Here is a 230,686-nt window from a genome sequence, read left to right as displayed (position 1 = left end):
TCAAGGATCAAGTAGAGAGCTTAAACTCTCAAAACTGACCAACGAGTGAGTAACTAACCGACCGGTTAGATTTAAGATTTGAATGTTTCCATTGCAGGAAACGATTCTCCATAGAAAGGAGGTGATCCAGCCGCACCTTCCGATACGGCTACCTTGTTACGACTTCACCCCAATCATCTACCCCACCTTCGGCGGCTGGCCCCCTTGCGGGTTACCCCACCGACTTCGGGTGTTGTAAACTCTCGTGGTGTGACGGGCGGTGTGTACAAGACCCGGGAACGTATTCACCGCGGCATGCTGATCCGCGATTACTAGCAATTCCGACTTCATGCAGGCGAGTTGCAGCCTGCAATCCGAACTGAGACCGGCTTTGCTGGGATTGGCTCCACCTCGCGGTTTCGCTTCCCGTTGTACCGGCCATTGTAGTACGTGTGTAGCCCAGGTCATAAGGGGCATGATGATTTGACGTCATCCCCACCTTCCTCCGGTTTGTCACCGGCAGTCACTCTAGAGTGCCCAGCCTTACCTGCTGGCAACTAAAGTCAAGGGTTGCGCTCGTTGCGGGACTTAACCCAACATCTCACGACACGAGCTGACGACAACCATGCACCACCTGTCTCCTCTGTCCCGAAGGCCGCCTCTATCTCTAGAGGATTCAGAGGGATGTCAAGACCTGGTAAGGTTCTTCGCGTTGCTTCGAATTAAACCACATACTCCACTGCTTGTGCGGGTCCCCGTCAATTCCTTTGAGTTTCAGTCTTGCGACCGTACTCCCCAGGCGGAGTGCTTACTGTGTTAACTTCGGCACCAAGGGTATCGAAACCCCTAACACCTAGCACTCATCGTTTACGACGTGGACTACCAGGGTATCTAATCCTGTTTGCTCCCCACGCTTTCGCGCCTCAGCGTCAGTTACAGCCCAGAAAGTCGCCTTCGCCACTGGTGTTCCTCCACATATCTACGCATTTCACCGCTACACGTGGAATTCCACTTTCCTCTTCTGTACTCAAGCCATCCAGTTTCCAGTGCGACCCCAGGTTGAGCCCAAGGTTTAAACACCAGACTTAAATAGCCGCCTGCGCGCGCTTTACGCCCAATAATTCCGGACAACGCTTGCCCCCTACGTATTACCGCGGCTGCTGGCACGTAGTTAGCCGGGGCTTTCTTCTCAGGTACCGTCACTCCGGTAGCAGTTACTCTACCGGACGTTCTTCCCTGGCAACAGAGCTTTACGATCCGAAAACCTTCATCACTCACGCGGCGTTGCTCCGTCAGGCTTTCGCCCATTGCGGAAGATTCCCTACTGCTGCCTCCCGTAGGAGTCTGGGCCGTGTCTCAGTCCCAGTGTGGCCGTTCACCCTCTCAGGTCGGCTACGCATCGTCGCCTTGGTGAGCCGTTACCTCACCAACTAGCTAATGCGCCGCAGGCCCATCCCTCAGTAGCAGATTGCTCCGCCTTTCATCCTTTCTTCAGGAGAAGAAAGGAATTATCCGGTATTAGCTACCGTTTCCGGTAGTTATCCCAGTCTGAGGGGTAGGTTGCCTACGTGTTACTCACCCGTCCGCCGCTAAGCTTATCCCGAAGGATAAGCTCCGCTCGACTTGCATGTATTAGGCACGCCGCCAGCGTTCGTCCTGAGCCAGGATCAAACTCTCCAAATTGGTATTTAGAAAGAGCGATTGCTCATTTTGAAACATCTGACGAGAATTTGCATTCTCTAATTTTGGATCTCACCGAGGTGATCTCCAGATACTCACTCGTTGTTCAGTTTTCAAAGATCAAGCTCGTTGTCAGTGACCATTAGCTCATCACCAGCAACTCTTATAATATATCACGTTTGATTTAGAAACGCAAGTTTTTTTTGAAATTTCTTATTCAGTCATTTCAGCCAAACTTTTGTGCGCTCTAACAACGCTTACCTATAATACCGCAGATACCTATTGAAAAGCAACCCCCTTAACTAAAAAAGATAACCTGCTTAATCTTTAAGCAAGTTATCTTACGTATTGTCTAGGATTTATATAATGAATTATTAATAAAATTTTGCAGCGCTATATTTGCTCGCTACTTTGATCAGTGCTGTTTCTTTACTGTTCTTAGCCAATCCAGCGTCAACTGTTGTATCGATTGTTACCCATTTACCGTTAAGCAGTACTTCATTCCAAGCATGATACGTTGAAACATAACTGGTATTGCCCATTACCAATTTTGTCGGAATCCCTTCACTGCGCAGCATGGTAGCAAATAGCGAAGCATAATCATAGCAAATTCCTTTTTTGGTGAGTAATGTGTTGTCGTTCTTCGGGATATAATCCTGTGTAACAGTTGCAGCCAGCTGGTAATCATACTTCACATTTGCAACGATGTAGTTATAAATGACTTTTACCTTTGCTTCATCTGTAGTCAGTCCTTGTGTAAGCTGTTTAGCTTTCAATACAGATTTATCGGAAGAGCTCCATTTCACGTTCTGTACGGAACTCAAGTATACGGCGTTGGCATTGCTCAGGTTAAGTTCTACATTCTCAGAAGAAACTACTTTATATTTGTTGCCGCTTGTATTCTCAAGAATAGACACTTTATAGGTTCCATTACCTTGTTGCAGCGGGAAAGACTCCGTAGATTGGAAAGCATATAAGTTATAAGTGTAGCTGTTGCCGTCCTTGGTGATCATGACCTTAATGCGTTTGTCTGTAGGTACCTCATAAGAAACTGCGACAACTCCCTGATCCAATTTCGTTGTATTCAACCAGCTCGAATCTGCTGTTGCGGCCGTAGCTGGGCTTGTCTGAACTGATGTGACTACTACAAACAAGGTTAATAACATAAAATAGAACTTTTTCATTGGATAAAACCCCTTTCGGTAGCTGGCTGCCATCCTTTCGGGAAGGCCCTTTAGCTTTGCGTCCCTACCTTTCGATAGGTTTGCCGTTATCGTTGTAGCTTTATCTGTTCTCTCATCTACCAATAAATGCTAGATTCACTTTAAAAAAGCAAACAAAAAAAGCCCTTCATTCGGTAGCTGGCTGCCATCCTTTCGGGAAGGCCCTTTAGCTTTGCGTCCCTACCTTTCGATAGGTTTGCCGTTATCGTGTATAGCTTTTATAGTTATATAGTATCATATTGTCATCTTTATACAAGCCCCAAATTGCTAGATTTCTAACACTTTCCACTAAAATTTATCATATTTCGGGTCAATTCTCCCCAGCCTCAAATTCAGGATAATTTTGCGTGGATTATCAGGCGGTGTGTCGGATTTACCAGCGGATCACAAGTAATCAGAGTTAGGATTTTATTCATGTTATCCCCATTCAGCACCGATACATCCGTCGGCTCTACTACAGAAATATCATAAACCTTGTATTGGTATTCTTCTGCACTCGTTTTGATTGAGATCATATCACCGATCTTCACTTCATTTAACCGGTTGAACAGTCTCCCCGTAGTTCTTGACCGGTGAGCGGCAATGGCTGCATTTCCGACTTCGCCGAGCGGAGCCGTCTCCTTCATATGGGCAGCAGCATGCTTCATATTAGATTTGGTCGCCCCCTCTAAGACAGGCAGCTTCAAGTCAATCCGGTCGATCTGGATAATTCCGATAATCTTACCGCCCACCTTAATCTCCGGAGAGGGCTGTGCTGATGGCTGCACCTGTTCCTCATCCGCTGATTCATCTGCCAAAAGCTGGGTGACCTCGGCGTACGGCTTTTTCAGATCCGGTTCAGCCGTTGGGACAACCTCACTATAGGCCTGCTCAGCCTCTGCCAGCAATTTTTCCTGCTGTCTGTCGTTATACCACTCGTTCGCTTTCGGATACAGCATGACAAGGATTCCGGCCAGTATAATCAAATAGGAAAACTTCCGCATATTCATCACCCCGTTAGTCTGGAACCGGGCAAGCCCTGTTCTAATATTTGTCTTAAAAAACCCACATGCGGCTTCCGAAAAAATTGATAATCACAGTGACGAACGTAACGAGTACCTTGGCAATCAATACCTGAATCCCGAAGCTGTCTGTAAGAAGATGCATCAGCAGTACTGAAATTCCAAGCACCACCAGATTGAGTACGATAAACTTCACCAGCTGCAGCCTGTCAGATCCCTTCTTGCCAGCGTTGCGGTCACGAAAAGTCACTTTTTTATTCCAAACGAAGCTGTTTGCTGTACCTGCACTATAAGAAATAATCTGCGCCGGGGTATTGATCATTCCCAGTGAATGAAGCAGGGTAAATACTGCAAAATCAATCAGTGTATTCAGCAGCCCCACGGCATTGAATTTTAAAAACTGGATAACTCCCGCATTCAGCTTCTTACCTGCCATCGTAATTATCCTCTCGCTTGTCGTCAATCTCTCCGTCATGATAGCCCTTGGTTTCGCGCACGATATAGAGCGGTCTATCCTTGGATTCATCATAAATACGTCCGATATATTCTCCAATTACCCCAAGCAGCATCAGCACGATACCGTTAAATAATAAATTGACACCCACTATAGAAGCCCAGCCGGGAACCGTCCAGGAGGTAAATAATTTCTGGAACAATACAAAAAACAGGTACAGAAAGCTGGAGAAGGACAGGAAAAAGCCTATATATGAGGCTATTTTGAGCGGTTTATGTGAAAAGGAGGTGATGCCGTCCAGCGCAAACCGGATCATTTTCTTCAGCGGGTACTTCGTCTCTCCGGCGAAGCGCTCCTCCCGTACATATTCAACCATCGTCTGCCGGAAGCCCACCCAGCTCACCAGACCTCTGACATAACGGTTCTTCTCCTTCAGCCCCCGCAGCACATCGCATACTTTGCGGTCAATCAGCCGGAAGTCGCCGGTATCCGTAGGAATCTCCACACTCGTCATGCTGCTCAGCAAACGGTAGAAGAGCTTGGCGGTCACTTTTTTGAACAGCGTCTCCCCGTGGCGCTTGAGCCGCTTGGCATAGACCACCTCATAGCCCTCTTTCCACTTGGCAATCATCTGCAAAATGACCTCAGGCGGATCCTGAAGATCGGCATCAATCACAACCACCGCTTGCCCCTCGGCATAATCCATCCCGGCCGTAATAGCGACCTGATGGCCGAAATTACGCGAGAAGTCAATCAGCTTGACATGTTCGTCCCGGCTGCTGATTCCGCGCATAATTTCCGCTGTACGGTCACGGCTGCCATCATTGACGAAGACCAGCTCATAGGAATCGCCGCATTCGTCCATTACTTTTCGGAGACGCTCATACGTGTGCTGAATGACCTCCTCCTCATTGTACATCGGGACAATTACACTATATCTGGCTTTCACCCTTGTTCCTCCTAAACGTTTGGTAAGTATAAAACCGGCTGGCTCCTAGAATACCCAGGAAGGGAACCAGCGCAGCACAGTGTTGACATAATCGCCGCTCACCTGCATACCCGACAGCACCGGATAGAACAGGATAAAGAGCAGTGCCGCAAGGCCCACATAAGCATATCGGATATACTTGGCTTCGGGATATTTGCTGTCCAGCAGCTTCATTACATATACAATTGCAAGAATCATGAACGGCACCATAGCGAAATAATGGTACAGGAACGTCTCACGCGGAACGAGCATCCAAGGCACATATTGCGAGAAAAAGGCGATCCAGAGCATGTACAGGCTCTTGTCTTTACGCTTCACAGTAAGATAAACCGTACCAAGTATGGCGAAAATTCCGGTCCACCAGATCAGCGGATTACCTATAGTGACAATACTGCTTACTTGACCTTCAGGCAAGCCTTCGCCGCCGCTGAAGAACCATACCGGACGCTTCATAAACGGCCATTCCCACCAGGAGGAAGCAAACGGATGGGTAGCCACCAGCTGACTATGGTAGTCATACATATTTTTTTGGGCCTGGATCAGGCCTTTAATCGTGTAACCCTCGGCCGTAACGGAGAGTACCGGGATAAAGGACAATCCGTAGATAACGGCAGGAATAACGACAAAGAACACGATGCAGCTGGCCAGTGTAATGACGGTATTTTTCCAGAAGGATCTGTCTGCTGTAAGGCAGGCGGCCTTGAGCTCCTGATCACCCAGCTTGCCTTCCGCTAGCACACGTCCTGCTGCTGTATGTTCCTTATAACGCTCGAACAGTGAGAGAGCCAGCATAACCGCCAGCCCGGCGCCCCCGTATAGCACAATCCATTTAGAGGCGACGCCGATGCCGAAGAAAAGGCCGGACCAGAACAGAGGGACCAGTGTCCGGCGCAGCGGTTCACGATAAAAGTTCATTGTGAAATAGCGCTGCATGAAATAGAACATTAACATGATGAAGAAGACGCCATAGACGTCAATCGTCGAGATGCGTGTCTGGGTAAAGTGCATGAAATCGAGCGCAAACAATCCGGCGGCAAGGGCCGCATAGCGGCTCTTCTTGAACAGTCGCAACGCCATGATATAGATAAGCGGCAGCATGGCAACCCCAAACAGGGTGCCGACAATCCGCCAGCCAAACGGATTCACGCCAAACAGCTCCATTCCGACTCCGATCAGAATTTTGCCCAGCGGCGGATGAGTATTCTCATAGGCAATAATACCGTGGAAATATTCGTAGGCTGTGCGCGCATGATAAATCTCATCAAAATACGTACTGTTCATAAAATTAGAGTTCTCCGGAATGATGGACTGCTCGTCGAACAGATTGGCAGGGGCACCTCTTTTGGCAGCTGAGGCGGCATCCGGAGTGACACTGGTTACGGGAAGTGGTGTTTTACCTCCCCCCTGTTCATAGAAGGCCATTTCATTCAGCGTAAAACCAGGCGATGTAACGGTCAGCTTCACATATCTTGCCGCTACGTTCAAAGGCTGGCTTTTCCAGATGAAGACATTGCCCACATCCTCGTTCACATCCAGCGGACTGCTCCAGGCATCCGGAGTCGCGCTGAATTCCAGCTTGAATTTGCCGGTGCCTACACCGCCGAATATATTTACACGTTCCAGCTGTCTGCTCTGGCCCAGATCGACATAGAAGCTCTCACCGCTGGCGGCTGGCTCCCATAAGGTTTCCGGCGCTTTGGTTGAACCCAGATTAATTAGCGCAAGTACTGCATAGACGGCAGTAATGGCAAGCATCCAAATCCAGTCTTTACGCAGCAGTTTGAATTTGGTTTTGTAATTCTGCTCCAGCGGACGAATGCCTTCGGCAAGTGCTAAATCAGCAGCACGCTTCTCTGTGTCCGTAGCCGGAGGCGCGAGAAGCTTCGTCTGTTTGCGGACATAAACCATATACCCGGTATACAGCGTATATACCAGCAACGCAAGGTTAGCAATCGCAGTAACCAGCACAATTCCGTCCGACGGGGGATTATTCCCGGCATTGAGATGGGCCAGGGTATAGCCTACATTGATATACTGCGTTAAGGTGAAACCCAGAAATAGGGTCAGGAACCGCCGGTCACGGCTCTCTATATAACTGAACAAACAGAGAATCAGGGCTGGGTAGATATAACGCTCATGCATTTTGGTGCCCAGCACGAACATAATCACGATCAGCACCATACCGATGAAGTAGGATTTGGACAGCTCCTTACGGTCTTTTTTGAAGGAGAAATAAACCGCAGCAGCTACTGCTGCAAGAATGAAAATAAAGCCCCACACGCGATAGGTAATTCCCAGCCACGTCAGATCCATGGACGACCACATGGGATCCGTCAGTGCATAGAGATTAAAAGCATTCACCGTAGAATAAGGATAGGACGATAAGGTGCTCTTGTATAAATCTATCAACCCGCCTAAACCGCCGTTATTCCAGAAGAACGGGGCTGCCAGCAGGACGAATATTCCCAGCCCGTAAAGTGCGCCCACTGCCAGCTGCTTCCAGGCCCGGTGATGATAGAAAGCCAGCAGCAGCACAGGCGTAAAAATCAGTGCCTGCGGCTTAACCAGCACAGCAATCGCAAACCAGATGGCAGAGCGGACAAAGGCTTTATCCGCAGCACCCATAATACTGAGCAGCAGAAACACCATAAAGAAGGAATCCGCCTGGCCCCAGGCTGCAGAGTCCATCAATACCGCCGGATTAAACAGGAACAGCAGCATTAAACCCATAGCTACACCAGATCCGAGCTTCTTGCGTCCGATCCGGTAAATGAGGCCGCCCAGCACCAGATCCGACACAATGGCCGGCAGCTTAAAGAGCAGCGTCTCCCCGCCCGAGCCATGCGTGAAGCCGAACAGGCTGCGGATTGCACTCAGCAGATACAATATGTACAAATAACCCGGCGGGTAATCTGCGAAGTAACCCTCCTCATAGAATCCGCCCGGACCTCTGTCGACTAGGCGCTGGCCCCAGGCAATAAAGGTATTCATATCATTCTGATACCCCTTGGCAGTCAGGCCGATCCAAACACGCAAAATAAAAGCACCAGCGAATACAATATACAGCCATCTCGTATAGACGATATCCTGCTGCAGAAGCAGCTTGTTGCTGCGCAAAGCCCTATTATATAGAAGAGCAAAAAATACGCTGAATACTGCCGAGATCAGCAAAAGCTTAGCCGGTGATACTTTGTGCGGTGGCGACTCAGCCTCACTGCCTCCTGCCTGGGCCGCTGCGCCGCTATCCAGTGAAATAACACTTGCTCCTTCCGGAGCAGCATCCAATTGTTCCACAGACAGGTCATCAAAATAGGCTTTACCTTGAATCAGACTGGAGTACCCGCCCAGAGCTGCACCTATGCCGAGTTCAGTCTGCTCTTTCCCGGTCTGGCCGATGAACTCCAGATACTGCCAGTCTCCGCCGGTATCCGTTGTAGCCGGGTACCCGCCGCCAATACCAACCGGAAATATGTTCGCGCCTAAGCCTTGACCGGCAGTGCTGGCAACTTTGATATATCCGGAAATCTTGTAGTAGCTGTCCGGCGTAACCGTAATATTCTGGACCCATTTCAGATGATTCGGTTCAAGATTCTCAATGACTGCCGCTTTACTGCCGGAATGAACTTCCTCTGATTGAACCGACAGGAGACCGGAGCTGTCCCCGGCAATCCAGACATCCTTCGTCCAGCCGGCAGGCACTCCTTCTTCCCCTTCTTCAAAACCCGGATTCTGTAACAGATTGCCTTCCGCATAAATACTTGTTACAGGAAGTACGAACATCAGCAGCATTAATACAAGAATTGCAGCCGCGCGTGTATTCTTGATCATCGTTCCAACCTCACCTCATCAATGTTAATCCAGCCGTTTCCGCCGGTTATAATAACCTTCGCCTGATCACCCTGCTGAAGGGCAACCGCCGGCAGTGTAATCTGATGATATTCTTCTCCTGCTGTCAGTACCGCTTCAGCCTGCAGGATGCCGTTCACGCGCAGCCCGATCTTTCCGCCTTCGCCGCCTGCGCTCACCAATACGGACAGCTTGTATTCTCCCGGCGGTGCTTGTGCTGTGAAGGCCTGGGAGACTGTTTTGTCCGCGCCTGCATCAAGGTAGGCCAGATAAGTTCCGGAGCCGGGATTATTGCTTGCCACCCCTGTCCCCTCCGAAAAGCTCCAGCCGGCTGCACCGTCCTCAAATCCTCCGTTATAGAACCCTTTATCCGCTGAAGGTCCAAGGGGGACATCCCCGTCCGGATGCTCTGTTGTGAGTAGTACACTGTAATTGGCAAATTGTTTAACCGTATACCCTCCTTCTGCCGCCCCGGGGATAGGGTTACTGTTACTAAAGATATATGCCGAGTTCCCGGCTAACTCATCCGGTCTTCCGAATCTGTATCTGCCGAACGAAGAGACCTGCTGAAAGGCATCTCCGGGATTGGAATAGACGACGGATTCACGGAAATCATGAGGATTAATCTGCTCATAGAACAGCACATAGATGTAGGGCATATTGACTTCATCCGTAACGTAGATTTCTCCGGTACTGTGCTCAGAGGCATACTGCACGGCCTCACCAAGAGAATCAAAAAACGCCGGGCCGATCCTATCGGGAAATTCACGGAAATACACTCCTGCAAACGAAGCGAACATCACTGTAAAAGCAGCAGCAGACAGAATGCCGGCGATTTTTAACTTTTGGTACAACCAGATAAATCCCGCCGTAACCAGCATAATCAGCGGATAAAAAATGATGTTAATCCGGTTAATATTCACAGTGGTGATAAAGGCCATCAGCACAGCGGTTAAGAGCCAGAGCAGAATTACCGCCCTCCCCGCTTCCTTCCGTCCCTGCCGCCTCAGCGCCTGTATCATCACAATAAGTCCAATGAGTGCAAAGGGCAATGCTACCGGGTAAGCATAGCCATACCAGGATATTGAATTCCAGGGCAATCCGTCGCTTCCGCTCAGCATAATTTGAATGAATTCACGGAAATTGTCTATGGCTGTCTGCAGCAGCTGCCCGCTGAATACAGAAGAAATCTGCTCCACCCGCGGCATTGTCAGCTTCGGAACAGACAGCAGCGGAGTCGTTATTGCCTGCAGGTCATAATGATTAATTACTATAAATAATAATATGGGCAGGGCCAGCAATACAAACAGCAGCCCATTCCAGAGCAGCGTACGGACATTCAGGACTTTACTATACAATAGAAGAATTGCAGTCCCTAAGGCAAACACGGGAACAAAAAAATAGGCTGTACCATAAGCATACAACGATAAAGCCAGTACAGCGGTAAAAGCATATATCCATTTGGGGGAATGAAAGGATTGCAGAATACAGTATACAGCTATCAAAATCAGGGTTGGAAACAAATTGGATTCCAGGGCCCATCTCGACATCATGATATGCCATGGATTGATGACAATAAAAAACATGGCAGCTATGCCGGCCGTTCTTGTAGTAAACAGCTGCTTCATAATTAAATAGAAGAAGAGCATTCCGACAAGTCCCATTACAGCACTCAGAGCCCGCACCGAGAGCGGTGTCAGTCCGAACAACAGCAGGAACGGCATTGACAAGTACGCATACAGCGCATTTTGTCCGCTGCCCCAGGCTGTTAGATGAATAGGAAGACGAACACCGCTGCGGTCTATCCCGTAATGAAGGATAGCGTAAGCGTCATAACCTATAGACGCCTCATCCTGATTCAAGCCCGGCGGAACCGATCCGATGTAAACCAGCCGGATGACCGCCCCCAGCACAAAAAGCAGCAAAGGCCACGGGTTGCTCTTGCAGGAGTTATATGTCCTATTAAGGAAGCCGGACAACTTACATCACCTCTTCAACAATATAATCTAAATACCGGATGATGAAAAGTCCGGAGCAGCTCTTTGTCCTATTCTGAAGCTGTAAGTGCGGGAAAAAGAAGATACAAAAAACGGCCCCTTCATCTCTGAAGGAGCCGTTAGCAATCTAATTAAATAAGTTGTGAGGCTTAGCCTTGGCTGCCGATCAGAACATAACGCAGAATAATCAGAACTGCCAGCACCCACATCATCCAGTGGATATCATATTTCTTCTTGCCTGCCAGATTGGCTACGCCAGCAAGGATTACATAAGTTACAATCCCGAACGAAATCCCGTTAGCAATGTTATAAGTAAACGGCATAATCGCGAAGGTCAGGAAGGCCGGAATTGCATAAACCATATCCTGAAAGTCAATTTCACGGATCGATTGAGCCATAAGCACACCTACAATAATCAGGGCCGCTGCAGTAGCTGAACCAGGAATCAGCGCAACTACCGGAGCCAGGAACAATGCAAGCAGGAAGCAGACACCGGTAGTTACGGCAGTCAGACCTGTACGGCCGCCTTCGGCAACACCGGCAGCACTTTCGACATAAGCAGTTGTAGTGGAAGTACCGAGCATCGCACCGCCTGTAACAGCAATCGCATCTACGAACATTGCGTTTCCGACCCGTCTCTTGCCTTCTTCTTTATCCTTCATAATTCCTGCACGTTCAGCAGTACCTACCAGCGTGCCAAAAGTATCAAACAATTCAACAAAGGTAAAGGTGGCAATCGCCGAAACAATACCGGTGTGCATAATGCCGTCCCAGTCAAATTCCATGAAGTTCAGCTGTGTGAAATCTGGAACCCAAGGGGTTTGCGGGCTGTTAAGTGTGCCGAAATCAACGGCGCCCATAAGAATGGCGACCAAAGTAGTACCCAGAATACCGAACAGAATTGCACCGCGTACCTGCAGCACCATCAGTACGGCGATCAGCAGCAGACCGATAATTACCAGCTGAACGTTCGTATTTTCCAGGCTGCCCATATGAATAACCGTTTCGAAGGAAAGGACATCTGTAAACTTGTTGGCAGCAATGTCGCTGCCGGATTCCACGCCTATCGTCATAAGCCCGCTGTTCTTAAGACCGATAATTGTAATGAAGAGCCCGATGCCGACTGTAATCGCATGCTTCAGACTGTCAGGAATAGCGGTGAGCAATATTTGCCGCACCCTGGTGACGGTCAGCAGAATAAAGATCAGACCGGAAATGAACACCGCGGTCAGACCCATCTGCCAGGTGAAAGGATGATCAGTCGTTTGCGATGCTAAAACTACGGAAGCAAAATATGCATTAAGGCCCATACCAGGTGCCAGAGCTACCGGGAAATTAATGAACAGTCCCATGGCAATTGTAAAAATACCTGCTGCAAGTGCTGTAGCCAGAAATACAGAATACCAGCCCATATCAATGCGGCCGAAGGCTGTAAGCGTGCCGGGGTTCACGGACAGGATATAAGCCATAGCCATAAACGTGGTCAATCCGGCCATAATCTCTGTACGTACTGTAGTGCCGTTTTCTTTCAGTTTGAAAAAGCGGTTCAAATGGTTCTCCCCCTAAGGTGTATGTTGTGTCTGAGCCCATAGAAAAGCCGGTATCTGATTAGACACCGGCCCGAAAAAAGAGAAGGTCCCTTATCTCCCCCCAGCCGGAAAGGCCGAAGGTCCTAATGGAATCGCTCTTCTTAATCGTAGCCAGGTCATTACGGTGACCTCGTAGAGACTTCCGGGCCGATCCCCGGAATTATACGAATATTTATGTTGCTCAACGCTTTTCTATTTTAGGTGTACATGACATGACTTGTCAATGGCAAATACGAACATTGCACGTAATGTTTTTGTTATTGTTCGTAAATAAGACAATTTCATGAATCCGTCAAGCCGCTTTGGCCCCCAGACTTCCAGAATACGGCTATGCCATGCAATGAATGGATCGGATTCACGCACGCTCCCGCCCTGAAATTCCCTTCTGTTCTAGAAATGCCCTAATTTTTCGGGGTTATGCAGGAGTTGCCGAAGAGGTGAAGCGGTATTGGGGGAGGAACGGGAGGGAGATTGGGATGAGGCATGCAGTGGAGAACTATTATCCTCACGGATGAGCAAGTGTGCGTTGAGATGAAATGAGACAAGATTAGATGAGTCGAGATGGATTGAGATGAATTGGGTTGGGTTGAGATGGATTGAGATGGATTGAGATGGATTGAGATGAATTGGGTTGGGTTGGGTTGGGTTGGGTTGGGTTGGGTTGGGTTGGGTTGGGTTGGGTTGGGTTGGGTTGGGTTGGGTTGGGTTGGAAGGTCAATTGAAAGTTCGTAACGCTCAGAGGGATTTATACTTCTCTTTTTGCTGCCAAAGCCGGTTTTCGCACATTCAGAGGGATTTATACCTTTCATTTCCCCACCTTAGCCGATTATCGCTCAATCAGAGGGATTTATACCTCTCTTTTTGCTGCCAAAGCCGGTTTTCATACATTCAGAGGGATTTATACCTTTCATTTCGTCCGGGCTGGAGAGGCCGACTCTGTATTACCGGAATGATTCTTATCTAAAAAAAGAGCCGGAGGCGCCGTAAACGGCACTCCAGCTCTGTCTTTAATAACATTTAGATTTCAGCCTATTCCCACTCAATCGTTGCAGGCGGCTTGGAGGTCACGTCGTAAACAATACGGTTAACGTTGTCTACTTCGTTGACGATGCGGACGGAGATTTTCTCCAGTACATCCCAAGGAATACGTGCCCAGTCGGCCGTCATTCCGTCGATGGAAGTGACCGCACGGATACCTACGGTGTAAGAATAGGTACGTTCATCCCCCATAACGCCAACACTCTTCATGTTCGGCAATGCGGTGAAATACTGCCAGATTTCCTGGTCCAGACCGGCCTTGGCGATCTCCTCACGCAGAATATAGTCGGAATCACGGACGATCTGCAGCTTCTCTTCCGTAACTTCACCCAACACACGGATAGCCAGTCCCGGACCCGGGAACGGCTGGCGCCAGACAATCGCTCTTGGCATGCCCAGTTCTTCACCCAGCTTGCGGACTTCGTCCTTGAACAATGTATTCAGCGGCTCGATCAGGCTGAACTTCATGTCTTCCGGCAGTCCGCCGACATTGTGATGTGATTTGATGGTCTGTGCGGTTGCTGTTCCGCTCTCTACAATATCAGTGTACAGCGTACCTTGGGCCAGGAACGAGAAATCGCCCAGCTTGGCCGATTCCTCGTCGAAGCAGTAGATAAATTCATTGCCGATAATCTTGCGCTTCTGCTCGGGGTCGGAGACACCGGCCAGCTTGCTCATGAAACGCTCCCGTGCATCAATCTTCACCACATGAATATCGAATTTGCCGACAAAGGTTTCCATTACGCTCTCAGCTTCGCCTTTGCGGAGCAGGCCGTGGTCAATGAACATACAGGTCAGCTGATCGCCGATCGCCCGGTGAATCAGCATCGCTACTACCGAGGAGTCTACACCGCCGCTGAGGGCGCAGAGCACTTTTTTGTCGCCGACTTTAGCTTGGATATCCTTAACGGCATCCTCAATAAAGGATTCCATCGTCCATTTGCCTTCACAGCCGCAAACCTCGTACAGGAAGTTCGAGATCATCTCATTCCCGTTCACGGAGTGGCGTACCTCAGGATGGAATTGCACTGCGAAGAATTTGCGGTCTGCATGACTCATTGCCGCAATCGGAGCACTCTCTGTGCCGGCATCAAGCTTGAATCCGGTCGGAAGCTCCACTACATGATCGCCGTGGCTCATCCAAACGGTCTGACCGCTCTCCAGTCCGGTAGCCAGCACAGCGCCCATTTCAAAGTCAACGTTGGCCTTGCCGTATTCCCGCTTGTCCGCACGTTCAACCTTTCCGCCTTGCTGGTGGGCCATAAGCTGCATACCATAGCAGATACCAAAAATCGGCAGACCCAAATCATAAATAGCCGGATCCACATGAGGTGCATCCTCGGCGTAAACACTGCTTGGTCCCCCGGAGAAAACAATCCCCTTCGGTGATAGTGCTTTGATCTTCTCAATTGGCGTATTGTACGGCAGAAGCTCGCTGTATACCCCCAGGTCCCGAATTCTGCGCGCGATAAGTTGGTTATACTGTCCTCCAAAATCGAGAACGACGATAATTTCATTTGGCTTATTCATTACGTGCCTCCCTTGATTATTGGATTCATTATACTCATGGTTAATTCTTACCGTCAAGGAAAGGAGGGCACGTAATCCATAAGCCTTTTGCCCGTAAAGTCCGGCATTGCAAGGATCGGAGCAGGAGGAAAAAAAGCCGGGCGTCTCTTTTGGAAAAACTGCCCGTTTCCGCTTAGGCCAGACGGAAGGTAATGGTCAGGCAATGGCCGATAAAGGCGGCGGCTTCAACGCCGTCCTGCGGCCCTGCCCGGCCGGGGGGCGCCGCCCCGGCCGGACTGTACGCCAGTGATTCCCACTGGCGTACGAACTGCCGGACCGCGGCGCTAAGCCGCGCGTCCTCGATCGCCAGGGAGGCTGCGTACTCCCTGGCCGTCAGGCCTTGCGGCGGCAGGCCGTACCGCGCCGCAAGGCTGCCCCAGGCCAGCGCGGCGGCGCGCAGCTGCCGCTCGCGGCCGGTCCTGCTGGCGCGCAGCGCCGCCGGCAGCAGGGCCAGGCTCCGCCGCCAGCGCCAGGCGGCGGCGAGCACCAGCGCCGCCGCAGCGGGCGGCGCCGGGTTCCCGCCCGCCGGCGGCAGGGCGGGCAGGGCGTCCGCGCGCAGCGCAGCGGACGTCTCCTGCGGCGCGGCAGCGGGGAGTGCCGCCGGCTCCCGGGCGGCAAAAGCAGTCCCCGGCGTAGGATCGAAGGGGACCCAGCCCGCGCCGGGGAAATACACCTCCACCCAGGCATGGGCATCAGCCTGGGTGACCTTATAGCGCGGCTGCCCGCTGCCGCCGGCCTCAGGCGTCCCCGGCCCGTAGCCCTGGACATACCGGGCGGGAATACCGCTGCTGCGCAGCAGCACTGTCATCGCCGTTGCGAAATGGACACAATAGCCCTGCTTCGTGGTGAACAGGAAGTCATCCACGAAATCCGCAGCGGCCGGCGGAATTCGGGTCTCGAGCGTGTAGGTGTAGCCGTTTTGCAAATAACCTTGAACGGCAGTGACCGCATCATAGCGGTTATCCGCAGAGGCAGTGAGCTGTCTGGAGAGTGCGGCAATCCGTCCGGACAGGTCTGCCGGCAGCTGCAAATATGAGTCCGTTACAGCCTGGGGGTCCGCTGTGTCCAGCTTGCGCAGTACTGCAGGATCACTCTCGGGCAGCAGTGACTTCACTGTGTACCCTGTAATTCGGGCAGAGCCGGAAACTTTCGGCAGACGGAAGCGGTCCCTCTCCCGGTTAGCCAGCACATACCCCAGCCCGCTCCCGTCCTTCAGCTCCACACGCTCCACATCCGCTACCGTTCCGGCACTGAACAGCGGGAGGCCACCGGAAGAGGGCACGTCAAACTCAATCCGCTGGACCAGCATCGCTTTGTCTCCGAATGCGGATGCTGACAGCTCCCGGGAAGGAAGCTCTCTTAAATTAAGCGGTGCATATACTGTGCCTTCCCTTATCCAGCGGCGGCCGTCATAATAGGCAAGGCTCTCTCCCCGCCAGTAGACCGGGCGGCTGGCAATGGCCGTAAATACGGGCGTTTTGCTGGAAGACAGCGGCGCTCCAAGCTCCCCTTCCCCTGTGCCGTATCCTGTAGCTCCCGCTGAAGGCTGCAGTTCCTTCGTCTGATTTAAGACCCGGCTTTCGCCCCATTGCTGCAATTGTGTCATCACCGTCTGCAGTGTAACGGGTGCAGCCGGACGCGGGCCATACAGCTGTCCCCCTGTCCAGGCTGCTGCTGTCAGCAGGGTGGCGGTGATCAGGGCAACGCCTCCCCAGCGGATGTAAGGAAGCTCGCGTTTCTCCGTCCGCTCCTTCAGCCGCAGCAGTCCGCTGAGTCCCCGCATCCAAAGGATCAGTCCTGCCGTGACCAGCACATTGCTTGTGGTATTCAAGCCGAAGGCCATATCCAGTACAAGCAGATAAACTACAGTTACTATCGTGAACAGGGACGTACTTCCCCTGTACAGCGCCAGCTGCTGCACGGAAGCAACCAGCAGGCCCCAGCCCAGTACCAGAATAAGCAGCCTGCTGTCCTCGCTTAACTCCGACACCTGACCCGTGAAGAACAAAACCGTATCCTCCGGAATTCCAGCCGCGTAAGCTCCCAGCCATCCGGGACCCTCATTTCTGGCACATGCCCAGTACCAGGTCAGGATGATCACCACAGACTGGACTGAAAATTGCAATACACCGGGAACCCGGAAGCTGCCCCACAGGAGCAGCGCACCTGCCGTAAGCATCAGAATCTCCAGCAGCTCTGCCGTGTCCGCCGTTTTCACCGAACGGTGTAAAGGCATCAGCCACTCCGTAAACATTCCCAGAATGACCAAAGAGAACAACAAACGGTAAGACAGAGGAATGCTGCCTCTGTTTCCCGTCTGACTGTTCTCCGCTTGTTCTAGAACAGGCTGCTGTATAGGCTCGGGCATTACCTGTATACTCTGCCCGTTTCGTTTACGTCTCCCAGATAAAGCGTCCGTCATTGCCACAGCATCCGTTAGCGGCCTATCCCAGAGTCGGTCTCCCCGGAAATTCATGAAGCTCCGCCTCCTTATGCCCGTCTGGCGGAACCGGATGCAGGCAGTACATCCTGGCTCCGAGCCGGGCCAGGCTGCTTCCTATCGTTCCTGCAGTATGATGCTTATATTCCACTGCCGGATTCCGCCACATGTCCGTCGCAGCGGGAGCTGGCTGATCCCATACATAATACAGCTCTACTCTCACACCTTGTACAAGGAACCTGGCAAGTGTCCGCGCAGCCTCTTCCTCCAGCCGTCCTGTAATGACGGCGACAGTCATACCGGGAATCCAGCCCTTCGATGAATCCTCCAGCAACTGGCTGAGGCTGCGCGTGCCGCTAGGTGTAATCTCGGTTAGCATATCCTGCACTCTGCCGGGAAGCTTCCCAAGCCCCTCATGTCTGGCCATCCCTTCCGGCCAGCCGCCGCTGAACAGCTGGACATAGGCTCCGCTGCGCTCCGCTGACAGCATCAGCCCCATTGCTGTAGATACAGCCCGTTCGAAGGCTGGGGCTGCCGTACCCCGCTGGCTGCGCGGGGTCAGGGCGCTATAAGGAATCTCGTAGTTCTCCGGGCTGTTGGCCAGCACAATACAGGTCATGCGACCTTCTTCCCGCTCCGGCACCCGGCTCTGCAGCGAGCCCTTACGGGCGCTGTTCTTCCAGTGGATCCGGCTGAGCGGATCACCCGGTGCATAATCACGGATATCTGCTGCTTCACCGCTGTTCCGGCTCCGCTTCAGCGACAGCGCATCTCCGGGCATGAGGATGCTCTCCGGCAAGGTTCCGCCGATATAGAGCGGCCTTGGAAGGACTTTGAAGCCTGCCTTCCCTTCGGGCCAGCACCCGCCTGTGAACAATCCGGGTAGATCGCCCCAGCTCATTCTGCAGCCGTGAAGCTGATGGATGCCGCGCGGCATCTCATGAAGCTTATAGACATAGTGGAAGGAGCGCCGAAAGCCCGGAAACAGCAATTCCTGATGCCAGCCGCCGCTCCAATAATCAGTGATAAGCATCCACGGGACCGGGAGCCAGGTGGTGAAGCTGACCTGCACCTCAACATTCACATGATCTCCGGCTGCCGGGCGGGCAGGAGACATGCTGCGGATGATCTTTACGCTGCGCGGCCCGCAAGCCTGAAGCAGGAATCCCCCTAACATCAAAAGCCCGCTGGCTGTCAAGAGGAACAGCAGGGAGGCTCCGCCCCGCCAGGCATATAGTGCAGCAAGCACTGCAGTGATAGCCAGCATACGCAGCCACTGCCACGCCATACTGCGGCCGTGCGGATGAAGCCTTCCTGCAGCGGCGGATAACTGGCCCTGCTGCTTATTTTGTGTCTGCTCTATTAGTGATGAATAGGACAATGGGACAACCTTCCTTTGCGGTCATAGACTAGCTCCGCAGCATGTCTCCAGAAATCGATGGAAACCGTACTAGGAAGCCTACTATTGCCTATTCTTCCCACGAAAAAGGGTACCCAAACCTCGCAAATCCCCTTCTGTACTATGGATTCCTGCGATCAGCCCGCTTTGACCCGGCGCTCTCCCCCCGTCACCCGGGCCTCCAGCAGCGGATGACCCGTAACCTCAAGCAACTCGCGCAAAGGGAGCCACAAGGAAGAGCCAATCATTTCTACATTGGATTGTCTGTACACGGTGGTGCCATCGTCCGAAGCCAGCGTGAGGCGTTTTTGGACCGCATCCGCACTGACATGGCGTCCGTTCCAGATGATACTACCGCTGCGGGTGGCTGCATTCCAGCTCACCTGTCCGCCCAGCCTTTCAATAACTGCCCGGAGCGGAACCATATATTGCCCTTCGATAATCCGGAATTCTCCCGGCTCAAGCTTCGCTTCCAGCATTCCCACTTCCAGGGCAAGCGGCTTGCCCGGTCCAAACAGTCCGGCATTCGGAAGAATATTGGAGGCAATCCAGGCCTTGGACGGTTTAGTGCGATCCGCCGCTGCAGCCGCAGCGGAAACTCTGAACTGCACCGGTTCCTGCCCTGCATCCAGTACACCAAACGTATATCCGGCAGCCTTGTATCTTGCGATAATCTCCGGCAGCGCCTTCGCGCTTTCGGCATGGCCTGCCCCGTCATGGAGCAGCAGAATAACGCTGGAAGCCTTCATCGAGGCGACCGATTGACGCAGGATCTCCGCTGCAGGCACTCCTTTGCGCCTCGAGTCCCCGCTGTCTACGGTCCAATCTATGACGGTATATCCCGCTTCCTTCAGCAATTCAAAGTAGGTCGTATCAAAATGGCCGTAGGTTCCCCCCGGTGCACGGACAAGCTGCGGCCGGAGACCTGTTATGTCCCGCACCACTTCTTCTGTCTGCTTGATCTGATTCCAGAATTCCGTGAATCCGCTATATAAATCATGGTAATTATGATTATAGGTATGATTACCGATGGCATGCCCCTGCTCCCAGATAGCATTGATCAGCTCGGGGCGGCTCCTGGCCTGTTCTCCCAGCACAAAAAAGGTTGCCTTTACGCCCTGCTTGCGCAGGGTTTCCAGCACTGCAGGCGTCACATTACTGGGGCCGTCGTCAAAAGTGAGGTAGACCGTCTTTTGCACCTTCTTCTGCGCCTTCTTCTGCACCAAGGGCATAATAGCTGCCGCAGGTTTCCCGGTTACTGCAGATACTTTGGCTGCATCATTCCCTGGTGTACTGCGGCTTATCGGGACGAAAGGCGGCGTCACAGCTTGGCCAGGAACCGGGGATACCTTAACCGGACTCACAGCCGGCTCGGGCAAATCTTGCGTCGCGGCAGCCGGAAGATTATTCTTAGAGAGTACAGATATTACACTTACTATTATTGCCATAGCAAGCAACCCGCGGATGATCGTCCGGCGGATCAGTGTTCTTTTGCTAACCTTCATCTTCTCTACCTCCAGCATTCTATTGGCGCTTCAAACTTATTGGTAGATTGTATGAAGACAAGCTTCAAAATAGAATTAGGCATGCTGCCCTTGGAGAGTGACTTGGTTATGGAAATGCTGAAATGGATTCAGGAGTTATTCGCCAATTACGGTTATAATGTGCTGTTCTTTGGACTTTTGCTGGAGTTTGTAGCCTTGCCTTTTCCAGGGGAGACAACAATGGCCTTTGCAGGCTTCCTTTCTTACACTGGGAGGCTGGATTTCCCGGCGCTGGTCGCTGTGGCTTTTGCAGGCACTACTGCCGGAATGACCATAACCTATCTTATCGGCCTAAAAGCGGGGCTTCCCTTCATTCAGCGCTACGGCAAATGGTTTCTGTTCTCTCCCGCCAAGCTGGAGAAGACGCAGCGCTGGTTCGAGCGGTACGGGAGTCTCCTGATTTCCATCGGCTATTTTATCCCTGGAGTCCGCCACTTTACCGGTTATTTTGCCGGCATTACCGCTTTGCCCTTCCGTAAATTTGCAATGTACGCCTACGGTGGAGCCCTGCTCTGGGTACTGCTTTTTCTGGGCATCGGCAAAATATTCGGACCGCAATGGATGGGCATTTTTCACCTGTTCGAGCTGTATGCACCTTGGATCATCTCCGGTCTTGCGGCCCTTGCTATGCTGATCGTCATCTACCGCTACCGCCGTACACTGGCTATCCGTCTGCTCCGGCGCAAACCGGATCTTGAACTGAAAGCCAAACTGAAGGAGACTTCCAAGGGCCGCTGAGGCCTTACCTTTGCATTATCGAAAATAAGCAGCCAGGCGCCTTCCCAATGATTTTTTCGGAAAGGCCGCCCTGGCTGCTTTTTTTCATACGCCCTGAACTTTAGTTTTCATACGATATCTTCTTCTGCCTGCTTCTTGTTATAGCGTATCCAGCCAGCAGCAGCGAAATTCCTGCGAATCCCGCCCCGCCGGCGAACCCGAGCATACGCGGCTCTACGTATTCAAGCAGCCAGCCGGCGCCCAGCATTGATATTCCCACGAGTGTTCCGCCCACCGCCGACAGCATTCCAAAAATCATAGGCTGCAGCTGAACCGGCGTCTCCCGCATGACAAGAGTATCCAGACAGGCGTTGCCGAGTCCCCCCGCCAGAGACAGCAGTATATACAAGAAGAAGACATGAATGAAATGATTGCTTGCGCTGATTGTCATATGCAGCAGCCCTTCCAGCAGGAGACCCGTGAGCGCTATGGTCAGCAGCCGCTTCTGTAGCAGCCGGCCGGCAAAAAAGCTAAGGCTGAGTCCAATCCCAAGTGCCGCATAAAAAGCGCCAACCCCGGCATCTCCGGCATGAAACTCCTGTACAGCATATACACTGATCAACACATTGTCCCAGCCGTTAATAACCGGAACCAGCAGTTCATACCCGATCACAATCTGCAGCGCCAGGCTGCTACCGGCCACAACTTTTAGAGTCTGAAAACGTCCTGCCGTTCCTTCCGCTGCAGGTTTCTGGAACACTTCCTCTTCTGCCTGTACAGCTGACCTCCCGTCAGGCTGTGGGAAACGGAGCCCCCATAGCAGCAATGCCGCCACTAAAAAGGATGCTGCATTCACAATGAACGCCATGTCCGGACCGAACCAGAGCGAGACGATACCGCCAATAAATGCGCCCAGAATGAGCACACAGCCGTTCATGAGCTGTTCCAGGCCGTTGATTCTAAGCAGAGCAGAGGAATCGGCCAGTAAAGGAATCGATGATTTGCGTACCGGGCTATATATCGCTTCTCCCGCAGCCATTAAGAAACTGCCGGCATAAAGCACCCAAAGCCTGCTTTCCCCATTGACCAGCAGAAATGACAATGCCACAGGGATACGCAGCAAATCTACCGCAATCATAATGGCTTTGCGCGGCAGCCTGGTAGCCAGCATCCCCCCAAGTGGAGCCATAAAAAGATAGGGCAGCACCCGTACCCCGAGTGAAATGCCTACCGCCAGGCCCGATCCGGTCAGCTGAAGGACCAATGCCAGCATGGCTACACTGCTGAAACGGTCTCCTATTCCGTTAATCAGTCCGGCAGCGAACAGCCTTGAATATCCCTTCAGCCGCTTCCCCGCAGGAATCGTAATCCCGTTAACCATTGTAATAACCCTCACAATTCAAGTTAAATAAATATCTAATTAGATACTAATCGAATTAAATAGATATGGCAATGCTTTCTTTTCTTTCACCGGCGGAAATTATAGAATGATTGTTGATTGCCTTATGGAAATTTACTGATAAAGAAGGTGCCTTCCCGTGAAAATAGACCGTCTGCTCTCCATCGTCATTCTGCTGATGAACCGCCCCCTGATCCAGGCTAAGGAGCTCGCCGAGATGTTTGAGGTATCGGTACGCACCATTTACCGGGATATTGACAGTATCAACGGTGCCGGCATTCCCGTCGTGACTTACCAGGGAGCTGGCGGCGGAATTGGGCTGATGGAGGGCTACCGCCTCGACCGCAATGTGCTGACGGAGCATGAGCTTGCCGACATTTTCACCGCGCTGCAAAGTGTATCCTCCGCCGGAGGAGGCGAGCACAGCCTGCTCATGGAGAAAATCAGCAGCGTCATCCCCCCCTCCCAAACCGCTGCCTTCCGAAGTAAAACCACCCAGATGATCGTCGATTTCTCCCCTTGGGGGCTGCAGAGGCCGCTGGAGGAGCGGCTCACCCTGCTTAGAGAGGCTTTGGAGGAAGCGGCCGGCATATCCTTCGAATATGTAGCTGCTGACGGTAAAATAAGCCATCGTTCCGTAGATCCCTACACACTTGTACTCAAGGGACGGGCATGGTACTTGTACGGATTCTGTGCTGAGCGCGAGGATTTCCGGCTGTTTAAGCTGCTTCGCATGAAGTCGCTGATCAAGGAAAAGCGCAGCTTTGTCCGGCAGGAATTCCCCTTGAACGAGCTGCCCTGGAGCAGCGGATGGTCAACCCCCTCGGACACGACACCCGTTGTCCTGCACTTTTCCGCTGAAGGCAGACATCTGGCGGAAGACTATTTTGATTACAGCGAGCTTCAGCCGGATAGGAACGGGGGATACACCGTGACTGTCTACTACCCCGAGGATCACTGGCTGTACGGTTTCCTGCTGGGGTTCGGAACCGCAGCAGAAGTACTGGAGCCGGAGCATATCCGGCTTAAGCTGGGTGATATTGCGGCAGGGGTCGCCGCTAAATACCAGGGCAGCGCCGGTGGTAATGCCTAAGCTCCATCAAATGATAATAAAAAAACAGGACTTTCCCGCAGCCCCAAGGCCGCTGGAAAGTCCCGTTTTCGTAGATTTATTTTACAGTCTGTGCTTGTTGAGATTTTACCATATTAGGTGCTGCCGGCTCTGCTTCCTCTGACTTCAGGAAGTCCGGCTGCGGCGATGTTTTCTTGATGAACAGAGCCAGGACCAGAGCCACAACCGTTACCCATGTAGCCACTGTGAACGCATGTGTGATCCCGTTAATGGTTGCTTCCTGTGTAAGCTTGAGCATGGCTGCTTTATCCGTCTGCGATACTGCTCCGCTTGTCAGGGCGTCCGTGATGTTGCTCTTCGTACGGTTGGTCATGAGGCTGACAAAGAGTGCCATCCCCAGCGCTCCGCCTACGGTACGCAGTGTATTCGACATTGCAGTACCATGCGAGCTGAGGCGCTGCGGCAGCTGGTTAAGTCCGGCCGTCACAATCGGCATCATCAGCATGGACATTCCGAACATCCGGGCAGTATAGGTCAGAATCAAATGTGTGTACGTGGTGGAGTCGGAAATCTGGCTGAATTCCCAGGTAGTAATGGCAGTAATGAGCAGACCGATAACAGCCAGCCATCTTGCACCGATTTTATCAAAAATAATCCCGGTGATCGGAGACATAATCCCCATCAGAATAGCTCCGGGCAGCAGCATCAGACCCGATTCCATCGGTGTAAAGCCGCGGATGGTCTGCAGATAAATCGGCAGCAGAATCATACCGGCGTACATAGCCATGGTAACGATGATGTTGATTACTGTAGTAAGGGAGTACATGTTGTAACGGAAAATACGGAACTCCAGCAGCGGTTTATCCGTTGTAAGCTCACGCCATACGAACAGGATCAACGATACCACCCCTAAGATCAGGCAGGAGATTACGGTTGCGCTCTTCCATCCGTCGGTTCCTGCATCACTGAAGCCGTACAGCAGTCCGCCAAATCCAAGGGTCGATAACACAATACCCAGCTTATCCAGCTTGGGAGAAGTAAGCTTCCCGACATTCTGCATCGCCTTCATTCCGAGCAGTGTGGAGAAAATGGCAAGCGGCAGTACGATGTAGAACAGCACACGCCACGAATAATTCTGTACCACCCAGCCGGACAATGTCGGTCCAACGGCCGGGGCAAAGATCATGGCTACAGCCATAAGCCCCATCGCTTTGCCGCGTTCTTCAATCGGGAAGATGCGGAGGAACACAATGTTCATCAGCGGCATCAGAATACCGGCGCCGACAGCCTGAACCACACGGCCGACCATAATCATTTCAAAACCCGTTCCAACTGCACAGATTAATGTCCCTATAGAAAATAATATCATTGCGGTAATAAACAGCTGGCGAGTAGTGAACTTCTCCACCAGATAGGCACTGATCGGGATAAGCACCCCGTTCACCAGCATAAAGCCGGTAGTCAGCCATTGCGCTGTATTGGCGGCAATGTTCAAATCCTCCATCATCTTCGGCAGTGCCACATTCATCAGCGTCTGATTCAGCAGTGCGACGAAAGCACCGATCAGAAGCGCCGCGATAATCGGCCCTCTGCGGATGGCCTTGGCTTCACCGCCAGCGTTAGCAGTTATTGTACTCATAGCTTCTTATTCTCTCTCCCTTGCACTAAAATTTTTAGAATCTCGCCGTGCAGCCGCAGCAGCTCTTGGGCATCCTCAGCAGGTATTTCGGTGAGGGGCTGCAGGTGCCTTCTAAGGGATTGCTTGCTAAGCTCCCTTATTTCTTTTCCCTTATCGGTTACAGCCAGGTTAAATATGCGTCTGTCGCTCTCTGAGCGTTGTCTGGTAATCAGTCCAGCCTTTACCATCCGGTCCACTACTCCGCTTGCTGCACTGTTCCCCAAATGAAGCAGATCGGCAAGCTCAGTGATTCCAATATCGGGGTGCATCGCCAGTTTACGCAGCACCATCAGTTGGGTCGATGTAATATTCAGCTCTTCCGCGTCTTTCCACAAAAGCTGCTGGAAATTATGGGTGATACAACGGAAAGAAGAGAGAATATCATCCAGCTGTTTTTCCTTATCCTCCACTTTCATCACCCCGTTCGCTTAAATAATAAATACTTCGCATGCGAACTATTTTACTATTTACATATTTCCCCGTCAATAGCTTGCTGAAAATTTCTGAAACTCAATCCTTTCGCTTACTTTCAGCTTACATTCTTATAAAATGACGATCTTTTTCTGCTTAGTGTGGACTAACGCCATAAAATTGACACTTCTAAAATACGCTCAAATTTGGATTATATTTATAATTAGCTGTGAGGATCATTTAGAGAAAAGCGGGGGATTTCTGATGAATCTGGAGCAGCGAAAACATTGGAATGCCAATCACAAAATATTGACCGGGATACTATCGAGGCCTGAAGAGTATCCTAACGCCATTGCACTATTCCTGGAACAGCACAGGTGGCTGTATGCCTCCGGCCGGGAACCTTCCGTGCAGCCAACCTATGAGGACGCCATTCTCAGCGGTTTACTGGAGCAGACTTTCCGTGCTTATCCGGTCCGGACATCCGTCAGTCACAACTCCATCGCCTGGCATCTGTGGCATTGCGCACGGATCGAAGACGTCACGATGAACGTCCTAATCTCCGGCCGGGAGCAGCTCCTTCACAGTGAGGATTATGCAAGTAAATTGCAGACCCGGTTCATCCATACCGGCAACGGCATGGACGAGGTGGAGATTGCCGAGCTAAGCTCATCCATCTCCATCGAAGCGTTATCAGATTACCGGCTGGCGGTCGCAGAGCGGACCCGTTCCATTATTCCAGCATTAAGTCCGGCTCAATTGAAGGACAAGGTAAACCATCTGAACAAAGCGATGCATGTAAAACTCAAGCTGCAGAAATCCCTTGCCCGCAGTACATAGCAACAATAAAACGGACCGGGGAGAACCCCCGGTCCGTTTGCTTATATATGTGCCCCAAGACTATACTCCGCTTCCCAAGGTCCCCAGCATCGCCGGCTGTATCAGGCCGGCTGCCGCCGGTTTAGCATGCGAGCCGCTAACCAGTTCGCTGGCGATGGACATCATCAGCTTAATCCGGTTTGCCTGATTCACCACGCTGACTCCCGCATCGTAGTCAATGGCAGCAATGTTAGCTCCGGGATACAGCTCCTTAAGCCCCTTAATCATGCCGCGCCCTGTGATATGGTTCGGCAGGCAGGCGAACGGCTGAATACAAACAATATTATTCACACCGTTGTCCAGCAGGTCCATCATCTCCGCTGTCAGGAACCAGCCTTCGCCCATCTGATTACCCACGGAGACAAGGCGGCTTGCCTTCTCGGCCAAGCCGTAAATATTCTCTCTGCTCTTAGCCAGCCCCGCTTCTTCCAGCGCTACCTTGACCGGCTTACGGTAAATTTCCAGGTAAGAGATCAGCATCGGATTGATGTATCCCAGCCTCTTGCTCTTGCCGAATTGCTCCGCCTTGTAGATCGGGTTATAAATGCAGTAGAAGATAAAATCCAGGAAATCCGGCATCACCGCTTCGCCGCCCTCCGCTTCGATCATCTCGATGATCCGGTTGTTGGCGTCCGGATGGAACTTGATCAGAATTTCGCCGACAATACCGACCTTCGGCTTCACGGCCGGGTGGACCGGCAGACGGCTGAACTCGGCGACAATTCCCCGGGTCACCCGTTTGTACTCACGGAACGAGAAGTTTGACAGGCTGCTCTTGCAGCGCTCCATGCCTTTGCGGTACAGCAGTTCCGCACTTCCCGGTATCCGCTCGTAGGGTCTGAACCGGTGCAGGAGCCGCATCATCAGATCGCCGTAGCAGGCCGCTGCGACCAGCCGGTTGGCCAGCTTCAGGCTGATCCGGAAGCCGGGCTGATTCTCCATCCCCGAGGCATTCAGGGAGATTACCGGGATTTGCCCCAAATCGGAGTCCTTCAGCGCCTTTCGCAGCAGCGAAATATAGTTGGTAGCCCGGCAGCCGCCGCCGGTCTGTGACATAATGACGGCGGTCCGGTTCGGATCGTAATCTCCGCTCTTAAGTGCCGAGAGGATTTGTCCGATGGTGACTATGGCTGGATAACAGGCATCATTGTTCACGAATCTGAGGCCTTCCTCCGTCTCCTGCGGTCCGGTGGATTCCAGCACTTTAAGACGGTATCCGGCATCACGGAAGACACGCTCAAACAATTCGAAATGCACCGGCGACATCTGCGGCGCCAGAATCGTATACGTTTCCTTCATTTCCTTGGTAAACGGAACATACGCCTGAGTCTTATACAGCAGCTGCGGCTGCACATCACTTCTCTCCCGCTCACGCATGGCTGCCTGAAGCGAACGCAGGCGGATGCGGGCAGCACCCAGATTGCTGATCTCATCAATCTTGATCAAGGTGTACACCTTGTTGTGCCGCTCCATGATCTCTTGCACCGCATCACAGGTAATGGCGTCGATCCCGCAGCCGAAGGAGGTCAGCTGCACCAGCTCCAGATCGTTCCTGGAGGCCGCCAGACGCGCGGCACGGTACATCCGGGCATGGTAGGTCCATTGGTTGACCACTGCGACATCGCCCTCACTGCGGTCCAGATGGCAGACCGAATCCTCGGTCAGAACAGCGAGCCCCATCCCGGTGATCATATCGGCAATCCCGTGGTTGATCTCCGGATCGGCGTGATAGGGATGACCGCAGAGCAGAATCCCTTTCATACCGGTTGTGCTCAGGAAATCCAGCGTTTCCTCGCCTTTCGTACGCACATCCTTTTTGGCATGCTCCGCTTCGGCCAGCCCCGCCTGTACCGCCGCGAATATCTCCTCCTTCGGAATGTCTGTGAACGTCTTGATCAGCCCTTTGGTCAGGGCAGCAATATCGTCAAAGGTCAGGAACGGGCTGACGAGCGGAACTCCTCCCTCCTTCAGGCTGTCCATATTGTTGCGGATAACCTCGGGATAGGAAGCGACTACCGGGCAGTTAAAATGATTCGTCGCCGCGTCATCCTCCTTCTTTTCGTATACAATTGCCGGGTAAAAGATAAAATCAACACCTTTGCCGACGAGGCTTTGCGCATGCCCGTGGGCCATTTTGGCCGGATAGCAAATCGATTCGGAAGGAATGGTGTCCATGCCGCTCTCATACAGCTTTTTGCTGGACTTGGGGGACAGCACAGTCCGGTAGCGCAGTGCGGTAAAGAAGGTATGCCAGAACGGATAATTCTCGAACATGTTCATGGTCCGCGGAATCCCGACGGTTCCCCGCTCCGCCTGCTCCTCCGGCAGCCCTTCATAATCAAAAAAGCGCTCATATTTATACTGCATCAGATTAGGCAGTGTGTTCTTCTTCTTCTTGCCGCCCGCACCCCGCTCACAGCGGTTCCCGGTGACGTGGAAGCTCTTGTCGGGGAAACGGCTGATTGTCAGTGCACAATTGTTGGCGCACAGGCCGCAGCGGCCCGGGGAAACCTCGTAGGTGAATGCATCCAGCTCTTCCGGACCTAGCAGTGTGCTGAATCCGGCGGCGCCGGCATGCTCCTTGGCAATCAGCGCACAGCCGTACGCTCCCATAACCCCGGCAATATCCGGTCTTACCACTGTTCTGCCGGTCAGCTGCTCAAAGGCCCGCAGAACCGCTTCATTATAGAAGGTTCCGCCCTGAACAATGATATTGCGTCCCAGATCCTCAGGGTTGCGGATTTTGATGACCTTTTGCAGTGCATTCTTAATGACAGAATAGGCGAGTCCTGCCGACAGGTCGGCCAGGGAGGCGCCTTCCTTCTGTACCTGCTTCACCTTGGAGTTCATAAATACAGTACAGCGTGAGCCCAAATTAACCGGCTTGCTCGATTCCAGCGCGGATTTGGCGAATTCCTCGATTCCAAGCTCCAGGGCAGAGGCAAAGCTCTCCAGGAACGAACCACAGCCCGCTGAGCAGGCTTCGTTGAGCATCAGGCTGTCGATCGCACCTCCGCGGATTTTGATGCACTTCATATCCTGTCCGCCGATATCGAGAATAAAATCGACCTCGGGCATGAACTTGGAGGCTGCCTTATAATGAGCTACCGTCTCCACTTCTCCGCCGTCCGTGCGCAGCGCAGCCTTAATCAGGCCTTCGCCATAACCGGTCGCATAGGAACCTGCTATATAGCAGTCATCCGGCAGAATCCGGTAGATTTCCTTCAGGGCATCACTGACGGACTGCAGCGGATTCCCCTTATTGCTTCCATAAGAGGTATACAGAATTTCATCATCTGCACCTGTGATCACCAGCTTCGTTGTGGTCGAGCCGGCATCGATTCCGAGATAGCACGGGCCGCTGTAGTCTGCCAGCTCTGCGCGGGCAACCGAAGCTTTGCTATGGCGCAGCCGGAAGTCGGCCAACTCGGCCGCCGTTTCAAACAGCGGTGGCAGCTCGGCATCTTCGGCGCGGTCGGCCTTGAAATCGACTGCAGCAATCCGCGAGATCCAGTCAGCCAGCGGAAGCACGAGCGGCTCTGATTGCGACAGCGCTGAACCAATCGCTACAAAATACTGGGAGCGTTCCGGGAACAGCATCTCGCCTTCCTTAAGTCCCAGCGTCTGTGCAAACCGCTCCCGCAGCGCAGGCAGGAAGGTAAGCGGACCGCCCAAAAAAGCCACCCGGCCGCGGATCGGACGCCCGCAGGCCAGGCCGCTGATGGTCTGGTTCACGATGCTCTGAAAGATCGAGGCGGCGACATCCTCACGCCGTGCCCCTTCATTAAGCAGGGGCTGCACGTCGCTTTTGGCAAATACACCGCAGCGCGAAGCGATGGGATAAATCCGCTCGTGCTTCTCTGCAAGGGTGTTCAGGCCGGCAGGATCGGTCTGCAGCAGTGAGGCCATCTGATCGATGAACGCACCTGTTCCGCCTGCACAGGCCGTGTTCATCCGCTGCTCGATGCCACCGTTTAAATAAATAATCTTGGCATCTTCCCCGCCAAGTTCAATGGCTGTATCACACTGCGGGATCAGCTCACTGATCGCTTTGGTACAGGCAATAACCTCCTGAACGAAGGGGACTCCGCCAAGCTTCGATAAAGACAGGCCCGAGGAACCGCTTACAGTTAACGCTGCCTTCCTATCCGGAAATCTGTCCCGGACATCAGACAGAAGGGATAGGGCAGCTTTTTTTATATCGCTATAGTGTCTAACATAATCTTGATAAACAATTGTATTCCGTTCCATAACAACCAATTTGGCCGTAGTTGATCCGACATCAAGCCCAATACGCATCATCATGCCATCCCCTTGCCATTCCCCAAATTTGAAGTAATATGAGGCAACTATATCATGAGAGCGCCTTAGGAAAGCTGTTAAAAAAGTTATAGACATTTAGAAATCATTACCATCATACTTAATTATTTCATGATTTCTTCTACAGCCTTTTCAACATGGCCTTTTACGCGGACTTTTTTCCATTCTGCCGTAAGTATGCCCTGCTCATCGATGAGGAAAGTGGAGCGTACGATGCCCATAAATTCTCTGCCATACAGTTTTTTCAGCTGCCAGACCCCGAACATTTCGCTTACCAGATGATCTTCATCGGACAATAGCGGGAACGGCAGACTATTCTTGCTGATGAATTTGGCATGCGAAGCCAGACTGTCCGGGCTGATTCCCAGCACTACGGCTCCCCGGGCGGTGATTTCATCATGGGCGTCACGGAATTCACAAGCCTCCTGGGTACAGGCGGGCGTCATATTTTTCGGATAAAAATAAAGCAGCACCTTGCGTCCGCGGAACTGGCTTAAGCTTATAAACCCGCCTGTCGATGCAGGAAGCGTAAAATCCGGTACCTGCTGCCCAATTGCGATAATATTCGTCATATGTATCCACTCCTTACATTCTTCATTATGATTTTTCTAAAAAATTTGGCGGAATATTCCGAAATTGCTTGTATTCCTAAAAGAAATTATAATGTAGTCAATGTGAATGCGAAAGGAAGAACGAAATGCCACCAAGAAAGAACCGGCAAACAAAAGCCGGCAAATCAAAGAAGAAACCGCTGCTCTGGACTCTGGCAATTATACTTCTCCTAGTTGTCGGCGGGACGATCTTCTACTTCACCTCTATCTACAACCAGCTGGACAATTTACACAAAACCGGTGCTGCTTCCCCTTTTGCAGCCGTCCCCTCTCCTTCAGCTGAAGCTGTTCAGCCTCCAAAATGGGAAGGTACCGAGCCCGTAAACATCCTCCTCATGGGTGTCGATGCCCGCGGAGTGAAGAAAGGCGAAGTCCCACGCTCGGATACGATGCTGGTTGCCTCCCTTGATCCGGTAAAGAAGAAATTCTATGTATTCTCCATTCTTCGCGATACCTACGTGAACATTCCCGGATATGACAAGGAGCGCATTAATACAGCGATCACCCACGGTCCCAATACGGCGATGCAGACAGTTAGCGACCTGCTCGGTATCCCGATTCAATACTATGTCTACACCGATTTCCAAGGCTTCATTAAGCTGGTGGATGCGGTCGGCGGGATTGATTATGAGGTCGAGAAGGACATGGTCTACAAGACCATAGCCGACGGGCCTGAATACGACATCGATCTCAAACAGGGCTTCCAGCATCTCAATGGCAATATGGCACTGCAATATGTGCGTTTCCGGCATGACGCTACCTCCGATTTCACCCGGACGGAACGCCAGCGCGGCTTCCTGAAAGCTGTAGCAGACAAGGTAATCAGTACCACTTCGCTTATCAAGCTGCCAAGTATTCTCTCACAGGTTACCCCGTATATCGATACGAACCTGTCCGTTGACGATATGTGGAAGCTGGCTAGCGTAGGTTATGACAGCTCGATGGGCGGCAGCGAACAGATTCCGCCAATGGAACTGCTGACTGAAGAAAAGACCAGCGGCGGCGCGTCTGTCATCGGCATCAGCAGCGAAGATGAGCTTAAGCAATTCGTACAGGATACCATGACCGCACCCGTGCCAACGGTATCCCCGGAAGCCTCTCCCGAGAGCAGTCCATCAGCCACAAGCGGAAATTAGTGAAGCATTACACCTACTCGGCCTAAGGACGGGCGGACAACGATAATCCATCGCTGTTCGCCCGTTCCCTTGCCCGGAGGACAAACGAAAGGATGATCTATAATGAACCGCAGCACATCAGCACAATTATACGAGGAAGCTCTTCAGCATATCGTCGGGGGCGTCAACAGCCCCTCCCGTTCCTTCAAAGCCGTTGGCGGAGGTGCCCCGGTATTCATGAAACGTGCCGGAGGCTCCCGCTTCTGGGATGAGGACGGCAACGAATACATCGATTACCTCGCAGCATACGGCCCGATCATTACCGGCCATGCTCATCCGCATATCACAGCGGCAATTACGGAAGCTGCGCAGAACGGCCTCCTCTACGGAACACCTACCCAGCTTGAAATCAAGCTGGCTAAGATGCTCAAGGAAGCCATCCCTTCGATGGATAAAGTACGCTTCGTCAACTCCGGTACGGAAGCCGTTATGACCACAATCCGTGTAGCCCGCGCTTATACGAAGCGCAGCAAAATTGTTAAGTTCGCCGGCTGCTATCACGGACATTCCGACCTGGTACTGGTAGCCGCAGGGTCCGGCCCTTCCACACTCGGCATCCCGGACAGCGCCGGTGTACCGGGCAGCATCGCCCAGGAGGTCATTACGGTTCCGTTCAACGATCTGGACAGCCTCCGTGCGGCACTGGAGAAGTGGGGCGAGGATGTTGCCGCAGTTATGGTCGAGCCGATCGTTGGCAATTTCGGCATGGTTATGCCTAAACCGGGCTTTCTCGAAGGACTGTGCAAGCTGGCGCACGACAACGGCTCCCTCGTCATTTACGACGAGGTGATCACCGCTTTCCGCTTCCACTACGGCTCTACCCAGACCTATGCGGGTCTTGATAATCATGAAGACATCACCCCGGACCTGACTGCGCTTGGCAAAATCATCGGCGGCGGATTGCCGATTGGCGCTTACGGCGGCCGAAAGCATGTGATGGAGCAGGTCGCTCCGCTGGGACCGGCTTATCAGGCCGGAACCATGGCCGGTAACCCGGCCTCCATCTCGGCCGGAATTGCCTGTCTTGAAGTGCTGCAGGGCGCAGGGGTGTACGAGGAAATGGAGCGGCTGGCGATCCGCCTGACCGAGGGCCTGCAGGCTTCCGCAGACCGTCACGGCATCCCGCTGACGATCAACCGGATCCGTGGCGCATTCTCCACCCACTTCTGTGCTCACCCGATTACGAACTATGAAGAGGCTCAGGATACAGACGGCGAAATGTTCGCCAGCTTCTTCCGCCATATGCTGGACCGCGGCATCAACCTTGCCCCTTCCAAATATGAGGCCTGGTTCATGACTACAGCCCATACCGATGCTGATATTGATGCTACACTGGAAGCGGCTGAGGCCTCCTATCAGGCCATGGCTGCTGAGAAGTAAGCAGCTCTATCAGCACTCTAAACAGAACAAAACCCGCTGCCTCAGGCAGTGGGTTTTGTTTTAAACGAATATCAAAGATCGTAAAATAATTCCACTAAGCAGACGATATGCAGCGGTATATGCATCCTTATCCGGACAGCGGTCTCTGCTAATATATTATTACTTTTTCAGATCATAGAGGCTGCGAATTTCAACCCCCTGCGGCAGCTTGAACGGATTCTCCTGGTTGATCCGGTCGTAAAACATAATGCCGTCCAGATGGTCCATTTCATGCTGAATGATGATCGCCTGATATCCCTTGAATTTCATGACAACTTCCTGGCCGTCCAGGTTATAGCCCTTTACCTTCACCGACTCATAACGGGGTACAAACCCGTGAACCGGGCGGTCAACGGACAGGCAGCCTTCGCTCTCAGGCAGATACACCATCGCCACGGAATGGCTTATAATCTTCGGGTTAACCCAGGCATGCTCCACCGTTTTCCCATTCTCATCCTTCAGATACATCACGAACATCCGCTGCGTCAGACCAATCTGGTTGGCGGATAAGCCTACACCGGAGCGAAGTTTATATTTGGCGGAAAGCTCAGCATCCTGGCTGTTTTTGAGAAACTGCAGCATGCACTCCAGCGCCTCCCGGTCCTGATTGTCCAGGGGCAGCTTTACCGGCTCTGTTACAGTGCGGAGCACGGGGTCGCCTTCCCGCACAATATCATCCATCGTAATGAGATATTCCGCCTTATATTTTGCATTAGACAACGAATTCCATCCACCTTTGCCAATATGGTTAATTATCAATTACATTTATAACTGTATGCAGATTACGGGTTTATAAATGCAGTCCGCAGTTTGCTGCTGTAATTCACATCAAAGCCAAGTCCGGTAGCGAGTGCAGCGAGGGGCAGATAGGTTTTATCCTCTTTGCCGACTTTTTGCAGAAATGCCGGTGTATCAATCGCCTGATTCACGCCATTAACTTTAATAAACTTGGAGCCGATGGTAATGACGACCGTGCGACCGCCATATACAATTGTAGCGCTGGAGGTTTTATTGTCCCATTTCCCGTTAGCGCCTACTGCATTCAGGATATCCTTGAGCGCCAAAAAGTTCTGCCCGTTCTTTAGAATCGGCTTATTCGGCGTATTGAGCTCTACACCCTTTACCACAATGGACATTGGTGCAATATCGTTAGCAGTCGTCATTGCAGGGACAGCCGGTGTCCGGTACCCGCCCCACACCAGCTCGGCAAAGACCCTGGCAATCTTCTCATACCCCAGCTGGGTTGGATGAAAATCCGCTGCCCCCGCGCCGATAATATGGGTGAGCGAGGCCTCCACTCCCGCGAATTGTGCGGCGACATGGGCTGTAAGCACGGGGGCGTCTGCCTTATTCAGGCTTGCCGTGATGCTATCTACTACTCCGGTGAAGCGCTCCGCAGCGCTCATCAGTGTAGTATAGTTCGCGCCGAGCGCAATTTTGGGAGCGGGCTGATATTGATCAGCCAGCAGAATGGTCGCAGCCGGATTGACAGCACGTATATTCTCCAAAGCAGTCTTCACGTTACTGCCGTAAGCCGCCAAACGCTGTTCCAGCTGAGCATCAAAATCCGCAGTGGCCATTTCTTTCACGTTTAGAAAGAGGCTGCTGACATCATTTCCTCCGACTGTAATTGTAATCAGGTCCGCTGCCGCAAGCTCCGTCTTGATCTGCGGCGTCAGCGCGGCAAACTGGCTAATCCTTGGATCACGCAGTCCGGCCTGTATACCATCCGGGGTAGTGGCCGTGCCGTCCTTAATGGCTACTGTATAATTAAGCAGTCCTGATGAGGTCAGCCCCAGTATTCCGTAATTGCTGAGTGTGCTTCTTCCGTGATACCAGCCCTGTTCCAGTAGTCTTTCAGCATATCCGTAAGGTTTGGTATTCGGGTCTGTCATTCCCGGTTCATACCCGGCAGTGACCGAGTCACCGAGCGCCACGATGCGAAAAACATCCTGCTCCGCTCCCTGTACTGCCGCTGCATCAGCAGCACTAACTGATCCTACCACTGTACTAAGAAGCAGCGCGAACAGAAGCATGCCGCTTGTTCCGGCAGCCACAATCTTTTTCCATGCCATCAGCATCGTATCCCTCCTACATTCATATAATTCCATTCTAACATTTGACCCGCCTCCCGCAAAGAAGCGGCTTCCCATTATTTGAGAAACCGCTCCCTTACAATCAAAGCTCTATTATTGTCCGTTTCCGGGCTCAGCAGTCTGTTCTTTCGCCTTCTCCTGCTGCGGGTTAAGGCTCTTGCCCGAACGCTCCAGATATTTGTCGTAACGGTCATCCAGCTCATAAGCCATTTTGCGGTACCGCAGGGTTTCTTCCACGATAGGATCAAGCGTAGTCTGGATCCTGATCTCGTATTTGGGCGAAATTTGGCGGATTTCCTTAGCCTTCCGGTCACCCTGTTCCATTTCGCCTTCCTGCAGCAATTCGCTCAGCTTACGCTCCAAATCATCATTATCGCCCATGCCTTGGCTGCCTCCTTAACGCTTATGTCCCGTTGCTTCCGCTTCCTTCAGCGCTGAAACCAGGAAATCATGAATATATCCGTTGCTCGCCACTACATGGCGTGTACCAATATCATAAGGACTGCCCAGCGTATCGGTCACTTTGCCTCCGGATTCAAGCACCAGCAGTACCCCTGCGGCGCAATCCCATGGGCTTAGGCCGACCTCCCAGTAGCCGTCTACCCGGCCTGCTGCGACATAGGCCAGATGCAGTGCCGCCGATCCTCCGGCGCGGATTCCACGAACCTGCGGCAGAATATGCTGCAGGCCGGCCATGTTCGCCGGCTGGGCGAAGGTCCGGTCCGGCGGGAAGCCCATAGCGATAAGGCTGCTTCCCGGCTCCGTCTCACTGGACACGGAGGTAGGAATCCCGTGCATGTAAGCCCCTTTGCCCTTCTCGGCGACAAACATCTCGTCACGGATCGGGTCGTAAATAACCCCTACAGACAGCTCTCCCTTGATTGCAAGTGCAATGGAAACACAGTAGAAGGGAAAGCCGTGTACGAAATTGGTCGTTCCGTCAATCGGGTCTACAATCCACAGGTATTCATGCTTCCGCCCTTCCTCCAGAGCAGCTGTAACCGCGTCCGTACCCGGCATAACGCCCTCTTCCCCAAGGATGGCATGGTCGGGATAATGGGTCAGGATCAGCCGCCGGATCATCTGCTCCACACCTTTATCTACTTCAGTAACCAGATCCTGCGCCGACGTCTTGCTGCCCAGTTCCTTCACTTGTCCCTGTCTGCTCTTGATCCATTCCCCCGCCTTAGCCGCAGCGTTGATTGCTGCTGCCGTAAACCCCTTGCTCGTTACTACATAGGGCTCCCGTTCGTTCCGGTTATCAGGATTTAAAGGATTCATCTCTTCACTCCGCTTTCTTGAACTTGATCGCTCTCCCGTGAAACACTGCTATTAAGCGCACTTCCTGCTGCTTAAGTTTCATTCAACGTACCCTATTTCAGAATACTTATCAAGCCTTATCTAGGGTTCAATATTAATACTTGCTCCATCCAGCACTGTAATTCCGTTACCGGCTTCCGCCAGCTCCTTCATGGCATCCATCAGCCCGAACAGTGCACCGTCCTTTAATTTGGCTTCAATCATGACATCGACAGCAGGCGTATCCGCCGCAATCCGCTTCAGAAAAGCAAGCAGCGGCGCAGGCTCAACCCCCTCCGCATGGCTGCGGGGATCTGAGGGGCTGCGGGGGCTGGAGACGTGAATCTTGGGCGGGAGCAGTTCACCGGGCCCGACATCCGTCAGGGCAAGCTCACTCTTCCAGGTCTTCAGGATATCCGGCCACAGCTCCCAGGGCAGCTCGCCCTCATTGTTCACCCACTGGTGATGAATATCCAGCACCATTGGCAGTCCGAGACTGCAGCTGACTTCCAGCGTCTCCGGCGCGTTGAACGTCTTATCGTCATTCTCGAGCGTCATCCGCTCCTGCAGCCTTGCCGGTAGCTCTGCAAAATTTTCTTTGAACCGCGCCGATGCCGCAGGCTTGTCCCCGTAGGCCCCGCCGATATGGATATTGTTCTTGGCGGTTGCCGCAAGTCCCAGCGCATCCAGCATATTGGTATGATGCTGCAAATCACGGACGGAACTGGCCAGCACCTCGGGGCGCGGCGTACTCAGGACGGTGAAGTGATCCGGGTGAAAGGAGACCCTTAGGCCATGCTTTCTAATATATTCACCGACTTCAGCAAACTCCTCAGCCAGCGCCACAAAAGGGTTCCAGTCCTGCAAGTCGGGATGCGTCGCGAGCGGGATCAGCTTGGACGTCAGCCGGTACACCTTAATATCCGAGCCGACGTTATGCTTCAAGAGACGCAGCGTATTATGCAGGTTCATCTTCGCCAGCTGCTCCAGACGCCGCAGCGCAGCTTCACGGTCACCCAGCTTGTTGAAGCTGGACATGGTCATAGTCTTGGAGGGAGAGCAATCTTTGATGACTGTTGACATGGCCACATAACCGAAGCGGACAATCATCCTTCTTCCCCAAAGAACATTTCATAGGCAAGCGCAGTCTGCACCCGTGACTCTTCCTCATTTAGCTTGCGTACCAGATCCATCTCAACCGCCGTTACTTCATTGCCCTGAAAATTAATCTCCGCAATCGAAGCGGAAATCTTCACAATCGCCACCGCCACATTCTCAGGGGTGTAGGCAATGACCTTCTGGCCGGTAGGATACACGCGGAAGCCCTGCTTTACCATTTTGGTGCGCCCGTACTCCAGCAGTTCGTACAGCTCCTGCTCATTCTTGAATTTGCAGACTGAATTGAATTCCGATTGAAATCCCATTGCTTAAGATTCTCCTTCCCGGCCGGATGAAATCCGCCGCTTAGCTTTGATATTATTCGTTGTCGTATTTGAGACCCTGTCTAAACTGATACCGCTCCAGCGCCAGCTCGATCATGCGGTCCAGCAGCGTCTGGTAGGACACACCGGTTTCGCGCCACAGCAGCGGATACATGCTGAAGGGCGTAAAGCCCGGCATCGTATTTACTTCATTGATCAGAATCTTGCCGTCTGATTTGCGCAGGAAGAAGTCTGCCCGTGTAATGCCGCTGCCCTCAATCGCCCGGAAAGCCTGCAGTGCCGCTTCACGCAGACGGTCGGCGACTTCGGAATCCAGCGGGGCAGGAATCAGCATCTGCGACTTGCCGTCGATATATTTTGCCGCATAGTCATAATATTCACCAGAAGAGACGATTTCACCCGGAACCGAAGCTTCCGGCTCCTCATTGCCCAGCACGGCAACTTCTACCTCACGGGCATCCACAAATTCCTCGATAATAACCTTGGTATCATAACGGAGGGCAAATTCGACAGCCTTAACCAGACTTTCTTTGTCTACAGCTTTGGAAATGCCGACGCTCGAGCCCAGATTGGCCGGCTTGACGAATACCGGATAACCGAGCTTATCCTCCACACCGACGATCAACTCATGGCTCTTACGCTTCCATGCACCTGCACTGAAATAACAATACTCGCATTGCTCAAGTCCCGCTTCGCCGAACAGCTTCTTCATTACAACCTTATCCATACCTGCGGATGAAGCCAGAACGCCTGCACCGATGTAAGGGATATTCGCCATTTCAAATAGTCCCTGGATCGTGCCGTCTTCCCCGTTCGTTCCATGCAGCAGCGGGAACATAACATCAACCGCCTGCCCGCCCCCGCTTAGCCCGCTGAATACAGTGTTCAGAGCCGTTCCCATATCTCCTGCTGCATCAGAGAGCTTCAGCTGCTCAATCCCGCTATACGGGGCGGTCAGCTTCTCTCCCACTTTCCACAGCCCCTGCTTGGAAATATAGAATGGAATAATTTCATATTTATCGTAGTCAAAAGCGTTCATGACCGCAAAAGCCGTCTGCAGCGATACTTCATGCTCTCCGGATTTGCCTCCGTACACCAGTCCTACGGTACATTTCGTGTTCCCCATGCCCTAACCTCTTTCTGAATTATAAGTAGTCATTGATATGAAAAAAACGGTAGGCCGTTCTGTTGGTCCATGCATAGGAATCACGGTAATCCCAGTAGCGATGGCGGCTGCTGACGGTCCGGGCATTCACCAGCGGCATACCTTCAGCGTCAAAAGCAGTAACAATGGTGCTGTGCTGGTAATGGCCGTTGCCGTCCCAGTCATACTGGATGATATCACCGAGGCTAAGCTGGTCCGGACGATCCATGGCTTCAGCTCGAAGCCCGCTGCTCCGGTCCCAGCTCAAATAACGCTCCAGGCTATCAGACACGGCCCAGCTGAAGCTCCACCATTCCTGGGCTCCATTATAGCCTTTGTACCACCAGCCCGTTTCTCTTTTACCAGTATAGTTGATAGGCGCTCCCCCTGCAAAGAGACATTGGGAGACGTAATTTGTGCAATCCACCTCGAAAACCTCAAACTCCGGATTGCCGTCTTTCCACCAGCGGTCGGCATAGGCAGCCGCCTCCTCACGGCGGTAGCGCACCTCTTTTGCGCCGCTGATGCTGCGCTGCACTTTGCGGTTCAGCAGCGGCTGGGACGGCCGCGGGGCGGGGAGGACCTCCCCCCATTTGGACATCCGCAGCGCCGGCTCCGTGTCAACCGCTCTTTGCAGGAGATTTCTCTCGGGCACACTACGCTCAATGTTCACAATCTCCCAGTTCTTCCCTTTACGGACGAAGGTCAGGCGCTCCGATTCAATTTTATCCTCGCGGTGCGTAATCCCGCCCTTCTCATAATAAAACGCGCTGTGCAGGGCGACATCGGCCACAACTTCACCAGAGCTCTGCCGGACGGTCCGCAGTGTTCGGACACCGGTCTCCCCGCGCAGCGGCGTAATTCCCCGGCGGTCATACCACTCCGCAAGGCGGCGGGACCGTTCGCCATGGGCTTTGAGAAACCGGCTGTCCTTGACCGAGTGATGAACCTGCGTAATCGCTGGTGCGACCCGCCCCTTATTCTCCTGATCCACATAAACATAGAGACTCTGTTTCCATTCCTGCTCCATTTCACGACCGCCTTTCGCTATTTGGCTGCTGTCCTATGTATATGAGCGAAGCTCTTCAGCTATACAGCCGGAAACAGGCAGGAACCCGGATTGGGCACGGACTCCCTCCAGCAGAGTTTGATTAGGGTGGAAAATAGCCCCCGCTTCATATCCTCCTTCTAGTTCCATAGGACGGAAAAGCTTGTGTGAAACGGCCCGCAGCAGGGGAAAACTAGGCCGAATAATCCGCAAAAAAAACTTTACTCTCCTCTATGTAACCGTTATACTTTAGATATACGCAATATGAAATGGAGTTTCATCAGATGAAACAAGGAGGCGCATATATGCCAAGCAAGGACCATTTTTCGCTATCCAAGAGCCTGGTGTCAGGTGGCAAAACTTATCGCTACTATCATCTTAATTCCCTCGAAGAGCAAGGTGCAGGCGACATTTCCTCCCTGCCTTTTTCGATCAAAGTATTACTTGAGGCCGCTGTCCGCCAATATGACGGACGGGCGATTACGGAAGAACATGTTAAGCAGCTGGCCGGCTGGGCAGGCGGCATCGACCGCAATAAAGAAATCCCGTTTATTCCTGCCCGGATCGTACTGCAGGATTTCACTGGTGTTCCGGTCGTTGTCGATCTGGCTGCTATGCGCGATACTGTTAAGAAAGCAGGCGGCGATCCCAAGAAGATCAATCCGCTGGTGCCCGTAGATCTTGTTATTGACCACTCCGTAATGGTCGATGCTTTCGGCACAGCCGATGCGCTCGATTATAATATGAACGTTGAGTTCGAACGGAATGAAGAACGTTACCGCTTCCTGCGCTGGGCGCAGACTGCGTTCAACAACTTCCGCGCCGTTCCTCCGGCAACCGGAATCGTGCATCAGGTCAACCTGGAGTATCTGGCTTCTGTTGCTGCTACAAAGACCGTTGACGGTGAAACGGTAGTCTATCCGGATTCCCTCGTCGGCACAGACTCCCATACCACCATGATTAACGGCCTTGGCGTCGTTGGCTGGGGTGTCGGCGGGATCGAGGCCGAAGCCGGGATGCTGGGGCAGCCGCTGTATTTTGTCACACCGGATGTTGTAGGCTTCAAGCTTACAGGCAGTCTGGTGGAAGGCGCTACAGCAACCGACCTGGCACTGACCGTTACCCAAATGCTCCGTAAAAAAGGCGTCGTCGGCAAATTCGTCGAATTCTACGGTCCGGGTCTGGCCAACATCAGTCTGGCTGACCGCGCAACCGTCGCTAATATGGCTCCTGAGTATGGGGCAACCATCGGATTCTTCCCTGTTGATGACGAAACGCTTGCTTACCTGCGCAGCACCGGCCGTCCGGATGAACTGGTTGAACTGGTCGGAGATTACTATAAGGCACAGGGCATGTTCCGCACCGCTGATACTCCTGATCCGCAGTTCAGCGACATTATCGAGCTTGACCTGGCCTCCGTTGTTCCGAGCCTTGCCGGACCGAAACGTCCGCAGGACCGGGTAGAGCTGACACACATGAAGGAGAACTTCGAAGGTATTATCCGCACACCGGTTGATAAAGGCGGATATGGCCTCAGCGATGAGAAGATTGCCGAGGTTGTTGAGGTGCAGCATAAGAACGGAACCACCAGCAAGATGGGCACGGGAGCCGTTGTTATTGCCGCAATCACCAGCTGCACGAATACCTCCAACCCAAGCGTTATGCTCGGTGCGGGGCTGCTCGCCAAAAAGGCTGTAGAACGCGGGCTTACCAAACCGGGATACGTGAAAAGCAGTTTGACCCCGGGTTCCCTTGTAGTTACTGAATATCTGCAGAAGGCCGATTTGCTGAAGCCGCTGGAAGCCCTGGGCTTCTATCTGGCCGGATACGGCTGCGCGACCTGTATCGGCAACTCCGGTCCGCTGCCGGACGAAGTGAGTCAGGCCATCTCCGAGCATGATATGACAGTAGCCGCTGTAATCTCCGGTAACCGTAACTTTGAAGGCCGCGTGCATGCCCAGGTCAAAGCCAACTATCTGGCTTCACCGCCGCTTGTTGTCGCTTACGCCTTGGCCGGTACGGTTAACATTGATCTGCAGACCGAGCCGCTCGGCTATGACCCGCAGGGAGAGCCTGTCTTCCTGAAGGATATCTGGCCAACTTCCGCTGAAATCCGCGAAGCCATCGGTCTCTCCCTGAGTCCGGAAATGTTCCGCCGCAAATATGAGAATGTCTTCACCGCTAACGAACGCTGGAATTCGATTCCTGTTCCGGAAGGCGAGCTGTATGAATGGGATGATAACTCTACCTACATTCAGAACCCGCCATTCTTTGAGAATCTGGCTGACGGCATCGGCGATATCAAAGACATCAGCAACGCACGTGTGCTGGCACTGCTGGGTGATTCTGTTACAACTGACCACATCTCGCCTGCAGGCAATATTTCCACTTCCGGCCCTGCCGGGGAATATCTGCGCAGTCACGGTGTAGAACGCGCCGACTTCAACTCCTATGGCTCCCGCCGCGGAAACCACGAGGTCATGATGCGCGGTACATTCGCCAACATCCGGATCCGCAATGCCGTTGCTCCGGGTACGGAAGGCGGCGTGACCACCTTCCTGCCAAGCGAAGAAGTCATGTCCATCTACGATGCTTCCATGCTGTACCAGTCGGCAGGCCAGAACCTGGTCGTTATTGCCGGTAAGGAGTACGGCACAGGCAGCTCACGCGACTGGGCAGCCAAAGGCACATTGCTCCTTGGCGTCAAAGCCGTCATCGCCGAGAGCTTCGAGCGGATTCACCGCAGCAACCTGGTCGGCATGGGCGTACTTCCGCTGCAGTTCCAGGAAGGCCACGGCTGGAGCAGCATGGGGCTGACCGGACGCGAGACCTTCAACATCACCGGCCTCGACAATAACGTGCTGCCGGGCCAGGAACTGACCGTCACTGCTACCCGTGAAGACGGTACACAGTTCGACTTCCCGGTCATTGCCCGGCTGGACAGTACCGTTGACATTGATTACTACCGCAACGGCGGCATTCTGCAGACGGTGCTCCGCCAGATGCTGGCTGATGCTACCGCTTCGGAAACAGCACTGCCGGTGGAATAAACCCGCCTTAACCGCAACAGAATCAGAAATATAGAAACAGCCCCCGGTACTCCTCTGTGAGCACCGGGGGCTGTCTCTATTTTAAATCTCAATCCGTTCCGAGTTCAAAATCCGCTTGTAGACCAAGGCGATAATTTGTGAGCGGTCAGTCACATTCATTTTAGTAAAAATCCGGCTCAAATGGTTCTTAACCGTATGCTCACTAATGAATAGGGCGCTGGCGATTTCTTTGTTCGTCTTCCCGTGCACAATCAGCTCCAGCACTTCTTCCTCCCGCGGAGATATACCCCATTCTTCCTTGGGCAGTGTCAAGGCAGCACTGTCCAGCAGCCTCTTCCCGGTAATCACTCTTTTCTTCGGCGGAGAATCCGCATGACTCCGCAGAAAAGACTGAAACGACGACAGCAGCTGATCCCCGACCACAGCGGTTACCGCAGAGTCCAGGCGGAACCTGGACGGATCGATCCATTTTTGCGGAGAACCTTCAAGCTGTTCCGGCTCGGCCTGTCCTCCGATATGGTGAAGCACAAGTGCCAGCACTTGAACAACTAACGGCAAGACCGGCTTCTCCATTCCTGAATGGTAGGCTGGCATTTGGTCCACCTGTTTAAGCACCATAAGCTCAGGCTTGAAAAAACCGTATTCGGCGACAAGCTCAGTCCGGAACGGAGCCAGCAGACCCGCCAGCTTCACTTGTTCCGATTCAGCTTCTGAAAGGCCGAGGAAGCGGGCAAAGGTACAGGCCATGTCCGATACATCCAGCGAAAGGTTCTGTAATAAGGAATGATTATTCTGAAGAAACTGGCGTAAATTTCTCAGAAACACTTCTGACTGCTTCAAATATCTGGCGTCCTTCTCGATAAGACTTATGGACGTTCCGGCCAGAGCGGCAACAGTCTCTAGCAGGGTCATCCACAGCTCTGCTTCTTCCCGCTGCCTGAATCCAACGGATAACACGCCCCTGAATTCATTCCCGGACATCAGTGGACATTCTAGCAGGAGGAATCCCATGGCAGTCTCGTGGAAAATGGCTGACGACAGAAAAGATTGCGGGGAATAGCGGGCTTCCAGCTCCTGAATATAGTAAGCTTCAGACTCAGGCGTCCATCCTCTGGCGAAATATGTATTAGCAGGATATCCTTTATCCTGGAAGTAGACCAGTACAGAAGACGGATAAAATGGCAGCCCCATCACTACATTAAGTATCTGTTCCCCCAGCTCATGCAAAGATCGGCTCTGCGGGAGCAGTGCCGCCGCTTCCTTAAGCCATAGTGTACCTTCCTTGCCCAGCTGCGCCTGGCGCAGCAGCTCTTCTCCCCGCTCGGATATACCCAGAAGCGAAGCAATCATTTTCTCCTGGTGCCCGCTCCCGCTCTCCAGGCTGTTTCTTCCTGTACCGGCTGTGAACATAAGGGCTCTCTTGCACTTATTAATCCGAACAGGATAACAAGATAGATATTCAGGCATTTCCAGTCCCAGCTGAGTGAAAAAAAGCGCTCTCGGATCTTTGGAAACCGCCTGCCAATGACGAGGCTCTTTACCTAGCGCGGCCTGACCCAAAAAGCCGTCCCCTTGCTGAAAAACCGCACCCTGCAGCAGACGGGCATCCTTTCCCGCTGCGTACTTCACCCTGAATTGACCTTCGTCCGTTTCCATGGCCAAGGCATACAAATCTCCCGCTGCCGTCTCGGCCAGCATCTGTAGGACTGCTTCAATATTCAGAAAATCTTCTTCCAGATTTCCCAGAAGCCGCGTCATGATCATACCGGTTCGTTCTTCCTGCGGTTTAACCGCCCAGCCGGCGAACAACTTACTCAGCAGACTGCTCAGCACCGTTAATTTCTCCCTGATTTCCGCTATCCGTTCCTGGCTATACTCAGGCATGGCAAGAAGCTCCGTATGGAGCTGCTTATAATCGGGGTGATGCTTCATTCGGGCCCCGAAAAGTTCCAGCACCTGTTCCTTGGCTCCCTGCTCCATGTAAAGTCCTGACCATAAATAGTAAATCTGGCCATACCCCGAAACCAGCGGACTGACGACATACTTTAGTCCCGGAATCCACTCCTCTAAGACGGTAGGGTGTGAGAACGGTCCCAGCCGGTGCAGCGGCGGTCCAAAGGGCCGTTCGAACCCCTGCAGTGAAGCCAGCATTTCCCCGTAGAACTTTCCGGTGATTGTGGGACGGGTGATCATGTCCCCTTCCTGATCGGTAAGCACAATAGCCTGACTCATTACAGCACCAAACGTGTCTTGAAGCTGCTGAATCTCCTCCATCAAAGAATCGGGTATTCCCACTTTTATATTCATAGAATCACCCCATACCCAAAATCAACCGAAAGATCATATATAGACAAATTCTCCATTTCCAATTTACTCCCACTTTACCTTTGCTTTACTTTTATTTACCCTCATCTTACGTTCCTATAACGGATAATCTTGTTTAATCGATCATCAGGCCCATTTCGGCTGCATTTTCTGTCAGAATGGCAGCATATTGCTCCAGCGTCTCCCGGGACAGCCGGCTGACCGGCCCCGATAGTGACAGGGCTGCCACCACCTTGCCGCTGCGTCCTACAATCGGTACGGCCACTGCAGCCGCTCCGGGTTCCCGTTCCTCGAAGCTGGTCGCATAGCCGCAGCGCGTAATTTCCTTCAGCTGCTCCAGATAGAGGCTCCGGTCAACGGCCTCCGGCCAGGAGGAGTCAGCCAGCAGTCGCACCTGCACTTCAGGCGGCGCGTAGGCAGCCAGCACCTTGCTGGAGGCGCCTACGGACAGCGGCAGCCGGGCCCCAATCTGCGCTACGCGCCGGATGGCCTGACGGCTCTGCACCGCCTGGATGCGTACGCGCTCCAGGTCATCGCGCAGGTACAGGCTGACCGTCTCCCCGAGCCGGTCACGCAGCCGCTCCATTGCCGGGAGCAGCAGTGCCGCCGGTTCATCCAGTGTCGGCAGGTGGGTGGACAGCTCCCAGATGCGGATGCCGAGCCGGTATTTGTCCGTCGCTTCATTACGCAGCAGAAAGCCCTTCTCCTCCAGTGTCGTCAGCAGCCGGTGTACTGTGCTTTTATGCAGACTGATTTTGGCGGCAATCTCCGTCAGGCTTAAATCGCTCTCCTGTGTAAAGCAAAGCAATATATCCAGCGCACGTTCTACGGCGCGAACAGTCAATTTACGGTCCTCCACAGCGTTCTCCCCTTACTTGTTTCATTAAATGAAACCCGGTTACATTATTCTACATAATCAACTCTATCTTAGAGCAAAAGTCCAAAGAAAGTCCAGCATATTCACAGGTCCGGAAAAGCTTGGATTCCAGTTTACAGTTAGATTACAAAACGCGCGAATTCATTGACTTTGCCGGGTCATGACCCTACGATTAAACATATGAACTATTTTCTAGGAGTGGACGTTATGGATCTGGCAACTACACATACTGGCACCCCGGTCTCCCGTAAGCCTGATAAGCAAAAGCCAGGTGCGGCACACCAGCTTTCTCTGCGGATGATTCGCGTTAAACATATTGTTGTAGCACTTTTATTGTCGATATTTTTCTTTTTTGTCTTCTGCTTCATTGCACTCCATGCCTATATCGCCTGGGTGCTGTCCAATCCGACGGTAGCCCCTCTCTATTCCACACCTATGATCGCCAAAGGGCTGGAGTATGAGGATGTGACTTTCCCTGCACTGGATGGCAGCCGTACGATGCAGGGCTGGTACATTCCGTCCGAAGGCGCCACCAAGACTATCGTCTTCAGCCATGGGTACGGGGCCAACCGCGAAGAGACCTGGGTTCCGATGTATGACCTGGCACACTATGCGCACAGCCTGAATTTCAATGTTGTCATGTTCGACTACGGCTTTGCTTCCCAGACTAACAAGGACATTGCCACCGGCGGCAAAAAAGAATCCCAGCAGCTGCTCGGGGCCATAAAATTCGCCAAAGAGAGGGGAGCCAGCGAAATCGTCGTCTGGGGCTTCTCGATGGGTGCAGGAACTGCACTCCAGGCGGGACTTGTGACGAAGGATGTCGATGCGATGATTCTGGACAGCACCTTCCTGCTGGAGCCGGACACGCTCTACCATAATATCAAGCAGAATATCAACCTTCCCCGCCAGCCTTCTCTTGAGATTATGGAAATGCTGTTTCCCGTGCTGAATGGTACAGGACTGAATCAGATTCCTTATTCCAAGGTAAAGAAACAGGACTATGCCTTCCCGATTCTGTTCATGCACGGCACCATGGATGACAAGGCACCTTATCCGATTGCGGAGGAACTGGCGGCAAACCAGAGCAATCCGTACTCCGATTCATGGATTATAGAAGACAGCCACCATGAGCTGCTCTTCCGTGAGCATCCCCGCGAGTATCTGCGGCGTGTCTCCGCCTTTCTCGGCAATGTCCAGCTGGCCAAGTCTCAGGAGAACAGCCAGACTTCGACGGCAAGCAAATAATTACAGGATCCTTATGCAAAATAGCGCACAGAGCGTACCTGAAAAATACGGCTCTGTGCGTTTTTTGTTATTCTTTTTAATCAGCAGCTGCTCCCGCCGTACCCGTTAACTCTCATAACCTCCCTTTTATGCTCATATACTGAAGCGTTAATGAATCATGACGGGAGGTCTGCCAGCAATGCTATATATCTACGGGCCACTGCTGCCTGTGCGCATTCTTGAGGAAATTATTTTCTGGAAAACCCAGGAGAAGGAGCATACCGAGGTCATCAAAGCGATTGTTCCGAACCTGGAGGAGCCTTACGTCAGACTGCTGGACGAATGGGCTGTGGTCTTCGGAGCTACAGAGCAGGCCGCACGGCGGCTGCTGGAAGCCTCGCTCGGTCCCTCACCTGCCGGACACGCAGGGCTTGCCGCCGAAACGGAACAGCTGGTGCACACCTCCTGCGCCCAATCCCGCGAGTTCATCCGCCAGCTGAACGCCTTGCGGGAAGCAAGCAAAGCTGTAAAGGCCCAGCCGCTTGCCGGAACGGTGCTCCTGCATATTATCCGCGAATCGGAGTATTTCCTCGCTGTGCTGGGAACGCTGAACACCCCGGGACAGGTCGCCGGACTCATGCGGAATGTAGCTGTTGATCCGCCAGCTCAACTCCCCTTGGATTACAGGACGGAGAGCCCGGGCAATCAGGAGCAGGCTGGGCTCAACGCTTCGCTGCCCGAAGCCCGGGAAACGGGCAGTGTACCTATCGGCGGTCACACCTTGCCACCGCTTCCCTATGCCTATAATGCACTGGAGCCTTATATTGATGAAAAGACAATGACTATCCATCATGACAAACACCACAAAAGCTATGTAGACGGACTGAACAAAGCGGAAGTTAAGCTGGCAGAAGCCCGCAAACGCGGTGATTTTGATCTGGTTAAGCATTGGGAACGGGAGCTGGCCTTCAACGGTGCCGGTCATTATCTGCATACGATCTTCTGGAATGTCATGTCGCCCCAAGGCGGCGGACGCCCCACCGGAGCGCTGCTTGATGGCATTGAGCGCAGCTTCGGCAGCTATGACGCCTTCAAGACACAATTCAGCGAAGCGGCGGGTAAGGTTGAAGGCGGCGGCTGGGCGATTCTCGTCTGGAGCCCGCGCAGCCGCAGGCTGGAAATCCTGACCGCAGAGAAGCACCAGAATCTGTCGCAATGGGATGTGGTTCCGCTGCTGGCTCTGGATGTCTGGGAGCATGCCTACTACCTTAAGCACCAGAGTGACCGGGCGGGCTATATTAAGGACTGGTGGAAGGTCGTCAATTGGCCTTACGTCTCTGAGCGTTATGCCGCAGCCCGCAAGCTGATGTGGCAGCCCTATTAAGCTGACTGTGCCGCCGGCTCCGCTGTAGCCGTTTCCCAAGCGGGACCCAAAAAGCCCGTCCAACACCGTAGTGTCGGGCGGGCTTTTTGGCGATGCGAATCCGGTTTATGCCTTCTCCGCTCTATTCTTTAATCAAGGCCAGGAACTCTGCGCGTGCAGAAGCATCTTCACGGAAAGAACCTCTGGTCGCCATGGTTACCGTCTTGCTGCCGGGTTTCTTCACCCCGCGGGAGCACATGCACAGATGTTCCCCCTCCACAACTACCATCACACCATGCGGGCCCAGCACCTCTACCATAATGTCTGCAATTTGTGCTGTAATGCGTTCCTGCACCTGCAGGCGCCGGCTTACAGCCTCCACCAGCCGGGCCAGCTTGCTAAGCCCGGCAATATGTCCGCTTGGAACATAGCCGATATGCACCTTGCCGAAGAAAGGGGCCATGTGATGCTCACACTGGCTGTAATAGACGATATCTTTTACAATGACCAGTTCTTCATGAGACTCATCAAATGTTACACCGAGCGCCTCGCGGGGATCTATTGAATAACCGCCAAATATCTCCTCGTACATCCGCGTGACTCGTGCCGGCGTATCCAGCAATCCTTCACGGCTGGTGTCTTCTCCGATTAATTCCAATATTTTCGCAACGTGGTACTCGATCTGCTCACGGTTCGCCGAAACTTTGCCGTTCACGTATTCCTTGATGCCTCCCATGAAGCCTCCCCCTTCCGTCCGGTTACCCTTATCTCATTTATCCGGAACCGTTTATCTGCCTTTGCGGCCCTGTTTTGATTTAGCAGCAGGAGCACGTCCAGGCTGATTATTGTTTTTGAGCATTTGCTGGGCACGCTGCATTTGCTTACCGTTCAGGTTATAGCCCATTTGTTTTGCAACCTTTTGCAGCATTTCAGGATCATTCTGCATCGTTGTCATTTGTCTGCGCAGATAGAAAACACCAATGGCAAATCCGCCGATCAGACCTACGACAAGCGTAATAATAGGTAATGCAATATTCATCTAAAGTCCACCTCTGCACTCTTTTGTCGGCATTGCCCGAATGGGCACGCGATTCTATCATAGCATTTCAACAACCGGACAGCAATTGGTAAATCCCATGAGCTAAAAGAGATATATCCCGGTCTGGTCCTGTGCCGATTGCCCGGCTTCCAGCTCCAGCAGGCGGCTCTTAACCGCCAGGCCTCCGGCATAACCCACAAGCGCACCTGCGGCTCCAATTACCCGGTGGCAGGGCACGATTACCGGCACGGGATTACGGTTATTGGCTCCGCCGACTGCGCGTACCGCCTGGCGGTTCCCGACCGCCAGCGCCATCTCTTTATAGGAAGCTGATTCACCGTAGGGAATCGTACGCAGCGCTTCCCACACCTGCCGCTGGAACGGCGTTCCACGCATATCCAGCGGCAGCTTGAATTCCCGCAGCTCTCCGGCAAAATAGGCAGTAAGCTGATGTTTGGCTTCGGCAAGCTTCTCTTCATCAGGCCTTAATTCCACTGCCCCGACCTGCAGCTTGAGCCATTTATTCATATTCTCCCTGGTCTCTGCGAGTGACCCGAACTTGATCAGGCACAGCCCCAGGTCTGTTGCACATAACGTCAAGGGACCTATCAGCGATTCCAGCTCACCGTAATAAACTGCCGTCCGGTTGCCGGGCCCGGCCTCTGCAAGCTTATTCATCGGCTTTATCCTCCCGGTTCAGCAGCTTATCCTGGGCCCTGATCAGCATCTCCCGCACCTCGGCAACCTCTTCACCCTGCAGCGCCTGTTCGACAGCCCCCAGTGCCTCCTTGCCGCCGATCTTTCCCAGCGCCCAGGCTGCGGTTCCGCGCATCTCCGGACGGGTCTCCCGCAGGACAATCTCCGTAAGCTTCGGAACGGCCCCAGCCTCCTTGAAGTTTCCAAGGGCAATAACCGCATTCCGCTGGATCGGCTTCTTACCGCGCCAGGCCGCCGAGCTCATGCCGAACTTCTCTTTGAATTCACGGTTACTGAGTTCAAGAATCGGCAGGAGGAGCGGCTTAACAACCTCCGGATCCGGCTGCAGCTCGGGACGGTGGTTCCAGCTCTTGCCCCGGTTTTTGGGGCAGACAATCTGGCAGGTATCGCAGCCGTACAGGCGGTTGCCGATCTTCGTCATGTATTCCTCGCTCAGGAACCCCTTGGTCTGGGTCAAAAAGGAGATGCAGGCCTGGGCGTTGAGCTGCCCGGGTCCAACCAGAGCACCTGTAGGACAGGCATCAATACATTTCGTGCACTCTCCGCAGCCATCCTCAACTGCAGCATCGGGAGGGAACGGAATGTTCGTTACCATCTCTCCCAGATAGATCCATGATCCCCATTTCGGAGAAATAATTGCACAATTCTTACCGCTGAAGCCGATTCCCGCCCGTTCCGCTACAGCCCGGTCCACCAGCACGCCGGTATCGACCATACTTTCCATTACCGCATCAGGTACGCGTTCACGGATGAAGCCTTCGAGCTTCTCCAGCGCTTCACGCAGCACATGGTGATAGTCACGGCCCCAGGAGGCCCGGGCGAGTATGCCCCGCCGCGCCCCGGGTTCCGACTTTGGCGGATTCTCCATTTTGGAGGGATAAGCTACAGCAATTGCGAGAATAGACAATGGTTCACCGGACTTTAGCGCCGGGACTGTCCGCTTATCCAGATCCGGTTCTTCAAAACCGGATTCATACCCCTTATCCCGGTGCTCCTGAAGAATGTTTTTCAAATATAGAAAAGGGTCGGCCGCAGCAAACCCGATATCATCGATGCCAAGCTGCGGTGCAGCCGCCTTAATTTCAGCCTTCAGATGTTCCCACTTGGAGAGCGGCGGGGCATATGCTGACTGAGCTTTGTTGTTCATTTCCGCCTTCTCCTTTACTAGTTTCTTATTTATACGGCCTAACTATCCGTTCTTACAATGCGCCCAGCTTAGACAGAGGCCACCAGATATACTCGACCTTTCCAACGATGGTTGACAGCGGGACCGGGCCAAAAAAGCGGCTGTCCTTGCTGGCTCCGGCATGGCGGTTGTCCCCCATAACAAAATAGGTCCCCTTCTCAACCGTCAGCGCCGGGAAATCGGAATCCTCAATGTCCGTATCAATATAGGGTTCATCCGCCAGTTCACCGTTTACGTATAGCTGATGTTCTTTTACTTCTATAATATCTCCCGGGATCCCGATCACCCGCTTCACCAGATATTCCTTCCGGTCCGGCCCGGTACTGGGGTCATGGAGTACAATAACATCGCCCCGTCCGGGGGCTGCAAAGCTAAGGGTAATCTTATTAATGACCAGCTTCTCCCCTTCATACAGCGTAGGCTGCATGGAGTGGCCTATTACGGTCGAGACATTGAACACAAATATATTAAGCAGGGACATGATTGCAAATACAATTACGGCCGTGATGAGCCAGTTCCTTAGTTCGACAATCCATTTGGGCCCCTGTCCTTTTCTGGAGCCGGTATGGGTGACAGAGCGGTATCTATGCTTGCGGCCACGCTTGAATTCCCCTTCGATTTCCCCGTTCATATGCCACCCTCTTGCCTCAAATGATAAATAAGGCCCTGCTGAAACTTTTGCCCGTAACAATAGAAAAGCATATCTCCCAGCCATTTGCAATGGACACCGGGAAGATATGCTTTAGTATAATGGAACAGACTATGCAAGTCGTCATAGTTCTCTATTCTAGTAAATGTTTCCGCTTTCGCCGCGCCGAAATCAAAGAAAGTTAGCCGACGATGCTGAGCTTACGTACTGATTTGAAGATTTGATTCTCGTTATAACCCATTGCTTCATACAGCGGCAGTGCAAAGGCGTTATGCTCATCAACGGCTACAAAAATACCGCTGACCTTGCGTGCCTGGAACCTGTTCTCCATCGCCGATACCAAACTTCTGCCAATTCCTCTGCGGCGGTAATCGGGATGAATGGCAATGCGGAAATAACAGCCATGGTTCTTCTCGATCGTACCAATCAGCGCACCAACAATTTCTCCTTCTTCCTCAGCAACTACAATGAGATCGGAATCCCAAGAAAGCTGCCTGGAGAAGGGCTCGATCGTGCTCTCGAAACATTCTTCCGATAATGCGGTCTGCAGCAATTCAGTCACAGGGGTAACGTCGCTTAATTGAAAGGAACGAACGTGCATTCTTTAAAATCTCCCTTTTCTATGGCTTAGAATTTAACAAAAAGAAGGAGTTCCCGTAACAGTAAACAAAGAAAAAAAAGCATAAGAAAAACCCAATGGATGATTTCGAAGAAGTTACCGGATCCATCGTCTGAAGAGATTTTTCTCCTGGTTAAAGAAGTATTAACCGAATGTTAAGCGGCCCGAAACATCTTCAATGTTCAAAAATCGAGGAATACCTGCTTTTATCTCTATTAAAGCATACTTTTCTCGTGATATCACCATTTTTCTTTAGTAAGCGCTTTATATCAAGCGCTTTCATTGAACAACTTTACACAATTTCTTTAAAAAGGTAACTTTTCGTGTATAAACGTTCACACTCCGGGGGAATCTATATTTTTAACATAGCGTTAACACTTCCGGTCAGGTAATCGGGGATTCACTTTACAAACATTAATGTTTGTTTAATGTTGCATTATTGTTCCAGATACGGTTTAATAATAGTATCTTATTGGATATATACCCTATAAGACGGATCGGACATAAGGGGTTTTGACGTCAAGACCGCCAAAATTCTTTATCATACAAATTCTAATAAACTCAGGAGGGATTTTTCCATGGCATTTCAATTACCGGCACTTCCTTATCCGAACAACGCTCTCGAACCGCACATCGACGCATTGACGATGGAAATTCACCACGACAGACACCATAACACTTATGTGACGAACCTGAACGCTGCTTTGGAAAAGGCACCCGAACTGCAAGACAAGAGCATCGAGGAACTCCTCACTGACCTGAACGCAGTACCTGAAGCGATCCGCACTGCAGTCCGTAACAACGGCGGCGGACACGCTAACCACACCCTGTTCTGGGAAGTTATCGGACCGAACGGCGGCGGCGCACCAACAGGCGCACTCGCAGCAGCCATTGACAGCGAACTGGGCGGCTTCGATAAATTCAAAGAAGATTTTGCTACTGCAGCAACTACCCGTTTCGGCAGCGGCTGGGCTTGGCTCGTTGTTAAAGACGGCAAGCTGGCTGTAACAAGCACACCAAACCAGGACAACCCGATCAGCGAAGGCGCAACACCTATCCTCGGCCTTGACGTTTGGGAGCATGCCTACTACCTGAACTACCAAAACAAACGCCCTGATTACATCAAAGCTTTCTGGAATGTAGTCAACTGGGAAGAAGTCGGCAAACGTTACGAAAGCGCAAAATAAGGATCCGCAGCCTATACAGCTGCCGCCTTACTATAGCGCCTATATTTCATAGCTTAAGCATAACGGCTGCACCGTCCGCTGAGGACCGGATGCAGCCGTTTTTGTGCTATCGATGTGCTGTGCCCCAGAGGGGAAGGCTGCAAGCAGGATTTATCGATTGCTCCCGCTCAGGCTGAGGCCCCCGCATTAACTGTATTCCCTGCAGTTATTTCGCCTGAACTCTCCGCAAGACTGCATGCAACAGTATTTCCTGCAGTTAAAACCTGCTCAGCCCCCGATTTCGGGCTATTAGCAGAATCTAGCTGCACAGAATGCAGTTAAATTCCAGTTTCGGGCAAACTGAAGCAATGTAAATGCAGAGAATGCAGTTACACGTAAAAAGTACCCAGAGACAAGGAAGCCGGTTCACCGCTGTTAGGCAGATGACCGGCCTCTTCCTCATACAAACTATAGCTATGACTCCTGCTGCTCTGCCTCATCAAAGTAACGGTTCAGCAGCTTAAGGAACACATTCGGAAAGGCATAACTCTCCATATCCTCACGGTTGATCCAGCGCACTGCGCCGCCGTCCTCCGGATGCCCGCTGCCGCCTTCAAACAGCTCCACCGGCGGCTCCGCAGCCCCAGCTGCCGCATAGGACGCCCGCGCTTCTGCCGCCAGCGGCAGCGCAGGAGCGTCCTCTTCCCTGCAGGTGTACACCTGTAGGGTCCACACAATATGGCTGAACGTGTGCTCCGCAGCCGTCCAGTGCCCTTCAGGCCGGGCGAAGATCCCGGCCTGACGCAGGGACCGGCGCAGCCGGTCCAGCGCTGCCGCTTCCGGCAGCAGCGCACCAGCGGCGCCGCCCTCCGCAGGCGGCGCCGGCCAGTGCGGCAGCTCCCACATGCGGGCTAACAGCCCGCTCTGTGGCCGCTGCCGGATCAGCACCCGGCCGGCATGCTCGCCGCTGCCGGTCACCAGGGCCGCCAGCCGCTCCTCGGGGCGCGGCGGCTTGGCCTTGGTCTTGACGGGCAGCGAGGTCTCGCAGCCCGCCAGGCGCGCAGCGCAGTGCTCCATCACCGGGCAGGGCAGGCAGCGCGGTGATTTCGGTGTGCAGACCAGCGCGCCCAGCTCCATCAGCGCCTGATTGAAATACGAAGCTTCTCCCTCCGGGATCAGCTCAGCCGCCAGGCGCTCCATCTTCACGCGGGTCGGTCCCTTGGCAATGTCGTCCTCCAGGAGGAAGTAGCGGGACAAGACCCGCATCACATTGCCGTCTACCGCCGGCTCAGGCCGGTTGAAGGCAATGCTGAGAATAGCTCCGGCTGTATAGGGGCCCACGCCCTTAAGCCCGAATACCGCATCGCGGTCATCCGGGACTTGTCCCCCGTACAGCTCCTTAACCTGCCGCGCTGCATGCTGCAGATTCCGGGCACGCGAATAGTAGCCCAGTCCCTCCCAGCATTTAAGCACTTCTTCTTCAGGCGCATCCGCCAAAGACTCCACCGTCGGGAACCGCTCGATAAACCGGTTGAAATAAGGAATGACGGTGTCTACTCTCGTCTGCTGCAGCATAATTTCCGAGATCCAGATATAATACGGATTGCGGTGGCGCCGCCATGGCAAGTCCCGCTTCTGCCCATGATACCATTCCAGCAGATGCGAGCTGAAAAACAACTTTACGTCCTGCTCCTGCTGCTCCTGTTGTTCATGCGTTGTCATCATTTTTCTCCTTGCTTCTGTATTCTCAGTGTATCTATATTTTCAAACTCAATCTATATAGGCCGTTCTTTAGCACCCTCTATAATCCGCTCCACCACTGCAAACGTGGAAGCCAGCTCGCGGCTGTGGGTAATCGTAAGATGGATCCTGTACTCCTGTTCCTTCATGTCCAGCCTGGACCAGGCTTCTCCCGAGAGCGACACAGACGGCTTGCCTGAGGCGTCCGGCAGAATCTCAATATCCTGGAAGCCCACCTCGCGTCCGATGCCGCAGCCCAGCGCCTTAACAATAGCCTCTTTAGCGGCAAACCGGCCGGCAACGAATTCAGCGAGGTTGCTCTTCCGCCCCTCTGCCAGTACCTGTTCCCCCGGTGTCAGAATGCGCCGGATGAGCCTTGCTCCTGATTCTCTTGTCATTACAGCACTGATCCGCTGGATTTCCGCCACATCATGCCCGATTCCGTAAATCACAATCCCCGCTCCTTATGGACGTTTTGTCCCTAGCCGCCTCAATCTGATATCTATCCTTTACAGCTTTATTAATGGTATGATCTTCATGTATATTCTTGGTATATAGAATAGATTATAGTCTGAGATTCTTTATGCTATCTTAAAAGAAAAAGCCGCCAAAGTCTATCGGCCCGGCTTCTTCCCCGCATCATGACCTTCACCGAGAAATCTTAATTCAATAGAAGAGAGGGGGTTCGCCCGATGAACCGCAATTTCGAATTGCCTGCCGGAGAAGATGCTGTTTTGCGCTGCTCGCATTTCCCTGCCCAGAATAAGGCCAAAAGCCTGATTATCATCGCACACGGCTACAAGGGGTTCAAAGATTGGGGAATGTTTCCCTACGTTGCAGCTTCGCTCAGCCGGGAGCATGAAGTCATCTCCTTTAATTTCTCCCATGCCGGAATCGGCGGGGATCTGCAGAATTTCACCGAGCTGGACAAATTTGCCCGCAACACCTATAACCGTGAAATTAAAGATATGGAAATTCTCCTCTCCTATCTGAGCCAGCATCATAAATTTGGTGCTCTGCCTTTATTCCTGCTGGGACACAGCCGCGGCGGCGGCGACAGTCTGCTGTACGCACTGGATCATCCGGATGAGATTGCCGGAGTAATCTCCTGGAACGGAATCACGAACCTTGATTTGTTCACAGATGAACAAAAATACGAAATGAAAACGCTGGGCCGGAGTCATGTGCTGAATGGCCGCACAGGCCAGCAGATGCCGCTGGATGCTGTACTCATAGAGGATCTGGAGCGCCAAGCCGAACGATACAATATTCTCGAGCGGATGAAGTCAGCCCAGTTTCCGGCCATCCTGATCCAGGGGACAGAAGACAGTGAGCGTCTGCGTCAGGGATCAGAGCAGTTAATTAAGCTCCGCCCTGATATCGAGTGGGTGCAAATCGCTGGAGGCAATCATACCTTCTGCACGGTCCACCCGTTTAACGGATCCACTCCGCAGCTGGAGCAGGCCATTGCTGCTTCGGAGGCTTTTATCCAACATACGCTGGCAGCCCGGAACCTCTCGTTGTAACTCTCTTTAGGAGCCGGCAACAACAAAACCGCCGTAAAGTGAGCTGCTGCACACTTCGGCGGTTTTGGGTCATAAACAAAACTAAATACCCGGGATCACATTGCGCTTATGCGCGCTTCTCCGGTAGTAGCCCTCGAGCTTTTCTGCGGCCTCCGGGCTGATCTGCTTGCCCTCCAGATAGTCGCTGTTATCCTCATAAGTAATACCCAGCTCCGTTTCATCCGTCTGGCCCGGCCAGAGTCCCGCCGTCGGCGCCTTGGTCACGATCTCTTCCGGCACACCCAGATAGGCAGCAAGCTGGCGTACCTGCCGCTTGTTAAGTGAACTCAGCGGGGTAATATCAACGGCACCGTCGCCCCACTTTGTATAGAATCCGGTAATGGCTTCGGAAGCATGATCAGTTCCTACCACCAGCAGATTATTCTCAAAAGCGAGCGCATATTGCATCACCATACGTGTTCTCGCCTTGACGTTGCCCTTGCCCTGATGCGTAATATGACGGTGCTGTCCAAGCGCCTTCAGGCTGTGCTCTACTTCAAGCGCGATCTCGTTAACGGCTTCCTCAATATTGGTCTCTACCTTGTGGGTCAGCCCAAACGCTTCAGCCACCGCATAGCTGTGCTCAATATCCTCCTGTTCACCGTAAGGCTGGAAAACACCGAGTGTAATATATTCTTTGCCTTCCTCGGCCGTCAGCTCATCTGTCGCCCGTTTGCATAAGCCTGCAGCCACTGCGCTGTCTACACCGCCGCTGATTGCAATCAGCAGCCCTTTTGCACCAGCCTGCCGTACATAGGCTTTCAGGAAGTCTACCCGCCGCTCAACCTCTGCTTCTACATTAATAGCGGGCTTTACGCCCAAGGCTGCAATAATCTCTTCTTGCAAGCTCATAACCATCCCCCGTTTCTGGTTTTTGCTACTATGTCGAAAAAAATCCCGCCTGCAGCCGGACTGCCGGCCGCCGCGAGATCATGTAAATTCATTCCTTATTTACTGGCACAGACGATTAAATACTTCTTTCAATTCAGCAGCGATTTCAGCCGCCGAGCGGTCTTCAACACCATGACGCTCAATAAAATGAACGAGCTCCCCGTCCTTCATCAAAGCGATGGAAGGCGAAGAAGGCGGATATGGAGCGAAGTATTCACGTGCTTTGGCCGTGGCTTCCTTCTCCTGGCCCGCGAACACTGTGAACAGGTGATCCGGCAAAATTTCATTCTGCAAAGCTTGGGCTACACCGGGACGGCACTGGCCGGCTGCACAGCCGCAGACAGAATTGACAACAACGAGCGACGTTCCTTTTGCGGTTGGAAGAGTGGCTTCCACCTCTTCTGGAGTCAACAACTCCTGAAACCCGATACTAGTCAGGTCATCACGCATGGGCTGAATCGAATCCCGCATATATTGATTAAATGACATGGACATTCTTTTGCACTCTCCTTTGCCTTATAAAGTGTTTGGTCAGGCTGCATTTCCGCAGCACTTACTAACTTTATTATACATACATACCCTGTGAAAGCAAGGAATGCCGGCTAGTTCCGCTTCTCCGCGGCCTCAGGTTGTCCTGCCGGATTACCGCATTTCTGACAACGGGCATCACCCGCTCCGCCGGCAGCACGGGGCCGCTCTGGATACGCCCTGCTGTAGGTGGTATGATGCCGTTAGCAGAGATAGAAATCCGCACAACCTGGAGCATATAAAGGAGAAGATTCATGAGTAACTATGATGTAATCGTCATTGGAGGCGGCCCCTCCGGGCTGATGGCCAGCGTAGCCGCAGCAGAGCACGGCGCCTCCGTGCTGCTGATTGATAAAGGGGGCAAGCTTGGCCGGAAGCTGGGAATCTCGGGCGGCGGACGCTGCAACGTCACCAACGTTAAGGAAACCGCAGAGCTTATCGCCCATATACCCGGCAACGGCCGGTTTCTGTACAGCGCATTCGATCATTTTAATAACCGTGATATTATCGAGTTTTTTGAGAACCTGGGGATTGCCCTTAAGGAGGAAGACAACGGGCGGATGTTCCCTGTATCCGACAAAGCCTCAAGCGTCGTCTCTGCACTTATTGGCAAGGTCCGAAGTCTCGGCGTGCAGATCATGACCAACAGTCCGGTGCGGGAAGTGCTCTATGCGGAAGGTGCGGTGCAGGGGGTGCGGCTGGAATCAGGACAAGCCTTCGGCGCTGCAGCCGTGATTATTGCCACCGGCGGCAAATCCGTCCCCCAGACCGGTTCCACTGGAGACGGCTATCCGTGGGCCGAGGCAGCGGGACATACGATCACGGAGCTTTTCCCGACAGAAGTGCCCATCGTTTCGCGCGAGAATTGGATCAAGTCAGGCGACCTGCAGGGGCTGTCTTTGCGCGATGTGACACTTTCCGTCTGGAATCCCAAAGGCAAAAAGCTCATCTCCCACCGAGGAGATATGATCTTTACCCATTTCGGGCTGTCCGGTCCGATTGCCCTGCGCTGCAGCCAGTTTCTGCGCCAGGTCCAGCGTAAAACGGGAACCGATGCCGTGGAGTTGTCCATTGATCTGTTTCCCGACCATCAGCCGCAGGAAGTGGAGTCACAGCTGCAGCACAAACTCGGGTTGGAGCCCAAAAAAGCGATCCGCAACTCGCTGAAGGGGCTGCTTCCCGAGCGCCTGATTCCGCTTCTGCTGTCCAAAGCCGGGCTGGACGGGGATCTTACCGGCCATCATCTGCCCAAAAGCGGACTGCAGTCTCTAGCAGCCCTGCTGAAGCGGATGCCGGTTATTGCACACGGCACCCGTTCTCTGGCTGAGGCCTTTGTGACCGGCGGAGGCGTCAACCTGAAGGAAATCGATCCAAAAACCATGGAATCGAAGCTTACCCAAGGCCTCTACTTCTGCGGGGAAGTGCTGGATATCCACGGATACACCGGCGGCTACAACATTACCGCCGCCTTCTCCACAGGCTATACAGCAGGCAAACATGCTGCCGGACATTTGTAGCCGTTAAGCTTGACTGCCTCTTTTATATTTCCCTAAAAAAAGCGTTGCCTGCGCAAGATCGCAGGCAACGCTTTTTTGGATTATGGCTTAATGCTCTGTCAGGCGGATCGTGCTGTATATACGTGAAATGAAGACTCCCAGGCCATAGCCCAAGGGTACAAACAGCAGCAGTCCGAGCCATCCATACAAAGGAATAAACACCACTGCGGAGCACACCACGGTATAGGGAAGGATCAGGATTTTAATTGCCTTTGAGCCGGCTTCAGCCTTTTGTGACTTGGTAAACGGCAGGATGCCGATGTAGTCATCTCCGGCAAAGAGCAGCCAGAAGGAGCTCAGCCAGTAGCACATTAATAAAGTCAACACCACGAGCAGGACCCACTTCAGAAAGGCCGGAGCAATAAATAATGCCCCCATGGATACCCCTGTGAATGCGAAATACAGCTTCAAATGCGCCGGATTGCGTACAAGCGCTTTGATACCGGCCGCCGTGAAGCGGCTTTCGGGCAGCGTCGAGGACAGCAGCGGCTGCGATTTGCGGAAGATCCAGGGTCTGTACCGGGTGGGACGAGGCTTATCAAGCACCCCCCGCAGCAGGAGCCCAGCGATTCTCATCCGCTGCTTATAGTCTTCGCGCACATCGCTGAGAAAGGTCCCGCGTAAGCGAAGGCGGTACCGGACCGCCCAGACAGTCACCGCCGCGTACACGGCTGCGGCAGCGAGCAGCAGCAGCGGGCTGTTCTCCCAGAGGAGGGCCAGCCGGATGTAAATTCCGGAGGGTACAGTGACTGCGGGAATCAGCCACAGCCAGCGGCGGAATCCCTGGCGCTGCACTTTGACGACATGCCCCAGCAGCTTGACGCACCAGCCGGCGGTTATGGTAAGCAGCAGCAGCGATCCGGCTGCTCCCGGGCTTAGGCCGTAGCCGCGGATGATAAAGGGCAGCAGAACGGCAAAGACAGCAGCAATTTTCAGTGTGGTAACAATAAGACTATAGATTATTCCGCGGAGCAGGATACTATTAATCCAGTTCTGCCGCTGTCTGAGGAATAGCAAATCGCCTTCCTGCAGCAGCAGCACCATTCCCCCGGTTACAAGCAGTATGCCAAACAGCAGAGGAATCATCATAAAGGGGAGGAACGAGGTCCAGGCAGGCATGTCCCCTTTCCAGAATCCGTAATAGAAGCGCCCCCCCAGCAGTCCGCCGGGGATGATGATATAGAGCAGCACTGTCCAGTCCGCTGCGGTCCGGATAATCGCGGATTGCTCGCGCCAATGCGAGAACAGCCGCCGCCGGAACAGGCGCGGCCCCGTTGGAAATGCGTAGGCCGATCTGCTTTTCGGAGTATTACTGTTTATTGCTGTATTATCCCGTCCGCTCATGTCAATTCGTCGAAGCAATCAAACAACGACCCCTCCGGCAAATCCGCGATGTCGCGGATCTCCTCCAATGTGCCTGTTGCTGTCATTCTCCCTCCGGATATCAGCACGAAGCTGTCGCAGATTTTCTCAGCGGTATCCAGCACATGTGTAGACATGAGCACGCCTGCACCGCGTTGCCGCTCCGCCTCCAATAGACGAAGGAAATCCTTCGTGGCCCGGGGATCAAGTCCGATAAACGGCTCATCCACGATGTACACATCCGGCTGGACCAGAAACCCGAGCATCAGCATCATCTTTTGCTTCATGCCCTTGGAGAAGCCTGCCGGCAGGTCGTCGCGCACATGGTCCATCCCGAATTGCACCAAAAGCTTCCCTGCGGTTGCCTCGAACTTGTCATAGGGCAGTCCGTACGCGGCAGCTGCCAGATCCAGATGCTCCCAGAGTGTCAGATCCTCATAGAACACAGGCTGTTCCGGCACATAGGCGTAGGACTTGTTCTCTCCGCCAATCGTTACCTTGGCTTTGGCATGCTTGAGCAGACCGAGCAGCGTTTTGATCGTCGTGCTTTTCCCGGCCCCGTTCGGACCAATCAATCCCAGCAGCTCCCCCTGCCGGACCTGGAACGATATGTCTGATACCCGCTTATCCCCCGCTTCATATCCGGCTTCATCAATGAGAACCTCCAGTACGATTCTCCTTTCGTCCTCCACTTCATCTATCTCTTCCATACAGCTTTCCATCTCCTAATGTTGAATACCCATAGTCCCGAATGGAATCCGGGCTTTCTACCATTATACGAACTATGGCTGAGAGACTTCAAACATTACTTGTGTGTCCAGCCCGCCCGCATTGTCCCTCTCCTCGATTCTGCTGCGCAGCATCAGCATTGCCAGACCAAGCAGCGCGGCCAATACACCCGAAAGAATAAATGCAGAAACCGGTCCCGAGGCGGTCACAAGTGCGCCACCGGCTACAGGGCCAAGAATGACCGCTGCGCTGGTCAGGCTGTTGACCGTGCCGAATACCCGCCCCGTGTACGCTTCCGGTGTTCTCCGCTGCAGCATCGCGTAAAACGGAATAAAGACCAGTCCTGCCCCCGCCCCCGCGGCCGTAAACGAACTGAACAGCATGATATTCATCCACACACCTGCTTCTCCGTATGCAGTCACCAGCGCGGCAGCAGTAAATACTGAACCCATAAGGAGCGCACCGGCACTCATAAAGAGCAGCGGCCGCTTGCCCATCCGGCTGGAGACAAGGGCTGAGAGCAGGGTTCCCAAACCGCTCGCCGCCAGGCACCAGCCCAGCAAATCCCCGCTGATTCCGGGAATATTCCGGAAAAGAGTCACCGTCTGGGAATCCGCAATCTGCAGTACCAGCAGTACCGTTACAAGCATGACCACCCCACCCAGCACCACAGGCATTCCGGCAATCAACCGAAGTCCGGCACTCACTTTCCTGCGGAAGGGCTTGCGGCCGTGAGGTTCCTCTGACGTATCTGTCCGTCTGTCCGTCCGGTATTTCCCAATTTGCGGCACCGCCAGCAGGATGACTGCAGAAACCAGATAGGTGGCCGAGTCCAACACATAGCAGGCCGAGATCCCAAAAGCCGCAACAAGCAGACCGCCAAGCGCGGGGCCGATGATTTTGGTAATTTGCTCAATAGATGAGCTGAGGGCAATGGCTTGATCCATTTGTCCCGAAGGTACCAGTTCTTTGAGCTTCCCGCTTTTGGCCGGGGAGAACAGTACATCCAGAATTCCTTTGGCGATCAGCAAAAGGTAGACCTGCCACAACGGACCGGCAAATACGAGGCAGGCTACAATCCCCGCACGCGTAAGATCCGAGCCGATCATGATCGCTTTGCGGTCCATTTTGTCACTTAAATATCCGGCCAGCGGACCGCCGAGCAGCATAGGCACGGCCATGCACAGTGAGATTGCTGTAATCTCCCAAGGTGTAGCCTGCCACTTGAGGCCGACCATCGTCAGCAGCGCAAGCAGATGCAGCCAATCCCCTACATTGGAAATAAGCTGCGCGGACATCAGCAGCATAAACGGCCGGTTTGCCGTCAGCTTTACTGCCTGCACTTCCGTGTTGTCAGATTCCTTCATACTTCCCACCACTCCCCTGCCACAATTCCTTATTTGTAATTTATAGTAAAGGAACCCGCGGCTCCCTACATCAATCCCCGGTTGGAACTATGTGCGGTGCCTGAGACTGAATAATCTTTCAATCTGCAGGCGGATAGCCAAAAAAGCATTCTTTTTTTGCAAAATTTAAGCACCGTCAAAAAATTGTTTGATTTTTAATAATTAAAAGTGTGCTCATTGTGACAAATCACATGTTCTTCATTCCTTGTTTGACGTATTGTAAAGTTATCTTAAGTTTTACTGCACCTACGAAGCGTGCATACGGGCAATGATTCCAAAATGTGCAGGGAAACCCGCACGATTAACGATAACGATAGAGGGTGGAGAAGCATGATACAATCCTATGAACGCGATACTCAATTAACACTGCATTTGTACCGGGTTTTTGCCAAGTCTTTCAAGAGCATCAACGAGCATGCCGTTACCGGAAGCAAGATTGAAGGCTTCAATCCGACAGCCTTCGCTGTGATGGAGGTCCTCTACTATAAGGGACCCCAGCCGATTCAGCAGATCGGTGCCAAGCTGCTGCTGCAGAGCGGCAACGTTACTTACGTGATTGACAAGCTCGAAGAACGCGGATACCTGCAGCGCAAGCCTTGTGCGAATGACCGCCGTGTTATATTCGCTGAGCTGACAGCAGAAGGCGAGCAGTTGATGAGCGAGATGTATCCGAAATATTCAGAACGTCTGCACCTGGCTTTTAGCGGTCTGAATGATGATGAGAAGGAACAAATGATTATTCTGCTGAAGAAGATGGGTCTCCAGGCCGAGAAGCTCTCGCCGCTGCCCCGCAAGTAGGATTGCCAGAACAGATGTTGTGAATATATTCACTATCTTTCAATGGCTTGATTTCATGATACCAAAGAAACGGCTGCACGGTCCCCTGTGGACTGTGCAGCCGTTTCTTTATATGATCCGCCTATAACTCAGGACATCTCCCTATATCTTATAACTTCTCATTACGCAGCAAAGCGTAAAGGCTCACGTCCTGAAAACCTGAAGCGGTATGGCGGTACTCGCGCAGCAAGCCTTCCTGCGAAAAGTTCAGCGCCTGAAACAGCCCGTGCGCCCGGATATTGCCGGGATGGCATAAGGCTTCTATCCGGTTCAGGCCCATCGTGCCGAAGCCGAAGTCCAGCACAAGCTCCAGTGCTTCGCGCATATACCCATGTCCCCAGCAGGATGGAGACAGCTCGCAGCCGATTTCCCCCCGGTAGGCCCCCGGCAGCTGCCATTGGTTATAGCCGCAGCTGCCGATAATCTCGCCATCCGGCAGGGTAATGCTCCAGCGCAGGCTCTCCTCCTCTCTGCCCATCTGCAGCAGGAGGGCGATCAACTGCTCCGTATCCCTCACGGATGCCAGCGGAGGGGTGTCCAGCCAGGGGGCAACAGCAGGATGAGTCCATATCTCAAACAGCGCAGAAGCATGATCCGAAGCAATCGGCTGCAGCTCTATTCTTGTTCCGCTCAGTTTCGGTGCTACCCCATGGCTTAGATACAATACCCTCATCCCCTTTCATATTTATAAGTATACTTCATAAGAGAGGATTTCCTGAATTCTTACCGCACAAAAAAGCGCCTGCACCGGGCAGTGGATCTCCCCTGATGCTGACGCTGTTCATTGCCTGGAAAATAGGCTTCGTTAAAGCTTACCCGCTGCAGAAACCAGATGCACGGGCTCAACCTGAGGCTTTCACCGCTTTGGCCGGTGTGAGCACCTCAGAGCAGAGTACCTGCAGCTTCACCTGAATATCCTTGAATTCCTCAATTCCCGTACCGGTGATACTAAACGCATCGCCATGGGCTGTCAGGAAATTCTCCTGAGTGAGCCGTTCCAGTTCCTGCTTCACCTCGCGTTCCGCTACCCGGTACCCCAGCTCCTCAAGTTCAGGCAGCATCTCCGACAATGTCAAGTCCCTCTCATGTGCAATATAAAGCATATGAATTCCTATGAACAAGTTCTGTACATCGGCGCGCATATTCCACTCCTTCCGGCCAAGAGCCTTCGATATATTAAGCATTACCCTGGGAAGCGTATGGGGAAACACCGCTCCCGCTCCAGTTACGGTATCACTTGTACCTTCTGCAAAAATCCGGTAATGCTTGACGTATCGCGTCTTGCTGTACTATGTTGTTAGTTACAGTTCTGGTTTCATTATTTACTCCATGTACAGGAAGGTGATGCTTCATGTTTCAGGCGATGCCCTATGACGGGACACGCAGCGAGCGCTTTGAAGCAGTGCTGACACAGCTTGCGGCACTGATGGAAGGCGAACCGAATGCTATTGCCAATCTGGCAAATGCCTCGGCATTGCTCAAATTCTCTCTACCGGATACCAACTGGACCGGTTTCTATTTATTTGACGGCAAGGAGCTCGTACTCGGACCTTTTCAAGGACTGCCCGCATGCATTCGCATTCCGCTGGGCCGCGGGGTCTGCGGAACATCGGCTGAGGAACGCCGTACGCTTGTCGTAGACGATGTCCATGCCTTTCCCGGACACATTGCCTGCGATGCCGCATCGAACAGCGAAATCGTCGTTCCCCTCCTGAAAGAGGGCCGGCTGCTTGGCGTACTCGATATAGACAGCCCGCTTAAACACCGCTTTGACGATGAGGAACGGCGCTTTCTGGAACGGTTCGCAGAGATGGTTGCCGAAGTACTGTAGGCACCGTGAACAACAAAAGGCCGTCACGGATGCAGGAATGACCTGCGTCTGTGACGGCCTCTTTGCTCTTGAATTGATCTGTTACCTCATTACTTAACCGGATTAATGTTCCAAATTTCAGTGGCATAGCGGCTGATCGTATTGTCACTGGAGAATTTGCCGGAGTGGCCAATGTTGATGATGGACTTCTTCAGCCATTCCTTCTGGTTACGGTAGGCAAGATCGATTTTGACATGTGTCTCCACATAGCTGGCAAAATCCTTGAGTACAAAGAACTCATCATTATTGTCAACCAGTGATTGGTACAGCGTATCGAATTCCTGGGTATTGCAGCAAATCGGTCCCGGTGTCACCAGCTGGTCCAGCACTTCTTTGACGCGCCCGTCGCCATTATAGATATCACGGGAGTGATATCCCCCAAACTGGTAGTAATCGAGCACCTGCTCCGCCCGCAGACCGAACAGGAACATATTGTTGTCCCCGACCATTTCATGCATTTCCACATTCGCCCCGTCCATGGTACCGATCGTCAGCGCGCCGTTCATCATAAACTTCATGTTGCCTGTACCTGAGGCTTCTTTGCTGGCCGTAGAGATCTGTTCGCTCACATCAGCAGCAGGGATAATCTTCTCTGCCAGGGATACCGAATAATTCTCCAGGAAAAAGATACGGATTTTGCCCTTAATATCCGGATCTTTGTTGACGACATCAGCTACAGTGTTAATCAGCTTGATAATCCGCTTGGCCAGATGATAGCTTGGTGCTGCCTTAGCCCCGAAAATAAAGGTGCGCGGTACCATATCCATGGACGGATTATCCTTAAGCTGATTGTACAAGTGCATAATATGCAGAATGTTCAGCAGCTGGCGCTTGTAGGCATGCAGCCGTTTGACCTGAACATCAAATATTGAATCGGGATCCACCTGGATGCCATGCTTCTTGGTGATGTATTCAGACAGGCGCAGCTTGTTGCGGCGTTTGATCGCAGCCACCTGCTCCTGGAATGATGCATCCTCACAGTATTTGATCAGCCCAATCATCTCCTGAGGCTGATGAATCCAGCGCGTACCGATGGATTCATTGATGAGTCCAGCCAGCTCGGGATTGGCATGCAGCAGCCATCGCCGGTGCGTAATCCCGTTCGTCTTGTTATTGAACCGGTGCGGGTACATTTCATTGAATAACCGCATCTCCCGCTTCTGCAGAATCTCGGTGTGCAGCGCCGCTACTCCATTGACACTGTGGCTCGCTACTATTGCCAGATGGGCCATGCGGACCTGATCATCATGAATGATCGCCATCTGGTTGATCCGGTTCTGGTCACCGGGATATTTGCTCATCAGTTCGCCGCAGAACCGGGCATTGATTTCTTCAATGATCAGGAAGATGCGGGGCAGCAGTTCCTTAACCATCCCCATCGGCCATTTCTCAAGCGCTTCGCTTAGGATGGTATGGTTCGTATAAGACACCATCCGTGTCGTCATGCTCCAGGCCTGATCCCAGCCGATACCGTGCACATCCATCAGAATCCGCATAAGCTCAGGGATAACCAGGGTAGGATGGGTATCGTTGATATGCAGCGCCACTTTATCCGGCAAGGATTCAATCGGAGCCCCGGTCTTGCTGAATGTCCGCAGTATACTTTGCAGACCTGCACTACACAGGAAGTACTGCTGCTTCAGCCGGAGCAGCTTGCCTTCGTACTGCGAATCATCCGGATACAGGAATTCTGAGATGGATTCCACCGAACGTTTGTATTCCAGAAACTTATGATAATCCGAGCCCGTCAGCGATCCGGACATCCGGGAAGCCAGTGTAATCGACTCCGCGCTCCAGTTACGCAGTGTATTCACATGCTTGCGGTCGGCACCAATAATCGGAACATCATAAGGGACCGCGCGTACCGCTTCATAATCCTTGTGGTCAAAGACCAATTCGCCGTTCTCCTCCCGGGTTTCGATGCGCCCCCAGAACCGGACTTCTACCTGCTTGTCTTCCCGGCGTACTTCCCACACATTATCATTCTGCAGCCAATAGTCAGGCAATTCCACCTGGTATCCGTCCACAATCTTCTGCTCGAACAAGCCGTATTTGTAACGGATGCCGCAGCCATGTCCAGCATACTGCAGGGAGGCCAGAGAATCCAGGAAGCAGGCAGCCAAACGGCCAAGCCCGCCATTGCCGAGCCCTGCATCCGATTCTTCCTCCTCTACCTCACGCAGATCGAACCCAAGCTCCGCAAGGCCATCGCGCACAACCTCAAGCACACCCATATTCAGCAGATTATTGCCAAGCAGCCGGCCGATCAGAAACTCCATGGAGAAATAATAGACCTGCTTATCCTGGTTGTTCTTATACTTCTGATTCGTCTCTGCCCAGTTCTTCCCCGCATTCTCACGGATCATATTACCGATGATATTGTACACTTCACCATTCGATGCTTCCTCCAGCGGCTTGCCCAGTTTCCCGATGAGTGTCTCGCGGAACACTTTTTTAAAGGTTTCTTTGTCGTTGAACAACAGCAGGTTCCTCCTGTCAGATGCATAATTTGTATGAAATACTTGGCTCTATTGAAACTCAGGACCAGCCAGACTGCTATAGTGCGCAGTCCAGCTGATCCTGGGTTAAATTTTGCTGCTCTTGGCGATGACAAACGGCCGTTTGCTATCCCCGACGAGAATCCGCTCCTTGCTTAAATGCACATCTTTATCCATGATGACATTCTCGATCACAGCATTCTCCTCAATAATACACTTCTGCATGATGACAGAGTTAATAATCCTCGCACCTTCACGCACCTGCACACCCCGGAAAATCACGCTGTTCTCTACCGTTCCGCCGATAATACAGCCGTTAGCGACCAGGGAATTGCTGACATTCGCGCTGTCAAGATAACGGGTAGGCGCTTCATACTTAATCTTCGTCTGTACCGGATTTTTCTGGAATAGTTCACGATAATTCTCCTGCTTAAGCAGCTCCAGGCTATTCTTGTAATAGCTCTCCAGTGAATTGATTACCGCATGATAACCCTTATATTCATAGCCTGCAATTTTAAAGTTAGCCCGGTTCTTCTGAATCACATCGCGGAAAAAGAAGCTCTCTCCGTGCGCAATACAGTATTCAACCTGCTCCAGGAATACTTTTTTCTCCATGATGAAAATATCCAGGTACACGTTCGGATGATGTTTCTCCTGATGAATCTCGGTAACGAGATTATCGTCATTCAATTCAAGCCGCAGACACGGATCATGCTCCGGCTGAAGCTGGTCGATCGCTTTATAGACAAGGGTGGCATCAGCTCCCTTTTCCAAATGGTACTGGAACACATCCTGCAGATCAACGGTGTTAATATGCTGGCTGCCGGAGAATACAATATATTTGGCTGAAGCCCGCTTGAAGAAATCCAGGTTGTTATGGTAATGCTGCAGATCTCCGATCGATGTATCCGTCGGATCATTCCAGTCTGGCGGAAGAATGAACAACCCCCCGTGCTTGCGGTTCATATCCCAGGACTTGCCGTCACCCAGATGATCCATGAGCGAACGGTATTTGCGGCGGACAAACAGCCCGACACTCTCCAGTTCCGCCCGCATCATATTGGACAGGACAAAGTCGATCAGCCGGTAACGGCTGGCAAAAGGTACGGCCGCACCGCAGCGGAAATAAGTTAACTCATTCAATTTGTCCAGTTCATGGTCAAGATTAATTACGCCCAAAAGCTCTTTCATCGCGGGTCACCGTCCTTTATGGTTATATGGTTTTGGCTGCGACTGATTTCCGTTTCTTGCTGCGATTATCGATCAGCAGAATCTCATCCTCATTCTCCCGTTCGATTCCGATCTCCATATAATCCTCGATGACTGTATTTTCACTAATGATGGCTTTATGAATTCTTACATTCTTGCCGATCTTCACCTTGGGCATAATGACGGAATCGGTAATGACACTGCCTTCGCCCACTTCCACCCCGTAAAACAACACCGAATGCTTAACCTCTCCATGCACAATGCAGCCTTCATTAATGATGCAGCTCGACACCTTCGCCTCAGGCGCCACATACTGCGCGGCCTGATTCGGATTACGGGTGAAGATCCGCCAGTTCGGATCATTCAGGTTCAGCGGCGGATGGTCACTCAGCAGGTCCATATTAGCTTCCCACAGGCTGCTGACGGTACCAACGTCTCTCCAATAGCCTACATATGGATAAGCGTACAGGGAGTTGCCGTCCTCCAGCATCAAAGGAATGATATCTTTGCCGAAGTCATGGGAGGAGTTTGCCTTCTCACCGTCCTCCAGCAAATGCTTGCGCAGAACATCCCATTTAAAAATATATACACCCATGGAAGCCAGTGTGCTCTTCGGCTTAGCGGGCTTTTCATCAAATTCATAAATTTTAAGGTCTTCATCCGTATTAAGGATCCCGAAGCGGCTTGCTTCCTCCAGGGAAACGTCAATGACCGAGATGGTGCAGTCGGCATTTCTTGATTTGTGGTATTGCAGCATTGCGTTATAGTCCATTTTGTAAATATGATCTCCGGACAGGATCAGTACATGCTCCGGATCAAACTGGTCCACAAATTTGAGATTGCGGTAAATGGCATCAGCCGTTCCCCGGTACCAGCTGCTTCCGTTCTCCCGTTCATGCGGCGGCAGCACGAATACACCGCCATCTTTACGGTTTAGATCCCAGTCGCTGCCTACCCCGATGTAGGAGTGGAGAACCAGCGGCTCGTATTGCGTCAGCACACCAACCGTATCAATACCCGAGTTAGAGCAATTGCTGAGCGGGAAATCGATAATCCGATAGGTTCCTCCAAAATATACAGCGGGTTTGGCGAGAGATTTTGTTAATCCCTTCAACCTTTTCCCTTGGCCTCCCGCCAATAGCATGGCTACCATTTCTTTTTTCTTCATGGAAGAGCCTCCTTGACATATGGGTATTGAAGCATGTAAATAAATGGGTTGAATAAATCATATGTTGCAGATCAGACTCAAACGCGGAATTCCAGAAAGAAGTGTATCAGAAAGAAGTCAAAAGAAAGAAATGTGTTTGATAGGAAATTTGATAAGATTAACAAACGGGGGAAAACAAATGGAATCGGAACAAGTTGCCGGACTGGTTAAAAAGTCTTAAACAATCCGGGTAGTATCCCTATTGTAAATTGTTCTAGGCCCGCCGTCAAAACCCTTTATTACAAGCACAAAAAGTTAAAATTCCAACTATTTCCCCTAAAAATGACATTCCTATTCTGTATATATAGATTAACCATAATGATTAACCATGAACGATCTTTTCTAATCTCCGGCCATAAAGAATTCACATTCAGCAAACATTCAATCTGGTGTGTCATAATATAGCTATCTGTTACTGTAAATGGAGGTCCTTATGATGAAAGCTGCCCAAGGTGTACGACTCTTGCTCGTTGATGACGAGCCTCATATACTCCAGTTCCTGGAACTGGGATTAATCAACGAAGGCTTTGAAGTAAAAACTGCCCCCGACGGGGCGAGCGCAATCGCCATTGCTGCCGATTTCAAGCCTCATGTGGCAATCCTGGATGTGATGATGCCGGGCATGGACGGATTCGAGGTCTGCCGCTACCTCCGGTCAGAAGAAACCGAAATTGCCGTAATTATGCTCACGGCCAAAGACGAAGTCGATGACCGCGTCAAAGGCCTGTCCATCGGCGCCGACGATTACATGGTTAAGCCATTCAGCTTCGATGAGCTGCTGGCCCGGATACAGGCCCGGCTGCGGAATCAGTTTCCCGGACTGCTCGGGGAAGTCCGCTGCGGCCCGTTCCGGATTGACGGCAGACGCAAAGAAATCCGCCACAGGGACGAGGTCCTGGAGCTTTCCCCTACCGAATATGAGCTGCTGCAATATCTGGTCATCAACCACGGTCTCGTGCTGAGCAAACCGATGATTCTGGACAAGATATGGGGCTATGATTTCGGTGGGGAAGAAAATATCGTCGAGGTCTATATCCGTTCCCTCCGTGAGAAGCTCGGCGATAAGGAGCACCGGATTATCCGCACGCTGCGCGGTGCAGGGTACCGGGTGGACCTGTTATGATTGCCCGCCTGTCTGGCCTGTTCCGCAGACATTCCGCACCTCGCTCCCTGCGTAAGCAGCTGCTTGCCACTTCACTGCTTATTTTATCCGTGCTTCTCCTGCTCATCGGAGTACTGCAATATGTGCTGATGCGCAATTTCATCTACAGCAACAGGGCTGAATCTATGGAGACCCAGCTGCATTCCGTGCCGCGTGATTTTTTTTATATGCTATATTCCCGGAATGCGGGAATATATCCTGACAATCTGAACAACGCAGGACCGCAGAATAGTCCGCCAAGCGCTGACACCACCGCCTCTGGCAGTACATCCAGCAGCCAAGGCTCACCTATGCCGGGAGAGAACGGGGGAGGCAACATCGGCGGACTGCCGGGCGAAAATCCGGGAAATCAGCGGACGGGAGAGAACAGACGCCCGCTGCTGCTTGACGCTCATACCACAATCGCTGTATACAGCTCAGACGGCACGTTTAAGGATCTGCAGCAGGACACCCTGTCCGAGTCTGCTGCCCCGCGGCTGAGCAATGAGGAATACGATGAGCTGCTGGACCACACAACGGGTAAGGCCAAGGGAAAATACAAGCTGATTACCTCCACGGACGGAAGCCAGCATCTGGCAGTCTTCATGGATCTGGGAAGACCCGGCGGAAACAGAATCCTGCTGCAGATGAGTGTGGAGACGGGACCGCTGAAGGATGTAATCCTGCAGCAGCTGCTTATTTTTGCCGCCTTGTCGGTAGTGGCTTTGCTCGCCGGCTTATTCCTGTATCTGCCTGCGCTGCGCAAAACATTAGTGCCTTTATCCAATATGGGCGAGGCGGCGCAGCGGATCGATGCCGGTAATCTGGACGTCCGCTTTCCCGTGGATCAGGGACAAATGGAGATCGACAAGCTTTCCCAATCCTTCAACGGGATGCTCGAGCGGCTGGAAATCTCCTTTCATAATGAGCGTGAAGCCAAAGAACAGATGCGGCGGTTTGCCGCAGATGCCTCCCACGAGCTGCGGACGCCGCTCACCTCGATTCACGGCTTCCTGGAGGTGCTGCTGCGCGGAGCTGCCGATAACAGGGAGCAGCTCTACAATGCGCTGACGAGCATGCACGGCGAATCGAAGCGGATCAACAAGCTGGTTGAGGATCTCCTGCTGCTGGCCCGAATGGATGGAGCTCCCCAGCTCAGGGTCAGACAGCTGCCGCTGGACGAAGTCATCGATGAAATGAAGCCGCAGCTGCTGGTGCTTGCCGGTGACCGTAAGGTTACCTTTGATATTTCACCCGGGATTAACGGAAAGGTTGACTCCGACAAAATCAAACAAGTCATTCTTAATCTATTCCATAATGCCGTACAACATACGGATACCGAAAAAGGCAGAATCCATATTTCGCTGCACGCCCGGAATTCGGAAGCGAAGCTTACCGTTCGGGATAACGGAAGCGGCATCTCGGCTGAGCATATCCCCCATGTTTTTGAACGGTTCTACCGCAGCGATTCGTCGCGCACGCGGAAATACGGCGGATCCGGCCTCGGCTTGTCGATTACCCAATCGATTGTCGAGGCGCATGACGGAACAATCAGCGTCGAGAGTACACCGGGTGAAGGCACAAGCTTCAATATTACCTTACCGTGTCTATTGGATTAGTAGCTAATAAGCTGTAATCAACGTTATAATAGTAAGCAGGAAGCTATGCTCACAAAACTTAAGCATATGCTTTAGGAGCGAGTTTTGTACGAAGATTAGTAGGGAAGCTATGCTCACAAAACTTAAGCATATGCTTTCGGAGTGAGTTTTGTACGAAGATTAGTCAGGAAGCTATGCTCACAAAACTTTTAGGAGGTCGCAATCCATGTATGAAATTGCAATTATCGGAGCCGGTCCTGCCGGTGCAAGTGCCGCCCTGTTTGCCGCCAAAGCGGGCAAAAAAAACGCTCTTGATCGATAACGACAAGGGCATGACCCGCAGAGGCTGGTATGAGAACTTCTACGGAATCGCTGAAATCGGCGGCCCGGACCTCGTAGAAACCGGACATAAGCAGGCCGTTAAATTCGGAGCGGAGCTTGTGAACGATCAGGCCGTGAATCTTACTGCGGGCAGCGAAGGTATAGTTATTGAGAGCGAAAGCGGCGCAACCTATGAAGCGAAGCATGTGATCCTGGCTACAGGCGTACTGACGGATCTCGCTGCTAAGGCGGGCGTGGAGACCAAAGACGGTACAGAGCCGAGAATCAAAACTGTGGTTGCGGTGAATGCGGAAGGCAAAACCAATATTGATGGCATTTGGGCAGCGGGAACCGTGGCCGGAGTCAGTGTACATGCAATTATCACTGCCGGTGATGGCGCGAAGGTGGCCATTAACATTATCAGTGAGCTGAACGGCGCCCGATATGTGGACCACGATTTACTGAAGGCATAATTCATTACGTTTGCTGCTGTTTGCGCAGTAAGAGGCTGTCCCATAAGTAGATTTTTTCGAGTAGAGACAGACCCTTTTCATTATTCAAAACCGAAAAACGTCAACAATGTAGCGATTCTCCTGTTATTGGAGGATCGCTGCTCTGCGTTTTTGGTCGTTTGCAGCTTGCTTCAGTAGATTGTGGGCAAGGGAAAGCCATCCGACTTCAAGCGTCACTTTTTCCATGCCGCGAAGCAGAAACCGCCGGAAACCCCGGTTGTTCTTTAGTTGTCCAAATACACTTTCTGGTTCTGTCATTCGACGTACGGCCAAAGTGAAGCCTTCCTCGCTTTGCAAAATTGCCCGAGCTTGTTTCTGGTACCGCAGTCGTTCCAGACTGACAACCACTTCCCGATTTCCTTCGGCTTTCGTACATCTTTCCTTCAGTGGACAGCCCACGCAGCTCTGGCTACGGTAATGACGTTTTCGGATTTCATATCCACTCTCTAACGTTTCCTTGCTTTCTTTGCGAAAATGCAGCGTTTGTCCGGCGGGGCATGTCCATGTATCCACGGCTTCGTCGTACGTCCAGTTCTCAATCTTTCCGATATTCTCTTTCCACGCTTTGCTCTTTTCTTTGTGGTAGCTGCCGTATTTGACCACGGCCTTCACGTGTTCGTTTTCCAAATAGGCATAATTTTCTTCACTGCCGTAGCCGGCATCCGCGATCACCGCCCTCGGAAGTCTCCCTAGGATCTGCCGCACCTTTTCTAAGTGCGGCTGTAAACAACGCGTATCCGTCGGTCTTTGGTGTAGACTGTACGCCAAAATAAACTGGTTTTCGGTGCCGATCTGTACATTGTAGCCGGGTTTGAGTTGACCGTTTCGCATGTGATCTTCCTTCATCCGCATGAAGGTGGCATCCGGGTCCGTCTTACTAAAGCTGTTTCGGTCCCCGAGCAGGTTTTGGTATTGCTCATATTTCAGCAGTCTCGGAAACAGATCCTTACGGAGCCTCCGAACCGCTTTTTTCAATGGCTTGTTCTTGGGCTTCTTCAGCAGTTGCGACTCTAACGACTGGGTCATTTGTTCAAGTTTCTCACTGTCGATCTCGGCGGACTCGCCAAGTTCGCTCAGATCCTGGCCGCGGTGTTCCTGTTCTTCTTGTTTCTCTGCAGCCTCAATGTCGGCAAACAATGCATGTACCTTTTCTTGCAGCTTGGCTTTATGCTTACTAACGGCTTTACCCCACACGAAGGTATAGCGATTCGCATTTGCCTCTATTTTTGTGCCATCTACAAAATAATGCTCGAAGGAGATGTATTTCTCGTCCGCCAGAAACTGAAGCACGGCGGTAAATACCATTTCTAGGACGTCCTTCATCCGCTGAGAACGAAAGCGGTTGAGCGTGCGGAAATCCGGGCGTTGTCGTCCCGCTAGCCACATGAAGGGAATGTTTTCTCGGACCGCTTTGGCGATTTGCCGGGAGGAATAAATGCGCTGCGTATACGCATAGATAATGACTTTGGTGAGCATTTTAGGGTGGTAGCTGTCACGGCCGCCACCGGGATAGGCAGCGTCAAAGATGGTGTCGTCTAGCCGATTGACGGCTGCGTTAACGACACGAACGAGGTGGTTTTCGGGAATATCTTCTTCCAGATCCATTGGCAAGCAAAGTTGGTCCATGGTATATTGAATGTACAAAAGAAACCTCTCCTTTGAAATGGTTGTGTGGTAACTCCATTTTACCAAAGGATGGTTTCTTTTTTGTGCGATTTTTAAAGATTGTAGATCCATTTCCCGCTTAAACAGCGGAGAGGACGGAACGATTGTGGAAAAGCGGCAGCGGTCGCCTTGGTCTCCGGATTTTCACCGCTAAGGGGAATGAAAAAAATCTGGAGAGCACAGCGATTGGAACAACGGTCCGTTCGCGGAGCGTCCACCCAAGTGCTCACGTTGATCCTACTTAAAAAAACAGGGGCTATCCCAAGCAGCCATTTCATGGCTTTTGGGACAGCCCCTTTGGGTACCCTGAGGGAGGATTATTCCGCATGCGGTTGGACTGGAAGCCTAAGCGAACAACAAATGAACCGCTAGATTTGATCTCTAATTGCACTTTATACAGTTATTTCTCCTCTTTATAAGGCTGTAGAAGAAATAGCTGCACTTCGTACAGTTACATTTGGGAAAATGGACTAAAGAGCGCAATTCTTAAGAATTAATTGTACAGAGTGCAGTTATAGCTCAATTCTCCTAAAATCACCATTAATAACTGCAAGAAATACAGTTACACAAACCGGAAGTTTTGTTGGGATACGTCGGCATCCGATACTCAGCACCTGACAACGAATTATCGTACCCATACCATGTAACTGGATCCCGGGACAAAAAGGCTATTCCAAATGAGCTTGGCGCAAGCCAGCCATTCAGAATAGCCTTTTGGGTTATGCCTTGCTTGTCCAGTAGTCTTTACCATCATGCAGATCCTGCCGCTTCCGGCTGAACTCTGGCTCCACCGCAGCGGATCTGCTCCGGTATTGTCTATGCTGCTGAGCAGCTAATACAGATACGGCAGCAGCTGCAGATACATTTCTTCTGATCCTCATGCCGGGCAGCTCCCCTCCGCAGTTATTTGTTAAGCTGGGCTACCTGGGGCTCCTGCACGGTCTTCTGCACCCTGCCTCCATAAAACTCCTGCACAATGTATAGCGGGCGGCCTTTGGTCTCATCATAGATCCGGCCGACATATTCGCCCAGAATGCCCAGCATGATCAGGACGAACCCGTTAAAGGTTAAGGTAATGCCGATCATGGACGCCCAGCCCTTAACGGCCGCGTCCGTAAAGAGCGCCAGGTAGAGCACATACATAAGGTATAGAAAACCTCCGGCTGACAGCAGACCTCCCAGGTAACCCGCAAGCTTCAGCGGTTTGTATGAGAAAGAGGTGATGCCGTCCAGGGACAGCTTAATCATGCGCTTAAGCGGGTATTTGGTCTCTCCGGCCAGCCGTTCGTCGCGCTCATATTCGATCGCTTTCTGGCGGAACCCTACCCAGCTGACCAGGCCGCGTACAAACCGGTTTTTCTCCGGCAGGCGTTTGAGCTCATCACAGACCTTGCGGTCAATAAGCCGGAAATCACCGGTATCGACCGGAATGGAAATGTCAGTAGAATACCGGAGTATCCGGTAGAAGACGCTGGCCGTCCATTTTTTGAACAGTGATTCTCCATTGCGTTTGATGCGTTTGGCGTATACGACCTCGTAACCCTTTTTCCATTCCTCAATCATCTTCAGGATCAGCTCGGGCGGATCTTGCAGGTCGGCATCGATTATGATCACCGCATCGCCCAGGGAATAATCCATGCCGGCCGTAATCGCGATTTGATGCCCGAAATTGCGGGACAGATCGATTAGCTTCACGCTCTCATCCCAGTAGCTGTATTCCTCAATCATTTGTGCACAGTTGTCTGTGCTGCCGTCATTAACAAAGAGTAATTCATAGGATTCTCCTATCGTTCCCATCACTTTCTTGATCCGCCGGTAGGTCTCCTGAATCACTGCCTCCTCGTTAAACATCGGTATTATTACGGAATAGCGCACGTTGGTACTCATGAGCAGCTCCTCCTAAAAAGTTTTGTCATAACTGCTTCGTACTTAGGTTCATCCATCAGTTAAGTGTAATTTCATACAACGTCCCGCCATTTACACCTGTTTCAGTTCCCTGCCAATCTGCTGACGGCACCGCTGTACCGTTCTCCGTGATCCAGCTGGTAATCTCAGAGTTGCCGCCGCCCCGTCCGCCGCCCATACCGCCGCTGGTAACGAGGAAATACTTCACTTTGCCGCTCTCAACGAGTGCCTTCAGGGTGTCGGTCGTATAAGGTACATCCGAGTTGTTGAACCCGTTCAGAATGACTACCTGCTCGCCTTCGTCAATGATATATGGACCTGCTGTTCCGTAATCCATGGCTGCGAACAGATATTGTTCACCGGTGTTATGCTCCTTCAGGTAAGCCAGCAGATTCTCATTCACTCCGGTAGGGTTATTTCTGCCCCCGCCTCCGAAGCCGCCGCTTTCGCTGCTGTCGGGTCCGGCTGCCGGAGTCATGCTGTTCAGCCCGTAGGTGATCGGCGTAAACGCCCAGTAGAGCGGCCCGATCATAAGTACCAGCAGCCCCATTACCGCTGCTGCATGGGCAAAGACTCTCTTCTCTTGGCCTTTTATGATTCTGACAAGAATCAGAAGGAGCGCCGCGGCAATACCTGCCGCCAGAACGCCCGCCGACCATCCGCTGCCAATCGTATCATCATAAGGATGAATAATGTACCACTGAAAGGCTGCTGTAGCCAGCACGGCCACAGGCAGCAGCCAGGAGAGCCAGCTTGAACGTTCCTTGTAATAGTTCCAGAGCTGTGACCAGCCCGCACCGGCTAGCGCGGCAACCGGCGGAGCCATCATGATCAGATAATACTGATGGAAGAATCCGGCGATGCTGAAGAATCCCATAGCCGGCACCAGCCAGGCGAGCCAGAACAAAGCCTCTTTATGCTGCATGGTGAAGTTCTTCCGGCGCAGGCCGGCAAATATTCCAATTATGCCGAATAATACAAAGGGCAGCAGCCAGCTGGCTTGCCCGGACAATGCCGACTGGAACAGCCTGAGCGGCCCGGCTGTACCCGTATTGAACATGCCGCCGCCGCCGTTCATCCCGCCGTCCATAATGCCGCGGTCTTGGCCGCCATCAGTACCGCCGAACTGCCGGCCCTCTCTGTCCGCTCTGCCTCCCGCGCCTTGTCCGGGCATTCCGCCGTCATCGCCCGCCGGCCCCCCGTTGCCGCCCATCGCAGGCATCTCTCCGTTCATGCCCGGCATTTGTCCGCCACCCCATGACGGCATTTCACCATTCATTCCCGGCATCTGCCCTTCATTCCCGAAATTGCCGCCGCCAAATCCGGGCATTCCGCCCCCGCTGCCGCCAGTGCTGCGGTCACCCGTCAACCGGGATACCCCGTTGTAGCCGAATGCCAGATTAAGCACAGAGTTGGTGCCGCTGCTCCCCATGTAAGGCCGCTTGCTTGCCGGGATGGAGTCAACGATGACCGCCCAGGAGAGTGAAATCATCAGCAGCACAGCAGTGCAGGCTGCCAGTACACCGGTTTTCTTCTTCCAGCTCCCTTTTGCCGCCAGAATATAGAACAGATAAAAGGCCGGTACAACCATATATGCCTGCAGCATCTTCTCATTAAAGGCGACCCCGATCAGCCCGAAGGCAATGAGAAGACTGCCAACTTTATGATTTTTAGTTCCCTTGAATAAAAACCATGCGGCCAGCAAAAGTGTAAACACCAGCATGGCATCGATATTGTTCGTGCGGCTGACTGCTGCAGCTACGGGAGTGGAAGCCATCGCCAGTGCGGCCAGGCGTGCTGCAGTTCTTCCAAAACCGGGCTTTACCAGCAGATATACAATCAACACCGAACCCACGCCGCCGAGGGCCTGCGGCAGAATCACGCTCCAGCCGTGCAGACCGAAGATCATGGCGCTTAGCGTCTGAATCCAGAATGTCACCGGAGGTTTATCTACCGTTACCGAACCGGCAGAATCCAGTGAGGCAAAGAAGAAATTATGGAAGCTCTGCATCATGCTCCCCACCGCGGTTGTATAGTACGTATTTACATAGTGGTCATTCCAGATTCCGTAGCCGTATAGAAATGCAGCGAGCAGCAGTATGATCAGCAATACTACGTCAGAACCCAGCTTTTTAATGAAATTCATTGTCCCCCACTCCCATCGTTCAATTATCCTTTTAATCCGGCAGTGCTCTATCCCCAGTGTCGACCTTTGCCTAGGTGTATTATGGCACCCTTACCTTAACGGATAATGAAATCAAGCTGAATGTTAGCTGAATGCTTAAATCTAAGGAATCCCGGAGAATGCCGTTCAGCGAATCCTTACAGCCACCTTTACAACCGCGCGCAAAAAAGCCCCGCACGGCGGGGCCTATACTACATGCTATAACCTCTGATACCCGAAGAGCCGCCCTTACAGCGTGACCTTGTCCTTAAGACTTACGCTTTCCGGCAAAGTTCGGCCAGCTTGTTCACCGTGTTCCAGTTACGGGCGGTGAGCTGCACACCAAGCAGCTTGTCCAGGGAAACCTTAAACAGCGGAGATTGGCTGACGCTTACCTCATACAATATGTACAATTCTTTACCGACTACCCGCAGCTTATCAGCTCCGTCCCCGTAGGGAACAAGCTTCTCCAGAGAGCCGGCAGCCGGTGCCTGATCAAGAAATGAGACATACAGCCGCTTGTAATCCTCCTGCGCCTCCAGCTGAAAAGGGTTCGCTTGAATAGCTGACTCCAGCTCTTCCATGGTACGCAGGATTACGGGAACCTCAAAGCCGAAGGTCTCCCGGATCCGCTTTTCAATTATCGGGACCAGCCCTTCCCCTGAGGATTCCCCGCTCTCGAACACTATGTTACCACTCTGGATATAGGTGCGGACATTCCCACACCCGAGCGATTCAAACATCGCCTTTAGATCCTGCATTTTAATAATTTTATGGCCACCGACATTAATGCCGCGCAGCAGCGCAATAGTTGTGGGCATGATACACCTCTTTCCCGAACAGGTTAGGCCTTGCGGACAGATCTCAGGCGTTTACGCACTTCCTTGGCAAGCTGCTCCTTCTCTGCTACCGGAACGCCTTCGATCAACCGGGCTGCGGCTACCGGAAGTATCCAGGCATTGATTTCAGCATAGCTCCCCCCCGATAGGCCGAGATACTCCCGGATATAGCCTTTTGTAAGCCTCTGCCTGATAAAGCCTGTGACCACTCTGGTAAACAGAGAAGTTCCCGGAGGCATTGCCCCTATACTTAACATCAGCACCGACCGCGCCGTATCTGCAGCAGGATTCCCCGTAATACCGGTCATCCAGTCGATAATCCATGCTTCCCTATCCAGCAGCACATTGTCGGGATGGAAGTCGCCATGACACAGCCTGCTGCCCTCCGGCAGCTTCTCCAGCTGCTCCAGAACTGCCGATTTCTCCTCCATCGTGAGCATGGGTGCGGAAATGATATGTTTTCGCAGCTGCTCCTTATACAGTCCAAGTTCCGGATTGCCCTCAAGCTGATGCAAATTGTAATGCAGGCCGGCTAGCTTCTTAGAATATTCAGCCAATTTCCAAGGCTTCTCGCCAATCATGCTCAGCAGGGAACGGCCATGAATCTGCTCAAATACGATTCCGCTTCTCTCCTCTGACTCGATCAGCTCTAGCGGCCGGGGAGTCCGGATACCCTGGGCATAGACATATGTACTAACCCTGAATTCCTGTTCCACAGCCGCAGCGGGAAAGTCCTCCAGATAAAGCTTCAAAATGGTGCCATCCCCATGTTCCCATACCTCTGCTGTCCGTCCAACTCCAATTCGGTTCCCCTGCATAACCTTCCTCCCGTTTAGTCCAGATTGATGCTGGTGAAATGCTCTACCACCGGGAATGGGCTGTAGTAGGAGTGCAGCAAGGCTTTCCATTCCTGATACTGTGCTGATCCTCTGAAGCCTACCGTATGATCCTCAAGGGTACGCCACTTTACTAGCAGCAGATATTTGTGATCATCCTCCAGACAATGCTGGAGTTCATGTCCCAGATAGCCTTCCATCGAGGCGATCAGCGGAGACGCCTCCTTAAAACTGACTTCAAACTCTGCGGTAAGCCCCGGCTTTACCTGCAGCATGGCTGCTTCCAATATCATCGGATCCACTCTCCTAGTTATCTCTTATTATTTAGCTACTTCCGGAGTGCATCGCGAAAAAACTCATGATAGAAATTAATAATCACCAGCAGTACCGCCAGTGATTCATTAACACTGCCCACTTCCAATGCATGATTGGCATCATCAATCCGGTACACCCTGATATTATGCAGTCCGCTGATCTCTGAGGCATACTGTCCGCTGAACATCGGATCGCTGCCGCCATAGATGACACTGCCCCGGCTCTGCTGGATCCATGGAAGAGTCTCCGCGATCGGGGTCAAATACAGATGTGAAGTCTTCTGCTGCACACCCATCTCAGCCGCCAGCCGCCCAGCGATGACCGTCCCCATGCTTTTACTGATGAACAGCAGCTGCTCATACTCCGGAACTGCGGCAAGCGCCGCCTTGCATTCCTCTACGACAATATCCAGCTCCTCCCGTTTGAATCCCGCCCGTGCAATCTGATAACCATACTCCAGGATCAGAAGATCACAGCCGTATTCCGCCGCTACTTTGCCGGCGTAATCGAGCAGGGAGCGCTCTGCGGAATAATTCTGCCCCGGAAAGACAACAGCCAGCACCTTCGATTCCTGAACAAGATATTTATGTCTGACCTCTCTGCCCCAGTGGGAGGACATCATGATACTGGAAACGCTCACTAGGCTTCCTCCTTTCCAACGTTCAGGCTGTAATCAGCCTGATAAGGCATCTGCTATGTTTACCATTATAACGATCTTCGGCAAAGGTTGGAAATGTCAAAAAACTCCCTGTAAGTAACGCCCCAGGAAGTTGTGCTTCTTCTTACGTACAGTTATTGCTGCGCTGCCGCCTCTTTGCTTCTTGACCTTTTGGCCATAATCTCAGCAGCAACCCACAACGTCAACGGAATAAACACCTGAAAGGGAAGGGCGTAAATTTTATAGATATGATAGGCAAAATACTGCATTTGCATAATGTCCCTGTAGATGAAATCAGACAGGTAGACCATGATCAGCCCCATCTGCAGCACCACAGAGCGGTAGCTTTTCAGCCGGAATACTTTCGCTATCCCGTTACAGGACACATACAGGCAGAGACTCACTTTGATGAACAGCGCCGTTACAAATACAATGGCCGACGAACCTTCAATCCGGGTCAGGAAATCACCTACATTGATTCGGCTGACCGCCACATAGGAAGGAAAGTACAGGGAGGACACAATATCAGGGCCCAGCACAAGCAAATTACGCACAGAGATCCCCGTAATGATGGTCCCCGCAAAGAGTACGCCGCTGAGCAGAACCCGGGCCGCTGAACCTTTTTTAGGAAGAACGGTGAACGCACCCAGAAAAACCACTATCTCTGCAAACGGAAAGGTAAACGTACCCCCGGCATCTGCAAAGACCGCTCCCCACCCGCTGTCCAAAAGCGGCTTCAAATGATGAATTTCATATTTGGGAACAGACAGCAGCTGGACAACAATAATAACCGCCAGGGAGAACAACAGCAGAAATTTGGCACTTCGTCCAAGCACCTCCATTCCCGCATTCACCACCCAAACACAGAGCAGACCAATAATCAGCATCGGTGCGATCATTGGCGTGGACGTTAAAGCGACCGTTTTGCTGAATTCCCCGAAATTACGCAGCACCAGTGCTCCTAAATGCAAGGTATACCAAATGTAAAGGCATGAGAGGCCCCTGCCGAAATAAGCCCCAAATACGGCGATCAGCATATCGTAGAGATCTTTTCCCGGGAATAAGACATGCAGTCTCGCGTAGATAAGCATAAGAGGAACCGCCAGTGCCATAGCAAGGATCAGAGCGATCCAACTGCTGTTGCCCGATTGCCCCGAGGCCCCCATAAACAGGGAGCTGCCGATAACGAACAGGATGACGATGCTGGTCGATTGTCCAGCCGGAATAATCTCTTTGCCCATGGCCGCTCCCCTCCTCTCAAGACTACACTAGAATAACATTTTAACTACATGAACAATCAGCGGTGAGGGACTTGGAATCTCCCAGTGCATCGATAACGCAAAGGCCAGGGAAAAGGAAACAAGGCATAGTACAGAGCATACATAGAAATCCCGCTTATTCCCTTGCTTCAGCAGCCCGTAGGGATCGAATAACACGATAACCGCATAAATTAGCACGATGTAAATGGGCAATTGTATTAATCTCCTAACTTAATTGTTCTGGAAGACTTGGCTGTGCTCTGAATGATGATTTCCGAACGGACCTTCACGTTAAGAGTGGTAAATTCTTCGGGCCATTTCTCCTTGAGCCTGCGCCAGCTTTTAGGCATCTCTTCATGTACAATTTCGCCAAAGCCAAAAATATCGGCATGATACTCCCGCTGCACCTTACGGATGACGGAGAGAATCTTTTGTTCCAAGGCCTCACTCGCCCGTTTCGCAATAGCCTGAACACTTTCGTCGCCGGCAAATCCCTCAGCACTCATCGCCTCGTCCAGTCCAGTATGTGTGACCGTATGGATCTGCATTTCTAGCCTGCCGTCCACCCATTTGGGCTTTACCTTCGTCCGGCTCGATAAAATCTCCAGAGAGTAGGTGGGCGTACCTTTTGAGTTTTCCACCTCCAGGACACCTCCTTTGATTTTGTTTTTGACAAAAAGAGCGTGTTTCGTTTCATCTCCATTTAATTTTCCGACCATCCGGTCCCTGACGAATACCGCGGTTCCGTTTACGCGCTCATTTTTTTGGCCGTTCTTCTCATAAACATAGATCAGCGGAGCTATCGCACTGTCCCCGGACGACTCCAGCTTGTCGATGAAATCCCAGATTTGCACAACCGGCGCAGTACTGGTAAACGTCTCGTCATTCATCATCTGGGCCAGTTCATAGGAAATGATCGTTTTTGTCTCGTTGTTCAGATTCAGTACCTCGCGGGCATTCTTTTCACTCGATACAAATAGAAAGACATCCGCCCGGGTCTCCGTATCCCTGCTGTACCAGTCAATGACCTTAATCAGGCCCTCCCGGGCTACCTCCTCACTGAGGATAATGACCTTGGCATGGCTCCACAACAGCTTTTGCCGGTCAAAGAGATCATATTGCGGGCAATATCAAATATCGTATTACCGGTGAGGCTGATCATTTTGAAGCTGGCCTGACTCTGCTGCATCCCTTCCTGGGTATCGACCATTTCCACGGTTAGCTGCAGGTTGTTCTCCTTTTTATTCTTATCGATTGCCACACCGGCGACAATGTTCATATCATCGATCTCCGAATAGTTCCAGCAGCCGGACAGACTGATCAGCATAACGGCAGACAGCAGGGCAGACAGAATTTTGGACAAGGTCTTCATTATCGTTTGACCTGTCTGTTAGGCTGCTGCTTCCGCTTCATATTTCGTGCACCGATGACCGCCGGACGCAGATACATGTCCCACCACGGTGCACGGACGGCCGTATCCTTGATGTCCTGTGGCCGGATAGAGCCTACGCCAAGCATATAGGACACACCGAAGGAGCGCAGGCTCATCAGATGAATCACCAGTCCCAGCAGCCCGAAGAAATACCCGTAGATCCCGAAGAAAAACGAGGCCAGCAGCAGCAGAATCCGCACGATAATCAAAGGACCGGTGAGCCGGGGGTTGAGCAGCGTTGTGATCCCGGTCAGACCGACAACGATGACCATCGGTGCGCTAACGATCCGCGCATCAACAGCAGCCTGGCCCAGTACTAGTGCTCCAACGATGCTGACCGCCTGGCCGATCGAATTGGGAATCCGCGCGCCTGCTTCACGCAGAATCTCAAAGATGGTCAGCATGAGAAACGCCTCGACAATGGTCGGAAAAGGAACCGATAGACGTGCCGTGGCTATACTGAGCAGCAGCAGTGTAGGTACCATCTCCTGACTATACGTCACCAGCGCGACATAAACGGCAGGAATGCTGATCGACATAAAGGCACCGATTACCCGGAGCAGACGGTTAAACGTGGCGAAGGAATAGTTGATATAGTAATCCTCACTGGCCTGGAAATTCTCCACAAATACATACGGCAGGGTCAAGGCAAACGGACTGCCTTCAATCAGCAGGGCAATCCGGCCTTCCATCATTTTGCTGACTACCGAATCCGGCCGCTCTGTACTTCCAATCATCTCAAAAGGAGAATACGGTTCATCGCGGATTAGCTCGGCCAGATAACCGGTATCCAGCAGATGGTCTATCTCCACCCGCGCCAGTCGCCCCTGAAGCTCCTTAAGAATATCCGGGGAGGCCAGGCTCTCCATATAACAGAGGCAGGTTTGTGTTTTCGACCGCGTACCGATATCGGTAAATACAAACTTCAAATCAGAGTTCTGCACCCTGCGGCGGATCAGAGTCAGATTGGTCAGCAGCGACTCATTAAAGCCTTCTCTTGGCCCCCGGATCGCTTTATCGGTTGATGGTTCTTCAATTGCCCGGGTTTCCCAGCCCTGAGCATTAATATTCAGCGCACCGGCATAGCCGTCCAGGAAAAAGATTGTTTTGCCGCCTACCACGGCGCCAATGAGTTCATCCAGCTTCTCCGAAGCGATAATGTCGCTGATGTTGATCACCCGGGTACGGATCGTCTCCATGAGCTCAGCCGGATTGCTTCCATCCTCTTCGGCAAACTCATAGGTCATAATCGGCTTTATAATCCCGTTCTGAATCAGATCCCTGTCGATCATTCCGTCAACATAGATGATGCCGCAGCGGACACGCTTATCCCGGGCATTCTCTATCACTCGTATTCTAAGTGTGCCATCATTTCTGAATATCCGCCGGAACAGCGCCGTCATATCATCCAGAGAGCGGCTCAGGGGCTGCGAAGAATCAATTTTCAGGGCAGAACGGTCGCTGTTTTCCGTGATTTCTGTTTTTGCCACAGCCGTCACTCCTGTCCATGCTTTTGTCCTGATTATCCCCTGCTATCCTCACTCCTATTCGCCAATATTTTGCACTTGAGGAAAACCTTCCGGGATGCTTCCGAAAAAGCAAAAAAAAGCCGCGGCTGCGGCTTTCATTCGAAAAATACGGACTGTGTCTGTTGAGTAAATGTATTGGTGCTATAATGGAGTCCATGCGTATTCAAGCTTTTCCATCATAAAGGAGAACCTATGACACCATTTACTGCGAAGGTTATTGCAATTATCCAAGCCATACCCGAGGGCAAAGTGATGACCTACGGAGGAGTGGCCCGTGCTGCCGGAAGCCCGAGAGCCGCCAGACAGGTCGTGCGGATTCTACATTCCATGAGCCGGAAATACAAGCTGCCCTGGCATAGGGTCGTCAACGCCAAAGGAAGAATCGCTCTGGACGATGAATCCGGCTCCCTCCAGAAGCTATATCTGCTTGGGGAAGGGGTGCACTTTGTGGACAATGGCGGGATCGACCTGGAGAGGTTCCAGTTCCATCCGGGGCCGGATCCGGAGGATCAGCTTCTGCCGCCTCTGGCATAAGCCCTCCGGCTGCCGCCGCTGCCCAGTCCGTTCAGCAGGAAATACAGCGTAGTATAAATCACCAGCAGAACAACCGCCACAAACAGGCTGAAGAACAGCGATTGCCGGTTCAGGCTGTCCTCGACCAGCTGATACAATTGATGGCGGTCTGTCAGTACATCCCAGCTGTTCAGCCGGTATACCCGGCCAAGGAGCACGCCATACCCCCCCAGCGCACATGCTGCGAATACAAAAATCCAGGAAAACACAAGATTGCTTTTGCGGCAGATCACGTTCTGAAACTGGTACAGGGAGAAGAATCCCGTCAGCCAGCCGCTCCAGGTGAACAGAAGCAAGGTAACCAGATCATACCAGAACCGGCTCTGCACTTCTCCGCCGACAATATAGATGCTTTTTCTCGCGGTCAGGTGCAGGAGATCTGTCATCAGATACGGCGCGTTTGGAAAAAACAGCAGCCAGGCAATTCCCAGCGGCAGCAGCAGGAGCCCGCCTACCTTCCGCTTATCCAGCATATATGCGGCACTTGAGAACAAAAAGGGAATCCAGGCCAGGAAAAAGTTCCAGAGCAAAAAATCGTAAAAATTGTCCGTCCGCAGCGAAACTACGCGGTATACACCCAAAGTAGCCAGGGACAGTCCAGCGAGTAACATAAACACCTTGCCATAATTAAGTTCCTTCATCGGGGTACAATCTCCTTATCCAGATTACATAGAGTACAGTTAGTTATGTACAAATAGGGTATTCACCAGTCCATAATAAATATAACAGCCCGGGCATCAGGATGCACCCAGGCTGTTATATTTATTTGAAATTATGGAAGTTATGACCTACTGAATTCCGCTGCTGAGCTTTCCCGCCACTGCCGGCTTTCTGCCTTTGAAGACGCCTCTGCCCGGCACTTCCTCCATTCCGGATAACGCTGCGCATTCCCGGAACGCGGCATGCCTGCAGCCTGCGCAGCGGTCTGTATGAATCATTCCCAGTGCTGCATTAATGGCATCTCCAGTATGATCAAAGAAATGCTCGGCTCCGATTTTGTCGTACAGGCCTGTTCTCTTCAGCAGATCATACGGCTGGGGCTGGGCACCGGTAATCATCAGCTTGCCCCCATCTGCCTTCAGCTGTTTCACAAGCTCCGCCAGATTGGCCTCACCTGTGGTGTCAATAAACGGCACCTTACCCATACGAAGGATAATAAGCTTCGCCTGGCCAGGGCCAAGCTCCGGCATCGTATCATTAAACCTGTAAGCAGCCCCGAAAAATAGTGGCCCCTCCACATTATAAATTCCGATCTGCGGGCAATCATGGCTGTCTGTCACCATATGCGCCGCTACCTTTACCGATGCAGGATCAGGCAGTACCTTGGCGACCAGATGGGTCTCACCCATCCGTTTGACGAACAGAATTACGGCCAATACCAGCCCTACTTCCACGGCTACCGTTAAATCCGCGAATACCGTCAAGAGGAAGGTAATGGCCAGTACAAGGGAATCCCCGGTTCCCAGCTTCAGCAGCTGCAGGAACTGCTTGCGCTCGCTCATATTCCAGGCAACCACCATCAGGATCGGGGCCATAGCTGCAAGCGGAATACTGGAGGCATACGGTGCAAACAACAATAGAATAAGGAACACTACGACGCCGTGAATTACACCTGACAGCGGAGAAGCAGCCCCGCTGCGGATATTCGTTGCCGTTCTGGCAATCGCGCCTGTCGCCGGGATTCCCCCGAACATCGGCGCGGCAATATTCGCGATGCCCTGGCCGATCAGTTCCCGGTTGCTGTTATGGCGGCTGCCGGACATTCCGTCAGCGACCACCGCCGACAGCAGCGATTCAATCGCACCCAGCATGGCGATCACAAACGCCGGGCGGAGCAGATGCCTGATCCGCTCCCAGGTAATCACCGGAAAGTGAAAGCTCGGCAGCGTGTTCGGAATATCGCCGTAAGCAGAGCCGATGGTAGTGACTTTACCGCTGAAGAATAGCGCCGCAACCACGCTGGCGCACAGCAGCCCGACCAGTGATCCCGGTACCTTGGGGGCAAAGCGCAGCCCCAGCACGACTACCGCAAAGCATATTGCAGCGGTCAGCACACTATACAGGTTCACCGTCGAGATATGCATGCCAAGTTCCTTCATATTGTCGATGAAGGCTTCATGGCGTTTAATTCCCTTAAGCCCGAGGAAATTCCCGATTTGCCCGGTAAAGATAATGACGGCAATCCCGGCTGTAAAGCCGATGGTTACCGGCTTCGGAATAAATTTTATCAGTACCCCAAGCCTTAATAGGCCCATAACCACAAGAATAACTCCGGCCATCATCCCTGCAATCAGCAGATTCTCATAGCCGTATTCCATGGCGATTGCGAATAGAATCGGAATGAACGCGCCTGTAGGCCCGCCAATCTGAAATTTCGAGCCGCCGAATAAAGAGATCAGTATCCCGGCTACGATGGTCGTATAAATTCCATACTCCGGTTTTACACCGGATGCAATAGCAAATGCCATCCCGAGCGGGATGGCAATAACGCCGACGATTGTCCCTGAAATGATATCCTTCCGCAGAGAAGCAATGTTATAGCCTTGAAAACGGCCCCACCCTGTCATCATCTAACCTTCTTTTCTTTAAATATCTGATTATTTGAATATATGAGCAACAATACTCCTGCCTGCCGTTCTTGTCAACGGAAAATCCACCCTGCTGAGGGCGGATTTTATTCGCTGCGGATGCCCTCCAGGAGGGATATTGCATTCACGAGATGGTTATCGAAAATCTGTCTGGCCACCGCCAGCAGGTCCTTAATCAGGGGATCACGCAGAGAATAAATCACCGTAGTCCCTTCCTTGACGCTTGCTACCACATTCTTGGCGCGGAGGACGGCCAGCTGCTGGGATACCGCAGAGCCTTCCGAACCGAGAATCGCCTGCAGCTCATTCACATTCTTCTCGCCTTCGCTCAGCAGTTCCAGGATGCGGATCCGCATCGGATGAGCCAGCGCCTTGAAAAATTCCGTCTTAAATTGTTGAATATCGCTGTTCATTGGACTTCTGCTCCTTATAGCTGTACTTCAAACCTGTTGTTTTATCTTAGCCTATTTTCTCAGGAGTGGCTATGCGGATGCAATAATTATAGGTTTGCCGCCACTTTCACTCCGCTTATTAAATCGCCGGATAGACCGCCAGCTCCCGGGTTCGTATCTCCACCCAGCCGCCTAGTGCCATCGGTTCACCCAGGCATTCGAACATGATTAGTTCCGGCCCAAGCCGCAGATACCCCGTTCCGTCCGCCTCAATATTCTCCAGGATACCGGTTAATATCACCTGTTCCCCGTCTATGCGTATCCCGCAGTCACTGCTATTTACCGGAACCAGATCTACCCAGCGCATAATAAGCGCAGGCAGCTCAAATTCCGCCTCAACCACAGCTCCGGGATCCGGCAAAGACCCGCCGCCCCAGATTCCCCTGCCCTCACCGCAGTCGGCAGCAAACCACACCTCATTCTTCCTGATCCCATGCTTCAATAGGGTGATCTTCATCTCTGTACCTCGCTTCTTCTTAATATCGCTTATGCTAGTTGCAGCTATTCTTCCGCAGTAAACAGCTTCAATCCCGCGATCCGCTGCACGGCTTCCGCCAGCCGGGCCTCATCGCTTACCAGGCCGATCCGCACATAGCCTTCGCCATAAGCACCGAAGCCAACACCCGGGGCGACGACCACATGTGCCTGCTCCAAAAGCATATCCGCAAAGCTCTGTGAGGTGTAGCCTTCCGGAACAGGAAGCCAGGTGAAGAAGGAGCCGCGCGGAGCCTCCACCTGCCAGCCGATTTGCCGCAGGCCGCTGATCAACGTGTTGCGCCTGGCTTCATAGCGGTCTACGTTCTCCTGTACACAATCCTGCGGACCCAGCAGTGCAGCCGCAGCCGCTTCCTGTACGGCCCCGAACAAGCTGACATACATATGATCCTGCAGCAGATTCAGGCTCTCGATCACACTGGCATTTCCTGCGGCAAAGGCCACCCGCCAGCCGGCCATATTATAGGTCTTCGACAAGGTATAAATTTCGATGCCGGTCTCCTTAGCCCCTGGTATCTGGAGGAAGCTGACCGGCCGCTGCCCCTCATAGCCAATCGCAGCATAGGCAAAATCATGCACCACACATATGTTATGCTGCTCCACAAACCTGACCGTCTCCAAAAAGAACTCCTCGTCAGCCACCGCTCCGGTCGGATTGTTCGGGTAGTTAAGAAACATCAGCTTCGCCTTGGCCGCTGTTTCCGGGGATATAACCGTATAGTCAGGCAGGAACCCGCGCTCCTCCTTGAGCGGCATCATCTCCATAACAGCCCGGGCCAGCTCAATACCAGACCAGTAATCCGGGTACCCGGGGTCCGGCACGAGTGCGGTATCACCCGGATTCAGCAGGCACTGGACTACCTCAACCAGTCCGGTCTTCCCGCCGAACAGAATAGCAATCTCCCGCTGCGGGTCCAGCTCTACACCATACTCCCGTTTATAAAAAGCTGCCGCAGCTTCTTTAAGATAGCCATGCCCGCGAAAAGGCGGGTACTTATGATTCATAGGGTCAACCGCCGCCCTCTGCAAGGCTTCTACAATATGAGGCGGGGTAGGCCTGTCGGGATTGCCTTGTCCGAGATTAATGACATCATGTCCTTCAGCCGCCACCTGGCCGGCCCTGGCAACAAGCGCAGCAAAGAACTGCTTTGGCAAAGCACTCAGCACTTGGGAAGGTTCGAAAATATTCATTGCCGGGTCACCCTCTCGTTAATAGCATTACATATTGTGTTTATTCTAGCGGTTCGGGAAACCCAAAGCCAGCCGATTCATAATTTCACATGTGATGTTATAAAAATATGATGCGAAAAGACCGTTATATAGCAGTATAGACCTATTAATCGAACCCATTAAACTATGAGTTTTGTCGAATATGTACTTAAGGATTAGTAGTTTAGAAGGTTCATGGGATCTACACTTGCTTTGCATATGAGGGGATGATGAACCATGATCCAGCACAAAAACAGATTAATGATTTGGATGTCAGCCGCAACAATTTTCATCAGTATTTTGATTCACCTGCTGCATAGGCAGTTTGATTTACTGAGCCTGGGCATGATTCACAACGAAGAGGAAGCCTTAACGATTGCCCGGGACTTTGCTTTTTCTATGAATGTGCTGCTGGCCCTTCCGGTCATCTTCCTGGTTATTAACATTTGGTTATACGGCAAGAACAGGGAACATAAGTACATCCCTTTATTGAATACTTTGGCCATAACCTTCGGCAGCTTCTCCATGATCGCAGGCGGGGGCGGAACGGTAGAGTTTCACTTTTCCATTTTCATGGCGATTGCAATTGTTGCCTACTACGAAAATATCAAGCTAACTCTGATAATGACCCTTTTGTTTGCGCTGCAGCATATTCTTGGATTATTCCTCGTCCCTGAGCTGGTGTTCGGAGTGTCGAGCTACCCTTTTAGCATGATGCTTATTCATGCCTTGTTCCTGCTTATGACCTCAGCGGCTACCATCCTGCAGATCAACTCTAAGCAAAAAATCACCTTACAGCTTGAAAGGGAGAAGACCATAAAGCAGAACGAAGTTATCGTGCTCTTAGAGACAGTGAAGCAGCTCTCGGATGAGCTGGACCACACCTCTTCTGCCGTCTCTCAGCTGTCGGAAGGCAACATCCGCGTGAATACAGAGATGCTGCAATCGTTCAGGGAGGTATCCACCGGTCTGAGTGATCAAAGCGGGTCGCTGGTCAGCATGGAGAATTCTGTACAATCTATCACTAAAATGATCGAACAGACCTCTCAGACCTCTTCAACCATGCAAAAAAGAACGGCAGCTACCGAGCAGGCCCTCGCGGATAACCAGCATAATACGAGAATATTGTACGATCAGGTTTCCCTCGTATCCGAAACGATTACGACAGCTACGGAAACCATTGTATCCCTGAATGAGTCCACTCAACAAATCGAAGGCATCATTTCATTAATTCAGGACGTGGCTACCCAGACCAATTTGCTGGCCCTGAATGCTTCGATCGAGGCCGCAAGAGCCGGTGAGCATGGTAAGGGGTTTGCCGTGGTAGCGAGTGAAATCCGTAAACTGGCTCAACGAAGCAATAATTCCACCGAAGAAATCAGGCTCATTCTCAATAAAGTACGGGAAGAAAGTGCCACTTCTGTATCGCAAATGGAGACCGGCAAACAGACCTCGGATGAGTCTGTTGCCTCTGCCAAAGAATTCATGTCAGATTTCGACCTGGTGTATCAAACCATCAGCCAGCTGGTGACAGCGATTAACGAGCTGAATGGATCCATTCAGACTATCGAAGCAGCATCACAGGAAATATCCAATGATATGACGAATATTTCCGCCGTTATCGAGGAGAATGTGGCTTCCATGGAGCAGCTGTCTGCAGGCAGTGAAAATCAAATGAATTCCTCCCAACAGGTTAACGACAAAATCATCGACCTACAGGAGCTCACCCATTCCCTGCGCAGAAAATTCGAAACCAGCTGAGGAGGCTGGCGATCCGGGGCAGAAGTCACTGCTGCGGAACTGGCCACACCGGGCCCCATCATTCTCTAGCACAAATAAGCTCGCAGAAGCCTGCTTACACCGCCATCCCATGAAGGGTAACTACCCTAGCCATGGCGGCATGATGTAAACACAGGCTCCTGCGAGCTTTTTTCACAACAACTTGCCCTTACTTGCTGAACAGTTCTCCGTTATATACCTTAACATCCAGCGGTGCTGTCAGAAATTCGCCTGCTTTGGCCGCAAAGCCGGTGAAGTGCGGACTTGCATTATGACCGGCAACAGCTTCGGCATCACGCCATTCCTCCACCATAATATAGACATTGCTCCGGGAGACATGCTTGTACAGCTCATAAGAAATATTGCCTTCTTCCTCATGTGTAGCATTCAGCAGGGTCTCGGCTTCTGCCAGAAATTGCTCCTCACGTTCAGGGTTCACTTGAAGTGTAGCATGAATAATAATCATTGTTCATTCCTCCTGGTTAGTAGATTATTTCCACTCCGCAATCTTATCGATCGGCAGACGTACGGATTGGTAGCCTTCGGCAGCAGCTTTCCCGATGGAGATCAGCATTACCGGAATGTACCGTTCTTTGTCCATACCGAACATTTCGGCAATCTGGTCCTTTTCGAATCCGCCGATAGCATTGGTATCATATCCATGGGCACGGGCAGCCAGCATCAGCTGCATGGAGACCAGGCCACCGTCAATCATTACGGTTTCTCTGTTGATATCCGCAGGCAGATTGGCGAAATGTACTGCCAGACGGGACAGCTGGCCTTCTTTCACTTCCTTCGGCATCAAGCCGCGCTCTACTGCAGTACCATAGATTTCTTCAGCATACTCGAAGTTGTTCAAATCGCCGAACACAGCGATCATAGCGGCTGAGGTTTCAACCTGCTGCTGGTTAAACTTGGCGATCGTCGCCAGCTTGGCTTTGGCTTCGGCACTTTCAATGATCAGGAAGCGCCAAGGCTGCATGTTTACTGAGGATGGAGCCAGGGTAGCTTCTGTAAGAATTTCGGTCATTTCTTCCTTGCTGATTTTGACACTTGGATCATATTGGCGCACGGAGCGGCGGCCTGTAATAATCGATGTGAAGTCATTTGTTTTCGTTGCATTCATGTGAAATAATCTCCTTTGATAGTTGGTATATGGGTGAAGGCTACAGTAGATTGATATTATGCTGCAGCCGGGTAAGCTTATCCACGAGTGACTTGCGGTCCTGCTCGTCAAATCCGGTAAGTAAACTGCTGATAAAACGGTTCTTCTCTTCCTTGTAGCAATGCACCTTATCCCGCCCTTGCTGGGTCAGTGAGACCAAAGTAACTCTATTGTCTACAGGGTTGTTACGGCGGGTGACCATTCCGCTCTCTTCCAGACCCTTCAAATGGCGGGTAATGGCTGCGGCATCGATATCGATTTCCTTCTGCAGCGCAATCTGGCTGATCTCTTCAACCTGGAACAGCTCATGGAGCAGGCGGAGCCTTGTGGGGCTGATGCCGGCACATCGTTCAAACTTCGGGCTTATTCCCTTGTTCAGCGCCTGCAGCAGTTCAAATATGCGTTCTTCGTCAGGCTGATGTCCCGTCAATGTTAACCTCCTTAAAATGTAGTGAGCTTAATGATTTAAAAAATAGATTGTGCAAAATCTTCTTGACGAAAATTAGTTTACACCGATTTAATTGACCCGTCAACTATTTATTTTATTTTCCTTTTTAGTGCCTCCTTCGGATTGCTTTGCCGGCAGATTACACTATAATTTCATACTATAAAGGAGGCTGACGCATGAAAATATCCCTGATTCAGCTCGATATAGCATTTGGCAATCCCGGGGCAAATTATGCTGCGGCGGAACAGCTTATCCGCAGGGCTGCCGCAGCAAAGCCCGATTGCCTCATCCTGCCTGAGCTATGGACGACCGGATACGATTTGACCCGGCTGGAGCAGATTGCCGATCCAGACGGTGCACAGACAAAGGCCATGATCTCTTCACTCGCGCTGGAATACGGCATCAACATTGTGGCCGGTTCTGTTGCCAGCAAGCAGTCTGCCGGGATTACCAACAGCATGTTCGTCTTCAACCGTGAAGGCGGGCTGGCCGGTGCATACAGCAAGCTGCATCTGTTCCGGCTGATGGATGAGCATCTGTATCTGCAGCCGGGGGAAGCCAAGGGGCTGTTCACCCTGGACGGGGCTTTATGCGCCGGGCTGATCTGCTACGATATCCGCTTCCCCGAATGGGTCCGCGCCCACACGGCGCTTGGTGCAGAGGTGCTGTTCGTCAGTGCCGAATGGCCGATGCCGCGGCTTGCCCACTGGCGTGCCCTGCTGATCAGCCGGGCGATCGAGAATCAATGCTACGTGATCGCCTGCAACCGTGCCGGAGCCGATCCGGCGAACGTCTTTGCCGGACATTCGATGATTATTGATCCTTGGGGGGAGGTTATAAGTGAAGCTGCAGAGAGCGAGATGATTCTGAGCGGAAGCATTGATCTGCAAAAGGTCCGTGAGGTGCGCCAGCAGATTCCTATCTTCACTGACCGGCGGCCTGAGCTGTACTTGTAGCCAAGAATCTGCTTTTACCAGCAGGTGAATATGTACGGCCTGAGCAGCTATGACCGAAAGAAGAAGAGCAGTGATCCTCCCGTCACCGGGGAATCACTGCTCTTCTCGTTGCGCTTATTTACTTAGGGCACGATCGTGCCTCACTCATCCAAGCTTATGGATTCAAGCTTAATGCTGCAAGCTTATTCAGCGGGCATACCGCTCCCGCAGGATCTCCGCCGCCTCCAGCACACGGGGATCGCTGTACTGGAGATCATACCCCGTCTCCTGCCGCAGCTGCGCGGCAGAGGTCAGCTGCACACCCCGGCTGGCGGCCGCCTGCCGGATGACTGCAGCAAACACCGCCGCTGCATCCGGCCCGCCAAGCTCGCCAAGCGCGGCAATCGTCTCCGGGCGGACCCGCGGATAGACCAGAGACTCGTCCCCTCCGGACGCAGTCTCATAGAATCCGCGGATCAGCTCCCCGCGCTCCTGTCCGGAGCCGGAGACGACCACAAACGCGTGCACGAAGTACGCGCTGCTCTGCCTGCGCTGGGCAATGCCGCAGAACTTGCGGCCGCCGATCGCCAGATCGAAATCGCCCGGGCAGTACGAGCCGGCGATTTCTCCGGCCCTGATCCTTGCCGCGGCCTGCGGATGGCTTACGGCTGCGGCCTCGGCAATCAGCGAGGCCAGCAGCCGGAAATCATCGTGAAAGTCCAGCTTGCCCGGAGCTTTCGGGAGAATCAGGGACACATTGACAATCCCCGCGTCAAGCGGCACGGCGGCACCGCCGGAATGCCGGACTGCCGTGCGGATTCCCGCCCCTTCAAGCTCCGCCATCGCTGCTGCGGCAAAGGGCAGCTTGCTGTCCCGCAGACCCAGCGCAACCCCTCCGGGGTGACTCCAAAGATGCAGGGACGGCGGGACCGTTCCCGCTCCAACGTCCCGGCACAGCGTCTCTTCATAAGCGAACGGAATCAGCATATCCTCCGCTCCCGTGACCGGCTGTTCTCCGGCAAAATGCTCAAAAACCGCCATTTCCGCAGGAAGAACGCTGGTCGTTCTCTGCTCCTGCCCGTCAAAGAGTCTGCTTAATAGCCCCAAGCCCTCATGAGAAACCACTGATGATTACCCTCTTCCTCTAAGATGAATATTAGACTGTCCAACTAACCGGCAGCCCGCTCTTCATTTCCGTGAAATTAATACTGCTCCTATTGTAACCCATTCCCCTCCCGGCGCGAAGGCAAGGACACCTAAAGCATTTGAAATCGCTTCATCCAACCGTTATCCTTATACTAAAGAAGATACTCCCCGTGTTAGACAGAATGTGCTGAAGTTCATGCAATACACACACAACCTTTAGGAGTGATGCCGCATGACCGTCGAACAGCTAACGAAGGACCGGCAAGCCAGTAAGACCCGTCAGTGGGAACAGGCGATGATCAAGCTCTATGTTAACTTCCGTGATTACAGCAAGGACGCACTGAAGGATTTCGGAGATGAGGATATTCATCAGGCGAGGGTAAACAGCCGCAAGCTGCTGACGCTGCTGTCGATTCTTGATCCCGATCATTCCTCCACCGGAGAGCTATACAGCACTTTTAAACAGGCCCAGAAGATGCTCGGCAAGGTCAGGGATGCAGATGTTCTGATTCATTCCTTCAAAGAGCGGCGCAAACTGGCGAAGGAAGACGGCGATGACAAGACAGCTGAGCTGCTGAAGGCCGTCATTAAGCATCAGAAGGAGAAACGGAAAGAGTACCGCAAGAAGCTGGAAACCGGGCTTGCGCAGCTGACCGGAAAGGAATTGGACAGGCTCTGGACGGCTTTTCTCGCCGGACCCCTGGAAGCCCTGACCGCCAAACGGGACGCAAACGTCGTCATGCGTGAGCTGGAGGTGGCCTTCGAACAGAAAAAAAAGGCCTGCAAAACGTTGTTTAAAGAACCTGAAGCGGAGTCCAAGGCCGCCTTCGAGGCCCTGCATGAGCTAAGAATATCGGCTAAGGAGCTGCGGTATACCGCGAGCGCCGCGGGTTTTGCACTCAATCAGAAATTTCATGCCCATGAAGAAATCTATAAGAACATTCAGGAGCAGCTGGGAGTGATTAATGACAAGCGGGTCTGGCTGGATACCCTGCAGTCCATTGGACGCGATGAGCTGGGCGTCGGCAAAAAGGCCTGGGGCGCATTTACCGGAAGCCTCAGAGAAGAGATCCTGGAAGCCCTGCACCAGAACGAGGTTGTCCCGGTTCCGGCCGCATTTGCCAAAGCGCCTACATCAGTGCTGAATGAACAATAAGCCCTTATAACTCTTGTAAACCTTGAATAATTACTTTCTGATGTGTAAAAAGGCGGGTAGCGCATGCCTGGCATGCCGCTTCCCGCCTCTATGTGTTAACTGGTACTGCTGCTCACCGCAGCATACTTTCTTAATACGCCTTGATAGGCGGATTTCGGACGCAAACCGACCAGCTTCTCCACCGGCTGCCCTCCGCTGTACACGACCACAGTAGGCAGGCCCATGACGCCAGCCTCTGACGCCAGCTCAGGCAGCTCATCACAGTTCACCTTAACTATAGACACGCTGTCCGCATACTCCTCATCCAGTTCCTCCAGGATCGGCAGCAGCGTTCTGCAGGGCCCGCATCTCGGCGCACCGTAATCAACCAGCACCGTTCCGCTGCGGTTCAGCTCCGCCCGCAGGGTTTCCGCATGCTCCACATTTATAATTGCCATAATTCTTCCCTCCCGTAACTCTATGACTGTACGCCTAACTATTTTCCAGTTCCGCATTTCCGTGCTCAGAAGTCCCGCTCTCCAGCTGTTCCTGCTGCATTGCAGCCATACGCTGCTGGAGATTGAGTTTAATCTGGCTCAGTTCTATAATCTGGCGTTCAATTTCCTCCAGCTTGCTGCGGTAGAGCGGCATCACCTCTGCACAGAAGGCCTCTTTATTCTTCAGTACACAATGCAGAAATCCGGCAATCTCCTCTGTCGACAGCCCCAGATTCAAATACAGCTTAATCGTCTCCACCGTTTCGACGGCCAGCGGCGAATACTCACGGTAGCCGTTGGCCTCCCGGAGCGGTGTAAGCAATCCTTGACGCTCATAATATCGCAGGGAACGGACACTGACACCGGTCCGCGCTGCAAGTTCACCTATTTTCATGGCATTCTCCCCGGGGTTCATGAGAAATGGTCTGCTTCCAGTATAAACCCTGACACCAGTGTCAGGGTCAAGGCTTTTATTTCGCTGGATTTTTTGCTTTAATTTTGAACTATGCTACAATCTTAATTACAAAAATATAGAATCCCAGGAGGGCGATTTACCGATGTCTATTCAACAACTCCATACGCTGGATGAACTGCACCAATATGTCGGGCAACCCGGCAAAAAACTGCTTTTTAAACACAGCACAACCTGCCCGATCAGCGCCAAAGCCAACGAAGAGTTTCTGGCCTTTGCACAGAGCTCCGATACACCGGCAGCTATTGTTCATGTGATTGAAGACCGTCCGGTCTCGAACCAGATTGCTGAAGAATTCGGCATCAAACACGAATCTCCGCAAATTTTCCTGCTTGAAGACGGAGAAGTCCGCTGGAACACCTCCCACTGGAAAATCACCCGTGATGCCATCAAGGAGGCCGTAAGCAAATGAGCCAGTCTGTCATTGTCTACTCTACCTCCGGCTGCAGCGACTGCAATCAGGTAAAACAGCTGCTCACAGAACAAGGCATTCCGTTCGAAGTGCGTGATGTTATGACCAGTACAGTCTATCAGGAGGAAGTAGAGAAGCTCGGCTTCATGGGAGTACCTGTCACTGTATCCGGAGAATATGCGGTCAAAGGCTTCAACCTTCCTGAGCTTAAGGAACTTATTGCTGCAGCGAAATAAATTCATGAATCATTCCAGGAGGCTACAGCCATGTCACAGGAGATCTGGATTAACCTGCCGGTTAAGGATGTTGAGAGGTCAACTGCCTTTTTCAACGAGATTGGATTCCATGCGGTGAGCGTCGGTAACGAGAGATCCAAGCTTGTCATAGGCCAAACGACGATTCTGCTGTTCCCGGATGCGGCGTTTGAGAAATTTACAGGTTCAACAATCGCAGATACTTCCCATAGCGCAGAAGTCATCTTTTCCATTGGTGCTAACAGCAGAGAAGAAGTAGATGCCTTTATTCAAAAAGTAGAGTTTGCCGGTGGAAATATCTTCGGTAAGCCGGGTGAAGTGGACGGGTGGATGTACGGCGCAGGCTTTGCCGACCTGGACGGTCACCGCTGGAACCTGCTGTACATAGATGAGAGCAAAATGCCAAAACGCTAATATGAAAACGCCGGTCACCTGCTTAAGGTCACCGGCGTTTTTATCTCCCTATGAACTTATATTTTTCTAGGTTCAATTTTCGCACTCTGCTGCCTTTTTCCAGTAAAAATCAAAAGATGACGCCTGAGCGAGAAAATGACCAGATAAACGCTGATAAATAGTCTTTTCGGCTAGAGCAGCCTTGTTTCCGCCGCAATTCCCTGCTAATCGGCAATTAGAGAATCCCTTTGCTTTTTTACAAAGCCATGCCGGAAAGAGTATGATTCGTGTTGAATCGATTCGCAAAAATAATGATATTCGAACGCTGAATTCCCGCCCAGCGGGAAACGGGGGAACCATCCGGCTGATAAGGCCATGGGGTGAATCCTGAGGAGACTGCGACTCCCGCATTCTCACCAGGTAGGGCGACTCTCACCGCCCGAATCCTGCAGCTAACCTCGTAAGTGTATAGAGAGAGCCCCTTGATTCCGCCACGTTTTGGCATCAGGCCTGTTTCCGCCTGTATCCGGACCGCAGCAGAGGTTCTCCTCTGCCTGCGGTTTTTGCGCACCGCTATACATTTAAGTTAGACCCTGTAATTCTCTGTCTTGTCCATCTCTTTAATCCAGGAAGGAACGTGCTGACATGCCTGACCTTTTATCCTCGCAGCTGGCCGCTGCCGCCGGATTTGAGCAATATATCCGGGAGTACAGCGGAGGTGTCCTTGCGCTCAGCTCCATTCTGCTCGGGAAGGGCAGTGAAGCAGAGCGGGTGACGGCCGGAACCTTCAACAAGCTGTATGAGCCTTATTGCAAAGGAAAGCTCAAAGCTGCCGACTTTCCGGTAGAAGCCTACCGGGAGTGCATCCTGCAATGCGCAAAATCCGCGAAAAACCGGAATCTGCGCACCTCTAAAGAGTTGTCGTGGGACGATCAGCTTGTAAAAGCCCTATGGTATGGACTGCTGCTTCCGCTGCCCGAAATCGGCAAAATTCTCGGCAAGAGCCTGCCGGTGCTGAAAGCTCAGCTCAGGCAGGTGCGTGAGCACAATGCAGGGCAAAAGCCGCTGAGATCACAGGCTAATTTGTCTATTGTGTAAATGGCGCGCCTGTTCTTCTCACCAATAAAGCCGCAGCAATCCGCTGCGGCTTTATTGGCTTACTTGCCCTTACTGTTGCCCTTACTGTTGCCTTTACTCTTGCTCTTGCCTTTGTTTATCTCTTTGCCCTTACTATTACCACTCTTGGCAAACCGTAAAAAAGCCATCAGGCATCCCAGAATTCCAAGACCAAGCAGCAGAGTCTGCAGCGCCCCCAGCAGTGTTGAGCCTTCGGGCCTAAGCATACTGCTTACTATGATCAGTACAATGGAGACCGTGACCAGCACGGGGGTTTTTATGTTTAATTTCAAAATCACCACTCCTTACTATTAAGGTACACTATAAACGGCCGAATCACCAGTTTTAGTGAGTCCCTTAGCCGCGCGCAAAAAAGGCACCTCCGCATCAACTGCGGAGGTGCCTTTAAATAGCTGTCCCTGAAACGATTTTCTAGCCTAATGGCTGCGCTTGTAATACTTGCCAAAGAATACGATCGCCATCAGCATTCCGGTAATGCCTATACCTGTCAGAAGCCCTTGCGTAAAATCCATCAGATTCGACCCGCTATCTGGAACAAGTCTGCTGGATGTTAGCGAGAAGAAAGATGTTATAAACAGCAGCGCTAAGTTTTGTTGTTGTTTTTTATCCATAATTCCCACTCCTTAAATTTTGTAAGCCTTCATTGCTTTTCTAATCTCTTTGATACTAGGTCGTTTACCATACATCAGGACACCTGTGCGGTAGATTTTGGCGGCCAGCCAGCCTAACAGGAAGATAGTGACCAGCAGAATAACCAGTGAAACTGCGATTTCCCATACGGCCACATCTCCGACACCGATCCGCAGCAGCATGCTGAGCGGTGATGTGAACGGTACGTAGCTGGCGATCTTTATCAGCAGTGTGTCCGGTGCAGAAACGCTGAAGGTCGGAATATAGTAGTTCACAAAACCCAGCATCATCACCGGCATGCTTGCCTGGCCCAGCTCCTCGGTACGGCTCACGATCGAGCCTACAGCGGCATACATCAGCGCATACAGGAAGAAGCCCAGAATATACAGGATAAGGCCGTAAACCAGAATACCTACATTCAATTGACTTAAGTCAAGATCGAAATCCGTAAGAATCCCCGAGTTATGCGGCAGCATCAGGTTCGCCGCAATGCTCGCGGCAATGATCGCAATCTGCAGCAGCCCGACCAGGAACACCCCCAGCACCTTGCCGAACATCTGGCTCAGCGGTGAAGCGCTCGTAATCAGAATTTCCATAATGCGCGAACTCTTCTCTGCTGTGACCTCAGCGGCAATCATATTACCGGTCAGCATAATCGACAAGAAGAAGAGCATCAGCAGTACATAGACAATCACATAATTGATCGCAGGTGCAGACTCATCCTGACCGCCGCCAGTCCCGCTTCCTCCGCCGATCTGCTGCGTATCTATCGTGACCGGCGTGAATATGGCGGCCACCTCCTGCTGTGTCAGCTTACCCTCCGTAATCAGCTGCGTATTGACTTGCTGCAGGGCAGCTTGCAGATAGCTCTGGATATCTCCGTCCAGCTCTCCTTCATTGCTGTGGTATGTGACCGGAGGTACGCCTGCGCCCGCAGCAGTGCCGAAGGTGAGATAACCCTTAATGTCGCCTTCCTTGAGTCCCTTTTGAAGAGCCGCGTCCTCTGCAGATGCATAGGACTCCAGCGTTACCTGGGTCTCGGAGTCTTCGGGCGCCGTATAAGCCAGCAGCAGTTCCGATACCGGGTTTCCGGATTCCGTAACAACTCCGATGCGTGCAGCACCGGCTTCGTCGTCGCCGCTAAACTTGTCGATAAAATAAGGAATGTTCATACCGATGGTAATCAGAAGCACGATGATCAGCGTTGTGATCGTAAAAGATTTAGTCCGCGCCTTATTTTTGAAGGTAAATGCGATAATCGGTCCCAGCTTATTCATTGGATTCACCCACCGCTCTGATAAAGATTTGGTTTAGCGTCGGTTCCTTGATTTCGAAATGTTCAACTTCACCGGCAAGCAGGGCGTGCTGTAATATCCGCTGCGCTGCTCCAATCTCACTGATCGCCAGCACATAGCCCCGCTCCTGCCGCTGCACTGCGGTTACCCCGGCGATTCCCTCCAGCCCGGAGACTTCTCCAACCGTCCGCAGGAATACCTCCTCGCGCGGATAGCCCTTTTTAATCTCGCGGATATCTCCTTGAACCACTGTATTGGAACGGTCAAGAATTGTAATATTCCGGCACAGCTCTTCGACATGCTCCATGCGGTGGGTAGAGAACAGGATACTCGTCCCCTGGTCGCGCATCTCTCTAACGGTGTCTTTTAACAGCTCCACATTCACCGGGTCCAGTCCGCTGAAAGCTTCATCGAGGATAAGAATTTGCGGTTTATGTACAACGGCAGCGATGAAACCCATTTTTTGCTGATTGCCCTTGGAGAGTTCTTCGATCTTCTTGTTGTAATATTCCGGCACTTCAAAGCGGTCCAGCCAGTAACGCAGACTCTTCTCCGCATCGCCTGCAGCCATGCCGCGCAGCCGGGCCAGATAGATGATCTGTTCGCTCACTTTTACCTTCGGGTACAGGCCGCGTTCTTCCGGCAGATAGCCCATCAGATGCTGCAGCTCGCTGCTGAACGGCTTGCCGTTATAGATAATCTTCCCCTCATCGGGATAAATCAGACCAAGCACCATGCGCATTGTTGTGGTTTTGCCGGCGCCGTTGGCCCCCAGCAGCCCATAAATTTCGCCTTGCTCCACCTTCAGGTTAATTCTGTTTACTGCCGTTTTATCACCATATTGCTTCACTACCTGTTCCAGCTTCAAAGCTTCCATTCGTTAGTCCCCTCTCTTCTGGTCAATCAGGATCGGATGATGCCCTTGTGTCCATAAGCTGAGTATTTCATCCAGTTCAAGTGCCCGGCTCTTAATAACCTTTACGCCCAATTGCTGGATGCGTTTCTCATTTTGATGAAATTTCTGGGTAATAAATGAAACCATTCCAGATTGCCCCCAGGTAAAATTCAGAGCATCCGGCAATTCTGCCGCCAAATGCTGCAGTTCTTCCTCATCTGCAGCATTTACCCATACCTCATTCCAGGAGCCGAAGAGACTGTCCTTCTCGGCCATGCCGAGCAGCTGCCCATGGTGCATAAGCACAATATAATCCGCCAGCCTCCGTACTTCCTCGATGATGTGGGTGCAGATCAGCACCGTTGCATTACTCTCATCCATATATTTACGCAGCGCTTCTATCAGGATCTTCCAGGCAAAAGGATCAAGACCGGAAGACGGCTCATCCAGCAGCAGCAGCTTGGGCCGGGCTGCCAGCGCAGCGGCAATCTCGAACTTGCGGCGCTCACCCTTTGACATTTTGCCGAGCCTTGCTCCTTGCGGCACCTCGAATCTGCCCAGTAATTCTTCGAAATACTGCTGGTCCCATGCCGGGTACCACTGCCGGCGGAACTCAGCCGCCTCTTCCGCTGTCCATAGATTCTCTTCGCTCTGCGAGTTCTCCGGGACATAGGCAATGGTTTGCCGCAGGGAGAGCGGCATCCCCTTCCCGTGCGTCTCTTCAAACCAGCGGATCTCACCCTCTTCAGGGAAGCTCAGCTGCATCAGCATGTGCAGCAGTGTGCTTTTGCCGGAGCCATTCTGGCCCACTAGTGCGGTTATATAGCCCTGCGGGAGATTCAGATTAAGCGGTCCGATCATCCGGTTACGCCGTTTCTTGCTTACATTCCGCAGTTCAATGGCCTGTTGTACCATGCAATGACTCCACCCTTCATCCCTGTTTGTTATATTTGCTCTTCACGATGTCCGTAAATATCCGGGTCAGCTCTTCTGCACTGCATTGCACGGACAAACCGACATCGACGGCACTTTCCAATGCTTTGCTGACGGCTTCCCGCTTGTATTCCTCCATAGCGCCTTCTCCCACATGGGAGACGAAGGTACCCGTTCCCTGCCGGGTCCGCAGCAGTCCTTCATTCTCCAGATCCTGATAGACCCGGCGGACCGTAATGACGCTGCATTTCAGATCTCCGGCAAACTCGCGGATCGAAGGAAGCAGTGTCCCTTCTGTTATTCCGCCGCTGATGATGAGTGACCGCAGCTGTGTTTCAATCTGATGGTACAGCGGCTCAGCGCTGTTCTCGTTAATCTGAATGGGTATCCACATCCTTACCACCGCCCTCTCATACGAGATCGCGGCTCTTAAGCCGTTGAATCGTCCATGCGGAGAACAGCTGCACCGATGCAGTTCCCAGCAGCAGGCTTCCCCACATCAGCGGGGACAACAGCCCCCACTCCTTAGAGCAGCTCAAAGTGTACAGGAAGAGATTCCCTCCCGCCAGACTAATGAGCAAAGCGGCAATGATGGACAGCAGCATGAATAGAAACATCCATCCACAGTAGGCTTTGCCGCTGGTCAGCAGTTCGATGAAAATGAACATCCCTGTAACGATCAGCCCGTAGCCGACCCAGGTTAGAGCGAAGGTCAGATAGGCCGGTAGAGGAAGTTCATGCCGCATATCGGAGCTAAGTGTATAGATCAGGCCGAAGAACAGCACTCCGTTCAACGAAAAAGAGAGCACCGTATGAAGCTTTCTTTTGCAGAGGATCACTGCAGATGGAACCGGCAGACTGCGCATGTAGGCCAGCATCCGGGTATAGGAATCGTCCATCACATACTTCATCTTCCGTCTGGAGAAAGTAAAGCCCAGCATAGGAATGACGGTAACGAGCATGAAGTCGGCAAGGACCTTAGCCTCCCCTTCGCCCAGCACATCATCTGTGACCATTCCGGTCATCATCCCCATGTACCCCATTAATACGACCGCCCCAAGAAATGCCCACACCAGCTTCAGCCTGTCTCCGCGGAAGTCACTCCTTACAATAATCCAGGCCTGTTTGATTGTTGTCATATTGCCTCAACCTCACTTAAATTCAGAGGATATACAGATTCAGTGTGTATAGCTCTGTGCTTACTGTATATATCTATATACACAGTATATGTCCTGTATTTTCCAGAGTCAAGGTTTAGTTTGGATAAATATTGAAACTGTTGTGTTCCTCCGTTCGTTAGCTTATGAAAATTCGTTCAATTCCTTATAGCTGCACTAAGCGGCGACAGGGGAGAATATATTAACATTTGTATCTACTACAGACAGCTATTTGTGAATTCTAATTCTATGGGATTTATCCCATTAATTTCGCCACGCAGCTTGTTTCCGGCAAATTCTACGGGATTTATCCCCTTAACTCAGCCATGTAGCCCACTATCTTCGAATTCGGAGGTGTTTATACCTCTCATTCCGCATCACTGCCCTATTCCGGCGGATCCGGAGGGACTTATCGCTCTCATTCCCTCGAATTTGGAGGATTCTGCGCTGTCCGCTCACCTTATTCAAACACATAAAAAAAGGCCTGAGCATCAGCACCCTCCTTACGGAAGATGCCGGTACACAGACCGCCTTCAAAACCAATTAAAAACCCCAGATTGCATCCCAGACCGGCTTGGTATGCCCGCCAGGATAAAATATGTAGAGCAGCACGTACACAGCAACTCCTGTAATGGCCGTAATGAACCAGATTACAGCAGTTACTCTGCCCCATTTGCGGTGCTTCGCATACTTGGCTTTGAAGCCCAGCGTAAGTGTCGTAATCCCGAACACGGCTGCCACCGTTGCCAGTACGATATGAAATATCAGAAAAATGTGATACAAGAGCGACAGATTATCCGGTCCGCCCCACGATGTATTCCCTACAAACACCGTTCTTGACATGTACACAATGAAGAACAAGGTAGCAGCCACTGCGGCAGCGATCATTGTCTTCTTGTGCGCTTCACGTTTGCCCTTGATGATCTGTCTCCAGCCGATAGCCACCAGCACCGCACTGATTACGATGAAAGATGTACTGATCGTCGGAAACACTGTAAAGATATCCATGATTATCCCCCTCGGTGCTCTACCTGCTATACCCGGGTCAAAACACCATCCCCCAGCTCGCCGGATGGCGCGGAAGTGTCCGCGTCGTCTTGCCTGTTCTCTTTTTTATACCAATGATAGAACACATAAGCAAGCATCGAGGCAAAAATAAATTCCTGAATGAACTTCATGGCGATGCCGCCCACCTGCTGATCCACCTTGGGCGACAGTCCGCCGAAGAAGTCCGGCCCGCCGAAAGTCTGCAGCAGTGCTGCCGGATCACCGGATACACAGTATCCCATCGCCCGTGCCCAGGCACTCGGATCACTATAAGTTGCATAGAGCGGAGCCCCCGCAAAAATAATCAGCCCGCAGGCCGGGGTCAGCAGCACCATATTCAAAAAGATAAAGCCGATCTGGCCGAGGCTCCCGACCTTCCGGCGCTCCGGCAGCGGATTAATCAGCGTCCACCACATCAGCGCGGCTGTCAGGAACAGCAAACCATAATACAGGCGGTGGACCGCAAAATGCAGCATCACATAATCATGAATCACTGGCAGATGATACAGCGAGAATAATCCATTGAACATCAGCGCCGCCACCACCGGATGGGCAAGGAAGGAGAGACGCCGCAGCGGATTCACCTTCAGCAAGGCACGCCAGCACCAGTCCGGGATGCCCAGCATCATCAGCGGAACCGCAATAAGATAGGATAAGGCCATACTGACCATATGGAAGGAAAACAGGATATGCCCAAGCAGACTTACCGGACCGCCCTGGGCCAGATAAAGCGCCAGCAGCCCGCCCATAAACAGCACTCTCTGCCGGACCGGAACTATAACAGATCCTGGAAAGCGCTGCGCCAGCGGACCGATCAGCAGCAGATACCCGGCGGCCAGCAGCAGCGTTGCTGCCAGTATCAACGGGCTCCACAAGTCGGCAAAGCTAAAGTATTGTAATCCCAGCATCGTACAATTCCTCCCTTGTGCAGAGTTGATAATAGATGTATTGCTACTCGGGCCAAAGTTAGATCTACAGAATGGCTGTGATTGGGCAGCCTCAAAGTTTCCTATGTCAGCTGTTTCTTACGGGGATTAGTTGGATTTACTCCAGCTAAATTCCGCCTCACCTTTCTACCGGGGCGGTTAGTGGGATTACCTCCAACTAATTTGCTCTATTTAGGCCAAGTCACTGCTTTCCAGAAGAACTAGGTGGAGTATTTCCATCTAATCCGCAATTCCGGGCAGAAAAGCGCCGATTAACTGGATTTTTTTCACTAATTGAAACGCCAAAGCTGAATCCCGAATCCACCCGGCCGCCCTATTTCCCGTAAAGCAAAAAAGAGGCGACGGCTGCCGCCGGCCTCTTCTCATCGCCGCCTTAATCCCACCATACCCAGTAAAGTGCCATCACGATGCAGGTCCCGGCGATAAAAAAGCCGCCAAGCATGAATATGATCGGCATCAGATGTCCCTTGTCCTTCAGATGCATCCAGAAGCCCATCTGCAAAAACACCTGCAGGACAGCCATGACCAGCAGCAGAATAACGGCAAAGGAAGCGTTGACGCCTCCCGCGGCTACCGCCGCGAACGCGATCAGGGTCAGCACGACGGAGAAAATAAACACTACGATATGCCGCTGAGGGCCCTCCTGCCGGTGGCGGTGCTTCACACTGCCCTCTTGCGGATGCTGTTCCGTTACCATGGCTTCAGCCCACCTTTCCAAGCAGGTATACAACGGTGAAGATAAACACCCACACCACATCGATAAAATGCCAGTACATTGCTGAGACATAAATTTTAGGCGCCGTTACCACCGTCAGCCCTTTGCGGACCAGCTGGCCGATCAGTACGGAGATCCAAAGTATTCCGAAGGCAACGTGTGCGCCGTGGAAGCCGACCAGCGTATAGAAGGCCGAGCTGAACGCACTTGTGGTCATGCCGAATTCCTCATGTCTCACATATTCACTGAACTCGTAAATCTCCAGGCCGAGAAAGGCTGCACCCAGCACAACAGTAACGAGCAGCCAGGAGCGAAGCAGCGCCGGGCGGTTCCGGTGCATCGCCTGGATAGCGAACACACTGGTCAGACTACTGACCAGGAGCAGGAACGTCGCAGCCGCCACCAGCGGCAGGTGAAACAGCTCATTCGCGGACGGACCTTCGTTCGTCTGATTGCGCAGGGCCAGGAATGTGGCGAACAGCGTACCGAAGAGTACAGCCTCCCCGCCGAGAAACAGCCAGAAGGCAAGCACCTTGTTGCGGCCTTCCAGCGTCGCTTTTTCCGGTTCGTGCGGCAGCGTTCCATTCACTGCTTCAGCATGTGCGGTTGTCATTGGCTGATTCACCTTCCTTCCAGCTCTTCGGGCTCGATATGCCAGCCGTGGTCGTCATACAGCGAACGCATCAGCATTGATCCGAAGGTTATGAGCAGTCCAAGTCCGGTAACAATATAGTTGTTGAAAAGAAAGCTTAAAGCCTCACTGCTGAACGTATCGCGGCTGAACATAAATCCAAGTCCGGCAATGAAAATCCCTACAGACATCAGGAACGGCAGGATCGTCGCCGACGGCATATGAATCGATCCGACAGGCTCAGATGGCGTCATGCCTTTGTGTCCGGCGGTTTTTTCCTTCCAGAAGGCATCGATGCCGCGCACCAGCGGTGTCTGCTTGAAGTTATACTCCGGCGGCGGCGAAGGAATCGTCCATTCGAGCGTCCGTCCGTCTTCCCAAGGGTCATTCGCCGCATCGGCAGGCTTTCTGGAAGTGAGGAAAATATTCGCCAGGAAAAACAGCATTCCCACACCCATGAGTCCCGCGCCAATCGTACTAATCAGATTCAACAGATCAAATTGCTGGTTTGGCAGATACGTGAATACGCGGCGCTGCATACCCATCAGACCAAGGAAGTGCTGCACGAAGAAGGTCATATGGAACCCGATAATAAAGGTCCAGAAGGTCCATTTGCCCAGGCCCTCGCCCAGCATCCGTCCGAACATTTTCGGCCACCAGTAATGCAGCCCGGCAAACAGGCCAAGCACCAGACCGCCGACAATGACATAGTGAAAATGAGCGACGACGAAGTAAGTGTCATGAAACTGGAAATCAGCAGGAGCAGAAGCCAGCATGACCCCTGTTACCCCGCCCATCGTGAAGGTAGGGATGAAGCCGACTGCAAACAGATTCGGGGTGGTGAAACGCACCTGTCCGCCCCACATCGTAAACAGCCAGTTGAAGATTTTGATCCCGGTCGGAACGGCAATCAGCATCGTAGACACGGAGAACAGCGCATTCGCTACCGGGCCGAGGCCGGTGGTAAACATATGATGCGCCCAGACCATGAAGCCCAGGAAGGCAATCAGAATCGTTGCGAAGACCATCGAGCTGTAGCCGAACAATCTTTTGCGCGCAAAGGTCGGGATGACTTCAGAAATAATGCCGAAAGCCGGCAGAATGAGAATATACACTTCGGGATGGCCGAAGATCCAGAAAATATGCTGCCAGAGCACCGGGTTGCCGCCCCCGCCAACCTCGAAGAAATTCGCTCCCAGAATGCGGTCAAAGGTAAGCAGTACAAGTCCTACGGTAATGGCAGGAAAAGCAAATAGGATAATAGCGGAAGTAATAAAGGTGGTCCAGGCAAACATCGGCATCCGCATATAGGACATCCCCGGCGCACGCATCGTGATGATGGTCGCCAGAAAGTTAATACCGCCGATCAGTGTGCCGAGTCCGGCAATCTGCAGGCCTATCGTATAGAAATCCACCCCGTGAGTGGCACTGTAGGTTGTAGTAGACAGCGGGGTATATGATGTCCAGCCGGCATCGGGCGCACCGCCCATGATCCAGCTGAGATTGAGCAGAATGCCGCCGAACAGAAAGGTCCAGAAGCCGAGCGCATTCAGAAAAGGGAAGGCAACGTCGCGCGCGCCGATCTGCAGCGGAATAACCGCATTCATCAGTGCGAAGATAACGGGCATGACCCCGAGAAAAATCATCGTTGTACCGTGCATCGTGATTAATTCATTGAACGTCTGGGCATCCAGAAAGGTATTCATCGGCTTAATCAGCTGGATGCGGATCAGAATGGCCTCAAGCCCGCCGATGCCGAAAAACAAACCTCCGGCCCACAGGTACAGAATCGCGATTTTTTTATGATCGACGGTGGTGAGCCAATCCATTAGCCCGGTATGGCGTTTGACGCTGTGACCCGCCTCAGGCGGCCGGACGGGATTCAAAGATTGCGCTGTTTGAGCCAAGGTTCCTACCCCCTTTTCAAATATGCTGCTTCCGCTTGTCGCTGCAGGCTTTAGTCCAGCGTGTAACCGGCCAGATACTCTGCGATTCCGTCAATCTCTTCATCGGTTAATCCGAGATCCTTCTTCGGATCCGGCATTTTGTTGCCGGGCTTAACGCCCTGCGGATCATGCAGCCAGGTTTTGAGATTATCCAGAATTGGAGCGCCGTCTACACCCGTATCGTCATTCAGCAGAATGCCCGCTACCGACTCACGTGAGCCGATCCCGGTCAGGTCGGGACCCATCGCAATACCCTGATCCCCAACGGCATGGCATTGCAGGCAGGCGGATTTGAATTTCGCGGCAATCTCCGGATCTTCCGGCAGGACAGCCGGGGACTTCATCGAAGCCAGCCACTGCTCAAACTCCGCATCGCTGACCGATTTCACCTTGAATTCCATGAAGCCGTGGGACGGCCCGCACAGCTCCGCACATTTGCCGCGGTAAACGCCTTCATTTGGCGCACTGAAGCTGAAACGGTTAATCGTGCCGTCAGGGTTGGTATCCATTTTGCCTGCGAGGGAGGGTACCCAGAACGAATGCAGCACATCCGCAGTACTCAGCTCAAAAGCAATATCCTTACCGGCGGGGATCACCAGATCCTGCGCCGTCTTCACGCCATAATCGGTATACTCGAACTCCCACCAGTACTGGTGGCCGGTTACTTTAACCTTAATCGCATTTTTATCATCCGAGTGATCATTCCCGGCAGCAAATACCGCTCTGACCGTAGGAACGGCAAGTACAACCACCAGGATCAGCGGGATGACTGTCCAGAGCACTTCCAGCTTGAAATTACCCTCTACCTGCTCGGGAATCTCACGCTGCTCCGGTTTTCTGCGGAAACGGATAAGCACATAAGCCGCAATGGAAAAGACGATCAGCAGTACGACAATCATAATGGTGATCGCCAGCTTCATCAGATCGAACGAGCTTTCGGCTGCAGGTCCCTGCGGTCTGAGTACCGACAGGTCCTCCCGTCCGCATCCGGCAAGAATGAGTCCAAGTGTTGCGGTCATGGGAAGAAGCCGCTTTCCAGCCTGCCACGTTTTCATCATAGATCAACCCCGCTTTTCCCGATTTCGTAGAGTAGAGGATTTTCCTGTCAATTATAACAATCACTATTAATATAAGTTTAAGGGGGTGTTTTGTCAATCGTTCACAACAAGTTCACAAAGTCTTTTTTGTTGATCAGAAGGCTTGTCATTACAGCATTTAATAGCGCTTACAAAAATTTTGCAAGCAGGCCCATTTTATAGTAAAACGCATACATATGTAATTATGTCTATTAATTCATTTGACTAATTAGAAAGCCTTTGAACCGTTTTTCAAAAAAAAGTAAGCAAAAAAAACCGCATCCAGAGGCAGCGTTTCACCCGGGTACGGTTTATGAGAATCCTCATGGATGTAATTACAACTTTACTGCCGTCAAAATCAGAACACTATCCTGTGTGTATTAGGAGACGGATGAGTTGATTCTTCCCAGCTCATGCTCCACGACCATGGTCAGCTCTTCTTCGTAGCCTCCCGTGATCCGATACTTCCGGACGTACTCCTTTACAAATTTCTTGGGATCTTTGGGCCGGAAAATGCGTGTCATTTCCCGTAGACTTTCCTTGACTTCGTTATGACCTTTACTTGCCATGATCAGTTCCCTCCCAAAACATTGAAAATGAATGCTCCGTTGTAGAGAATGCATGATGAAAAGTCCGCCGTAACCTCGAAATGCAAGTTCAGATACCGCAACACATACGTGGCTTGCATTATCCGCCTAGACTATCATTCCAGAGTTCTGGAGGTCCGCCTTGCCGGTGAAGCAGGTTCGTCGTGATTTGGGCTGAGAGTAAGACGCCTTGAGGCAGGACATCTTGACACTTTACTTACCCGAAGAGCCACTAGCTGAATCACTCCTTTCGGGCCTTATCGTTATATTGTATCATATTCAAGGCCAAGTTCCACCTTTCCTTGTAAAATATGCGTATGGATTTTTTAAAAAATTTATGTCTTCCACAGCAGGAGAGAGGGCAAACTTATGGTTAAAATACACTATCTGCACATCCAAAATCCTTTAAATAGACACTAACGCAGGAAGGGGAACGTTATGGACAACCGGCTATCCCTGTTAAGCACGCCTTATAGCGCAGCACCCCCAGTACCGCAGACTGACCCGGAGGATACCGGGACCGGCAGCAGGCAGCTGGAGCAGGCTCACAAGGAAATCACCAAAGCGTATCCTAAAATGCATAGTATGCTTGTCGTACGCCACGGGAAACTGATATTTGAACGGTATTACGGAAATCATCATGCGGGAATGCTGAATGATCTGCGCTCCGCCACCAAAAATTTCCTCTCCCTGCTCACCGGCATAGCCATCGGCAGAGGTGACATACCGGGAACGGATGTCTCTGTGCGGGATACCCTGCGTAAATATCTTGCGGCTCCCCCTTCCCCGCAGCTTGAACAGCTAACACTTCACCATCTGCTGACCATGACCTCGGGCTTCCGCTGGATTACAGGCAATAAGCTTGGTGAGCCGCTTGTCCGGAATCTGCAGCGCAGCCGCCGCTGGGTGTCCTATATTCTAAGTTTACCCATAGATGCCGAAAATATCGGCTGTTTCCAATACCGCAGCAGCGATTCCCATCTCCTCTCTGTCATGCTCAGCGAATTCACCGGACAGGATGCATTCACCTATGCCAGGCAGCATCTGTTTGAGCCGCTGGACATCACCCATACCGCATGGCTGCCCAGCCCGGAGGGCCACAGCATGGGACATATCGGACTATATCTCACCTCACGTGATCTCGCCAAAGTCTCTATCTGCCTGCTGGACGGCGGCAAGCACGGAGGACAGCAGATCATCCCGCAGAATTGGCTGGAAGCGGCCTTCACGGCACAGACGGCCGGCTATCCGGCTTACGGTGATTACGGCTATCAGTTCTGGAACGGACGCATGAGCGGTGAAGCCTACCGTCTCGCCCACGGCCACGGGGGCCAGCAAATCTGGCTGCTGCCGGACCTGAATGCCGCCGTCATTTTCACCGCAGAAAGTGCAGTAAACCGGTGGAAGAATCCGCGCAGACTGATTGAGCGGTATGTCATTCCGGCAATGAAACTCTAAAACCGGTTACATACTTTGTACGGGCAAATCATAGGCTCCTAGTGAAGAAGGAGCAAGGGGCTGGCTAACGAAGTTATAGCCAGGCTACCCCCTTCTTCTCCAAGTACAAGGAGAGTGAGCGCTTTGTCCCCATTCAAATCTTCCACAGGACTGCCCGAAAATATTGCTGCCTGCGTATGCTACTTCTTTCCTTTTATCGGCGGAATTGTGTTTCTTGCTCTGGAGAAACGCAGCCGCTTCGTGCTCTTTCATGCGCTGCAGTCGCTGATAACGTTCGGCCTGCTGATGATCGTTCATGTGATGAGCGGATTCATCCCCCTGCTCGGTGCGCTGATCGGCGCTATTCTCTCGTTATGCAGCTTCGCCATCTGGCTGCTCATGATTTATCACACCCTGGGCGGAAGATGGTATAAGCTTCCCTGGGCGGGAGATCTGGCAGAAAGCCAGCTCCGCCACCTGTGATTGCGCACACCTGCGGAGATCCAGGTTTTTGAGATTCCCTTTTGCCTGTCTACTCCGTACAATGGAATCAGGACATACAGGAATCTACAGGCTGGAGGAACATCCATGTATTTATTGATCATAAATCCCGCTTCCGGCGGCGGTGCGGGACAGCGGACCTGGGAGACGGTGGAGGGCCTGCTGAAGTCGCGCGGTATCGCTCATGAGGCTCTCTTCACCCGGAGCCCCGAACAGGCTGAGGCACAGGTGCTTCATGCCCTCGCCCGCCGCGAGGACTGGCGTGCCGCGATCGTTATCGGCGGCGACGGTACGATCCACAGCGTACTCGGTGCGCTGCGGCGCAGAGGTGTCCCGCTGGCGGTCATCCCCGCCGGCTCGGGCAACGACACGGCCCGCGGCTTCGGCATCCCGCTGGCGCCCGAAGCCGCGCTGGACGCTGCGCTGCAGGACCGCTGCCTGGAAGCGGATCTGCTCAGCGGCAGCGGCGGGCTGACCCTGACCGCTGTCGCCAGCGGCTTCGACGCGCAGGTGGCCGTGAATGTGAACAACAGCCGCTACAAGCGGCTGTGCAATGCCATCGGCGCAGGGCAGCTGGCCTACATCATTGGCATCCTGCATACGCTACTGACCTTCAAGCCCTGCCGCCGGCCAGGGGGCCGCTGCGCCGTCCGCTCCGGCGCCGCAGGCTGCACCTGCGGCAGCGAAGCCCGCTGCGGCTAATGCAGCGCCGCAGGACGGCAAGGCCGTGGAGCGCAAGCGCATGTCGCGCAGACGGCTGACGATTGCCAGCCGTCTGGTCGAAGCGCAGCAGACCGCGGCCATGCTGACCACCTTCAACGAGGTGGACATGACCGCCATCCTCGACATCCGCAAACGGCGCAAGGATGCCTTCAAAGAGAAGCATGATGTCGGACTTGGCTTCATGTCCTTCTTCACCAAGGCTGTCATCGGCGCGCTCAAAGCCTATCCGCTGCTGAATGCAGAGATTGACGGCGAGGAGCTGCTGATTAAGAAATTCTATGATATCGGCATCGCTGTCTCAGCCAAGGAAGGACTGGTTGTACCGGTTGTCCGCGATGCGGACCGGCTCAGCTTCCCGGAAATCGAGCGGCAGATCGGCGAACTGGCCGCCAAGGCCCGCGCCAACACGCTCAGTCTTCCGGAACTCCAGGGCGGTACCTTTACGATTACAAACGGCGGTGTATTCGGCTCCCTGCTCTCTACACCGATCCTGAATACCCCGCAGGTCGGCATTCTCGGCATGCACAAGATCCAGCTGCGTCCGATCGCGCTGGATGAGGAAAGAACCGTCAACCGGCCGATGATGTATATCGCCCTTTCCTACGATCACCGGATCGTGGACGGTTCGGAGGCGGTAAGCTTCCTCGTCAAGGTCAAGGAATTGCTGGAAGATCCGGAAGCGCTGCTGCTGGAGGGGTAACCCCGCTTCAGGAGTCCGCTACCCATCATCAGTCCAATGATATAGTAAGAGGGATACGAAGACAGCAGCATCGTCTCGTATCCCTCTTTTTTAGGCTTCATGACTTTGAGCTCATTAGCAATCTGCCCATTGTTCCCTTAAAATGAACTTGGAGCTTTCAGAGAGCCCTTTTAATGTTACGGAGGTGCAGCCGTTTGCGGATACATAATGAAGAAGAGCTGCTGCGGGCAGTAGCGGAAGACCGCTGGATGATGGGCATTCTGGCAACCGCCAGATCTTTGGAGCTGCCGGACTGCTGGGTCTGCGCCGGATTTGTGCGCTCTAAGGTGTGGGATATCCAGCATGGTTTTACCACCAGAACACCTTTGGGGGATGTGGATGTAATTTATTACGACCCTTCCGATATCAGGGAGGAAGTTGAGAAAGCCTTGGAAGCCTGGCTGCGGGAGGCAGATCCTTCGGTCCCCTGGTCGGTCAAAAACCAGGCAAGAATGCATGTCGTTAATGATCTGGAGCCCTATTCATCAGCGACAGACGGGATGTCCAAATTTCCTGAAACGGCGACCGCCCTTGGTCTTGCGCTTACCGGACAGGGCGAGGTTATCTTATCAGCGCCTCATGGGCTCAGCGATGTACTTGGCCTGATCGTGAGACCCTCCCCGCTGTTCAATGCCCACCTCCGACTCCATCGTATTTACGAAGAACGGGTGGCGAAAAAGAACTGGCAGTCAGTCTGGAATCAGCTGCAGGTCATACTGCCAGATCAATCCCCACTACACCCACTGTCTCCCCCTGCCCGTTCTTAATAGCCCGGGACAAAGTGATGCAGGAGCGTTTGGTAATCGCCGAGACATACGGCCGGGAGACATATTCACCTTCGCTCATCGCCCCGTTCCACCAGTCGCGGCGTTTGGCGTTCATCAGTCCGGCCGCAGGCTCGGAGTAGATAAAGGTGCCATCCGTGCGGTTGGACCAGATCGCCTGGACATCAGGTACCCTTTTCATGCAGGCCGTGAGCACATTGCCGTGGCTGACAGCATCCGGTACACACAGCTCCTGCTTCGCTGAAATTTCCTGCAGCAGGCTCTGCATTTCCTGCAGCCGGGCAGCGTACTGGCTCATTTCAACAGTCTCCCGTCCAGCTATCTGGTTCACCGACTGCTGTAAAGCCTGCGACTCGCCAAGCAGACTCGCGCTGATCTCATTCAGCTGTCCAATTTGCGACCGCTGCCGTGTTACCTGCTCCAGCGTCAGGTCTACACCGGCAATGGTCTCATTCACAATGGCCACCGCACCGCTCAGCTCCCCTGTCACTATACTGATCAGTCCGCTCTGCCGCGAGGCGGCGGTAACGGTATCGGCAACGGCGGTCCCTACCTCTTCGATTCTTGCCGACATATCAGACAGCCGCAGCTTCACAGCCGCTACTTCATCCACCCCATGGGAGACCGCATTCTGTTCTTTAGTTACTGACTCCAGCACCTGCCGGACCCCGTTATTGATATCCGACAGCACAGCTGAAGACCGTTCCACCGAGCTTCGGCTCTGATCGGCCAGCTGCCTGATGCGACCGGCAACCACGGCAAATCCCCGTCCCTGCTCCCCGGCCCGTGCCGCTTCAATCGAAGCATTCAACGCCAGCAGCGAGGTCTCATTTACAATCCCGACAATCAGGGAATTAATCTCCTCTACCAGGGCAAGATGACCGCTCAGTGCGGTGAACTTACCCAGCATATCCGCGCTCTGCTCCTGTAATTCCGCCATCACCGCATCCGTATTCCGGAGGGAGCCGAGCATGCCTGTCATCTCCTGACGGGCATCCAGCATATTTGCCCCCAGCCGTTCGGTCAGTTCCTTGATATGTGCGGTTACGTCCGCCACTCCGCCAAAGCATATCAATCCATAACCCATACAGACCAACCAGCAGCAGCAACAGTGTGACTAGGACATTCTTACTCCGGCGAACTGACATTTCCAACTTCCACTCCAATCATGTTATGTATTCTAACATTATATCAACAGAGTTAAATAAAGGAAATACTTTCATTGATTAAGCTTTATGCCTTAAGTCCCATACAATAAAACTCCATGACTTAACCAGCCATGATTAGATCCCTTCACGAAAAAGAGCCATCTCCCAGCGCAAACACTTTGCACGAAGAGACAGCCCGCTTTATTGTATCTATTATTTTAGGCAGTAACGGCTGCCCGCTCCAGGATTCCCCGCGCGATCCAGACTCCGGCTGCACCCGCCTGAGCCAGTCCCCGGGTTACACCTGCACCGTCCCCGCCGCAGTAAAGCCCGGAGATTTCCGTCTCCAGCCTGTCAGTCAGCTTCGGCCGGGCGGAATAGAACTTCGCTTCAACGCCGTAGAACAGTGTGTGTTCCGATGCGATGCCCGGCGTCACCTTTTCCAGCGCCTCAACCATTTCGATCAGGCTCTTCATAGTGATGTATGGCAGCACCAGGCCCAGATCACCGGGAACCGCCTCTTTCAGCGTCGGCTCGAGGAACCCTTCCTTGATCCGCTTCTCTGTAGAACGGCGTCCGCGCAGAATGTCGCCGTATTTCTGCACAATTACGCCGCCGCTGGACAAATCATTGGCCCGTTTGCAAATTTCCCGGGCATATTCATTCGGCTTATCAAAAGGTTCTGTAAAGGTATGTGACACCAGCAGGGCAAAGTTCGTGTTTTTTGAGCCAAGCTTCGGATCCTTATACGAGTGGCCGTTCGCCGCCATCACACCGCTGTGATTTTCTACTACCACATGACCGGAAGGGTTGCTGCAGAACGTGCGGACACGGGTACCTACCGACGTATTAAAAATAAATTTGCCTTCATACAGGTGTTCATTAATCTCGCGCATCACCACATCCGATGTCTCAACCCTTACCCCTACATCGACCTGATTATTGTACATTTTCAGCCGGCGCTTCTTCAGCACCTCGGTCATCCAGGCAGAGCCGTCTCGGCCTGGGGCAATCATCACGTGATCCGCCTCGTAGCCCTCACCGTTTTTGAGTATAATTCCCGTAATCCGGTGGGAGCCGTCCTCCTTAACCGTAACAATATCCTGAACCTCGGTCTTGAATAACATATCAATGCGTGTTTTTAAATATTCATAGATCGATTTAAGAATCTCCAGGTTCTGCTCTGTACCGAGATGCCGCACCTGCGCCCGCAAGAGCTTGAGTCCGGCGGCGTATCCGCGCTGCTCAATATTACGGATGCTGTCGGTGGTCGGATCGGTAATAACCGGAGTCGCTCCATGCTCAAGATTGATGGCATCTACATATTCGATCAGCTCAAGCACCTTCGATGGTGCCAGGTAGTCGGTCATCCAGCCGCCGAACTCTGTCGTAATGTTAAATTTGCCGTCGCTGTAAGCCCCTGCTCCCCCGAAACCGGCAGTGATCGAACAGGCAGGCAGACAGCCTGCGAATTCCTTACGTCCCGAAGCCGGCGGACACAGCTTGATTTTCTCCTCCAGGATCGGGCAGCTGCGGCGGTATATATCATGCCCCTTGTCCACAAGCAGTACCTTCAACTCAGGCGCTTTACGCGTCAATTCATAACAAGCGAATATTCCGGCCGGACCCGCACCCACGACAATCACATCATATTTACTCATCTGTTCTCTGTTCCTCCCAGGAAGAAACGGCTGTCCTGTGCCTGTAGCAATCAGGCGAGGGGCTCTCGTTTCTGCGATATCTATAGATTTCTGTAAACGCAACACAAAAAATCCCGGCCTCTTCATAGGTATGCAAAATGCACCCTATTCGTAGCCAGGAATTTACGGTTCCCTGTAGAAACCCCCAAACCCTATCTTCGGGGATATACGAACAGCTTCAATTTATTTTATGAGCCAATTGGGATTTTACAGAAAACAGACGAATGTGTCAAGGACATATCCAATAGATAATTCGTGTTTACGTGCTTAATAATGAACGAATATGACCAATTAGCTTCTTGAAACTCTACAAACCCGAACATTGTAATACTTACAGCCTTTGGGAGGATAACAGGAACATTTGTCGAATATATAGATATCTTGCCACTGGAAATGAGGAACTGTTCATGCATATCCCACCCCCAACTCCTCGCCAAAACTACTGGAACCGGGTACTTCTGAATACATTCTGGCTGGTTCTGCTTGTGTATTTAGCAAGCCAGCTTTTTATCTCACTATCAATGTGGGGCCTTAGACCTGAATTTTCAGACCGTCAATATTTCGTTACCCATGTGTTCATTCCCGATTCCATCATCCTGGTCCTTATTCTCATCCTGGAATCGATCCGCAGATGGAAGCCTGGATACTCAGAGCTCTCGATTGTCTTTGCAAGTCACATCTATGCTATCCTAATCATCACAAATCTTAGTGCTGAGTATCCGGTGAAGCCGCTTATCATGCTTGCACCTCTGCTTGTATCCATGATTTATCTGAAAAGCAGTCATATGAAATTATCCTCTGCCATTTGTCTGATCTACACCGTTATGCTGTTTATTAGTACACCGTCCTACGAATATACGCTGCGGATCCAGCATGTTATTATCGCTCTGATCTTCGCCGCTACTGCGTTGGCCGGATTTGGGGTCATTTGCCGGGGCAGAGACCTTATGCGTTCACTGGAAGACTCTGTAAAATCGGAGCAGGATCTGCGGATCCAGAATATCATTATGGACCGGCTCTCCAAAATTGACCCTTTGACCGACTTGTATAACCATAAGACCTTTCATGAATATCTGGGCTGGCTCATTGAGCATCAGCAGAGCAACCCTTTTCCGATGCAGCTGGCGGTCCTGGATATCGACAATTTCAAGAAAGTGAATGACCAGTACGGGCACTGGGTAGGAGATATAGTTCTTAAGCAAGTAGCTGCTATGGTGCTGAAACATATCGGTACTGATGATTTTGCCGCCCGGTACGGAGGAGAGGAATTCGTAGTTATCCTGACCGCCAAGCCCCTGAATGAGGCCAATGAAATTATGGAGCGGATCCTTACAGGCATCGCAGGCATGCCGGTCGCGGAAATGGAGGGCAGCTCCGTAACCGTAAGCATCGGAATGCATGAGTTTTCAGTCACCGACTCAAAGAGCTTCACCTTCCAGCAGGCGGATGATGCCCTCTACGAAGCAAAGAAAACCGGTAAAAATAAAATTGTTTTGCTGTAGGCAAGCCGCCGCCCCTTTGATTTCTGATCACGGAAAAAAAACGGATCCGCGTACATTCGCAGGTCCGTTTTTTTAATACAATCAATAAAAATTCTGATGTTCAAGCAGTTCCCAGACGCCGCGCTGAGGCACTGGTTTACTTACCAGATAGCCTTGAACCTTGTCACAGTCAGATTCGTTCAGGAATGCCAGCTGACTGACATCCTCCACTCCTTCAGCTACAACCTCAAGCCCCATTTTATGGCCAAGCACAATAATGGTTTGGACGAATGTTTGGCTGTACGCGTCATCGGCCAGGGAATCGATAAAGATCTTATCCATTTTGAGCGTAGAAATCGGGAGGTGCTGCAAATAACTCAAGGACGAATAACCGGTTCCGAAATCATCCAGGGCAATGCGGATTCCGCGTGACTTGAGGAACTCCAGCTTGCTGACCGTATTTTCGAAGGATTCCATGAAGATGGATTCCGTAATCTCAAGCTCCAGACAGCTTGGTTCAAGCCCGCTATCCTCCAGGCTTTCCAAGACCATTTCTACGAAATCCTCCTGCAGCAGCTGGATAATCGAGATGTTCACGGATATTTTGTGAAGCAGGCCGGTGCGGTCATGGATGCTTCTCATAAAACTGCAGGCTTCTCTCAGCACCCATTCCCCAATATAAATAATCAGCCTGGAATCTTCAGCAATTTTAATGAAAGAGAGCGGAGATACAAATCCGAGCACCGGACTATTCCAGCGGATCAAAGCTTCAAATCCGGAGATTAAACCTGTCTTAATATCCACTTGAGGCTGATAGTGCAGCTCAAATTCATTATTGTTCATTGCACTGCGCAGATGCTTCTCAATATTCATCCGTTCGTTAAACGGGGTATGCATCGATTTGTCATAGACGACGTAGGTGCCCTTTCCTTCCTCTTTGGCCCGGTACATCGCCACGTCCGCATTCTTAAGGATCTCCTCTGTAGTTTCCCCGTCTTCCGGGTAGAACGAAATGCCGATGCTGACGGATACATACAGATTACTCTCTCCGATAAGAAAAGATTTACGGAAGGCGCGCAGAATATTATCTGCCATACTAAGCACTTTATCACGGTTGACTGCGTCTTCGATAAATATCACGAATTCGTCGCCTCCGAGCCTGGAGAGCATCGCCTCATGCTGGACAAGCGACTCTAATCTCTCACTGGCCTTACGGATCAGAATATCCCCTGATTTATGCCCCAGCGTATCGTTAATATATTTAAAATTATCTGTGTCTACGAACAATAGCGCAGCTGTGCTGCCCGGCTTCCGGAAGTATTTCTCCATCGTCTCCAGCAGGGAGATACGGTTCGGCAGATTACTGAGTGAATCCATATAGGCCAGGCGGTGGATGTTCTTTTGATTCTCAACCAGCATGTCGTATTGCTCTACAAGCTCCTGCTGTGTCGCCGTGAGCTGTTCATAGGTCGCTTCCAGCTCCTGGTAGCTGTTATTCAGGTTGAGCTCCGCCTGCTTACGTCTGCTTATATCGATCAGGGAGCCATGGAACAGCACTACCCCGTCTGCAGGGTTAATCATCGCTTTGCCTCTGACTTCAAACCAGATATAACTATTGTCCTTGGTGCGCATGCGGTATTCGGTTTCGTAGATCGGGGTCAGTCCGTTAAGATGATCCTGCCTGGCTTTGTTCGCTGCCTGCTGGTCATTAGGATGAATAATACTGAGAACCCCATTTTCGAACGAGTTGATCTCTTCCTCTGAATAGCCCATAACCTCATACCAGCGGTCTGACAGCTTATAGCTCCCGGTATTGGAGTCCAGCTCCCATATATAGGCCCCGGAGCCTTCGGAAGTCAGGCGGAAGCGGCGTTCGCTTACACTAAGCTTATACAGCTGTTCTTGCAATTCAGCCTCTGTTGCCGACAGCTCCTCGTAGGTGGACTCCAGTTCCTCATAGCTGAGCTGCAGCTTAAGCCCACTCTGTTTGCAGTCATCGATATCCAGCCCCACAAGAAGATAGATATCCTCATCCTGCTCGTCCATTCCCTTGATTAATGTAGTCCGGATAGAAAAAAACCGTGCTTCCGGTGAATGATCAGGCAGCTTCAATTCCACATTATTAACGTAATCCCGGTTGACCGCCCTGGTCAACAAATCCCCAAGCAGAGCAACTCCGCCTTTAAGATCAGGGAGCTCATCAAGCCTTTTGCCCAGTACTTCCTTCTCTTTTAGCCCGGTCATTTTTTCCGCATACTGATTAAAGCGCACAATCCTCTTATCGTCTTGCACTGCCCAGACTATCATACCGGTATGTTCGATGACATCTTCAAAAAACTCCTGCTCCGAATGAATCTTCCGCCGGAGCCGCTGAATATATAGCCTGATGCAAATAACCCCAAATAAAAGTACAGACGCACCAATAACTATGCCGGAAATAATACGGCCATGAATCATTGCAGTGTAGCTGTCGGAATGAGTAAAGAAATATTGCTGATACAGTTCTTCAAAAGCCCCGGAACGCCGGAGCCGCTCAAGCCTCGCATTGATATAAGGAACAAGCCCGGGCATTGATTTACTTACGCCATAAGCAACTTCTACAGGATACAAATTGCTCATTTTGCGGATGATTTTACCCGTCATTCCCCGCTCCACAATTAAATAATCGACAACTCCCTGATTCTCAAACAGGAGATCAATATCACCATTCTGGAGAGCTTTCAGCGCGTCCGGTACGGTTGCATATTCTATGTATTGTGATACTTGTGCTTTGCTCTGCAGCACAGTTTCCGGGTATTGATCCTTACCTACGCCGATCTTGTATTTCCCCAGTGTGCTTAGTGTAACCTTTTCTTTAAGCGCTGAGCGTGAGTACACGGAGACATAGCTCTTAAATACAGGAGTTGAGAATAATATGTCCTTTTTCCTTTGTTCTGTCACAGCCATAAGTCCGGTTGTGTGGATCCTCCCGCTCCTCAGCAGTTTATAGGTCTCCTCCCAATCACCCGTACTGTAACGAATCAGATACTTATGCTTCTCAAAAATCATGCTCGTCAGATCAAGATCAAAGCCGGTCAGATATCCATTCTCTACGTATTTATAAGGCGGATAATCTAATTCTGCCTGGTATCTTATGTCCTGTCTTTCAGCGTGAGCGGCAGCAGGGGGTGCAAGCATGAACACGATGCTAATTAGAAGCAAGAGTTTACACCGCTTCATCGCAATTCTCCTTTTTCCAAAAAAATCAGCTAACGGTCTTTATAACATCCTGTATTCGACAAAAAATGGTAGTATTCCTGCTTCTCCCCTCTTAGATTGTGATAAAATGTGCAAACATCCCGCTGTCTTAAAGCTGGTATAACAGAAATAAAGTAAGAACCTATAATTTTATATTGCTTTTTACCGATAAAATGTGGATAATAGCATTAACAGTTGATAATGATTATCATTATTGTATACTAACATTTAATCCACTTCACTATATTGAGTTAAAGGAGACTGAACACCCATGAACGCAGCCACTACCCGGACGACATTACAGGTTGACGATTATTTGGATCTGCTCAATCTTGCCGTAAAAGTTGGAGATTTGAAATGGCAAAAGGAAATTAAATCCAGACTTCAATATATACTCTGCCTGCAAACCAGATAGCTGACATGCAGATTGCCGCATCCCCGTATTCCAGGGATGCGGCTTTTTTATTGCTCGCATATTAAACGGAACTCCGCCCTCTGCATCGGCGGGACTTCGGATGTGTAATAATATATAATCAGCTTAATCAGCTGAACCATAGTCCTCTAGAACGGAGAGTGCCCTATTTGAAGAAATATATCGCCTTGTTCCTGATATTCAGCATGCTGTGGATGAACGGAGTTCAAGCCGCCTCCCTTCCTGCACAGCAGGGTTTAGTTACCGATGAAGCCGGCCTGCTTACTGCACAGGAAGCGGCTGCAATTGCTAAGACTGCTGCCGGAGGGCCTTATACCTTCCACGTTTTGACCATCGATTCTCTGGAAGGGGCTGATGCTACCCGTTATGCCAGTGATGTCTACGATGCCTGGGCGCTAACCAGCCGGGATATTCTGCTGCTGATCTCCTCAGGAGACCAGCAGGTGGAGCTGAATTTCATTAACCCCGGGCTGCAGAATGCGCTGGACAGCTGGTCAAAGAGCCAGGGCGGGGGCACCGGAAGTCCGGCTATTACCAGTGTAATCGACTCCTATTTCATCCCCTCCGCCAGAGCAGGCGACTTTGCAGGAGGGATCCACGCCCTAATCACCGAGCTGCAGTCTCTGGGCAGCGCGCCAGGTAATGGAGGCGCTGGAGCCGGAAGCACGGGCGAAACCTCCAGCGGCAGCGCCGGAGGGACTGCCGGATCTGGACCCGGCACGGACAACGGGACTGCGGCCGGTAATAAGGGCCAGAGCGGCGGCCTTCCGCTGCTGACAATCGCCGCAATTGTTGCAGGCGCCGCGCTGCTGGCATTCGTATTGTTCGTGCTCTATACCGGACTGCGCCGCCGTAAGCAGCTTGCCGCCCAGCAGGAGCAGCTGGCTGATTTGCTCGTGCGGACCAACCGCGCCATGGAGTCATTGCAGCCGTTCCAGGGTATCGTCCAAGGCAAAACCGGAGAAATGGTTGACGGCATCTCCAAACGCCTGGATGCCCAGCTCGTGAACATTTCCGCGCTTCAAAACACCGGTTCTTCACAGCCGGCATTTTACCAGCTGGCTGCGCTTAAGACGGCGATTGCCCAGGCTGAGCAGACAGCAAACACGCTGCTCAGCTCGCTTGCCGAAGAAGAGCGGCAAATTGCCGTTATCAGTGATGCCGACCGTAATGTTAAGCAGCAGATTACCGAGCTCAAAAAGGATGCTCCCGGGCTTGAAGGCCAGTTGCAGGATGCGGTTAAAGAGACCGGTTATGAGCTGCCAGAAATTACCGAGGATCTGAAAGAGCTGGCCGAAGCAACAGCCCGGGCGGATCAGCTCGAGCTCTTCGATCCGATTGCCGCCCAGGACATTACAGAGGAGGCACAGAAGCATCAGGAGAACATCGAGCAGGATCTGCGTGATGTTGATGTCTACAGCGACAAACTGCATAGCTTTCCCTCCGTCCTGGCCGCTGCACGCACGAAGCTTGAGGGATTGATTGAACAGAACTCCCTGCATAATATGAAGGTCAAGCCTTATGACAGCCTTGAGCAGGCCCGCAGAGCAGCAGAGACGCTGGAAGCGCCGCTGCGTCTTGGAGACATGGATCAGGTCCGCAGCATTGCCGCTAACATGGACACACTGCTTGCCGAGGCTGTCGCCATGACGGAACGGCAGGTACTGATCCGCCAGAATAACCTGCGCGATCTGGAGACGGTCCGAAGCAGCTGGGATGGGCTGACCCGGCGGCGCAATGAACTGCAGAGCCGCCTGGCCGAAGCAAGATCCCGGTTCGCAGAGCAGCATCTGAGCAGTCTGGCTGAGATACTGGATGCAACCGGCGCCCGCCTGCGGCAGGGAGCGGGCGAAGTTCCGCAGATCGAAACCTGGACCAGTGATGAGCGCGGTGAATATGACAATGCCCGCAGCGGGCTGGACCGCCTGCTCGCCCTGCAGGAGGAAACCTCCCGCCAGTTTAACAGTGTATCGCAAAGCCTCGATGAACTGAATGAACGGCTGGAGGCCGTAAAGCGGATCTTCCTCGAGGGCCAGGGACAGGCAGACTCGGCGCAGCGGCTGCTGGAGAGCCGGGGGTTAGCCGGCCGCAGCCGCTTCGAGGTGAGCCTGCTGCCGGAATATGGCCAGCTTGAGTCACGGCTAGCCGCCCGTCCATACAATCTCGATGATTTAGAAGCCCTTGGACGCTCCTATGCTTCACAGATCTCATCGTTTGCCGAAGAGGCGAACCGGCTCGTGCGGCAAAAGGAAGAAGCCGAGCGCCAGGCCCAGCTGGCCATGATGCGTGAGCGCCAGCTGAGAGAGCAGGCCCGCAAACGGATGTCGTCCGGTCCGCCCTCCTCCGGCGGCTTCGGCGGAGGGCGTTCCTCCGGCGGCTCCTCCTGGGGCGGTGGCGGACGCTCATCCGGCGGTTCCTCCTGGGGTGGCGGCAAATCAGGCCGGAGTTCCGGCGGCTCCAAGTGGTAAGCTTCCGCAGGAATTGAAGCCTCATATAGCAGAAGAACCCTCCCGCCATTATTGGCAGGAGGGTTCTTCGCGTTAAACGTCTATTGCTGCTGCATCGCCGCTATGAAATCTCCAAAAGCCGCAGACAGTCCCCGTTCCTTACGGTAGATTAGCTGGATATAGAACTTCTCCTGCTCCCCTTCTAGAGGTATTCCGATTAATGCCCCGGAGTCAAGCTCCTCCTGGGCGGCATAACGGGGTAAAAAGGCCGTTCCCCAACGATGTTTCACCGCCTGCTTAATACCTTCCAGATTCCCGAATTCCATATCAATCCTCGGTGTTATACCGGAATGCCGCAGCTCCTGAAGCAGCTGCCTGCGGTACGTGCAGGTCTCCTCCGTCAGCACCAGCGGCTCCCCCGACAGTGCAGACGGGGCAACTGCCGGTTTAGCTGCCAGCGGGTGCCCCGGATGGACAACCACGAACAGCTGCTCCTGACGCAGCGGCAGCGAGACAATCTCTTCTGATTCATATGGAACATCAAAAATCAGCCCGAAATCAGCAGCCTTCTCTTTGACATCCGCAATAATCTGAACCTCCGAACCGGGCTGAACACGCAGCTGGACCCCAGGATGCTGCTCCCTGTAGCGGTGCAGACGGTGCGGCAGATAATAGGCAGCCAGCGTTTCGATCGCACCAATATTGAGCATGCCGCTGTTACCGCCGGAGACAGCGCCCTTCGCCTCCCCGCTCAGCTCCAGCATCTGCCTTGCATAGGGAAGCAGGCTGTTCCCGGCAAAGGTAGGGATCATTCCCCGGCCGGAGCGTTCCAGCAGGACCGCTCCGTAAAGCTCTTCGAGCTTGCTAATCTGAGCCGTCACACTGGATTGGGCATATCCCAGCTTTTCTGCTGCCCGGGTATAGCTTCCACAAGACACTACTTCACAAAAGGTCCGCAAATAGGTGAGTTCCATACTATCCCCCAACTATCAAAATTTTCGATATTTATAATGAATAACTATAGATAACTATAATTATAAATCCGTAATACAATAAAGCAAAGCCCAGCTAATATAAGGAGGACGTTTAATGAATATCCGAGCAAAATCACAGGTTCTATCCACTCCGGCAGCCGCACCCGCCGAGGCGGCAAATTATTTCTCTGCCAAAGGCTTATTTGAAACCGATGTAGCCGATGTCGCTTACGATCTGCGTGAAGGCATAACCGGCTTTACACTGGTTGATGTCCGCGATTCTCTCGCTTATGAAGCTGCCCATCTGCCGGGCGCCGTTTCCCTGCCCTCCGGCCGGATAAACAGTACTACCCCTCCTCCCTTTTCCCGCGAGGAGGTACTGGTAGTCTACTGCTGGGGGCCTGCCTGCAACGGGGCCAGCAAAGCGGCTGCCAGACTTGCCAGCCAAGGCTACCAGGTTAAGGAGATGCTCGGAGGGATCGAGTATTGGCGGAAGGAAGGCGGGACTCTGGAGGGCAGTCAACGTGAAGAAGCGCCTCTTTACTACACTATGCCGCCCCTGTAAATCCTGGGCACCGCAAAAAGACTTTGCTCCAGAAGGAGCAAAGTCTTTTTCAATACGCAGTTTTAAAGTTTTAATGAGGGTCCCCATGCTCCTCGTCCAGAAACGGCTTGTTCACGTAATAGTACATGACGCCCATCAGAACACCGCCGCCGATCAGATTTCCGAGGGTAACCGGAACCAGATTATGCACTACACCGCCCCATGAGATCGTACCGGGATGATCCAGCACAAGCGCTATAGCGAATGTACACATATTGGCAATGCTGTGTTCATATCCGGAGATAAAAAAGCAGAAGACAAACAGAACCATGGCGAACATTTTAGCTCCATCGCTTTTCATGGACATCGGAACAAAAAACGCCAGACAAACCAGCCAGTTACAAAGAATAGCCCGGAAAAACAGCTGAAGCGCCGGAGCCTCCATCTTATGGGCTACGACATTCAGCAGAAATCCGTTTACGCTGGAATCATAGAACAGCCCGGTCAAAAAAATCAGCAGCGCAAACGCCGTAGCCCCGAGGATATTCCCGATATAGCTGATTACCCACATCCGGACAACCTCTGTCCACTGCATTTTGCGCCTTAATGCCGCGTACGTGTAATAAAAGGTGTCCCCTGTGAACAGATCGCCTCCACCATAGGAGATCAGGATGATCGCTGCCCCGAATGTGATCGCAGCCATCGGGTACGTCATCGGCGATTGCTCCATGTAGAAGAAGTTTCCTGTTTTAAACGCTACAATGACACCGAATCCGATGAACATACTGGCCAGCATCGCCCTGGCAATATAGCGTAAAACACTTTGCCGATAAATTTTCTGTTTCTTGAGTGCCAGTTTTTCAACCTGCAGCAGTGCCTCGTTCTCCATGTGACCTCCGCTTACGTCCGTATTTTCAGCAATAGTTGGGGCTGCACTGCAGCCTTCGGGTTATTATACCCAATAAACCGCTGGAATTTACTTGAACCACGGAAGCGCAATAAAATTACTTTCTATTTGGAGAGAACCCACACTCTTTCGTTAGGTGTCATCTGCCGGGTCATTCAGCTTGGCAATCGCCTCTGCCTTTTCGCTGCTGGCTACGACGATGAGCACAAGTATCAGGCATCCCAGAATCATCCGCTGCACCCTCACTTCCTTCATATGTCGGCTTAGTAGTCAACTTATGCCTTGGGGCAGGGGATTATGAGTGGTGTTTGTTTGCAGTGATAGCTGTTAGTCAGCCAGAGTACCAATGTAATAGCTAATGGCTTTGAAATTCTGATCATAGAAGATGATAATGTAATCCTCGGTTAGTCCGGTTAAAGCTTCTTCGGTCTCATAGGATAATCGGATAAATGGATAGCTGCTTGTACGGCTGTACGCATTTAAATGCTTTACTACATTTTCTGGTCTGAAATCCTGGACTGTCCCAAGCTCTGATCTGGATGTCGTTGTAGCATATACCGCCTCAGGATGGGCTTTTTTATAATCCTCAAAAATGACGTAGTCTGCGCGGCTGCCATTGTTATAATCCCGTTCCAGACTTACTCCATCCTTAATCTGAACCGCTGATCCGTCCCATACCGGAGCGGTAACAGTGAATTCTACTTGTTGCGTTGCATACCGTATAGGCTGACTGTTCTTGTCGTATAGCACAACCGTTGCATAGTGATTTCCCTGCACACCTGTTACAGGCAGATAATCATAGCCGTGGAACTTCTGCTTGCCGTATACACTTGGAACAGCCAGGTCTGCGGCAGTAATTGGGCTGTCAGTAATATATAGAGAAATACTTTCGGCTTCACTGATTGGATCCACAGTATATGCGGTTAGAATTGAACCATTAAACGTCATGTACGGCGGATTAATCTTAGTCGAGGCCAAGGGCAGGCTGCTGCCCAGCGGACCTGAGCTTTTCTTAATTTCAAGCTGGCTTAAGGCATTCTCCAGCGTTGTTTTCCTGCTCTGGCTGATCTGGGCTTTGAGGGAATCACTAAGCAGCGAATATGCCCGTGAGGCTCTCATAATGACACTCTCTTCTTCCAGCACGGGTTTACCCCATATTTCATCAATCTTTTTCTCTGCGGTTTCAACCGCCAGTTCATCACTCTGTGTGACTTTGCCCTGGTAATAACTGAGCGCCTGCAAATCCTTGTTATAGAAAATGATTGTATACTCCTGCTCATTATAGGTTTTATCGTTGCCGTAGGTTGCAAGTACCAGCGGAATATCGCCTGTACCTCCTGCAGATCCTGCACTACTTATTAAGGAAGTCGATTCTGTCAACCGGATAACCTTGTCCGTGTACAAATTATGCGAACCTCTGACGAGAGCATCGACTTCAAGCTGAAAATTATTATTCATATAATACTTGGGGGAGATCGTGTAATATACAGCATTGCCGGGCTGATCCCTCAGAGCATAGGTGACATCCACGACATCGGAATAGTAAGTTCCGCCCATACTGCTCGGGTTCGACTCAACAACTACCTTCTCCTGCTTAATCGTTACACCGGTCTCCAGCTTTACAAAATTCTTTGAAACGGAGACAAACGCTGGCTGCAGATTAACCTTTTGCGAATAGTAGCCTAGTGTTTGGTCATGCGCATTTAATATAACCGATACATAATAATCACCTGCCGCCGGTACAAATACGCTAGGCACATCAACCTTGACATGTGAATTATTCGGATATGAATACGTAGGAGAAGTAGTAAGCGCCCGTCTGTTCTGCAGCACCCATTTCAGGTCTCTGGAATTTATCGGGGTTGTAGTTACATAATAAGTAGCATACGTTCCGTTCCCAAACATGGAGGCAGGCAGTGCACTATAGTCAAAGTTCAAGTAGACGCCATTCGTTACGGAAGTATTCGTAACCGAAGCAACATGAATATCAAGCAGTGGGATATCGCTGACCGGCAGCGTCGGCTCCGGAGTCACTACTGGCGCTGCTGTTGGCGATACTGCTGGCGTTGCTGTTGGAGTTGGCGTTGCTGTAACTGAACCGCTTCCGCCGCCCCCGCCTCCACCACCGCCAACCGCTGCTGCTGCAGTTGCGGTTGGTGTCGGACTTGCGGACGGTGTAGCTGATGCCGCCGGAGTTGCCGTTGGCTGAACGGCATTGTATTGAGCAGCTGCACTATCAATCAGTGTCAGGGATTCTGCCCGGGTCAATGCCTGCTGAGGCGCAAACGTGCCGTTCGGGTAACCTTTAAGAATCCCAGCTGCAACCGCTGCTGCAACACTGGATTTGCCCCACTCGGCAATTTGCCCGGCATCGCTGAACATCTTCAGATCATTTATATTCCCACCCGCAAGCTTCAGGAGCTTGCCTACGACTACAGCCGCCTCTTGGCGGTTAATGGGATCACCGGGACGTATGTCATTGTTATAGCCTTGTATGTACCCGGCTGCAACCGCTTTCGCAACTTCACTGTAAGCCCAATTGGTTGAGGCCACATCGGCAAAGCTGATCTTGCTTTCCGCAGTGAACGCGAATGCACGATTGACCAGCGTCATGAACTCTGCACGTGTGATACTCTGATTGGGCTTCACCGATCCATCCTGAAATCCTTTCAGATCACCCTTCTCCAGCCAAGTTTCAATCGTTTTCTGGGCCCAGTGTCCTTCATAATCTGTGCTGCCGCTTTGCGCCCCTGCTGCTCCCATGGATCCTAGAAGCATACTGACACCAAGTAACCCTGTCATTATTCCCCGAAACTTCCTGCCCATTAATACAGCCTCCTGTATGCTGCTCACCCTGTAACAGCCTTAATGTAATACCTGCTCCTACTATGCTTATCTCATAATCAAATGCATGTAAAGCATTACCATAATATCCTATATGAAAATATTAGTAAATTAGATATATTCTCAAAATAATAACAGAATATAAAAAAAATAAGCCCGCCGGGATGGTCCGGCGGACTTGACCTCATATTAAAGCTGCTTGCTCCGTTAGTTCAAAAAGCTGCTAAGCTCGCTATCTGTACCCGCTTGCTTCAGCGCCTGCGGCTGGGAACCTTCGTTCAGTCCGAGCCGGTTGTTCAGCTGCGTATTGATTGTCGTCATCTTGGACGTATAATCCTGGCAGCTCTCGATAATCCGGCGGTTGGACTGCTCAGACGTATCTAGGGCACTGAGCAGATCGCCGATCGCCTGATTCACGGCTTCAAGAGACATCGAAGGCTTGGACAGCAGCTCTGTGGTCTTCTCGGTTGTAGTGCGCAGCAGACGCGCATTCTCCTTGAACTGGTCCTCAATTGTTTTGTTCGTCGCTTCCACAGCAGAAATGACATTCTCCTGATCCGCCAGAGACATGGCAATCATCGCCGACACGGTGATCAGGTTGGAGGTTTTATCAATCGCGTTGTTAACGGAATCGATAAGTTTGTCATTATTGTCGTTGATGATATCTGTAGCGGCAATCGCCTGATTGTAGAGCAGGATCATCTCGGTCATCGACTGGATCCGGACCATGACCTTGCGCAGGCCGCGCTCCAGATAGGCTTTGCGGAACTCATTCTCCGGTTTGGCGATTTCAACCTCGAACAATTCCTTCAGCTTGTTGCCGAAGGCGATTTTGGTCTGCAGATTGTATATCTCCTCCATGGAGGTGCGCTTCAGCTGCCGCATATTGACGATGCTCTCTTCGAGCGTGTCGCGGCCGTCACGCAGACCGGTAACAATGGCGTCAATATTCGTGCGGACGGACTGATATTTGTAGACGTAATTCTTTAGCGGGCTTTTGCGGAGCACTTTGCCAAAAAAGCTGACATTCTTGCTCTGCTGCAGCGTTTCGCATTCATTGCGCAGCTTCATAATCATATTCGGCACCTCGACACGTTTGCCGGACATCAGGTCATTCACCGGGCGATCCAGCAGCTTCAGGGTTTGGCCAGCCTTTTCCTGAGTCTTTACCCCCAGCTTGCCGATATCGTCCATTAAGGAATCGAGAGCTACAGTATCCGTTTTTGCTACCTTTTCAATTAATTGCGAGGCTTCCTCGACTACCTTCTGCTCATCTTCTTTCTTGAGCTGCATCAACTGCGTGGACATGGGTTTCCCTCCTATAATTCGGAACTGCTGTAGCGCTGATGAATCAGTTCCGCCTTGGTCTGAAGTTCCATCAGGTCTTTATGTTCGATCGTGGAGGCGATATCCGATATTTTGGAATCAACATCCCGCAGACCGTTCAGCAGCATTCTCCGGTTTTTCGTCTTCGCTTCGCCGCCCAGCCGCAGGAACGGATTGATCACCCCGTTCAGATCCTTCAGAACCAGCCTGCGGACGGTATGGTTAATCTCACCGTTGCCCAGCTCTTGCAGCAGCGGAAGAACACGCTGGATTCTTGCGAAGAGCGCCAGTGATTTCTCGACGATCTCATTATCCAGGGTGTCCTTCTGGCCTTCCGAAATAATCATATCCTCCAGAATGACCAGATACTCTACAACCGGAGCAAACTCTGCTCCGATCTTAATCTCGGCATGCCCTCTGCCGGCTGCATCAGCTTGTCCAGCTGTATCCACGCCTCCGGCTGCCGCTTCCCGCGTGACAGGGCGGCCGGCCGCAGGTGCCGGCAGAGCTGCTGCCGGAGCCTGTCCGGCCGGAAGAACCTCCGCAGGGAGGTTAACCCGTGTGCGCTTGCCGCCCCAAAGGCCGGCCGCAGCTCCGGCCACCGGCAGCAGCAGGGAGAGCAGCTCCGGCAGGAAACCGCTGGTTAATACCGCCACTACATATCCGGCAGCCGCGTACAGTAGTACTTTTGATTTTGAATTCATTATTCTCACCTCTTGCAGGCTTCCTGCAGTTTGCTTAATTCACAGCGTCTTGAATGGTAGATTCAGCAAATCTTTTCATAATCATCGGCTGTTCCACATGGCTTGCCAGGACATCCTCACCGAAGCTTACAGGCTGGACCTCACCGCCGAGCGCGCTTTTGACCGCCAGGTATGGAAAGTTAATGCCTGACAGACAGGAGACATGCAGACCTCCCGACATGCGGGGGTTGATCTCCAGCAGCTTAGGAATGGAACCGCCATACTTCATCTGAATATTAAAATTGAACGGAATCCGGTACGTTTCAGCTACCCGTTCAGCGATAAGCTCCAGCTCAGGAATATGCTCCATCACCCGCAGGCGTCCGGTATCCTTACGGCGTGGCACTGCCGCCAGCAGCCCACCATTCTCATCGGCCAGGCAATCTATACTGTACTCATATCCTTCGAGCAGCTCCATTACCATCAGGTCGGGGAAGGTTTCTGCGCCGGATAGAACGCGGTAGGCTTCATCGAAGGAAATATGCTGCGTCACATAGCCGAACAGCTCCTGCAGAGGACTGCGGCTATTGTTGATAATCCGGAAACCTAACCCCCCTTCGGTTTCGGTCGGCTTGAAGCAGACCCGGAGCCCCTTGGCTACAAGATCCTCATATGCCGTCTTGAACTGTTCCGCAGTATGGACTACATGGTATTCAGGGATTTCCATAATTCCGCTTTCCTTAACCTTTTCATAGAACTTGCCTTTATCAAGCATCATTTCCAGCAGGTCCAGATCACGGCATACCAGCACCTTCGTACCGATCGCATCGAACTGCGACGCATGCAGGGCGATATCCATCATATGCAGGCGGGGAATGAAAATATCAATCTCATTACGGCGGCAAAAATCGATACAGAACTGTACGTATTCAATGCCTGTAACAGCCGGTTCGGTACCGGCGACATCGGCGCCTTGCAGCGACATATGCCTGATATCGGGGTGGGTAGCAAAGATTTGTACAGGAACACCATCCTCGTTATTACGGATGAGATTCATATAATGATAAGCCACGGAAAACCAGCGGTTGAAATAAATATTTACCTTCTTCACTTCAGCCCAACTCCCAATGTCGATAGATTGTTATAAATCTCCCTTACATATAACATAATCTCATCCCCGGCAAAAACACCTTTCTGCTGCGTAAAAGGATAGTTTAATTTTACTTGAGTCACCTGCTGCTCGGCAAATATTTCTCCATGGCATGGAGCTATGGCATAGTCGGCACTTTCCAGCAGACTCTTATCCAGCAGCGAATCGCCCGAAGCTACCATGGGCTCCGAACGGACGGTGCGCCGCACATGGATGATGGCATCGCTTTTGTTCACTGCCTCCGGCACTATGTACAGCTTGCGGCCCTGTAGAGAAACTCTCCAGCCCAGTCCGTGCAAACGCTCGGACATATGGTTAATCTCATCCAACGGCAGAAGATCCCGATATACCATATACGTAAAGAACAGCTCGTCACAGTAACGCTCGCTGATAATCCAATCTGTTCGCACTACAGACCGGACAATCTCCCTCACTTCTGCTGCCGCAGCAGAATTCTGTTCCACCAGCCTGCCGATATGACTCCGCCACTCTTGATCGATCACTCCGCCCACAAGGATATTGCCGCCGTTGCTCGTGACCGCATAATCCGGGATAAGCGTCTCCTGGAACAGGTTAATCCGCTTGTATTCCGCTATGGTGCGTGTAGTTACCGGCATGAAAACAACGTTCGCCGTAAGCTCCTGAAGCAGCTCCAGAGCCTTACGGGAAATATACGAGGTTGTTTTCCCTTCAATGATCTCAGCGGGCACAAGACCCGGGGTATCCTCGGGGACGTGGAGCGCGCCAAGCGAATAAATCAGCGTCCGGTCCAAATCGCTGGCATAGATCATTCGGCTTCCCCTCCCTTGAGCGGCTTGATGATGCCGCAGCAGGAATAGGCCAGCTCCGGGTATTCTTCTACCGGGACCCCGCGCTCTTCTGCAAGCAGCAGAATATGGCGCAGATTCGGATTGCTCTTAGTATCGACAATAATCTTCCAAGGCACTCTGCGCAGCAATACCCGGGTGGTTTCACCTACACCAGGTTTGATCAGATTGATATTGTCCATCCCGAACTTCTCCTGAAGGGTCTGTATATCACGCATTCCCCGCCAGGATACCTCCGGCGGAGAGGCCTGCATCTCCTCAGCAACGGCAACCGCCTGCTTCCTCACAGAAGCAAAATAAGGAGTAATCGCCCCGATGAATACATTGGAATAGTCGTTATCCAGCCATTCTCTGTAGAATTTGGCTCCATGAAAGTCTCCCGGGCCAATAAGATCATCCCGCTGTACCGTACGGCTCAACAGGCCTGACACCGTTGAATTGAGGCAAGCGCTGGGAATCAGATAATCTTCTCTGGTTCCATAAGTTCCTGAACAGTGTCCGGGATCAGCCAGCACAGCGAGATCATCGTTCAAGGCAATGCCATACTTCTTATGAAATCCGGCGCAGGATTCCATAAGAACACGGGTAATTGCCCCCTTGCCTGTCCAGCCATCCACGAATTGCAGCCCGGCCCCTGCCCCATGCTGCTGCAGGATGTAGAGGATGGCATTTTCGTCCAAGCCTTTGCCGCGGATAATTGAGACGCTGTAGTGCGGCAGTTCGGCTCCATAGGTTTCGGCGATGTAGCGTTTGATCAGCACACCTACCGGCGTTCCGGCCCGGGCCAGGGAGACAAGCACGGTACCCTCCGTTCCACGCTGAGCTACAATCCGCTCGGAGACTACCGCAACCGCCAGGGCCACCTTCGCTGCAGATTCCCGCAGCGTCTCCTGAAACAACTCAATATACTGCTCCGTTGGCTGATATTCCACCGGCAGCATCTCGGAATAACTCACTCCAGACTGGATTGCCTTCTCCCGCTCCGCCGTCCCCAGCTCCAGTGAAATATCGCTGAGGTCCTTCAGCAGAAAAGTAACGTCTGCCGGGGGATAGCTGCCCATAGGAACCGGAGGTGCTATTCTGTGGCGCATCACACGCGCCTGACTATCTGTCCCCTTCATCTGCCGCGGCCTCCCCTTCTTGCTCAGGAGCCAGTACGATCAGATGCACTTTGCTGCCCGCCAATCCCTTTAGAATATCTGTCATCAGCTTAATGCGCTGAGCCGGCACTTCACGTTCAAGGAGAACAAAAATATCATCATACTGGCCGTGATCCACATTATAAATGTAGTTTGTGATTGCAGGATCACCGGCTGACGGATAGGCGTACGCGCTGTGCACCCCGTAGTCCGGCCTGCGCTCGGGATGAATCGGGCTGCGGGTAGAGGACTGGTAGGATACCCCCTCCCCCATCTCCGCAGCAATCCGCATCGGCAGATACATGAATTCGCCTACGCCCATCACCAGTGTGCGGCTTCCTTCGCGCAGGTTGCGCAGCTGGTCCGCCACCCTTGCAACCTCCTGATCTATTGTCACATTATCGGCCGATTCGAGGCCGAAACGTCCGCTCAGCTTCAGGTAAGGTGAGCGATTGATCTCCCCGCAGGAATCAGTGGAGCTGACCATCAGCCGCTCCAGCCTGTCTCTTACGTAAGTAGTCACTACCGGCACTCCCGTGTCAGCATCCACCCGGCCTTTGCGTCCGTCCGCCTCAAGGAGAGGCACCCCTTTTACATCAATCGTTCCCTGCAGCAGCGATAAGGCCCTGATCTTGATGCCCAGCTCCTGCTCCAGGTCACGGTACGCTTGAATATTAGCATCACTTCTCCAGTCCAGCAGCGAGGCCACCACATATTCCCTGCGCGGAAATTTAGACTGGATATCACGGATGGTGTTAATGGCCGTATTCCCGGTCGTAATCTCATCATCCACCAGTACAACCGGCTCTTCCCCTGACAGCAGGCCAGCATTCAGCGCATAGCAGAGATGGTCAACCGCATGGGAATGCTCTTCTTCAAAGCTGACGACCGATTCCATCTCCGGAATATCCTCACGGGTAGTATGAATATATGACGCTCCGCCGGCAAACATGTTGTACATACTATGGCCCAGAGCGGTAGCCGTCTCAGCAAAACCGATAAAGACAACGGGACGCGGAAGCGTGAGCCGTGCCGCCAGCAGTTTCCGGTAAGCCTCTTCCGCATAGTGCGGATGAATCAGGCCGTGAACCGCCTGATCCAGCAGCCCGTCCATCGTATCACCGCCCGCCTCACCGCCCATTTCGCGGTACAGCAGCAGTCCCAGTGCAGCTCCGCTAAGCAGCGGAGTATAGGGGTTCACCGGAATATGCTTGCCAAGCACTTTGCTGACAAAGAGGAACGAACGTTTTTTATTTATCCGGGCTGCCATTGAAAATAATGATTCCACCGGCATATGAAAGGGGTTGGATGTTTCGGTTACCGTAACCTGCAGATTTTCAACAATATTAAACGTGTGAATATTCGTTCTCGGGTAGTAAGAAGGTAAAATGCTGTTGTTCATGTAACACCCCGTATACTTGAGATCGTAGTAAAATACGTTTCGCCCAGTTCAGATGCGGCTTAATTTCGTTCATTTTGTTAAAATATTCACTTTTAAATACACCACGGCTGCCATCATTGCTCTCCACAATACTTAATGCATCCACGTACTCCTCATGCTGAACCGTGTACAACGCCTGGACAGGTCTAAGCTGGGAAGGATGAATGATTGTTTTGCCTATGATGCCGTTCTCTTTATCCAAAGTGACTTCACGGATCAGACCCTCCATCGCTCTGGAGAAATAATTATTCCTGTGTCCCTTATTGCCGAAATATTCCCACACGGGGCCTGAAATGACATAGCCCTCTTCCACCCGTCCGAATACATTGATGATATCCGAGATGCAGTCACGGATGGGGGTAAGGTCATAGATACTGATATCCGGGCTGCGGCGTAGTCCGAACAGGCTGGAGAAATCAGTTGCCCCGATTCGGACATTCAGCACATAATCGCGGTAATCACCGAGCAGATTGCGGATATTCAGCAGGTTGTCAATCCGGCTCTCCCGGTAAATAATCGGGGCGCTCTCCAGAATCGGCATGCCGTACAGCACGGGTGCAGAATAGCTGCGCGAGCTGTTATAATCGGCAATGGCTTCAAAGAAATCCACACCGTTCTCTGCTGAGAATTTGGGGAAGACGAAACCGGTCAGCATCGTAATCAGAGAACCCAGCCGGAAAATCAGCTGCTGCAGCTGTTCAGGGCTTCGGACCCGGATAAAAATCAGCGGAAGGCCGTTCTCAGCTTCAGGCTCATTCTCGGTATAGGCGGATAAAAAGGAAAGATGCCTAAACACCGACTCCTCAGCGAAACAGACCTCTCCATCACCAATGGCATCCTCCAAATCGATGATTACCGTGACCAGACCCGCTCCTCTGAGCTTCACAATATCTTCGGCAACGCTGGCGCGGGTAGCCGGCATATAGAGGGCTGCGCCAACGGCATAGGCAAGCAGTTCCTTACTGGTTCTATGATTGAATGTAACAGGCGGAGAGTAGAATAATGACGTTTCTTGTTCCTGAGTCAGGTAATCGAAATATTTCAAAGGCGGTTCCCCCTAAATCAATCCTTCTATTTCAAAAAAAGAATAGCCTCTCCTTATAGAGAGCTGCAGACCGGTTAAGCCGTCCTATCGGGGACGGCTTCCGGCTTTCTCCAATACAAGCAAAGGCCAAACTGCTACATATACGATTACCCGGGAGGGAGCACTCCACCTTCCCTGTGGAGGTAGCCCTTCCTAGAAACTGCTGTGACTTTTAGGCTTCCTTGTCGATTTCCTTCTTTTTCTTCGCAGAACTGTACAGAATAGTACCCACAAAGACCGCAATCAGAATGGTAAAGAACACCACATGCGGCATTTCAAATCCAAAGGCTCCGGCCAGCATCTTAGCGGCAATAATGGCAATGAGCAGGAATGCAGCCTGCTCCAGCTCCGGGAATCTGGCAATCAGCTTCAGGAACACTTGGGCTACGCCACGCATCATGAGTACGCCGAGAATACCGCCCAGGAAGAGCACCCATACTTCGCTGCTCAGACCGAAGGCTGCAATAACACTGTCAATACTAAAAGCAATATCCATTAGTTCAACAAGGAGTACCGTCTTCCAGAAAGAGGTGCCTTTGTTCTCCGTATGCCCGTCTTCACCGCCGCCTTTAAATAATCCTTTATAAGCGATGTAAAAGAGGTACAGGGCGCCCAGAACTTTGACGAGAGTAAATTCAATTAAATACGTCCCAAGGCCAATGGCCAGGAATCTGAACAAATAAGCTCCCAAAATCCCGTAAAACAACGCCTTCTTCTGCTGCTCCTTCGGCAAATGCCGGACCATGACCGCAAGTACAAGCGCGTTATCGGCAGAGAGCAGCCCTTCCAGCAGAACCAGACTGCCGATAATTCCCCAGCTCACCGGGTCAGAAAGCGTTCCGGCTATATCACTCCAGGAAAAGAAATGTCCATAATTATCACTGATGCTTCTAAAAAAATCACTAAACCAATCCATCTCGCTTTGCGCCTCCGGAAAAATAAAATTATTTGCTGCCCGCTACCCAGCGCAATCCCCATCCATAGGCCTGATCCATATCCCTATGGCCGCTGAAATACTGCACGAGCCGCTCAATACTGAATGTTTCATCACCGACGTTCTGTATAAGCGCAATCGCACACATCCCTTTGCGGTTGTTATGCTCGTCCAGATTCACGATAATATCCGGTCCATCGCCTTGATGAATCGTAACAACACCATCTGCTTCAGACCAATGGGTAACTCCCTGATAGATAAAAGCAAAGATCAGGACCCGCCTGATCTCGGCAACCCTGCTGCCGTTGATCCGCAGATTCTCGCCTGATTTCACGGAGCCGGTGCGGTCATCGCCATCCAGCATCACATAAGGCGGCTGCTGAAGATTGCCAAAAGCATTACCCAGTGCCTGAACAACACCTTTTCTTCCATCCTTCAATTCATACAGGCAAGCGAGATCTAAATCTACGCCGCCCTTGCGGCCGAACAATCCTCCGCCTTGCCGCTGGTTCCAGTTCAGATTAATAAGCACTTCCCCGAGACCGGCGGCAGATTTCTTCAGATTAATCGAATCGCCTTTTTTCTTCAGTTCAATCTTCTTCAGATTGAGATAAAGCGCTGGCGCGGGGGCACTGTCCGCCAGGACTGGCGGTACGTGCGCTGCCGGAGATGGCGGAGTAGTCCCCGACCTAGAGGCTGGCTTCGGCTCAGGGGATGGTCCCGGACCCTTCGGTTCAGGAGAAGCAGGCTCGTCCTCCACCTCAATGCCATAGTTCCCGCATAACGCCTTAAGCCCGCCGTCAAAACCAGCTACAATAGCGCTGAATTTCCAATCACTGTTATATCTATATAATTCCCCTACTACAACAGCCGTTTCCACAGAGAAATGATTTCCAAGATTACATCGCATGATTTCTTCCCCGGTTGCCCGGTTCAGAATCCGGCAATGAGCATCTCCCATTTGCCCGAACATCTGATTTCGGCTCTCACCGTTATAAAGTGTAATTGCAAATGCGATCCTCATTGTTTCAGTGGGGACCTTGTCCAGTTCGATATCGAAATGCTTTAGGCCGCTTGATTCGGCAACCGGTATATCCTTATAGCTGATATAAGGTGTAACAGGATTATTATAAAAGATCAGATCCTCATCGCTGCTTACTTTTGCCTGTGCTCCCAGTAAAAAAGCAGAAGCATCAATTTCCATTGATGCCGGAGCACGCCAGCCGATCTCTACGGTGAGAGATTTAAGTCCGGGGTTCCCGCGGGTCAGATCAATCTTCTGACCTTTCACTGCTTCTACGCTCATTGGTTAAGCCACCTTTAACCTTTAACTAATAGCTTTTACTGTATAAAAAGGGCAGGATCACTGAGGATCCCGCCTTTGAAGCCGACTAATGCTGCTATTGCGCATCCAGCCCATAGTTTCTGCATAATGCGCTGAGACCGCCGGTAAAGCCGCTGCCTACCGCCTGGAATTTCCAGTCCGCACCATGACGGTAAAACTCGCAGAATACAACTGCCGTCTCGGTTGAAAAATCCTCGCCGAGATCATAACGCAGAATTTCGCGGTCATTACCGGCATCGACTACACGCACGAACGCATTGGATACCTGTCCGAAATTCTGGCCGCGTGCTTCATAGTCATAAATGGTTACCGTAACCCCAATACGCTGGATATGTGCGGGCACTTTGCTGAAATCGATAAGCACCTGCTCGTCATCCCCATCGCCTGCACCTGTACGGTTATCGCCAGAATGCGTTACGGAGCCTGCGCCACCGTTCGGGTTGTTATAAAATACGAAGTCATCTTCACCCTTAGCCTTGCCGTCCTCATGCAGCAGGAATGCTGAAGCATCCAGGTCAAAGTCTTTGCCTCCGCTATATTTGTTCGTATCCCAGCCTAGCCCTGCTACCACTTTCGTCAGACCCGGATTGGTCTTGGTAAGATCGATCCGCTGTCCTTTGGAAAGACTGATTGTCACTGGCTAATACCTTCTTTCCTGATTTATTGCAATCCGTAATCGCGGGTAAGGCCAGCCAGGCCGTCCTTGTAGCCGCTGCCAATTGCGCTGAATTTCCATTCGCCGGCATTGCGGTACAATTCGCCGACAACTACGCCGGTTTCAATGGAGAAGTCTTCCCCGAGGTCGAACCGGATCAATTCCTCACCGTTGGCTTCGTTCAGGATACGTACATACGAGCGGGATACCTGTCCGAAGTTCTGGCTTCTTTGCTCAGCTTCATAGATGGTGATCGTGAAGGCAATCTTCTCCACGTCAGCCGGGATATTAGGAAGATCCACTTGAATCTGCTCATCATCGCCTTCGCCGTCGCCGGTACGGTTATCTCCGGTATGAATTACCGAACCATTCTCATTCTGCTTATTGTTGAAGAAGATGAAGTTGCTCTCTTTAGCAACCTTGCCGCTTGCATTGGTCAAAAATACGGACACGTCAAGGTCAAAATCCTTGCCGCCGTCATATTTGTTGGTATCCCAGCCGAGACCGACCGTAATCTTGGTCAAGCCCGGATTGGATTTCGTCAAATCAATCTTTTGTCCCTTAGATAAATTAATCGCCATAAGTAGAAACCTCTCTTCTATTAGATTTAGATGTATCGTTCAGCCAGTTGATTAATATGTGCTGCATGGGATCCTTCACCGATCGCCGCGAATTTCCATTCCTCGCCATGGCGGTAAAGCTCCCCGCAGATAAGCGCCGTAAAGCCTGTGTAATTATCCGTCAGATTAAACCGGACCAGCTCGCCGCTGCCTGCAGCATTCATGATCCGGATGTACGCGGATTTGATCATTCCGAAATCCTGCTTGCGGTTGACGGCATCATAAATATTAACAACAACCAGAACCTTGTGCACATCGGAAGGGATCGCCTTCAGATTGACCATGATCTGTTCGTCGTCTCCATCACCGTCACCGGTCAGGTTGTCCCCGGAGTGAACAACCGAATTGTTCGGATTCTGTTTGTTGTGGAAGCATACAAGATTTGTTTTATTGACCAGCTTGCCGTTCTCACTTAGCAGCAGTGCTGAGGCATCGCAGTCCACATTCGCCTGTTTCTTCACACCGAAGAACCCGCGGGCAGGCTCGGCGGGGTCCCAGCCCAAACCTACAATGACATTCGACAGCCCGGCATTACCTTTAGTTAAATCAATCTTCTGACCTTTTACCAGATTAATTCCAGCCAATTTCAAGTACCTCCGTTTCCGAAAAGAATCACAGCCTGTAAGTCTAGCATGAGGATGTTATATCAGTGATACGGTCAAGAACCTGTTTCGTTTCATCGAATTAATGGCAAATATCCAGCAGGCCTTAGAGGCTGAATTCGCTTGGACTGAGTCCCAGCACACTGCAGATATTCCGTACAACAGCCTTTTCTTGCTCATCAAAATCACCGTCAGCCGCCCCGATGGCAGAGCATACGCCTACAATGACGCGGCCGATTTCCGGTTTGCCGCTAAATTTAGCGATAGACTTGAGCGCTTCCTGTTTGCCGATCTCCGGGGAGAATTCGAAATTGCTGACATAGAAGTTAAACTGGGTAATGACATCTCTCATATCAAATACCTTGAGTTCGTTACTGAGGTTCATGTATCCGGCCATTTTGTTCTTCTCAGCCTCTTCAATCTTGCCGTCTGCAGCAGCCACTAAAGCGCAGCCCGCAACGACCGCATTCATGAAATCTTTATTTTTAAATTTCTTAACCTGTTCAGTCAGTCCGCTTTTAGTTGTGTTCAGCCAATTTTTAAATGTGCTCATCGTATTCTCCTTCTATCATTATAAGTTATGATAACTAAAGATATTAGAGAGCCTCCCCTCCGTCTTTCGACAGATATCTGGTGTATTCATCGACACTCCCGCCTACTCTTCTAATATAACCGATTGAAATGTAATATTCTAGTTTGCCAGATTTTCACAGAACCTTCGACAAAAATTCCCGGGTACGCTCATGTGACGGATTGCCGAACAACCGCTCCGGCGCATCTTCCTCCACAACAATCCCCTGCTCCATAAACAGCACCCGGTCCCCTACTTCGCGGGCAAAGCCCATCTCATGGGTAACCACAACCATAGTCATTCCCTCACGGGCCAAATCCTTCATTACGGCAAGCACTTCGCCGACCATTTCCGGATCCAGCGCCGACGTCGGCTCGTCAAAGAGCATGATCTTCGGCTCCATGGCAAGCGCCCGGGCGATCGCTACACGCTGTGACTGCCCCCCGGAGAGAGAAGCGGGGTACATCTCTGCCTTTTCGCTTAAGCCTACCTTCTGCAGCAGCTCCAGTGCCTTCTGCCGCGCCTTGTCCTCGGGCCACTTACGGACCTGCATCGGTGCCAGCATAATATTCTCGATGACCTTCTTGTGCGGAAACAGATTGAACTGCTGGAACACCATTCCAACCTCTGTACGGATATCGTTAATCCTTGTGCTTTTGGCCATCAAGGAAGTGCCTTCAATAATGATATCGCCGTCCTGCGGCTGCTCCAGCAAATTGAGACAGCGCAAAAAGGTCGATTTGCCCGAACCCGAAGGTCCGATTACCACCACAACCTCCCGGCTGTGAATATCCACGTTAATATCCGTCAGCACCCTGTGGGCTCCGAAGGATTTATGCAAATGTCTGACCGAGATAATAGGCTCCATATGAACTTACACCTTCCGTTCGATATAATTGAGCAGCTTGCTGAGGGAATAGGTAAGGATGAAATAGATCAGGGCAGCAGTCAGATACGGTTCCCAGATCCGCAGATATTGGCCCTTCATCGTGTTGCTCCAGTACATGATTTCAGGGGCAGCTACCAGCGCCAGCAGAGAGGAATCCTTGACCAGAACAATAAATTCATTCCCGAACGCCGGAACCATCCGTTTGATCGCCTGCGGCAAAATAATAAAGCGCATCGCCTGCCATTTGGTCATTCCAAGCGATAAGGCCGCTTCACGCTGCCCCGGATCGATAGACTGGATACCTGCACGGAATATCTCTGCTGAGTAAGCGGCCGAGTTCAGTGAAAGCGCCACAAACGAAGTCAGCAGCACATTAGTCGTACCGTAAAAAGCAGGAATCACCCCAAAGTGTACGATCAGAATCTGCACATACAGCGGCGTCCCCCGGAAAAAGTTAATGTAAGAATGAAAGGGCCAGCGGAAGATGGCCTTTGGCGCCATTTTGCCGAATCCGATGCCCAGCCCCAGAATCGAGCCGAACAGAATCGAGACGATGGACACGCCGATCGTAAACAGTGTCCCTCGCAATAAAACCGGTAAATAATGAACGATGATGTCAAATCTGAAATCCATAGAACTCTTCCCTTCTCTTCTGCGTCTATCTTTCTCTATTGCTCTCTTCAAAAAAAGAAGCATGCGCAATAGCAATCATTACGCATGCTTTGTTGTTTCCCCGCCTTACTCCGCGCTCAGAAGAGTGGCCGTATCCGGCTCTTCCCCGAACCATGTTTTGTAGATTTCCGCATACTTCCCGTTCTCAATGATCGCCTTGATCGCCGGGTCGAGCTTGGCTTTCCATTCACTGCCTTTAGGATAGAGGATGCCGTAGTACTCGGAACCGAAGTTTTCCTTATCAATAATTCCGGTCAATTTCTCATTCGGATTGTTCTTGATATATTCATTCACGATGGCAATATCCGCTACAACCGCATCGGCTCCGCCGCTGTTCAGCTCCATCAGCGCCACTGCATTGCTGTCAAAGCGTTTCAGGTTGGCGTTGTCGACACCCATGATTCCGCTCATCAGATCATCGGCTGTCGTAGCCCCCTGAACCGCTACCACTTTATCCTTCAGGTCCAGAGCGTTCTTAATGTCACTGCCTTCTTTGACCATGATCATGTTCGTCGATTCAAAATAAGGAATGGAGTAGTCATAGGTTTCCTTGCGTTCATCTGTGATGGATACGGAAGAAAGACCGGCCTGATATTCCGTCCCCTGCTTCACACTTGTAAGCATCGTATCCCAGCCGGTATTGGTTACCGAGTATTTAATCCCCGCTTCTTCCATAACCGCTTTGATGAAATCAATGTCAAAGCCCTTGATGGTGTCCGTATCCATATACTCCATCGGTGCATAGCTGGCGTCACTGGCGAATTTGATCATTTCACCCGCTGCACCATTACTTGCCGCATTGTTATTTGAGCCGCAGCCCACCATCGTTAGCACGAAACATGCAGCTAAAGCTGACATGGCCCACTTTTTCCCGATCCCCATACTCCAATCCCCCCACTGTTTTTGTAAAATACTTAAAGAGATTTTATCAGATTAAAGCAGTGGTGACAATTAACTTTTCTTAATCACGTTAGATTATATGACATATTATCAATGGATTGTAACATTTACTGCCGCCCCCCGCATATGAAACTCCCGGTACACAAAAAAGGCCATCTCCGCAGAGATAGCCTTATAACATCATTGCCGCCCCATAGAGACGGCCGTTTTATGGGTGAAGCCTATAGATTCTTATCCTTTAAAACGTCAGATCACCGTCATAGGAAGCAATCATCCGGTACAGCTCGGGACGGCGGTCACGGAAAATCCCCCATTCAATCCGGCCGACCTCAAGGGCATCCAGATCGAATTCGCTAACCAGTACCGCCTGCTCATCCCGTCCGGCTTCGACAATCTTGTTGCCCTGCGGGCCGGCGATGAACGAGGAGCCGTAGAAGTTAATGCTGGATTCCTCGTCTGTTTCTTCACCAATCCGGTTCGAAGCCACAACGGGGATCAGGTTCGCCGCCGCATGACCCAGCATGCAGGTCTGCCAGTGGTCCTTAGAATCAATGGAGCCGTCCTGCGGCTCTGAACCGATGGCTGTCGGGTAGAACAGAATTTCCGCCCCCATCAGGCTCATCACTCTGGCCGCTTCCGGATACCACTGGTCCCAGCAGACGCCCACGCCGATTTTGGCATAGCGGGTATTCCATACCTTGAAGCCGGTATCACCGGGATTGAAGTAGAACTTCTCCTCATATCCGGGACCGTCCGGAATATGACTCTTGCGGTATTTACCCATTACGGTTCCGTCGGCATCAATCACCGCCAGTGAATTGTAACGCGCATAGTTTTTCTTCTCATAAAAGCTGATGGGCAGCACTACTTGCAGCTCTTTAGCGATCGCCTTGAAATGGTTCACGGCTTTGTTGTGCTCAAGCTCTGTAGCATACGCGTAATAGTCGGACTTTTCCTTCTGGCAGAAATACGGTGTTTCGAACAGCTCCTGCAGCAAAATAATCTGCGCTCCCTGTGACGCCGCTTCTCTAACCAGGACTTCAGCCTTGCGGATATTCTCATCAATGTCGCCGGAACAGCTCATTTGTGTTGCGGCTACCTTTAGTTTTCTCACGTTGTTAGTCCTCCTTGCCAAAATTCATTTTATTTCCTTGCCGGCATCTGCTGGGTAGTGCAGTGCACATTGCCGCCCTCACCAATCACGGCCATACCGTTCACCGTGCGGATTCTGCGGTCAGGGAACAGCCGGGCCAGCTGCTGCTCAGCCAGCTTATCCGTCTCTGCAGCCGTACCGCCGAATACCGGCAGGATGATCCCGCCGTTGACAAAATAAAAATTCAAGTAGCTGAGCGTCAGGCGGCTGTCCTCATAATCAACCCGCGGAGGCTGGGCAATCCGGATAATCTCCAGCTTCCGGCCCTTAGCATCCACTGCACTCTCCAGAATACGCAGATTCTCCCGGGTAATCTCATAATTCTCGTCCTGCGGATCCTCACATACCTGGATAATTACTTTGCCCGGTGCGGCAAAACAAGCAATATTATCGACATGTCCGTCAGTCTCGTCACCGCTGAGACCGCGTTTCAGCCAGATGATCGACTCTGCACCAGTGAATTTGCGCACATAATCTTCAATCTCTTCACGGCTAAGCTCGGGATTGCGGTTGGTATTAAGCAGGCACTCCTCCGTGGTAATCAGTGTTCCTTCACCATCGGTGTGGATCGAGCCTCCCTCCATGACGAGCGGTGCATCAAACCGTTCAACCTGCAGCTGCTCCAGAATCTGCGGGGCCACCTCATCATCAAGGTCCCAAGGCATATATTTGCCGCCCCAGGCATTGAACTTCCAGTTCACACCGGCGAGCTTCCCGTCCCCGGCCGCAACAAATGTCGGCCCGTTATCACGCAGCCAGGCATCATTATGCCGGATCGGCAAAAGCGTTACATTGGCTCCAAGGCCCAGAGCCTCCACCGCTGCCAGTTCTTCAGGATTTACTATAACTGTTACTGGCTCAAACTCGGCAATCGCCTGTATAATCTCAGTATAGCCTTCGCTTACAGCTTTATAGTTATCCGGAAATACCATCGACGCCTGCACCGGCCAGGAGATGAAGGTCCGTTCGTGCTTGTCCCATTCCGCGGGCATTGTATAGTTCAATTCTTTAGGATACATTCGTTAGCTACCTCTACTGGTTAAATTTGGAGCAGATTATCACTACTAAAAAGCTCCTTACCCATCATACAATAAACTGGTGACACGCTCAATTGCCAGAAAACAGCATGTTCACATATACGACGTATCTCTAATATTGACCATCGTTAGATTTTGTATAATACTGGAAGATGTACAATTATAATTGCCGGACCTACAGCGTGAAAGGTGGTCATGACTTGGAACCTGCATCAACGATCCTAACAGAGCTCGAAGATTACATGAAAAGAGAAGCTTTGACGATTTCAAAATTTGCCGCCCGCTCGGGAATGAATTCCGGTACACTCAGCAATGTGATCCAGGGACATCGTCCGATTGCAATGCAGCAGCTTGACCGAATCACCATAGCCATGGATCTGCCTGAAGGCTATTTTTATGAGCTGTATGTCGATAATTACATTATTAACGGCGCTCCGGACTGGCGGCGGATCGGACCTCTCCTCCAGCGGTGCGCAGAACTGAATAAACTCGACTGCATCCACCGTGTAGTCCAGCACATTATGGACAAGCTGATATACTCCCCCATGCTGTTTGATACGGCCGAAGAGCTGTTCAATCAGGGCAGCCGTGCCGCCGCTGCACTGATATACGAAAGTGTCGCAGAAGGTGAACGTTTCCAGCATTCCGAACGACTCGCCCTCTGCCGTTATAGACTGTTTACAATCGGGCTCAGTGAGAGCCAGGATGCGAACCTGCATGCCGCCAATCAATTCGAACCCTATGTAGAGCGCCTGGACGAAGCCGATCAGCTCGATGCGCTTAAGCATCTGGCCGATGTATTTGCTTCCATGCACCGCTGGGAGAAGGTTGATGAGCTAGCCGAGCTTTTAGGCCAAAAAGCCAGCCTGCAGTATAAGCAAACGACAAAAAAAGAAAGCACCCAGAAGCAGCCAACACGACCGCTTATTTACTATATATTGTATGCACATTTATTGCGGTCATTGGTTTCCGATGAACTCGGCAATTATGATAACGCTCTGTATCATGCTTCCTTATACTCCGATATGAGCTGGGTAAATACTCCATACAGCCAAGAAGAACAGCGGGTTATGGAGCAGTTTCAGGAATGGGCAACGGCCAATATGTATTTGTACCGCTTAATGGCCGGTCAAGTCGAGGTGCTGCCTGAATATATACATTATGTTGAAACCAAGGAAGACGAGATTTTCCCGGCCTTATTCAAAATTATGCAGGCTGCTAACCGTTACGGGTTTAATGTTGATGACATTCTTGAGCGCTTTAAGGACCATCTGTCCTACAGAGAACAGCACAGCCGCTTAGGTAAATTCAATCAGCAATTAACGGGTGACCGATATACCCGGTTTCTGACCGAGTTAGCGATTTACCATCTTAGCCGAAATAAATTCGAATTTGGCTTCCATTACTTACTAGAGAGTTTGGAATCATCTGTTACTATAAGAAATGACACCAACATTGTTAAATGTGTGGGGTTATTCGAGAAACACCGGGTATCTGCATCCCCGGAAGTAATTCAGAGGTACACAAATTCCATTAGCGAGGTGCAAAAGATCAATGAAGAGAAAGATGGCATTATTACTGTCAGTAGCTAGTATTGTGCTTCTCCTTGCCGTACCTGCGTATGCCAGCAGCAGCGATTCAATTCAAGCTAATGTGTTTCAGCCTATGACCCATGGTGCCGGGGGTTAAGAGTTTTCCGCAGTCTTTTAGCAACTACAGGTAGGATTATAATAAAATAGAACCAAAGAAGAAGCTGCGCCAATGGCACAGCTTCTTCTTTGGTTTCCGCACATTTTTCCCTGATCTGCTTTCCAGAATAACCTTGATTTATTATTACTTTATTCTACAATTGTATGTCTTTCACCACGTTGCCTTCAAAGTCTTTAATGGTGAATTTCCCGTCAACCATGATCCCGTATGAATGCGGGTTATTCTCTTTGGGCAAAGAGATCGAACCCGGATTAAGCACATATATTCCTTCCTTTACGTCTGCTACCGGAAGATGGGTGTGCCCCTGGATAAAGACATCACCCGGAACGAGCGGAGGCAATTGATCGATGCTGAAGCCATGACCGTGTGTGGCGTAGATTTTTCTGCCTTCATGGAGGATCAGCACATAATCGCCCATCATCGGAAACTCCAGCAGCATCTGATCTACCTCAGCATCGCAATTACCGCGCACAGCCACAAGTGATTTGCCGTAGGCATTCAGCCGGGCAGCAACACCTTGCGGGTCGTACCCCTCCGGCAGCGGATTCCTCGGTCCGTGATACAAAAAATCCCCCAAGATCACAAGGGTATGCGGCTGTTCCTGCTCAGCCTTTTCTAAAGCCCGTTCCAGCCAAAACAGTGAGCCATGAATATCGGAGATAAACATTAGTTTCATCAGGTGATCTTCCCTTCCCTTATTCGCTTTACTATTCATCTTACTTCCTCTTGTACCCGGAGCGCAAAACAGGACGCCGCTGGCGTCCTGTCGTGTCGCATACCTTGGTATTCATGGATTAATCAAGGCAGATTGGAGGCGCCCATCAAATAGCGGTCCACTTCACGCGCAGTCTGACGTCCTTCATCAATCGCCCATACTACCAGACTCTGTCCACGGCGCATGTCTCCGGCTGCAAATACGCCCTCGATATTGGTGGTTTGCGTACCGAACTCCGCCTTGGCATTGGAACGCTCATCACGCTCCACTCCAAGCTGATCCAGCACTGTATCTTCAGGTCCCGTGAAGCCAAGGGCCAGCAGCACAAGCTGCGTTTTAATTACTTCTTCGCTGCCCGGCACTTCCACTGGAATCATCCGCCCCTGCTCATTACGGGTCCATTCTATCCGTACGGTATGCAGTTCCTGGACATGTCCGCCATCATCTCCGACAAAACGCTTCGAAGAAACGAGATAGCGGCGCGGATCTTCTTGGTACAAGGATGCTGCTTCCTGCTGGCCGTAATCCACCTTCAGTACCTTTGGCCATTCCGGCCAAGGGTTGCTGGCCTGGCGGGTCAGCGGAGACTGCGGCATAATTTCGAGCTGGATTACACTGCGGCAGCCATGCCGGATGGAAGTCGCCACACAGTCGGTACCCGTGTCGCCGCCGCCGATAACGACTACGTCTTTGCCTGCAGCAGAGAGATATTCTCCGTCTGCCAGTCCGGAATCAAGCAGGCTCTTCGTGTTCAGTGTCAAAAACTCCATCGCCTGGTGTATCCCGCGAAGCTCACGTCCCTCAATCGGCAGGTCACGCGCCTGCGTCGAGCCGCCGCACAGCACAACGGCATCATGGTCTTCCTGAAGCTGTGAAGCAGTTATATCTTTGCCGATTTCAGTCCGGGTCACAAAGGTAATCCCTTCGGCAGCCAGAAGATCCACCCGCCGTTGAACGGTTTGCTTATCCAGCTTCATATTGGGAATTCCGTACGTCAGCAGTCCACCGATCCGGTCTGCCCGTTCATATACAGTTACGGTATGTCCGGCCTTGTTAAGCTGCGCCGCACAGGCGAGTCCTGCCGGGCCTGAACCGACTACGGCTACCTTCTTACCTGTACGGACCAAAGGAGGCTCAGGAACGATCCAGCCTTCAGCAAAACCTCTATCTACAATTGACCGCTCAATGGATTTGATGGTTACCGGCTTGCCGTTCAGTCCTACCGTGCAAGCCCCTTCACAAGGCGAGGGACAGACACGTCCTGTAAACTCCGGAAAGTTATTGGTCTTATGCAGGCGCTTCAAAGCGACCTGCCAGTTGCCGCGGTATACTAAGTCATTCCACTCGGGAATCAGATTATGCAGCGGACAGCCGGATGCCATCCCGGAGAGCAGACGCCCCACATGACAGAACGGTGTTCCGCAGTCCATACAGCGGGCCCCTTGCTCCTTCAGCTTTTCTTCATCCATTGGTATTACAAATTCATCCCAGTTCTTAATGCGTTCTAAAGGCTCGCACTCCGCAGGAGCCTGCCGCTGATACTCTAAAAATCCGGTTGTTTTACCCATTCCTGTCATCCTCCGAGTTTCTCTGATTGGCCGTTACTCTCCGTCACCGACTAGTTATTTGTCACTGTAAAGCAGCAAAGCAAGAAGTTGTGATGTGACGGATTTCCGCCCCTTCACAGTCCCTGTTAGGATCTTTCTTGGATTGAAATGCCTTAATATTATCATTTATCCACTATCGCCTAAATGAGCAATGTCACTTTTTTAGATAAAATTTCGGGGAATGGGCAAAGCGCTCTGGAGATGCCTTATTGGGCTTTAAACGCATGATAAGCAGCGCCTCACATGTTGGCCGATAAAACGCAAAAAGAAACGGATACCCTCCCCTTTTAGGGGCGGTATCCGTTCCGGCAAAGCACATAACAAGCGGAGCTGCCTAAGGCTGCACTGCCAGCACAACCATTCCAAGTCCCCGGACTGCCAGCTTGCCTCCAGCAACACTCGTGACCAGCTCATCCCCGAACAGGATGCTCCATTCCCCAAGATCAGGCAGGCTCAGCGAAGCCCCGTCCGGATTCGCATTATAGAGCACATACAAGTGCTTAGCAGAATCTCCTCCGGCATGATCACGCAGCGTGTAGGCGACCGTACCGGCCGGCGACCGCTCAAAGATGAGCCGGGTACGGATTTCTTCCGCCGTGCGCAGACGGAAGGCCGGATGCGCCTTGCGCAAAGCGATTAGCCGTCTCATATAAGCGACATCACTGGTATGCGCAGCGCAGCGTTCCCAATCCATGCGGTTGATCTCAACAGGCGACTTATAGCTGTTCTCAACCCCATCCTTAGTACGCATGAACTCCTGTCCGGCGTGAACAAACGGAATCCCCTGGCTCGTCAGCACCATGGCCGAGGCCAGGCGGTGCATCGCTTCACGGCGGGAATCGCTTACCCCCTCGGAGGATAGCACGATTTTATCCCACATCGTATGGTTATCATGGCATTCCACGAAGTTCACACACTGCTGCGGCTCGTCAGCAAACTGTCCTGTAGCTTGACCGTACACTACTCCGCCGGTAATCCCTGTCTTCACGGCCTCTTCAAGCCCACCCATGCCGCCGATAAACCCCGGCTCCTCATACCGGAAGATGTTACCCTTCACTGCATCGCGGAAGCCGTCGTTAAAATGCCCGATGCCCGGCAGCACATCCGCGTTACTCTGGCTGGCCAGCCGCGAAGGGGCAAGCTCCGTATCCATAATCCAGCCCTCCCCGATCGTTAGGATCGAAGGATCGATCTCATCCAATCTGCGGCGGACTTCCTGCATTGTCTCAATATCAATCAGTCCCATCAGATCAAAGCGGAAGCCGTCGATATGATACTCTCTGGCCCAGTAAAGGACGGATTCTACAATAAAACGGGACATCATCAGCCGTTCACTGGCGACATCATTGCCGCAGCCCGACCCGTTAGACAGACTGCCATCCGGCTTATAGCGCAAATAGTAGCCGGGAACCAGCTTGGTGAAATTGACGCGGAATCCGTCATATACATGATTGTAGACCACATCCATAATCACCCGCAGACCGTTGTCATGCAGCGCCTGGATCATAGTTTTCAATTCGCGGATGCGTACGGCCGGTACATAAGGATCGGTGGCGTAAGAGCCCTCCGGCGCATTGTAATTCTTCGGATCATATCCCCAGTTATAATGGGGCTGGCTGAGCCTGGTCTCATCCACGCTTTCTGTAGCATAGTCGTAGATAGGCAGCAGCTGCACATGCGTTACCCCGAGGCCGGCAATATGATCAAGGCCGGTAAGAATTCCGCCCGGACCGCGGGTGCCCTCTTCCGCCAGACCAAGATATTGTCCCTTATGGGTAATGCCGCTCGCCGGATGGACGGATAAGTCACGCAAATGCAGCTCGTAGATTACGGAATCGACCGGATCGGCCAGAGGCGGTTTCCCGTCAGTCCAACGCTCAGGGTCAGTCTTGCGTAAATCGAGAATTGCGCCCCGATCTCCGTTGACTCCGACAGCCCGGGCGTATGGATCTGCCGCTTCATTCCACTGCTCCCCGACACGCACCCGGTATGTATAGAACTTCCCGTCCAAGTCTCCGGCAACCTTCAGCCTCCAGACCCCCCGCACATCCCGGGTCATCGGCAAATGTTCTCCTTCAGCTTCCTGCCATGACTCATAGAGCACAACCTCAGCCTCAAATGCAGTGGGTGCCCATAGGCAAAAGGCGGATTGAGCAGGAGTATAGCTTAGGCCTAGATCATCGCCATCATAACTGAAAAGATCATCAAAATCCTGGTCGAACACGGAGATTCCGTCCGTGGCCGCCGGATCACCATAATAAATAGGTTCTTTCATTTCTTTTTGTACGGACAAGGCAACCTGTCTCCTTTACCCTTTAATAACTGGAATTATAGCGCCATTATCCAATTTGCGCAAACGTTTGTACAAACTTTTTGCCCGCTCCTCCCTGTACAGGTTAAAGGAGCGGTTCCCGATTAGACTTCAGGACTACGCCCGGGTTATGTCCAGTGCTACCATTGTGATGATATTCTGATTGGGAAGATAAAGGATGCGACGCTCCTGCCCCGGGCGGTAACCGCCGTCCCTAAGGCGGAGTCCATTATCGTGAACAAGGAGCACCGGCCCTTTTCCGCCAGCAGGCTGTTCATAGCCGATCCCCAGAACCCAGTGATAATTGTAGGCAAAATCCCCTTGCCAGCGGAAGCTGAACCATTTGTCAAACTTGAGTGCTACTGGCCTGGCTGCATCAATCTCCGCTATATACCGCTCCATATCATTAAAGACGGTTACAGTGTGCTGCCATCCGTTATGGCCATCCTTCCCGGCAGCAGACCTCAGATATGCATGGATGCCTCGGGTGAAGCTGCGCACACTCATACCCCAAGGTCTTCCGCCGTGACGGCTGTATATGTTATTTATATGTGCTGCTTTGGTGTCAAAATGCCTCATTCCAGGAATAAAGGCTGCCCCCTGCCACGTGTGCCAATATTCCATTAACGCTGCCATAGTGGCAGGCCCGCAGGCCGAGCCGGGTGAACGAACGCCCGGCTCCCACTGAGTATAGGGTTCCGCAGGAATCCGGCGGCTTAGCAGAGACTGTGTCATAGGGATATCTTCTCCTGCCGCTCCCGCAGTATACGTTCGATGTCAGAAGCGAGAAACGGCTTGCTGATAAAATCCTCCATACCTACAGCCAGGCATTTCTCCCGATCCTCCGGTCTGGCGTAGGCAGTTACAGCTACCATATAGGGCCGGCTGCCGGTTACAGGCAGCCTACTAATCTGGGCTGCTGCACTTAGCCCGCTCATCACCGGCATCTGCACATCCATAAAGATAAGATCATAGTCCTGCTGCTGCACCGCTTGGAGTGCCTGTTGTCCATTTTCTACGAGGTCGGCGTTATAGCCTCTTTTCTGCAGCATGGTCAGGAGCAGCTTTTGGTTGATTGGATGATCTTCGGCAACCAATATCCGCAGCGGCCCGTATTTTGGTTCTGCAAGCGGGAGGTCCCCGGCTAACCGGAGCGTTTCCTCCACCGGCTCTGGCAATGCGTAAAGGGTGCTGACGGTGTCCTCTCCACTTTGGCCTGCTGTCCCCTCCTCTGCACTTACAATATCCTCAGCGCATTCGTCCGGGTCGCTGTCAATATCAATAGGCAGGGTGAAATAAAAAGTGGAGCCCTCCCCCTCCTTGCTGTCCACGGCAATGGCCCCGCCCATGAGCTCAACCAGCCGTTTGCAGATTGAAAGTCCGAGTCCGGTCCCGCCGTATTTGCGGTTAATTGCCGGATGCAGCTGCGAGAAGGATTGAAACAACTGGGATTGCTTCTCGGGCGGAATGCCGATTCCTGTATCCCGTATACTAAATTTCAGCGTGAGCTTGCGCCGGTTAGGACAGAATTGCGTCTCTACAGCAATAGCAACATGCCCGGCCTCGGTAAATTTAACAGCATTGCTGACCAGGTTAACCATGACCTGCCGCAGCCGGGCCGCATCCCCCATAATCAGCTCCGGTACATCCGGGGCTATCCGGCAGCTCAGCCCGATGTTTTTTTCCTTGGCTTTAGGCAGGAACAGCTCAGTGACACTTTCCATGATCCCTTCCAGGCTCAGAGGCTCTTGCACCAGAGTCATTTTTCCGGCTTCAATTTTGCTGAAATCCAGAATTTCATTCAGAATATACAGCAGGGAAGCACTGCTCTCACTGATAATGTTGGCGTACCCGCGCTGCTCCTCGTCAAGCTCTGTCTCTGCGAGCAGGTCTGTCATGCCCATAATGCCATTCATCGGAGTTCTCAGCTCATGGCTCATGATGGCGAGAAATTCCGATTTGGCCTGATCCGCCTTCTCTGCTGATTCTTTGGCGCGGATGATTTCCTTCTCATTAGTATTGTCCCGGAAGACGACAACCGCACCGATACGCTCTCCTTTATCAAACAGAGGGGTCACCTGGTATTCCGCCAAAAAGCTTGATCCGTCTTTCCGCCATAACACCGCATCCTTGCTTGAAAGGGACTCCCCGGTCTGGACTGCCCGTATCAGCGGCGATTCTTCTGGCCGGGAATAGATGCCGTCCCGTGCTGTCTGCTGAATATGACCAAGATATGGGCGTCCCATAATCTCACCATAGGCAAAGCCCAGCATCTCCGCACCGGCAGGATTGATAAAGGTTATCCTCCCTTCCGTATCAAGTCCGAATATGCCCTCGGAGACCGCATTGAGGATCAGGGTATAATCATTGCTCAACTTCTCAATCTGCTCGGTATACCGGATGCGTTCGGTGATATCACGGGAAATCCCGTAGACACCGACAACTTCGTCATCGACTATAATCGGAATATTGACCGTATTGATCTCCACCAGATGTCCGTCTTTATGAATCAGCGTGAGTTCATAGCTTTGCGGGACTCCCTTGCAGGCCATAGAAAAATGATAATTTGTCTTCTCAATGTCCTTCTCATGCACGAGCGGCCCGTAGTAATTGCCGATCAGCTCTTCCATGGAGTAGCCGGACAATTTCTCCAAAATAGCATTCGCGGTTAAGTAATCCCCCTGCAGGTTCATCGAATATACCGCAGACGGATTGTACTCAAACAGCGATTTGTAACGCTGCTCATTCTCCTGCAGCCTCGACTCGAATTGCTTGCGCTCTGTAATATCTCTGGCGACAGCAATAATCTCTACCACCTGTCCCTGCTCATCAAAAATGTAACGGCTGTTCGTCTCGAACCAGATATAGCTGCCGTTTTTGTGGCGGTACCGGTAAGAGATCGGCGAAATGAAACCGGCTGCCTTATTCTGCATCATCTTTTCCTGTATTACGGGCAGGTCGTCGGGATGAAGATAGTCATAGGCGCTGGTACCGACCATCTCCTCAGGCTTGTAACCAAGCAAAGTACGGCTGGCCGGGGAGCAGTACAAAAAGATAACGTCGTCGACCGTAAGGCGCGAAATCAGATCCAGTGAATTTTCGGACATCAGCCGGAAATTGCGCTCGCTCTCCCTAAGCTGCTGTTCCATCTGCTGGCGCTCGGTAATATCCTGCATCATGCCGATTAGCTTGACAGGCTGTCCTTCCGGGCTGTAGACCACATCCGACTGAATATTTACTGCCAGCTGGGTATTGTCAGGGAGGACCAGCCGGTAGGTAGCTTCGCTGGATTCTCCATGATTCAGTGCCAGCTCTACATTCTCATACAAATAGTTCAGGTCCTCCGGATGGACCAGCTTGGCGAACGTCTGGTAATCCACATCGTTTGGACCTACACTATAATGCAGAATACGCCGCAGCTCCTCCGAGAAGGTCAGCTTGCTTTTGACTAAATCCCAGGTCCAGGAGCCGATTCTGGCAACCCGCTGTGCTTCGGCAAGCGCTTCTTCATTCTGTTTGCGGCGGGTCACATTCCGGCCAATGCCCATAATTCTCGTGATTTCATTCTGCTCATTCCGGATAGCATGAAAAGAGGTTTCAAACCAGATATAATGCCCTTCCTTGTGGCGGAGACGACGGGTATACGTATCATTCCGCAGAAGTCCCTCGAACGACTTGTCCAGGCCTGCGACATCATCCGGATGATAGAATTCCAGCCGGTTCCTGCCGATCAGCTCTTCTGGCTCATAGCCGAGCAGCTTCTTCACAGAAGGTGAAATAAAGCTCATGATGCCGTCCGGCTGGGTAAAGGAAATAATGTTTTGATCATCTTTTATAAATAAATCGTATAAATCGCGGCTGTCTACAGTCAGCTGATCAGCGATTTTCCTGTCGGTAATATCCAGGGCATAAACTATAATATGCGGGGAGGCCTGTCCTTCTTCTGGACGGACAAGCGTAAGAGACAGCCATACAGGGCGTCCGGCACGGTTGTGGAATCTCAATTCTTTGACTACAGAAGCACCCGGCGGGAAAGATTGCCCATCAATGCTCCCTGCCAGGGACAATCCTTCCAGTTCCGCCAGTGATGCATGATCACCGCTGCACAAAGCTCCTTCAAGAAAATCGGACTGACTGCAGCCCAGAATATTGCAAAGTGCGGAGTTAACCTTAATCCACTTGTCCGCCTCTATGGCCCATACAGCCATCCCTACTGGAGACATCATGAATGCTTGATCCAGAATACTGCCGTTCTCTGCCAAGTAATTCATTTTATAAGGGCTCCCTTCATCATGAGCCAGCTCTGTGCAGACTCTCAGTTGTACTTCTACCAGTATACGATAAGAGGAAGCCGGAAGAAATGTACAGGGCGACTTCGGAACACAAATTAAGAATTTTAAATGTTGACGGCTCTCTGCGGTTCATTTAGAGTGTTGGTTAATATCACATATTTAACCAATTACGATGGAAGCACCCGTAATAAAGGCTTATTTGCCTTTTACTTACGGGTGCTTTTTGCCGTTTGCGGACAATAGTGACGACAGGAGGAGAACCCATGTTGAACAAGCTTATGAAAATATTCCCTGCAGCACTCATGCTTATGGTTTCCTTATTCACCTCAGCTGGTGCACCAAACGCCGCTGCCGCTGTACTGACACCCTCGATTCAGGCTGCTTTTGAACTGACTGCAGCAGCCGCTGAATCCTCAGCCAGAGTCAAGCTGAAAAGCCAGTACAGTGAACTCTCTGCCCAGACTGCTCAGTATGAGAGCCGTGAAGAGCAGATCCGTATCCTGCATGAGAGCAACGCACAAGCACTGCTTGTGGTCCGGAACCAGATTAAAGAGATCGATCAGGCTGCTGTGGCCAAGCTCACCTCTGCAGTCAGCAGCGTCAAACAGCATTATCAGCCTCTCTTTGATCAATATAGTGCGCTTAATAACCGGATCACCCTGTTGAAGGGACTTAAGGACAAGACGCTGAATTCCGTTCTGCGTACACAGGCAGAGGCCATGAAAATTGCCGTTCAAATCGCCCGCCAGGAGATCCGGGACAAAGAAGCCCTTCTAAAGGCTGCCAAAGAGGAGCGCAGCCGAAAGATTGCTGCAGCGCGCAAAACCTTAGCCGGCATTGACAGCCCCCAGACCACCATCAAGTCCCAGAAAAGCGTGGCGACCGCACTGAACCAGCGGATAACTGCAGACTTCGGAGACTTTAAGTCCGCCATCCGCAAGCAGAATCCGGTTCTTGCCGGACAATCCCTGGCCTCACTCCTTTCCGGATACAAGCAGATTGCCGCCAGTAAACAGAAAATCATCGAGCTGGAACAAAAGGTTGCTGCAGTGATTGCAGCGACAGCGAAGCAAATCGCCGCCTGATATGGGCCCCGGGGTGTCTTCCGCCTGTCAGTCCGCATATGGTAGGAGAGAGAACATCCGTTAATGGGCTTTGAGGAGGCTGGAGCTATGCATATCTGTATTATTGCCCCGGAGCAGTTCCCGGTACCGGGAGACGGGTCTGTGGAGATCTGTATTTGGGCTATTGCCAAACAGCTATCCCAGAGACATAAAGTAACGATACTAAGCCGCAGAACAGCCATCCTTCCCGACTCAGCAGAACTGGAGCAGGTGCGGATCATCCGGCTGGCTTCAGGAACTCCCTCCCGTTACCAGGCTTCTGTGCTTCACTTTCTGGAGGGGGAATCCTTCGATGTCATTCAGGTCGACAATCGTCCGCTGCTTATGGCCGCTGTAAAGCAGCGGCATCCGGAGACCCCGGTACTGCTCTATCTCCACTCCCTAACCTTTGTGCCGGCAGAAGCGAGAATTGCCCGCAGCCTTGCATACGCCAATACCGTTGCGGTCAACAGCAGGTCTTTGCAGAAGCGGCTTTCCAGGCGTTTTCCGGGGCTTTCCAGAAAGCTCAGTGTCGTTCCGCTGGGAGCTGACTTAACCCGCTTCACCCCTGTTGAATTGCCGGAGCGTCTGCTTCTGCGCAGAAAATACCGGCTTCCACCGAAGTTTACTGTATTATTCGTGGGCAGGGTTATCCCGCGCAAAGGAGTGCCGGTGCTAATCCGGGCCATGCAGCATATGAACAAACGTCTGCCCGCCCATCTGATCATCGCAGGCCCTGGCAAACCATTATATATCCGTAAGCTTAGGAGCCTAGCCAGCCGGCTCGGCGTATCCGTAACCTTCCTTGGCACTATCGCCCACGACCATATACACGGCTTGTATCAGGCTGCTGACTGCTTCGTCTGCCCTTCCCAGCGGCATGAATCCTTCGGGCTAGTGAATGTGGAAGCTATGGCCTCTGGCCTGCCCGTTATCGCTTCGAACAATGGCGGTATCCGGGAGATCATCACTTCGGGTCATAACGGTTATCTGGTGGACCGGTACCAGGAAGCATTGCCTTTTGCAAGGGCTATGCTCAGGGTAGGCCGGAATCCCAGCCTGGCGGCAAAGATCGGAATGCAGGGCCGCACCGATGCTCTTCGGACTTTCGAATGGCAGCATACCGCAGCACAATTAGAGGAGCTCTACCGCCTGCTGCTCAAGCCGTAGCCGAGGAGTCGGCCTGACAGGCGCTCCTCTACCCTTGCGACAATGTGTAACACAGGAATTGTGATCATCTTCGCAGGATATAAGCAGCTGAAGCTATTATACTCATATTGTAAGCGTTGCCAATAACAAACTGTGTTAGTTTATACCGCTATCAAGATGCTGGCAACCCCCTACAACAATTATTCGCTGTAGAAAGGGTGCATCCTTATGTTAATGATCAAAGCCATTGTTAGACCTGAGAAAGCGGATGAGGTCATGGCTGAATTAATGCTGGCCGGCTTCCCCTCCATCAGTAAAATGGATTTGCTGGGCCGCGGTAAACAAAAGGGAATTCAAGTTGGAACCAACTACTACAATCAAATCTCCAAAAAGCTGCTGATGATTGTCATCAATGATGATGATAAGGACGATGTCATCAGCATTATTATGAGAACAGCAAGAACCGGCGAACAAGGCTCCTTCGGTGACGGCAAGATCTTTGTACTGCCTGTGCTGGAGACCTTCACGATCAGCAACGGTAAAAATCAACTGTAGCCGCTCAACTTCCTAAGTCATATCTCCATATTAAAGAGGCAGCAAAGCGTCGCTTGGACGGAAATCCCGCTCCAGGAAACGCTCTGCTGCCTCTTCCAATTGTCCCTTAACCTCAAATCATCTGGATGACTGTCAGCACCAGACCCACGACAAAGCCGCATACAGCGCCGTTGACCCGGATCCACTGCAAATCCTTGCCTACTTTATCCTCCAGCATGTTAACGAGGCTTGCATCGTCCATTTGATCCAGGTTTTCCTTGACCAATACACCAAGCCGGAAATGATTAGCCTCTACGATATTAATCAATGAAGTACGAATCCGTTCTTCCCAGCCCTGAATCCACTCCGTCTCCCCGCTGATGCGGCGGACCAGCATGGTATACAGCGCGAACAGCCTGCGCCCGCCGGAACTCCGGTCCTCCTCCAGCATTGCAACTGCCTTGCCCCGGAAAACCTCCAGCTGCTGGTGCAGAAACGCAGCTGCTTCTTCGCCCTGCAGCTCTTGGTGCGCCCAGTCTTTCAGCGCAGTGATCTTCGCTTCGTCATTCACAAGCTGGAAGATGGCGACGCGGATTTCGCGGATCATTTCTTCCCGGTATGGACTGTCTGCTTCGCGGAAATCGCGGATACCTGACTGCAGCATGCCCTGCAGCATTTCTCCCAGCATGTCGGCATCCATAAATCCTACAAAGGCCTGAAAGGCCATCCCCTTCAGCCCGCCAAGCTTTACCTCGGCCAGCTTCTCACTGGCGATCTTGCCCAGCATGGCACGCGTCTCCGGACGCCCGCTCCAGCCGGAAATTCCCTCCAGCGCATAATCAAGGGCAGCGGTATCCTTGCCGTCATTCATCAGCCTGGTCGCGATCCGGTCAGCAGCAACGCCAAGCTCAGCATCCCGGAGATAGTCCGCAAGCGCCGTTTGAAGATACGGCACCGCTTGTTCCACCGGAAGACGCTGCACGAGTGTGCTAAGCTGTCCGAGAATTTCGGTTCTTGCTTTTTTTCGGGACATAAATTTCGTCAGCAGCCCGCTGCCCAGAGAGACAATGCGGACCTTGCGTAGCTTGTTCTCAATGCTTGCCTTGTTCAGCAGTTCATTCTCCATGGCCGAGATCAGCGACTGCACGATTTTGTCCCGGTTCTTGAGCAGCAGCGAGGTATGCGGAATCCGCAGGCCCAGCGGGTGCCGGAACAGGGCGGTAACCGCGAACCAGTCAGCAATCCCGCCGACAAGGCCGGCCTCAAAGCCGCCTCTGAGCAGCTCGGTCGCTATATTTTCCGGTAAAAACAGCGTAATCAGAAAACCGCAGGCCATTACGGCAAGCGATATTGTAGCTAAATTTCTGGATTTCATTTTTTATCCCCCTTACCTAAAAACAATTCACAATGGGCAGTGTAAGCTTAAAAGCGCTCAGGATGCCTGATTGTTGGTCTACCTCACATTGTAACACGACCGGAGTCCTTTCTGAAAATCCTCCACTTACTTGAAAATGGATTTTTTATTTACACAAAATTAATGATAAAATACAAAGAATCATTTCACTCTCCACGATGGGGATAACTTTTGAACGGAAAAGGAGAACACGGCTATGCTGATTGCACTTGATATGGACGGGACACTACTAAATGAAGATGGAAGGATTAGCGCGGAGAACCGCGAGGCTATCCTCCATGCGCAAAGTCTGGGGCATATCGTGGCGATTGCCACCGGACGCTCTTACATGGATGCAGAGCGGCAGCTGCGGCTGGCCGAGCTGGAGTGCCCTGTGGTCAGCCTGAACGGAGCCGTGCTGACACTGCCTGACGGATCCATTGCGGCAAGCCGGCCGCTCGACAAAGAGGATATTATTCCTGCATTGCGCTGGATGAATGAAATTACCGAACTTTATTACGAAGTGTATACCAAGGACAATGTATATGTAGAGCTGGACAAGCGTGTCCGCCTGGAAAAATTATCGGAGCTGAAGGACGAAGACATCCCCGACGGAGTAGGCTGGCTGCTGAAGGCGATGATCGCCAAGCAGTTTCAGCAGGCTGCGGTAACTTACGTAGAGAGCATGGAGGACGTGTGGAGCAAGGAAGACAACCATATCTATAAAGCTCTGGCCTTCTCGCTCAACCCCGAAGTGCTCAAAGAAGCATCTACACGGTTTGCCGCGATTCCCGGCCTGATTATCACTGCTTCGCATGAGAACAATATTGAAATCAACCACAAGGAGGCCAACAAAGGTAACGGTGTAAGCCTCCTGGCTGCCCACTACGGCATTCCGGCTGGACAGGTTGCTGTGATGGGCGACAGCTATAATGATCTCCCGATGTTTGAGAAGGCCGGCTATAAAATTGCCATGGGGAATGCCGCTGCCCTGCTCAAGGAAACCGCCGATTTCATCACACTAAGTAATGTAGAGCATGGTGTGGCCGCCGGAATCCGCCATCTTTTGGAACGGAAGTAGGAGGAGCTCATGATGAATATGTATCCGGGCGTCGCCCAGCTGTATAATAACCGCCTGCTGCGGACGGAGCTGGAGTGCGAACTGTTTGAACAGGCGCTCGAAGGGCTGGCAGGTGATACCGAGGATGCTGTGATCCAGCAGATTTTCAAGGTTTTCGATGATGAGACGGAGCACGAGGAAATGATGTTCAGCCTCGTTCATTTCGTGGAGAGCTGCCACATGGAGATGTACCTGACCCAGCTGCTGGAATCGCTGCCGGAGATGCTCGAGCCTGCCCGGGGCTGGGCCATCGTGCTGAACGAGCGGATCCTGAGCGACGGGATGTTCCGGAAGGAATATGCTGCTATAGCCAAAGGCATGCCTCCACGGGTGAAGCGGGCACTGGCTTTTCTGCTCGAAGAGATCCGGGAGAACAACCCCCGCGGGTACGAGCGCAAAGTGAATTATATGCTTGGGAAGATAAAGTGACGGTTAAGACTGCCGTTAAAAAGGGGCTACTGCTTAAATGATCCTGGATGGGTCCACCCTGCAATTTATCTCATTTCAGCATTTCCCCCTCTGCAGCACCGATCCTCATCGGCGTTCCATCCTCTGGCATAAAAATAACATTTCGCCAAAACAGATACGTGTTATAGTGTAAGTTGGCAAAAATCAACCCGTTAGTGGACTTAAATGAAGGTGAATCTAATGAACAAGCTTTTATTTCATAATATACCGCTGGGCGCAACCGGTGAGCGCATTCCCCAGGCGGCCATCGCTTCAGCCCGGACCAGCCGCGAGATGGTGAAGCCGGAGGAAAGTGATGCCGCTTATTTCCGCAGGCTGGAAGAAGGGGGCATACTGCTCAATCAGCCGCAGATTGCGGCAGTACGCCATCATCAGGGGCCGCTGCTGACACTGGCCGGGGCAGGCTCCGGTAAAACCTCGGTGCTGATCTGCAGGACCGGCTATTTGCTGTCGGTACGGGGCATCTCGCCCAGCCGGATGCTGCTGCTTACCTTCTCGAGTAAGGCGGCTGCAGAAATGCGTGAGCGTATCGCCTTGCTGCCTGGTGTTGAGGAGAGCGATGCCGCCCGTCTCCAGGCCCGCACGTTCCACTCCTTTTTTCTCTATTTCCTGAGAAGACAAGGACTGCGGCAGGACATCTTTCATGAGACACGCCGCCAGCATATCCTGCTGAAGCAGATTATGCGGGAGCTGGGGCTGCCGAAGGATGCCTATCCGCCGGAAATGCTGCTCGCCCTGCTCTCTTCCTGCAAGATGAATATGGGCGAAGCGGAGAATCTGCCGGAGGGCACAACCGCAGAACAGGAAATGAAGGCAATCCTGGTCCTGTACGAGCAATGGAAAACTGATAATTTCAAAATCGATTTCGACGATGTGCTGCTGATCGCATACAAAATGCTGCGGGAGCAGTCCGCGCTGCTGCAAGAGCTGCAGCAGAAATTCCAGTATGTCATGGTCGACGAATTTCAGGATACGAATGCGTTGCAATATGAGCTGGTCAAAATGATAGCCCATCCGCAGCATAATCTGATGGTTGTCGGCGATGATGACCAGACGATCTATTCATTCAACGGCGCGCGCAGTGAGTTCATCCTTGAATTCGAGAAGCTCTACCCGGGCGCCAAGGTAATCACGCTGGATATCAACTACCGCTCCGGCCCGGCTATTGTCGGCCTTGGCAACGGCATCATCCGCCATAACCTGCGGCGGCGCTCCAAAACCCTGCAGGCCGCCAAAAACAACGGCAGCCAGCCCCGGTATCTGCGCCCGCAGACTGCGGACGAGGAAGCCGAGCAGATTGTTGAACATATTGTCAGCCAAGTGGACAGCGGAAACAGGGAATACCGCGATTTTGCCCTGCTCTACCGTGCCTCTAGCAGCAACCGGGCGGTGCTGGAGCTGCTTCTCCTGCGGGATATCCCCTATGTGGATTACGGGGAAGGCCAGCTGCTCTACGAGCACTGGCTGATCTCACCGGTGCTGGATCACCTGCGGCTGTCACTGAACCGGCGCAACTTCGCGGCGATGGAGAACATCCTGCCAACCCTCTATATGAGCCGGGAAAAAGGCATGGACCATATCCGCCGGATGGAGGCCGTCCAGCCCAAGCAAGGACCGCTGATCCATCTCCTGTCGCTGCCAGGCATGGAGGATTTCAAAGGCGCTAAGCTGCGGGACCGGCTGGAGCTGATCCGCGGTCTGGCGGCGTTAACACCGGTGCAGGCAATCCGCCAGATCCGCACGAACTTCTATGACTATTTCATTGAAGCCAATGAACGGCACCAGGCTACACTGCACCGTGAGACGCTCAAGGAAATGCTGGACGAGCTGGAATCCTCAGCAGAACGGTTCGACAGCATCCCGGTCTTCCTCGAATTCATTGCGAACATTACCGAGCGGAATGAGCTGAGCCGCCAGCCCGGCCTGAAGGAGCAGGGCAACCGGATTGCGCTGATGACCATTCACAAATCCAAGGGACTGGAGTTCCCCGTTGTCTTCCTGATCGGCGCATCGGAAGGCATTCTTCCCCACAGTTCGGCGCTCGAAGGCGAGCGGCTGAAGGACCGGAAGACTGCCAAGCCTCCGGCAGCCGGGGCCTTCAAGACCCACAGTGAGTCCGGCTTTGCCGCACTGGAAGAGGAACGGCGGCTCGCCTACGTAGCCGTCACTAGGGCCCGGGAGGAGCTGTTCATCAGCTCACCGGCCAGACACCGGGGGAAGAAAGCGGAAGTCTCCCGCTTTATGCTGTCCGCCTTCCGCGCAGCAGCCGCCCCTTCCCGGCCCGCGCCTGCTTCTGTGGCGGCAACCAGAACCGGCGTGTCCAGATCGTATTCCTCCGGCAGCGGAGCGAATGTACGGATGCATACCGTTCCGGTCTGGAACTGTACCGGCACAAGCTGCCCCGGCTGGACCCGGATGAAGGCAGGCGGGGCCGAGGATCATTTGGCCTCCAAGCCCTGCCCGCTGTGCAGCTCGCCCATGGAGAAAAGCACCCGGGAGGTGCCTGTGTAAGAACCGGACTTCCTCAGGTCCTCAGGCCTGTCTCATCTCATTGCATAAAGAAGGACCATTGCCGTCATGGCAATGGTCCTTCCTGCTTCATGTCCAGGCCCACAAAAAACCGTCGCGGTCCCAGGCGATTCTTCCGCCGTGCAGCTTACGGAAAGCCTTCTTCACGTCCTTAGACAGCGAGGCATTCCCGTTCTCATTAACATACACAAACTGTTCGCCGAAATTGGCCTTAACATATTCAATCGCGGCGGTCTGGTACAGGGTTCCGGTAAAACGGATCTCCTTGACCATCCATTCCGCTACCTCTTGTGCGGTAACTTCCATCAGGCTGCTGCCCCTTTCAAAATGCCATACGCAATATTCCCCATTATAGCATGAATAGGAAAGAAAGCCGTCCCCTGAAAGATCTTGACGCTACCATCTGACCAGACATTAGCGGGAAAACTTCCAGCTAATTCACCCAATTTCGCCTAACATCGTGGTTTAGCGGAAAAAACCTCCACCTAATCCCCTGAGAAATGCTGTTTTATGCCCATACTGGAGGGATTAGGTGGCGAAAATCCAACTAGCGTCACTATTCATCCCGCCCAGGTAAATTTAGGTGGAGGAAATCCAACTAATCCATCAGTCTTGCCGCCTCTTCCATCGGTGCAGCCAAAACGGCGGTGCACATGTACATGTTGAGCAAGGAATAAAACCGCCCGGAATCTTTCCGGACGGTTTAGACGTGAAGGAGCTGAGCTGTCCCTGATTCAGCAAATCAGCAACCCGGCAATTTCCGTGCTACCACCTTGCAGCCTGCTCTTCCTCCTGATGAGGTGCCGCCGGTACAAAAGGCGGCAGCCCCTCCGTGGTCATCGCTTTAGACGGTGCGATTCCCAGGCAATGGCACATTAACGAGGCGAGCAGCAGCTGGGGCAGCGTCCCGGCAGATTTGTCTGGCAGCAGTCCTTCCACACCGTACATGTACAGCGGCACCACCCGTTCAGCCGGCGTTACGCCGCCATGACACCCGTTAGCGTTCATCCCATGATCTGCCGTCACGATCACTGTATAGCCTTCTTCCGTCCACTTCGGCAGCAGTGTGGCGAGCAGCCCGTCCGCCCTGCGGACCGCCAGCTCATACTCCTTACTCTCCCCGCCGGAGCGGTGTCCGGCATCATCAATATTCATCGGGTGAATATAGAGAAAATGCGGATCATAGGCAGTGCGTAAATATTCAGCATCGGCGAATACATGACTGTCCGGATAATGATCCTCAAAGTAAAAGCTGCCATGCTGGATTGGCTTCAGGACATTGTGCTGATGGCGGTCGGCAACAGGATCAAACGGCGCAGAGCTATACAGCTCGCTGACCCAGTGATAGGCCGCTGCAGCTGTGCGCAGATTGGCGGCAACAGCAAGATGAAAGACACTCTCTTCCTGGCTCATTCTGACAATATGATTGGCGGTGATTCCGTTCTTCGACACCGGCGTCCCCGTCAGCAGCACTTCATACAGAGGCCGCGAGAGACTGGGCAGCTCGGACTGTACACTGCAGCAGGACATGCGGCCCTGCTCCACCAGATGCTCCAAGTAACCCATATATTTGCGGGCTGCATCGTACCGCAGTCCGTCCAGCACCACGACGATAAGCTTATTCGCTGATTCCGTCATCGTCAGACTCCCTCCTGTTCCAGCTGCAGCAGCTGGGCCGGGTCCAGCATAAGGGTAACTGCCTCGTCCTCCCGCACGCGCAGCCAGCGTCCGTCATTCAGTAAATCTACGGTTAGGCAAATTCCCGCCGCCTCCACGACAGCCCGGATAATATTGCCGAGCACAGACACAGACTGTACCGTCCCTTTCACTGCAATCATGCCGTCCATGTCATCCTCCGGCTTCTCCCCGTCCGGCAGCAGCCTAAGTGCTTCGGGCCGGATCGCGAAGCTGTCCGCTGTGCTGCGCACGCTGCGGAACAGCGTCAGCGCTTCGGCCCGGGTCAGCACATTGTAGCTGCCCATGAACCGGGCGGCAAATTCCGTCCGCGGCGCTGTATACAGCTGCTCCGGTGAGCCCTCCTGAACAATCCGGCCCTGGTTCATAATGCAGATCCGGTCCGACAGAATGAGCGCCTCTTCCTGGTCATGGGTAACGAACAGCGTCGTCATCCCCAGCCTCCGCTGGATCTGGCGGATCTCCGCCCGCAGGTTCTTGCGGATCTTGGCGTCGAGTGCGCTGAGCGGCTCGTCAAGCAGCAGCAGCTTAGGCTGGACGGCGAGCGAGCGGGCCAGCGCCACCCGCTGCTGCTGGCCCCCGGATAGCGATTGCGGATACATATCGCGCTTCTCTTCAAGATCGACCATCGCGAGCAGCTCCCGGCAGCGGCTGCGCCGCGCCGCAGGAGCCATCCCGCGCATGCGCATCCCGTATTCCACATTCTGGCTGACGGTCAGATTGGGGAACAGCGCATAGGACTGGAACACCATGCCCACATCCCTGCTGCGCGGCGGCAGGCTCGTCAGCTCCCGCCGCTCCAGCACAATGCTGCCGCCATCCAGCTCGGCCAGGCCGGCGATGCAGCGCAGCAGCGTGCTTTTTCCGCAGCCGGACGGACCGAGCAGCGTGACAAGTTCCCCTTCGGCGACACTCAGATCCACCCCATTCAGCACCTGGGCATCCCCGAACCTTTTGCGGATCCCCTCAAGCTTCAAGTAATCGTTCATCCGGTCATTCCCTCCTCCACATGAGCTATCTCTTTCCCAGCGTCCCCAGCCGCATCAGCAGCGCCGACAGCAGAAGAATGAATACAAAATAAGAAATGGCGATCGTGCTGGCCAAATGTCCGCTCTCCCCGACCCGCCTGTACAGATACACCTGAATCGTCTGAATGTGACCGCCGACCAGCATATTCGTCAGCACAAACTCCCCGAACAGCACAGAGAACGAGAGCAGCGCGGATACGATAACACCCGGCCAGATATTCGGCAGAATCACATTCACAAAAGCGCTCCGGCGGCGCGCACCCAGCAGTTCAGCGGCATTCAGCAGTTCAACGGCGGATACGCTCAGCAGGCTGTTGCGGATACCCTGATACATATAGGGAAGAATGACCACAAAATAAGCCCCGACCAGCAAATAGGCGGTTCCCGAAATATTCAGGGGGCCTGAGGAATACGCTCGGATCAGACCCACGGCGGCTACTACACCGGGTACGGCATAAGGCAGAACAACAATCCCCTTCATAAAGCTCTCCCAGCGCGGAAAATAAACCGTGATCACAAACACGGAAGGCAGCATGACCGCGAGGCTCAAGACTACAGTGATCAGACACAGATACAGCGAAGTCCACAACGCCTCCAGGAAGCGGATGTCCTTAAACATCTCGCCAAACCAGCCGAAGGTCCAGGCTTCAGGCAGCAGGGTGTTCTGCCAGTTCTCTGCAAAAGCGTACAACCCCGTTGCCAGCAACGGCAGCAGCAAATAGACCATGAGCAGCAGCATAAACGTACGCGGGGCAAGCCCGCTCCGCCGTGTGTTCATTGTCCCGCCTCCTCCAGGGCCGCAGCCCGTATGCCTGCTGAAGCTTCTCTCCGCCAGGCCCGTTTCCGGGGCGGTTTGCTGGTAAAACCTTCGGTTAGCCGGACCATCCGCTGATTGAGATAAACGGCCAGCAGAGTACTCAGAGCCAGCAGAACAGCCAGTGTGCTGCCCATCTGCGGCTGGGTCACCACATCTCCGGCAACCAGTGAGCCGATACGGACGGCCAGCAGATTATAGTTGCCGCCGACCAGCGCGTAGGCTGTCGCGTAAGCCCCCATCGCGTTAGCGAAGAGGATGCCCAGCGTCCCGAAGATTGCCGGTGACAGCACCGGCAGGCCTACGGTTCTCCAGAATTGCCAGGAGCCTGCTCCGAGCAGAGCAGCCGCTTCCTTCCACTGTTCCCGGATGCCGTAAAAAGCCGGATACAGCAGCAGCAAGGCCAGCGGAATCTGGAAATAGACATAGACCAGAATCAGTCCGGACCAGCTGTAGAGGTTAAAATCCGAGAATACGCTCCAGCCCCACTGCTTGAACAGCAGCGTAAAAACGCCATTGTTGCCGAGCAGAATAATATAAGCAAACGCAAGCGGCACTCCGGCAAAATTCGAGGTCATATTCGAGAGCATCAGCAGCCTATCCCGCACCGCCGGGGTAAACCGGGTGATGCAGTAGGCACACAGCAGGCCGGCCACGATACCGATCACACTGGAGGCGACAGAGATCAGCAGGCTGTTCTTGATCGCCTGCATATAGTAAGCGCTCTGCACAGCATGAAGATAATTACCCAGCGTAAACCCGGTTCCGTCCTCCCTGCGAAAGCTGCCTGTCAGCATGGACAGCAGGGGGACTACCTGAAAAGCGAGCACCATCAGCACAAAGGGAAGCAGGGCCAGAATGACCCCGCGTTGTCTCTGTTTCATCTTCTTCATTTAGTTCAAATGCACAAGCACACGTTCCTGCCACAGCTGCGGGATGCTCTTCGCCGTTTCTTCCCATGCCTTGTAGTCGCTGACCGGCTTAGCGTTGACATATTCCTCTTTCGGCAGCAGCTTAGCCGCTACATCTTCGGGCAGCTTGACGCTGTCGCGGATCGGCCGGGCGTAGCCCTTGGCCAGATTAATCTGGCCCTCATCACTAAGGATGTACTCGCGGATCAGCTTGGCAGCATTCGGATGGGGTGCCCATTTATTGATGATTGTCGCATACCCGCTCACAACACTGCCCTCCTGCGGAATGGCGACGTCAAAGCCGTCCTTGCCGATCTGATCCCGGTAATTCAGCGCATTGAAATCCCAGAGCAGCGTCATTTCCACTTCGCCCTTCTCGATGTTGGCGAGTGAAGCTTCGGCATTGGAGAGCCGGCCTTTTTTAGCCAAATCCTCAAAAAAAGCAATTCCCGGCTCAATATTCGTCTCATCCCCGCCAAAAGCAATTGCTGCGGCGAGCACCGCCATCTGCGCCTGCGCGGCTTTCGTCACATCGCCGACGATGATTTTGTAGCTGCCGTTCTTCAGGTCCTCCCAGCTTTTCGGCGGATCGGCCACCAGCTTAGTGTTGGTCAGGAAGGCGATGCTTCCCTGATAGCCGACAATCCAGTTTCCGTCCTTATCCTTGGCCCAATCGGGAATCTCATCCCAATAGGAGGTTTTATATGGCAGGGTTACCCCTTTATCCACCGCAACGGGACCGAAGGCAATCCCAACATCCCCGATATCGGCTGTCGGCTTGTCCTTTTCTGCCTCGAACTTGGCAATTTCCTCTGCGCTCGACATATCTGTATCTGTATGTGTAATTCCATACTTCCCTGTAATATCAGTCCACGTATCCTTCCAGTTGGCCCAGGAATCCGGCATGCCTACGCTGACCACAGCACCCTCCGTTTTGGCGGCGGCTTCAATTTCGCTTAAGCTCAGCTCCGTTCCTGCAGAATTCCCGGTTTCATCAGCCTTGGCCTCCGAGTTGGAACAAGCGGCAAGCAAGAGGACGAGCAAGGACAACATCAGACCCATAGACAACTGCTGTTTGAATCTCTTTTTCATGATTTCCCGTTCACTCCTAAATTCTTATTTGCGGGCGTTCTCTCTGTTCCAAGCTATTCGCTGCCCAACTGAAGTATATGGGGCCAGTATTTGCCGGGCATTAAGTGAAATAGAAACATTTGTAAACAAAATAGTCCCATCAAGCCTCTTCACATTGATAATAGTTGACCTTAACGTAGAGTGTCTTCATCAGAAATTCAACTTTTGTAAAGTATAATTATACTTTTTCGGTCAATATTGTATAATATGATTACCACTAATAAGGGCGGGTGCATAGAATGAAAGATCTCATAACGGAGGAAAGTATACTACAAGTGCTCAGAGGTTTTAATAAATGGTGGGAGACTGGAAAGGTTCCCGACGACTTTGCTAAGCCTACCAAACGTTTCGCTTACTACGATGCCAAGCAAAGCTTTGAACATATTGATATTCGTCGCCATGTCATTCTGACCGGTCCCCGCCGTGTTGGGAAATCTACTATAATGTATCAGACAATTCATGATTTACTGAATGCGAATGTACCCCAAAAGAATGTAATATATGTTTCTTTTGATCACCCAATATTGAAAATGTCTGAGATGGACAAAATCCTAAAAATTTTCATTAACAATGTTGCCATAGATGAGCACATCTATCTTTTCTTAGATGAAATTCAATATGCACATGATTGGAATGGATGGCTTAAAACCATATATGATACTTTCCCTACTTACCGGGTCATGGCAACAGGGTCAGCAAGTCCTATACTAAGTGAAAAGATGCCGGAGAGTGGAGTAGGAAGATGGACACAAATCAGAATCCCTACCCTTTCATTTTATGAATATCTGGAAATTAGGGAGATTCCAGTTCCTTCAATAGATAAAGCTATAGGACCCACATCGTTAAGTACGATGACATCTGCAGAGTTAACACAGCTTATGAAAGATTTGGAGCCTGTAGAAAAACATTTTCACCGCTATCTTCTAATTGGTGGATTCCCTGAAATTGCCCGGACTGACGACATTAGCTATGCTCAAAGAATCATTAGGGAAGACGTTGTAGATAAAGTATTGAAGCGGGATATGGTTTCTCTATTTAATGTTAGAAATATTGATGAGCTGGAACGAATATTCTTATATCTATGTATGACAACCGGTGACATCATGGAGGCAACCACCATTGCAAGTAATATGGGAATTACGCGACCAACAGTTGTGAAATATATGACTCTTTTAGAACTGGCAAACCTCATTTATATGAGCTACCCTGTACAAATGACTGGAAAAAAACTTCTTAACTCAAAACCAAAGGTTTATCTAGCCGATCCTGCAATTCGCAACGCGGTACTTGTAAAAGGAGAAGAAGTCCTTCAAGACCCGGATCAAATGGGAAAGATCGTAGAATCTGCAGTTTATAAACATATCAGTACATTTTACTATAATTTTAATCCCCGAGTTGGATACTACAGGGATTCCGGGACTCAAAAAGAAATTGATATTGTTATTATGTTACCCAGTTCCAAAATTCTGATCGAAGTGAAATATCGCGAAGATTCTCGTCTTAAGGAAACCGAAGCAATCGTAGACTGGTCACAAAAAGATGGACCTGCGGCGTCACTATTAATTACAAAAAACAGTGATGATTTCGGGCTTTTTGGTCATACGCCTATCATGAGAATACCGGCTTTTGCATTTCTTTATTTGCTGGGTCATGCAGAAAAGCATCGATACAAAAAAATAATTTAAGATGGTTATGAACCTTTGCTCAAATATGATCTACCCGGATTGCAAAAAGCTGTCGAGATTTTCTCGGCAGCTTTTTAATACAGATATTCTACTATAAGAAAATATATACCTGTTCTTCAACCAGCTAGCGCTTCCGCGCCGCCACACTGACTACACCATAGCGGTACAGCACCTTGCGGCCGAACCAGCCGAACAGCCGGTCGGTGAAGAAGCCCATAAAGCCCAGACAGAACAGCCCCACAAAAATCCAGTCCGTGCGGAAGAACAGGCGGGAGTTCCAGATCAGATAGCCCACGCCTTCGTTCGAGGCAATCATCTCGGCGCCGATAATTGCCATGTAGGAGGTCCCCATCGCCAGCCGTATCCCGGTGAAAATATAAGGCGTTGTCGCCGGAACAATCACATGCAGCAGGATCTGCCATTCACTGGCCCCCATGCTGCGGGCGGAACGGATTTTGTCCTCCTCCACCGACATTACGCCGGTCAGCGTATTCAGCACCACGATGAAGAAGGTCGCGTACAGGATCAGAGCGATTTTTGACTGCTCGCCGATGCCGAACCAGACCAGGAACAGGGTGATGAAGGCGATCGGCGGAATAAAACGGATAAAATTCAGAAACGGCTCGGCAAAAATCCGGATGATATTCACCTTCCCGATGATCAGCCCGACCGGAATTGCCAGCAGACTGCCCAGCACCCAGCCTACCAGCACCCGGTAAAAGCTGATTCCGATATACTGCATCAGGGTGCCGTCGCTCACCAGCTCCCGCCCGCCTTTTAGCGTAGCCCACGGACCGGGGATCACATCAGGCCCGTATATTGCGGCGCCCAGCTGCCAGATGCCGAGCGCGACAATCCACAGCAGGGAGACGGAGACCCATTTTTTCTCCACCCATTTCATCAGGTGTCACCCCCTTATCCTATTCTTCGAAATGTCCTTGAATTTGGTTATAGAGCGAGTAGAATTCCGGTGAGGCCACATCCCGCGGAAACGGCAGCGCATTGTCATAAATATCAGTAATGTTGGATGAAGGACCAACGGACATAATGCCAATTCGCTCTCCCAGCAGCAAAGCCTCCTGAATATCATGCGTTACGAAAATAACCGTCTTATGCGTTTCCCGCCAGATGTTGACCAGCTCCTTCTGCATCGTCCGCCGGGTCATCGCATCCAGGGCGCCGAAGGGTTCATCCATCAGAAGAATCGCCGGATCATTCGCCAGTACTCGGGCCAGCTGCACCCGCTGCTTCATGCCTCCGGACAATTCCTTCGGGAACTTCTCCTCATGCCCGTTCAGCCCGACAAGTCCGATGTAGCGGTCAGATATCCTGCGGCGTTCCGCTTTGGGCGTCTTCTTCATCCTGAGTCCGAATTCCACGTTCTCACGAACGGTCAGCCATGGGAACAGGGAGGAATCCGCCTGCTGGAACACCACCGCACGGTCTCTGCCCGGTCTGTCGATCTCAACATTATCCACCTTCAGATTGCCCCCGGATTTGGAGACAAACCCCGCGATCATATTCAGCAGTGTCGATTTCCCGCAGCCGCTCGGGCCGAGCAGAACGAAGAATTCGCCGCCTCTGATCACAAGATTCACATCTTTGATAATGTAATGAACGTCTCCGGCTGTCTGCTCACTATAGCTTTTCCGGAGCTTCTCAATCTGAATGGTGTGCTGGCTCTGACTCACTAGTGTAGACATTTGGACACCTCCTAAAAGTTTTGTGAGCGTTGCTTCCTGGCTTAGCTTCGTTCAAAACTTGCTTCGGAAGCAGAGGCTTATATAGATTGCCACCGCTCCTACAGTTCCAAAATTCCCTTCCGCCACTTTTCCTTAAATGTTATATTTCAAGTTCAAGCTATTTCCCGTAAGTCACTGTATCCGGCAGAACCTGCTTCAGCGGCTCCAGATTCAGCGTGCTCTCCAGATCGAAGTCCTTCTCGATGATTCCCGCATCAATCATGTATTTCTTCTGGCCGGCCAGACTGTCATAAGCAGCAGGGGTAAAGCCGATAATCCAAGGATTCAGAGGCAGATCCTTCAGCGTATTCTCCTTCGGCTGCTTCACTTCCGCATACATAAGATCCGCCACTTCGTCAGGATGGGCCTGGGCGTAGGCGGAGGCCTCATCCACTGCTGCCAGGAATTCACCGATACCCTTGGGATTCGCCTTGACAAACTCGTCTCCGCTCACAAGTCCCATGCCCAGCCGCACAGGGGTTTTGGACATATCGCTTAGCTCATGTACACCTTGGAGCGCAGCCAGCTTATCCACCAGCGCCGACCCGATCACCCATGCTGCGTCAATGTCACCCTGTTTCAGGGCAATAAAAGCTTCGTCAAAACCGCCCTGTCCGGTTAACGTCACATCACTCAGCGCAATCCCCTGCTCCTTCAGGTACTCATCCCACAGATATGGAATAAATGTTCCCCGGATGAAGCTGAGATTCTTGCCCTTCAGATCAGCCGCAGACTGGATATCGTCCCTTACGTAGAGCTTCCAGGCCGCAGCAGCCTGATCGGTAGCCTGGCCGGCAGACGCGATAATCGAATAGCCGCCCTTGGACACCGCGTTCAGCACCGGAAAGTCTGCACCGTATGCTACATCCACCTGTTTAATGAACAGTGCGTTAACCCCTTCCGCCGGCGAAGCGAAGGTGATGATTTCAGCGTCGATGCCATGCTTTTTGAAAAAGCCTTTATCCGCCGCTACCCGGAAAACCGGGTTAGTGTTGGTGTCGGCGATTTTGATCTTCAGTGTCTTCGGCTGATTGCCCGCAGCCTCTCCAGAGGCAGCCGCATCTCCCTTGGAGCTGCAGCCAGACAGGATAACAACAAGAGATATAGATAAGAGCAGGAATGCTGAACCGTACCATGATTTTTTCAAAACGATGCACCTCTTCGCTTAATTAGTGATCTAGCCTTTTTTCTGAAGAACGCCCTCTTCTGCGGTTGCCACACAAGCGGCGCCCTCCATGAACGGCAGGGTTGTGGCGACACTTACTACTGAATCTGATCCCTTGGGTGCGGCACCCGGTACTCTGAAGCTGGTTACATCGATGGGCTCAATCTCCGTTTCCTGCGGTTTCTCAAGCTGCGGTACCCAGCTGTAAGGCACACGGTAGGAGCGGTAGACCATGTTGGTGTTTCTGCCGTCTTTATAAGGGGAGATATATTCCCAGACAATTTCATGCTCTGCCGTAACCTCAAACAATCTGCCGTTTGAACCCTCCGTGATCAGTGTATTGCCGTTCACGAGGCGCTGGGCCGAGCTGATATAGGGACTGTAGAATTTATAAGAGTCGGTAGGTACAGAGAATCCGGCTTCTGCCGAGGTATACTGCCATTCGATCTCAAAGGTGACCGGATTAATCTCCAGAACCCGTGAGTGGTCGCGCACGGCATTCTTCTGCCCGTAGGGTGACGCAGGGTTAGGTAAACCGTAACCGCCCCAGCCGCCGTTATCGAATACGAGCAGGTTGCCTTCGCCCGGCAGCCCCTTCGGAATGATGTGGGCATGATGCTGGCCGATAATCCAGCCGATATGCTTCACTTCAGGCAGGTTATAGTCGGGGCCGAGCCGCCAGACAATCGCGCCTGTTGCCCGGTCTGTAATAGCGATAATGTTCGCTTCCCGGGCATCCCAGATGATGTTGTCCGGGTGGAATCGTTCATCCCCGTTATCGTAGAATTTGTTCGGTCCTACATAGGAAGCCGAGTTGATGTGCAGCCAGTCGCCTACTCCACCGCCCAGATGGCCGAAGGAGCGTGTATTCGGATCGCGGAACAGTACATTCCGAGCCGCTTCATCAAATCCAAGCTCCGCAAAATGGTCGCTGGCTGCCCATTCCCAGATCACATTGCCTTCAAAATCCACTTCGAGAATCGTATCATCCAGCAGTTCCTTGTTGGAGATTTCGTGGTTGTGCAGGTTTTTGTGGGCCAGAATCAGCGTCTTGCCGCTGTTCACCTTAGGTTCAAGGCCCGGAGCATAATAGCCTACCGGATTGCCTTCCCGCTGATAGTCATGATGCTGGCGCGCATACCACAGCGGTTCGTAGCCAGGGTCCTCGATGTGCTCATAGCCGTTGAATTTCCAGACAATATTGCCGTCCCAATCGACCTGCACCAGATCGACATTATCCTGAATGCCGAACTTCGGATCTCTACGTCCTGTACTGCCCAGCACATAGCCGCCCGGGAGGATTTTGGCCGGGAAGCCGAGCAGGCCCTTCCACAGATGCACCTCTTTACCGTTCATGTCAATCAGTACAACGCCTTCTTCGCCTGCCTGATAGACGGTATAGCCGCTCCATGCCTTGGCCGGGTTATACACTGTAGCGCCTGTCGGATAAATTGTTGAGTGTCCCATGATTATCTCTCCTCAAAGTTTTGTTAGGTGTTCTACATTGAATTAGCTTCGTACAAAACTCGCATCGGAAGCATACGCTAAATTTTTTGTGAGGATACACTTCTTGAATAAGCTTCGAACAAAAAATCGCTCCGGAAGCATACGCAAATTTTTTTGTGAGCTCGTTATTTTTTAGTAGCTAAGATACTTGTTCTCTAACGCGGTTTTCCGCGGCTTCTGTTCAGGGCGGGTGGCAGCGGCTTCGGCATTCTGCCGGGCCAGCTCCAGCAGGGTGTCTGAGAATCCTTCCAGATTCCCGATCATCCGTTCATAGAAACGGCTCTGCTGCGCAAGCTCCTCCTCCGTGAAACCCTCGAACAGAAGCGTGATACATCGGGCTCCCACATTGCTGTTGCGCTTAACCAGCTCCCGTCCTTTTGCCGTAATATCCAGCAGTACCGTCCTGCGGTCATCTTCCTTCCGCCGGCGTACCGTGTACCCGCCCTTTTCCAGCTTGTCGCTCAGTGCCGTAATGGCGCCGGAGGTGAAATCGAGCTGCTCTGCCAGATCGCCGAGCCGCTGCTCGCCCTCGCGGATAATCTTGTTCAGGATCAGCATGCCCGGCAGGGCAATACCCTCCACATTCACCCGGTCACGCTCCTTCACGAATCTCCTTACCATCTTGCGGAAGAGCCAGTCGGCCTCCTCCAGGCGCTCCCACTTTTCATCTGTCATGCGCTTCCTGCCCTCCTCCATCAGCCAACAAAAAAAGGCTCCCGGCATACTCCCTTCATAGGGTAGTAATGCGGGAGCCTTTGGCGGTCCAATCGGCTCAGGTAATTATTTCACTGTTCATTTAATTAGTGGTGAACTATTGGTGTAATCATATACCCCCTTAAACCCACCTGTCAAGTATGAATTTAGAAAACAGTTAATTTTCCGCAACCCGCTCTGTATACTGCCGTATGAACTAGAGTAAACCTGGCACAAACGATAACTCAGAGAGGAGTGAAGCGAATGAAGAAATACAGTCTAAGTCTGCTGCTGTTCATCCTGCTGATTGTACCGGGCTGCGGGTTTGCGGAAAAGGTAGGGAATAGCGTCAGTTTCACCGCCGATACAGCTTCTTACATGCAGACGCTGACGGAGTTCGGGCAGGAAATGGATTCGCTGGCTGCCGATGCAGCAGCAGACCCGCAGGCTAAGGAGGCATTGATAGAAAGGCTGGCTGCTCTGAAGGAACAGATTTCCGGGTATGCCAATCTTCAGGTTCCGGAGTATGCAGCAGATCTGCATCAATCCATTGTGAGCTACAACGAGAAGCTCCAGCAAGGTCTGGATCAGGCTGCAACGAATCTGGAAGAAGGCAAAGCAGCCTTCGAATCGACAGGAATTCCTGCTACGATCAGCCAGATTAACGAGCTTTTGAACCAGCTGGGCCAGCTAACCCCTCAATGACAACATGAATAAACGCCCGGGAAATGAGCAGCTGCTATCTGAAGTGCACCCCTTAGAATAGACATTGGAAAAACCCCAGGGTAAATCCGATGTAATTCTAGGGGGTGCATTTTTATGCCAGCTAAGAAAGGTCAGAAGTTTAAGCATTATCCTGAGTCTGTGAAAGTAGAAGCTGTTCGACTGTTTATGGAGGAAGGATGGTGCTGCAGAAAGATTACAGAACACCTGGATATTAATGACAGGAAGCGTGTCAGTGTCTGGGTGAGGAAGTATCGGGCAAAGGGAAAAGACTCTTTTCAGGATAGACGTGGAGATCCGCACAGGTCTGAAACAGAGCAAGAGCGAGAACTACGTCGTTTACAGTTGGAGGTAGACGTTCTAAAAAAGTGGTTACAAATCTTGAATCGGGAGGGTTGAAGGATAGATATGTTGTCATCGACGAACTGAAGCATAAGCAGACCGTAAAGGAACTCTGTGGATATTTAGGGGTCCACAGAAGCGGTTACTATGCTTATCTGAAGCGCAAGGAAAAGGATCCAGACCAAGAGTTGAAACGTAAGATCAAAGCCATATACGAGCAACGGGACAAGACGGTAGGATACCGTCGGATACAGGATGAGTTATACCGCCAATATCACCTTGTCGTGAATCACAAGAAGGTTTTACGACTCATGCAGGAGCTTCGTATTAAGGCGATTATACGCCGTAAGTACGTCCATAGAACAACCTATGAGGCAGCAGTTTCGGATGGAAGAGTCGCAGAGAATCTACTGAAAAGAAATTTCAAAGCGGATAAACCCAACCAGAAATGGGTAACGGATGTTACACAATATCGGGTATTCGATGAGAAAATTTACTTATCAGCCATCAAGGATTTGTGGAATAACGAGATCGTCGGATACCACATTAGCAGATGTAACGACAATCCACTTGTATTAGAGACGTTTAGAAAGGCCTTTGAAACACATAAAGACGTGACTGGACTGATCGTTCACAGCGACCAGGGATGCCAGTACACGTCCCATGCATACCACGACATGCTGCCACAGGTTGGCGCCCAAATCAGCATGTCACGCCGAGGAAATTGTTATGACAATGCCTCCATCGAGAGCTTCTTCTCTCATCTTAAAGTCGAAGCACTCTACCCTTATGATATACGAAGTATCGCTGAGGCACAAAGAAGAATTGAGGAGTATATACGTTTTTACAATGAAGATAGAGCACAACGAAAACTAAACAAGCTGACTCCTGTTGAGTACAGGAATCAGCTTGTAGCCTAGGTCTTTTTTCAATGTCTACTAAATGGGGTCTTGACCAATCCCCCGGGCGTTCTTTTTTATGCGCTATGACAGCCTAATCACATAAGTCGTGATCTGATAAGCGTTATCCTTCAGCACGGCTGACGAAGCCAGCAGCTTCTTGCCGGAAGGACTCCAGCGCAGCTGGTCGGCAATCTCAATATCTCCAAGCAGCGGGGTCTGCTCCCCGGTCTCAAGTGTGGTGATGAACACTCCGTTCTGGTCATCTGCGGCATTCTCAGCGATTAACGAATATGCCAGCTTGCTGCCGTCCGGCGACCAGCTGGTTCCGAAAACCTGCTGGCCAGAGGCCAGCTCCGACTGCTCATTGCCTTCACTGTCACAGAGCACCAGCACCATTTCGCCCGGCTGGGTCCGCTTCACAATGGCCAGCTTGCTGCCGTCGGGGGACGGAATGGCCCAGACCACATTTTTCTTCAGAGCCTTGGACTGCTTGGTCTCAGTATCGTAGGCGTTCAGCTGCATCTCCTCACCGGTCACATAGTAGATGATATTCCCCGACTGCCCCAGCTCATGGACATACGGCTCGCCGGGCTTCACCACCGTCTCTTTATTTCCCTGTACATCTACGCTGTATACAGTCCCGTCCATACTGGGATAAATCACATGCCCGTCGTCTGCCCACCCGCCTTCTTCCATCCGGAACGGAGCTTCATCCACCTTGACGGAAGCGCCTGTGGCAAGATTCATAATGTACCCGAGACCTACCACATCCTCCGCCTCTTTGTACAGGAGATACTTCTTATCAGGAGACAGCTGGACAGCGCCATAGTTCTTGTCCCCTTCCACTAGCGGGGTTTCTTCCCCGGAGGAAAGGGTATGCAAATAAAGATTATGCGGATAGCGCTCCGTGCCTTCAATCCTCTGCGGGGCCAGATTCCGGTTCTCTTTGTCCACCGCAATGACGTCCTCATTAACCCAGTCCATGCCGCGAACACCTTCGACCTTGTCGATGCCCGCAAGCTTCAGCTTGGTGTATACAGATTCGCTGGTATTATCCATTACCGTAATTTGAGTACCCGACTTGTCAACGACCTTCCGCGGCTCTGTATTTCCAGAACTGCATGCTGCCAAATTCAGCACAAGTGCTGTGCCCAGCACCATCAGCCCCGCCCTGCTGAGCCTGCCGCCTGTGAGTATAATCATCATTACCTCCCCCTACAGTGTTGTTGCTCCCATGCTCCAAGCCTACCGAAAAAGTATTTCCAAAATACTGCATAATGTTTCCAACTTGTAAACCTTACTAAGACTTACACCACTACCGGAAAAGAAAGCTGGAACACCGAGCCTTCGCCCTCTGTCTCCAGCAAAGCAATGCTGCCGTTCTGCTTCTCTACGAGATTGCGCACAAGGGACAGCCCAAGACCGGTTCCTCCTGACGCCCGGGAGCGGTCACGGTTTACTGTATAGAACGGCTCGAAGATCTTGTCCCGCGCTTCCGCCGGGATGCCGATGCCGGTATCGCTGATCGTGATCCACACCCGGCCTCCCCGGACCTCACTGCGAAGATGGACCGCCCCCTGCGGGACATTATATTTGATGGCATTATCGATCAGGTTGATGAAGATATGCATGAAGCTCTCTTTGTCGATCCAGATGTGCGCAGGCTCCGCCTCCAGCGTAATCGTCAGGCCAAACCGCTCCGCCTTGCCGTTCATCCGGCCGCAGATATCCCGCAGCCCTTCGGCTACCTCAAACAGCTCCGCCTGCGATTCGAAATCATATTTCTCCAGCGCGGTCAGCTGCAGCACCTTATCCACCATCTCATACAGCCGGTCCGTTTCTTTGGCGATATTAGTCTTAGCCTCCAGCAGCAGCTTGGGATCATCGTCATACATGTTCAGCAGGTCCACATATGCCTTAATCGAGGTCAGCGGTGTCTTGAACTCATGGCTGATATTGCCGATATACTGCTTCTGCTGCTGCTCCAGCGCCTGGAGCTTCGTCACGGCAAGCTGCAATTTGTGCTGCTCCTCATCTTTTGCGGCAATACTGCTCTCAATTTCCCTGCTCATAAAATAAATCCCGTCCGCCAGCTCACCCAGCTCATCCTTCCGCGTAAGCGGCGGGGCGGAGATGTATTCCGTCCGGCGTATCGACTCCGCCGCCTTCTTCAAGCGGCTGATCGCTGATGCTGCACGGTTGAAATACAGATAGCCGGTAATGAAGCTTAGCAGGAGCACTGCGGCTCCGGTCGTAAGGAACAGATTGCGGAGTGTCTGCTGGAAGCTCAGCGAACTCTTCAGCGAGTATTGCAGCTGCACTACACCCATCTGCCCCTCCGGGCCTTGAAGCGGAGCCAGGTAGAGCAGCTTGTCGCCTGCATTCTGGTAGGCGATCTTGTTCTGCAGCGCATAGGCCAGCGCAGCGGCGGCACCGGCGCTGACCTGTGCAGGCTCACGCTGCACCGAGCTTCCCACCTGCTCGCCCTGCGCATCGTACAGCGTGACCTCAAGGCCGGTAAAGCCGGCCAGCTCTGCAGCCAGCTCACGTCCGCGCCGCTGCAGAAATTGCTGCGGCTCAAGGCGCACCCCCGTATAGTAGGTCTGCTTCACCCGCAGATTGACGGTTTTGACATGCTGGGCGAGCGAAGCCTCCGCCTGTGTCAGCCCGTTGCGCTCTACGCCGCGCAGCACGAAATAGCTCAGCACACTGATCGCCAGGATGAGCAGGACCCCCAGAAACAGGCTGAATTTCAGCTTGATGCTGACTCTCATGTGTAGCTCCCGGCCGGTACAGCTTTATAGCCGACGCCATAAACCGTCTGCAGTATATTCTGATACGGCTCGCCGAGCTTTTTGCGCAGCCGCTGGATGTGGATATCCACCGTCCGCGTGCCGCCGGCATAGTCCATCTCCCATACCTGCTCCAGTAGCTCTTCCCGCATATATACACGCTGCGGGTGGGAGAGCAGGAGCAGCAGCAGATCAAACTCCTTCGGCGTCAGCTCAAGCTCCCCGTCCCCGAGCTCGGCTGAACGCCGTTCGGGATGCACGCGCAGCGCCCCATATTCGATTACCTCGCCGGTATTTTCGCCCGTCTTCTTCTCCAGCCTGCGCAGTAGCGCCTTCACACGGGCCAGCAGTTCACGGATTTCGAACGGCTTGGTCATGTAATCGTCTGCACCGAGCTCAAGCCCCACGATTTTATCAACAATATCATTTTTGACGGTCAGCAAAATAATCCCTATATCATCCCGGTCTTCCAGCCGGCGGCACACATCATATCCGCTCAGCTTCGGCATCATCACGTCCAGCACCAGCACATTCGGATGAAAGGTCCGCACCTTGGAAAGTGCCTCTTCACCGTCCCCGGCGGTATCAACGTCATAACCTTCACGCCGCAGCGCGTAAGCAATCGCACTGGAAATGCTCTGTTCGTCATCAACGACCAGTACTTTTTTGTTCATCTGCGGTTCACCTTCTTTTTCAGGAGTTCTTTCACCATAGCCTTTTCGCATCCTAATGCTAGTATACCGTTGTTTAGCCGCCGGACAAACCTGCAGAACTTAACGGAACGGCAGCAGCCCAGGATACAGACGGCAAAAAGCAGACCGGAGTCTCCTCCGGCCTGCTTACACTCCAAGCTTAATTTCCTAGTAAACTGTATACCAGCTTCGCGGTTTCCGCCCGCGTAATCCTACCCTGCGGATCAAACCGGTTGCCGTTCTTACCGTTGATCAGGCCCTTGGCCTGCAGTTCGCCCACCGCATCCTTTGCCCATGCGGAGATGCTGCCCGCATCTGCGAATTTCACATCTGCAGCTGTAGTGTTCTGGGATGGTGCACTGTTCTTATATTGCAGCAGTCTGCTCAGAACAAGTGCCGCTTCTTCGCGTGTAATCGTGTCCTTCGGACGGAAGCTGCCTCCGTTGCCTTCCATAATTCCAAGCTCTGACATCCTCGCTACAGCCTGGGCATAATAGGCTCCGACCTGCACATCGGCAAAAGCACTAGGCCCCGCAGTGACGGATGCACCTTCCAGCCCCATAACACGCATGGCCAGCACAGCGAAGTCCGCACGCGTTACATTCGTCAGCGGCCCGAAATGGTCCTCATCCATACCCATGATCATGTGCTTGGCTGCCAGCTTTGTAATAAAGCTCTCTGCCCAGTTTCCGCTCACATCGCTGAAGAGCTTGCGGTATTCCATTACCGCATATGTTGAGAAGTGATCGGTCATAAAGCTGACGGTGTTATTCTGAAATACCCCGCCCATATACTGCAGGCTGCTTCCGTCAATGTAATAAACGCCGGCATAATCCTGGTTGACAGCCGCAAGCTGGGCTGGCGTAAGCGTCAAGGTTACCGTTACTTTTCCCTTGAGCTGGTGAACCGTTGTATCCTTGCCTTCGCCAGATGCTCTAAGCTCCACAGTGACGGCCGCCTTCGGCTGGCTCATCCCGTTAGCGGAACTGCTGCTTGTCTGGATTGCCTGCTCAACCTGCGATGTCAGCGCCGTATTAATAATCAGCTGCAGCTGATGGCTGCCTGCCGGAATTTCCGGCAGCGATGAAGCCGGAACCGTCAGCTGGAATCCGGAGCCGATAATCTTCAATGCCTTCCCGCTGTCTGCGGCCTGCTTCACCCCTGCAGCATCCAGCACCAGCTGGATAGCCGCCTGGCCGGCAGCTCCATCGTTTAATCGAATCTGTACCTCTGCCTCGGCTGATTCCTGAACCGCCTTCCGGAAATCGGCCAGGCTTACGCTATAGCTGCCATCGCTGCCTTTATCCAGCAGGATACTCCCTTTACCCGCAGCAGCGCCGGCTGTCGGGCTTGGTGAAGCTGAGGCCGGCGCTGCTGCGCCCGAACCCGGGATTGAAACCATTGGATCCGGGGTTACCGCAGGTGCCGGTGACGGCGTTACCTCCGGTACCGGGGTTGGCGTCGGAGTCGGAGTCGGTGTTACGTCCTCTTTTCCAGTGTAGAATCCCCAGATATCAGACAGCACGCTGCCTGTATTCTCATCTTCCACCTTGGTATACCACTGATAATAGCTATCCGGTTTCAGCTTGCTCCAGGTTGCCGTCACTTGCGAACCGCTGGCTACTCCAGCTTTCGCGGCAATCTCCTGGTCACTGTATACCTTCACACCAATATAGTCAGTCGCCACACGCTTGGTCACCGGCTGCAGATCCAGATCAAGCGTGAACTCATCTTTGCCTGGATATTCATCCTTATCGTAATAGTTATAATCATCCAGGTAAGGAGAGTAAGTCTTCACATGCAGCTGATTGTTCGCTATATCAAACTGAAGCAGACGGATATATCCAAGACCGCCTTCAGCAGCCCCTTGGTAATCAGCCAGCATTTGATACACATTGCGGTCGGCAACGCCGTCGCCATTGTCATCCAGCTGATCTACCTTTAGCTCGGCATCATGATAGTGTCCGGACAACGCTGCAAATACGTTCTTATTCGGCTTCACTACCTCTTCAAAAATCTTATCGGCGATTGGTGCGCGGTTGTTGGATACGAGCATGTATTCATGCAGGCACAGAATCGCTTTGCGCTCAGGATAACGGGCAACTACCGCGTTCATCCACTGAATTTCCTGGTCAGCCAGTCCCCAGCCCATATAAACAATAATGAAATCATTGCCGTTCGCAGAAACGAGATCATAGTGCCCGCGGTTATTGTCGTAGGATCCCCCGTAAATAGGGAGGTTCTTGAAACGCCATTCGCCAAAATATTCCCAGAATTTCGTATAATCGCCGTTCTGGTGACCAACATCATGATTACCCGCAAGCACGCCGTAAGGAATTCCTGCATCCTCCAGCACCTTCATGTCCATGTCGGCTTCTTGCCATTCATATTCCTGATAGGATTTATCGACCACATCGCCGGTGTGAATAACATATTTAAGGTTCAGGCTGTCTTTGTTGTCGGCAATCCACTGTACATTTTTACGGTAAATGTAAGGGTAACTCTGCGAATAATACTGGGTATCGGACATCCATACAAAAGAGAAATCATACGTGTCCTGAGTAACCGTTGCTGCCGGCGCAGCAGAGATCTCATCCTGCACCATAACGGCAATCTTGCCGCCTTCGGCATATTCTCCGGCGGCTACCGTAGCTTTGAGTTCAAAGTCTTCCGCAGCCGCAATCTTGTGATCCAGCAGGGCCCAGTTTTGCAGCGCAGGGCTCCAGGCATACAGACTGACCTTCCGGCCCGGCAGAGAGTTACCCTTCCATTCAAGGTCCACACGGTCTGCAGCCTTTACGGATTCATCCAATTTGATTTCATAACGCTGATACGGGAACTGCTCCACCGCATCATTGACCAGATAATTCCCGTCAACGGAACTGATTTTGCTATACTCTTCAGCAGTGAGCGCCTGTTCACCGGCAGGAACCGGCTGCTTAGGCGGCTCTGTGTCGGAAGCATTCTTAAAGCCAGCGAAGCCTTGCTCCGGATGGTTGGCATCATACTTGTACCCTTGATAGAACTTAACGTTCAGCTTGTCACCCGTCGGGTCTTCTACCTTGACGGCCAGGCCCGGGTTAGTGCCGATGCTGCTTGCCCCATTGGCGGGTGCAACCAGCTGCGGCGCAAGCGGGTTCTCTTCAGGAACCTCGAATGCAATCTGCTTCTCTGCCTTATTTCCGGCCTTATCTGCCGCAGTGATGGACAGATGATGGGTTCCCCCCGCAAGCTTCCCGGATGAGGTGACATAAGGCAGTTCAATCTGCTTGTCATCCAGCTTCACGCTGACCTGATCCACACCGGCGTACACATCATCGATGGCGGCGTTAATCTCGAAAATGCCGCGATAGGTCTGTCCGTCTTTAAGGTTCGGCTGGATAGACGGAGCGGTATTGTCCACAATGACCTTGGACTTCACTTGCCCCGACCCCAATTCAAGCGCAAGCGTGTGAGGCCCGTCCTGCACTGTTGTCGTATCCCAATTAAAGGTTTTGGAACGCAGCAGCTCCGGCTTCAGTTCAAAGCGGAAGCCAATGGAAGGCAGCTTGCCCGTACTGTCGCCCATCTTGATTTCTTTATCCCGCCCGCTGTAAGAAGGATCCCATATCTCCGTTCCGTCAGCCAACAATAGACGGACATTCTTGACCTCGAAGTCGTCTTTGTTCTCTTCCGGCCGCGGATCAAACGGAGAGGATTTAGAGCCTGCACGGATGTAGATCACATTGTCTACACCGGCTTGCAGTCTGTCAGCAGAAATTGGGAAGGACAGTGTTGTATAAGAGGTAATAGGGTCCATGAATGTATACAGAATGCTCTTATCCCCTAATTCCTCGGGCCCCATTGTAACGGCGTTTTTGAAATAGTAATCCACATTCTTCGCTTCAAATACAAAATAAGCATCATTCTCTAGCGAGCTATACGTCTGCTGGGATTCTATCATCTTGCCGTCAATGCTTAAGCCCAGCTCAGCGGCAGAAGCACTGGCGGAGGTCCCCTTCACGGTAACGGCACCATGCAGCAGCGCCTTATCCTTAACATTCAAACGCAGCGCCGACTGATCCGGGCCGCCGGTGACAGCCACCTTCATTTCTTGTGTTTCCGTCTCATGGGCTCCGTCCGAAACTACAAAATAATACCGGATCTCATTTCTGCCGATCAAATCAGCCGAGGTTAATTTGAAATGGTACAGGTTATCATTGAAGTCCTGGGCCAGGTTATGGCTAACATAGTCCGGATGCTTGTCCGAGGCCACTCTCACTTCCACAGATGTAATTTCCTTATTGTCATCGGCAAATGCCTTAAGATCAAGGCTTGCCGATTGATCCACTTCGGTTACCCCGGTGAGGTCATTCACTGTAGGCGCTTCGTTATCCGGCTCGATATGAACCGGTATGCCAGGAACCTGTGCTGGCTCCGTAGTGCCCGGGGACGGAGCAGCCGCCCCAGAGCTGATCTTCAGCATTTTGCTGGAGCCATTCGCGGGATATTTATATAGCAGCGCTTTGTTTTCCTTGGTTTCGTCGCCTTTAGTCCCGCCATTATATATGGTATCAGCATCATAATAAGCTGCGGAAATTTCCTTCTCCGTATTGCTCTTGATGACAATTGCCCGGCGGCCGGAGTTGGCCATACCGTCACTTTTGATGAGGAAGAGATTCGTGCCCTCTACCAGACTTGTATTAAAAGCCGCATTAAAGTCGCTTGCCTTATAACCGGCATTAGCACTGTTAATGACCCAGAAGACTACCGACTGCTGCGCCGGAATCAGGAAACTCTCCTGGGTGGACGGCCACTTCACATCTGCCGAAGGGCCTTTGTCGGTATAGCGGTAGAACAGCTTGTAGTTCTTGAAATCCAGCGGCTGGTCCGTATTGTTGTAGACTTCAATAAACTCAAAGGCGTCGCTGGAGTTTCCTGCTACGTTGGTGGAGTTCGGCAGCAGCTCCGTGACGAGCAGAGGCGGTACCGCCTCAGGATTAAATTCCGGCAGATTCACGTGTACCGAATAGCTCTCGGTGACATTCTTCACCCGGATGCTGTAGTTCAGCACCGGTTCTTCCAGCGCCGCTACCGGAATGACAGCGGAATATTCCCCACCGCCTGCCGGAGTCATAGTGATAACCGTATCCCGTAGCTGCGAAGAGGTACGGTACAGCAGTTCCACTGCGGGAGGCGTTTCCTGCGGCAGATGGGTAACAGTCGCATGAATGACGAGATCCGCCGGATCGGTACTGGCCACCGGAGTATGGATAATCTCTGGTGTCTTATCGACCGGTACCGGGACAGGCACCTGCGCAGCTGTTACGGTTCCCGGTGTGGCTGGGGTCGTACCGGCTTCGGCCATCAGCACCATTTCCGAACCCCCGGTTTCCGGATACTGGTAGACAATCCCGTTATTCTCTTTCACCTGATCCTTGGTGTAGGAAGCAGAACTAATCAGCGTATCACCGGATTTACTTTTGATTTGCAGGTTGCGGGCGGACGTGTTCGCCATGCCACCGCCTCCGCTAATCCGGAAGAGGTTCACTCCCTCCTGCAGGGAAGCTGCAGGGGTAAAGTTAGCGATGAAACTCTCCGCAGTCGCCTCCTGGTTGGACCCGTTCATAATCCAGAACACAATATTTCCGCGGGCCGGAATAACCGCATCTCCGCCCGTAGTCCAAGTATCCCTGCCGTAATAATAGAAGTAGTAATCCTTGAAATTAACCGGAGCATCAGTATTATTGTAGACCTCCACGAATTCATAACCATCGGCGCTGCCTATGTTTTTCGTGTCCGGAACAAGCTCTGTAATGAGCAGGGCTCCCGCCTGGGCTGGTGCAGCATAGACGGCGGCTGTAACCGATTCCGTAGTGTAATGTGCTTCCGGTTGCATTACTTCGTTCAAGACCGGCACAAGCTCGGATGATGTCTGCTGTATATCCGGCGATATTTCCTGGGCGTATCCTCCAGGAACCATGACCCCAAGCATAAGACTGCTTGCAATCAAACCGGATAACAAGCTTTTACCTCTGGCTGTAACTCTCAACTTTTGAACACTCCCCATATGCGCAAATTTGCTATATCATGCATAAACATGCAAGTAATTAGCCATTTCTTGAGTATACGGAAGGTCTGTCAACCCACTGTCAGTTCAGAGTAAAATTTAAGGTATTATTTAATTAAATTTAAGGCTGCTATCAGCTTGGTCATTTACAATAGGATTAGAGTAAAGTCCTATACTGACAACAACGCCTCCTTGATTGATACACATTACGGCAAACGAAAAGAGGATATTTATATGAACATAAAACGAGTAATGATCGTTGGGACAATGATTGTAGCGATGTCTTTCGGAGGAACGGCCTGGGGCAAACCGGCCGCCGTCACGTTACCGGTAGCCAAATGGTCCACTTCCGCAAGTGTGGCGGACAAGGACGAACTGCTGGATGCGCTGAACCAGTCTTCTGACGAAGAGCTATACGAGGCACTGTATGACGGCAAGTCCCTGAAGGATATTGCCGCAGAGAACGGCGGGAATATCCATAAGGTTATCAACCTCCAGGTCGCACAGCTGACTCAGCAGCTGGATTCACGGCTGGCCAGCGGCAGCATTTCCAGAGAGCAGTACACTGTCCAAAAAGCCGAATTACGAGAGCTTGTAACCCAAAGTGTCACTACCGCGTTCGGCTGATAGCCGCATACTTAATCTTAGAATTTGCATACTTAGGCGACAACATATCTTATGTTAGTTACAAAAAAGGCAGCCTCTCAGCAATTCTGCTTACGGGCTGCCTTTCCTGTTTTATGAAATTTCCGGCTTCTTGCCGGGCTCTTCACGGGTAACTTCAAGGATATCCAAGAAGAATACAAAGATCGGAATCCCGAGAATAAGTCCCCATACGCCAATGTAATGCTCGGAGAACAGCAGCACGATAAACGTATAGAACATGGGCAGGTTCATCTTCGAGGACATCAGCTTCGGATTCAGGAAATAACCCTCCATAAAGTGCAGCACTGCGATCATAGCTAATACATAGATGACCACTTCCAGCCCGCCGATATTATAGCCGATAATACAAAGCGGAACCAGCGAGATGACAAAGCCGACTACCGGAATCAGACTGAGCAGGAAAATCATGATAGAAAGCGCAAACAGGTAAGGGAACGGTGAGAAGAACATGCCCAGAATCCACAGCCCTATAACGGTGAACACGGTATTGAACAGTGCGATCAGAATCTGCGCCTCAATGACTTTGCCAAAGGAGGAAATGAATTTTTTGCCGAAATACTCAAGCTCAACGTAGAACCAGGATATCTTGCTCTCTCTCAGGCGGGAAGTGAAGCTGACGATGCGGCTTTTTTCCAGGATGAAAACAAAGCTCAGAATGGTGGATAATACGAAGGTGGTGCCCCAGTTGCTGATTTTGAACACATAGTCAATTCCGCCCTTGAGATAAGACTGATAATTCAAATCCTTGAGCGTAACGAATATGTACTGGGTAATCTGGTTTTGCGGGATGTCTTCGGGAGTTAAATTCGATAAAAAGGTGGTTAACTGCTTAATTTGCTCGAACACTTTGGGCAGGTATTTTACCAGGGCAAGTACAATCATGGTGATAAGGGCCAGGTACAACACGATAATAATGACCTTGCTGTTTACCCGGATATACTTGCTGATCCGCTTCGTCAGCAGAACCTGAAAACTGTTCATCACGTAAGCAATCAAAAACGTCAGGAGCACTAAATTCAGCATGTCTCTGATACTGTAGAGCAGAAGTCCGATCAGCACCAGTATTCCAAAGCGCCGGATCGTTATATTTGCGTAATAACGTTTAAATACTTCCATTGTTCCTCTCCATTCGCTTACTACTATAGACTTAATTATAGTCTACAGTAATGAAATCTTTGATACAACTTAAGCTGGCCGTAAAAATAGGCGAAAATGCGGACTTTATGCCGGACATAAGAGAGATGCACCCGGTACATGCTATAATGTGTTTGGAAATTCCTAATTTATCCAACAATTAATTCATTGGAGGTTGCATTTAAAATGAGCAAAATCATCTGCATTACCGGCGCCTCTTCCGGAATCGGACTGGCTACGGCTTTGAAATTCGCCCGTGAAGGCTGGACTGTATACGCCGGCACGCGGAATCTGGCCCGTGACCAGGAGCTGTACTGCGAAGAGACCCATCTGCATTTCGTCCATCTCGAAGTCACAGATCCGGACAGCATCCAGCTTGTGATTGACGAGATTGAGCGTGAGCACGGCTCTCTGGATGTGCTGTTCGCAAATGCCGGCTTCGGCTACCTCCGCGCACTTGGACAAGCGCCGGTGGAAGATATTCAGCGCGTCTTCGACACCAACGTATACGGTGTAATGCATACGATCCGGGCCGCACTGCCGCTGCTGCGCAAGAGCGGATACGCTCATATCGTGGCCACTTCAAGTGTAGGCGGACTTGTCGGACAGCCGATGAATGAAATATACTGCGCCAGCAAATTTGCGGTAGAAGGGCTGCTGGAAAGTCTGGCTACCTATTACAAACCGCAATTCAACATCGACGTAACTTTGCTGGAGGCAGGGGCGATTGCCACAGAATTCAACAAAACCGTGCTGGGGCATGTAGCCGGCACCGGCGGGATTCTGGACGACGAATATAAGCCGGTAATCGATGCTTACACCGCAACCTTTCTGCAGCGGAATGTAGAGCCCCAGACGGCAGAGTCCGTAGCTGACGTTATGTGGGAACTGGTGCATATGGAGACCAAGCCGGTGCGTATCCGCACCTCGGAGCGGGCTGAAGCCTTTGTATCCCGCAAAGTAAGTAACGACCCTACCGGCCTGGAAGGCGTACTCAGCACCCGCAAAATTCAGCTGAATATGCAGTAAAGACCGGGCGGCAGGATTCCCCCTAAACGATTCCATGCTTCTTATCATACGTCTATCCCTGTTCCCGCGTTTCAGACACTGAATAATAAGTTTCCAACCCCATCTGCCAAAAAAATTGCCCCCCGGCTGGTTGCCGGGAGGCAATTTAATTTATAGTGCGGCTTACCGCTGGATCGGCTCAATCCGGTAGACTCCGGACTCCGGTCCGGCGTTGATCACCCAGCCAAAGGACAGAACGTTTTCCACACGTTTTTTCTCGTCAGCGTTTAAGGACACCTCAACCGCTTCCTTGCCTTCCTCCAGCTCCAGCTGCGGCTCGAGGCCGAGGGCAACAGAGATCCAGCTGCGGATGCCGCGGATCGTATTGTATTTAATCTGGTAGCCTTCCATTACCGCCTGCCGGTATTCTTCCGGCTTCTCACCTGCAAGAGCCGCAAGCTGCTGATAATCAAATTCGAACGGACTGTTGTCTACCGGCAGTTCTCCGGCAGAGGTAATGGCCAGCAGCTCTTCATTCGACCAGCCCCGTCCCCGCAGGGACTCCAATAACAGCGCATCCCATTGTGATAATCTAACCTTGTTCACTGTTTCCGACATGTTCTCTACCTCCCGCTTTTTCCTAGAAATCATGCAAAATTAGGGTTAGTCCCGTACATCTCTAAATATATTGAATATATATAACTCACATCATCTATTTGTGGATGCAAGGAGATGTTCTATACCATGATAACCCTATTCAGGAGGGTTCGGCTATGAGCGAGACGAAGACCCGGGTGCTGGTTGGCAGCCCGATTCACCAAAAACCGCAAATCCTGCAAGAGTTCCTGAATTCACTGCTGCGCCTGCGGTGTGACGGAGTGACACTGGATTACTATTTTATCGATGACAATGAGGATGATGCTGCAAGTGAGCTGCTCCGGAAATTCGACCCGGGCGGCAGCGAGGTCTTCCACCAGTCCTCCGGCTTCCATGATGCGTATATCCGCAATGATACCACTCATTTCTGGAATTCCGACCTCGTCTGGAAAGTGGCCGGCTTCAAAAACCTGATGATCCGCCGGGCAGAGGCCTTCGGCTATGATCATCTGTTCCTGATTGATTCCGACCTGATCCTCCATCCGGATACGCTGCTTCATCTGATCCGGACGGAGAAGGATATTATTTCGGAGATATTCTGGACCCAGTGGCAGCCAGACACCTTAATGCAGCCGCAGGTCTGGATGCATGATGAATACAACCAGTGGGAGATTCTCCCCGGGGAAAAGGTAGGTCCGGAGGAGATCAACCGCAGATTCCAGCTATTCCTGTCCAGGCTCCAGCAGCCGGGAATTTATGAAGTAGGCGGCCTCGGCGCATGCACCCTGATCAGCCGCCGGGCCATTGAGTCAGGAATCAGCTATGACAGGATTCCGAATATTTCCTACTGGGGAGAAGACCGCCACTTCTGTATCCGTGCCGCTGCCCTTGGCATTCCGCTCCATGTGGATACGCATTATCCGGCTCTGCATCTGTACCGGGATAGCGACCTGGCCAAGGTCACAGACTTCATCCGGCTTACAAGCGCAGAGGTGACGGCGGGCGGATCTGAGTCCGGGGCAGCAGACAAGGCCGGGGTAACGGCCGAGCCGCAGCTCCGGCCGGATCCGGAGCCTGCTTCCGTCATGTGGTCGGCGGCGGAAGCGGAGAACCGCCTTCATAAGGATCCGCTGTCCCAGCCGGAGAATTCCCCTAATACCGCTAGGGCAGCTGCTTCGTCTGCGGCCGCCAAGCGGCCCAAGCTCACGCTGATGATGGCCGTCAAGAACGAAGCTCCCCGCTTCCTGCGGACAGTACTGCAGGAGCACCGCAAATACATTGACGAGGCCGTCATCATTGATGACGGCAGCACGGATGACACTGCGGACATCTGCCGGGAAGTTCTTCAGGGTATCCCGCTTCACCTTGTGCACAATACCGTCTCCAGGTTCAGCAATGAAGCCGAGCTGCGCAAGCAGCAGTGGGAAGAGGTCGTCAAAACAAAACCCGAGTGGATTCTGAGCCTGGATGCGGATGAAATGTTCGAGGCACGTTTCGCCCAGGATATAGAGATTCTGCTGCAGGAAGACAACTGTGACCTGTTCTGCTTCCGGCTGTACGATTTCTGGGACGACCATCATTACCGTGAAGACATGTACTGGCGCTCCCACCAGAGCTACCGCCCGTTCCTGCTCCGCTACCGGGAGGATTTTCCCTATGTCTGGAATGACTCACCGCAGCACTGCGGACGGCTCCCGGAGAATATTTTTGAATTGCCCCATCAGCTCAGCAATCTGCGGCTCAAGCATCTCGGCTGGTCCCGGCCGGAATACCGGCTCGATAAATATATACGCTGTATGCAGCTGGACCCCGACGGCGTCTACGGATGGATGGAGCAATATCAGTCGATTCTCGACCAGCACCCCAAACTGGTTCCTTGGACAGAGTGAACGGTGATATAATGGACCTCATGCGGTTTGGGCTCCAAACCCAGTGATTTCAAAATCCAGGAGGTACATCTTGAAGGCTGACATCCGTCCAACACCGGCATCATCATCCAAACGCAATTACATTCTGCAGCTGCTGACCGTATTCGTCGGCTTTCTGATTTTTGGCTTTTCTGAAAATATTAAAGGGCCCGCTATCCCGCGTATCCAGAGCGATCTCCGGCTGGATGAAATGCAGCTCGGGACGCTGCTGTCGCTGAACTCGCTCGGTTATCTGCTGGCCTGCACCTTCACTGCACTATTAATCCGTAAAATCGGTATCAAGGCGGTAAGCCTGCTCGCCTTCGGCTCAATGGCTGTATCCGGCGTGTTCATCTTCCTGTCTCATAGCTACCCGGCGCTGTCGAGCTCATTTTTCCTGATGTATATCGGCAACGGGATGCTGGAGATTGGCCTGGCGGTGCTCGGTGCGCGGATTTTTGTGAAAAATACCGGCACGATGATGAATCTGTCCCATTTCTTCTATGGTCTTAGCTCCACCATCGCGCCGCTGATTTCTTCCGGGCTGATGACCGTCACGATATTTGGCCATATGCTGGATTGGCGGGGCGTCTATCTGATTATTCTCATGTTATCCGTCCTCCCGATGATTCCGGCCTTTCTCGGCAAATTCCCGGGCGATGCTACGCTGACAGAGGACCGTATTCCGTTATCGTCCATCTCCCGCGATCCGGTGATCTGGCTGCTGGTCGCGGTGCTGTCGTTCGGTGTTATTTCGGAGCTGGCGGTCGGCGGCTGGCTGGTTAACTTTCTGGAAAAAGCCTACGGCTGGCGTTCCGCCTCTGCTGCGGGCATGCTGTCCGCCTTTTTTCTCTGCTTCACGCTGGCCCGGCTCATTCTCGGCCCCGTGACCGACAAAATCGGCTTCGCCCTCTCGCTGATTCTTTTCTCCGCATTCTCCGGGCTGTGCACGTTCGCTGCCATCCTGCTCGGGGAGTCCGGTGCCGTCCTGTTTGCTATTGCCGGTGTCGGCATCGCGCCGGTCTATCCGACCATTATGGCGCTGATCGCCGACCGGTACCGCCAGGGCAGCGATACGGCGATTACCTTCATCGTCACCCTGATGGGCGTAGCCAGTGTGCTGGGTAACTACTTCATCGGCGCGATCACCGAGGAGATCAAGCAGCTGTTCTCCTCCGGTGCCGAGGAAGGTGCAGGGCTGCTACGCGGACTGCAGGCGGGATACGGCTTCATCGGCCTGTGCGCCCTGCTCTGTTCAGCCTTCGCTTATCTGCTGTACCGTCATTTGCAGAAGAAGGGTGAGCTGCTGTGAGAAATCGTACGGCTGCGGTTCCTGCGAATTTCCGCTATCATTGTCGCCGTAAAAGACCGCCAGCTCGATTGTAATTTGTACAGCAGATCCGCCTTAAAATGGCGCAAACAGCATTCTGCTGCATTTGATGCAGCAGATTATGCCCGGAATCCCCTTTTTTCCGCAAATCAGCGAATTCCACTGTATGAAGTACAATCGGAGCCCTATATTAGGCCAACCGCCGGAAATCTGCTGCATATTTTGCAATAGATTCCGCGGATAACCACTTTTCGCTCCATATACAGCCTCCAGTGTGAACAAATCTGCCCAAATATCGCTTATGTATTACTCTAATTGCACTCTGTACAGCTGCTTTGAGTTAAAAACACCCAATTGGGTTTGTAGCTGTATTTGGTGCAATTAAAATTCCCTCAATAGGCAAATTAAGCTGAAAAACATAAAATAGCTGCACTAAATACAGCTTCACCTGCGATGTAACAATTGCCGGTGCATTTAACTGTATGAAGTGCAGCTATTTGCTTTATGGAGTTAGCTTAAGTTGAACAGCGGCAGCACTCAGCAGGCTTAAACCCTAGGCGCTCCAGCCGCCTCAGGACGCCGGATGGCCACATTCAGCCTGCCGTCCGCCTCATCAACCGCCAGGATTGAGCCTTCCTCCGCTTCCCCAGCGATCAGCGCCCGCGCAACGGGAGTCTCCAGGCTGCGCTGGATGAAGCGTTTCAGCGGTCTTGCGCCGTACACTGGATCGAAGCCCTCCCGGGCAATGAACCGCACCGCCGCTTCGCTCAGCGTAAGGCCGATTCCCCGTTCAGCCAGACGTGTACGCAAACCATCCGCCAGTTTGACAACAATCTGCCCGATTTCGCCCAGCGTCAGCGGCTTGAACATTACAATGTCATCCACCCGGTTCAGGAATTCAGGACGGAAATGGCCGCTCAGCTCCTTCATCACCCGGTCTTTGACCGCCTGCGTCAGCTCCCCGTTATCATCTGTACCCTGGATGAGATGCGGCGAGCCGATATTAGAAGTCATTATAACAATCGTGTTCTTGAAATCCACGATCCGGCCTTGGGAATCGGTCAGCCGCCCGTCATCCAGCAGCTGCAGCAGGATGTTGAAGACATCCGGGTGCGCCTTTTCCACTTCGTCCAGCAGTACAACGGTGTACGGCTGGCGGCGGACCGCCTCCGTAAGCTGGCCGCCTTCCTCATAGCCGATATATCCCGGAGGCGCACCCACGAGCCGGGAGACGCTGTGCTTCTCCATGTACTCTGACATGTCGATACGGATCATGCCGTCCTCCCGGTCGAACAGTGAGACGGCCAGCGCTTTCGCCAGCTCCGTCTTGCCGACACCAGTCGGGCCGAGGAACAGGAACGAACCGATCGGACGGTTCGGGTCCTTAATTCCGGCCCGGGCACGCAGCACGGCGTCAGCCACAAGCGACACCGCCTCCTCCTGCCCGACGACCCGCTCATGCAGCGTCTCCTCCAGCCGCAGCAGCTTATCCCGCTCGCCTTCCACCAGTCTGCTGACCGGAACTCCGGTCCAGCGGGACACGATATCGGCGATCTCCTCTTCGGTCACAGCCTCGCGCAGCAGCCGGCTCTCCTGATCCTGCTGGGCCGCTTCCTCGGCAGCCTTAACCTGCTTCTCCAGCTCAGGAATAATGCCGTAGCTCAGCTCCGCTGACTTATTCAGGTCGTAGGCCTCCTGCGCGTCAACCAGGTCTTTGCGGGCCTGCTCCAGTCTTTTTTTCAGGTCGCGGATGCCCTGAATTGCTGACTTTTCCTTCTCCCAGCGGGCCGTCATGCCCAGATGTTTCTCTTTCAGATCCGCCAGCTCCCGCTGCAGGATCTCCAGGCGGCGGGCGCTGGCATCGTCGGTTTCCTTTTTCAGCGCGGCTTCTTCAATCTCCATCTGCATCAGGCGGCGGGTAACCTCATCCATCTCACCCGGCATGGAGTCAATCTCGGTACGGATCATTGCGCAGGCTTCATCCACCAGATCAATCGCCTTATCCGGCAGGAAGCGGTCGGTGATATAGCGGTTGGATAACACGCCCGCAGCAACAAGTGCGCTGTCATGGATTTTGACCCCATGATGCACCTCGAACCGCTCCTTCAAGCCGCGCAGAATCGAAATCGTGTCCTCGACATCCGGCTCGCTGACCAGCACCTGCTGGAAGCGGCGCTCCAGCGCCGGGTCCTTCTCGATGTATTTGCGGTATTCATCCAGTGTTGTCGCCCCGATACAGTGCAGCTCGCCGCGGGCCAGCATCGGCTTCAGCATATTCCCGGCATCCATCGCGCCTTCGGTTTTGCCTGCACCGACAATCGTGTGCAGCTCATCGATAAAAAGGATAATCCGGCCGTTGCTTTCGCGGATCTCTTTCAATACGGCCTGCAGCCGCTCCTCGAATTCCCCGCGGTATTTGGCCCCGGCGACCAGGGCGCTCATATCCAGTGAGAAGATCGTCTTATCCTTCAGCCCCTCCGGCACATCCCTGCGGACAATCCGGTGAGCCAGACCTTCGACAATCGCTGTCTTCCCTACGCCGGGTTCGCCGATCAGCACCGGATTGTTCTTCGTCTTGCGGGAGAGGATACGAATCACCCGGCGGATTTCCCCGTCGCGTCCGATGACAGGATCGATCTTGCCGGCCCGTACCTCAGCCACCAGATCACGGCCGTATTTCTCCAGCACCTCATAGGTGGCCTCCGGCTCCCGGCTGGTCACCCGCTGGTGGCCGCGGATGTCCGCCAGCACCGCCAGCAGCTTGTCGCGGGTCACGCCGCGGCTGGTGAAGAGTCCGCGCAGCTCCCGGTTCGCGCTGCCCGTGTCCGAGACCATCGCCAGTACGGCGTGCTCCACGGCCACGAACTCATCCTGCATCGCGGCCGCTTCCTTCTCGGCCTGATCCAGCACCTCCAGCAGCGATGCCGAGGCATAGCGCCGCATCGTTCCTGCACCCGATCCGCTGACACTCGGCTTCCTCTGCAGCAGCTCCTCCGTGCCGCGCAGCAGCTCGGCTGCAGGAATGTTCATCTTCTGCAGCAGCCGCGGCAGCAGACCTTCATGCTGCTGAAGAAGCGCCTTCAGCAGATGGAGATTGTCAATCTCCTGATGGCCACTTGCCGCAGCCAGCGACTGTGCCGCGGCAACGGCTTCCTGCAGCTTTTGCGTTAATTTATTGAAATCCATGGTCTCCATCACCTTTCCTCTGGAACTTGTTCCTTATCTGTTATTACCCGCTGTTACCCCATCGCAGCCTTCGGCCGCCGCGTTCCGCCGCCCTGCCGTTTCGCTCCGGCCTGGAAGCTGGATGCTTCGGCCAGCTTACGGTATAGATTCTTCTCTTCGATGCTGGTATCCGGCGGGATTACTATTTCAATCAGGAACAGAATGTCCCCGTTTCCGCCGCTCTGGCGCTTCAGCCCCTTGCCGGGAACACGCAGCGTTCGGCCGCCTGCTGTTCCGGCCGGAATCTTCAGCTTGATGCTGCTGCCGTCAGGCAGCGGAACCTTCGCTTCTCCGCCAAGCACAGCCTGCCAGGGAGCAATTTCAACCGCACCGTACAGATCGCCGTCTTCCGCCTCGTAAAGCTCATGCGGAGCAAGATGCAGCACAATCAGCAGGTCGTCTATCCCGGCTGCACCTTTCTCAGCGCTACCCGGCACACGAATGACCGTTCCTTCCGGAGAACGCGCCGGGATGCTTACCGTGACATCCTTTCCGCCCACCTGCACCCTGACGTTTCCGCCCTTATAGGCCTGCTCCAGCGTAATCTCCAGCTGAGCCTGCATGATGCCCTGCGTTCCGCCGAAGCTGCTGCCGCTGCCGGAGAAAAAATCAAACCCGGACCGGTCCGCCGCGCCGCGGCTGCCAAAGAACATACTGAACAAATCCTCTTCAGGAATCCCGCCGGCGGTGGAATAGCTTCCGCTCCAGCCCGCACCAAACGGCGACTCCCGGCCGGAACCGGACGAAGCGCCGGAGGTTCTCCAGGCTCCCGACTGCCCGGGCCGGCCTGCCCCGTAACGAAGCTCCTCATCATAGGCTTTGCGCTTTTCTTCGTTGCCGAGCACCTCGTAGGCTTCCGCCGCTTCCTTGAATTTTTCTTCGGCGCCCGGGGCCTTGTTGACATCGGGATGCCATTGTTTGGCCAGCTTCTGATAGGCTTTTTTGATCTCCTGCCTGCTAGCCTGCTTGCTTACGCCAAGCGCTTCATAGTAGTTTTTTGCCGCCACCATGGCCCTCTCCTTTCGCTAATTTCCTATACGAATCCGCTCATCTATTTATTCTATCCGTTTCCCAAAAAAAGACGCACCATAGCCGGTATCCCCCACTACAATGCGCCTTTTTATGAACTGCTATATGAAAAGCCCGGTGAAGCTGCCGTGACTGCGGAGCTCAGAGGGGACTTCGGCTGGCCGCCGGCCCGGAACTCACTGCTTCAGCACCTTCGCGCGAGACTTGAACAGCTTACTGAAGCTGCGGTCCGGTAGTCCCGTGGTCCTGAATCTCGATGCGTTTGCCGGCTGATTTCTGCCGTTTTGGCACTTCAAGCAACAGCAGTCCATCCTTAAGTGAAGCGCGGATTTCGTCTTCGTTAATATCCTGCACATAGAAACGGCGGACATATTCTCCGTAGCGGCGCTCCCGGCGCACGATCTTGTGATCTTCATTCTCCTGGCTGTTCTCATCCTTGCGCACGGCTTTAATCGTCAGATAAGGGCTGGCATAATCAATGTCGATTTCTTCTTTTTTGAAGCCGGGCAGTTCAGCCTCAATCAGATACGCCTGCTCACTCTCGCGGATATCCGTCCGGAAAGACAGGGTGGAACTGGTCATCGGGGCAAAAAAATCATCGTTGAACACTTCATTTAAAGACTTTGCCAATGCACCAAATACGTCATCTCTGCGTTTTCCAAAAGGAACCAAATCAAACATCGCTCATTCTCCTCTCATTGACTTTTAATTTGACTTTGACTTTATTTGACCTTCTGGTTTTATTATAGTTCTGCCTCTCCAGAATCTCAAAACCGGTATACGCCAAAAAACCGGGAAATCCCGGCGTTTTGGCTGATTTTGCAGATGGTTTTTGGGTATAATTCACTTTTTGACCTATTTTGACCTTTATTTTAAATAGCGCTCCCGGTACTCATTCTCCAGCATGCTCATCATTACAGCATCATGGTACTCATGATTATAGAAAAGCGTATGCCGCCGCACGCCCTCCCGGACAAAGCCGACGCTCTCATAGACATGGGCAGCACGGCTGTTAAACGAATAGACCTCCAGCTCAATCCGGTGCAGGTTCAGAATGCCGAAGCCGTAGTCAAGCATCAGGATCAGCGCTTCCCGGCCATATCCCTTATTCTGATGCCGCTCGTCACCGATCGCGAGGCGCAGACCAGCGGAGCGGTTGCCACGGTCCATATCCTGAATGGCGATGTCACCGATCACCTCATCCGTTTCTTTTAGGGCAATCAACAGCAGTACTGCACTGTCATCCCCTGCTTTTCGGTCGATATATGCTGAGATCTGCTCTTTGTTGATATGCCTCTGCGTCCCTGTGAGCCTGCGTACCTCTGCACCATAGAACATATGATAATACTGCTCGGCATCCTCCCCGTTCAGCGGGCGCAGGTATACGTTGTCTCCTATTAACAAACCTGAATGCTTGCTCACAATTCCATCCCCTGTCTCTTTTGGTATCTTTATGATATTTCAGAACTGTATATTTTAAAATAGAAAAAACCGTTATACAGGTTGGAACACTCTTGTCAGCCTACTCTCTCCCAACTGCACTTGATCTTTCCCCTTTACCAGTTCCAGTCGTATTTCATCTCCCTAAACCCAACATCCCATATTTTCACATCCCCCTCCAGGGTGATTGTGAGCTCATTAGCCCCTTGAATATAAACGGAGGTCATCCCAATTTCATGGCTTTGGGCTTCTGCGGATGTGGATAGATACTCCTGGCCGTCGGCAGATATACGCAGACTCCCATGAGAATCCTCTTGATCTGGAATCCCGTAATTCAAGTAGAGATAAAGCTCCTTTTTGTCCAGCGTGTACGTGTACGTCACCATATTTTTGTCTTCGGTGCTATACGCATTATACTGGGGTTCTACGTTCTGTCCGCCCAGTTGGAAGCTGTCCCGCATTGTTCCGCTTGGTGAATTTATACTGCTGCTCTTCAGCTCGTTTAACGCGACAAAGGGGCCTAATTCTTTAGTGAGCGCTTTGTCGACAACCTCGAAGATCCCCCAAACTCCAATTATCAGGAGAACAACGGAGATGCCCGTAGCAGCTATGTTTGTCCAGATCTTTTCTGTACGATATCCTAATCTATACGCCCCGAATCCGATCGCCGCGCCTGATGCATTTTGAATAACGTCGTTCATATCAAAGCTTCCGAGCAAAGTGAGTGCCTGAACGGTTTCCAGTACAAGGATAGACAGGATGAATAAGATCATGAAACGAAGGAAGCCTACCCGATATAACAACAGTATCAAGATACCAAAAGGGATGAAGGCCACAATGTTTCCAAAACCCACAATATCCATCAGCGTAGGATGTAGAAGATCAGATAGACTCGGAAGCTTAAAAAAACCATCAGGTAAAAATAGAAAGGTGTGACCCGTCTCCCGATCCAGGGTATCTGTTCTGCCTAAACCGAAAAACATAAAATAAAGAATGAAAACCGTATATGCTAAGGTTATGGCTAAAATAATTTTACGTTGCTTAGTATCCATCTTTTTCTCCTTTATCTTTTGTTAATTCTTATTGATTCTGGCGCCAATAACTCCTCCACCCTTGCCCGACTGGATGTTGGATCATTGTAACCCGCCATCTTGCGCACACTCTTCCAATAAGTATAAGGAATTCCGGCAATAATTCCGCTCTTTTTATGATACGTTTCAGCGCGCTGTCTGTAACGGCAAGTTTTTGGACCATCCTTTGCGGGATGGTCCTGTCTTTTTTGACATTCTTTATTTAAGATATCTCTCTCAAATTAATCTCATCTACATACGTTCCGGAGCCCGAACGGCGCCTCCATTCCTGTCCCTGATTCAATATGTGATTCGCGGCAGATATGCTATAGTTTATATATAAATATGTACTTACGGGGTGATCCCATGGACTGGAAAAGAGCAAGGTCAACGGAGCAAATCGAATCCAGAAAGCAAGAGATTCTGGATGCAGCCTATAGACTGTTCGAAGAAACAGAATACGATCATATTACATTAAATGGTATTGCAAGAGAGCTTCAGATAAGCAAGCCTAGTATCTACAGATATTTTAGCAGCCGCGAAGAGATTTTTCTGGACATATATGGCCAAGAGTATGAACGCTTTACCAAGGAGCTTATTGGAGAATTAATGCAACTAAGTACTGATCCGCTGCCGACAGAAGTGAGCTTCATATGGGTAAAGGTATACCAGAATCATCCCAAGCTACTAAAGCTGATGCCGTATCTCGGAGTTGCTCTAGAAAGGAATAGCTCGGAACCCTCATTGAAAAGCTTCAAGGCGACGAATATTGACTTACAGGAACAGCTTGCAAAGCAGCTTACGGTCCTCTATCCAACATTGACGATACAGGACGGCTTTTATATCCAGTACTATGTTTTCCTTATCGCTTCTTCGCTATGGACTTTATCCAATCCGACTGAACCGATGCAGCAGATATTACGCGGTTACCAACATTTAAACATCGACTACAGCTTCAACCACGTTTTGTCCCAAGGAATAGAAGTGCATATCAATAATTTTATTCAGAAAAAACAGTAGGATGCCTATAATTCTTGTTGGCATCCTTCTTTACAGTTTACAAGTTACCGATGGTATGTTATTTTTAATGTACCAGTGGTAACTTAAATTGTTTGGAGGAGAACTGCTATGGAAAATCCTAGATGGAGCGAAGAACAGATCAAGGACCTGAATCATGCCGTTGTAATCATTACCGGAGGCAACTCGGGGCTTGGGCTTGAGCAAGCTAAAGTACTTGCCCGCAAAGGCGCGACCGTGATATTAGCTGTAAGGGACATGGATCGAGGCCATGCAGCTGCACTGGCAATACAGAATGCATATCCTAGCGCAACCGTAGAAGCAATGAAGCTGGACCTCACGGATTTGGAATCCGTCAGATCCTTTTGTAGCATGTTTCAAGAGAATTACAACCGGCTTGATATTCTGATCAATAATGCAGGTGTAATGATGCCACCGCACAGCTTGACAAAAGATGGGTTTGAGCTGCAATTCGGCGTGAACCATCTGGGACATTTTGCACTGACAGGGTTGCTCCTGCCGGTAATCATGCGGACAGAATACGCCAGAGTGGTAACCGTAAGTAGTCTGGCAAACTCATGGAAGGGAACTAATATATATTTTCAGGATCTGCAATGGAGTACAAATTACGATAGACAACGGGCTTATTCCCAGAGCAAATTGGCTAATATTCTATTCGCCTATGAGCTTGATAGAAGATGGAAAGCAGAGGGGCTTCATAACCTATCATTATGTGCACACCCCGGTTGGTCTGTGACTAATCTGCAGCATCATATGAATGGTATTATGAAGCGGATCGCTCATTTCCTCTCGCAGCCGGCAGAAATGGGGGCTCTGCCCATTTTAAGAGCCGCCACAGACCCTAATGTGAAGGGTGGAGAATATTTCGGACCCTCAGGCAAAAATCAGCGCAAAGGCTATCCTATACAAGTTGAATCCGGTAACCTTACCCATGACAGAATGCTGGCGGAGCGTTTATGGAAAATATCCGAGGAATTAACGAGAGTAACCTATCCTATATGAAGATCACACAAACTTTCGCACTCGCCAAAATGAATTAGAAAAAGGATATCTCCGTGGCGTTGAATACCTGCTCTAACAGGCTGCATCGGAAATATCCTCTCATCAAAGAATCGATAAGGCTCTCTCCGACGTTCGCCGCGGAGCTGTGCGTAAATTTGAGTGGTCGATGCTTTCTCATGACCGAGCATACCTTGGTTGAAATCTAAGGGGGCACTCTGTCGTAAAGTAAATTCCTCTTTGCTTCGATCCCTTCCCATTAGCCCCCTCTAGTTCCTTCTTTTCTCTTACTTAGCTAAAGGTGAACTCCTGCAAATTCATGAGCCTGCGTGAGAAAACCAAATCATTTTGAGGGAGCGGAATGCTCGTTAACCGTAACAACGTTAGACGTACCTTTTTCGCGTAGTGTTCCCTCCACCCCTAGAGTCTTCACTCTTGTCCCCGATGGGGTTGGATTTGATTTCACATAACAAGCTATCTCCCTCTACCTGAGTAAATAATATTCCTTAACTGGATGACGTGACTTTTAAGCTCTTTCTCTCTCTCCAAAAAGTAGAGCGAAGCTTGCAGCAACGGGAAGTTCGGTTCCGCTTTACGATTTTCGTTCTGGATAAAATGGTAAACCTCTTTCAACTCCGAACGATGTTTTACGCCGGATGGAAGAACATTAAGGGCCGAATCTATCTCCCGGAACAGCTCGGTAAGGAACTGCTCTCTCTCCCCTTGGCGGTCCTTGAGCCCCCAGCTTAAATACCTCTCGAACGAAGCCTGTTTCAGCAGAGAGGCCGTCATATGCTTAACGAGCACATTGAGCTTATCCAAAATGAACGTTTACACAGATTCCTTTTACATCTATACAGGGGCATGGATTCCTATTCCGTTGATGGCGCTAACGTTTTTTATTGTTGTATCATCGCAAATTAGCAAGTTATCTACCTACTGGGATTTAATTATCAATGTTGCTCATCATGCCGTTCATTACTCGCTTTATCGTAAAGTGCTTTAAACTAGATGTTAGGTCAGGAAGAGCTGTATTTCAGCCCTGCCTACGGCATGGTTACCGACAAGTTCGGCGTAACCTTCCAGATCTTCACGAAGCGGGAACGGTAAGCAGGGCCGCAAGCAGGATTATGATGAGATGAACTGCTGCTGTGCGGCGTCATTTCAAGACAAAATGCCATGACATTCTACTGGAGTAGAGCGTCATGGCATTTTCATTTTTTTCACGGAAATTAAAGATCCGGCCTATATCTAAAAATTAAATAATATCCATAAAATTAATTATTTGGTAAAATTGAGGTTGTCTTTATCCTCCTGCAGTCCGAAGAGCAGCCTTACCCTGGACTGGAAACCAGACTTACAGCTCATGAAGCAGGAAATGCGCCAGAAAGAGGTAAGTCTTGCAACGAACAGCGGGCGTGCCGCGGCATTCAGCAGCAAGATCGATGAAATGATCGGCAGACTTCCGGACTATGACAATGATGACCAGGTCAAAATTGACCTATCCAAGGCAATCGCCTCACTTGGGCAGGTGCACACCAATCTGGGGCTGGCGGAGGAAAAGGTGCTTCCGTTCAGGCTGTATATGTGGCAAGGGCGTTTATATGTCATCGACACTCTTACCGTCTATTCGGAGGTTCTATACACAGAGCTTACGGAGATTAACAATTCGCCTGTCAGTTCTGTAATTGATCAGCTTACGGACGTCATCTCCCGGGATAATGAACAGGGACTGCTGGTGAACATCCCGCGCTACATCATTCGGCCATCCATATTGCATGGGCTGGGGGTTATTGCGGACAAGAGCAGGATCAGCCTGACCTTCAGACAGGAGGACGGAACGGATGTCCAAAAGACGGTTCAGCCGGTGTCCCAGAATGACAGCACACTGAATTTAATCAGTCCATATAAGGATACCTTATTGGCATCAATCAACAGTAAACGGAATTACAGCTTTACGAATTTGTCCGCAGAGCAGACGTTGTATGTGGCTTATAACAGTTGTGCAGAAGACTCTGAATACCCGGTCAAGCGATTTGTACAGGACATCAAGACATCACTAAAGGCTTCGCCGGTGCAGAAAGTCATTGTAGATTTGCGGGCTAATGGGGGAGGGGACTCAAGGATCATCAAGCCGTTAAAGACAAGCTTATTGCAGGAACCCACACTCAAAAATCACGTGCTTGTCCTTATCGGGCGCGGCACCGCTTCTTCAGCGATGATGAATGCCTCAGAATTCCGCGAGGAGCTGCAGGCCAAGCTGCTGGGTGAGCCGACCAACGGCAGTCCCAATAAGCCGGGGGAGATTCAGTTCCTGCAGCTTCCGGAGACCGGGCTTACTGTTACCTACAGCACCACCGAGTTCCATTTCTCTGACTCAGCGGATGATGCACTGATGCCTGATATCCCCGTGGACTATACAATCAGCGACTATAGACAAGGGATCGACCCGGTACTAAATGCCGCACTGGCATACCGCTTTCAGGATTGAGAGCTTATCAGTACCTTGCCCCGCGATAATTACGGATCAAGCCCCGTCCTTCACAAATGAAGGACAGGGCTTTTTTTCGTCTGCAAATTCGGCTATGCTTTCTGAAAAAATGTCACATTCCCCTTCCATCATCCGTTGTACAGATTGAAAGGGGGTGAGCAGCCTTGGAGGATGAAGTTCTGCATAAGACTATTAACCAGGTACTGGACGGTAATATTGATGAGTTCGAGAGTATTGTACTTCTCTATCAGAAGCCGATTGTTCTCTACTGCTATCACATGCTCGGTTCTTATCCGGAAGCTGAGGACAATGCCCAGGAGGTTTTCCTCAAAGCCTACCGCTCCTTATCCAAATACAACCCTGGGGTTCCATTCGCAGCCTGGCTGTACAAAATTGCCTATCATCAGTGCATTGATGTAATGCGCAAACGGAAGCTGACGAAGGCACTTAGTCTTTTTTACCAGGATGAGAAGGAGCACAGGCCGGTGGATCAGCATATTGAAGCTGAGTACCCGGACGAAAAGGTTCAGCGGGCGATGGCGATGCTGTCGGCGGAGGAACGAAACTTGTTAATCCTGCGCAGTGTGGAGGAAATGAGCTATCAGGACATCAGCCTGATTCTGCATCAGAACAGCACCCGTCTGCGGAAAAAATTCGAGCGGAGCGCCAGGAAATTCCGGAAATATTATGCGAATGCGAAGGGAGAGGACCGCTATGCCGGCTTACAACGAAAAGGAATTGAAAGAAATCCTTATTAATGCAGTACCCGGGGAGGCCGATCTGTCCGGGAGTGTGATGAGACGGCTGTATGCCGGGCAACAGATAAAGGAGCGATTCTTCATGAAATACAAAATCGGGGTACTGGTAATCACGGGGCTGCTGCTGACAGCTTCCTCCGGCTTCGCCGCAGTACATTACCAGACGTTGAACAATAAGGACGGAGAGGTAACCTATCAGGTAAAGCCCGCTACAGAATTCCCGGCGGTTCAGCAGGAAGAGATTGAACGCCTTGATTACAGCAGGGATTTAGCCGGACAGCTGCTGCAGGAGGGCACGGCTGCCATCTTTTACGTCGTTCCCCACAACCCCGGCGGAGTAACAGATACCCGGTCCAAGCCTGTCACCTATACCGATTTGCCAACGCTGCAAGCAAGGCTGTCCGGACAATCCGTCTTCCTTACAGATGCTCTTCCAGACGGATATTCTTTTCATAGCGCTTCGGTCTATTACAAGCCGGTCAATCTGCTTAGCCCTCCCTCCCCAACCGAAGCTGCAGCTACCGCAGACAAGCTGCGGGTGATGGCAGAGCAATCGGGCCAAGATTATGCCATGGTTCCGGTGAAGCTGTCAGATCAGCTGCTTAATATGACAGCATCCTACCGGCAGGGAGAGCAGGAAATCACAGTCAGTATCAGCAAATCCGCCGGCCCCGCTACCACCTATGTGGACGAGAGTGTTGATTTCACCGCAGAGAAGCTGGTTGTACACGGGGTAGAAATGATTTACACCCAATACAAGGGAGGCAATAGCCTTACATGGTCTGCCGGGATTCCCGGCGGGCAAGAGCTTCTGTATTATCAGATGGATGAAATGAGCGGGCAGTATTTCAGTAAAGAAGAGATGATCCGGTTGGCGGAGCCGTTTCTGAAGTAGACCCGGAGGGTTCCGCCAAAGTATTCCTTCTCAATACAGTGCCCGCCACAAGTAAAAGGTGGCGTAAGCCTCCCAGCCGTGCCAAGGCCTCGCCAGTTCCAGCAGCTCTGCTGGCGTAGGCTTGCGGTCCATGCCGGTGAGGAATTTCACCGCATTTTGCAGGCCCACATCGCCGATAGGATATGCGGTGGTATCGCGCAGGCAGCGCATCCGCACATACTGCGAGGTCCATGGCCCGATCCCGCGGAGCTTCAGCAGCCGCTGCTCGGCGGCCTCCGGGGACGGAAGGGCCAGCAGCTCTTCCCGGCTGAGTCCGCCTCCGGCAATCAGCGCAGCTACCTCCAGCACGGTCCGCGCTTTGTTGCGGGTCAGCTGCAGGCTGCACAGCTCATCCTGCGTGACCGTCAGGAATACCTCCGGCCGCGGAAAATGATAATAGGTATGTCCTTCATACTCCAGCGACTCTCCGTATTCAGCGGTGAGCCGCTGTTTCAGCCTGTAGGCAAAGGCCAGATTGACCTGCTGGCCCAGTATCGCCCAGCATAAAGCTTCGAACAGATCAGGAATTCCGATGATCCGCAGGCCCCGTTCACTTACTGCCAGCGGCCGGAGCAGCGGGTCTGCATCAGCGATCCGGTAGAACGGGGCCAGATCGCGGTCCAGATCGAACCATTCCACGATGTAGCGCGCCAGATCAGCCATAGCCTCCGCGCCAGGACGGGCACCGGCCAGCAAGGCAGCCTTCAGGCGCAGCGGCTGGTCCTCCGCTATGGTCAGCCTGACCAGCGCCGGCGCTCCTTCCAGAATAAACAGCCGGTTGACCCCCTCGCTATCTGAACGGAACAAACATTCCAGCGGTGAGCGGTTCATATAGGCCAGACAAGCGCCCAGGTCAAAAAACTCCGGCAGCGGCAGCTCAAAAAGCAAATCGTTCATGACCCGCCGCCCCCACATGCGTAATGCCTTCCAGCGCCAGCAGCTCCTGCTTCAGCTTCAGGCCGCCCCGGTAACCGGTTAATGTGCCGTTAGCGCCGATCACCCGGTGACAGGGCACGATGACCGGTATCGGGTTCTGCCCGTTGGCCGCGCCCACCGCACGGACCGCCAGCGGTCTGCCGATCTGCACGGAAAGCTCCTTGTACGTAGCAACGCCGCCGTAAGGAATCTGCGTCAGCCCCCTCCAGACCTCCTGCTGAAATGCCGTTCCCCATAAGTCGAGCGGGATGTCAGCGAAGCTGACCGGATTTCCGGCAAAATAGCCCTCCAGCAGACTAATGACACCCATATCGGTAAAAACTTCCGCGTTCTCTTCCAGCTCATGAAAAGGAGCATAGAGGTTCAGCCAGCCATCCGGCAGACGGCCCTGATCCTGCTCATAGGATACCCGGATCAGACCCTTATCACTGGCCCATAAGGTCCATCCCCTGTTGCCGAGACGAAGCGTATGGTGATAGATCTTAACCGGCTTAGCGGTTACGCTCTTCCTGATGTTCTTAGCGGTCTTCAGGTTCAAGTGAATTCCCTCCCTTGTATTGATTGCGGTATTCCGTTGGCGGCAGACCGTTCTTCCGCGCAAACCAGGCGGCGAAATGGGATGCGCCCTGAAAGCCGACCGCCCGCCCGATTTCATTAGCCGGCAAATCCGTAGCCACCAGCAGTTCGCAGGCCTTCGCTATCCGCAGCTGATCCAGCTTCACGGCAGGTGACTGGCCGGTTACACGTGTATAGGTCCGCTGCAGGTGGAACGGGCTGACCTTCAGCTGTTCAGCCAGCTTCGGCAGCGTCAGCTTCTCTGCAAGCTGCACCTCCATAATAACATCCGCCTGGGCGGCAAGCACCGCGTCGGGCCGGAGCACGCCGCCTTCCTCCGGGCGGCATCGTTTACAGGGGCGGAAGCCCGCGCGGGCCGCCTCCTCTAAAGACGTATAGAACTTTACATTTCCTGCCTTGGGCGTTCTGGCCCGGCAGGACGGGCGGCAGACAATACGGGTAGTAAGCACTGCCGTATAATATACCCCGTCATAGGTCGGTTCGCGGTTGACTACGGAATCATAGATACGCTCAAACAATGCTTGGTCCATATGAAATCACCTCATACGGCCAGTATAAACGATTGCTTTTCCCTTATGCAGCCCTTTGGAATAGGAGAGCAAGATTACGACAGTATGCTGCTGCCTGTATAAGACTCACCTTATAAAATATGGTAATATTATAATAATTTCCATTTTATATGAATAAGGAGGGACTTATGCGTAAATTCACGTGGCCGCTAAGCAGTATTATTCTTTCCGTTGCTTTACTAACCGGCTGTAATTCAAATTCGTCCGGAAGCCATAATCATCCTGAAAGCGCAGCTCCTGCCAGCGAAAGCGCCGCACCCTCACCACAGAGCGCAGCACCGTCAGCGGAGTCCGCTGCCCCGGCTAAGGAAGACATTCCGCCCGCTGAACTGGATGCGGCCTTGAAAGCCGCGACCGAATATAAGAATGCCGAGTACACGGTCAAAGCCTCCGCAGATGTTATGTCTATCGAATCCATAGAGCAGCGTAATGAAGTGATGAAGCCTTATTTTACCGAGGAATTCTACCAAAAAGCAGTCAGCACGCGCTACACCGCCCTGCCCCTGCAGGTCGTCCACAAGCAGCAGCTGTCCATCCGGCCGGATAACCTGCAGTTTACGCTTAGTGACGGCCACAAGCAGGATATCGCGGAACTGAAGTATAGCGTGGATCTTGTACTACTGAATGAGGAAGGCCAGGAACAGCAGCGAGTGCCGATGGAGGGGATTTTAACATTATTTAAAATCGAAGGAGCGTGGCTGGTGCAGGGAGACCGGTTCGACAATGCTGCGTTCAGCAAGCTCATAAATGAATAGTGCGAAGCATATAAGTTCTTATTTTAAAAAAAAGAATCCTCCAGATACGCCTTTATGGTGTACGGAGGGTTCTTCTATATACTGCCCGATCTGAGGGGCTATCGGCTGCCGGAGGATTTTTCTTCCTCATATGCCGGAATAATAGCGAATAATAGGCCGTAATGAACACGGATCGAAGTCACGATTACGGAAGCGGCTACCAGCGCGGTTGCTGTTTCTGCTACGGGCAGCTTCGGCGCATCCTCCCAGGAGGCTCTGTAGCCATATCCGCTTGAAACAACGGAATGATCCTAAAATTTATCACACGGATCGAGCGGGGGCATCATTGGTCAGGAAACTGCTCACTTATTAGAAACGAAAGAGTAGCAAGCTCATCCTTTTTAGGTGCTATAATAGGGGAACAAAGCAGGAACAAAGAATATTTTGCTACAGGAGACCGATTGCGATGCAGCCAAACTATGCCCTGGATGATGCCGAATGGGACAAGCTCATTTCGGATGCGGCCTATTATTTCGATGATTTAACCCTGAAGCGGGGATTTCAATATTTTAAGCAGAACCGGGTGCAGACATTCTCCATCAGTGAACCCCGGAAAATGAGGGCAATGGTTGAGGGCCGGGAAAACTATGGCGTCTATATCAACCTGGACAATTTCCCAGGCAATTATTGTGATTGTCCGGTGAATGAACCCTGTAAGCATATAGCGGCGGTACTCATGTATTATGCTGATGCGCAAAAGCGGTCCGTAGCTTCCCTGGCCAATGCCAAGGCGGTCGTCAGCCGCCCCAAAGCAGCTGCTGCCAGTACCGGTCCGGCAGGAACCGGGAGCCGCAGCGCCTTGGTGAAAAAGCTAGGCGGACTTATTCCCGGAGGGACGGTGGCCCAGTGGCGCGAATATCTTCAGCTGCTCACCTCTCCGCTCGCACATACGGTGCGGAACCCCCAGTATGCCGACAGGGCACTGGCCGCCATTGCCGAGGCGAAGCCGGAGCTCTCCCCTGCCGCCGGTATGCTGTTCAAGCTGCATGCCCATCTCTTCATCCTGGAGAATCTGCTGAGACCTGCCCTGCCTGCAGCAGCGGCCCCCGTCCTAGGCTATTCGCTCGGCTATTATACCGCCGTTGCCGTCTCTGAGCTGCAGGCCGCCGTAACCCGCCTGATGAATCAACCGCTGCCGCTCACGGAGGAACCCGGAGAGTGGCAGCGGGTGATGGATACCTTATCCTATCTGCGGCAGGAGATGCTGACGGAAGCGCGTGACCGCTCGCGTGACCAGCCTTACTTCTCCGCCTGCTATGAACTGCTCTGGAGAAAATGGATTGCTCCAAACACGGACGGAGCGGCCCTCTATTCGGAAGAGCTGGACGCCCTGCGCCAGGCCGGACAGGAACTCGGAGCTGCACATTCGGGCCAATCGCTGCTGCTGGCTGAGAGCCGGATGTATTACCTGCTCAGCGACGACCGGGCGGCATGGGAGATGCTCCGCAAGACAGCGCAGCGGCCCGGCATTTATCCGGATGAGCTGATGAGCTTCCTTATCCCGCTCGCCGAAGCCGGACACTGGTCACGCCTCACATCATGGCTTGCTGAAATCGGCCCCCTGCTGACCAGCCGGTTGTACAATCTCAGCGATTATGCAGGGTACTGGAAAGAAGCGGTCCGGCGTTTACCGGAGACCGAACCGCTGATGTGGGACACGCTGTCCGGCATGCTGCCGATATCCCGGGAAATTTACGAAGACCTGCTGCTGGACTATGGCAAATGGCAGGACTGGATGGATTATCAGCTATCTTCCGGCAAAGCCCCTTCCGATTTCCGTGTCAGCGATCTCCAGCCGCTGGAGAAAAATGCGCCTGAGCTGCTGCTGCCCTTCTATCACCAAGCCGTGGAACGGTTTGTGGTGGAGAAAAACCGGCATAGCTATAAAGCAGCCGTCAAACTGATGAAGCGGTTAGCCAAGCTGTATAAGAAGCTTAAACGCGAGGAGCGCTGGGAGGAATTCTTAGAAGTCTTCACCTCCCGGAACAGCAGGCTGCGTGCCCTGCAGGAAGAGCTGCGGAAAGGAAAGCTGATCCCATGAGCAAGTATATGCGCAATATTACCGTCCAGCTCGCCCTGACCAAGTACGGAGATGCCCTGATTTACGCCGTCGACGACAGGGACGACTACGTTCCCGGTGTTCAGCTGAAGCAGAAGCTGTTTGCCTGGCATGAAGCGTCTTTTTATGGAACGGAGCTGACCCTGCAAAACGCGGATGGCGTGGAGCTGGTAGTTCTGCCTGCCGAGCAGGTGGTCCCGTTCTTCGCGGATCTCCGGCTGCTCCGGCATGTGGGCTGGAGCTGGCAGGGCGATGCCGCCCTGCTGACCGAGCTGGCCCCGGCTGTCTCCATGCTGCTGGCAGAGAAGCAGTATGTACCCAGCTTCGCCGCTTACCGCGAAGGCCAGCTCCAGTGGAACTGGGACGACAAGGCCCTCCGGCAGCTGGCCGAAGGGAACGGCAAGCTTACAGCCGCGCTGCGCGGGCTGGCTGAACGGCGCGGACTGGCCGAGGGGCTCAGCGCCGCCTTCTCAGCGGCGGTGTTCCAGCGCTACTACGGCACGGAAGCCGAAGCCGGCGACCTGCGCAGCGAATTCCCGCTGCTGTTCAGCAGCAGCGGAGCATCAGCTCTCGGAGTCGATGCCGAGAGCTGGCTGATGTCCATCGGCTGGAAAGCCGACACCGCGCCGTTCCGGCCGGCGCTGCAGCTGCTGGAGCCGGACGCGGACACGTCCTACTGGCGGCTCCGGCTGCTCCTGCAGGACAAGCGCGATGAATCCGCGCTTGTGCCGCTGCGGCTCACCGGGGACGGCGAGCCGCACGGCCAGTGGCCCGCATCGTGGACGGCCCACGTCCGCGAGCGGGCGGCCGGGTGGCTCTCGCGGCTGCGCGAGAGCCTGCCCGGCGGGCACATCGGCCACGGGGACGATGTGCTCGGGGAACCGCTCAGCGACGCGCTCGCGTGGCGGTTCCTGACGCAGGACAGCCGGCTGCTGCTGGAAGCCGGCTGGCAGGTGCTGCTGCCGGCGTGGTGGGAGGCCGCCAGCCGCCGGAAACCGCGCCTGCGCGCCAAGATCAGCTCCGGCGAGGGCAGCCGCAGCGGCGGCAAGTCGCTGTTCGGGCTGGATGCGCTGGTCGATTTCGACTGGCGCATCTCGATCGGCGACGCCGACCTCTCAGAGGCGGAGTTCGCCGAGCTGGTCGCCCGGGGCGAACGGCTCGTACAGTTCCGGGGCAAGTGGATTCCGCTTGACCCCGCCCTGCTGGCCCAGATCCAGCGGGCCATGGCCGGGATGGACAAGTCGCGCGGCTTGTCCTTCCAGGACGTATTGCAGCTGCATCTGCTAGGCAGCGGCGAAGAAGAATTAAGCGGGGAAGCCGCAGCAGAACAGGCTGAGGAGCAGGCGGCCCGCGTCCGGCTGGAGGTGGAGCTGAACGAGCATCTGGTCCACCTGATCGGCCAGCTTGGCCAGCGTGCCCAATGGCCGAAGCCGGAGGTGCCGGCCGGACTGCACGCCGAGCTCCGCAGCTATCAGCATGAAGGCTTTGCCTGGCTGGCCTTTCTCCGGCGCTTCGGCCTCGGGGCTGTCCTGGCCGACGACATGGGCCTTGGCAAGACCGTGCAGCTGATCTCCTATCTGCTGCATCTGAAAGAGCTGGGTGCGGATCCGGCGGTGAACCTGCCGCAGACCGATCCTCCGGGCTGGCCTGCACTGATTATCTGCCCGACCTCCGTACTCGGCAACTGGCAGAAGGAGCTGCAGCGCTTCGCCCCGTCTCTGAACGTCATGCTGCACTATGGCAGCAGGCGGCTGAATGCCGGGTATTTCTACGGTGCAGCTTCGCAGGCCGATGTAGTCTTGACCTCCTACGCCACGGCATCGCTTGACCAGGAGCTGCTGCAGCAGTTCACCTGGGCTGCTGTATGTCTCGATGAAGCGCAGAACATCAAAAACGCCGGGACGAAGCAGTCTGCAGCGGTACGCAGCTTCCCGGCCCTGCACCGGATTGCCCTGACGGGAACGCCGATTGAGAACCGGCTGTCGGAGCTGTGGTCGATCTATGATTTTATTACACCGGGCTACCTGGGCAGCGCCAAGTCCTTCCAGGACCGGTTCGCAAACGCGATAGAGAAAGAACGGAATCCCGAGCGGACAGCGGATCTGCAGCGGGTCGTGAAGCCCTTCATGCTGCGCCGCAAAAAGAAAGATCCCAATATTCAGCTGGATCTTCCCGATAAGAATGAAATGAAGACCTATGTCAATCTGACCGCTGAGCAGGCTGCCCTCTATGACCAGCATGTAACCGGACTGCTGGAGAAGATGAACAAGCTGGAAGGTATTGAACGTAAAGGTGCCATTCTCGCTGCGTTAACCAGCCTTAAGCAGCTCTGTGATCATCCTGTACTGCTGACGAAAGAGGCCCTTCCAGATCCGGCCGCGGAAGGCGGGGCGGGCACCGCCTCCCTGATTGAGCGTTCCGCGAAGCTGGAACGGCTGCTGGCGATGGTGCGGGAGCTGCGCGAAGAGAACGAACGCTGCCTGATCTTCACCCAGTATGTCGGCATGGGCCAGATGCTCCAGTCCGTGCTCCAGCAGGAGCTGAAGGAACCTGTGCTATATCTGAACGGCAGCACCTCCAAGCAAGCCCGTGACCGCATGATTGAGCAGTTCCAGGCCCCTTCACCTCCGGACGGGTCTCCAGGGTCAGCCGGTCAGCCGAATGTATTCATCCTCTCACTGAAAGCGGGCGGAGTCGGCCTCAATCTGACCGCAGCCAACCATGTCTTCCATTTCGACCGCTGGTGGAATCCGGCTGTGGAGAATCAAGCCACGGACCGCGCCTACCGGATGGGCCAGACCAAGGATGTGCAGGTGCATAAATTCATCTCGCTTGGAACCCTGGAGGAACGCATTGACGAGATGCTGGAGAGCAAGCAGCAGCTCAGCGATGATGTCATCTCCGGCTCCGAGAACTGGATTACCGAGCTGTCCACGGATGCGCTGAAGGATCTGTTCACCCTGCGGCGGGAGTGGGTAAGCTGATTTGCCAGAAAATAATGGATATGCTAAGATGGACTCAACTTTTAGGAACGGAGGGTTGCAAATGAATGTGATAGATTTTATCCGGATTCGTACTTTGCGCGGCTAATTCAGATATGAATAGCGCTAAAGTTCTGCCCATGTGCAGAGGACTCAGGATAGGTCTATCCATTTTTAAAGGCAGCCCGCAGTTTGACCGGGCGGACAGGGAATCATGTGCCGCCTTCGCCTTTAGAAATCGCATTTCCATAGAAATTGATCACCTTAACCGGGCAGCGTGGAATAGGCTTCCTACTTCCCTCTGCCGGTGCCGGTTCTTTCGTTCATTTTCGCTGTGGGGTGCGCCAGCTGGTTGATGCCGTGCATGCCAATGCATGGCCTTCCCGGCCTATTCTATTTCCTCTAATTCAAGCACAGGCAGATTACCGCCTGTGCTTTTTCATGTCCTCTTAGCCCCTTAGTACGCTTAGTCCGCACCCTACCACTTACCGCTTACTCAGTCACAAAATTTCAGGAGGTTGATGAATAGATGGAAACCATACAGCAACAGGCCATAATCGTGGGTGTTCAACTGCAAAAGCAAAATGAGACGGATTTCGCATATTCGATGGAGGAGCTGCGTAATCTGGCTGCCGCCTGCAATATCAGGGTTGTCGGCGAGCTAAGCCAGAAAGCCAGCCGGGTGAATCCCTCCCACTATCTGGGCACAGGCAAAATTCAGGAGCTGGCCGCAATGCCGGAGGATGAGGATACAGTCATTATCTTCAATGATGAGCTGACGCCTTCGCAGATCCGCAATCTGGAGTCGGCCCTGGACCGTCAGGTTATTGACCGGACGATTTTGATTCTGAATATTTTTGCGGAGCGGGCCAAAACCAGGGAAGCCCAGCTGCAGGTCGAAGTCGCCCAGCTGCAGTATATGCTTCCCCGCCTGACCGGCATGCGCGAATCGCTCGGCCGGCAGGGCGGCGGATCAGGCCTGAATAACAGAGGGACCGGTGAAACGAAGCTGGAGCTGGACCGCAGAAGAATCGAGGAACGGATTACCGCACTGCAGGCTGAACTTCAGACCCAGGTTGAACGGCGCCAGATCCAGCGCAGGCAGCGGCAAAAAAATGAAGTCCCGGTGGTCTGTCTGGTCGGATATACCAATGCCGGCAAGTCCAGCTTATTGAATGCCATGGTAGAGGAATATCATCCCGGCTCGGGCAAGCAGGTACTTGCCAAGGATATGCTGTTCGCCACCCTAGAGACGTCGGTCCGCAGCATTAAGCTGCCGGATCACAAAACCTTCCTGCTAACCGATACGGTAGGCTTCGTCAGCCAGCTGCCTCATCATCTGGTTAAGGCTTTCCGTTCTACGCTGGAGGAAGTAACCGAAGCCGATCTGCTGGTCCATGTCGTCGACGCTTCCGATCCGCAGCATGAACAGCATATGGAGGTAACGGCCGAGACGCTCAAAGCGCTGGGCGCAGAGGGCATTCCCACGGTGTACGCCTACAATAAAGCCGATCTGACCGGCCGGCCTTATCCTGTTGTGGAAGGAGACTCCGTCACCCTCTCCGCCAGACAGGGCAGCGGAATCGCCGAGCTTACCGGACTGATCCGCAGGCACGTCTTTAATGACTACATTCAGTGTGAAATTCTGATCCCGTATGACCACGGGAGCATCGTTTCGTATTTCAATGAACATGCCCATGTCCAGGAGGTCAGCTATGAAGAGCAGGGAACAAAGCTCCTGCTGGAATGCAGAGCTGCCGACTATGAGCGGTTTCGTGGCGATTTCATAGAGCTTTCGCGCTAACAGGTTTATATTAAAAGGAGCTGTGCTCCAAGGGTTGAACCTTGGGACACAGCTCCTTTGCTATGTTCAGAGCATGCTGTCCGCTGCCGGACCGGGACGCAGCCGCAGCGAGAAGGCTTCGCCGGATTCATTGCTGTCACACACCCGAAGTATACCTTCATCGGTTACCTCCACCCGCGGGCCTTCGCTGTCCCCAGCCTCCAAGGCAGCGAGCGAGAACACAAATGCCGCCTGCCGCAGGCTGGTGAAATCAATGCTGCAGCGCGGGCCGGAATACAGAACCAGATCCAGATTGAGGCTGTCCGCAGTCTGGTCCAGCTGCCAGCTCAAGCTCCGCCCGGAATCCGGCTGTCCGGTGAATACCGCAAACCATGTCGTCAGACAGAAGACGGACTCCCCGATCCTAAGTTCGGCTCCCTCTTCCGTGAGCTCTGCAGTGATGCCGCCGGTATGACCGCCAATCTCCAGCCGCAGCCGGAAATCCGCAGCATGGATTGCCCCGCTAATCCGGTCCAGATTAGGATGGGTGTCCCCGCCATCGGTCACAAAATCAATTCCGAACAGCAAATCCCCCTGATCCTGTTTGGTTTTAATCCGGGCAGAGCAATAATCATAGCCATCATGCAGGCAGCGCAGCCGGATATAAGCCGGAGCACCATTATTATTCACATAGGCCAGCAGCGGCCGCCTCTGATTCCATAAATCACTGTTCGTAAATGAACCCATGCTGAATTGCGGCGTCATAAAAGTAACCGCCCATTTGCCGCTGCCGTCATCGGCATTCCCCTCATAGAGCTGTCTCACCTCTTTGGTTGATGGTATTTTGAAGCATTCCAGATAAGCGGGCGGGCAATAAAACCCGCTGCCGTACCATTCCTCCTCATAAGGAAGCTCATCCCATGGAAAAAACATCACTTCCCCCCTGGTCGCCATTTGCAGAAACGCCTTGCTCTGCTCAGTCAGCAGTGTCTGGTAGGAGCGGGAGTGCGGGCCTGACCACTGCGCAGTCGCGGGATGATAATATCCGGCTACCGTTTTCCAGGTCAGCTCAATCAGCTCATTGCACAGCTCCTTCACGGTACTGTCCGCAGACTCGCTCCGCAGCTTCGATAGCTCCAGAATGGCGATATAGGTATAAACGGGACTGTTGAACTCCTGAAAGGCCCCGCGCTCCATGGTATATGCACAGAGCTTTTTCAAGCGTTCCAGCCCATAGACTGCATAGTCCTCCCGGCCGAGCCGCTCACCGGCAATTCTGGTGACAAAAGCCCCCAGAATAGCGATATTAGTATAATCGGGACCAACATTCCGCTTGATAATTGCCTCACAGGCATAGTCCACCGAACGGATCGTTGCCTCGCGCAGCTCCTGCGGAAAACGGTGCCCGTGACGCGCCAGAGCCTGAATCAGCCGGCTGCCGCAAAAATCGGCCCAGTTCCAGTCCGGCGGTGCCATCATAGCAAGCGGCTCTTCATAGAACCAGGACCAGATGCCAAAGGTGGCGTGGCTCCGGTCCGTATCCTGCAGGGAAATCACCTGTGCTATGATACCGAAGGCCCGCTGCTCCCATTCGGCGAGCTCTGTATCGAGCAGCCCCAGTGCATAGGACAATGAATCCCGCGTGGAATGGATAAATTCGGCCTGCTTCAGGGTGGTATGGTACCCCGGGCTGCTGAACGGCGAGCGCAGCATGGCAAGCTCCGGATGATAGCGGGCCTCCAGCCCCCGCATTTTGCGGATCAGCATTTTGCGCTGGTCAATATCTTCTCGGGTATAACCTGCCGCATTATTCACGCTTATTTCCCCGCCTTTCTGACCGTGGTCACATTCGGCTGTCCGTTAGACTTCCGGCTCAGCGTCTGTGCCAGCAATTGCATTACCAGCCCCTGCCCGTACAGTGCCGGATAGACAGCAATCTCATTATAGGCCTCAGCCGAAGGCATCACCGGAGTTCCGGCTGATACCCCCCTCACTTCACCGTCATCCGTGATGAGCGGAAGAATCGCACCGAGCGCCTGCTCCGCACCGGCCAGATAAGAGGGGTCCAGCATGCCGTTCTGTACGCCCCGAATGAATCCGCAGGCGATGCCCGCACTGCCCGAGGTTTCCTTATAATATTCCGGCCTGTCCAGAACTGTATGCCATAATCCGTCGTCCGCCTGGCAGGACCGCAGGCCAGCGGCAAGCCTGTCATACCGGCTGTACAGCTCCGGGGGGATCTCGGTCAGCCCCTTAATCTCTGCCACAATCTGCGGAACGGCAAGCGTAATCCAGGCGTTGGCCCGCGCCCAGCGGACAGCCGACATATGGTTCCCCTCCCGGCAGTTCCAGCCGTGGAACAGCAGCCCTGTCTGCTCATCCTGGAGCAAACGCAGATGCAGCAGCATCTGCTCCAGCGCCGCTTTCGCGATTCTGCGCTCCCCGGTCAGCCCGGCCTGCCGCGCCAGGAACAGCACGGCCATGTAGACCGTATCCGCCCATACCTGTTCCGGGAACTTGGCCGCTTCAGTGACAGTATGCTCCAGCGCCCCCTCCCGGGTTCTAGGCGCTGTCTCCAGCATCCAGCCGGCAATTTCACCGGCCTTCTCCAGAAACCAGCTGTCCTGCGTCCGCCGGTACAGCTCGGGAAAAACAGCATAAGGCGCCATGGCATTAATCACCTTGATGCCTTCGGCCTGCTGCCTGTTCCGCTTTACCCACTCCAGCACATAATCGACGGCCTTGTCCTGCCCCGCAGCCAGGCCGTAATCCAGAATGGAAATTACACCCACACCCGGTACCCAATCCCAATGGCCGATGTCCATTCCCCAGTTGCCCCTGTGCCGCTCAGCGGTCATATACGCAAATAGACGCTCCAATATAGGCTCGAGCATAAGCTTAGTGTGGGACATGCTGCACCCTCCTTGGACTCAGGTAATCTTCCTCAGGATCGGCATCAACAGGTGAATGTCCCAGGAACGGAGCTTCCCCGAACAGGGCTTTGACCGTGAATTCCACCGTTTCCTCGTGCAGCGAATAGGCATTTACGAGCGTGTCGAGGAACGGCATATCCCGAAGCAGAAAAGGCGTCGCAAAAGATACCCCGATCGGACGGATCGTCTCCGCATGCTGCAGCGCCCAGATAGCTTTGGCCGCTTCGCCCACCGGACGGGCCGAGTTCATCATGCCATGCAGCGGCATAAAATAAGGCACAAAGGCCGCATCCCAGCGGATCCCGGATTGCTCCCATTTCTGCAGCGTATTCAGCGGCTCGAATTCATCAAGAATATCCACCTGCAGCCCCCTCGCTTGTAACTGATCAACGAACAGACCCATCCGTTCAAAGACCCGTCCCTGTGTCACTTTGTTCAGCATGATGACCAGCACCCTGCGGGTCGTCTGCGGATCCAGCGGCAGGATATCTGCCCGGTTGCGGACAAGCGTGATACATTTCTCCGCAAGCTGTCTGCTCAGCTCTCTTGCCTGCAGGTCCTGCTCCGGCTTCAATGTATCATCCACCAGCGGGACAGCGAGGGGGTCGCGTCCCTGTGCATCCAAATGCTGGAGGCTTAGCTCTGCCTTCATGGCCAGAATCCGCCGCACACTGGCATCCAGCCGTTCCATCGTTACCATCCCTTGAGCCAGCGCTTTTTCCATGGTTTCAAAATACCTTACGCCCGGCCACAGCAGCACATCTGTCCCGCTGTTCAGACAGTCCACCATCCGCTGCTCATAATCTCCCCAGGCCAGGAATCCGCCCATATCCAGGGCATCGGAAAGCACCACGCCTTCAAAGCCCATCCGCCCGCGCAGCAAATCCGTAGTAATCCGCCGCGAGACGGTTGCCGGGACCGGCTTCTGGCCCTGGGCTGCAGCCCCTTCCATCCAAGGAAGTGCAATATGCCCCGTCATATACGACATAAGCCCTTGATCAATCAAATGCTGTGAGACCTTGCCATAGGTGGACCACCATTCCTGCTCCGGCAGGCTGTTGATTGTGGTAATGATATGCTGATCCCGGTAATCCACACCGTCCCCCGGAAAATGCTTGGCGCAGGCGGCGATTCCATAATCCTGCATCCCCCGCACCACAGCCGCAGACAAACGCTGGGCACGCCCGGGCTCATCGCCCAGACAGCGGGTTGTGATCACCGGATTCATCCAGTTCAGCAGCAGATCCGTCCCCGGCGCCAGCGCCCAGGTGAACCCGGCCGCCCGGCCCTCGACCGCCGTATATTTGCCGTATTCGTAAGCCAGCGCTTCATCATCGGCTGCAGCGAGCGCAAGCAGCGGCGGGAATGCCGTCAGGCTTTTAACCGCTGAACCCGCGCCGAATTCCAGATCGCCGGAGAACAGCAGCGGGAATTTGCTGACCCTCTGCAGCAGCTCTACCCATTCCCGGTATTCCCCCGCTTTGCCCGCAGCCTTCTGGATCACCTCTCCGCCGATAAAAAAGCTGCCTACCGGATATTTCTCCAGATACGCTCTGACTTCATTCTCATCTGTGGCCTTGAACGGCAGCCGGCCGGCATGGTCCTGCATCGTCTGCCCGATCTTCTCCCGCACACTCATGGATTGTAGTGTATGCTCCACCCAATCCTGCTCATCCTTCGTTAACGGCCTCCGCATGATCCCGATTCCTCCCGGTCATTTCTACTCCAAGTGTAACCAATACCGCCAGGCCTCTAAATAAAGGCAACTATGAAATAAGTTCAAAATTCTATAAAAGTATAGAATGAACATAAAATTTCAGAGTACAGGATCAGTCGCCACTGCGGTGGATATTTGGACTTCCGGCCGCTGTTGTCTTCGGATTTCTTGATTTTAACCGCTCTTAGCGGTAGAAATCCGAAGACAAAGGCGGACGCTATCGCTCCTACAGTTCCAAAATCCCCCTCCGTCACTCCTTCCTTTCCTCAAAGGTTTAGTTCAATCTATGTAGGCAACCCCCACCTCCCCGTAACTTGCAGGAAACGGGGATTGCCGGTTCAAGCACCGCTGCCTAATCACTGCCCGTCAGGGCAGGCTAATATGCAGCATTTCAGACAATTTGTTGTTTTCCTTGTTCATTTCCTCGTATCGCCAGATATCATTGACGAAGAATTGGACCGTGAAATCGCCGATCGCCGGGACCGTCCAGCGCGGTGTTCCCTGGGCGCTGCTGTTTGCGGTCAGCGTAATCTCTTCCCCCGGCTGGATGATGCTGTTGTTCGTATCCGACCAGGAGACAACCCCGCCATTGACGGAGAAGGCGCCGCCCGTAATCTGGCTAAGCCCGGTGGAAGCATTCAGCGGGGTCGGACGCACGCCGATATTTTTGACCTTGGCCCAGAAGATTAAGGAGTCCCCCAGCTGAGGTGTCGTATGGCTGGACGGCGTACCGTCGCTGTTCACGATATTCCAGCCGATGTCGGTAACGGTCAAATCGGGATTCGGG

General features: G+C 52.4%; 195 protein-coding genes, 1 rRNA gene, 5 pseudogenes and 5 riboswitches (1 of these 206 cut by a window edge). Of the genes and pseudogenes, 58 read left to right on the top strand and 143 right to left on the bottom strand.

Annotated features, from left to right (window positions below; translation table 11 throughout):
- Window positions 1-114: 114 nt before the first annotated feature.
- The 12 genes from JRJ22_RS02530 to JRJ22_RS02475 form a co-directional block, all read right to left on the bottom strand.
- A 16S ribosomal RNA gene (locus tag JRJ22_RS02530) occupies window positions 115-1,662 on the bottom strand.
- A 371-nt stretch (window positions 1,663-2,033) separates the two neighbouring features.
- Complete coding sequence (locus JRJ22_RS02525; RefSeq protein WP_206103081.1) at window positions 2,034-2,843, bottom strand: transglutaminase-like domain-containing protein; 810 nt, start codon at window positions 2,841-2,843, stop codon at window positions 2,034-2,036.
- 14 nt (window positions 2,844-2,857) lie between these two features.
- Window positions 2,858-2,938: riboswitch (cyclic di-GMP riboswitch) on the bottom strand.
- Window positions 2,939-3,012: 74 nt separating this feature from the next.
- A riboswitch (cyclic di-GMP riboswitch) is annotated at window positions 3,013-3,093 on the bottom strand.
- 121 nt (window positions 3,094-3,214) lie between these two features.
- Window positions 3,215-3,865: a class D sortase gene (locus JRJ22_RS02520; protein ID WP_206103080.1), complete on the bottom strand. Its 651-nt coding sequence runs from the start codon at window positions 3,863-3,865 to the stop codon at window positions 3,215-3,217.
- Window positions 3,866-3,917: 52 nt separating this feature from the next.
- Window positions 3,918-4,319: a GtrA family protein gene (locus JRJ22_RS02515; RefSeq protein ID WP_206103078.1), complete on the bottom strand. Its 402-nt coding sequence runs from the start codon at window positions 4,317-4,319 to the stop codon at window positions 3,918-3,920.
- Window positions 4,309-5,286, bottom strand: a complete 978-nt coding sequence (locus tag JRJ22_RS02510; RefSeq protein ID WP_206103076.1) for a glycosyltransferase family 2 protein — start codon at window positions 5,284-5,286, stop codon at window positions 4,309-4,311. The genes JRJ22_RS02515 and JRJ22_RS02510 overlap by 11 nt, the downstream gene beginning before the upstream one ends.
- A 45-nt stretch (window positions 5,287-5,331) precedes the next feature.
- Window positions 5,332-9,153 carry a phospholipid carrier-dependent glycosyltransferase gene (locus JRJ22_RS02505; RefSeq protein WP_206103074.1) on the bottom strand — a complete coding sequence of 1,274 codons (3,822 nt, stop codon included), beginning with the start codon at window positions 9,151-9,153 and terminating at the stop codon, window positions 5,332-5,334.
- A complete protein-coding gene (locus JRJ22_RS02500) occupies window positions 9,150-11,096 on the bottom strand; it encodes a glycosyltransferase family 39 protein (RefSeq protein WP_206103072.1) in 1,947 nt (648 codons plus the stop codon). Before JRJ22_RS02500 ends, JRJ22_RS02505 begins: the two co-directional genes overlap by 4 nt.
- A gap of 221 nt (window positions 11,097-11,317) precedes the next feature.
- Complete coding sequence (locus JRJ22_RS02495) at window positions 11,318-12,718, bottom strand: NCS2 family permease (protein ID WP_206103071.1); 1,401 nt, start codon at window positions 12,716-12,718, stop codon at window positions 11,318-11,320.
- A 127-nt stretch (window positions 12,719-12,845) separates the two neighbouring features.
- Window positions 12,846-12,945: riboswitch (purine riboswitch) on the bottom strand.
- Window positions 12,946-13,786: 841 nt separating this feature from the next.
- A complete protein-coding gene (guaA, locus tag JRJ22_RS02490) occupies window positions 13,787-15,325 on the bottom strand; it encodes a glutamine-hydrolyzing GMP synthase (RefSeq protein ID WP_206103069.1) in 1,539 nt (512 codons plus the stop codon).
- Window positions 15,326-15,497: 172 nt separating this feature from the next.
- A complete protein-coding gene (locus JRJ22_RS02485) occupies window positions 15,498-17,840 on the bottom strand; it encodes a DUF4129 domain-containing transglutaminase family protein (RefSeq protein ID WP_206103067.1) in 2,343 nt (780 codons plus the stop codon).
- Complete coding sequence (locus JRJ22_RS02480; RefSeq protein WP_206103065.1) at window positions 17,809-19,185, bottom strand: DUF58 domain-containing protein; 1,377 nt, start codon at window positions 19,183-19,185, stop codon at window positions 17,809-17,811. The genes JRJ22_RS02485 and JRJ22_RS02480 overlap by 32 nt, the downstream gene beginning before the upstream one ends.
- A 155-nt stretch (window positions 19,186-19,340) precedes the next feature.
- Complete coding sequence (locus tag JRJ22_RS02475) at window positions 19,341-20,708, bottom strand: polysaccharide deacetylase family protein (RefSeq protein WP_206103063.1); 1,368 nt, start codon at window positions 20,706-20,708, stop codon at window positions 19,341-19,343.
- A 108-nt stretch (window positions 20,709-20,816) separates the two neighbouring features.
- Here JRJ22_RS02475 and JRJ22_RS02470 point away from each other — a divergent pair, with 108 nt between their 5' ends.
- On the top strand, window positions 20,817-21,485 hold the full coding sequence (locus JRJ22_RS02470) for a DedA family protein (protein ID WP_206103062.1): 669 nt from the start codon (window positions 20,817-20,819) through the stop codon (window positions 21,483-21,485).
- A 100-nt stretch (window positions 21,486-21,585) separates the two neighbouring features.
- Here JRJ22_RS02470 and JRJ22_RS02465 read toward each other — a convergent pair whose 3' ends face one another.
- The gene (locus JRJ22_RS02465; RefSeq protein ID WP_206103060.1) at window positions 21,586-22,845 is read right to left on the bottom strand and encodes an MFS transporter; all 1,260 of its coding nucleotides are present in this window, start codon (window positions 22,843-22,845) and stop codon (window positions 21,586-21,588) included.
- A gap of 157 nt (window positions 22,846-23,002) precedes the next feature.
- Between JRJ22_RS02465 and JRJ22_RS02460 the strand changes: the two genes are divergently transcribed.
- Entirely contained in the window at window positions 23,003-23,956 is a 954-nt protein-coding gene (locus tag JRJ22_RS02460) for a helix-turn-helix transcriptional regulator (RefSeq protein ID WP_206103058.1), read from the top strand.
- Window positions 23,957-24,032: 76 nt separating this feature from the next.
- Here the strand turns inward: JRJ22_RS02460 and JRJ22_RS02455 are convergent, their stop codons facing one another.
- Together JRJ22_RS02455 and JRJ22_RS02450 are read right to left on the bottom strand one after the other, a co-directional pair.
- Complete coding sequence (locus JRJ22_RS02455; protein ID WP_206103056.1) at window positions 24,033-25,574, bottom strand: DHA2 family efflux MFS transporter permease subunit; 1,542 nt, start codon at window positions 25,572-25,574, stop codon at window positions 24,033-24,035.
- The gene (locus JRJ22_RS02450) at window positions 25,571-26,029 is read right to left on the bottom strand and encodes a MarR family winged helix-turn-helix transcriptional regulator (protein WP_206103055.1); all 459 of its coding nucleotides are present in this window, start codon (window positions 26,027-26,029) and stop codon (window positions 25,571-25,573) included. Before JRJ22_RS02450 ends, JRJ22_RS02455 begins: the two co-directional genes overlap by 4 nt.
- Before the next feature lie 259 nt (window positions 26,030-26,288).
- Here JRJ22_RS02450 and JRJ22_RS02445 point away from each other — a divergent pair, with 259 nt between their 5' ends.
- Window positions 26,289-26,864 (top strand): DinB family protein, encoded by a 576-nt coding sequence (locus tag JRJ22_RS02445; RefSeq protein WP_206103053.1) that lies wholly within the window; start codon window positions 26,289-26,291, stop codon window positions 26,862-26,864.
- 60 nt (window positions 26,865-26,924) lie between these two features.
- Here JRJ22_RS02445 and JRJ22_RS02440 read toward each other — a convergent pair whose 3' ends face one another.
- Window positions 26,925-31,208 (bottom strand): 2-hydroxyacyl-CoA dehydratase, encoded by a 4,284-nt coding sequence (locus tag JRJ22_RS02440; RefSeq protein WP_232381008.1) that lies wholly within the window; start codon window positions 31,206-31,208, stop codon window positions 26,925-26,927.
- A gap of 119 nt (window positions 31,209-31,327) precedes the next feature.
- Complete coding sequence (bcp, locus tag JRJ22_RS02435) at window positions 31,328-31,795, bottom strand: thioredoxin-dependent thiol peroxidase (protein ID WP_206103051.1); 468 nt, start codon at window positions 31,793-31,795, stop codon at window positions 31,328-31,330.
- Between the two features lie 125 nt (window positions 31,796-31,920).
- Between bcp and JRJ22_RS02430 the strand changes: the two genes are divergently transcribed.
- Window positions 31,921-32,970 (top strand): LCP family protein, encoded by a 1,050-nt coding sequence (locus JRJ22_RS02430; RefSeq protein WP_206103049.1) that lies wholly within the window; start codon window positions 31,921-31,923, stop codon window positions 32,968-32,970.
- 102 nt (window positions 32,971-33,072) lie between these two features.
- The gene (locus JRJ22_RS02425; RefSeq protein ID WP_206103048.1) at window positions 33,073-34,389 is read left to right on the top strand and encodes a glutamate-1-semialdehyde 2,1-aminomutase; all 1,317 of its coding nucleotides are present in this window, start codon (window positions 33,073-33,075) and stop codon (window positions 34,387-34,389) included.
- A gap of 159 nt (window positions 34,390-34,548) precedes the next feature.
- On the opposite strand, the gene def is transcribed toward JRJ22_RS02425, so the two are convergent.
- From def to JRJ22_RS02385, 8 genes are all read right to left on the bottom strand, one after another.
- Window positions 34,549-35,109 carry a peptide deformylase gene (def, locus tag JRJ22_RS02420; protein WP_206104950.1) on the bottom strand — a complete coding sequence of 187 codons (561 nt, stop codon included), beginning with the start codon at window positions 35,107-35,109 and terminating at the stop codon, window positions 34,549-34,551.
- Window positions 35,110-35,210: 101 nt separating this feature from the next.
- The gene (locus JRJ22_RS02415; protein WP_206103047.1) at window positions 35,211-36,509 is read right to left on the bottom strand and encodes a stalk domain-containing protein; all 1,299 of its coding nucleotides are present in this window, start codon (window positions 36,507-36,509) and stop codon (window positions 35,211-35,213) included.
- Window positions 36,510-36,617: 108 nt separating this feature from the next.
- A complete protein-coding gene (locus JRJ22_RS02410) occupies window positions 36,618-36,905 on the bottom strand; it encodes a hypothetical protein (RefSeq protein ID WP_206103045.1) in 288 nt (95 codons plus the stop codon).
- 15 nt (window positions 36,906-36,920) lie between these two features.
- Complete coding sequence (locus JRJ22_RS02405) at window positions 36,921-37,805, bottom strand: inositol monophosphatase family protein (RefSeq protein ID WP_206103043.1); 885 nt, start codon at window positions 37,803-37,805, stop codon at window positions 36,921-36,923.
- Window positions 37,806-37,925: 120 nt separating this feature from the next.
- Window positions 37,926-38,933: a UV DNA damage repair endonuclease UvsE gene (gene uvsE, locus JRJ22_RS02400; RefSeq protein WP_206103042.1), complete on the bottom strand. Its 1,008-nt coding sequence runs from the start codon at window positions 38,931-38,933 to the stop codon at window positions 37,926-37,928.
- Entirely contained in the window at window positions 38,930-39,247 is a 318-nt protein-coding gene (locus JRJ22_RS02395) for a hypothetical protein (RefSeq protein ID WP_036723794.1), read from the bottom strand. Before JRJ22_RS02395 ends, uvsE begins: the two co-directional genes overlap by 4 nt.
- A gap of 52 nt (window positions 39,248-39,299) precedes the next feature.
- Window positions 39,300-40,391 (bottom strand): D-alanine--D-alanine ligase, encoded by a 1,092-nt coding sequence (locus JRJ22_RS02390; RefSeq protein ID WP_206103040.1) that lies wholly within the window; start codon window positions 40,389-40,391, stop codon window positions 39,300-39,302.
- A gap of 19 nt (window positions 40,392-40,410) precedes the next feature.
- Complete coding sequence (locus JRJ22_RS02385) at window positions 40,411-41,439, bottom strand: amidase domain-containing protein (protein ID WP_206103038.1); 1,029 nt, start codon at window positions 41,437-41,439, stop codon at window positions 40,411-40,413.
- 323 nt (window positions 41,440-41,762) lie between these two features.
- Here JRJ22_RS02385 and acnA point away from each other — a divergent pair, with 323 nt between their 5' ends.
- Window positions 41,763-44,507 carry an aconitate hydratase AcnA gene (acnA, locus tag JRJ22_RS02380; protein WP_206103036.1) on the top strand — a complete coding sequence of 915 codons (2,745 nt, stop codon included), beginning with the start codon at window positions 41,763-41,765 and terminating at the stop codon, window positions 44,505-44,507.
- A gap of 81 nt (window positions 44,508-44,588) precedes the next feature.
- Here acnA and JRJ22_RS29405 read toward each other — a convergent pair whose 3' ends face one another.
- Window positions 44,589-46,814, bottom strand: coding sequence for a response regulator transcription factor (locus JRJ22_RS29405; protein ID WP_269751867.1), 2,226 nt, complete (start codon window positions 46,812-46,814; stop codon window positions 44,589-44,591).
- 133 nt (window positions 46,815-46,947) lie between these two features.
- On the bottom strand, window positions 46,948-47,691 hold the full coding sequence (locus tag JRJ22_RS02370) for an IclR family transcriptional regulator (protein ID WP_206103034.1): 744 nt from the start codon (window positions 47,689-47,691) through the stop codon (window positions 46,948-46,950).
- A gap of 225 nt (window positions 47,692-47,916) precedes the next feature.
- Between JRJ22_RS02370 and JRJ22_RS02365 the strand changes: the two genes are divergently transcribed.
- Entirely contained in the window at window positions 47,917-48,957 is a 1,041-nt protein-coding gene (locus JRJ22_RS02365; protein ID WP_206103033.1) for an alpha/beta hydrolase, read from the top strand.
- Window positions 48,958-49,135: 178 nt separating this feature from the next.
- Window positions 49,136-50,320, top strand: coding sequence for a Fe-Mn family superoxide dismutase (locus JRJ22_RS02360; RefSeq protein ID WP_206103031.1), 1,185 nt, complete (start codon window positions 49,136-49,138; stop codon window positions 50,318-50,320).
- 121 nt (window positions 50,321-50,441) lie between these two features.
- On the opposite strand, the gene folE is transcribed toward JRJ22_RS02360, so the two are convergent.
- The 5 genes and pseudogenes from folE to JRJ22_RS02330 all read right to left on the bottom strand — a co-directional run bounded on the left by folE (window position 50,442) and on the right by JRJ22_RS02330 (window position 54,491).
- On the bottom strand, window positions 50,442-51,035 hold the full coding sequence (folE, locus tag JRJ22_RS02355) for a GTP cyclohydrolase I FolE (RefSeq protein ID WP_206103029.1): 594 nt from the start codon (window positions 51,033-51,035) through the stop codon (window positions 50,442-50,444).
- A gap of 51 nt (window positions 51,036-51,086) precedes the next feature.
- Window positions 51,087-51,338 (bottom strand): YneF family protein, encoded by a 252-nt coding sequence (locus JRJ22_RS02350; RefSeq protein ID WP_206103028.1) that lies wholly within the window; start codon window positions 51,336-51,338, stop codon window positions 51,087-51,089.
- Window positions 51,339-51,440: 102 nt separating this feature from the next.
- Window positions 51,441-53,202, bottom strand: a pseudogene (queG, locus tag JRJ22_RS02340) (tRNA epoxyqueuosine(34) reductase QueG).
- A 52-nt stretch (window positions 53,203-53,254) separates the two neighbouring features.
- Entirely contained in the window at window positions 53,255-53,872 is a 618-nt protein-coding gene (lepB, locus tag JRJ22_RS02335) for a signal peptidase I (protein WP_232381006.1), read from the bottom strand.
- A gap of 199 nt (window positions 53,873-54,071) precedes the next feature.
- The gene (locus JRJ22_RS02330) at window positions 54,072-54,491 is read right to left on the bottom strand and encodes a GNAT family N-acetyltransferase (protein ID WP_206103024.1); all 420 of its coding nucleotides are present in this window, start codon (window positions 54,489-54,491) and stop codon (window positions 54,072-54,074) included.
- 596 nt (window positions 54,492-55,087) lie between these two features.
- Here JRJ22_RS02330 and JRJ22_RS02325 point away from each other — a divergent pair.
- Window positions 55,088-55,696 carry a superoxide dismutase gene (locus JRJ22_RS02325; protein ID WP_054943040.1) on the top strand — a complete coding sequence of 203 codons (609 nt, stop codon included), beginning with the start codon at window positions 55,088-55,090 and terminating at the stop codon, window positions 55,694-55,696.
- A gap of 453 nt (window positions 55,697-56,149) precedes the next feature.
- Here JRJ22_RS02325 and mutY read toward each other — a convergent pair whose 3' ends face one another.
- Window positions 56,150-57,397, bottom strand: a complete 1,248-nt coding sequence (mutY, locus tag JRJ22_RS02320; protein WP_206104946.1) for an A/G-specific adenine glycosylase — start codon at window positions 57,395-57,397, stop codon at window positions 56,150-56,152.
- Window positions 57,398-57,450: 53 nt separating this feature from the next.
- Complete coding sequence (gene acpS, locus JRJ22_RS02315; protein WP_206103022.1) at window positions 57,451-57,867, bottom strand: holo-ACP synthase; 417 nt, start codon at window positions 57,865-57,867, stop codon at window positions 57,451-57,453.
- Between the two features lie 240 nt (window positions 57,868-58,107).
- On the opposite strand from acpS, the gene JRJ22_RS02310 reads away from it, so the two are divergent.
- Window positions 58,108-58,941: an alpha/beta hydrolase family protein gene (locus tag JRJ22_RS02310; RefSeq protein ID WP_206103021.1), complete on the top strand. Its 834-nt coding sequence runs from the start codon at window positions 58,108-58,110 to the stop codon at window positions 58,939-58,941.
- 81 nt (window positions 58,942-59,022) lie between these two features.
- Here JRJ22_RS02310 and nadE read toward each other — a convergent pair whose 3' ends face one another.
- The 3 genes from nadE to JRJ22_RS02295 form a co-directional block, all read right to left on the bottom strand.
- On the bottom strand, window positions 59,023-59,832 hold the full coding sequence (gene nadE, locus JRJ22_RS02305) for an NAD(+) synthase (protein WP_206103019.1): 810 nt from the start codon (window positions 59,830-59,832) through the stop codon (window positions 59,023-59,025).
- Between the two features lie 99 nt (window positions 59,833-59,931).
- Window positions 59,932-60,366, bottom strand: coding sequence for a BrxA/BrxB family bacilliredoxin (locus JRJ22_RS02300; RefSeq protein WP_206103017.1), 435 nt, complete (start codon window positions 60,364-60,366; stop codon window positions 59,932-59,934).
- Between the two features lie 70 nt (window positions 60,367-60,436).
- Window positions 60,437-60,655 (bottom strand): hypothetical protein, encoded by a 219-nt coding sequence (locus JRJ22_RS02295; RefSeq protein ID WP_206103016.1) that lies wholly within the window; start codon window positions 60,653-60,655, stop codon window positions 60,437-60,439.
- Here JRJ22_RS02295 and JRJ22_RS02290 point away from each other — a divergent pair.
- A complete protein-coding gene (locus JRJ22_RS02290; protein ID WP_206103015.1) occupies window positions 60,654-61,916 on the top strand; it encodes a BaiN/RdsA family NAD(P)/FAD-dependent oxidoreductase in 1,263 nt (420 codons plus the stop codon). The two genes, JRJ22_RS02295 and JRJ22_RS02290, sit on opposite strands and share 2 nt — an antisense overlap.
- A gap of 87 nt (window positions 61,917-62,003) precedes the next feature.
- On the opposite strand, the gene JRJ22_RS02285 is transcribed toward JRJ22_RS02290, so the two are convergent.
- The 3 genes from JRJ22_RS02285 to JRJ22_RS02275 form a co-directional block, all read right to left on the bottom strand.
- Window positions 62,004-63,317, bottom strand: a complete 1,314-nt coding sequence (locus tag JRJ22_RS02285; protein ID WP_206103013.1) for an ABC transporter permease — start codon at window positions 63,315-63,317, stop codon at window positions 62,004-62,006.
- A complete protein-coding gene (locus JRJ22_RS02280) occupies window positions 63,296-64,027 on the bottom strand; it encodes an ABC transporter ATP-binding protein (RefSeq protein WP_232381005.1) in 732 nt (243 codons plus the stop codon). Before JRJ22_RS02280 ends, JRJ22_RS02285 begins: the two co-directional genes overlap by 22 nt.
- Before the next feature lie 72 nt (window positions 64,028-64,099).
- Window positions 64,100-65,413 (bottom strand): MFS transporter, encoded by a 1,314-nt coding sequence (locus JRJ22_RS02275; RefSeq protein ID WP_206103011.1) that lies wholly within the window; start codon window positions 65,411-65,413, stop codon window positions 64,100-64,102.
- 369 nt (window positions 65,414-65,782) lie between these two features.
- On the opposite strand from JRJ22_RS02275, the gene JRJ22_RS02270 reads away from it, so the two are divergent.
- A complete protein-coding gene (locus JRJ22_RS02270) occupies window positions 65,783-66,250 on the top strand; it encodes a MarR family winged helix-turn-helix transcriptional regulator (RefSeq protein WP_054943051.1) in 468 nt (155 codons plus the stop codon).
- Window positions 66,251-66,398: 148 nt separating this feature from the next.
- On the opposite strand, the gene JRJ22_RS02265 is transcribed toward JRJ22_RS02270, so the two are convergent.
- Entirely contained in the window at window positions 66,399-66,953 is a 555-nt protein-coding gene (locus JRJ22_RS02265) for a GNAT family N-acetyltransferase (RefSeq protein WP_206103009.1), read from the bottom strand.
- A gap of 178 nt (window positions 66,954-67,131) precedes the next feature.
- Complete coding sequence (locus tag JRJ22_RS02260) at window positions 67,132-67,431, bottom strand: hypothetical protein (RefSeq protein ID WP_206104944.1); 300 nt, start codon at window positions 67,429-67,431, stop codon at window positions 67,132-67,134.
- Between the two features lie 209 nt (window positions 67,432-67,640).
- Here JRJ22_RS02260 and JRJ22_RS02255 point away from each other — a divergent pair, with 209 nt between their 5' ends.
- The gene (locus tag JRJ22_RS02255) at window positions 67,641-68,120 is read left to right on the top strand and encodes a GAF domain-containing protein (protein ID WP_206103007.1); all 480 of its coding nucleotides are present in this window, start codon (window positions 67,641-67,643) and stop codon (window positions 68,118-68,120) included.
- A gap of 89 nt (window positions 68,121-68,209) precedes the next feature.
- Here JRJ22_RS02255 and JRJ22_RS02250 read toward each other — a convergent pair whose 3' ends face one another.
- The 3 genes from JRJ22_RS02250 to JRJ22_RS02240 form a co-directional block, all read right to left on the bottom strand.
- Window positions 68,210-70,639, bottom strand: coding sequence for a glycogen/starch/alpha-glucan phosphorylase (locus JRJ22_RS02250; RefSeq protein WP_206103006.1), 2,430 nt, complete (start codon window positions 70,637-70,639; stop codon window positions 68,210-68,212).
- Between the two features lie 105 nt (window positions 70,640-70,744).
- Window positions 70,745-71,848, bottom strand: coding sequence for a glucose-1-phosphate adenylyltransferase subunit GlgD (gene glgD / locus JRJ22_RS02245; RefSeq protein ID WP_206103005.1), 1,104 nt, complete (start codon window positions 71,846-71,848; stop codon window positions 70,745-70,747).
- Between the two features lie 22 nt (window positions 71,849-71,870).
- Entirely contained in the window at window positions 71,871-73,034 is a 1,164-nt protein-coding gene (locus tag JRJ22_RS02240; RefSeq protein ID WP_206103003.1) for a glucose-1-phosphate adenylyltransferase, read from the bottom strand.
- A 475-nt stretch (window positions 73,035-73,509) separates the two neighbouring features.
- On the opposite strand from JRJ22_RS02240, the gene JRJ22_RS02235 reads away from it, so the two are divergent.
- The 3 genes and pseudogenes from JRJ22_RS02235 (at window position 73,510) to JRJ22_RS02225 (ending at window position 76,606) form a co-directional block, all read left to right on the top strand.
- The gene (locus JRJ22_RS02235; RefSeq protein ID WP_206104943.1) at window positions 73,510-74,196 is read left to right on the top strand and encodes a response regulator transcription factor; all 687 of its coding nucleotides are present in this window, start codon (window positions 73,510-73,512) and stop codon (window positions 74,194-74,196) included.
- A complete protein-coding gene (locus tag JRJ22_RS02230; RefSeq protein WP_206103001.1) occupies window positions 74,193-75,833 on the top strand; it encodes a sensor histidine kinase in 1,641 nt (546 codons plus the stop codon). Before JRJ22_RS02235 ends, JRJ22_RS02230 begins: the two co-directional genes overlap by 4 nt.
- A 205-nt stretch (window positions 75,834-76,038) precedes the next feature.
- A pseudogene (locus JRJ22_RS02225) lies at window positions 76,039-76,606 on the top strand (FAD-dependent oxidoreductase).
- 123 nt (window positions 76,607-76,729) lie between these two features.
- Here JRJ22_RS02225 and JRJ22_RS02220 read toward each other — a convergent pair.
- The 12 genes and pseudogenes from JRJ22_RS02220 to JRJ22_RS02160 all read right to left on the bottom strand — a co-directional run bounded on the left by JRJ22_RS02220 (window position 76,730) and on the right by JRJ22_RS02160 (window position 89,208).
- Window positions 76,730-78,289, bottom strand: coding sequence for an IS1182 family transposase (locus JRJ22_RS02220; protein WP_206102999.1), 1,560 nt, complete (start codon window positions 78,287-78,289; stop codon window positions 76,730-76,732).
- Window positions 78,290-79,029: 740 nt separating this feature from the next.
- Complete coding sequence (locus JRJ22_RS02215; protein WP_206102997.1) at window positions 79,030-79,191, bottom strand: hypothetical protein; 162 nt, start codon at window positions 79,189-79,191, stop codon at window positions 79,030-79,032.
- Window positions 79,192-79,213: 22 nt separating this feature from the next.
- Window positions 79,214-80,197 carry a glycosyltransferase family 2 protein gene (locus tag JRJ22_RS02210; RefSeq protein WP_206102996.1) on the bottom strand — a complete coding sequence of 328 codons (984 nt, stop codon included), beginning with the start codon at window positions 80,195-80,197 and terminating at the stop codon, window positions 79,214-79,216.
- 55 nt (window positions 80,198-80,252) lie between these two features.
- Complete coding sequence (locus JRJ22_RS02205) at window positions 80,253-82,361, bottom strand: glycosyltransferase family 39 protein (RefSeq protein ID WP_206102994.1); 2,109 nt, start codon at window positions 82,359-82,361, stop codon at window positions 80,253-80,255.
- A 293-nt stretch (window positions 82,362-82,654) separates the two neighbouring features.
- Window positions 82,655-83,200, bottom strand: a complete 546-nt coding sequence (locus tag JRJ22_RS02200; RefSeq protein WP_206102992.1) for a DUF1697 domain-containing protein — start codon at window positions 83,198-83,200, stop codon at window positions 82,655-82,657.
- Window positions 83,201-83,223: 23 nt separating this feature from the next.
- On the bottom strand, window positions 83,224-84,036 hold the full coding sequence (locus JRJ22_RS02195; protein ID WP_206102990.1) for a phosphotransferase family protein: 813 nt from the start codon (window positions 84,034-84,036) through the stop codon (window positions 83,224-83,226).
- Between the two features lie 14 nt (window positions 84,037-84,050).
- Entirely contained in the window at window positions 84,051-84,347 is a 297-nt protein-coding gene (locus tag JRJ22_RS02190) for an antibiotic biosynthesis monooxygenase family protein (protein WP_206102988.1), read from the bottom strand.
- 35 nt (window positions 84,348-84,382) lie between these two features.
- Window positions 84,383-85,009, bottom strand: coding sequence for a BTB/POZ domain-containing protein (locus JRJ22_RS02185; RefSeq protein ID WP_206102986.1), 627 nt, complete (start codon window positions 85,007-85,009; stop codon window positions 84,383-84,385).
- Window positions 85,010-85,161: 152 nt separating this feature from the next.
- Window positions 85,162-86,268 carry a GerAB/ArcD/ProY family transporter gene (locus JRJ22_RS02180; RefSeq protein ID WP_206102984.1) on the bottom strand — a complete coding sequence of 369 codons (1,107 nt, stop codon included), beginning with the start codon at window positions 86,266-86,268 and terminating at the stop codon, window positions 85,162-85,164.
- Between the two features lie 27 nt (window positions 86,269-86,295).
- Window positions 86,296-86,499, bottom strand: a complete 204-nt coding sequence (locus tag JRJ22_RS02175; protein WP_206102982.1) for a hypothetical protein — start codon at window positions 86,497-86,499, stop codon at window positions 86,296-86,298.
- 5 nt (window positions 86,500-86,504) lie between these two features.
- Window positions 86,505-87,565: pseudogene (locus JRJ22_RS02170) on the bottom strand (Ger(x)C family spore germination protein).
- A 92-nt stretch (window positions 87,566-87,657) separates the two neighbouring features.
- Complete coding sequence (locus tag JRJ22_RS02160) at window positions 87,658-89,208, bottom strand: spore germination protein (protein WP_206102977.1); 1,551 nt, start codon at window positions 89,206-89,208, stop codon at window positions 87,658-87,660.
- A gap of 231 nt (window positions 89,209-89,439) precedes the next feature.
- Here JRJ22_RS02160 and JRJ22_RS02155 point away from each other — a divergent pair, with 231 nt between their 5' ends.
- Window positions 89,440-89,781 (top strand): MGMT family protein, encoded by a 342-nt coding sequence (locus JRJ22_RS02155; protein ID WP_206102975.1) that lies wholly within the window; start codon window positions 89,440-89,442, stop codon window positions 89,779-89,781.
- Here the strand turns inward: JRJ22_RS02155 and JRJ22_RS02150 are convergent.
- The 5 genes from JRJ22_RS02150 to JRJ22_RS02130 form a co-directional block, all read right to left on the bottom strand.
- Window positions 89,757-90,461 carry a DUF1361 domain-containing protein gene (locus JRJ22_RS02150; RefSeq protein ID WP_206102973.1) on the bottom strand — a complete coding sequence of 235 codons (705 nt, stop codon included), beginning with the start codon at window positions 90,459-90,461 and terminating at the stop codon, window positions 89,757-89,759. The two genes, JRJ22_RS02155 and JRJ22_RS02150, sit on opposite strands and share 25 nt — an antisense overlap.
- Window positions 90,462-90,608: 147 nt before the next feature.
- Window positions 90,609-92,387 carry a SulP family inorganic anion transporter gene (locus JRJ22_RS02145; protein ID WP_206104942.1) on the bottom strand — a complete coding sequence of 593 codons (1,779 nt, stop codon included), beginning with the start codon at window positions 92,385-92,387 and terminating at the stop codon, window positions 90,609-90,611.
- Between the two features lie 107 nt (window positions 92,388-92,494).
- Window positions 92,495-92,821, bottom strand: coding sequence for an ArsR/SmtB family transcription factor (locus JRJ22_RS02140; RefSeq protein WP_038585474.1), 327 nt, complete (start codon window positions 92,819-92,821; stop codon window positions 92,495-92,497).
- Between the two features lie 118 nt (window positions 92,822-92,939).
- A complete protein-coding gene (locus JRJ22_RS02135; RefSeq protein ID WP_206102971.1) occupies window positions 92,940-93,317 on the bottom strand; it encodes a hypothetical protein in 378 nt (125 codons plus the stop codon).
- 44 nt (window positions 93,318-93,361) lie between these two features.
- Window positions 93,362-94,546, bottom strand: a complete 1,185-nt coding sequence (locus JRJ22_RS02130) for a pyridoxal phosphate-dependent aminotransferase (protein ID WP_206102969.1) — start codon at window positions 94,544-94,546, stop codon at window positions 93,362-93,364.
- 255 nt (window positions 94,547-94,801) lie between these two features.
- On the opposite strand from JRJ22_RS02130, the gene JRJ22_RS02125 reads away from it, so the two are divergent.
- A complete protein-coding gene (locus JRJ22_RS02125; protein ID WP_206102967.1) occupies window positions 94,802-96,325 on the top strand; it encodes a methyl-accepting chemotaxis protein in 1,524 nt (507 codons plus the stop codon).
- 187 nt (window positions 96,326-96,512) lie between these two features.
- On the opposite strand, the gene JRJ22_RS02120 is transcribed toward JRJ22_RS02125, so the two are convergent.
- Genes JRJ22_RS02120 through JRJ22_RS02110 form a run of 3 tightly spaced genes read right to left on the bottom strand, consistent with a single transcriptional unit; the run spans window position 96,513 to window position 97,938 of the window.
- Window positions 96,513-96,809, bottom strand: a complete 297-nt coding sequence (locus JRJ22_RS02120; RefSeq protein ID WP_054943077.1) for a putative quinol monooxygenase — start codon at window positions 96,807-96,809, stop codon at window positions 96,513-96,515.
- A gap of 24 nt (window positions 96,810-96,833) precedes the next feature.
- On the bottom strand, window positions 96,834-97,469 hold the full coding sequence (locus tag JRJ22_RS02115) for a nitroreductase family protein (RefSeq protein WP_206102966.1): 636 nt from the start codon (window positions 97,467-97,469) through the stop codon (window positions 96,834-96,836).
- Between the two features lie 40 nt (window positions 97,470-97,509).
- Window positions 97,510-97,938 (bottom strand): MarR family winged helix-turn-helix transcriptional regulator, encoded by a 429-nt coding sequence (locus JRJ22_RS02110; RefSeq protein ID WP_206102964.1) that lies wholly within the window; start codon window positions 97,936-97,938, stop codon window positions 97,510-97,512.
- 194 nt (window positions 97,939-98,132) lie between these two features.
- On the opposite strand from JRJ22_RS02110, the gene JRJ22_RS02105 reads away from it, so the two are divergent.
- Window positions 98,133-98,912, top strand: coding sequence for a carbon-nitrogen family hydrolase (locus JRJ22_RS02105; protein ID WP_206102962.1), 780 nt, complete (start codon window positions 98,133-98,135; stop codon window positions 98,910-98,912).
- Window positions 98,913-99,098: 186 nt separating this feature from the next.
- On the opposite strand, the gene JRJ22_RS02100 is transcribed toward JRJ22_RS02105, so the two are convergent.
- On the bottom strand, window positions 99,099-100,016 hold the full coding sequence (locus JRJ22_RS02100) for a lipoate--protein ligase family protein (protein WP_206102960.1): 918 nt from the start codon (window positions 100,014-100,016) through the stop codon (window positions 99,099-99,101).
- 253 nt (window positions 100,017-100,269) lie between these two features.
- Between JRJ22_RS02100 and JRJ22_RS02095 the strand changes: the two genes are divergently transcribed.
- Window positions 100,270-101,193 carry a CHAD domain-containing protein gene (locus JRJ22_RS02095; RefSeq protein WP_206102958.1) on the top strand — a complete coding sequence of 308 codons (924 nt, stop codon included), beginning with the start codon at window positions 100,270-100,272 and terminating at the stop codon, window positions 101,191-101,193.
- 95 nt (window positions 101,194-101,288) lie between these two features.
- On the opposite strand, the gene JRJ22_RS02090 is transcribed toward JRJ22_RS02095, so the two are convergent.
- Window positions 101,289-101,630: a thioredoxin family protein gene (locus JRJ22_RS02090; RefSeq protein ID WP_206102956.1), complete on the bottom strand. Its 342-nt coding sequence runs from the start codon at window positions 101,628-101,630 to the stop codon at window positions 101,289-101,291.
- A gap of 34 nt (window positions 101,631-101,664) precedes the next feature.
- A complete protein-coding gene (locus JRJ22_RS02085) occupies window positions 101,665-102,063 on the bottom strand; it encodes a MerR family transcriptional regulator (protein WP_206102954.1) in 399 nt (132 codons plus the stop codon).
- Between the two features lie 163 nt (window positions 102,064-102,226).
- On the opposite strand from JRJ22_RS02085, the gene ytxJ reads away from it, so the two are divergent.
- The 4 genes from ytxJ (at window position 102,227) to JRJ22_RS02060 (ending at window position 104,298) form a co-directional block, all read left to right on the top strand.
- Window positions 102,227-102,553 (top strand): bacillithiol system redox-active protein YtxJ, encoded by a 327-nt coding sequence (ytxJ, locus tag JRJ22_RS02080; protein ID WP_054943084.1) that lies wholly within the window; start codon window positions 102,227-102,229, stop codon window positions 102,551-102,553.
- Window positions 102,550-102,789, top strand: coding sequence for a glutaredoxin family protein (locus JRJ22_RS02075; protein WP_206102952.1), 240 nt, complete (start codon window positions 102,550-102,552; stop codon window positions 102,787-102,789). The genes ytxJ and JRJ22_RS02075 overlap by 4 nt, the downstream gene beginning before the upstream one ends.
- A 30-nt stretch (window positions 102,790-102,819) precedes the next feature.
- Window positions 102,820-103,221, top strand: coding sequence for a VOC family protein (locus JRJ22_RS02070; protein WP_206102950.1), 402 nt, complete (start codon window positions 102,820-102,822; stop codon window positions 103,219-103,221).
- A 292-nt stretch (window positions 103,222-103,513) separates the two neighbouring features.
- Window positions 103,514-103,681: riboswitch (cyclic di-AMP (ydaO/yuaA leader) on the top strand.
- Between the two features lie 164 nt (window positions 103,682-103,845).
- Window positions 103,846-104,298 carry a hypothetical protein gene (locus JRJ22_RS02060; protein WP_206102946.1) on the top strand — a complete coding sequence of 151 codons (453 nt, stop codon included), beginning with the start codon at window positions 103,846-103,848 and terminating at the stop codon, window positions 104,296-104,298.
- Window positions 104,299-104,357: 59 nt separating this feature from the next.
- Here JRJ22_RS02060 and JRJ22_RS02055 read toward each other — a convergent pair whose 3' ends face one another.
- The 14 genes from JRJ22_RS02055 to JRJ22_RS01990 all read right to left on the bottom strand — a co-directional run bounded on the left by JRJ22_RS02055 (window position 104,358) and on the right by JRJ22_RS01990 (window position 116,178).
- On the bottom strand, window positions 104,358-104,609 hold the full coding sequence (locus JRJ22_RS02055) for a hypothetical protein (RefSeq protein ID WP_206102944.1): 252 nt from the start codon (window positions 104,607-104,609) through the stop codon (window positions 104,358-104,360).
- Between the two features lie 144 nt (window positions 104,610-104,753).
- The gene (locus JRJ22_RS02050; RefSeq protein WP_206102943.1) at window positions 104,754-104,948 is read right to left on the bottom strand and encodes a hypothetical protein; all 195 of its coding nucleotides are present in this window, start codon (window positions 104,946-104,948) and stop codon (window positions 104,754-104,756) included.
- 12 nt (window positions 104,949-104,960) lie between these two features.
- Window positions 104,961-106,244 carry an ABC transporter permease gene (locus JRJ22_RS02045; RefSeq protein WP_206102942.1) on the bottom strand — a complete coding sequence of 428 codons (1,284 nt, stop codon included), beginning with the start codon at window positions 106,242-106,244 and terminating at the stop codon, window positions 104,961-104,963.
- Window positions 106,237-107,139 (bottom strand): ABC transporter ATP-binding protein, encoded by a 903-nt coding sequence (locus JRJ22_RS02040; protein ID WP_206102940.1) that lies wholly within the window; start codon window positions 107,137-107,139, stop codon window positions 106,237-106,239. Before JRJ22_RS02040 ends, JRJ22_RS02045 begins: the two co-directional genes overlap by 8 nt.
- Before the next feature lie 3 nt (window positions 107,140-107,142).
- The gene (locus JRJ22_RS02035; RefSeq protein WP_206102938.1) at window positions 107,143-108,072 is read right to left on the bottom strand and encodes an ABC transporter ATP-binding protein; all 930 of its coding nucleotides are present in this window, start codon (window positions 108,070-108,072) and stop codon (window positions 107,143-107,145) included.
- A gap of 16 nt (window positions 108,073-108,088) precedes the next feature.
- Window positions 108,089-108,484 carry a GntR family transcriptional regulator gene (locus tag JRJ22_RS02030; protein ID WP_206102936.1) on the bottom strand — a complete coding sequence of 132 codons (396 nt, stop codon included), beginning with the start codon at window positions 108,482-108,484 and terminating at the stop codon, window positions 108,089-108,091.
- A gap of 16 nt (window positions 108,485-108,500) precedes the next feature.
- The gene (locus JRJ22_RS02025; protein ID WP_206102935.1) at window positions 108,501-109,229 is read right to left on the bottom strand and encodes a hypothetical protein; all 729 of its coding nucleotides are present in this window, start codon (window positions 109,227-109,229) and stop codon (window positions 108,501-108,503) included.
- A gap of 561 nt (window positions 109,230-109,790) precedes the next feature.
- A complete protein-coding gene (locus JRJ22_RS02020; protein ID WP_206102933.1) occupies window positions 109,791-110,255 on the bottom strand; it encodes a DUF420 domain-containing protein in 465 nt (154 codons plus the stop codon).
- Between the two features lie 26 nt (window positions 110,256-110,281).
- Complete coding sequence (gene ctaG, locus JRJ22_RS02015; protein WP_206102931.1) at window positions 110,282-111,202, bottom strand: cytochrome c oxidase assembly factor CtaG; 921 nt, start codon at window positions 111,200-111,202, stop codon at window positions 110,282-110,284.
- 412 nt (window positions 111,203-111,614) lie between these two features.
- Complete coding sequence (locus JRJ22_RS02010) at window positions 111,615-111,938, bottom strand: cytochrome C oxidase subunit IV family protein (protein ID WP_206102929.1); 324 nt, start codon at window positions 111,936-111,938, stop codon at window positions 111,615-111,617.
- Window positions 111,939-111,942: 4 nt separating this feature from the next.
- Entirely contained in the window at window positions 111,943-112,569 is a 627-nt protein-coding gene (locus tag JRJ22_RS02005; protein WP_206102927.1) for a cytochrome (ubi)quinol oxidase subunit III, read from the bottom strand.
- Between the two features lie 8 nt (window positions 112,570-112,577).
- Window positions 112,578-114,416 (bottom strand): cytochrome c oxidase subunit I, encoded by a 1,839-nt coding sequence (ctaD, locus tag JRJ22_RS02000; protein ID WP_206104941.1) that lies wholly within the window; start codon window positions 114,414-114,416, stop codon window positions 112,578-112,580.
- A gap of 128 nt (window positions 114,417-114,544) precedes the next feature.
- Window positions 114,545-115,591, bottom strand: a complete 1,047-nt coding sequence (gene coxB / locus JRJ22_RS01995) for a cytochrome c oxidase subunit II (RefSeq protein ID WP_206102926.1) — start codon at window positions 115,589-115,591, stop codon at window positions 114,545-114,547.
- Window positions 115,592-115,989: 398 nt separating this feature from the next.
- Window positions 115,990-116,178 carry a hypothetical protein gene (locus JRJ22_RS01990; protein ID WP_038585388.1) on the bottom strand — a complete coding sequence of 63 codons (189 nt, stop codon included), beginning with the start codon at window positions 116,176-116,178 and terminating at the stop codon, window positions 115,990-115,992.
- Window positions 116,179-116,634: 456 nt separating this feature from the next.
- On the opposite strand from JRJ22_RS01990, the gene JRJ22_RS01985 reads away from it, so the two are divergent.
- The 5 genes and pseudogenes from JRJ22_RS01985 (at window position 116,635) to JRJ22_RS01965 (ending at window position 120,363) form a co-directional block, all read left to right on the top strand.
- The gene (locus JRJ22_RS01985; protein ID WP_206102924.1) at window positions 116,635-117,654 is read left to right on the top strand and encodes a serine hydrolase domain-containing protein; all 1,020 of its coding nucleotides are present in this window, start codon (window positions 116,635-116,637) and stop codon (window positions 117,652-117,654) included.
- A 123-nt stretch (window positions 117,655-117,777) separates the two neighbouring features.
- Window positions 117,778-118,116 carry a DUF4870 domain-containing protein gene (locus JRJ22_RS01980; RefSeq protein ID WP_054943105.1) on the top strand — a complete coding sequence of 113 codons (339 nt, stop codon included), beginning with the start codon at window positions 117,778-117,780 and terminating at the stop codon, window positions 118,114-118,116.
- 105 nt (window positions 118,117-118,221) lie between these two features.
- Window positions 118,222-118,836 (top strand): diacylglycerol/lipid kinase family protein, encoded by a 615-nt coding sequence (locus JRJ22_RS01975; protein WP_232381004.1) that lies wholly within the window; start codon window positions 118,222-118,224, stop codon window positions 118,834-118,836.
- Window positions 118,772-119,557, top strand: a pseudogene (sucB, locus tag JRJ22_RS01970) (dihydrolipoyllysine-residue succinyltransferase); the annotation flags it as partial. The gene JRJ22_RS01975 and the pseudogene sucB, both read left to right, overlap by 65 nt.
- Before the next feature lie 194 nt (window positions 119,558-119,751).
- Window positions 119,752-120,363: a nucleotidyltransferase family protein gene (locus JRJ22_RS01965; RefSeq protein WP_206102922.1), complete on the top strand. Its 612-nt coding sequence runs from the start codon at window positions 119,752-119,754 to the stop codon at window positions 120,361-120,363.
- On the opposite strand, the gene JRJ22_RS01960 is transcribed toward JRJ22_RS01965, so the two are convergent.
- The gene (locus JRJ22_RS01960; RefSeq protein ID WP_206102920.1) at window positions 120,308-121,468 is read right to left on the bottom strand and encodes a methyl-accepting chemotaxis protein; all 1,161 of its coding nucleotides are present in this window, start codon (window positions 121,466-121,468) and stop codon (window positions 120,308-120,310) included. The genes JRJ22_RS01965 and JRJ22_RS01960 overlap by 56 nt on opposite strands.
- Window positions 121,469-121,747: 279 nt before the next feature.
- Complete coding sequence (locus JRJ22_RS01955) at window positions 121,748-123,190, bottom strand: NAD(P)/FAD-dependent oxidoreductase (protein ID WP_206102918.1); 1,443 nt, start codon at window positions 123,188-123,190, stop codon at window positions 121,748-121,750.
- A gap of 131 nt (window positions 123,191-123,321) precedes the next feature.
- Window positions 123,322-123,421: riboswitch (purine riboswitch) on the bottom strand.
- A gap of 215 nt (window positions 123,422-123,636) precedes the next feature.
- Between JRJ22_RS01955 and JRJ22_RS01950 the strand changes: the two genes are divergently transcribed.
- Entirely contained in the window at window positions 123,637-124,731 is a 1,095-nt protein-coding gene (locus JRJ22_RS01950) for a GGDEF domain-containing protein (protein WP_206102916.1), read from the top strand.
- Window positions 124,732-124,812: 81 nt separating this feature from the next.
- Here the strand turns inward: JRJ22_RS01950 and JRJ22_RS01945 are convergent, their stop codons facing one another.
- Window positions 124,813-127,929, bottom strand: a complete 3,117-nt coding sequence (locus tag JRJ22_RS01945; protein ID WP_206102915.1) for an EAL domain-containing protein — start codon at window positions 127,927-127,929, stop codon at window positions 124,813-124,815.
- A gap of 289 nt (window positions 127,930-128,218) precedes the next feature.
- On the opposite strand from JRJ22_RS01945, the gene JRJ22_RS01940 reads away from it, so the two are divergent.
- Window positions 128,219-128,362, top strand: a complete 144-nt coding sequence (locus JRJ22_RS01940) for a hypothetical protein (protein ID WP_167347639.1) — start codon at window positions 128,219-128,221, stop codon at window positions 128,360-128,362.
- Between the two features lie 167 nt (window positions 128,363-128,529).
- Window positions 128,530-130,848, top strand: a complete 2,319-nt coding sequence (locus JRJ22_RS01935; RefSeq protein WP_206102914.1) for a TPM domain-containing protein — start codon at window positions 128,530-128,532, stop codon at window positions 130,846-130,848.
- Between the two features lie 80 nt (window positions 130,849-130,928).
- Here JRJ22_RS01935 and JRJ22_RS01930 read toward each other — a convergent pair whose 3' ends face one another.
- Window positions 130,929-131,801, bottom strand: a complete 873-nt coding sequence (locus JRJ22_RS01930) for a LysR family transcriptional regulator (protein ID WP_206102912.1) — start codon at window positions 131,799-131,801, stop codon at window positions 130,929-130,931.
- Between the two features lie 115 nt (window positions 131,802-131,916).
- Between JRJ22_RS01930 and JRJ22_RS01925 the strand changes: the two genes are divergently transcribed.
- A complete protein-coding gene (locus JRJ22_RS01925) occupies window positions 131,917-132,366 on the top strand; it encodes a rhodanese-like domain-containing protein (RefSeq protein ID WP_206102910.1) in 450 nt (149 codons plus the stop codon).
- A gap of 70 nt (window positions 132,367-132,436) precedes the next feature.
- On the opposite strand, the gene JRJ22_RS01920 is transcribed toward JRJ22_RS01925, so the two are convergent.
- From JRJ22_RS01920 to JRJ22_RS01825, 21 genes are all read right to left on the bottom strand, one after another.
- Entirely contained in the window at window positions 132,437-133,234 is a 798-nt protein-coding gene (locus tag JRJ22_RS01920) for a formate/nitrite transporter family protein (protein ID WP_206102908.1), read from the bottom strand.
- Window positions 133,235-133,384: 150 nt separating this feature from the next.
- Window positions 133,385-133,507: a hypothetical protein gene (locus JRJ22_RS29400; RefSeq protein WP_269751866.1), complete on the bottom strand. Its 123-nt coding sequence runs from the start codon at window positions 133,505-133,507 to the stop codon at window positions 133,385-133,387.
- Between the two features lie 72 nt (window positions 133,508-133,579).
- Entirely contained in the window at window positions 133,580-136,078 is a 2,499-nt protein-coding gene (locus tag JRJ22_RS01915; RefSeq protein WP_206102907.1) for an S-layer homology domain-containing protein, read from the bottom strand.
- Window positions 136,079-136,303: 225 nt separating this feature from the next.
- On the bottom strand, window positions 136,304-137,404 hold the full coding sequence (locus tag JRJ22_RS01910; protein ID WP_206102906.1) for a toxic anion resistance protein: 1,101 nt from the start codon (window positions 137,402-137,404) through the stop codon (window positions 136,304-136,306).
- 11 nt (window positions 137,405-137,415) lie between these two features.
- Entirely contained in the window at window positions 137,416-138,126 is a 711-nt protein-coding gene (locus tag JRJ22_RS01905) for a hypothetical protein (protein ID WP_206102905.1), read from the bottom strand.
- A 34-nt stretch (window positions 138,127-138,160) separates the two neighbouring features.
- The gene (locus JRJ22_RS01900) at window positions 138,161-139,216 is read right to left on the bottom strand and encodes an ATP-grasp domain-containing protein (protein ID WP_206102904.1); all 1,056 of its coding nucleotides are present in this window, start codon (window positions 139,214-139,216) and stop codon (window positions 138,161-138,163) included.
- Window positions 139,213-140,046 (bottom strand): HAD family hydrolase, encoded by an 834-nt coding sequence (locus JRJ22_RS01895; RefSeq protein WP_206102903.1) that lies wholly within the window; start codon window positions 140,044-140,046, stop codon window positions 139,213-139,215. The genes JRJ22_RS01900 and JRJ22_RS01895 overlap by 4 nt, the downstream gene beginning before the upstream one ends.
- Window positions 140,043-141,203: a cysteine protease StiP family protein gene (locus tag JRJ22_RS01890; RefSeq protein WP_206102902.1), complete on the bottom strand. Its 1,161-nt coding sequence runs from the start codon at window positions 141,201-141,203 to the stop codon at window positions 140,043-140,045. The genes JRJ22_RS01895 and JRJ22_RS01890 overlap by 4 nt, the downstream gene beginning before the upstream one ends.
- Complete coding sequence (locus JRJ22_RS01885) at window positions 141,187-142,491, bottom strand: phosphoribosyltransferase family protein (RefSeq protein ID WP_206104940.1); 1,305 nt, start codon at window positions 142,489-142,491, stop codon at window positions 141,187-141,189. The genes JRJ22_RS01890 and JRJ22_RS01885 overlap by 17 nt, the downstream gene beginning before the upstream one ends.
- 76 nt (window positions 142,492-142,567) lie before the next feature.
- Complete coding sequence (locus JRJ22_RS01880) at window positions 142,568-143,707, bottom strand: HpcH/HpaI aldolase/citrate lyase family protein (RefSeq protein ID WP_206102901.1); 1,140 nt, start codon at window positions 143,705-143,707, stop codon at window positions 142,568-142,570.
- Window positions 143,708-143,918: 211 nt separating this feature from the next.
- Window positions 143,919-144,662 carry a TerC family protein gene (locus tag JRJ22_RS01875; RefSeq protein WP_206102900.1) on the bottom strand — a complete coding sequence of 248 codons (744 nt, stop codon included), beginning with the start codon at window positions 144,660-144,662 and terminating at the stop codon, window positions 143,919-143,921.
- Between the two features lie 28 nt (window positions 144,663-144,690).
- Entirely contained in the window at window positions 144,691-145,986 is a 1,296-nt protein-coding gene (locus JRJ22_RS01870) for a TerD family protein (RefSeq protein WP_206102899.1), read from the bottom strand.
- 94 nt (window positions 145,987-146,080) lie between these two features.
- Window positions 146,081-146,662 carry a TerD family protein gene (locus tag JRJ22_RS01865; protein WP_206102898.1) on the bottom strand — a complete coding sequence of 194 codons (582 nt, stop codon included), beginning with the start codon at window positions 146,660-146,662 and terminating at the stop codon, window positions 146,081-146,083.
- A gap of 23 nt (window positions 146,663-146,685) precedes the next feature.
- The gene (locus JRJ22_RS01860) at window positions 146,686-147,261 is read right to left on the bottom strand and encodes a TerD family protein (RefSeq protein WP_206102897.1); all 576 of its coding nucleotides are present in this window, start codon (window positions 147,259-147,261) and stop codon (window positions 146,686-146,688) included.
- Window positions 147,262-147,287: 26 nt separating this feature from the next.
- On the bottom strand, window positions 147,288-147,884 hold the full coding sequence (locus JRJ22_RS01855) for a TerD family protein (RefSeq protein ID WP_054943215.1): 597 nt from the start codon (window positions 147,882-147,884) through the stop codon (window positions 147,288-147,290).
- A 124-nt stretch (window positions 147,885-148,008) separates the two neighbouring features.
- Window positions 148,009-148,455, bottom strand: a complete 447-nt coding sequence (locus tag JRJ22_RS01850) for a tellurite resistance TerB family protein (protein WP_206102896.1) — start codon at window positions 148,453-148,455, stop codon at window positions 148,009-148,011.
- A 154-nt stretch (window positions 148,456-148,609) separates the two neighbouring features.
- A complete protein-coding gene (locus JRJ22_RS01845) occupies window positions 148,610-149,332 on the bottom strand; it encodes an amino acid ABC transporter ATP-binding protein (RefSeq protein WP_206104939.1) in 723 nt (240 codons plus the stop codon).
- A gap of 15 nt (window positions 149,333-149,347) precedes the next feature.
- Entirely contained in the window at window positions 149,348-149,995 is a 648-nt protein-coding gene (locus tag JRJ22_RS01840) for an amino acid ABC transporter permease (RefSeq protein WP_206102895.1), read from the bottom strand.
- A gap of 105 nt (window positions 149,996-150,100) precedes the next feature.
- Entirely contained in the window at window positions 150,101-150,916 is an 816-nt protein-coding gene (locus JRJ22_RS01835; RefSeq protein ID WP_206102894.1) for a transporter substrate-binding domain-containing protein, read from the bottom strand.
- 256 nt (window positions 150,917-151,172) lie between these two features.
- Window positions 151,173-152,048 (bottom strand): N-carbamoylputrescine amidase, encoded by an 876-nt coding sequence (gene aguB / locus JRJ22_RS01830; protein WP_206102893.1) that lies wholly within the window; start codon window positions 152,046-152,048, stop codon window positions 151,173-151,175.
- A gap of 29 nt (window positions 152,049-152,077) precedes the next feature.
- On the bottom strand, window positions 152,078-153,106 hold the full coding sequence (locus JRJ22_RS01825; protein ID WP_206102892.1) for an agmatine deiminase family protein: 1,029 nt from the start codon (window positions 153,104-153,106) through the stop codon (window positions 152,078-152,080).
- Between the two features lie 218 nt (window positions 153,107-153,324).
- Here JRJ22_RS01825 and JRJ22_RS01820 point away from each other — a divergent pair, with 218 nt between their 5' ends.
- On the top strand, window positions 153,325-154,716 hold the full coding sequence (locus tag JRJ22_RS01820; RefSeq protein WP_206102891.1) for a helix-turn-helix domain-containing protein: 1,392 nt from the start codon (window positions 153,325-153,327) through the stop codon (window positions 154,714-154,716).
- Between the two features lie 251 nt (window positions 154,717-154,967).
- On the opposite strand, the gene yfcE is transcribed toward JRJ22_RS01820, so the two are convergent.
- The 5 genes from yfcE to JRJ22_RS01795 form a co-directional block, all read right to left on the bottom strand.
- On the bottom strand, window positions 154,968-155,510 hold the full coding sequence (gene yfcE, locus JRJ22_RS01815; RefSeq protein ID WP_206104938.1) for a phosphodiesterase: 543 nt from the start codon (window positions 155,508-155,510) through the stop codon (window positions 154,968-154,970).
- Window positions 155,511-155,632: 122 nt separating this feature from the next.
- Complete coding sequence (locus tag JRJ22_RS01810) at window positions 155,633-157,117, bottom strand: glutamate synthase subunit beta (protein WP_206102890.1); 1,485 nt, start codon at window positions 157,115-157,117, stop codon at window positions 155,633-155,635.
- Window positions 157,118-157,490: 373 nt separating this feature from the next.
- Window positions 157,491-159,449: a type I pullulanase gene (pulA, locus tag JRJ22_RS01805; protein ID WP_206102889.1), complete on the bottom strand. Its 1,959-nt coding sequence runs from the start codon at window positions 159,447-159,449 to the stop codon at window positions 157,491-157,493.
- A 135-nt stretch (window positions 159,450-159,584) separates the two neighbouring features.
- Entirely contained in the window at window positions 159,585-160,202 is a 618-nt protein-coding gene (locus JRJ22_RS01800; protein WP_206102888.1) for a C39 family peptidase, read from the bottom strand.
- Window positions 160,199-163,738, bottom strand: a complete 3,540-nt coding sequence (locus JRJ22_RS01795; RefSeq protein WP_206102887.1) for a PAS domain S-box protein — start codon at window positions 163,736-163,738, stop codon at window positions 160,199-160,201. The genes JRJ22_RS01800 and JRJ22_RS01795 overlap by 4 nt, the downstream gene beginning before the upstream one ends.
- Window positions 163,739-164,022: 284 nt before the next feature.
- Between JRJ22_RS01795 and JRJ22_RS01790 the strand changes: the two genes are divergently transcribed.
- The 3 genes from JRJ22_RS01790 to JRJ22_RS01780 all read left to right on the top strand — a co-directional run bounded on the left by JRJ22_RS01790 (window position 164,023) and on the right by JRJ22_RS01780 (window position 166,566).
- On the top strand, window positions 164,023-164,844 hold the full coding sequence (locus JRJ22_RS01790) for a hypothetical protein (protein ID WP_206102886.1): 822 nt from the start codon (window positions 164,023-164,025) through the stop codon (window positions 164,842-164,844).
- Between the two features lie 87 nt (window positions 164,845-164,931).
- Entirely contained in the window at window positions 164,932-166,032 is a 1,101-nt protein-coding gene (locus JRJ22_RS01785; protein WP_206102885.1) for a glycosyltransferase family 4 protein, read from the top strand.
- Between the two features lie 207 nt (window positions 166,033-166,239).
- Complete coding sequence (locus tag JRJ22_RS01780) at window positions 166,240-166,566, top strand: P-II family nitrogen regulator (RefSeq protein ID WP_206102884.1); 327 nt, start codon at window positions 166,240-166,242, stop codon at window positions 166,564-166,566.
- Window positions 166,567-166,678: 112 nt separating this feature from the next.
- Here the strand turns inward: JRJ22_RS01780 and JRJ22_RS01775 are convergent, their stop codons facing one another.
- Window positions 166,679-167,920 (bottom strand): DUF445 domain-containing protein, encoded by a 1,242-nt coding sequence (locus JRJ22_RS01775; protein ID WP_206102883.1) that lies wholly within the window; start codon window positions 167,918-167,920, stop codon window positions 166,679-166,681.
- A gap of 235 nt (window positions 167,921-168,155) precedes the next feature.
- On the opposite strand from JRJ22_RS01775, the gene JRJ22_RS01770 reads away from it, so the two are divergent.
- The 3 genes from JRJ22_RS01770 (at window position 168,156) to JRJ22_RS01760 (ending at window position 172,037) form a co-directional block, all read left to right on the top strand.
- On the top strand, window positions 168,156-169,019 hold the full coding sequence (locus JRJ22_RS01770; protein ID WP_206102882.1) for a Cof-type HAD-IIB family hydrolase: 864 nt from the start codon (window positions 168,156-168,158) through the stop codon (window positions 169,017-169,019).
- A 9-nt stretch (window positions 169,020-169,028) separates the two neighbouring features.
- Window positions 169,029-169,487: an Imm30 family immunity protein gene (locus tag JRJ22_RS01765; RefSeq protein WP_206102881.1), complete on the top strand. Its 459-nt coding sequence runs from the start codon at window positions 169,029-169,031 to the stop codon at window positions 169,485-169,487.
- Between the two features lie 219 nt (window positions 169,488-169,706).
- Window positions 169,707-172,037, top strand: coding sequence for a UvrD-helicase domain-containing protein (locus JRJ22_RS01760; RefSeq protein WP_206102880.1), 2,331 nt, complete (start codon window positions 169,707-169,709; stop codon window positions 172,035-172,037).
- 87 nt (window positions 172,038-172,124) lie between these two features.
- On the opposite strand, the gene JRJ22_RS01755 is transcribed toward JRJ22_RS01760, so the two are convergent.
- The 6 genes from JRJ22_RS01755 to JRJ22_RS01730 form a co-directional block, all read right to left on the bottom strand.
- Window positions 172,125-172,361 (bottom strand): DUF6953 family protein, encoded by a 237-nt coding sequence (locus tag JRJ22_RS01755; RefSeq protein ID WP_206102879.1) that lies wholly within the window; start codon window positions 172,359-172,361, stop codon window positions 172,125-172,127.
- Between the two features lie 459 nt (window positions 172,362-172,820).
- The gene (locus tag JRJ22_RS01750) at window positions 172,821-173,693 is read right to left on the bottom strand and encodes an alkaline phosphatase family protein (protein ID WP_206102878.1); all 873 of its coding nucleotides are present in this window, start codon (window positions 173,691-173,693) and stop codon (window positions 172,821-172,823) included.
- 2 nt (window positions 173,694-173,695) lie between these two features.
- Window positions 173,696-174,739: an ABC transporter ATP-binding protein gene (locus tag JRJ22_RS01745; RefSeq protein ID WP_206102877.1), complete on the bottom strand. Its 1,044-nt coding sequence runs from the start codon at window positions 174,737-174,739 to the stop codon at window positions 173,696-173,698.
- A gap of 25 nt (window positions 174,740-174,764) precedes the next feature.
- Complete coding sequence (locus tag JRJ22_RS01740) at window positions 174,765-175,556, bottom strand: ABC transporter permease (protein ID WP_206102876.1); 792 nt, start codon at window positions 175,554-175,556, stop codon at window positions 174,765-174,767.
- Window positions 175,553-176,476, bottom strand: a complete 924-nt coding sequence (locus JRJ22_RS01735) for an ABC transporter permease (protein ID WP_232381147.1) — start codon at window positions 176,474-176,476, stop codon at window positions 175,553-175,555. Before JRJ22_RS01735 ends, JRJ22_RS01740 begins: the two co-directional genes overlap by 4 nt.
- Before the next feature lie 9 nt (window positions 176,477-176,485).
- Window positions 176,486-177,595 (bottom strand): ABC transporter substrate-binding protein, encoded by a 1,110-nt coding sequence (locus JRJ22_RS01730; protein WP_206102875.1) that lies wholly within the window; start codon window positions 177,593-177,595, stop codon window positions 176,486-176,488.
- A 278-nt stretch (window positions 177,596-177,873) separates the two neighbouring features.
- Here JRJ22_RS01730 and JRJ22_RS01725 point away from each other — a divergent pair, with 278 nt between their 5' ends.
- A complete protein-coding gene (locus JRJ22_RS01725; RefSeq protein WP_206102874.1) occupies window positions 177,874-179,319 on the top strand; it encodes an ATP-binding protein in 1,446 nt (481 codons plus the stop codon).
- Window positions 179,320-179,443: 124 nt separating this feature from the next.
- On the opposite strand, the gene JRJ22_RS01720 is transcribed toward JRJ22_RS01725, so the two are convergent.
- From JRJ22_RS01720 to JRJ22_RS01700, 5 genes are all read right to left on the bottom strand, one after another.
- Complete coding sequence (locus JRJ22_RS01720; RefSeq protein ID WP_206102873.1) at window positions 179,444-180,220, bottom strand: ABC transporter permease; 777 nt, start codon at window positions 180,218-180,220, stop codon at window positions 179,444-179,446.
- A 19-nt stretch (window positions 180,221-180,239) separates the two neighbouring features.
- On the bottom strand, window positions 180,240-181,022 hold the full coding sequence (locus JRJ22_RS01715) for an ABC transporter ATP-binding protein (protein ID WP_206102872.1): 783 nt from the start codon (window positions 181,020-181,022) through the stop codon (window positions 180,240-180,242).
- 157 nt (window positions 181,023-181,179) lie between these two features.
- Complete coding sequence (locus JRJ22_RS01710; protein WP_206102871.1) at window positions 181,180-182,208, bottom strand: ABC transporter substrate-binding protein; 1,029 nt, start codon at window positions 182,206-182,208, stop codon at window positions 181,180-181,182.
- 30 nt (window positions 182,209-182,238) lie between these two features.
- On the bottom strand, window positions 182,239-183,693 hold the full coding sequence (locus JRJ22_RS01705) for an aryl-sulfate sulfotransferase (RefSeq protein WP_206102870.1): 1,455 nt from the start codon (window positions 183,691-183,693) through the stop codon (window positions 182,239-182,241).
- Between the two features lie 171 nt (window positions 183,694-183,864).
- Window positions 183,865-184,407: a MarR family winged helix-turn-helix transcriptional regulator gene (locus tag JRJ22_RS01700; RefSeq protein ID WP_206102869.1), complete on the bottom strand. Its 543-nt coding sequence runs from the start codon at window positions 184,405-184,407 to the stop codon at window positions 183,865-183,867.
- 282 nt (window positions 184,408-184,689) lie between these two features.
- Here JRJ22_RS01700 and JRJ22_RS01695 point away from each other — a divergent pair, with 282 nt between their 5' ends.
- The 3 genes from JRJ22_RS01695 to JRJ22_RS01685 all read left to right on the top strand — a co-directional run bounded on the left by JRJ22_RS01695 (window position 184,690) and on the right by JRJ22_RS01685 (window position 186,410).
- Complete coding sequence (locus tag JRJ22_RS01695) at window positions 184,690-185,130, top strand: DUF6376 family protein (RefSeq protein ID WP_206102868.1); 441 nt, start codon at window positions 184,690-184,692, stop codon at window positions 185,128-185,130.
- Between the two features lie 114 nt (window positions 185,131-185,244).
- Window positions 185,245-185,547 carry a helix-turn-helix domain-containing protein gene (locus JRJ22_RS01690; RefSeq protein ID WP_076139116.1) on the top strand — a complete coding sequence of 101 codons (303 nt, stop codon included), beginning with the start codon at window positions 185,245-185,247 and terminating at the stop codon, window positions 185,545-185,547.
- Entirely contained in the window at window positions 185,544-186,410 is an 867-nt protein-coding gene (locus JRJ22_RS01685; RefSeq protein WP_179088996.1) for an IS3 family transposase, read from the top strand. Before JRJ22_RS01690 ends, JRJ22_RS01685 begins: the two co-directional genes overlap by 4 nt.
- Window positions 186,411-186,473: 63 nt before the next feature.
- Here JRJ22_RS01685 and JRJ22_RS01680 read toward each other — a convergent pair whose 3' ends face one another.
- The 4 genes from JRJ22_RS01680 to JRJ22_RS01665 all read right to left on the bottom strand — a co-directional run bounded on the left by JRJ22_RS01680 (window position 186,474) and on the right by JRJ22_RS01665 (window position 195,907).
- Entirely contained in the window at window positions 186,474-187,598 is a 1,125-nt protein-coding gene (locus JRJ22_RS01680) for a TolB family protein (protein ID WP_232381003.1), read from the bottom strand.
- Between the two features lie 101 nt (window positions 187,599-187,699).
- Entirely contained in the window at window positions 187,700-189,166 is a 1,467-nt protein-coding gene (locus JRJ22_RS01675; protein ID WP_206102867.1) for a sensor histidine kinase, read from the bottom strand.
- Entirely contained in the window at window positions 189,163-189,858 is a 696-nt protein-coding gene (locus JRJ22_RS01670) for a response regulator transcription factor (protein ID WP_206102866.1), read from the bottom strand. Before JRJ22_RS01670 ends, JRJ22_RS01675 begins: the two co-directional genes overlap by 4 nt.
- Window positions 189,859-190,036: 178 nt before the next feature.
- The gene (locus JRJ22_RS01665; RefSeq protein ID WP_206102865.1) at window positions 190,037-195,907 is read right to left on the bottom strand and encodes an S-layer homology domain-containing protein; all 5,871 of its coding nucleotides are present in this window, start codon (window positions 195,905-195,907) and stop codon (window positions 190,037-190,039) included.
- Window positions 195,908-196,159: 252 nt separating this feature from the next.
- Between JRJ22_RS01665 and JRJ22_RS01660 the strand changes: the two genes are divergently transcribed.
- Window positions 196,160-196,552, top strand: a complete 393-nt coding sequence (locus tag JRJ22_RS01660) for a hypothetical protein (RefSeq protein ID WP_206102864.1) — start codon at window positions 196,160-196,162, stop codon at window positions 196,550-196,552.
- Between the two features lie 111 nt (window positions 196,553-196,663).
- Here JRJ22_RS01660 and JRJ22_RS01655 read toward each other — a convergent pair whose 3' ends face one another.
- Window positions 196,664-197,707 (bottom strand): AI-2E family transporter, encoded by a 1,044-nt coding sequence (locus tag JRJ22_RS01655; protein ID WP_206102863.1) that lies wholly within the window; start codon window positions 197,705-197,707, stop codon window positions 196,664-196,666.
- 204 nt (window positions 197,708-197,911) lie between these two features.
- Between JRJ22_RS01655 and JRJ22_RS01650 the strand changes: the two genes are divergently transcribed.
- Entirely contained in the window at window positions 197,912-198,754 is an 843-nt protein-coding gene (locus JRJ22_RS01650) for an SDR family oxidoreductase (protein ID WP_206102862.1), read from the top strand.
- Window positions 198,755-198,916: 162 nt separating this feature from the next.
- Here the strand turns inward: JRJ22_RS01650 and JRJ22_RS01645 are convergent, their stop codons facing one another.
- Window positions 198,917-199,351, bottom strand: a complete 435-nt coding sequence (locus tag JRJ22_RS01645; RefSeq protein WP_206102861.1) for a hypothetical protein — start codon at window positions 199,349-199,351, stop codon at window positions 198,917-198,919.
- Window positions 199,352-199,506: 155 nt separating this feature from the next.
- Here JRJ22_RS01645 and JRJ22_RS01640 point away from each other — a divergent pair, with 155 nt between their 5' ends.
- Both JRJ22_RS01640 and JRJ22_RS01635 read left to right on the top strand, forming a co-directional pair.
- Complete coding sequence (locus JRJ22_RS01640) at window positions 199,507-201,219, top strand: glycosyltransferase family 2 protein (RefSeq protein WP_206102860.1); 1,713 nt, start codon at window positions 199,507-199,509, stop codon at window positions 201,217-201,219.
- 70 nt (window positions 201,220-201,289) lie between these two features.
- On the top strand, window positions 201,290-202,549 hold the full coding sequence (locus JRJ22_RS01635) for an MFS transporter (protein ID WP_206102859.1): 1,260 nt from the start codon (window positions 201,290-201,292) through the stop codon (window positions 202,547-202,549).
- A gap of 564 nt (window positions 202,550-203,113) precedes the next feature.
- Here the strand turns inward: JRJ22_RS01635 and clpB are convergent.
- The 5 genes from clpB to JRJ22_RS01610 all read right to left on the bottom strand — a co-directional run bounded on the left by clpB (window position 203,114) and on the right by JRJ22_RS01610 (window position 209,313).
- Window positions 203,114-205,753 carry an ATP-dependent chaperone ClpB gene (gene clpB / locus JRJ22_RS01630; protein WP_206102858.1) on the bottom strand — a complete coding sequence of 880 codons (2,640 nt, stop codon included), beginning with the start codon at window positions 205,751-205,753 and terminating at the stop codon, window positions 203,114-203,116.
- A gap of 53 nt (window positions 205,754-205,806) precedes the next feature.
- On the bottom strand, window positions 205,807-206,802 hold the full coding sequence (locus JRJ22_RS29395) for a DnaJ C-terminal domain-containing protein (RefSeq protein ID WP_206102857.1): 996 nt from the start codon (window positions 206,800-206,802) through the stop codon (window positions 205,807-205,809).
- A gap of 232 nt (window positions 206,803-207,034) precedes the next feature.
- On the bottom strand, window positions 207,035-207,502 hold the full coding sequence (locus JRJ22_RS01620; RefSeq protein WP_206102856.1) for an Hsp20/alpha crystallin family protein: 468 nt from the start codon (window positions 207,500-207,502) through the stop codon (window positions 207,035-207,037).
- A gap of 186 nt (window positions 207,503-207,688) precedes the next feature.
- Window positions 207,689-208,243, bottom strand: coding sequence for a GNAT family N-acetyltransferase (locus JRJ22_RS01615; RefSeq protein ID WP_206102855.1), 555 nt, complete (start codon window positions 208,241-208,243; stop codon window positions 207,689-207,691).
- Between the two features lie 134 nt (window positions 208,244-208,377).
- The gene (locus JRJ22_RS01610; RefSeq protein WP_206102854.1) at window positions 208,378-209,313 is read right to left on the bottom strand and encodes a VanZ family protein; all 936 of its coding nucleotides are present in this window, start codon (window positions 209,311-209,313) and stop codon (window positions 208,378-208,380) included.
- A gap of 384 nt (window positions 209,314-209,697) precedes the next feature.
- Here JRJ22_RS01610 and JRJ22_RS01605 point away from each other — a divergent pair, with 384 nt between their 5' ends.
- Both JRJ22_RS01605 and JRJ22_RS01600 read left to right on the top strand, forming a co-directional pair.
- On the top strand, window positions 209,698-210,351 hold the full coding sequence (locus JRJ22_RS01605) for a TetR/AcrR family transcriptional regulator (protein WP_206102853.1): 654 nt from the start codon (window positions 209,698-209,700) through the stop codon (window positions 210,349-210,351).
- A gap of 108 nt (window positions 210,352-210,459) precedes the next feature.
- The gene (locus JRJ22_RS01600) at window positions 210,460-211,371 is read left to right on the top strand and encodes an oxidoreductase (RefSeq protein ID WP_206102852.1); all 912 of its coding nucleotides are present in this window, start codon (window positions 210,460-210,462) and stop codon (window positions 211,369-211,371) included.
- 471 nt (window positions 211,372-211,842) lie between these two features.
- On the opposite strand, the gene JRJ22_RS01595 is transcribed toward JRJ22_RS01600, so the two are convergent.
- Window positions 211,843-212,190: a hypothetical protein gene (locus tag JRJ22_RS01595; RefSeq protein WP_206102851.1), complete on the bottom strand. Its 348-nt coding sequence runs from the start codon at window positions 212,188-212,190 to the stop codon at window positions 211,843-211,845.
- Window positions 212,191-212,391: 201 nt separating this feature from the next.
- Between JRJ22_RS01595 and JRJ22_RS01590 the strand changes: the two are divergent.
- The 4 genes and pseudogenes from JRJ22_RS01590 to JRJ22_RS01575 form a co-directional block, all read left to right on the top strand.
- Window positions 212,392-212,478: pseudogene (locus JRJ22_RS01590) on the top strand (VOC family protein); the annotation flags it as partial.
- Window positions 212,479-212,734: 256 nt separating this feature from the next.
- A complete protein-coding gene (locus tag JRJ22_RS01585; RefSeq protein WP_206102850.1) occupies window positions 212,735-213,859 on the top strand; it encodes a S41 family peptidase in 1,125 nt (374 codons plus the stop codon).
- Between the two features lie 164 nt (window positions 213,860-214,023).
- Window positions 214,024-214,617 (top strand): RNA polymerase sigma factor, encoded by a 594-nt coding sequence (locus tag JRJ22_RS01580; protein WP_206102849.1) that lies wholly within the window; start codon window positions 214,024-214,026, stop codon window positions 214,615-214,617.
- Window positions 214,574-215,512, top strand: coding sequence for a hypothetical protein (locus JRJ22_RS01575; protein ID WP_206102848.1), 939 nt, complete (start codon window positions 214,574-214,576; stop codon window positions 215,510-215,512). Before JRJ22_RS01580 ends, JRJ22_RS01575 begins: the two co-directional genes overlap by 44 nt.
- 30 nt (window positions 215,513-215,542) lie before the next feature.
- Here the strand turns inward: JRJ22_RS01575 and JRJ22_RS01570 are convergent, their stop codons facing one another.
- The 3 genes from JRJ22_RS01570 to JRJ22_RS01560 are packed head-to-tail and all read right to left on the bottom strand — an operon-like array spanning window position 215,543 to window position 217,593.
- The gene (locus tag JRJ22_RS01570) at window positions 215,543-216,448 is read right to left on the bottom strand and encodes a DNA-3-methyladenine glycosylase family protein (RefSeq protein ID WP_206102847.1); all 906 of its coding nucleotides are present in this window, start codon (window positions 216,446-216,448) and stop codon (window positions 215,543-215,545) included.
- A complete protein-coding gene (locus tag JRJ22_RS29390) occupies window positions 216,429-217,025 on the bottom strand; it encodes a methylated-DNA--[protein]-cysteine S-methyltransferase (protein WP_269751865.1) in 597 nt (198 codons plus the stop codon). The genes JRJ22_RS01570 and JRJ22_RS29390 overlap by 20 nt, the downstream gene beginning before the upstream one ends.
- Window positions 217,006-217,593 (bottom strand): Ada metal-binding domain-containing protein, encoded by a 588-nt coding sequence (locus JRJ22_RS01560; protein ID WP_206102846.1) that lies wholly within the window; start codon window positions 217,591-217,593, stop codon window positions 217,006-217,008. The genes JRJ22_RS29390 and JRJ22_RS01560 overlap by 20 nt, the downstream gene beginning before the upstream one ends.
- A 167-nt stretch (window positions 217,594-217,760) precedes the next feature.
- Between JRJ22_RS01560 and JRJ22_RS01555 the strand changes: the two genes are divergently transcribed.
- The 4 genes from JRJ22_RS01555 to hflX all read left to right on the top strand — a co-directional run bounded on the left by JRJ22_RS01555 (window position 217,761) and on the right by hflX (window position 225,270).
- Window positions 217,761-218,387, top strand: a complete 627-nt coding sequence (locus JRJ22_RS01555; protein WP_206102845.1) for a hypothetical protein — start codon at window positions 217,761-217,763, stop codon at window positions 218,385-218,387.
- Window positions 218,388-218,832: 445 nt separating this feature from the next.
- Window positions 218,833-220,467 (top strand): SWIM zinc finger family protein, encoded by a 1,635-nt coding sequence (locus JRJ22_RS01550; RefSeq protein WP_206102844.1) that lies wholly within the window; start codon window positions 218,833-218,835, stop codon window positions 220,465-220,467.
- Window positions 220,464-223,469 (top strand): DEAD/DEAH box helicase, encoded by a 3,006-nt coding sequence (locus JRJ22_RS01545; protein ID WP_206102843.1) that lies wholly within the window; start codon window positions 220,464-220,466, stop codon window positions 223,467-223,469. The genes JRJ22_RS01550 and JRJ22_RS01545 overlap by 4 nt, the downstream gene beginning before the upstream one ends.
- 526 nt (window positions 223,470-223,995) lie before the next feature.
- Window positions 223,996-225,270 (top strand): GTPase HflX, encoded by a 1,275-nt coding sequence (gene hflX, locus JRJ22_RS01540; protein WP_206102842.1) that lies wholly within the window; start codon window positions 223,996-223,998, stop codon window positions 225,268-225,270.
- A gap of 66 nt (window positions 225,271-225,336) precedes the next feature.
- Here hflX and JRJ22_RS01535 read toward each other — a convergent pair whose 3' ends face one another.
- The 4 genes from JRJ22_RS01535 to JRJ22_RS01520 all read right to left on the bottom strand — a co-directional run.
- Window positions 225,337-227,064: a DUF8769 domain-containing protein gene (locus JRJ22_RS01535; RefSeq protein ID WP_206102841.1), complete on the bottom strand. Its 1,728-nt coding sequence runs from the start codon at window positions 227,062-227,064 to the stop codon at window positions 225,337-225,339.
- Between the two features lie 2 nt (window positions 227,065-227,066).
- Window positions 227,067-228,161: a glycoside hydrolase family 88/105 protein gene (locus JRJ22_RS01530; protein ID WP_206102840.1), complete on the bottom strand. Its 1,095-nt coding sequence runs from the start codon at window positions 228,159-228,161 to the stop codon at window positions 227,067-227,069.
- Complete coding sequence (locus JRJ22_RS01525) at window positions 228,148-229,878, bottom strand: glycoside hydrolase family 3 protein (protein WP_206102839.1); 1,731 nt, start codon at window positions 229,876-229,878, stop codon at window positions 228,148-228,150. Before JRJ22_RS01525 ends, JRJ22_RS01530 begins: the two co-directional genes overlap by 14 nt.
- Window positions 229,879-230,265: 387 nt before the next feature.
- Window positions 230,266-230,686, bottom strand: the 3' portion of a protein-coding gene (locus tag JRJ22_RS01520; protein ID WP_206102838.1) for a carbohydrate-binding domain-containing protein. 3,137 nt of this gene lie beyond the right edge of the window; only the last 421 of its 3,558 coding nucleotides appear in the window; its start codon lies beyond the right edge, outside the window — the gene reads right to left on this strand; the stop codon is at window positions 230,266-230,268.

The organism is Paenibacillus tianjinensis, assembly GCF_017086365.1.
GTDB lineage: Bacteria > Bacillota > Bacilli > Paenibacillales > Paenibacillaceae > Paenibacillus_AQ > Paenibacillus_AQ tianjinensis.
Note: the sequence above shows the minus strand (reverse complement) of the source record. Positions and strands in the feature narration are given on the sequence as shown.

Coding starts and splice junctions, on each gene's coding strand:
- JRJ22_RS02525 (WP_206103081.1), bottom strand. CDS start 2,843: ATGAAAAAGTTCTATTTTATGTTATTAACCTTGTTTGTAGTAGTCACA.
- JRJ22_RS02520 (WP_206103080.1), bottom strand. CDS start 3,865: ATGCGGAAGTTTTCCTATTTGATTATACTGGCCGGAATCCTTGTCATG.
- JRJ22_RS02515 (WP_206103078.1), bottom strand. CDS start 4,319: ATGGCAGGTAAGAAGCTGAATGCGGGAGTTATCCAGTTTTTAAAATTC.
- JRJ22_RS02505 (WP_206103074.1), bottom strand. CDS start 9,153: ATGATCAAGAATACACGCGCGGCTGCAATTCTTGTATTAATGCTGCTG.
- guaA (WP_206103069.1), bottom strand. CDS start 15,325: ATGAATAAGCCAAATGAAATTATCGTCGTTCTCGATTTTGGAGGACAG.
- JRJ22_RS02485 (WP_206103067.1), bottom strand. CDS start 17,840: ATGAATTTCCGGGGAGACCGACTCTGGGATAGGCCGCTAACGGATGCT.
- JRJ22_RS02475 (WP_206103063.1), bottom strand. CDS start 20,708: ATGAAGGTTAGCAAAAGAACACTGATCCGCCGGACGATCATCCGCGGG.
- JRJ22_RS02470 (WP_206103062.1), top strand. CDS start 20,817: ATGGAAATGCTGAAATGGATTCAGGAGTTATTCGCCAATTACGGTTAT.
- JRJ22_RS02465 (WP_206103060.1), bottom strand. CDS start 22,845: ATGGTTAACGGGATTACGATTCCTGCGGGGAAGCGGCTGAAGGGATAT.
- JRJ22_RS02455 (WP_206103056.1), bottom strand. CDS start 25,574: ATGAGTACAATAACTGCTAACGCTGGCGGTGAAGCCAAGGCCATCCGC.
- JRJ22_RS02450 (WP_206103055.1), bottom strand. CDS start 26,029: ATGAAAGTGGAGGATAAGGAAAAACAGCTGGATGATATTCTCTCTTCT.
- JRJ22_RS02445 (WP_206103053.1), top strand. CDS start 26,289: ATGAATCTGGAGCAGCGAAAACATTGGAATGCCAATCACAAAATATTG.
- JRJ22_RS02440 (WP_232381008.1), bottom strand. CDS start 31,208: ATGATGATGCGTATTGGGCTTGATGTCGGATCAACTACGGCCAAATTG.
- bcp (WP_206103051.1), bottom strand. CDS start 31,795: ATGACGAATATTATCGCAATTGGGCAGCAGGTACCGGATTTTACGCTT.
- JRJ22_RS02430 (WP_206103049.1), top strand. CDS start 31,921: ATGCCACCAAGAAAGAACCGGCAAACAAAAGCCGGCAAATCAAAGAAG.
- JRJ22_RS02425 (WP_206103048.1), top strand. CDS start 33,073: ATGAACCGCAGCACATCAGCACAATTATACGAGGAAGCTCTTCAGCAT.
- def (WP_206104950.1), bottom strand. CDS start 35,109: ATGGATGATATTGTGCGGGAAGGCGACCCCGTGCTCCGCACTGTAACA.
- JRJ22_RS02415 (WP_206103047.1), bottom strand. CDS start 36,509: ATGCTGATGGCATGGAAAAAGATTGTGGCTGCCGGAACAAGCGGCATG.
- JRJ22_RS02410 (WP_206103045.1), bottom strand. CDS start 36,905: ATGGGCGATAATGATGATTTGGAGCGTAAGCTGAGCGAATTGCTGCAG.
- JRJ22_RS02405 (WP_206103043.1), bottom strand. CDS start 37,805: ATGAATCCTTTAAATCCTGATAACCGGAACGAACGGGAGCCCTATGTA.
- uvsE (WP_206103042.1), bottom strand. CDS start 38,933: ATGATTGTCCGCTTCGGTTATGTGGCCATGTCAACAGTCATCAAAGAT.
- JRJ22_RS02395 (WP_036723794.1), bottom strand. CDS start 39,247: ATGGGATTTCAATCGGAATTCAATTCAGTCTGCAAATTCAAGAATGAG.
- JRJ22_RS02390 (WP_206103040.1), bottom strand. CDS start 40,391: ATGGGGAACACGAAATGTACCGTAGGACTGGTGTACGGAGGCAAATCC.
- JRJ22_RS02385 (WP_206103038.1), bottom strand. CDS start 41,439: ATGGAGCAGGAATGGAAACAGAGTCTCTATGTTTATGTGGATCAGGAG.
- acnA (WP_206103036.1), top strand. CDS start 41,763: ATGCCAAGCAAGGACCATTTTTCGCTATCCAAGAGCCTGGTGTCAGGT.
- JRJ22_RS29405 (WP_269751867.1), bottom strand. CDS start 46,814: ATGAATATAAAAGTGGGAATACCCGATTCTTTGATGGAGGAGATTCAG.
- JRJ22_RS02365 (WP_206103033.1), top strand. CDS start 47,917: ATGGATCTGGCAACTACACATACTGGCACCCCGGTCTCCCGTAAGCCT.
- JRJ22_RS02360 (WP_206103031.1), top strand. CDS start 49,136: ATGCTATATATCTACGGGCCACTGCTGCCTGTGCGCATTCTTGAGGAA.
- folE (WP_206103029.1), bottom strand. CDS start 51,035: ATGGGAGGCATCAAGGAATACGTGAACGGCAAAGTTTCGGCGAACCGT.
- JRJ22_RS02350 (WP_206103028.1), bottom strand. CDS start 51,338: ATGAATATTGCATTACCTATTATTACGCTTGTCGTAGGTCTGATCGGC.
- lepB (WP_232381006.1), bottom strand. CDS start 53,872: ATGAACGGGGAAATCGAAGGGGAATTCAAGCGTGGCCGCAAGCATAGA.
- JRJ22_RS02330 (WP_206103024.1), bottom strand. CDS start 54,491: ATGCACGTTCGTTCCTTTCAATTAAGCGACGTTACCCCTGTGACTGAA.
- JRJ22_RS02325 (WP_054943040.1), top strand. CDS start 55,088: ATGGCATTTCAATTACCGGCACTTCCTTATCCGAACAACGCTCTCGAA.
- mutY (WP_206104946.1), bottom strand. CDS start 57,397: ATGACAACGCATGAACAACAGGAGCAGCAGGAGCAGGACGTAAAGTTG.
- JRJ22_RS02310 (WP_206103021.1), top strand. CDS start 58,108: ATGAACCGCAATTTCGAATTGCCTGCCGGAGAAGATGCTGTTTTGCGC.
- nadE (WP_206103019.1), bottom strand. CDS start 59,832: ATGAGCTTGCAAGAAGAGATTATTGCAGCCTTGGGCGTAAAGCCCGCT.
- JRJ22_RS02300 (WP_206103017.1), bottom strand. CDS start 60,366: ATGTCCATGTCATTTAATCAATATATGCGGGATTCGATTCAGCCCATG.
- JRJ22_RS02290 (WP_206103015.1), top strand. CDS start 60,654: ATGAGTAACTATGATGTAATCGTCATTGGAGGCGGCCCCTCCGGGCTG.
- JRJ22_RS02295 (WP_206103016.1), bottom strand. CDS start 60,655: ATGAATCTTCTCCTTTATATGCTCCAGGTTGTGCGGATTTCTATCTCT.
- JRJ22_RS02280 (WP_232381005.1), bottom strand. CDS start 64,027: ATGGAAGAGATAGATGAAGTGGAGGACGAAAGGAGAATCGTACTGGAG.
- JRJ22_RS02275 (WP_206103011.1), bottom strand. CDS start 65,413: ATGAAGGAATCTGACAACACGGAAGTGCAGGCAGTAAAGCTGACGGCA.
- JRJ22_RS02270 (WP_054943051.1), top strand. CDS start 65,783: ATGATACAATCCTATGAACGCGATACTCAATTAACACTGCATTTGTAC.
- JRJ22_RS02260 (WP_206104944.1), bottom strand. CDS start 67,431: ATGCGCGCCGATGTACAGAACTTGTTCATAGGAATTCATATGCTTTAT.
- JRJ22_RS02255 (WP_206103007.1), top strand. CDS start 67,641: ATGTTTCAGGCGATGCCCTATGACGGGACACGCAGCGAGCGCTTTGAA.
- glgD (WP_206103005.1), bottom strand. CDS start 71,848: ATGAAAGAGCTTTTGGGCGTAATTAATCTTGACCATGAACTGGACAAA.
- JRJ22_RS02240 (WP_206103003.1), bottom strand. CDS start 73,034: ATGAAGAAAAAAGAAATGGTAGCCATGCTATTGGCGGGAGGCCAAGGG.
- JRJ22_RS02235 (WP_206104943.1), top strand. CDS start 73,510: ATGAAAGCTGCCCAAGGTGTACGACTCTTGCTCGTTGATGACGAGCCT.
- JRJ22_RS02230 (WP_206103001.1), top strand. CDS start 74,193: ATGATTGCCCGCCTGTCTGGCCTGTTCCGCAGACATTCCGCACCTCGC.
- JRJ22_RS02215 (WP_206102997.1), bottom strand. CDS start 79,191: ATGAGGATCAGAAGAAATGTATCTGCAGCTGCTGCCGTATCTGTATTA.
- JRJ22_RS02210 (WP_206102996.1), bottom strand. CDS start 80,197: ATGAGTACCAACGTGCGCTATTCCGTAATAATACCGATGTTTAACGAG.
- JRJ22_RS02205 (WP_206102994.1), bottom strand. CDS start 82,361: ATGAATTTCATTAAAAAGCTGGGTTCTGACGTAGTATTGCTGATCATA.
- JRJ22_RS02200 (WP_206102992.1), bottom strand. CDS start 83,200: ATGCCCACAACTATTGCGCTGCTGCGCGGCATTAATGTCGGTGGCCAT.
- JRJ22_RS02195 (WP_206102990.1), bottom strand. CDS start 84,036: ATGCAGGGGAACCGAATTGGAGTTGGACGGACAGCAGAGGTATGGGAA.
- JRJ22_RS02190 (WP_206102988.1), bottom strand. CDS start 84,347: ATGATATTGGAAGCAGCCATGCTGCAGGTAAAGCCGGGGCTTACCGCA.
- JRJ22_RS02180 (WP_206102984.1), bottom strand. CDS start 86,268: ATGGGCAAAGAGATTATTCCGGCTGGACAATCGACCAGCATCGTCATC.
- JRJ22_RS02155 (WP_206102975.1), top strand. CDS start 89,440: ATGACACCATTTACTGCGAAGGTTATTGCAATTATCCAAGCCATACCC.
- JRJ22_RS02150 (WP_206102973.1), bottom strand. CDS start 90,461: ATGAAGGAACTTAATTATGGCAAGGTGTTTATGTTACTCGCTGGACTG.
- JRJ22_RS02145 (WP_206104942.1), bottom strand. CDS start 92,387: ATGACAGGGTGGGGCCGTTTTCAAGGCTATAACATTGCTTCTCTGCGG.
- JRJ22_RS02140 (WP_038585474.1), bottom strand. CDS start 92,821: ATGAACAGCGATATTCAACAATTTAAGACGGAATTTTTCAAGGCGCTG.
- JRJ22_RS02135 (WP_206102971.1), bottom strand. CDS start 93,317: ATGAAGATCACCCTATTGAAGCATGGGATCAGGAAGAATGAGGTGTGG.
- JRJ22_RS02130 (WP_206102969.1), bottom strand. CDS start 94,546: ATGAATATTTTCGAACCTTCCCAAGTGCTGAGTGCTTTGCCAAAGCAG.
- JRJ22_RS02125 (WP_206102967.1), top strand. CDS start 94,802: ATGATCCAGCACAAAAACAGATTAATGATTTGGATGTCAGCCGCAACA.
- JRJ22_RS02120 (WP_054943077.1), bottom strand. CDS start 96,809: ATGATTATTATTCATGCTACACTTCAAGTGAACCCTGAACGTGAGGAG.
- JRJ22_RS02115 (WP_206102966.1), bottom strand. CDS start 97,469: ATGAATGCAACGAAAACAAATGACTTCACATCGATTATTACAGGCCGC.
- JRJ22_RS02105 (WP_206102962.1), top strand. CDS start 98,133: ATGAAAATATCCCTGATTCAGCTCGATATAGCATTTGGCAATCCCGGG.
- JRJ22_RS02095 (WP_206102958.1), top strand. CDS start 100,270: ATGACCGTCGAACAGCTAACGAAGGACCGGCAAGCCAGTAAGACCCGT.
- JRJ22_RS02090 (WP_206102956.1), bottom strand. CDS start 101,630: ATGGCAATTATAAATGTGGAGCATGCGGAAACCCTGCGGGCGGAGCTG.
- JRJ22_RS02085 (WP_206102954.1), bottom strand. CDS start 102,063: ATGAAAATAGGTGAACTTGCAGCGCGGACCGGTGTCAGTGTCCGTTCC.
- ytxJ (WP_054943084.1), top strand. CDS start 102,227: ATGTCTATTCAACAACTCCATACGCTGGATGAACTGCACCAATATGTC.
- JRJ22_RS02075 (WP_206102952.1), top strand. CDS start 102,550: ATGAGCCAGTCTGTCATTGTCTACTCTACCTCCGGCTGCAGCGACTGC.
- JRJ22_RS02070 (WP_206102950.1), top strand. CDS start 102,820: ATGTCACAGGAGATCTGGATTAACCTGCCGGTTAAGGATGTTGAGAGG.
- JRJ22_RS02060 (WP_206102946.1), top strand. CDS start 103,846: ATGCCTGACCTTTTATCCTCGCAGCTGGCCGCTGCCGCCGGATTTGAG.
- JRJ22_RS02050 (WP_206102943.1), bottom strand. CDS start 104,948: ATGGATAAAAAACAACAACAAAACTTAGCGCTGCTGTTTATAACATCT.
- JRJ22_RS02045 (WP_206102942.1), bottom strand. CDS start 106,244: ATGAATAAGCTGGGACCGATTATCGCATTTACCTTCAAAAATAAGGCG.
- JRJ22_RS02040 (WP_206102940.1), bottom strand. CDS start 107,139: ATGGAAGCTTTGAAGCTGGAACAGGTAGTGAAGCAATATGGTGATAAA.
- JRJ22_RS02035 (WP_206102938.1), bottom strand. CDS start 108,072: ATGGTACAACAGGCCATTGAACTGCGGAATGTAAGCAAGAAACGGCGT.
- JRJ22_RS02030 (WP_206102936.1), bottom strand. CDS start 108,484: ATGTGGATACCCATTCAGATTAACGAGAACAGCGCTGAGCCGCTGTAC.
- JRJ22_RS02025 (WP_206102935.1), bottom strand. CDS start 109,229: ATGACAACAATCAAACAGGCCTGGATTATTGTAAGGAGTGACTTCCGC.
- JRJ22_RS02020 (WP_206102933.1), bottom strand. CDS start 110,255: ATGGATATCTTTACAGTGTTTCCGACGATCAGTACATCTTTCATCGTA.
- ctaG (WP_206102931.1), bottom strand. CDS start 111,202: ATGCTGGGATTACAATACTTTAGCTTTGCCGACTTGTGGAGCCCGTTG.
- JRJ22_RS02010 (WP_206102929.1), bottom strand. CDS start 111,938: ATGGTAACGGAACAGCATCCGCAAGAGGGCAGTGTGAAGCACCGCCAC.
- JRJ22_RS02005 (WP_206102927.1), bottom strand. CDS start 112,569: ATGACAACCGCACATGCTGAAGCAGTGAATGGAACGCTGCCGCACGAA.
- ctaD (WP_206104941.1), bottom strand. CDS start 114,416: ATGGATTGGCTCACCACCGTCGATCATAAAAAAATCGCGATTCTGTAC.
- coxB (WP_206102926.1), bottom strand. CDS start 115,591: ATGATGAAAACGTGGCAGGCTGGAAAGCGGCTTCTTCCCATGACCGCA.
- JRJ22_RS01990 (WP_038585388.1), bottom strand. CDS start 116,178: ATGGCAAGTAAAGGTCATAACGAAGTCAAGGAAAGTCTACGGGAAATG.
- JRJ22_RS01985 (WP_206102924.1), top strand. CDS start 116,635: ATGGACAACCGGCTATCCCTGTTAAGCACGCCTTATAGCGCAGCACCC.
- JRJ22_RS01975 (WP_232381004.1), top strand. CDS start 118,222: ATGTATTTATTGATCATAAATCCCGCTTCCGGCGGCGGTGCGGGACAG.
- JRJ22_RS01960 (WP_206102920.1), bottom strand. CDS start 121,468: ATGGGTTATGGATTGATATGCTTTGGCGGAGTGGCGGACGTAACCGCA.
- JRJ22_RS01955 (WP_206102918.1), bottom strand. CDS start 123,190: ATGAGTAAATATGATGTGATTGTCGTGGGTGCGGGTCCGGCCGGAATA.
- JRJ22_RS01950 (WP_206102916.1), top strand. CDS start 123,637: ATGCATATCCCACCCCCAACTCCTCGCCAAAACTACTGGAACCGGGTA.
- JRJ22_RS01945 (WP_206102915.1), bottom strand. CDS start 127,929: ATGAAGCGGTGTAAACTCTTGCTTCTAATTAGCATCGTGTTCATGCTT.
- JRJ22_RS01940 (WP_167347639.1), top strand. CDS start 128,219: ATGAACGCAGCCACTACCCGGACGACATTACAGGTTGACGATTATTTG.
- JRJ22_RS01930 (WP_206102912.1), bottom strand. CDS start 131,801: ATGGAACTCACCTATTTGCGGACCTTTTGTGAAGTAGTGTCTTGTGGA.
- JRJ22_RS01925 (WP_206102910.1), top strand. CDS start 131,917: ATGAATATCCGAGCAAAATCACAGGTTCTATCCACTCCGGCAGCCGCA.
- JRJ22_RS01920 (WP_206102908.1), bottom strand. CDS start 133,234: ATGGAGAACGAGGCACTGCTGCAGGTTGAAAAACTGGCACTCAAGAAA.
- JRJ22_RS29400 (WP_269751866.1), bottom strand. CDS start 133,507: ATGAAGGAAGTGAGGGTGCAGCGGATGATTCTGGGATGCCTGATACTT.
- JRJ22_RS01915 (WP_206102907.1), bottom strand. CDS start 136,078: ATGGGCAGGAAGTTTCGGGGAATAATGACAGGGTTACTTGGTGTCAGT.
- JRJ22_RS01910 (WP_206102906.1), bottom strand. CDS start 137,404: ATGTCCACGCAGTTGATGCAGCTCAAGAAAGAAGATGAGCAGAAGGTA.
- JRJ22_RS01905 (WP_206102905.1), bottom strand. CDS start 138,126: ATGAATTCAAAATCAAAAGTACTACTGTACGCGGCTGCCGGATATGTA.
- JRJ22_RS01895 (WP_206102903.1), bottom strand. CDS start 140,046: ATGATCTATGCCAGCGATTTGGACCGGACGCTGATTTATTCGCTTGGC.
- JRJ22_RS01890 (WP_206102902.1), bottom strand. CDS start 141,203: ATGAAGGGGACAGATAGTCAGGCGCGTGTGATGCGCCACAGAATAGCA.
- JRJ22_RS01885 (WP_206104940.1), bottom strand. CDS start 142,491: ATGGCAGCCCGGATAAATAAAAAACGTTCGTTCCTCTTTGTCAGCAAA.
- JRJ22_RS01875 (WP_206102900.1), bottom strand. CDS start 144,662: ATGGATTGGTTTAGTGATTTTTTTAGAAGCATCAGTGATAATTATGGA.
- JRJ22_RS01870 (WP_206102899.1), bottom strand. CDS start 145,986: ATGAGCGTAGAAGCAGTGAAAGGTCAGAAGATTGATCTGACCCGCGGG.
- JRJ22_RS01860 (WP_206102897.1), bottom strand. CDS start 147,261: ATGGCGATTAATTTATCTAAGGGACAAAAGATTGATTTGACGAAATCC.
- JRJ22_RS01850 (WP_206102896.1), bottom strand. CDS start 148,455: ATGAGCACATTTAAAAATTGGCTGAACACAACTAAAAGCGGACTGACT.
- JRJ22_RS01840 (WP_206102895.1), bottom strand. CDS start 149,995: ATGGATTTCAGATTTGACATCATCGTTCATTATTTACCGGTTTTATTG.
- JRJ22_RS01835 (WP_206102894.1), bottom strand. CDS start 150,916: ATGGGGATCGGGAAAAAGTGGGCCATGTCAGCTTTAGCTGCATGTTTC.
- JRJ22_RS01825 (WP_206102892.1), bottom strand. CDS start 153,106: ATGTATCCTAAAGAATTGAACTATACAATGCCCGCGGAATGGGACAAG.
- yfcE (WP_206104938.1), bottom strand. CDS start 155,510: ATGAAACTAATGTTTATCTCCGATATTCATGGCTCACTGTTTTGGCTG.
- JRJ22_RS01810 (WP_206102890.1), bottom strand. CDS start 157,117: ATGGGTAAAACAACCGGATTTTTAGAGTATCAGCGGCAGGCTCCTGCG.
- JRJ22_RS01800 (WP_206102888.1), bottom strand. CDS start 160,202: ATGACACAGTCTCTGCTAAGCCGCCGGATTCCTGCGGAACCCTATACT.
- JRJ22_RS01795 (WP_206102887.1), bottom strand. CDS start 163,738: ATGAATTACTTGGCAGAGAACGGCAGTATTCTGGATCAAGCATTCATG.
- JRJ22_RS01790 (WP_206102886.1), top strand. CDS start 164,023: ATGTTGAACAAGCTTATGAAAATATTCCCTGCAGCACTCATGCTTATG.
- JRJ22_RS01785 (WP_206102885.1), top strand. CDS start 164,932: ATGCATATCTGTATTATTGCCCCGGAGCAGTTCCCGGTACCGGGAGAC.
- JRJ22_RS01780 (WP_206102884.1), top strand. CDS start 166,240: ATGTTAATGATCAAAGCCATTGTTAGACCTGAGAAAGCGGATGAGGTC.
- JRJ22_RS01775 (WP_206102883.1), bottom strand. CDS start 167,920: ATGAAATCCAGAAATTTAGCTACAATATCGCTTGCCGTAATGGCCTGC.
- JRJ22_RS01770 (WP_206102882.1), top strand. CDS start 168,156: ATGCTGATTGCACTTGATATGGACGGGACACTACTAAATGAAGATGGA.
- JRJ22_RS01765 (WP_206102881.1), top strand. CDS start 169,029: ATGATGAATATGTATCCGGGCGTCGCCCAGCTGTATAATAACCGCCTG.
- JRJ22_RS01760 (WP_206102880.1), top strand. CDS start 169,707: ATGAACAAGCTTTTATTTCATAATATACCGCTGGGCGCAACCGGTGAG.
- JRJ22_RS01755 (WP_206102879.1), bottom strand. CDS start 172,361: ATGGAAGTTACCGCACAAGAGGTAGCGGAATGGATGGTCAAGGAGATC.
- JRJ22_RS01750 (WP_206102878.1), bottom strand. CDS start 173,693: ATGACGGAATCAGCGAATAAGCTTATCGTCGTGGTGCTGGACGGACTG.
- JRJ22_RS01745 (WP_206102877.1), bottom strand. CDS start 174,739: ATGAACGATTACTTGAAGCTTGAGGGGATCCGCAAAAGGTTCGGGGAT.
- JRJ22_RS01740 (WP_206102876.1), bottom strand. CDS start 175,556: ATGAACACACGGCGGAGCGGGCTTGCCCCGCGTACGTTTATGCTGCTG.
- JRJ22_RS01735 (WP_232381147.1), bottom strand. CDS start 176,476: ATGAAACAGAGACAACGCGGGGTCATTCTGGCCCTGCTTCCCTTTGTG.
- JRJ22_RS01730 (WP_206102875.1), bottom strand. CDS start 177,595: ATGAAAAAGAGATTCAAACAGCAGTTGTCTATGGGTCTGATGTTGTCC.
- JRJ22_RS01725 (WP_206102874.1), top strand. CDS start 177,874: ATGAAAGATCTCATAACGGAGGAAAGTATACTACAAGTGCTCAGAGGT.
- JRJ22_RS01720 (WP_206102873.1), bottom strand. CDS start 180,220: ATGAAATGGGTGGAGAAAAAATGGGTCTCCGTCTCCCTGCTGTGGATT.
- JRJ22_RS01715 (WP_206102872.1), bottom strand. CDS start 181,022: ATGTCTACACTAGTGAGTCAGAGCCAGCACACCATTCAGATTGAGAAG.
- JRJ22_RS01705 (WP_206102870.1), bottom strand. CDS start 183,693: ATGGGACACTCAACAATTTATCCGACAGGCGCTACAGTGTATAACCCG.
- JRJ22_RS01700 (WP_206102869.1), bottom strand. CDS start 184,407: ATGACAGATGAAAAGTGGGAGCGCCTGGAGGAGGCCGACTGGCTCTTC.
- JRJ22_RS01695 (WP_206102868.1), top strand. CDS start 184,690: ATGAAGAAATACAGTCTAAGTCTGCTGCTGTTCATCCTGCTGATTGTA.
- JRJ22_RS01690 (WP_076139116.1), top strand. CDS start 185,245: ATGCCAGCTAAGAAAGGTCAGAAGTTTAAGCATTATCCTGAGTCTGTG.
- JRJ22_RS01680 (WP_232381003.1), bottom strand. CDS start 187,598: ATGATGATTATACTCACAGGCGGCAGGCTCAGCAGGGCGGGGCTGATG.
- JRJ22_RS01675 (WP_206102867.1), bottom strand. CDS start 189,166: ATGAGAGTCAGCATCAAGCTGAAATTCAGCCTGTTTCTGGGGGTCCTG.
- JRJ22_RS01670 (WP_206102866.1), bottom strand. CDS start 189,858: ATGAACAAAAAAGTACTGGTCGTTGATGACGAACAGAGCATTTCCAGT.
- JRJ22_RS01660 (WP_206102864.1), top strand. CDS start 196,160: ATGAACATAAAACGAGTAATGATCGTTGGGACAATGATTGTAGCGATG.
- JRJ22_RS01655 (WP_206102863.1), bottom strand. CDS start 197,707: ATGGAAGTATTTAAACGTTATTACGCAAATATAACGATCCGGCGCTTT.
- JRJ22_RS01650 (WP_206102862.1), top strand. CDS start 197,912: ATGAGCAAAATCATCTGCATTACCGGCGCCTCTTCCGGAATCGGACTG.
- JRJ22_RS01645 (WP_206102861.1), bottom strand. CDS start 199,351: ATGTCGGAAACAGTGAACAAGGTTAGATTATCACAATGGGATGCGCTG.
- JRJ22_RS01640 (WP_206102860.1), top strand. CDS start 199,507: ATGAGCGAGACGAAGACCCGGGTGCTGGTTGGCAGCCCGATTCACCAA.
- clpB (WP_206102858.1), bottom strand. CDS start 205,753: ATGGATTTCAATAAATTAACGCAAAAGCTGCAGGAAGCCGTTGCCGCG.
- JRJ22_RS29395 (WP_206102857.1), bottom strand. CDS start 206,802: ATGGTGGCGGCAAAAAACTACTATGAAGCGCTTGGCGTAAGCAAGCAG.
- JRJ22_RS01620 (WP_206102856.1), bottom strand. CDS start 207,502: ATGTTTGATTTGGTTCCTTTTGGAAAACGCAGAGATGACGTATTTGGT.
- JRJ22_RS01610 (WP_206102854.1), bottom strand. CDS start 209,313: ATGGATACTAAGCAACGTAAAATTATTTTAGCCATAACCTTAGCATAT.
- JRJ22_RS01605 (WP_206102853.1), top strand. CDS start 209,698: ATGGACTGGAAAAGAGCAAGGTCAACGGAGCAAATCGAATCCAGAAAG.
- JRJ22_RS01600 (WP_206102852.1), top strand. CDS start 210,460: ATGGAAAATCCTAGATGGAGCGAAGAACAGATCAAGGACCTGAATCAT.
- JRJ22_RS01585 (WP_206102850.1), top strand. CDS start 212,735: ATGAAGCAGGAAATGCGCCAGAAAGAGGTAAGTCTTGCAACGAACAGC.
- JRJ22_RS01575 (WP_206102848.1), top strand. CDS start 214,574: ATGCCGGCTTACAACGAAAAGGAATTGAAAGAAATCCTTATTAATGCA.
- JRJ22_RS01570 (WP_206102847.1), bottom strand. CDS start 216,448: ATGAACGATTTGCTTTTTGAGCTGCCGCTGCCGGAGTTTTTTGACCTG.
- JRJ22_RS01560 (WP_206102846.1), bottom strand. CDS start 217,593: ATGGACCAAGCATTGTTTGAGCGTATCTATGATTCCGTAGTCAACCGC.
- JRJ22_RS01555 (WP_206102845.1), top strand. CDS start 217,761: ATGCGTAAATTCACGTGGCCGCTAAGCAGTATTATTCTTTCCGTTGCT.
- JRJ22_RS01550 (WP_206102844.1), top strand. CDS start 218,833: ATGCAGCCAAACTATGCCCTGGATGATGCCGAATGGGACAAGCTCATT.
- JRJ22_RS01545 (WP_206102843.1), top strand. CDS start 220,464: ATGAGCAAGTATATGCGCAATATTACCGTCCAGCTCGCCCTGACCAAG.
- hflX (WP_206102842.1), top strand. CDS start 223,996: ATGGAAACCATACAGCAACAGGCCATAATCGTGGGTGTTCAACTGCAA.
- JRJ22_RS01530 (WP_206102840.1), bottom strand. CDS start 228,161: ATGTCCCACACTAAGCTTATGCTCGAGCCTATATTGGAGCGTCTATTT.
- JRJ22_RS01525 (WP_206102839.1), bottom strand. CDS start 229,878: ATGCGGAGGCCGTTAACGAAGGATGAGCAGGATTGGGTGGAGCATACA.